Raw genomic sequence first — 223378 nt, 5'->3', positions numbered from 1 at the left:
CAGCAGCGAGTTGAAGATGTCCGGGTGGGCCTTCTCGACCTCGTCGAAGAGCACGACGGAGAACGGCTTGCGGCGCACCTTCTCGGTGAGCTGGCCGCCCTCTTCGTAGCCGACGTAGCCGGGAGGCGAGCCGAACAGCCGCGAGACCGTGTGCTTCTCGCTGAACTCCGACATGTCGAGGGAGATCAGCGCGTCCTCGTCGCCGAAGAGGAACTCCGCCAGCGTCTTGGACAGCTCGGTCTTACCGACGCCGGACGGGCCGGCGAAGATGAACGAGCCACCGGGACGCTTGGGGTCCTTCAGGCCGGCGCGGGTACGGCGGATGGCCTGGGAGAGCGCCTTGATGGCGTCCTTCTGGCCGATGACGCGCTTGTGGAGCTCGTCCTCCATGCGGAGCAGACGCGAGGACTCCTCCTCGGTGAGCTTGAAGACGGGGATGCCGGTGGCCGTGGCCAGGACCTCGGCGATCAGCTCCTCGTCCACCTCGGCGACGACGTCCATGTCGCCGGCCTTCCACTCCTTCTCCCGCTTCGCCTTCGCGGCCAGGAGCTGCTTCTCCTTGTCGCGCAGACCCGCGGCCATCTCGAAGTCCTGCGAGTCGATCGCGGACTCCTTCTCCCGGCGCACATCGGCGATCTTCTCGTCGAATTCGCGCAGGTCCGGCGGTGCGGTCATACGGCGGATCCGCATCCGGGAGCCGGCCTCGTCGATCAGGTCGATGGCCTTGTCCGGCAGGAAGCGGTCGGAGATGTAGCGGTCGGCGAGGGTGGCCGCGGCGACCAGCGCGGAGTCCGTGATGGAGACGCGGTGGTGGGCCTCGTAGCGGTCCCGCAGACCCTTGAGGATCTCGATGGTGTGCGGCAGCGACGGCTCCGCGACCTGGATGGGCTGGAAGCGGCGCTCCAGGGCGGCGTCCTTCTCCAGGTGCTTGCGGTACTCGTCGAGCGTCGTGGCACCGATGGTCTGCAGCTCGCCTCGCGCCAGCATGGGCTTGAGGATGCTGGCGGCGTCGATCGCGCCCTCGGCGGCGCCCGCACCCACCAGGGTGTGGAGCTCGTCGATGAACAGGATGATGTCGCCGCGGGTGCGGATCTCCTTGAGGACCTTCTTCAGGCGCTCTTCGAAGTCGCCCCTGTAGCGGGAGCCGGCGACCAGGGCACCGAGGTCGAGGGTGTAGAGGTGCTTGTCCTTGAGGGTCTCGGGCACCTCGCCCTTGACGATGGCCTGCGCCAGGCCCTCGACGACCGCCGTCTTGCCGACGCCGGGCTCGCCGATGAGGACCGGGTTGTTCTTGGTGCGGCGCGACAGCACCTGCATGACGCGCTCGATTTCCTTCTCGCGCCCGATGACCGGGTCGAGCTTGGTCTCGCGAGCGGCCTGCGTGAGGTTGCGGCCGAACTGGTCCAGGACGAGGGAGGTCGAGGGCGTGCCCTCGGCGGGGCCGCCGGCGGTGGCGGCTTCCTTGCCCTGGTAGCCGGAGAGCAGCTGGATGACCTGCTGCCGCACCCGGTTGAGATCGGCGCCCAGCTTCACCAGGACCTGGGCTGCGACGCCCTCGCCCTCGCGGATCAGGCCGAGCAGGATGTGCTCGGTGCCGATGTAGTTGTGGCCGAGCTGGAGGGCCTCGCGGAGCGACAGCTCCAGGACCTTCTTGGCACGGGGGGTGAAGGGGATGTGACCGGACGGAGCCTGCTGGCCCTGCCCGATGATCTCCTCCACCTGCTGGCGGACCGCCTCGAGCGAAATCCCGAGGCTCTCCAGGGCCTTAGCGGCGACACCCTCACCCTCGTGGATCAGGCCCAGGAGGATGTGCTCGGTGCCGATGTAGTTGTGGTTGAGCATCCGGGCTTCTTCCTGAGCCAGGACGACAACCCGCCGCGCACGGTCGGTGAACCTCTCGAACATCGTTAATCGCTCCTCAGAGCGGTCAGGCAGTTAGGGGTCGGTCCCCTCCCTGTCCTTCCGCATGCTAGTCCCGCGGGGCGGGACAGCTCATTCCAACTGCCGACACCCGTCCGGATCACCCCCGCTCCGGCGGGGAAATTTACTGCCGAACAGCTGACATCTGCTCCAACTCGATGGTGCGAGACGATGTTCCCGCAGGCCAGGCATATACGCCCTTGGCCACTACGCCCGTGGCGAACGCGCCGTTCCGCGACACGCCGCCCGCATCCCGCCATCGGCCGGGCCGAAGCGCCTCGTGCGCCGGTCACACCGTCTCTTCCCACTGAGACTGTCTTACCCGCTGCCACTGACACTCCATGCGGCGCGGGCCGCTTCCATCCGCTACGGGCGAACATCCGCACGCCACCGAATGCTCCGCCACGCCCCTTCCGTGAATACGGTCCGCTCCCGTACCCCTACCCAGCGTAACTTCCCGGGTTGTGGGCAGTTGCACCGGGCATGGCCCGCGTGCTTCCGCGCCCCCGCAGCCCCCTCGACCACGTCCGCAGGTGGTACGAGGACGAGCTGGGCTGGCCGACCACCGGATCCGAGCCGGTCGAGCTGCTGACGGGGCTGCGCTTCGACGCCCTGGAGTTGCCGGCCGACGCGGGCCGGGCCGTCCTGCGGCGCTGGCCGCGGACCGGCCCGGTGGCGCTCCTGCGGACCGGAGGCGACGAGAAGCAGCCGTCCGATCGGCCGAAATTGCTCATGCTCGTCGCGGCCGGCGGTGCCGAGGAACTCCCGGGAATCCTGGAATGGCTGGAGTGGGGTTCCCTCGCATCGGATCTCACGGCGCGGGGGGCCGGGGACCGGATGCCGGCGCCGTCGTTCCCCACGGGCACGTCACCGGCATCGCCGCCCTGCGGATTCGGCGCGCGGGAGGCCGCGGGATGGCTGCGACCTCCCCGGCCCGGGTACGAGGCGGAGAATTCCCTGCCCACCACGGGGCTCGGGACAGGAATCGGGGACGGTGGGGGCGCCCCCGACCTCGTACGACTCGTGAGCGCGGCGGCGACTGAGTGCCACCGTGCCCGGTTGTTGCGTGCTGGTAATGCCCAATCGGACCGCGCCTACGGCGATCAGCCGTTGGCCTTCTCGAATGCCTCGCGAATGTCGGCGGGGACACGGCCACGGTCATTGACGTTGTAGCCGTTCTCCTTCGCCCAGGCGCGGATCTTCGCGGTGTCCTGACCGGCACCGGAAGCCGCCACACGCGCCTTGCCGCGGCCCGAAGAACGCCCACCGGTACGGCGACCGGCCTTCACGAAGTCCGCGAGCGACTCGCGCAGCTTCTGCGCGTTGGTGTCGGAGAGGTCGATCTCGTAGGACTTGCCGTCGAGAGCGAACGTCACCGTCTCCTCCGCCTCGCCGCCGTCGAGGTCGTCGACAAGAAGAACCTGAACCTTCTGTGCCACCGGTTTCCCTTTCATCGAATGCGGATTACGACGGAAAGCAAACCGCTTTTCCGGGAAAAACACAAACCCTTGGGTAGGGTTCACTTGCCCGCAGACCGGGGAACACATGCTTCCGTAGCCATGAGATAGGGGAGCGATTCGGACATAGAACACTCATCACAGGTGCAGAAGCATCCGGCTGTTACCCAGGGTGTTGGGCTTCACTCGTTCGAGGCCGAGGAACTCGGCAACGCCCTCGTCATAGGAACGCAGCAGCTCGCTGTAGACATCACCGTCTACGGGAGCCTCGCCGATCTCCACGAAGCCGTGCTTGCCGAAGAACTCGACTTCGAAGGTGAGACAGAAAATGCGCCGCACTCCGAGCCAGCTCGCGGTGCGCAACAGCTTGTCGAGCACTTGGTGGCCGACGCCGGAGCCCTTCAGCTGCGGGTCCACGGCCAGGGTGCGGACCTCGGCCAGGTCTTCCCACATGACGTGGAGTGCGCCGCAGCCGACGACCTCGCCGTCTTCGTCGCGCTCGGCGACCCAGAACTCCTGGATGTCCTCGTAAAGCGTGACGGTGGCTTTGTCGAGCAGGATCCCGTCGCGTGAGTAGGCGTCGATGAGGCGGCGTACGGCCGGCACATCGCTGGTCCTGGCGCGGCGGACGGTGAGCCCTTTTGAATGCGGAGGCATGCCGGGACGCTATCGCCCCTTGCCGCCCGTGCCCGCCCCGGGTTCATCCCCTTCGGAGGGTCCGCCTTCCGCGTCGGCTTCCGCTGCCGCTTGCGCTTCGCCTTCTTCGGCCGGTGCGGGCCGCGGAGCGGCTTCCACCTGTTGTTCCGTGCCTTCTGCGGCTTCCGGCTCTTCGGCCGGTTCGTCGACTTGCACCATCCGTACGGCATCGCGCAGGGCATGTCGCTGTTCGGGCGACATCATGCCGAAGAAGGCCACAAGAGCTGCCGCGGGGTTGTCACTGGCGGACCATGCCTCGTTCATCAGTGCGGCCGCGTAGGCGGCGCGAGTGGAGACCGCCTCATATCGATAGGCGCGGCCTTCTGCTTCGCGGCGCACCCAGCCCTTCTGATGGAGGTTGTCCAATACGGTCATGACCGTTGTGTAGGCGATCGACCGTTCCTTCTGCAGATCTTCCAGGACTTCTCGAACGGTGACCGGGCGGTTCCACTCCCAGACCCGCGTCATGACCGCGTCTTCCAGATCACCCAATGGTCTCGGCACACAAGAACAATAGTGGGAGATGTCGCGAATGCCCGTTGATCTCGTTGCGTTTGTGCCGTCCCGTGTGCCGGGCCGGAAAAAAGATGTACGGCCCGGGACGGTCGGTCCCGGGCCGTGGCAGTGCGTGCGGGCCGCCGGAATGGCGGCGGGCGGTTCAGGCGCCGTGCGCCCTGGGCTCCCCGGCGGACTCGGCGCGGGCCAGTGCGGCGTCCACGGCGGCGTCCTCCTTGGACTTGTTCTCCCCGCCCTGGCTCTTGATGATCGTCACGATCAGGGCGGTGAAGGCCACGGCCATCACCACGGGCGGGAGCAGCGCTGCGACGTAATCCATGGCGTATGGCCTCCCCATAGGGCGTAAGCAACCAAAAGCTACGCAGCCAGGGTACGCAGCGCTCAGGCGGTGCGGTTCTCGGGGGGCGGGGCGGGCTTGCGGCGGGGCGGGAAGACCTCGCCCGGGGTGGGGATCGGGCGGTCCGGGCGCGGGGCCTTGGGCTGCGGCCCGGGAGCGGGTGCCGGCTTCCGCTCGGGTTTGGGCTTGCGCGCCGGGTCCGGCTCGCGCCCGCTGCGGGGCCCTGAGCGGCCGCCTGGCAGCGCGCGGAGCCGGACCCGTACGGATTGTTCGGCGAGGCGCTCGCAGTGGCGCAGCAGGGCGCTGCGGCGTTCGCGCTCGGCGGCCCCGGCGTGCCGGGTGCACAGCGCGCGCAGGGCGGCGAGGTCGTCGGCGCCGGGGGTGTATCCGGCGGCCAGCGCCTCCTTCAGGTGCGCGAGGTAACCGGCGGCGGCGCCGGGCAGGGCTTCGCGGTAGCGGACGAGGTCGGCGAGCAGGAAGGCGCGCAGCCGGCCGCCTTCGCACACCGCCTCGTCGACCGCCTCGGCCAGCCGGAGGTATTCCTGGATGTCCTGCGGCCACTCCGGGGCGGGGGCGGCGGGCGGGGCGGCGGGGTCCGCCGTCTGGAGGGCATGGGCGAGGGCGCGACGGAGCACACGCAACTCATCGGCGCTGAACGCCATGCCGCCGCGGGTTCCGTTTGGCATTGGCATATGGCGACTTTACGACCGTTTTCGACAAAAGCCGCTTAATTCGTGAACGGTGGCGCGGCAGCGAGCCGCACCACCGTGCGCGGGTCCGGTGTTCCGGTCCGTTGTTCCGGCCCGGCGCTCCGGCCGTGCTCAGGAGCGGGCGATGTTCCGCTCGTAGACCAGTCGCAGTCCGATGAGCGTGAGCCAGGGCTCGTGCGCGTCGATCACCGAGGACTCGCCGAGCACCATAGGGGCCAGCCCGCCGGTGGCGATCACGGTGACCTCGTCCGGGTCCTCGGCCAGCTCCCGCGCCATCCGCTGGACCACGCCGTCGACCTGGCCGGCGAAGCCGTACAGGATGCCGGACTGCATCGCCTCGACGGTGTTCTTGCCGATGACGCTGCGCGGCCGGGCGAGTTCGATCTTGCGGAGCTGGGCGCCCTTGACACCCAGCGCGTCCACGGAGATCTCGATGCCCGGCGCGATCACACCGCCCACGTACTCGCCGCGCGCGCTGACCGCGTCGAAGGTGGTGGCCGTACCGAAGTCGACGACCACCGCGGGACCGCCGTAGAGCTCGACCGCCGCCAGCGCGTTGATGATCCGGTCGGCGCCGACCTCCTTGGGGTTGTCCATGAGGATCGGCACGCCCGTCTTGACGCCCGGCTCCACCAGGACGGCGGGCACATCGCCGTAGTAGCGGCGGGTGACCTCGCGCAGCTCGTGCAGGACCGAGGGCACGGTGGAGCAGATGGCGATGCCCTCGATGCCGTCGCCCAGGTCGTCGCCGAGCAGCGGGTGCATGCCCATCAGGCCCTGGAGGAGGACGGCGAGCTCGTCGGCGGTGCGGCGGGCGTCGGTGGAGATCCGCCAGTGCTCGACGATCTCCTCGCCGTCGAAGAGGCCCAGAACGGTGTGGGTGTTGCCCACGTCAATGGTCAGCAGCATGGCGGTCAGCGGCCCTCACGCGCGTCGTCTGCGGAGCCCGCCCCGTCCTCGTCCGCGTTCTCGTCGTCGCCTTCGCCGTCGTCCTCGCGCAGGTCGAGGCCGATGTCGAGGATCGGGGAGGAGTGGGTCAGGGCGCCCACGGCCAGGTAGTCGACGCCGGTCTCGGCGTAGGCGCGGGCGTTGGCGAGGGTCAGGCGCCCGGAGGACTCCAGCATCGCCCGGCCCGCCACCAGGTCCACGGCCTCCTTGGTCTGCTCCGGGGTGAAGTTGTCGAGCAGGATCAGGTCGGCGCCCTCGGCCAGGATCGGCGGGATCTGGTCGAGCCGGTCGACCTCCACCTCGATCGGCACACCGGGGAACTCGGCCCGTACGGCCGTGAAGGCCGCGGCCACCCCGCCGGCCGCGACCACGTGGTTGTCCTTGATCAGCGCCGCGTCCGACAGCGACATCCGGTGGTTGACGCCGCCGCCGCAGCGCACCGCGAACTTCTCCAGGGCGCGCAGCCCCGGCGTCGTCTTCCGGGTGTCGCGGACCCTGGCCTTGGTGCCTTCGAGGACGTCTGCCCACCTGCGGGTCGCGGTCGCGATGCCCGACAGCCGGCACAGGATGTTCAGCGCGCTGCGCTCGGCGGTGAGCAGATCGCGGGTGCGGGTGGTGACGGACAGCAGCTTGGCACCGGCCTCGACCCGGTCGCCGTCCTCGACGTGCCGCTCGACGGCGAACTCGTCGGTGCACACGATGGACAGCACCGCCTCGGCGATCCGCAGCCCGGCGACCGTACCGGCCTCGCGGGCCGTGAAGTCGGCGGTGGCGACGGCGTCTTCGGGGACGGTCGCCACCGTCGTGACGTCCACGCCCTGGTCGAGGTCCTCCTCGACGGCGAGGTGCGCGATGTCCTCGACCTGTACGGGGTCCAGGCCGGCGTTCACCAGGAGCGCGGCCAGGTCGGGGTCGAGGCCGCAGGTCAGCGGGTCGATCTCGTACGAGCCGTCGTCGCCGCCGGCACAGCCGCAGGCGTCGCCGCAGCCTCCGCCGGTGGGGGCGCCGCCGGTGGGCCCGCCGATCTGGAGGAGGGGGAGGTCGTCGGGCGTGCTCACGGGTTCTGCTCCGTTTCGGGAAGGGTGGCGGGGAAGTTGGGCGAGTCGGATATGCCGCTGATCGCCACGGTGTGGCGCGGGCGGTAGGTGACCATGTAGTGGTGCTGGTAGAGGTCGTCCCGGCGCTCGGGGTAGTCCTCGCGCCAGTGGCAGCCACGGGTCTCCTCGCGGGCCCTGGCGCTGGCGACCAGCACCCGTGCGACGAGCAGCAGGTTGGTCGTCTCCCATGCCTCGACGCCTGGTTCGACCGCCTTGTGCTCCTCGGCACCGGACGCGTCCTGGGCACCGGCCGCATCCGGGCCGTCGGCCTGGCGCTGCAGCCGGATGAGCGCCTTGGTCGCCTCCGCCAGGCTCTGCGCCGACCGCAGCACTCCGGCGCCCGCGGTCATGGCCCGCTGGATCGTGGTCCGCGCCTCGGGGGCGAGCAGCAGTGCGCACGGCCCCTCCGGTGTGACGGGCGGGCCGGGCGTGCGCACCGGGTGGGCGGTGATGTCGGCGGCGATCCGCTCCGCGAACACCAGCCCTTCCAGGAGGGAGTTGGAGGCCAGCCGGTTCGCGCCGTGCACGCCGGTGCAGGCGACCTCGCCGCACGCGTACAGGCCGGGCACGGTCGTCCGGCCGTGCAGATCGGTGCGGACCCCGCCGGAGGCGTGGTGCGCGGCGGGCGCGACCGGGATCGGCTCGGTGACCGGGTCGATGCCGTGGGAGCGGCAGACCGCCAGGATGGTCGGGAAGCGCTGCTCCCACATCTGCGCGCCGAAGTGCCGGGCGTCCAGGTACATGTGCTCGGTGCCCTGCTCCTGGGCGCGGCGCAGGATGCCCTTGGCGACGATGTCGCGCGGCGCCAGTTCGGCCAGCTCGTGCCGGCCGACCATGAAGCGGGTGCCGTCGGCGTCGACGAGGTGTGCGCCCTCGCCCCGTACGGCCTCGGAGATCAGCGGCTGCTGGCCCTCGGCTTCGGGGCCCAAGTACAGGACCGTGGGGTGGAACTGCACGAATTCGAGGTCCGAGACCTCGGCGCCGGCGCGCAGCGCGAGGGCGACGCCGTCACCGGTGGACACGGACGGGTTGGTGGTGGCGGAGAAGACCTGCCCCATGCCTCCGGTGGCGAGGACCACGGCGGGGGCGTGTACGGCGCCTACGCCGTCGTGCTGACCCTCCCCCATGACGTGCAGGGTGACGCCGGAGGTGCGGCCTTCGGCGTCCTTGAGCAGGTCCAGGACGAGCGCGTTCTCGATGGTGCGCAGTCCGGCGGCGCGGACCGCCTCGACCAGCGCGCGGGAGATCTCGGCCCCGGTGGCGTCGCCGCCGGCGTGCGCGATACGGCTGCGGTGGTGGCCGCCCTCACGGCCGAGCGCTATCTCGTCGCCGCCCGGTGCGGTGTCGAAGCGCGCGCCGGTGCCGATCAGCCGGTGGACGGCGTCCGGGCCTTCGGTCACCAGGGTGCGTACGGCCACCTCGTCGCAGAGTCCGGCGCCCGCGACCAGGGTGTCGGCCAGGTGCTGCTCGGGGGTGTCGCCGTCGCCCAGGGCCGCCGCCACACCGCCCTGCGCCCAACGGGTGGAGCCGTCGTCCAGGCGGGCCTTGGTGACGACGACGGTCCGGCGTCCGGCCGCGGCGCAGCGCAGGGCGGCGGTCAGTCCGGCCACGCCGGAGCCCACGACGACGACGTCCGCTTCGATGGACCAGCCGGGGGCGGGGGCGTTCAGACGTATACCGGTGCCTGGTACGGGGCCGGTGCCTGCTCCGGTGGCAGGGCCTGTTCCGGTGGCAATCATCGGGTCGCTCCGAGGGGGCCTTGGGGGGTGGTGGGCGGTGTGGCGGGGGTGGTGGGGGCGCCGGGCGTGCCGGGGTCCGGCGCCGTCCCGCCGGCGCGGGTCGCTCCCTGGTGGGCGGCCTCGTCCTGTGGGGGCGAGGCTCCGAAGACGAGACGGATGTTGTCGATGAGACGTGTGGTGCCCACCTTGGCGGCCACCGCCAGGATGCCCTCGCCCTGGTAGCCGTCCGGGATCTCGGTGAAGTCCGAGGGATCGACCAGTGCCAGGTAGTCGAGCACGAGCGGCGGGTCGAGCTGGGCGGCGTCCTCCAGGACCACGCGGGCCGCGGCGCGCGCCACGGACGGCCCGTGCGGCGGGCCCGCGGCGGCATAGGCGACCGCGTGCGCGTCGGCGGCGGCGCGGTCCTCGCCGATGGCTGCCAGCGCCGCGGAGCGGTCCTGTGCCGGGTGGCCGGCGGAGGCGGCGCGGGCGCGCAGCGCCTCCTCGGCGGTGAGCCGGTCGCGGGCGGCGAACAGGGCCGCGGAGAGCGCGAGCGCGGTGCGCCGCTCCGGGGTGGACAGGTAGCGGTTGCGGCTGGAGAGGGCGAGGCCGTCGTCCTCGCGCACCGTGGGGACGCCGACGATCTCGACGGGGAAATTCAGGTCGGCGGCCATCCGCGTGATGACGGCGAGCTGCTGGGCGTCCTTCTGGCCGAAGAACGCGATGTCCGGCGCGGTCAGGTGCAGCAGCTTGGCGACGACGGTGAGCACACCGTCGAAGTGGCCGGGGCGGCTGGCACCCTCCAGGCGGGTGCCCATGGGGCCCGCGGCGATCCGGATCTGCGGCTCGCCGCCCGGATAGACCTCGTCGACGGACGGGGCGAAGACCACGTCCGCGCCGGCCGCCACGGCCAGCTCGACGTCCGCGTCCAGGGTCCGCGGGTAGCGGTCCAGGTCCTCGCCCGCCCCGAACTGCAGCGGATTGACGAAGACCGTGACGACGACCTGCCCGTCCGGACCGACCCGGCGGCGGGCGGTGCGGACCAGGGTGGCGTGGCCCTCGTGCAGCGCCCCCATGGTCATGACGACGGCGCGGGCGCCGCCTCGGCGCGGCAGGTCGCGCAGCGCCGCGGCGGTGTGCAGGAGGGGGGTGGGGTGATCCGGTGCGGAGTCCGGGGACGGCTGCGGGGCCGGCGTCGGGCTCGCGGGCGAGGAGGTCACCGGTCGCCTCCTTCGGGGCCTTGGTCGGGGGTGACGGGGCCTTGGTCGGGGGTGTCGGGGCCCCGCCCGGATGTGTCGGGGTCCGGGTCGGCCGTTCCGGGGGCGTCGGTGTCCCGGTCTGCCGTACCGGTGGCGGCTGCGCCGGGGGCGGGGCCGTCGCCGGCGTCCGCGAGCACGTCGAGGAGGTCCTCGGCCAGTTCCGGCTTCAGCAGGCCGTGGGCGAGCGCCCGGTCCGCGGTCGTACGGGCCATGGCCAGATAGCCCGCGACGCTCTGCGGCGCGTGCCGGCGCAGCTCGGCGACATGGGCGGCCACGGTGCCGGCGTCCCCGCGCGCGACCGGTCCGGTCAGCGCGGCGTCACCGGACCGCAGCGCGTTGTCCAGCGCCGCGCCGAGCAGCGGGCCCAGCATCCGGTCCGGGGCCTGCACACCCGCGTCGCGGAGCAGCTCCATCGACTGGGCCACGAGTGTGACCAGGTGGTTCGCGCCGATCGCGAGGGCGGCGTGGTAGAGCGGACGGGAGGATTCCGCGATCCACTCGGGCTCCCCGCCCATCTCGATGACCAGCGCCTCGGCGGCCATCCGCAGCTCGTCGGGGGCGGTCACGCCGAACGAGCAGCCGGCCAGCCGCTGGATGTCCACGGAGGTGCCGGTGAACGTCATGGCCGGGTGCAGGGCGAGCGGCAGCGCACCGGCCCGGGTGGCCGGGTCCAGCACCGCCGTTCCGTAGCGCCCGGAGGTGTGCACCAGCAGCTGGCCGGGCCGTACGGCGCCGGTCTCCGCGAGCCCGCTCACCAGGCCCGCGAGGGCGTCGTCGGGAACGGTCAGCAGGACGAGGTCGGCGCGGGCGAGTACCTCGGCCGGGGTGACCAGCGGGACGTCGGGCAGCAGCTCGGCGGCACGTCGTACGGAGGCGTCGGAGACTCCCGACACGGCAACCGGGCGATGCCCTGCGAGCTGCAGTGACGCGGCGAGGGCGGGACCGACACGGCCTGCGCCGACGACTCCGACGGTCAGCCGGGCGGGGCGGTCCTGGGCCTCGATGGGTGGGGTTGCGTTCACGCGGCGATGGCCTTCCGTTCCAGTCCGCGGGGGGTACCGGACGATTCCTCGCCATGCTACGCGAGTGCTTCCGGCGTGCTTCAGGGCTGTACGGAGGGTGAGACGGGGGTCTCTCGCGAGAGTTATCCACAGGGGTCGCGGGCCCGCGGCGGGCTGGGTCATGATCGGTGCATCGGCACGCGGAAAGCCCGAGGAAAGGGCAGGCGAGCCGGCGGACAGAGCACGGCAGGGGGACGGATGAAGCGCATGACGCAAACAGGGGACGGCGTTCCGGACGGGGCCGCGCGAGACGCCTCGGGCAGTACCTCTTCGGAGGCGGACACCGAAATCGACGCCGGCATCATGCCGGATTCCGGCATGGGCATCGACACGGACTCGGACAAGCTCCACGGCGTGGCGGCGGTCGAGCGGCAGCGGAGGCTCGCGGCGTTCCGCGGCTCGGAGCGGGTACTGCCGGGCGGCGCGCCCGTCGAGACCGTCCGCGAGCGGCTGAAGCGCCTGGTGGCCGACGCTCCCGCCGCATACGACCTGGACGACTGGATCGATGTCTACGGCAACGACGACGGCATCGTCGGCGAGCTGGAGCGCCGGACGGCCGAGGTCCTGGGCACCGAGGCCGCCGCCTTCTTCCCGACCGGCACGATGGCCCAGCAGGTGGCGCTGCGCTGCTGGGCGGGGCGTACGGGCAATGCGACGGTCGCCGGTCACCCCCGCTCCCATCTGGAGGTGCATGAGCGCGATGCCTACGCGGTGGTCAGCGGGCTGCGCATGGTGCATCCGACCGGCGCTCCCCGGCTGCCGACCGCCGCCGAGATCTACGACCTCCAGGAGCCGTTCGGCACCCTTGCGCTCGAACTCCCGCTGCGGGACGCCGGATTCGTGCTGCCCACCTGGGAGGAGCTGACCGCTGCGGTGGCGGCGGCCCGGGACCGCGATGCGGTGGTGCACTTCGACGGCGCACGGCTGTGGGAGTGCGGCCGGCACTTCGGCCGCTCCCTCCCGGAGATAGCGGCCCTCGCGGACAGCGTGTACGTCTCGTACTACAAGTCGCTCGGCGGCATATCGGGCGCCGCGCTCGCCGGCAGTGAGGACTTCGTGGCGGAGGCGCGCGCCTGGCGGCACCGTTACGGCGGCCAGCTGTTCCAGCAGTGGCCGACCGCATTGGCCGCGCTGGCCGGCCTGGACCACGAGTTGCCACGGCTGCCCAGGTACGTGGCGCACGCCGAGGTCGTGGCGCGGGCGCTGCACGACGGCCTGGCCGAGGCGGGTGTGCCGTGGTTCAGGGTGCACCCCCAGGTCCCGCACACCCACGAGTTCCAGGTGTGGCTTCCGTACCCGCCCGAGGCGCTGAACGAGGCCGTGGTCCGACAGGCGGAGGAGACCAGGACGACGCTGTTCCGCACATGGTTCGAGCCGGATCCGGCCGGGCCTCCCGGGGTGGCCATGACCGAAATGACGGTCGCCGCCTCCGCCATGGAGTGGACCGCCGCGGACGTGCGGAGGGCGGTCGCGGAGTTCGTGGGCTATGTGGGGAGGGTGACAGGGACGACGGCCTCCTAGCCATGGGCCGGGCCGGACGGGCCGGACGGGCACGGACGGGCCGGACGGGCCAGACGGGCCGGACGGGCCAGACGGGCCAGACGGGCCAGACGGGCCAGACGGGCCAGACGGGCCAGACGGACACGGACCAGACAGGCCGGGCGGACCAAGCTGACCAGGCCGGCCGAGTGCGGACTCCGCCCCGGACACGACCGAGGCGGATACCGAGGCACGCCCCGGCATCCCGGAGCACGCGACGCGCCGTGCGACCCGACACCGTGGCGCCGTCGGCCCGCCCCCCGGCTGCGGACTCAGATCGTGGGCTGCCTCAGGCGTCGAAGTCGTACTCCAGCACATAGGCCGACGAGTCGAGCGTCATCTCGTTGACCTCAACCGCGCGCCCCTCCCCCGTCACCGCCGTACGGCTGATGAGGATCACAGGCGTGCCGGAGGGGAGCCGCAACCGCTCGGCCTCGTCTGACGAGGGCATGCGGACGCGCACCTCCTCCCGGAAGCGCACCGGTCCCGCACCCAGTTCCGCGAGCCGGGCATGGATACCGCCGGGCCCGCTATCGGGTCGGGTGATCGCCGACCCTGCCACCAGATCGGCGGGGAGGAAGGACATGGAGAGCAGCACGGGCTTTCCGTCGAGCACGAAGCGACGTCTGCGCACGCAGACAGCCGCACCCGGCGCGATGTCGAGCCGCACCGCAACGGAGTCGTCTGCCGGCTCTTCGCCGAAGGCCACCGCCCACGAACTGCGCTACCTCGCCCGCTGCTTGAGAGACGCGCGCTGTGACGCTCTGCGCGTCGCCCGCAGCCGGGGGCATCGGCTCGGAGGTGCCCAGCGCCGTCCCGGTACCGGCACGGGAGCGCTGGGGCCCGTCAGGCCATGGCCCATCGGGAAGACGCCCTCTAGGCGCGGAGCAGGTCGTTGCCGCCGCGGGTGGTCGACTGCGGCGAGCGGTCCTCGGCCACGGTGGGGGCGGGAGGGTAGGTCGCGGGGCGGGGCCGGGAGAGGGCCGGGACCGCTGCGCGTAGGGCTCGCCGGAACAGCCCCGGCCCCCGCCCCTCCGCCCCGAGGACCACGGCCTGGAAGCGTTGCCACTGGCGGATCTCGCGGGCGGCCCGGACCGTATGGAGGCCAGGGGCGGGTGGGGTGGCTTCGGCTCGTCGGGCGGCGCGGTAGGTGTCGAGGAGGTGCTGCTGAATGGCGTCCATGGGGTCCACTGTGGGGCGGTCCGGCCGGTGGGGGCCCGTCGATTGACGGGAGCCGTCAATCGACGACCGTGCAGGTCGCGGGCTCGCGCATGATGGGTTCATGGCCAACGTCATCGACATCACCGGGCTGCCGCCGGAGCGCATCGTCTTCTGCCCCTCGCCCCTGGCGGAGCTGAGCGCCGCGCTGCACGCGCTGTCCGAGCCTGGGCACCACCCCGGGCTGCACGGCTGGGTCACCGCCACCAACGCGGCGCTGAAGACCGACCTCGCCGACCGGCTGTGCGAGGCGGATTTCCTGTGGCGCTCCTCCCGCTCCGACATCCTGCTGCCGGCCCGCCCCGGGGCGACGCTGGCCGAGGAGCTGGACGAGCTGGACAAGATCGACGATGAGCGGTTCGTGGCCGCCGCGTTCGAGATCTCCTGCTCGGCGAAGTACACCCGCCCCACCCCGTCGCCCCTCGTCGACGCGGACGAGCGGGCGCGCGTACGGGAGATGGCCGCCGCGCGGGGCCCCCGGCAGGCGGCCTTCACCGACCGGATGCTGACCGATCCCGACGGCCTGCGGGTGTGGCTGCGCCGGCTGTTCGAGGACTGCGAGGAGGCGTTCTTCGGGGACATCTGGCGGCGGGTGGGCATCCAACTGGCCGCGGACGCCCGGCACAAGACCGAGCTGCTGCGCCGCAGGGGCCTGGCCGAGACGCTGCCCGCGACGTCGGCGGCGCTGTCGCTGGAGGAGGCGCAGGACGGCAGCGGCGGCGTCCGCATCATGATCGACAAGCTGGCCAGCGGCCGTACGACGGCGTATGCGAGCCCCGCGGACCCCGGCGTGACGTTCCTGCCGACGTCGTTCGGCTGGCCGCATCTGGTGTTCAGCCATGCGCCGGGGTGGCGTCCGGTGATCCAGTACCCGGTCGCCGGCCCGGAGTTGCCGGCGCCGGCCGCGCTGGAACTCGTCCAGCAGCGGCTGGAGGCGCTGGCGCACCCGATGCGGATGCAGCTGTGCCGCACGCTGTCGCGGGGGCCGCATACGACCGGGGAGCTGGCGACCGCGTACGGGATCACGCCGCCGGAGGTGTCGCGCCATGTCGCGACGCTGAAGAAGGCCGGGCTGGTCCAGACGCGGCGCCGTGGGCGCTATGTGCTGCACCAGCTGGACCTCCAGGTGGTGGCCCGGCTGGGCAGCGACTTCCTTGAAGTCGTGTTGCGTTGAGCGTGGGCGGGCGCACAGTGGGTCGACGCCCGGCCCCGCCGTCAAGGGACCGGCCCCTACCCGCTACCCGCTACCCGCTACCCGCCCAGAGCTTCCCGCCACGCGCCCCGGCCCTCCCGCTACGCGCCCGCTCCGCCCGTCCCGCCCGCCCGGACCAGCCCCGTCTCGTAGGCGAGGACCACCGCCTGGACCCGGTCCCGCAGGCTCAGCTTGGTGAGGATCCGGCCGACATGGGTCTTGACCGTGGCCTCCGACAACACCAGCCGGGCGGCGATCTCACCGTTCGACAGGCCCTGGGCGACCAGCAGCAGCACCTCCCGCTCGCGGTCGGTCAGCCGCTCCAGCTCGGGCCGGGACGGCTCGGCGCCGGTGGCGGGCAGCATCGGCGTGAAGCGGTCGAGGAGCCGACGGGTGGTGGACGGCGCGACGACCGCGTCGCCGCTCTCCACGGCCCGGATGGCGGCGAGCAGTTCGTTGGGCGGCACGTCCTTGAGCATGAAGCCGCTGGCACCGGCCTTCAGCGCGGAGAAGGCGTACTCGTCCAGGTCGAAGGTGGTCAGGATGAGCACCTTCGGGGCGCCTTCCTTCTGCCCGCCCTCGCAGATCCGGCGGGTGGCCTCCACGCCGTCCAGATGCGGCATACGGACGTCCATCAGGATCACGTCGACCTTGGTGGAGCGCAGCACCTCCAGGGCCTCCACGCCGTTACCCGCCTCGGCGACGACCTCCATGTCGGGCTGCGCGGCGAGCACCATCCGGAAGCCGGTGCGCAGCAGCACCTGGTCGTCGACGAGCATCACGCGGATGGTCATGGCGGGTGGGTCCCTTCAGACAGGAGAGTGGGGCGGCCGAGCGTACGGGGTCGAGGCGTTGGGCGGGGCGGGTGCGGCGGCGGTGCGGACCGCGGCGGGCCGGCAGGCGCCGCTCATCTCTCCGGTTTGAGCGGCAGTACGGCGGTGACGCGGAAGCCGCCGCCCGGCCGGGGGCCCGCGGTCAGGCTGCCGCCGACCATGCCGACCCGTTCGCGCATGCCGATCAGGCCGTGCCCGAGGCCGTCCGCGCCGCCCTCTTCGTAGAGCTCGTGCTGGGCGCCCCGTCCATCGTCCTCGACGAGCAGGTCGAGTTCGTCGTCCTTGTAGGCGAGGCGGACGGTGGAGCCGACATCGGGGCCGCCGTGCTTGCGGGTGTTGGTGAGCGCTTCCTGGACGATGCGGTACGCGGTCAGTTCGACGCTGCTGGGCAGCGGGCGCGGTTCGCCCTCCATCCGGAAGTCGACCGGGAGTCCCGCTCCGCGCACCTGGTCGATGAGATCACTCAGCTGCTCGACGCCCGGCTGGGGGACGTACTCGCCGCTCTCGGGCTGTTCGCCGGTGCGCAGTACGCCCAGCAGGCGGCGCATCTCGGCCAGTGCCTGGCGCCCGGTACCGGAGATCGTCTCCAGGGCCTGGCGGGTCTGTTCGGGGGCGGTGTCCAGGACGTAGGCGGCGCCGTCGGCCTGGACGACCATCACCGAGACGTTGTGGGCGACGACGTCGTGCAGCTCACGGGCGATCCGGGCGCGTTCGGCGGCGACCGCGATCCGGGACTGCGCCTCACGCTCCTTCTCCAGCCGGGCGGCCTTCTCCTCCAGCTGTGCCCAGTAGGCGCGGCGGGTGCGCATGGAGTCGCCGAGCACCCAGGCCAGCACGAAGGGCACGGTGAGCAGCGCGGTGAAGAACGCCATCTCCCACACCGGCCGGCTGTCGGGCCCCTTCGAGAAGCGCCACAGGGACATGGCGGGCCCCAGGAGGGCGCCGGCGAGCGCGCAGCGGGAGGCCCAGCGGGGGATGGTGGGGCCGGAGGCGACGGTGTAGGTGATCACGAACATCGCGAAGTCACCGGGGTTGGTCTGGATTCCGAAGACCAGCTGGCCGACGCCGATGGCGGCGGTCAGCAGCAGCATCTTCACGGGGGCCCGGCGGCGCAGCGCGATGACGAGGCACAGGCCGACTGTGAAGATCGCAGCGATGATCTGCTCGGTGCCCACGGTCTGGGACATGAGCCACAGCCCGCTGAACCCGAGGAGAAGGACGGCCCAGAAGGTGTCCACTCCCGTCGGGTGCCTGCGGAGGAAGTCGTAGAGGCGCTGCACGTAACCCAGCGTAGGCAGGCCGGATAGGTGTACGGGTCAACCGGAGGAGCGATCCTGTGCGACCGGCCTACTCCGCAAGGTGGAGACTCTCTGCGCCGAATGTGGTGGACCCAAGGACGATCTCCACATCTCCGCGCGATCTCCGCGCGGGCCGATCCGCGGTCTCCCGGTCGGCCGGAGGCCCGCGCCCGCCCGTACCGTGGGGCAGGTGACGAACGAGTGGTGCGGCTGGCGGGATGCGACGGAGCGGGCGCTGTACGGGGCGGACGACGGCTTCTACACCCGGCCCGGCGGCCCCGGCCCGGCCGGCCACTTCCGTACCTCCGTCCATGCCTCCCCCCTCTACGCCGGTGCGGTCGCCACGCTCCTGTGCCGCGTCGACGCCGCCCTCGGCCATCCGGACGAGCTGGCGCTGATCGATGTCGGGGCCGGGCGCGGCGAGCTGCTGACCGGGGTGCTGGCCGCGCTGCCCGACGAGGTGGCCGCACGGCTGCATCCGTACGCCGTGGAGCGCGCCGCCCGCCCCGAGGGCCTGGACCGGCGGATCGGCTGGCTGGCCGAGCTGCCCGCGCCCGGCTCGGTCACCGGGCTGCTGTTCGCGAACGAGTGGCTCGACAATGTGCCGGTCGACGTCGTCGAGACGGACGCGGACGGCGTGCCGCGCCGGGTCCTGGTCCGTCCCGACGGCACCGAGCGGCTGGGCGAGCCGGTCGACGGGGCGGACGCGGAGTGGCTCCGCCGGTGGTGGGCGCCGCCGCTGAGCGCCTCCGAGGACGCCGCGGCCGAGGCCGGCTCCCCCGGGCTGCGCGCCGAGATCGGCCGGCCCCGGGACGTGGCCTGGGCGCGGGCGGTCCGCTCGCTGCGCGCCGGGCTCGCCGTCGCCGCCGACTACGCCCACGAACGGGGCGGCCGCCCGCCCTTCGGCACCCTCACCGGCTTCCGCGACGGCCGCGAGGTGCCCCCCGTCCCGGACGGCAGCTGCGATATCACCGCCCATGTCGCGCTGGACGCCTGCGCCGGCCCGTCGGCGGAGCGGCTGACCCAGCGCGAGGCGCTGCACGCCCTGGGGGTGGACGGCCGGCGCCCGCCGCTCGCCCTGGCCGGCACGGACCCGGGCGGCTATCTACGGGCGCTGAGCGCGGCGGGTGCGGCGGCGGAGCTGACCGATCCGGCGGGCCTGGGCGGCTTCGGCTGGCTCCTGGAGCCGGTGGGCGGGCAGTGCGCGGGGCTGCTCAAAGGGTGGGACGCCTGAGGGGCCAAAGGGGTGGAACAGCTGAGCGGCCCAAGGGGTGGGACGCCTGAGAGGCGGCTACCGGGTGCTGCGAGACTGTTCCCATGACGGAGACGACGGTCGGCATCGGCGGCGCGGCGGAGAGCACCGACATGGTGCTGAACATCGGCCCGCAGCATCCCTCCACGCACGGTGTGCTGCGGCTGCGCCTCGTCCTGGACGGCGAGCGGATCCAGCACGCCGAGCCGGTGATCGGCTACATGCACCGCGGCGCGGAGAAGCTCTTCGAGGCGCGCGACTACCGCCAGATCATCATGCTCGCCAACCGGCACGACTGGCTGTCGGCGTTCTCCAACGAGCTGGGCGTGGTGATGGCCGTCGAGCGGATGCTGGGCATGGAGGTGCCCGAGCGCGCGGTGTGGGTGCGGACGCTGCTGGCCGAGCTGAACCGCGTGCTGAACCATCTGATGTTCCTCGGCTCGTACCCCCTGGAGCTGGGCGGTATCACCCCCGTCTTCCACGCGTTCCGTGAGCGCGAGGAGCTCCAGACCGTCATGGAGGAGATCTCCGGCGGCCGGATGCACTACATGTTCAACCGCGTCGGCGGCCTCAAGGAGGACCTGCCGGCCGGCTGGCTCGGCCGGGCCCGGCACGCCGTCGCCGATGTGCGCTCCCGTATGGACGTCTTCGACAACCTGGTCCTGGGCAACGAGATCTTCCGCGGCCGTACGCGGGGCATCGGCGTGCTCGCCCCCGAGACGGTGCACGCGTACGGCGTCTCCGGGCCGATCGCCCGCGCCTCCGGTGTCGACTTCGACCTGCGGCGCGACGAGCCGTACCTGGCGTACGGGGAGCTGGAGTCCGCGCTCAGGGTCGTCACCCGCCAGGAGGGCGACTGCCTGGCGCGCTTCGAGTGCCTGCTGGAGCAGAGCCACAACGCGCTCGATCTCGCCGATGCCTGCCTGGACCGGATCGCCGAGCTGCCCGCGGGGCCGATCAACCAGCGGCTCCCCAAGGTCCTGAAGGCGCCCGAGGGCGCGACGTACGCCTGGACCGAGAACCCCCTGGGGATCAACGGCTACTACCTCGTCTCCAAGGGCGACAAGACCCCCTACCGCCTCAAGCTGCGCTCGGCGTCGTTCAACAACATCCAGGCGCTGGTGGAGCTGCTGCCGGGGACGCTGGTCGCCGACATGGTCGCGATTCTCGGGTCGCTCTTCTTCGTCGTGGGCGATATCGACAAGTAGGCGCAGTAGCGGGGGCGGTGGGCGCGGCGCCGGGGTCGTCCCCGCCGCCGGGCGCCGCTCCGGGGGTCGTCCCCCTCACTGGGCGCCGTTCCGGGAGGCGTCCCCCCGCCGGGCGCTCGCCCGTCTCGTCCACACCCTGTGGACGGCCGCCAAGGTCACCCGAAAGGGGTCGGCCCCGGAGCCTGTGAGGGCTCCGGGGCCGACCTGCCGGATGTGCCGACCGAGGCGGTCAGGAGATGGCGCTGCGCAGCGCGCCGAGGTCGAGCTGCTCGGTCTCGTCGTGCGCGGTGAGGTCGATGACCTCGCCCGCGCCGGCGGTGGTCTCGCCGTCCGCGACCGGCTCGGCGGCCGGCTCGCCGTCCTTCTCGGCGGCCGCTTCGGCGCTCCCCGCGGTCAGCTCCGCAGGAGCGCCCGTGCGCGCCTGTGTACGCGCCTCACGGGCCTTCGCACGGGCCGACTGCTCCGCGAGTGCCTCGTCGCCGACGACGTCCGCCAGATCGTCCTCCAGCGGCGCGGGCAGCTCCCGGGGGCCGGCGGCGGCCGCGTTGCCGAAGAAGTCGAAGCCGCCCAGTTCTCGGGATGCGGTGGGGCGCTGCGGGGCGACGGCGGTGGCGGCGGCCGGGACGGGGCGGAGCGCGGGTCCGGCGGCGGTGGCCGTACGGGCGTGGCGGGCGTCGCCCGTACGCTCGGCGGCGGCCGCCTGGCTGTTCCCCCGGCCGTTCTCACCGTCCTGGGCACCCTGGCCGGTCCGGTCGCTCCGGGCGGCGCCGTCGGCGGACCCCCCGGCGGGGGCGGCCGCCGCTGCCCGGTCGCCGGCCTGCGGCGTACCCGTGGAGTTCTGCGCGGCGCGCTGCCGGGCGGCGTTGCGGGCCAGTCGCCCCAGCGCCCGGTCGGCCTGCGCGTACAGGGCGGCGGTCGGGCCCCGGCGGTCCGCGGCCGGGCGTCCCGGGGTCGTGGCGGGCTCGCGCGGGGCCGGGACGGTGTCGGCGACGGCCGGCAGCGCCTTGGCCGGGGCGGCGGCCTCTATGGCGAGCAGCCGGCGACCCTCCAGGGCGCTGGCCCGCTCGGTCTCGGCGGTGGCGTAGCGGCGCAGCAGCTCGGCGTGCTCGCTGCGCAGCCGGGCCAGTTCGGCCCGCTTGGCACGCAGTTTGGTGTCCAGGGCGGCGCGGAGCTCGCGGGACTCCTCGACGTCCGTTTCGAGCTCGGCTATCCGCTCCTCGGTGCGCCACTCGTCGCGCACCCGGGCGCGGGTGAGTTCGGCGACCCGTCGGCCGGCCTTGCGGTCCCAGGTCCGCAGCAGGACGGCGCCGGTCAGTGCGGCGGCCGCCGCGCCCGCGGCGAGCACCCGTTGCACCAGGTCGTCGCCGACAAACCACGCGCCCGCGGCGCAGGCGATTGACGCACCGGCGACCGTCGAGGGAGGAAGCAGCCGGTGGAGGGGTGGTGAATGGCGGTGGCGTCCTCGTGGCATGGCCAGAAACTTACCGTGCGTGCGGGGCCTATGGGGCCCCGCCCGCCAATCCGTTTCACGCTGGTTACTTCTTGAGCAGCCCCTTGGACTCCAAAAACGCCTGCGCGACATCCGCGGGCTTGAGCCGCTCGGCATCCACCTTGCGGTTCAGGTCGATCAGATCTTCGGTCGTCAGCGCGTTCACGACCTTCCCGAGGGCGGCCTCGATCTCCTTGTCACCTGCGCTCTTGGCATTCACCACCGGCAGCACATTGTCGGCGTTCTGGAGCTTCTTGTCGTCCTTGAGCAGCGCCAGGCCGAAGTTGTCGAGCGTGGCGTCCGTGGTCGTGGTGAGCACCAGCTGGTCGGTGCCGTCCTTGACCGCCTGCTTGGCCTGCGGGGTACCGACTCCCTTGGGGTCCAGGCCCGTGATGTCGATGCCGTACGCCTTCTCCAGGCCGGGCTTGCAGAACACCCGGGTCTCGCACTCCTCGCCCGCCGCGAGTTTGATCTTCTGCTTCGATTTGCCGAGGTCGGAGAGGGTCTTCAGCTTGTGCTCGGCGGCGAATTCCTTGGTGACCGCGAACGCGTTCTGATCCGTCGCTCCGCCCGCCGGCAGGACCTTGAGTCCGCGCGGCCCGGCGAGCTTCTTCAGCGCCGTGACCGTCTTGTCGACGTCACTGGAGGCGACGGGCTTCGCCTTGCTGCCGTTCTTCTTCGCGTTGAGGAATTCGGCGAGCGTGGAGGCGTATTCCGGAACCACATCGATCTGGCCCTTCTCCAGGGCCGGTTCATACAGCTCGCGATTGGCGAGCGTCTGCACCCGGGTGCGGTATCCGGCGTCGGCGAGGACCTTGGAATATATCTCGGCGAGCACCTTCGACTCGGTGAAACCGGCCGAGCCGATGACCAGCTCGCCCTTGCCTCCCTTGCCGCTGCCGCCGCCCTTCTCCTCCAGGCTCTGGCCACCGCACGCGGCCAGTCCGGCCGCCAGCGCGACGACGGTGCCCGCGACAAGCGCGGTCCGGGCCGCGCGCGACTTGCTGCTCATGGATGCCACCAATCAGTCCGTTCGGATCCGCTCGGGTCCGGCGGGTTCGGGTTCGGGTTCGGGTCGTTCGGTTCGGGTGGGTCGGTCAAGTGGTGAGGGGCTCGGTCAAGTGGTGAGGGGCCTGGTCGGCTGGTGAAGGGCCCGGTCGGGTCGGCTCCGGTCCTACGGGGCGGGTGCCGATGCCGATGCCGGTGTGCCGCGGCCCTGTCCCTCGCCCGCGCCCCTGGTCGTACGCGATGCCGTCCGCGCGGCGCGGCGCCGCCCGCGCATCGGGTCCAGGAGCCGCTCCGCGAGGACCAGTACGCCCTCCACGGCCAGGGCGAGCACGGCCACCAGCACGGCGCCCGCGACGACCTGGGCGGTGTCGTAGTTGCCGAAGCCGGCGGTGATGATCCGGCCCAGGCCCCCGCCGCCGGCGAGCGCGGCGAGCGTCGCGGTCGCCACCACCTGGACCGTGGCCGACCGCAGACCGGTCATGATCAGCGGATAGGCGAGCGGTATCTCGACCCGCACCAGGAGCTGCGGCCCGGACATGCCCATCCCGCGCGCCGCCTCGACCACATCGCGGTCCGCCTCCCGCATGCCCAGATAGGCGTTGGTCAGCAGCGGCGGCACCGCGAACAGCACCAGCGCGATGACCGTCGGCCAGTCCCCGTGCCGCCCCAGCGGACTGAGCGTCAGCAGCACCAGGATCGCGAACGTCGGTACCGCGCGGCCCACGTTGGAGAGGTTGACCGCGAGGGCGCCGCCCTTGCCGATGTGCCCCAGATACAAGGCCACCGGCAGAGCTATCAGGCAGGCGATGAGCAGGCACAGCGCGCTGAGCCAGACATGCTCGGCCAGCCGGTGCCACACCCCCTTCTCCCCCGCCCAGTTGGCCGCCGTCGTCAGCCACTGCCAGGCATCCGCGATCGCCCCCATGCTCAGCCCACCGCCTTCGCCGTCCGTGCGCCGCGCCGCGCACGGGACTCCGCCCGGGCCCGCGCCCGCGTCCAGGGCGTCAGCAGCCGCTGAAGGCCCATCAGCAGCACATCGGCCACCAGCGCCAGCAGCACGCACAGCACCGACGCCGTCAGCACCTCCGCCTTGAAGAAGCCCTCCATGCCGCTGGCTATGAGATTCCCCAGGCCGCCGTACCCCACGACGGAGCCGACGGTCGTCATCGCCACCGTCGAGACCGTCGCGATCCGCAGGCCGGCCACCACCGCGGGCAGCGCCAGTGGGAGTTCCACCTCGAACAGCAGCCGCGCGGGGCCGTAGCCCATCCCGCGGGCGGCCTCCCGCACCTCGGCGGGCACCGCCTGGAGGCCCGCGAGGATGTTGCGCACCAGGATCGTCAGCGAATACAGCACCAGGCCCGTGACGACCACCGCGGCGGAGACCCCGAACACCGGTGTCAGCAAGGCGAACATCGCCAACGACGGGACCGTGTACAGCACCGTCGTCAGTCCCAGGACCGGCCCGGCCGCGCCCCGGCGGTGCCTGGCGAGCAGCGCCAGCGGAAAGGCGATCAGCAGGCCGATCGCCACGGACACGGCGGTGATGCCGATGTGCTGGACCGTCGCGTCCACCAACTCCTGGCTGCGGGTGCGCAGATACTCACCGCAGATCCAGTCGTTCGTCACCAGACAGCTCGGCCCGGCGGCACTGCCGCTCATGGCTCGTCACCTCCCCCGACCCCGTCGCACACCTTTGCGATGGCTGTCTGCGACCCTAACCCCCACCACTGACAATCGGCCCGCTCCCGCAGCTCACCGGCCGCATCGCCATCCGCGCGCAACACCGCGTTCACAGGGCCCCGGCCACAATGGGCCCGTCGACAAGGGGGAATCATGATCCGCTTCGAGCACGTCACCAAGAGCTACCCCGACGGTACGAAAGCCGTGGACGATCTCACCTTCGAGGTCGCCGAGGGGGAACTCGTCACGCTCGTCGGCCCCTCGGGCTGCGGCAAGACCACCACCATGAAGATGGTCAACCGGCTCGTCGAGCCCACCAGCGGCCGCATCCTCCTCGACGGCGAGGACATATCCGCCGTCGACCCCGTCCAACTGCGGCGCCGCATCGGCTATGTCATCCAGCAGGTCGGGCTCTTCCCCCACAAGACCGTTCTGGACAACACCGCCACCGTCCCGCACCTCCTGGGCCGGCCGCGGGCCGAGGCCAGGGCCCGCGCCGCCGAACTCCTCGACCTGGTCGGCCTGGACCCCTCGACGTACGGCGACCGCTACCCCGACCAGCTCTCCGGCGGTCAGCGCCAGCGCGTCGGCGTGGCCCGCGCGCTGGCCGCCGATCCGCCGGTGCTGCTGATGGACGAGCCCTTCGGCGCCGTGGACCCGGTCGTCCGCGAGCACCTCCAGAACGAGTTCCTGCGGCTGCAGTCCACGCTGCGCAAGACGGTCCTGTTCGTCACCCACGACATCGAGGAGGCCGTCCGGCTGGGCGACCGGATCGCGGTCTACGGGGCCGGGCGCATCGAGCAGTTCGACACCCCCGCGACGGTGCTGGGCGCCCCGGCGACCCCGTACGCGGCCCGGTTCGTCGGTGCGGACCGGGGCCTGAAGCGGCTCTCCGTCACCCCCGTCGACCCCGGCGACCTCGAACAGCCGCCGGTCGTCCGCCTCGACGACCCCGCGGCCCGCGCCGCCGAGCAACTGGCCTCCGAGGGCGCGCCGTGGGCGGTCGTCCTGGAGGCCGACGGGTCACCGTACGGCTGGGTGGCGGCCTCGGCGCTCACGGGCGCGGCGGGCGGCCCGGCGGCCGGCCGCGGTCTCGACAAGAACGCCCCCAGGGGCACCGTCAGGGAGCACGCCCGGCGGATGGACGCCTGGCTGCCGCTGGGCGCTCCGCTCAAGGACGCGCTCAGTGCGATGCTGCAGCACGACGCCGGCTGGGTCGCGGTCCGCGACGGCGAGCGTCATCTGGGCGTTCTGACGCCCGCCGGGCTGCACGGCGGGCTGCGCCGCTCCACCGCCGCGGACGCCGCGAACCTCCCGCGCGGCGAGGTGTCCCTGGACACGGTCCCGGTCGCGGGGGCCTGACCGCGGCCGACGTCGCGCCGCGGCGGTGTCACGCCGCGGCGTCCACCCCGCCGTTTCCCTCGTCGTCGGGCAGCTTGCACACCCGCTCCAGGAAGATCGCCGCGGCGACCACGGCGGCTCCGGCGACCACCGACAGACCGGCGTAGATCGCCTGGTCCCGGCGCGGTGCGACATCGAGCCCGGCGGTCAGCAGAAAGACGCCGACGCCGCCGTAGAGGCCCGCGACCAGCGACGCCACCAGCGCGCTCGCCTGCCCGAAGACCACCGCCCGGGCGGCCACCAGCGGATCGACGCCCTTCGCGCCGGGCCGGCGCTCGCGCTGGGCGCGCAGCCGCGAGCGGAGCGAGAGGGCGGTGGCGGCGAGCACCGCGGCGATCAGGGCCAGCACGATCGGCGCGGCCACCGGGACGCTGGGCAGCGTCCCGAACGAGTCCCACAGCCGGGCGCCGCCCCAGGCCAGCACCCCGGCCGCCAGAAACAGCCCGACCAGCACCTTGATGTGTAGCTGCTTCACCGAGCGATCGCCCCTCGCACCGTCATGACCATTCCTGCCGTCACGACCATCTTGCCGTTATGGCCGCGCTGTCCGTTCCGTACGCATGCCTCCCGCGGGGAACCGACCCGCAACCCTAACGGCTACTCCGGCAGCCGCAGTTCCAGATCCGCCCGCGGCGCCACGCCGGCGTGGCCGATCGACGCGAGGAGCTCGGCCACCGCGCCGCGCCCGGGGACCACCGCTTCGGGGTCGATGTCGTGCCACGGCACCAGCACGAACGCCCGCTCATGGGCGCGCGGGTGCGGCAGCGTCAGCCGCGGGTCGTCGGAGAGGACGTCCTGATAGGCGACGATGTCCACGTCGATCGTGCGCGGGCCCCAGCGCTCGTCGCGGACCCGCTCGAATGCCTCCTCGATGGCGTGTCCGCGCTCCAGGAGGGAGTCCGGCGGCAGCGTCGTCTTGATCAGCACCACGGCGTTGAAGTACGACGGCTGGCTGCCCGGCGCCACACCCCACGGCTCGGTCTCGTACACCGGGGAGACGGCCTTGACCCGCAGGCCGGGGGTGTCCTCCAGCGCGTCGACGGCCCCCTGGAGGGTCTCCAGGCGGTTGCCGAGGTTGCTGCCGAGGGAGATCACGGCGCGTTTGGGGTTGGAGAGCGTCACGTCGGCGGCGTCAACCTGCTCCACCACCGAGGCGGGCACCGGCTGTACGGTCGGGTCACTGCTGCTCATACTCGGCTCCGAGTGATGGTGATGGTCACGTCGTCGAAGGGGACGGTGATCGGCGCGTCCGGCTTGTGCACCACCACCTCCACTTCCTGCACGCCTTCGTGCTTGAGGCACTGGTCGGCGATGCGCTCCGCCAAGGTCTCGATGAGGTCCACGGGCTCGCCCTCCACAACGGCCACCACCTCCTCGGCCACGACCCCGTAGTGCACGGTCTTCGCGAGATCATCGGAGGCTGCCGCCTGGCGGGTGTCCAGACCGAGGACCAGGTCGACGATGAAGGTCTGGCCTTCCTCGCGCTCACGGGGGAAAACCCCGTGGTGGCCCCGGGCCTTAAGCCCACGCAGCGCGACACGATCCACGCGAATCACTCCCACTGGTCCACGGCACCTCTGGCGCCACTGATCGTCGGTTCCGGGCAGGCGCCGGAGCGATCCGGCAACACTGCCCCGCCATCGAATCTACCTTCGAGCACCGACAGTCCTCGCCCACGGGGGCTATGGACAAGACCCCGACCTGCTGCTAGACGCGGCGCGCCCGCGGGCCAGGGAGATCGTCCGCGCGGCCTCTTACCCCCTTGCCCGCGCCCCACCCCTACCCGTGCCGCACTTGGCTCGAACGGGTGCGCCCTCGCCCGGGTCGCTGACGCCCGCCGCTGACGCTTTGCGCAGGCCATCGCCCTGAGCGCAAGGGCGGGCGGCCATGGCAAGGCTCACACGCCGCCCCGCCCGGCCCCCCTTGGCAGAGCCCTTTCAGCGGGCGTACACGCGGGGCACGCGCGCGGACGCGCTCACAGGGCGTCCTCGTCGCCCTCGCCCTCCCCTTCCTCGTCCTCCTCGTCCTCGCGGTCCGCCAGCACCGGCGAGCCGTGGTGCGACCACACCCGCCAGCCGTCCTCCGTGCGCCGGAAGACATTGGTCGCGACGACCAGCTGGCCGATCAGCGGCCCCACCGAGCCGTCGTCCTCGGCGGGCCCGCCGCTGAGGATGTTCTCGGTGCAGGTCACCAGCGCGGTGTCGCCGATGACGTCGATCTCCACGTCCGTGAGGAAGAACTGGATGTACTCGGTGTTCGCCATGATCAGGGCGTACGAGCGGAGCACCTCGCCGCGCCCGCGCAACACCGGCCACCCCGGGTGGACCACACTCACCTGACCGTCCAGCCACAGCTCGGACAGCGCCTCGTGATCGCCGCGCTCGATGGTCTCGTACAGGGTCGTGTTCGCCTGCTCGACCAGCTCGATGTCCGTCTGCGGGCCCAAGCCGCTCACACCGTTCCCGTCGTCTGCGCCGTCGTCCCGCCGGCAGCGGCCGCGCCCCCATGGACGGACACCGCCGCACCCTCCACGGCACGGGCCACCCGTACCGCGTCCGCGCTCGCCCTGACCTCGTGCACCCGCACCGCCCAGGCCCCCTCTCGCGCCACTATCGCCGATACCGCCGCCGTCGCGGCGTCCCGCTCCCGGGCCGGCGGCGGGGCGGCTCCCTCGCCGCCCGCCAGCACCCTGCCCAGGAACCGTTTCCTCGAAGCGGCCACCAGCAGCGGCCGGCCCAGCGCCCGCAGCCGCCCCAGATGGGCGACCAGCGACAGGTCGTGCCCGGCTTCCTTGGCGAAGCCCAGCCCCGGGTCGACGACGATCCGGTCCGGGTCGATGCCGCCGGACACCGCGCGCTCCATGGCCTGCGCGAGCTCGTCGACGACCTCCGCGACCACGTCCCCGTAGACGGCGCGGTTGTTCATGTCGATGGACTGGCCGCGCCAGTGCATCACGACGAACGGGACGTGGTGGGCGGCCACCACCGGCACCATCGCCGGGTCCGCGGCGCCCGCGCTGACGTCGTTGACCAGCCGCGCCCCGGCCTCGACCGCCTGCTCGGCCACCGAGGCGCGCATGGTGTCGACGGAGACCACCACACCGGCAGCGGCCAGCTCCCGGACGACCGGGACGACCCGGCGCAGCTCCTCGGCCTCGTCCACCCGCGCCGCGCCCGGCCGGGTGGACTCGCCGCCCACGTCGACGATGTCGGCGCCCTGCGCCACGAGGTCGAGACCGTGTTTGACGGCGAGTTCGGTGTCGAACCACTCGCCGCCGTCGGAGAACGAATCGGGCGTCACGTTCACGACGCCCATCACCGCGCAGCGGTCCCAGTCCGGCAGTCCGGCCACCCGGCCACGCAAGGTACTCATGGCACCAGCGTAGGCCGTGTGCCGACCGGCCGGATTGCGGCCGTCGCGTGCCGGTACGCGCCCGCCTCCGGGCCGTCGTGGCCCCGGGCGGGGCGCCCTGCCCGGCGGCCGGGCCGGGTGCCCGTCAGGCGGCCCGTTCGATCGCACCCGCCGTGTGGACCGGCTCCACGGTGTGCGCGCACGGCCGCGGCCCGGCGGCGTTCCGGCGGCGCAGTACGCGCGGCAGGCCCAGCTCCAGATAGCCCTCGGCCTGGAGCGCCGCCAAACCGATGCGGGGGATGTCGCGGCTGTTGCGGAAGACCACGAAGCGGGGCTCCCAGCGTGGCCGGAACTTGTCGTTGAACTTGTAGAGCGACTCGATCTGGTACCAGCGGGACAGGAAGATCAGCATCCCCCGCCAGATCCGGATGACCGGACCCGCACCGAGCTTCTCACCGCGCTCCAGGGAGGAGCGGAAGACCGCGAAGTTCAGCGACACCTGCTTGACGGCGAGGTCGGGTGCGGCCTGCAGGGCGGCGACGATCAGCAGTTCGTTCATGCCGGGGTCGGCGCTGCGGTCACGCCGCATCAGCTCCAGGGAGATCCCGTTGTCGCCCCACGGCACGAAGTGCTGCATCGCCTTCAGATCCCCGTAGGGGCCCGCCTCCTCGCCCTCGGCGGCGGGCAGATGCGCGGTGGCGATCACCGCGTCGCCGTCGGCCACGGCGTCGATCCGGCCCAGCGCCATGGAGAAGCCGCGCTCGGTGTCGGTGTCCCGCCAGGCGTCGGCGGCCTGCTGGATCCGGGTCAGCTCGGCCGGATCCAGATCGCGCACCCGCCGCACCCGGGTCTCGTAGCCGTTGCGCTCGATGCGCTTGACCATCTGGCGCACATTGCGCATCGCGCGCCCGGAGAGGGTGAAGTCGGCCACGTCCACGATGGCCTCGTCTCCCAGTTCCAGGGCGTCCATGCCGGTCTCCCGGGTCCACACCTGGCCGCCGGTCTCGCTGCATCCGGTGACCGCCGGCGTCCAGGAGTGCGCCCGCGCCTCCTCCATGAAGCGCTCGATGGCGCCCGGCCAGGCTTCGACGTCGCCTATCGGGTCGCCGCTGGCGAGCATCACACCGGAGATCACCCGGTAGCAGACCGCGGCCTTGCCCGACGGGGAGAAGACCGCGCCCTTGTCCCGGCGCAGCGCGAAGTAGCCGAGCGAGTCCCGGGCGCCGTGCCGGGCGAGCAGCTCGCGCAGCCGCTGCTCGTCCTCGTCGGTCAGCCGGGCCGCCGGGTGCTCGGGGCGGAAGGCGAGGTACGCGGTGGTGGCCACGGTCAGCAGGCCCAGCGCGCCGAGCGAGTAGCCGACGGTGTAGTCGACCTGGTGGGTGTAGCCGATCGGGCCCTCGAAGCCGAACAGGCCCCACAGGACGTGCTGGGCGCGCTCCCAGAAGGACGGCGAACCGACGATCTTGTGGGGGTGGGAGCTGACGATCACCATGCCGATGGCGAAGCCGGCGCCGCCGAGGACGACGAAGTTGGCCACCGCCTTCCAGCGGCTGCGGGGATCGGGCAGTGCCGCGAACTCCCGCCGGTGCCACACCAGGAGCACCAGCAGCGCCAGCGAGAGCAGCGCTCCGAAGACGGAGTGGCGGTACACCAGCTGAGCGGCGATCCCCACCGGGAGCAGCGCCACGGCCGCGCCCCAGGCCCGCCGCTTACGCCGCTTGAGTCCATGGGCCAGCAGGAGCAGCAGGATGCCGACGACGATGGAGGCGGCGGCCGCCAGCGGGCTCACCGCGCCCGGCAGCACCTCGGCCAGGGCGTGCACCCGGCTGTGCCGGAACCGCGGGAACACCCCGGCGGCCAGGTTGAACAGGCCGACGATCACTCCGGCCGTTCCGACGACCCCCGGCACCGACTCGGGACGCGGGCCACGGAGCCAGCGTGGCGTGCGCCACGCAACCTTCCCCGACTTTTCGCCATCTAGCCTGTCAGACATCACTTTCCCGTCGCCCCGGTCGAGAGAACGTGCGAGCCTTGTCGCAGCATCTGGACTTTTTGCGCCCTGTATGACGGCGTTTCAGGGCTCGGGGTTCCCATAGCGGCACGGGGATGGCCCGGCCGCCCGGAAGAAAGCACCTCATGGGTCTCACCAGCAAGAAAGTGCTGCTTCTTGCCGTCCTCGTCGCGGTGGCACTTTTCATCCTCACCATCTGGCTCTGGCCGCGCCTGTCCAAGGGGAACTGGCGCGCCGTCCTGGGGCGCGTCGGACTCCTGCTGGCGACCCAGCTCTCCGTGTTCGCCGCGGTCGGCCTGTCCGCCAACAATTCCTTCGGTTTCTACGCGTCCTGGGCCGATCTCTTCGGCCAGGAGCAGGAGCCGGGCGTGGTGACGAACTACCAGACCGGGCCGAACGGCACCAAGCTGCGGATGCTGGGCACCGAGCGCATCAGCGTGCAGAACGGCTCCCGGCCGGCGGCCGCCGGCCGGATCGACAAGGTGCTGATCCAGGGCGAGCATTCCAGGATCGCCAGCACCGCATTCGTGTATCTGCCGCCGCAGTACTTCCAGAAGAAATACGCGAACAAGAAATTCCCGGCGGCGCTGGTGCTCACGGGCTACCCGGGCACGGCGGAGGCCCTGTACAAGAAGCTGCATTTCCCGCAGACCCAGCACGAGCTGCTCAAACAGCGCAAGATGCAGCCGACCGTCCTGGTGATGATGCGGCCGACCGTGGCGCCGCCCCGCGACACCGAGTGCGTCGACATACCGAACGGCCCGCAGACCGAGACGTTCTTCACCAAGGACCTGCGCGCGGATATCTCCGAGCACTACCGAATAGGTCGCGAGGCCAAGAGCTGGGGAGTCATGGGCGACTCCACCGGCGGCTACTGCGCGCTGAAGATGACCATGCGCCACCCCGAGGCGTACTCCTCGGCGGTCTCGCTCTCCGGCTCGTACAAGGCGCCGCTGGACGCCACCACCGGCCCGCTCTTCGGCGGCAGCAAGCGGCTGGAGCTGGAGAACAACCTGCTGTGGCGGCAGCGCAACACGCCCGCTCCGCCGGTGAACCTGCTGGTCACCAGCAGCAAGCAGGGCGAGAGCAACTACCAGCACACCCTGCGCTTCATCGAGCAGACGAAGTCGCCCACCCGTATCTCGTCGATCATCCTCGACAGCGGCGGGCACAACTTCAACACCTGGCGCCGCGAGATCCCGGCGGCCCTGCAGTGGATGGGCAACCACCTGAAGGCCTGACGGCCCAAGCCGTCGCGGCGGAGCACATACCCGCCGCGACGGAGACGCCCCGGGGCGTCAGCGCGCCAATATCAGGCTCATGGCCTCGGCCCGCGTCGCCGCGTCCCGCAGCTGGCCGCGGACGGCCGATGTCGTGGTCTTGGCACCCGGCTTGCGCACCCCGCGCATTGTCATGCACATGTGCTCGCACTCGATGACGACGATCACGCCGCGCGGCTCCAGGATCTCCATCAGGGAGTCCGCGATCTGCGTCGTCAGCCGCTCCTGGACCTGCGGACGGCGGGCGAAGACATCGACCAGCCGGGCCAGCTTCGACAGACCGGTGATCTTGCCGTCGGTGGACGGGATGTAGCCGACATGCGCCACGCCGACGAACGGCACCAGGTGGTGCTCGCAGCTGGAGACCAGCTCGATGTCCTTGACCAGCACCATCTCGTCATGGCCCAGGTCGAAGGTGGTCGTCAGCACGTCCTCCGGCTTCTGCCACAGGCCGGCGAAGATCTCCTTGTACGCCCGTGCCACCCGCGCCGGCGTCTCCAGCAGCCCCTCGCGGTCCGGGTCCTCGCCCACCGCGATGAGCAGCTCGCGAACGGCGTTCTCCGCACGCTTCTCGTCGAACGTGCCGATCTTGCCGTCGACGCCCAGCGTCACAGGGTCGGTCATGTGGTGCCTCGTTCCTTCTGCGCCCGCTCAGCCTCGCGGGTGGAATCGCGAAATGCCGCGCCCCCCAGGCTAAACCTGAGGGGCGCGGCATTTATTCCGGGGGCCGGATGGCCCGGGGAGGTCAGCTCTCCGTGCGCGGCTCCTCGGGAGCCTCCGCCTTCTCCGTCGAGACGGTGGCCGTCGTCGTCACGGAGCCGTTGGCCGGGGCCAGCTCCCTGGGCGACAGCACCGGCGGGCGGCTGGAGGGCGTACGACGCGAGGAGCCGGTCCACGCCGGGCGGGCCGGGCGCTTGACCACGTGCTTGAAGAGCTCGGCGATCTCCTCCTTGTTGAGCGTCTCCTTCTCCAGGAGCGTCAGCACGAGGTTGTCGAGGATGTCGCGGTTCTCGACCAGGATCTCCCACGCCTCGTTGTGCGCGGTCTCGATCAGCTTCTTGACTTCCTCGTCGACCAGCGCGGCGACCTCTTCGGAGTAGTCGCGCTGGTGACCCATCTCACGGCCCAGGAAGGGCTCGGAGTTGTCGGTGCCGAACTTGATCGCGCCGAGCCGCTCGGTCATGCCGTACTGCGTGACCATCGCGCGGGCCGTGGCCGTGGCCTTCTCGATGTCGTTCGCGGCACCGGTGGTCGGGTCGTGGAAGACCAGCTCCTCCGCCGCGCGGCCGCCCAGCATGTACGCCAGCTGGTCGAGCATCTCGTTGCGGGTGGTGGAGTACTTGTCCTCGTCGGGCAGGACCATGGTGTAGCCCAGGGCCCGGCCGCGGGACAGGATCGTGATCTTGTGGACCGGGTCGGAGTTCGGTGAGGCCGCCGCGACCAGGGCGTGTCCGCCCTCGTGGTACGCGGTGATCTTCTTCTCCTTCTCGGACATGATCCGGGTCCGCTTCTGCGGGCCGGCCACGACGCGGTCGATCGCCTCGTCCAGGAAGTGGTTGTTGATCAGCTTCTCGTCGCTCCGGGCCGTCAGCAGCGCGGCCTCGTTCAGGACGTTCGACAGATCGGCACCGGTGAAGCCGGGGGTGCGCTTGGCGACGGCCGAGAGGTCGACGTCCGGCGCGACCGGCTTGCCCTTCTGGTGGACCTTGAGGATCTCCAGGCGGCCCTGCAGGTCCGGACGGTCGACGGCGATCTGCCGGTCGAAGCGGCCGGGGCGCAGCAGCGCCGGGTCGAGGATGTCCGGGCGGTTCGTGGCGGCGATCAGGATGACGCCGCCCTTGACGTCGAAGCCGTCCATCTCGACCAGGAGCTGGTTGAGGGTCTGCTCACGCTCGTCGTGGCCACCGCCCAGGCCCGCACCGCGGTGCCGGCCGACGGCGTCGATCTCGTCGACGAAGACGATCGCCGGGGCGTTCGCCTTGGCCTGCTCGAAGAGGTCGCGGACCCGGGAGGCACCGACACCGACGAACATCTCGACGAAGTCGGAGCCGGAGATCGAGTAGAACGGGACGCCCGCCTCGCCGGCGACGGCGCGCGCGAGCAGGGTCTTGCCCGTTCCGGGCGGGCCGTACAGCAGCACACCCTTGGGGATCTTGGCGCCGACGGCCTGGAACTTGGCCGGTTCCTGCAGGAACTCCTTGATCTCGTGGAGCTCCTCGACGGCCTCGTCCGACCCGGCGACGTCCGCGAAGGTCGTCTTGGGGGTGTCCTTGGTGATCAGCTTCGCCTTCGACTTCCCGAAGTTCATCACCCGGGAGCCGCCGCCCTGCATCTGGTTCATCAGGAACAGGAAGACGACCACGATGAGGACGAAGGGGAGCAGCGAGAGCAGCACACCGACGAACGGGTTCTGCTTCGACGGGGAGACGGTGTACCCGTCCTTGATTTCGCCAGTCTGGTACTTGGCCTGCAGGTTCTTCGCCAGATCGACGCCCTGGTCGCCGATGTAGCTCGCCTGGATCTTGTTGGAGCCGTCGACCTTGTTGGAGCCGGACAGCTCGACCTTGATCTTGTTCTCGTCACCGGTCGTCAGCTCGGCGGACTTCACCTTGTTGTCAGCGATCGCCTTGACGACCTGACCGGTGTCCACCGTTTTGTAGCCGCCGGACGAGCCGACGACCTGCATCAACACGACCACGGCGAGGACGGCCAGCACGATCCACATGACCGGCCCACGGAAGTATCGCTTCACGTCCATCCATACGGAGCCGTTAGCGGCCCCGTCCCTCCTGCCACAGTGAGGCACAACGCCCTCTGAGGGCTGGTCGTGCGTACGGTGTATTACTGGCCCGAAAAAGAACTGCCTTCGGACGGTACCCCAGCATTGTCACCCGGCGCCTGCGCCGACAGTGAACATGAAGCCGAGGATTCCGCTCTCCCTGCTCCAACGGCGGGAAGCCCGAAAGGGTTCCCGCCGGTCGGAAGTGGCGGTCTCAGCCGCCGTAGACGTGCGGGGCGAGGGTGCCGACGAACGGCAGATTGCGGTACTTCTCCGCGAAGTCCAGGCCGTAGCCGACGACGAACTCGTTGGGGATGTCGAAGCCGATCCACTTCACGTCGATGGCGACCTTGGCCGCGTCCGGCTTGCGCAGCAGCGTGCAGACCTCAAGGGAGGCGGGCTCGCGCGAGCCGAGGTTGGACAGCAGCCACGACAGCGTCAGGCCGGAGTCGATGATGTCCTCGACGATCAGGACGTGCTTGCCCTTGATGTCGGTGTCCAGGTCCTTGAGGATGCGGACCACGCCGGAGGACTGGGTGCCCGCGCCGTATGAGGACACGGCCATCCAGTCCATCGTGACGGGGGTGGACAGCGCACGCGCCAGGTCCGCCATCACCATCACGGCGCCCTTGAGGACGCCGACGATGAGCAGGTCCTTGCCCGCGTACTCCGCGTCGATCTTCGCAGCCAGCTCCGCCAGCTTCGCGTCGATCTCTTCCTTGGTGATGAGTACCGACTGAAGGTCGGGGCCCATGTCCTTGTCGTCCACCCGTGCCACTCTCGCTCGGTTCGGTGTTCACGCCAGTCGTGAGACTGCAGAAGTCGTGTGACTTCACAGGCCGGGCGGCGTCTGCGGCTCAGCCCTGCCGAATGACCAGTCTGCCACCCTGCCGGCGAACACCCACGCGCCCGGGGAGGTTGATGGCCCCCTGCCCCCGCCAGGCGGTGATCAGCCGGTCCACTTCCTCGATGTGGCGGGCGAAGAGCGAACCGGCCGGGGAGCCGGCGGCGATGACCGCCCGGCGCAGCACCCGGCGGCGGACCGCGGGCGGCAGCGCGAACAGGGCGGCGACGTCGAGCGTGCCGGAGTCGTCGAGCACCGTGCCCTCGGCCGCGACGGCCCAGGCGTCCAGTGCGTCGGCGTCGTCGCGGGAGAGCTGGGCGGTGCGGGCCAGCGCCTCGACGACGCCCTTGCCGAGCGCCTTCTCCAGGGCAGGCAGCCCTTCGTGGCGCAGCCGTGAGCGGGTGTAGGCGGGGTCGGTGTTGTGCGGGTCGTCCCAGACGGGCAGCGACTGGATCAGGCAGGCCTTGCGGGCGGTCTGGCGGTCCACGTCCAGGAAGGGGCGACGGTAGCGGCCGCCCGTACCGGAGCTCGCGGCCATCCCGGAGAGCGAGCGGGTGCCGGAGCCGCGGGCGAGGCCGAGGAGCACCGTCTCGGCCTGGTCGTCCCGGGTGTGGCCGAGGAGGATCGCGGCGGCGCCGTGGCGCTCGGCGGTGGCGTCGAGGGCGGCGTAGCGGGCGTCCCGGGCGGCGGCCTCGGGGCCTCCCTCGCGGCCCACGGTGACGGCGACGACCTCTACGGGGTCCAGCCGCAGGGCCCGCAGCCGCAGGGCGACCTCGGCGGCGCGGAGATCGGAGCCCGGCTGGAGGCCGTGGTCGATGGTGACGCCCCCGGCGCGGACGCCCAGCTTGGGGGCCTCGAAGGCGAGAGCGGAGGCGAGCGCCATGGAATCGGCGCCGCCGGAGCACGCGACGAGCACGAGCGGGGGCTCGTGCCGGTCCTGTGCGCAGTGGTGGGTGAGCACGTCGTGGAGTACGCGGCGGACCGCCAGGCGTATCGCGGCGACCGCTGGATGGGGACCCATGTCCGTTTCCAATCGTTCAGCTGGGGAGCCTCAGCCGGTGAGGGCGTTTTCGTCACACAGAGTGCCTAGATGGTGACAGAGGCGAGCGGTTCCCCGAGCATTGCACGCCTATCCCTCGCCAACGGTCCCTCAGACGGGTGATTGAAGGGGCGCTCTTCTGCCACGCGGCGTGCCCAGCTCACCACGTTCCTCTACGGTGCCCCATCCGCCTTGCGGTGCACCCGCGCGATCCAGTCCGCCGGTTTGGCGATCTCTTGTTTGGTGGGGAGGGTGTTCGGCGACGTCCACACCCGGTTGAAGCCGTCCATGCCGACCTCCTCCGCGACCGCGCGCACGAAGCGCTCGCCGTCGCGGTATTGCCGCAGCTTGGCGTCCAGGCCGAGCAGTTTACGCAGCGCCAGGTCGAGCCGGCCGGCACCGCTCGCCCGCCGCTTTTGGAACTTCTCCCGGATCTCGGCGACCGACGGCACGACATCGGGTCCCACGCCGTCCATCACATAATCCGCGTGCCCCTCCAGGAGGGACATCACGGCCGTCAACCGCCCGAGGATCTCGCGCTGCGCCGGTGTCTGCACCAGATCGACGAGGGAGCGGCCCTCCTCGCCCTCCTCGCCCTCGGGCTTGGCGCCGGCCAGCGACTGGGCGGCCTCGCGCAGCCGCTCCAGGAGGGTGCCCGGATCGATGTCGGTCTCCCCGAGGAACGACTGGATCTCGCCCTCGATGTGGTCGCGCAACCACGGGACGGCGGTGAACTGGGTGCGGTGGGTCTCCTCGTGGAGGCACACCCACAGCCGGAAGTCGTGCGGTTCGACCTCCAGCTCGCGCTCCACATGGACGATGTTCGGCGCGACGAGCAGCAGCCTGCCGCCCTGGGCCGCGGCCGGCAGGCTCCGGGAGGCCGGCGCGAACGTCTCGTACTGGCCGAGCACCCGCGACGCCAGGAACGACAGCAGCATGCCCAGCTCCACACCGGTCACCTTGCCGCCGACCGCGCCGAGCACCGCGCCCCCGGGGACCGTCGAGCGGCGGTCCTCCATCTTGGCCAGCAGCGGCTTGAGCACGGCCCGGAACCCCGCGACGTTGGCCCTGATCCAGCCGGGCCGGTCCACGACCAGAACCGGTGTGTCATGGGGCGTCTCGCCCGTCGCGTCGGGCTGTGCCATCCGCGTGAAGGCGCGCACATGCGCCTCGGATGCCTTGGCGTGCTTGCGCAGCTCGGCGACGATCGCCCGCGCCTCGTCCCGGCTCACCTCCGGGCCCGGCCGCACGAAACGGGTCGCGGTCGTCACCGCGAGATTCCAGTCGACCATCTCGGCTCCACCGATGCTCGTCATGAGTTCACCGTACGGGGCGAGCGAGAGGGGTGGTAAGCCGTTTCGCTGCGCTTGGCCCGCCTCCCACGTTTTCGGCTGTCCCGCCGTGAGAGTTTCTCGTCGTTGCTCCCCCACTGCCTAAAGGGCGTGGGAGGTACCCCCAGCGGCGGGCTGGGGCCGCTGCGCGGGGCTTTCGGGTGCCGGTGTCGGTCCTCCGGGGCTGGGTGTCCGGACTGCTGCGCTTTACGTCCGGACACCCAGCCCCTCCGGCCCGCCCCCTCCCGTGGATGGGTGGGAAAAAACCGTGGGGGTGCACGTCAGCCTTCATGTGCGCGCGGTCGACTGACGAGGCCAGCCCCCACCGGCCTCTCTTCCCACCCACCCACGGGAGGGGACAGACCGTAGGACGGAGTCCGTAGGGCTGTCACCGCACCCGACAAACAACCGCCCGCCGCAGGCGCAACGGCGAGAAACCACCACGGCGGGACAGCCGACAACGTGGGAAGCAGGCCAAGCGCAGCGACTAGCGGCATCCGCAATTGGCCACCGCAGACGCCAGTTTGTCCAGGGCCCGCTGGGCGCCCTGCGCGTCCGTGGTGCCGGTGGTCATGAAGGCGAAGACCAGGAGGCGGCCGTCGGCGTCGACGACGGTGCCGGCGAGGGTGTTCACGCCGGTGAGGGTGCCGGTCTTGGCGCGTACGGCGCCGGCGCCGGCGCTCTGGCCCTCGTAGCGGTTGCTGAGGGTGCCGGTGAACGCGGCCACCGGCAGGCCGGTGACCACCGGGCGCAGGGCGCCGTGGTCGGGGGCGGAGGCCGTCATCAGGAGGCGGGAGAGCAGGGAGGCGCTGACCCGGTCGGCGCGGTCCAGGCCGCTGCCGTCCGCGAAGACGGCGCCCTCAAGGGGCAGGCGGAGACGGGCCAGGGCGGTGCGTACGGCCTTGCCGGCGCCGGCGAAGCTGGCCGGCTGGCGGGAGCCGAGGGCGGCCTGGCGGGCCAGCGCCTCGGCGATGTCGTTGTCGGAGTAGGTGAGCATCCGCTCCACGAGGGCGGAGAGCGGCAGGGAGCGGACGGTGGCGAGGCGGTCGGGCCGCGCGGGGGCCTTGGCGGCGGAGGGCTCGCCGTCGACGGTGATGCCGCGCTGGTGGAGGAGGTCGGCGAAGGTGCGGGCGGCGGCGTCGGCCGGGTCCGCCTCGCGCGGTGCGGGGCCGTGTTCGCTGTCGTCCAGGCGCGCCTCGTCGGCCATCAGCGCGGTGACCGGGGCGAGGTTCTCGTTGGGGCCGATGGGGTGCTCGACGGGGCCCGAGTAGGCGGAGGCGTCGTAGCCGAGGCTGATCTTGGTGAGGTGGCGGTGCCGGAGGGCACGGGCGGTGGCGTCGGCGAGAGTGCGCAGGTTGGCGGGCTGTTCGGCGGCGCCCGGCCGGGGGGCGCGGGCGGTGAGGGTGGGGTCGCCGGCGCCCACGAGCACGATGCGGTCCTTGCCGCCCATGACGACGGTGGTGTCGATGCGGTGATCGGGGCCGCGGGCGGCCAGGGCCGCGACCGCGGTGGCGATCTTGACGGTGGACGCCGGGGTGGCGGGCCTGGTCTGGCCGGCGCCGAAGACCTCGCGGCCGGCGGCCACGTCGAGGACGGAGGCGGTGCGCAGCGGGCCCAGCGCCGGGTCCTCCAGCAGCGGGTCGAGGGCGTCGCCCAGCCCCTCGCCGGTGGGGACGGGGGCGGCGCCGCGGCCCGCGGCGCCGGGCGTGGGGCCGCCGAGTGCGGCCAGCACCGGAGGGGCGCTGGGCCTGGCATCGGGCTCCGCGGCGTGATGCTCGCCACTGGAGCCGTCCATCACGGCCGCCTCCGCGCGCTCGGCCGTACGCTGACCGGAGTCCCACGGGCCGGCCGCCGCCACCGCGGCGATCGCGACCGCCAGCCCGGTGGCTGCGGAGACCGCCGTCAGCTGCCAGGTCTGCTGGGTGTGGCGCGGTATGGCCTGCCAGGCCCGCCGCGCGGCATCGGGTGCCGCCTGTGCGCGCTGCCCCGCCGCGCGGGTCGCCGCCCGCGCGGAGCGCTGCACCGACTGCCATCTGACCTGCCATGTTCTGGTCTCCGGCACCTCGGACCAGCCCCTTTCGCCACCACACACCTGCGTGGGGGACACTTAATCACCAGACGTATGTGTTGATCATGGAGGAGCCACCCGTGGAGTTCGACGTCACCATCGAGATCCCGAAGGGTTCGCGGAACAAGTACGAGGTGGACCACGAGACCGGTCGGATCCGCCTGGACCGTCGACTCTTCACCTCGACCAGCTACCCGGCCGACTACGGCTTTGTCGAGAACACCCTGGGCGAGGACGGCGACCCGCTGGACGCCCTCGTCATCCTGGACGAGCCGACCTTCCCCGGCTGCCTCATCAAGTGCCGCGCCATCGGCATGTTCCGTATGACGGACGAGGCCGGCGGCGACGACAAGCTGCTGTGCGTCCCGGCGTCCGACCCGCGGGTGGAGCACCTGCGCGACATCCACCACGTGTCGGAGTTCGACCGCCTGGAGATCCAGCACTTCTTCGAGGTCTACAAGGACCTGGAGCCGGGCAAGTCCGTCGAGGGCGCCAACTGGGTCGGCCGCGCCGAGGCCGAGGCCGAGATCGAGGCCTCCTTCAAGCGCCTTGAGGCGCAGGGCGGCGCGCACTGACGCGCTGATTTTCGTACGCGAACGGGCGGCACCCAGTCGGGTTGCCGCCCGTCGTGCGTGAGGGGCCCTGCTAGGGCCTGTCCGATGGGTCCTGGCCGGGCCCGACCCATCGGACAGGCCCTAGAACCCGCGGGTGCGCTTGGCCGCACGGCGGCCGCCGGCCTCCTCCTGGATGGAGGGTGCGCGCAGGAACAGCCGGGCGACCTCGGCGCCGAGATTGACCCCCACGGCGATGGCCAGCGCCAGCGAAGCGGCCTGGACCAGGGACGTCAGGCCCTGCACCAGGTGGCCCTGGGCGAAGTTGAGCAGGCCGAAGTACGTGGCGCTACCGGGCAGCAGCGGGCCGATGGCGGCGGTCACGTACGGCAGCGCGGACGCATAGCGGTAGCGGGAGAGCAACTGGCCGAAGAGGCCGACCAGTCCGGCCGCGATGGCGGTGGCGGGCACCGGGTTGATGCCGGCGACATAGACGAGGGCGCCGTACACCACCCAGGCGACGCCGCCGTTCAGGGTCGCGAAGGCGACAGTGGAACGTTCCTGCTGAAGCAGCACGCAGAACGCCAGCGCCAGCAGCATCGACGCGGTGATCTGCACCAGCGGCTCGTTGTAGATCCCCAGCGCCTGCTCGGGGTCGATCCGCTTGAGTCCGGGGTTCAGCTGGAGCCCGATGTAGAGCACGCTGAGCACGCCGACGACGATGCCGACGATGAGGTAGCCGACCTCCAGCAGACGGGCAGCGGCGGTGATGTAATAGCCGGTCAGCCCGTCGTGGACGCCGGCGACCAGCGCCCGCCCCGGGATCAGGGCGAACAGCCCACCGGTGATGACCGCCGACGCCTGCACATTGGCGTGGGCCAGGCCGAAGGCGACGCCCACGGCGGCGGGCGGCATCGCCGCGACCACGAACTGGTAGAACTCCGGCAGCCCGCGCCCGGACGCCAGCCAGGCCAGCCGGTCGCCGAGCATCGAGCCCACCGCGGCCGCGAGGAACACCAGCGCCGTACCGCCGACCAGCATGGACGCGGCGCCGGACAGCAGACCGGAGGCCACCGTCAGCGCCCAGCTCGGGTAGGGGTGGCGGTTACGGCGTATCTCGGCGAGACCGCGGTATGCCTCTTCGAGGGTGATGCCCTCGGAGGTGATGTCGTCGACGAGCCGGAAGACCGCGGACAGCCGGGTGTAGTCGACGCCGCGGCGGCGCACCGTCCGGCTGGCCGTGACCGGGTCGTCGACCAGTGAGGGCTGGTACGAGATCGACAGCAGCGTGAAGGTGACGGTCGGCTCGACCCGCTCCAGCCCGTAGGCGTGCGCGACACCGAACATGGCGGCCTCGACGTCCTCGGCGCCCTCGCCGCCGGCCAGCAGGATCTCGCCGATACGCAGCGTCAGGTCGAGTACGCGGGGGACGGCCGGGCCGGTCTCCTCGTCGCCGCGCTCCACGCGTTCGGGGACCGGGCGCTCGTGGATCGGCATGCGCAGCATGGTCCGCATCCGGTCCTGCCAAGGGGCTTCCTTGGTGAGGCTGACGGCGGGTATCCCGTGCGGCGGGGTGAACGCCAGGCTGAGGGCGGTGGCGCCGACGGGGGCGGGCAGCGGGGTCTGCCCGGTGGTGCTGCCGGGCGGTGCGAAAGCGGATCCCTCCGGCTCGGTCGGCGCCTCCGGACGCAGACCGGTGGGGAGGGCGAACTCGGAGGTGGGGTGCTCCTCCTCGGGTGGCGGGGGCAAGGGGACGCCGAGCGGCGGGGTGAAGGCGGAGTGCGCCTCGTCCGACAGGGGCTTGCGGTCCTCGGCTCCGCCTGTCTGCTCCGATACGTGTGGATCCGACGCCACGGGTCTTCGCTCCTTGTTGGCCTCCTGGGGGGTGGTCAAGGACACGATGCCTGATGCCGCGTCGGCGCGCTTGCCCGGGGCGTACATAGCCGGACACCGCGCGGTGGCGTCCACCCGGCCCCGTGCCGGAGACGGGTGCGGACGGGCCCGGCAGACCCGCCCGTGGTGCGTCAGCGCTTGGCGTGGCGGCCGCGGCGGGGCTCCGCCGGGGCGCCGTGCGGCCGCGCGGGGCCGGATTCCGCCGCCGGCTGCTCCGCCTTGGCCTTGCCGCGGGCGCGCAGGAACTCGATGGCGATCGGGACCACGGAGATCAGCACGATCGCGACCAGCATCATCTCGATGTTCTTGTGGACGAACTCGATGTTCCCGAGCAGCGCGCCGAGCAGGGTGACGCCGGCGCCCCACAGCGTGCCGCCGATGATGTTGAAGGTGATGAAGGAGCGGTAGTTCATCCGGCTCACACCGGCGACGATCGGCGTGAAGGTCCGCACGATCGGCACGAAGCGGGCCAGGATCAGCGACTTGGGGCCGTACTTCTCGAAGAAGTCGTGCGCCTTCTCGACGTTCTCCTGCTTGAACAGGCGGGAGTCGGGGCGCTTGAAGAGCGAGGGCCCGACCTTCCGGCCGAAGAGGTATCCGGCCTGGTCGCCCAGGACGGCGGCCAGCACGACCAGCGCGCACACCAGCCACAGCGGCTTGTCCAGCTTGTTCGTGGTCACCAGCAGACCGGTGGTGAACAGCAGCGAGTCACCCGGCAGGAAGAAGCCGATCAGCAGGCCGGACTCCGCGAAGACGATGACCAGGACGCCGATCAGGCCGAAAGTCGCGATCAGATAGTCCGGGTCCAGCCACTGGGGGCCGAGCGCGAGAGTATTCACGGGGTGAAGGCTCCTGGGTCGAGGGCGCCGGATCGTGCGAGCGACGGGGTTGCAGGCGCGTGTGCGGCCCAAAACTATCAACGCCGCGCGGCCCCCCGTGGTTCCAGGCGGGCCTCGCCGGCCTCCACCCGACCGCTCCCCGACCGCTGGCCGCGCCCCCGGGACCGGGTGATGCTGGCCACAAGGAGGTGCGCACCCATGGGCATCGATGAGTACGGCGGTGGGCAGCACGAGCAGTCGGACGTCCTGGTCGTGACGACCAACGACGTGCCGGGGTTTCATGTGGACCGGGTGATCGGCGAGGTCTTCGGCCTGACCGTGCGCTCCCGCCACCTCGGCAGCCAGATCGGCGCGGGCCTGAAGTCGCTGGTCGGCGGCGAGCTGCGGGGGCTGACCAAGACCCTCGTCGAGACCCGCAACCAGGCGATGCAGCGGCTGGTGGAGCAGGCCCGCGCGCGCGGCGCGAACGCGGTGCTGATGTTCCGCTTCGATGTCACGGAGGCCGCCGACGTGGGCACCGAGGTGTGCGCCTACGGGACGGCCGTGGTGATCGCGCCGAAGAGCTGAGCCCGCCCGGCGGCACACCCGTACGGGCCGGAGGCGGTGCTCCGGCCCGTACGGATCACTGGTGTCGGGCGGCGTTGGCGACGATCGCGTCGCGCAGGTAGACCGCGAGACCGGGCCTGATCGCCTCGTACGTGGCGGTGAAGCGCTCGTCGGCGACGTACATCTCGCCGAGGCAGGTGTGGAACTCGTGGCTGCACGTGTAGTACGTGCCGTCCATGAACCGGCGGTGCTCCTCGGCCACGTCCATCGCCGCCTCGGAGCCGGCCGGCACCCCCTGCCCGAGCAGGTCGGCCATCTTGCGGTGGATGGCGTCGAACTCCGCCATCAGCCGCTTCCAGTCGTCCTTGGTGTACGCGGCCGTCCGCCGCTGCGACTCCTTGTAGGCGTCGGTGTGCCCCCAGCGCTCCTCGACCTCCTGCGTGTACTGGTCGGGGTCGAAGTCCCCGAATGCCTCGAACTTCTCCTCGGGGGTGAGGTTGATCCCCATTCTGCGTGCCTCCATCGCGTGTTCGACGGCCGCGGCCATCTCCTGGAGTCTGCCGATCCGCGCGGTCAGCAGCTCGTGCTGGCGCCGCAGGTGCTCCTGCGGGTCGGTGTCCGGGTCGTCCAGGAGGGCCGCGACCTCTTCGAGCGGAAAGCCGAGCTCCCGGTAGAAGAGGATCTGCTGCAGCCGGTCCAGGTCCTCGTCGCCGTAGCGGCGGTGGCCTGCGTGGTTGCGTTCGCCGGGCAGCAGCAGCCCGATCTCGTCGTAGTGGTGCAGGGTGCGCACCGTCACGCCGGCGAAGGCCGCGACCTGCCCTACCGAATAGCTCATTTCCACTCCCTTCTCGGTACGCGCTCCACGATGTGTCCTCACGCCGCGTGAGGTGCAAGTCCGCATGCTGAAAAATCCGGTGGCGGCGGCATCGGGGGGTGAGATCCTGCCGCCCATGCTGGGGATAACGGATCTGTCCACCTATTTGGTGGGGCTGGCGCTGATCATTCTGCTGCCGGGCCCCAATTCGCTGTACGTGGTGTCGGTGGCGGCCCGGCGCGGCCCCCGGGTGGCGTACCGCGCGGCGGCCGGTGTGCTGTGCGGCGACACGGTGCTGATGACGCTGTCGGCGGGCGGGGTGGCCTCGCTGCTGCAGACCAGCCCGGTGCTGTTCGCCATCGTGAAGTTCGCCGGCGCGGGCTATCTGACATGGCTCGCGGTCGGGATGCTGCGCGGCGCCTGGGCGCTGTGGCGCGGCCGGGAGGCGCGCCGGGCGGAGCGGAAGGAGGGGGCGCCCAAGGCGGCGAAGGAGGCCGTCGAGCGGCCGTTCCGCCGGGCGCTCGTGGTCAGCCTGCTCAACCCGAAGGCGATCTTGTTCTTCATCTCCTTCTTCGTACAGTTCGTCGACCCGTCCTACGCGCACCCGGTGCTGTCGTTCCTGACGCTGGGCGCCTGGGCGCAGCTGTTCAGCTTCAGCTATCTGTCGGTCCTGATCTTCAGCGGGACGTTCCTGGCGGCGACCTTCCGGCGCCGCAGGCGGCTGACGGCCGGGCTGTCCGCGGGCGCCGGCGCGGCGTTCCTCGGCTTCGCGGCGAAGCTGTCGCTGGCGAGCGCGAGCTGAGCGGAGCTCTTCGGAGCGGATCGATCCGGGTGCGGGCGGGCGGCTGCCGTAGGGCGGGCCGCCCGCCCGTTCGCGCTTCCACTGGGCGAACCCTGGAGGCTACGTACCACATATGCCCCTATTGTCGGGTTCCAGGAGGTACGTCCATGCCCGTGCACGACGTCCACGTGGCCGTCATCTACTACTCGTCGACCGGCACCATCGCCGAGCTCGCCCGGCTGATCGCGGACGCGGCCGAGCACGCCGGAGCCGACGTACGACTGCGCAGGGCGGCCGAGCTGGCCCCGCAGACGGCCATCGACGCCAACCCGGCCTGGGCGGCGAACGCCGCGGCCACCGCGGACATCCTGGAGGCCACCCACGAGGACATGCTCTGGGCGGACGCGGTGATCCTGGGGACCCCGACCCGCTTCGGCAATGTGTCCTCCCAGCTCAAGCAGTACCTCGACACCCTGGGCGGCCTCTGGCAGCAGGGCAGGCTGGCCGACAAGGTCTACAGCGGCTTCACCGCCAGCGCCACCCGGCACGGCGGCCAGGAGTCCACCCTGCTCGCGCTCTACCAGACCGTCCACCACTTCGGCGGCATCCTCATCGCCCCGGGCTACACCGACCCGGCGAAGTACACCGACGGCAATCCCTACGGCACCTCCCACGTCGGCGGCCCGGACACCCCGCTCGACGACGCCGCGCGCACCGCCGCCCGAATCCAGGCCGAGCGCGTGGTGAAGTTCACCAAAGCCATCACACACGGCCTTGCACCGACGAGTTGACGGATGGGCGACAGATGACTCTGCACAAGGGCGCGTCGGAATCCGACCGCCGGCACACCGGAAACCCGGTCAACCCGTTCTACGGCGAGGCCGACCCGGTCGCCGGCATGCAGACCTCGCCGCCCCGGCACACGCTGCCCGACGGCCCGGTCGCCCCGCACACCGCCTATCAGTTCGTGCACGACGAGCTGATGCTGGACGGCAACTCTCGGCTGAACCTGGCGACGTTCGTGACGACCTGGATGGAGCCGCAGGCCGGCGTCCTGATGGCGGAGTGCCGGGACAAGAACATGATCGACAAGGACGAGTACCCGCGCACCGCCGAACTGGAGCGGCGGTGCGTGGCGATGCTCGCCGACCTGTGGCACGCGCCCGACCCGTCCGCCGCCGTCGGCTGCTCCACCACCGGGTCCAGCGAGGCATGCATGCTCGCCGGGATGGCCTTCAAGCGGCGCTGGATGCAGCGCAACAAGGACCGCTATCCGGGCAGCGCCCGGCCCAACCTCATCATGGGCGCCAACGTCCAGGTCTGCTGGGAGAAGTTCTGCAACTTCTGGGAGGTCGAGGCGCGCCAGGTCCCGATGGAGGGCGACCGCCTCCATCTCGACGCCGCCTCCGCCGCCGCGCTGTGCGACGAGAACACCATCGGCGTGGTCGCGATCCTCGGCTCGACCTTCGACGGGTCCTACGAGCCGGTGGCCGAGATCTGCGCGGCGCTCGACGAGGTCCAGGAGAAGCAGGGCTGGGACATCCCGGTCCATGTGGACGGCGCGTCCGGCGCGATGGTCGCGCCGTTCGTCGACCCGGACCTGGTCTGGGACTTCCGGCTGCCCCGGGTCGCCTCCATCAACACCTCGGGCCACAAGTACGGCCTGGTCTACCCCGGCGTCGGCTGGGCGCTGTGGCGCGACGCCCGGGCACTGCCGGAAGAGCTGGTCTTCCGCGTCAACTACCTGGGCGGCGACATGCCGACCTTCGCGCTCAACTTCTCCCGCCCCGGCGCGCAGGTCGCCGCCCAGTACTACACCTTCCTGCGGCTCGGCCGGGACGGCTACCGCGCCGTACAGCAGGCGACCCGGGACGTGGCCTGCTCCACGGCCGAACGCATCGGCGCACTGGGCGACTTCACCCTGCTCACCCGCGGCGACCAGCTGCCGGTCTTCGCCTTCACCACCGCCGCCGACGTCAAGTCCTTCGACGTCTTCGACGTCTCCCGGCGGCTGAAGGAACGCGGCTGGCTGATCCCCGCCTACACCTTCCCGCCGCACCGCGAGGACCTCTCGGTCCTGAGGGTGGTCTGCCGCAACGGCTTCTCCCAGGACCTCGCCGACCTGTTCCTGGCGGACCTGGAGGCGCTGCTGCCCGAGCTCCGCGCGCAATCGCGCCCGCTGGACCGGCCGGAGTCGATGGCGACCGCCTTCCACCACTGACCTCACGGCGCACCGTCGTCCAGGACCAGGCCGAACTCCGCCCGGAGCGCGGCCGCCTGGCCGGGCGTGACCAGGACGTACACCTCGCCGTCGGCCGCCGCGCCGGCGTCCGGCAGCACCCGGTGGAAGGTCCGTTCGTCCGCGCCGCCGGGCGCCAAGCGGCCCAGGCACGCGAAGACGGCCGACCGGCTCAGGGACCGGCCGGCGCCGTGCTCGGCGGGCCGGCCGATCCGCTCACCGCCTCGGACGAACTCCAGTCGGTCCCGGCCGCCCGCGCCCCTGATCAGCCTGACGTCGCTCACGACGACCGGCCCGCCACAGCACGCCGCGGCCTCCTCCAGAGTGCTCCGGTAGGACTCCTCCAGATCGTCGACGTCGTCCGCGTACACGGCGAGGGCCACGCCGAACTCGACGAGCACCTCGGCCAGTTCACCGTCCTCCAGCGGCGCGTCCGCCCAGTCCCGTACCCTCCCGAGGGCCTCCTCGGCCGCCTCCTTCGCCACGATGCCGAGGGCGACCAGACGGGGCGCCACATCGATGCGCGTAATCGATCGCTTGTTCGCCATGACGCCATACTGGCAGCCGGCCCACCGCCGGGGGCCCGGCCCGCGAAACCCGGCACCCGCCCACCCGGTTACGCGCCAAACTTGGCCGGCGGGCGCCCCGCGACACGACCTAGCGCCGGTCCCCGGGGTGGGCCTCCTTCGTCGCGTACGGGTTCTCCTGCCCCTCCGCGAGCACCCCCACGAACGGCTCGCCCTCGCCGGCGAAGACATACGCACCGCCCTCGATGCGCTCGATCAGCCCGCGCGTCCACTCCGCGCCGCTGTCCGCGGAGTGCAGCCACATGTTCATGATCTCGCCGATATGGCCGAGCTGTCCGGGCCCCTCCGCGGGCGTGTAGTACCCGGTGACCGTGCCGCGCCACTCCTCCAGGCCCCGCACCCGCCGCCTGAGCAGCGCCAGCGCCTCCTCTCGCGGCAGATCGACGACGAAGCCGATGCCCGCGCTGAGCATGTCGGACTTCTGGTCGTGCTCGGACAGCGCCGTGCGCAGCAGCGCGAAGTACTCCGCCTCGCCCGCCGCGGTCAGCTCGTACTCGGTACGCGGCGGACCGCCGACGGTGCTGGGCGCGATGTCATGGGCGCGCAGCAGCCCTTGCTTGGCCATCTGCTTGAGCGCGTGGTAGATCGAGCCGGGCTTGGCGTTGGACCACTCGTGGGCGCCCCAGTACTCCAGGTCGTTGCGCACCTGATAGCCGTGCGCCCGCCCGTGCTGCCGCACGGCACCCAATACCAACAGCCGGATCGCCGACATCGTCTCCTCAATCCCTCGCGGCCCCCTGCCGTCAGCCTAGAGCGCGCCGGGGCCCGAGGCGGGCGCTACCCCTCCCGCGCCGCCCGCTCCTCGTCCACCAGCCCGAACGCCGTCCTGCCGTCCAGGGACTCGCGGAGGATGTCGGCGTGGCCGGCGTGCCGGGCGGTCTCCTCGATCAGATGCAGCAGCAGCCAGCGCATCGACTGCCGGGCCCGGGGCGGGAACCACGGCGCCTCGGGCAGCGGGAAGGTGTCGTTCAGGCTCGGTACGGAGCGGATGAACTCCTCCGTCCGCCGGGCGACGCCGTCCCAGAACTCCAGCACGCCCGCCAGGGTCTCGCCGTCCTCCAGCTGGAAGCTCAGATGCCAGGTGGCCTCGGTCCGCTCGATGGAGTGCGGCCGCTCCTGCGCGGTCTCGATCCAGCCCTGCTCGGTCTCCGCGACATGCTTGAGCAGCCCGGCCAGGGACAGCTCGCTGGCGCTCGGCCGCTTGCTCGCCTGGGCGTCGGTCAGCCCGAGGACCGCCCGTCGCAGCCCGCCGCGCTGGGCCTCCAGGAAGGACAGCAGCGCGCCGGTCTCGTCGCCGTGGGCCTCGGCAGGGACGTGAGTGGGCATGGGGTCCGCCTTTCGTGACATCCCGGGCGGCCGACCGCCGCCCTTCCGACCTCACACACGCTACGAGCCCTTGCGGTCAGCTTCTGTCCGCAACTCGCAGCCGGTGCGGTCCCCGCTTCAGAAGGGGAACTGCGAGCGCCCGTGCTGAATGGAGATCCACTTGGTGGTGGTGAAGGCCTCCACCATGGCGTCGCCGTTCAGCCGCCCCAGTCCGGAGGCTTTCTCGCCGCCGAAGGGCACGATCGGCTCGTCGTGCACGGTGGCGTCGTTGACGTGGAACATGCCGGTCTCGATGCGCTTGGCGAAGCGCACGCCCCGCTCGATGTCACCGGTGTGCACGGCGCCGCTGAGCCCGTAGGGCGTGGCGTTGGTGAGCCGTACGGCCTCCTCGTCCCCGTCGAAGGGGACCAGCACCGCGACCGGGCCGAAGACCTCCTGCGTGAGCAGCGGGGAGTCCGCCGGCAGCCCGCTCAGCACGCTCGGCGCAACGAGTGTGCCGCGGGCCGCGCCGTGCAGCAGCGGCGTGGCGCCCTCGGCGACGGCGCGGTCCACCAGGGCGGTGACGGCCTCGGCCTGGCCCTCGTTGATCAGCGGGCCGATATGGGTCTGCGGATCGGTGGGGTCGCCCACCTTCAGGGACGCGACCTTGGCGACGAACTTCTCGGTGAACTCCCGCTCCACGGCGCGGTCCACGAGCACGCGGTTGGCGGCCATGCAGACCTGCCCCTGGTGCACGAAGCGGCTGAAGACCGCGGCGTCCACCGCGTAGTCGACGTCCGCGTCGTCGAGGACCACCAGCGCGCTGTTGCCGCCCAGCTCCAGCACCGTGTGCTTGAAGTGGGCGGCGGCGACGGTGGCGACGTGCCGGCCGACCTTCTCCGAGCCGGTGAAGGAGATGGTCTTGGGCACCGGGTGGTCGATCAGCGCGTCCCCGATCTCGGCGATGTCGGTGACGACGACGTTGAGCACACCGGCCGGCAGCCCGGCCTCCTCGAAGATCCGGGCGACCAGCCCGCCGCCGCAGACCGGCGTGTTCTGGTGCGGCTTGAGGACGACGGCGTTGCCCAGCGCGATGGCCGGCGCGACCGACTTGATCGACAGCAGGAAGGGGAAGTTGAAGGGGCTGATGACGCCGACGACCCCGACCGGCAGCCGGTAGAGGCGGTTCTCCTTGCCGTCGATGGGCGAGGGCAGGATGCGGCCCTCGGCGCGCAGCGCCAGCTGGATCGCCTCGCGCAGGAACTCCCTGGCCAGATGGAGCTCGAAGCCCACCTTCGCGAGCGTCCCGCCGACCTCGGCGGTGATCGCCTCGGCCAGCTCCGCCTCGCGGTCGTCGATGATCCGCAGCACCCGCTCGAAGACCAGCCGGCGGGTGTACGGATTGACCGCGCCCCACTCCCGCTGCGCGCGCTCGGCGGCGCGGTATGCCTGGTCGATCTCCTCGACCGTGGCGACGGGTATGGAGGTCAGCTTCTCGCCGTTATAGGGATTGAAGTCGACGATGTCCCACGAGCCGCTTCCGGAGCGCCACTCACCGCCGATGAACTGATAGGCCAAGTCGTCGAAGTAGGACATGCCATCCCGATCTGGAGAACAGGGCACGCGAGGCGCCAAGTTGGGGGGTGCTGACTCCTGATGGTGTGCCATCCTACCGACGCGTCACATGAGTTGGAGCAGTCCGCGCAGGAGATCTCTGGTCTCTGCGGGGCCGGGCCCGTCCGCCTGGAGGCGGTCCATCACCCGCCCGTACTGCGCCACTTCCTCCGGCTTGTCCACATAGAGCGCACTTGTCAGCTGCTCCAGATAGACGACATCCGGCAGTCCCGACTCCTGGAAACCCAGCATGGTGAAGGCGCCGCTCTCGCCCGAGTGCCCGCCCAGACTGAAGGGCATCACCTGGAGGCGCACATTCGGCCGCTCGGACACCTCGATCAGATGCCTCAGCTGCTCGCGCATGACCTCGCGTTCGCCGTACGGGCGGCGCAGCGCCGCCTCGTCCAGCACGCAGTGGAACTGCGCCGGCCGCTCGGCGACGAGCAGCTTCTGGCGCTCCATGCGCAGCGCGACCCGGCGCTCTATCTCGGCGGGCCCGGCGTCGGGCATGCCCCGTTTGACGACGGCCTGGGCATAGCTCTCCGTCTGGAGCAGCCCGTGCACGAACTGGACTTCGTACACCCGTATGAGAGACGTGGCGCCTTCCAGGCCCACATACGTCTGGAACCAGCCGGGAAGCACATCCGTGTAACTGTGCCACCAGCCCGCGACATTCGCCTCGCGCGCCAGGGACAACAGCGCCGCACGCTCCTGCGCGTCACCGACTCCGTACAGCGTGAGCAGGTCCTCGACATCGCGTGCCTTGAAGCTCACCCTGCCCAACTCCATGCGACTGATCTTCGATTCGGACGCACGGATCGAGTAGCCGGCCGCCTCGCGGGTTATCCCACGGGATTCACGCAGGCGGCGAAGCTGCGACCCGAGCAGGATCCGCCGCACCACCGACCCGCTCGACTCACTTCCGGACACCTCTCAGACCCTCCTGTGACCCCCACCCGTCCAACAGTGGGCCGAAGTCTGCCACGTCCGCGCTTCGTTGAGTGCTCATCCGGTTACTGATATGTGAGGCCCACGCACGGCCTCCACAAGAACCGGCGGAAAGAATTCCGAGCAAATCGGTTCGCGCTGTCGCAATACCGGCGCGTGCACGTGCATCTGCCCTTGCATCTGTCTCGCACATTGGGAACCATAGGCGTCGCACGCATGCACGCTCGTGAAAGATCCGCCAGATCCGGCTGACCGGCCAGGGTCATGACGTCCGCGAACGCCAGGAGTGCCTCGCATGGGGACCAAGGTTTTGACCATGCTCGAGCCGTTATGGCAGGGCTTTCCTCCCGTCGGCCCGCTGGCCGTCTCCGGATCCGCCTCGTGCACACTCCCCCCGCGCTACGAATCGGTGCGCTGCGCACGGCAGTTCACCCGCGACACCCTGCAGGGCTGGGAGCTCGACGAGCTCTTCGACCCGGTCGCCCTGGTCGTCTCCGAACTCGTCACCAACGCGCTGCGCCACGCGATCCTCGCCGCACCGGAGCGCACCGGCGCCGCACCGCCCGCCCGGCTGCATCTGATGCGCTGGTCGCAGCGGCTGATCTGCGCCGTACGGGACCCGAGCGACGATTCACCGATCGCCGGCGAGGCCGACTCCGCCGACGAGTCGGGGCGCGGGCTCTACCTGGTCGAGTCCTTCAGCGACAGCTGGGGCTGGCACCCGCTGTCCGGTGCCACCCACGGCAAGATCGTGTGGGCGCTCTTCCGGCTGCCGTAGGGCGTGCCGCGGGCCGTCCGCGGCCGATCCCACACCGGGCGCACCGTCACCTACGGGCGCCCGGTCGCGTTATGGGTACCCGGCGCGCGGCAGGGCGCGCACCGGTGAGCCCCGTACGCCGACTCAGTCCCGTACGAGGTGGTCGAACTCCCCGTCCTTGACGCCGAGCAGCATCGCCCGGACCTCCGCCGGGGTGTAGACGAGCGCGGGGCCGTCGGGGAAGCGGGAGTTGCGCACCGCGATCTCTCCCCCGGGCAGCTTGGCGAACTCCACGCAGGAGCCCTGGGAGTTGCTGTGCCGGCTCTTCTGCCACGACACATCACGAAGATCCGTTGCGGCCATGCCGTTGTATGCGTGGGGCACAGGGATCTCCCGGTGATAAACGGTGTCAACTGCCCCGGATCATAGCTGCGTTCACATGCGAATGCATGCGCAGATGCACGTGCACGACAGCCGGTGCCGGGCTGGTCACAGCTCGTCGAGCACCTTCCCCAACCGCTCCCCCACAATCGACCGCCAGCCGCCGCCCATGATGCGGTGCGCCTGCACCTGGTACGGATCGTCCGGGTCGAATCCCTCATGGACGAGGAAGAGACGTGTGCCACGCCCTTCGGGTTCCAGGGTCCAGGTGATCGTCCAGTCGGCGCGGCCGCCCTGCCCCTCGTCGGCGTCCTGCCAGCGCAGCCGCAGCATCTTCTCCGGCTCGAAGGCCAGCACCTCGGCGACGACGGTGCCGGAGAAGTCGGTGTTCGGCCGCGGCAGTGTCGTCATCTCGTAGCGATGGCCGACCTCCAGCCGGAAGTCGCCGGGCATCATCCACCGGGCCAGCAGCTCGGGCTCGGTCAGCGCCCGCCAGACCTTGGCGGGGCGATGCGGGAAGAACTGCGCGAGACGGATGGTCGTCGCGTCGGCCGGCTCGTCCGCCGGGGCCTCGAAAGCATCGGAGTTCATTGCGCCTCTTCGTCGGGGATGCGGTCGAGCAGCTCCCCCAGGCCCGCGAGCTTCGCGCGCCAGAACCGCTCGTAGGGGCCGAGCCACTCCTGCACCTCGCTGAGGGGTACGGCCTCCAGGCGGTAGATCCGCTGCCGGCCGGCCCGCTCCTCGCTCACCAGCCCGGCCTCCCGCAGCACCTTCAGATGCTCGGACAGGCTGGGGCGGCGCATCGCGAAGTGCTCGGCCAGCGCCTGGACGGACTGCGGCCCGCCCTCGCGCAGCAGCCGCAGCACCTCGCGCCGGGTGCCGTTGGCCAGCGCCGCGAAGACCCGGTCCGGGTCGGAACCGGTGGCGGGCGGTCCGGCCGGGCCCTGTTGGCGTATCGGAGTGGCGTTCACACCCCCGAACATACGTAGGAGATTCCCTACGCGTCAAACGTAGGGAATCTCCTACCCGTCACACGGCGCCGCCCCGGGCCATCGGGGGCAGGGCGTCCCCCCGTCGAGGCGGCGGCCGTCACCGTGACGCGTACGGGAGCAGGGCCATCTCCCGTGCGTTCTTGATCGCCCTGGCCAGCCGGCGCTGCTGCTGCGCGGTGACCCGGGTGACCCGGCGGCTGCGGATCTTGCCGCGGTCCGAGAGGAACTTCCGCAGCAGATCGGTGTCCTTGTAGTCGATGAAGGTGATGCCCGCCGCGTCCAGCGGGTTGGGGCGGGGCGTGGACGTCCGTCGCGGGTCGTGCCGTCGGGGCATGGCGGTTCCTTGGGGGGTGCGAGGGGCCGGCCCGCCGCCTGCGGACGGACCGGCCGGGGTTACGAAACGGGGTCGAGGAGCTCGTCGAAGGCGGGCGGCAGGCTCTTCCAGGCCGACCGGCCACCCGCGTACTCGGCATCGGTGAGCAGGCAGGACGCCAGCAGCGCGGTCAGGCCCTCGCGGTCCAGGCCCGGCGAGGTGAAGACCAGGTGCTGGGCGCGGTCGCCGTGCTCGGGGTGCCAGTCCAGCGCGGCGGCGGCCCGGCGCAGCGGCGGCACCATCTCCCAGGCGGCGTCCGGCAGCGAGACCAGCCACGGCCCTGCGTTCTCCACGCACAGCGCCCCGCCGGCCGCGTCCCACGACAGCAGCGTGTCCGGGCGGTCGGCCAGCCAGAACCGGCCCCGGCTGCGCGCGGCCGCACAGGTCAGGTCCTCCAGCGCGGCGTAGAGCCGCTCGGGGTGGAACGGGCGGGTGTGCTGCCATACGAGCGTGCCGACGCCGTCCGCGTCGGCCTCCTGCGGCAGCAGCGCACAGGCCGGGTGCTGGCGGGCCGCGGCCGCCGCCACATCGAATCCGGCCAGCGCGGCGGCCGTCAGCTCGGCGGATTCGACCGGAATCCGCCGGGCCGTCGGGTGCAGCTGCTCCAGGAGCGCGAGGTCGGCGGGCTCGGCCGCTTCCTCCCCGGTCGCGATCGCCAGCACCGGTGCGTACTCCAGCTGCCGCGCCCAGGTGTCGGCGACCGTGCGCTGATCGGACGCCGCGGCGGCGAGGCCGACCTCGGCGAGGTCGTCGCCGCAGCCCAGGCACTCCAGCACCCGCGCCGGATCGACCGCGGTGATCACGCCGGTCAGCGAGAGGCTCGCGCTGCCGCAGCCGGTGACCACCTCGGCCATCGCCTTGGGCTCGACCGAGTCCCACAGTTCGACGATCGCCAGCCGGCAGGTCCGGCCGGCGGCCAGCCGCTCCAGCTCGGGCACCAGGTCCTCGCGCAGCGCACAGCAGGCGCAGTCGTTGACCAGCGGCACCTCGGCGCTGTCGAGTGTGCCGCCGGCGTCGCGGACCGTGCGCCGTACGGTGCCCGCCACGGCCGAGGCCAGGTCGTGGTGGAGGGCGACACTGCCCGGCACCGAGCGCAGCAGCCGCTCCACGGTCGCCCGCCGTGCGTCCGCGTGCAGGCCGCCCACCAGCACCAGCGCGAGCCGCTCCATCAGCGGGCCTTGCCGTAGCGGCGCTCGAACCGCTCGACGCGGCCCGCGGTGTCCATCACCCGGGCGGTGCCCGTGTAGAAGGGGTGGCTCGCCGAGGAGATCTCGACGTCGATGACGGGATAGGTGTTGCCGTCCTCCCACTCGACGGTCTTGTCGCCGGTCGCGGTCGAGCGCGTGAGGAAGGCGTAGTCGGCGGCCCGGTCGCGGAAGACGACCGGCCCGTAGGCGGGGTGGATTCCAGGCTTCACGGCTGTCCTCAGCGCTCCTCTCGGAAAGCGACGTGCCGGCCGGCGACCGGGTCGTACTTGCGCATTTCCAGGCGGTCGGGGTCGTTACGGCGGTTCTTGCGGGTCACGTAGGTGTATCCGGTGCCGGCGGTGGACCGGAGCTTGACGACCGGACGGAGTTCGTTGCGGGCCATGCGGCCAGTATACGTAAATGGTTTCCATTTTCAATAAGCCCTTCGAGGCCCCGACCGCTGGAGGGACCGCACCGTGTCCGCCCACTGCCAGCTGACCGGCCGCAAGCCGGGCTTCGGCAAGTTGGTAGCTCGACTGCGACAACGCCTCCGGGCGTACGCAAGTCCAGCTGGCCGGCCGACCGCGGCAACGCCTCCGGGCGTACGCGGGTCCGGTCGCGGCCACGCTCCGGCCGTCCGGTCCGGGGAGACCCCCTGGACCGGACGGCCGGACCGTTCGGGTAATACTGGACAGAACGTCCGCCGGCCCCCGACGAAAGCGAGCGTCCCCATGCTCCGCAACGCCTTCGAGCCCTGGCACCTGATCCTGATCATCGCGGTGCTCGTGCTGCTCTTCGGCTCGAAGAAGCTGCCCGACATGGCCCGCGGCCTCGGGCGCTCGATGCGCATCCTGAAGTCCGAGGCCAAGGCCCTCAAGGACGACCGGACCGCCGAGGCGCCCCGCCCGGAGTCGGCGCCCGGCCACTGACGCCCGGCCGCCGGTCCGTCAGCTGTCGCCGCCCTCGTCGATCAGCCGCCGCACCTCGCGGTCGATCAGCCCCAGCCGGGCCTCGGCGACCAGCGGCACCGCGCGGCGCTGCCGCCGCGCCTCGGTGAGATCGATCTCGACGGTGACCAGCGAGGGCTCCCACTTGGGCGCCTGCGCCACCACCGCTCCCCGTGGGTCCACCACCCGCGAGCCGCCCCAGAACGTCGCGCCGTGCTCATTGCCGACCCGGTTGACGAAGACCACCCAGCACTGCAGCATCCGCGCCGTATAGGACAGCAGGGTGTCCCAGTACAGGCCGGTGTCCATGGCCTCCGGATCCAGGCTCGCCGCGCTGTTGGTCGGCACGAACAGCACCTCCGCGCCGTCCTGCACCGCCAGCCACGGGAGCACCGGCTGCCAGGCGTCGTTGCACACCAGCGTCGCCCCCCGCCCCCCGGTCCTGGACCGCTTCAGCTCATAGGCGCGCAGCGACTGCCCGGGGCTGACGTGCTTGCGCTCCTCCCAGGCGAGGTAGTTGGGGAGGTAGAGCTTGCGGTGGGCGTGCAGCAGCGACCCGGCGGAGTAGTAGACCGCGGCGTTGTACGCGCGCAGGCTGGTGTGCTCATGGAAACCGAGCAGCACATCGGGGCCCAGCGTGCTCAGCTCCAGCAGCCGGGGGTCGCTCGCCTCGATGGACTCGTCCCGCTTCAGGGCGCCCAAGTGATAGCCGTGCAGGCTCAGTTCGGGAAAGATGACGAGATCGGCCCCCTGGGCGGCGGCCTGCTCGATCTGCTCGCGGGCGATCATGAGGTTCTCCGCCACCTCGCCCAGCACGCAATCCGTCTGCGCCAGTGCAATGAGCATGACCCCACCTCATCGACTCATCACCTTTGCGGCTTTCATCGTATTTCATCGTCATTTTGCCAGAGCCCGCACCGACCGGCACGATCCTGCGGCGCACCCGTATCCGCGCACTTCAAACGCCCCGGGAGGCGGGTCCCACCAATGAGCGAATGAACGATCCTTCCCGTGCCGGACCAGGCACTGGCGCGTTGATCCGCACGATCCGTCGTACGGCCCGCAGGGCGGCTTCCAGCCGCAGCGTCGCCCGCCGCCAGCGGTACGACGGCCTGCGGTCGAACCGTCCGGCGATGCCGACGGCCGGCTCGACCGGGTGGCCCAGGCCGAGCGGCCCGCCGGATCCGCTCGGCCGGCCGCCGCGCCCCGCGGCCGCCGGAGCCGGCCCGACGCCCCTGACACGCGCCCTGCTCCTACCCCGCTCACTTGCGCCGCGAACGGGCCCTGCGCAGCAGGAGCGCCCCGCCCAGCAACAGCACCCCGCCGACACCGGCCACGATGGCCGGCTCGTCCACACCGGTGGACGCGAGCAGCGCGGAGCCCGCGGTCGCCCCGGCCCGCGCCACCGCGCCCAGCCGGGGTTCGTGCCCGGGGCGCGAGGCGGGCTCGGCGGCGGTCTTCGCCGGGGCGCGGTGCCCCGCCGGTTTTCCGGCCCTGCGGTGCGCCCCGGCGGACGGCGCCAGCGGGGGCCGCTGGGCGGCCGGCGCGGGCGCGCCGCGGTGCCCGCACATGTCGTGCTCGGCCTGGTCGAGCGCCCCCGCTCCGTCCGCCGCGTTGCCGCACACGTTGACGGGGTTGAACACGCTCACCCGGATGCTGTTCCCGGACAGCACTCCGGGCGCATTCATGGCGGCCCCGCCGGCGGCCCCGTGCACCACGGCGCCGCTCGCGCCGAGCGCACCCGAGGCGGCCGCAACGAGCACACACACCTTCAGACTCTGTCGCATCTCTCATCCCTCGTCTGCGGTCATCGCGTCCGGGCCACCGTCCGCGGGCCACCGTGGCGCTCACACGGCCGGGCGGTCGGCAGCGCATACGCGGCGCCGACCGCCCGGAGACGCAAGCGGTGGTTCGGCCGAGGCCGTCGGGCTTCAGTGGCCGCGCTTGTGGCCTCCGTTGCCGGACGCGATCGGGATGTCGTTCAGGATGTGCGACACCGCTTCGTCGCCCTTGGCCTGCGTCGAGTTCCGCACGCACTGCTGCGTCTGCGGGTTGGACAGGACATTGATGTCCTGGACCGTGACCGGGATGAATCCGCCCAGCGAACCGAAGTTGGCCTTCTCGCCGATCAGCGCCGCGCAGAGGTCGTTCAGGGAGCCCTGCACGAGTCCGAGCTGGGTGCTGAGCTTTCCGCGGGTGGTGGAGTTGCCGTAGACCGACTTCCCCCCGTTTCCGTTGACCGTCCTGGTGCCCTTGTGCCCGTCGCTCGCCATGGCCTGCGGAGCGGCCGCAGCGGAAATACCGACCAGCGACGCCGCGACAGCCGCACCGGCAAGAATCTTCTTCATCACGCAACCCCTTCAGGAGACGGAACTCCCGGCACAGGAGCCCGTTTTGAACAACCCGGCCCGCAGCCCGGAGTTCTCCTACGTCACCCGAATAGATCGCATACGGTCCCCGACCGACACCGATTCGCGTGTTCGGCCCTCGGCCGGCGGAGCAGCACGGGCCCCGCGATTTCGGTGAACGGCTTCGCGGGTTCCCTTTTCCGGCCGGCATGCCAATGCCCCGGCAACCCCATCAATCTCGCAAGGGCATTGGCACGCTTCCCTCCACACACCATCCCCAACGAGCCGGTTCACCGGATCGCGATCACAAGCGAATAACAATTCAGCGGGACGGTGCCGGGCATTTCTCTGACCGGCACCGTCCCGCATCACGCCCACCCGACTCACCTGGATACGGCGGGAGGCAGCAGGAATCCGGGCCGCCCGGAAGAAGGAGGGCCGGGCGGCCCGGATATCCCTCGGCCGGTCAGCGGCGGTGGTGCTTGCCACCGCCGTTGCCGGACAGGATCGGAATGTCGTTGAGGATGTGCGACAGCGCCTCGTCGCCCTTGGCCTGGGTGGAGTTCTCGGCGCACTGCTGCGACTGCGGGTTGGCCAGCACGTTGATGTCCTGGACCGTGACCGGGATGAATCCGGCCAGCGAGCCGAAGTTCGCCTTGTACGGCAGGGCGATGCAGGGCTTGTTCAGCGAGCCCTGGATCAAGCCGATCTGCGGGCTCATGTAGCCCTTGGTGGTCGAGTTCCCGTAGAGCTGCGTCGTCCCGTTTCCGTTGACGGAAGTCGTGCCGTGGTGCTTTCCACCGTGGTGCTTACCGCCGTCGTGGTGCTTACCCGTGGCCATCGCCGGGGAGGCGGAAGCTGCGGCAACACCGACAATGGACGCAGCCGCGGCCGCGGTCGCCAGAGCTTTCTTGATCATTGGTGATCCTTTGTGTTTCTGGATGCCCTTGGGCCAGACAATCTGCCCAACTCACAAGAGCGAATTTGGTTGTGCTCATTCACTCGAACGCCCTGACGCCGTGATCCGCTTTTCCGATCGGTCCGGCGGCCGACCGGGAAGTTCCCGGGCGCGGCGGCCCGCCGGACGGCGATAGACACGGTCGGGGCCGCCCCGCGGGATTCGACGTCCGTGTCGAATGCGCCCGGAGCGGCCCACGGGGACAGCGGGGTTACCTGATCGGAAGGCCGCCGAGCAGCGGACTGCCCTTCGCCGCCGCCGCAACGCCGCCGAGCAGCTTGTTCGCGTTGGCCGACTTGACCTTCTCACCGGTGGTCTTGATCTTCTTGACCAGCGGCCGCACCTGGTGGCCGTCCAGCTGCTTGCTCCGCAGCGCGTCGTGCAGCCCGCCGTTGAGGCTCATCTTCGGTCCGGGCTGGATGCCGGCCGGAACTCCGTGCTGGGCGGCAATGGCGGGCGCGGCGGCGCCCAGCGCAACGACGGAACCGGCGACAACCACCGCAGACTTCGCGTACTTCACTTTCAACTGTCCCTTCTCGGGCGGTGCTTGACGGGACCGCGGCACCAGCGCCGCGTGAGCGGCATTTCGCCGCTCGGATCACCGCTTTCCCCCTCACTAACGAGTACTGCCGCGCGGAGAAACTCCGAAGTTCCGCCTTCACGGCAACTCCACCCGAAAGGTGCGGGCCCAGGCGTTTGTCCGGATGGGCCAAAAAGGACCCGGTGCCGGTGTGCAGTGAATCGCACACCGGCACCGGGTCATGGACGCGGCTCGAATTCCTTCGAACCGGCGCCCGGGATCAGCACACCTCTTACTTGTGGTGGCTGAGGTTGGCGCACTTGTTGCCGAACGCCGGGTTCAGCGCTCCGACGAATTGAGCGGTGTTACCGCACAGATTGATCGGGATGTTGATCGGAATCTGTACGACGTTTCCGGAGATGACGCCGGGAGAGTGCTTGGCCTTGCCCACCGCACCCGCGTCAGCGAACGCCGGGGCAGCCGCGCCCACTGCCATGAGCATGCCGGCAGTGGCTGCCGCAACCTTTCCGTACTTCACTTTCAGCCCTTTCTGCAGCGGGTCCGTAGCGAACACGACCATCGTGTCGCACGGGCGCTGATCTGCTCGCCCGTAACGCCGCTGCTGATATTGGTAACAATTTCTCCTCGTGGACGAAACTCTCACCGGGGAGTTTCGGAGGAATCGCCCGAAGGATGCAATATCGTTTCGGGAGATTGCCGCCGCGCATACGACGCGGAAAAAACACCGGATTTCGAACAGACGAGGTAGCCGCCGAATAGTAATTCCCACCGGAGGGATCGAGAAATTCCGTTCCCACCGGTTCGCCACCGGGCACCGCAGTCCCGGCCCGCTCCGAAGTGAGAGCCGGCGGTCCGGGCCTTGCGGCCTTCGGCCTCAGTGCTTGTGGTGACGCGGCTTGTGGTGACGCGCTCCGTTGCCGGACAGGATCGGGATGTCGTTCAGGATGTGCGACACCGCCTCGTCGCCCTTGGCCTGCGTCGAGTTCCGCACGCACTGCTGCGTCTGCGGGTTGGACAGGACATTGATGTCCTGGACCGTGACCGGGATGAATCCGCCCAGCGAACCGAAGTTGGCCTTCTCGCCGATCAGCGCCGCGCAGAGGTGGTTCAGCGACCCCTGCACGAGCTCCAGCTGCGGGCTCATCCTGCCCCGGGTGGTGGAGTTGCCGAAAGCGGACTTGGTGCCGTTGCCGTTGACCGTCGCGGTTCCACCGCCGTGCTTGCCGACCGCCATTGCCTGGGGAGCGGCCGTCGCCGAAATTCCGACGACGGACGCGGCCACGGCCGTCGTGGCCAGGACCTTCTTGATCACTTTTAACCCTTCTCGAAGCGGGGTGCCCGAATGGGAGCGCACTGGCTCAACTCGCTTCCGAGGGTGCGGTTTCGCCGATTCACCCGGATGCCGCGAAACCATAAACACACATCGTTTTATCCGTGCGAAGTCTCGTCCCGGCCGGGAGCCGGCCGAAGGAAATTCCAGAGGGTTCGTGCCGCGCGAGGACGCCGCGGCGCCGGCCCGGACGGCCCCGTCGTGCGAGGTCGGGCCGCCGTCCGGCGTCGATTGTCAGAGGCGGGTGCAAGACTCGGGAGCATGAGATGGGCGGTGGTGGAGACGGGCGACGGGGGTGCTCGTCTCTGCCCGCTCGCCCAGGACGGCCGGCCCGCGGGACCGGTCGTGCGGGAGGGCTCGCTCGGCGAGGCGGTGCGCGCGCGGCCCGAGGTCGAGCGGTGGGTGTGGCGGTCCACGGCGGAGACCTACCGGCGGCTGCTGGCGGCGGGGGTGCGGGTCGAGCGCTGCTATGACGTGGAGGCCGCCGAAGCACTGCTGATCGGCCATGAGGAGGGCCAGTCGGGCCAGCCGCGTTCGCTGGCCGCCGCCTGGGCGCGGCTGCACGGTCTGCCCGTCCCGCCGGACGCTCCCGTGCGTACGGCCGAGACCCAGCCGTCCCTCTTCGAGCCGGGTCCGGTGCCGCTGCCGCCCGGCACGGACGAGCTGGCGGCGCTGCTGGAGGTCTATGCGGGCCAGGTGGCGCGTACGGAGCAGGCCGAGCATCCGGAGCGGATGCGGCTGCTGCTGGCCGCCGAGTCGGCGGGCATGCTGATCGCGGCGGAGCTGCGCCGGGCCGGGGTGCCCTGGCGGGCGGATGTGCACCGCGCGCTGCTCGACGGGCTGCTGGGCGAGCGCTATCCGGGCGGGCTGGAGACCCGACGGATGGCGGAGCTGGCGGATGAGGTGTCCCGGGCCTTCGGCGAGGGCGTGCGGGTGCGTCCCGATCTGCCGCAGGAGATCGTCAGGGCCTTCGCCCGCGCCGGGATCTCCCTGACCTCGACCCGCAAGTGGGAGCTGGCGCAGATCGACCATCCGGCGGTGGCGCCGCTGCTGGAGTACAAGAAGCTCTACCGCCTGCACACCGCCCATGGGTGGTCATGGCTGCAGCAGTGGGTGCACGACGGCCGCTTCCGCCCCGAGTACCTGCCCGGTGGCACGGTCTCCGGACGCTGGACCACCAACGGCGGCGGCGCGCTGCAGATCCCCAAGGTGATCCGCCGGGCCGTGCTCGCCGATCCGGGGTGGCGCCTGGTCGTCGCCGACGCCGCCCAGATGGAGCCGCGGGTGCTGGCCGCCGTCTCCCGCGACCGCGGTCTGATGGAGGTGGCCGGCAGCGGCGAGGACCTGTACGCGGATCTGGCCGCCCGCGCGTTCGGCGGCGACCGCGACAAGGCCAAGCTCGGCCTGCTGGGGGCCGTTTACGGCCAGACGTCCGGCGACGCCCTCAAGCACATGGCCGATCTGCGCCGCCGCTATCCGGCGGCGATGGCGTATGTGGACGACGCGGCGCGCGCCGGTGAGGAGGGCCGCCTGGTGCGCACCTGGCTGGGCCGCACCTGCCCCCCGGCCTCCGTGGCGCCGCCCGACGAGGCGGGCCTGCCCCAGGAGGAGGAGCAGCCGGCGGGGTACGGCGGCGGATCCGCGGCCGCCCGCGCCCGCGGCCGGTTCACCCGTAACTTCGTGGTCCAGGGCAGCGCGGCGGACTGGGCGCTGCTGATGCTGGCCGCGCTGCGCCGCTCGCTGCGCGAGGGCGCCCTCCGTGCCGAGCTGGTCTTCTTCCAGCACGACGAGGTGATCGTGCACTGCCCCGCGCCGGAGGCGGCGGCGGTGTCCGAGGCGATCGCGGCGGCGGCCGCGACGGCGGGGCGGATCGCGTTCGGCGAGACGCCGGTCCGTTTCCCGTTCACCACAGCGGTGGTGGAGTGCTACGCGGACGCGAAGTGAGGAGCGCGGCCGGTAGGGCCTGTCCATGGAAGAGGGGCGCTCGCCTCACCGGTCGGTGTCCGCGGCGGTCGGCTCATCGGCGCCGGAGACCAGACCGCGGGTGATCCGTACCATCGCCGCGACCAGCAGCTCGCGGGGGTGGTCGGGGCGGTCCAGCCACCACAGGGCCAGGCCGTAGAGCGAGCTGCGGATGGCCTCGCCGAGGGGCTCCAGCTCGGCCTCGGGGATGCCGGGCGCGAACTCGCGGAGCAGCGCGATATCGGTCTCGCGCTGCCGGCGCTGGAGTTCGCGGTGGAAGTCCCGCACCTCGGCGTCCCCGGTGGTGTCGCGGAACATCATGCGCCAGGTGTACGGATGGCTCTGCACATAGCCGAACCAGGCGTCGTACATCGCCGTGATCCGGGCCTCCATGTCGCCCTCGCCGTGGAGGAGTTCGCGGATCGGGGCGGCGGCCAGCTCGTCGCGGTGCCGCTCCAGGAGCGCGAGGTGCAGCTCCTGCTTGGAGTCGAAGTGGCGGTAGAGCATCGGCTTGCTCAGGCCGGCCTCGGCGGCGATCTCCCCGATGGTCGTGCCCGCGAAGCCGCGCTCGGCGAACAGCCGGGCGGCCGTGTCCTCGATACGCGTCCTGGTCTCGGCGCGCGCGGCGCGGCTCCGGTCGATCCCGCTCATGCGGACCCCTCGCGATCTGGCTCGTTCCGGCTGGTGCCGTCGGCTCGCAATTGTCGGTGCGGTAAAGGATACTGGATGGTGTACCACTTGGTATACGCATCGGTAACCTACTCGGCCGCTCCCCGCGGGCCGGGATACGGGGGGTCATCGTGATCGTGTCCGTACACTTCGCCGACCTGGGCGCCCGATCCATGCGCGGTGTCCTCCGCGAGCGCCCGCGTCCGGGGCAGGTCCCCGGCCTCCGCCAGGCCCAGACCCTGCTCACCGGCGCCATCGGCGCCGGCCCGCCCAAGGTGCGCCCCGGCCGGGTCGCGCTGCTCGCCGCATGGGAGGACGACGCCGCGCTCGACGGCTTCCTCGCCGAGAGCCCGCTGGCACGGCGGCTGGCCGGGGGCTGGCATGTGCGGCTGCAGCCGGTGCGGGTCTCCGGCTCGTGGCCTGCGATGCCCTTCGAGGCCGAGCCCGGCGCCGCGCTGGACGAGGAGGACGAGCCGGTCGCCGTCCTCACCCTCGGGCAGCTGCGGCTGCGCCGCGCGCTGCCGTTCCTGCGCGCCAACTCCCGGGCAGCCGGGCGGGCCGCGGCCGATCCCGCGCTGATCGCCTCCGTCGCGCTGGCCCGGCCGCCCCGCTTCGTCGGCACGTTCTCGGTGTGGCGGAGCCTGTCGGCCATGCGCCGCTACGCCTACGGCTCCGCCCGGCCCGAGCACAAGGAGACGGTCGAGGAGCATCGGGCGAAGCCGTTCCACCACCAGGCGGCGTTCATACGCTGCCGCCCGTACGGCTCCCGGGGCACCCTGGACGGCCGGGATCCGCTGGCGTCGGCGGCCCCGGACCCGCACCCGTCTCGCCAGGCACCGCCGACCCGGCCCTGATCCGGGCGGCGGGATCCCGGCCTTCATCCGCCGGCAGGCCCTAAACTCGCCGGAGAGCGGGCCGAGGGCGGTGGACGGCCGCGGCATGAGCCGGGAAGGGGCCGGCCGTGAGCGACACCGAAGGGGCCGCGGACGCCCCGGTGCGCTGCGGGCCGCGCCGCGATCCCCGGGCGTGCGGGACGAGTTGGCGACGGAGGGGAGCCGGCGCGGATGAGCGCTGAGACAGCGGGCACGGACGGCACCACGAACGGCGGCGGGCTGGAGCGCATCAACCCCTCCCACCTGGCGCCGCCGACGGGCTTCAGCCATGCCGTGCGCGCCGCCCCGGGCACCCTGGTCTTCCTCGCCGGGCAGACCGCCCTCGACGGCTCGGGCCGGATCGTCGGCGACGGCATCGTCGAGCAGTTCGAGCGCGCGCTGGCGAACCTCCTGGACGTCGCGGCGGCCTCCGGGGCCGGCCCGTGCGACCTCGCCAAGCTCACCGTCTTCGCGGTCGACGTCGCCGACTACCGGCGGCATGCCGGGGAGCTCGGCCGGGTGTGGAAGCGCCTGGTCGGAGGGGACTTCCCGGCGATGGCCGTGATCGGCGCCACCCGCCTGTGGGACGAGGCCGCGCTGGTCGAGATCGAGGGCATCGCGGTGGTGCGGTAGCCGGCGCGGCGCCCCGGCCACCCGGCCCGGGACAGCCGAAGGGCGCCCGTCCCACCGGTCTCCCGGCGGGGCGGGCGCCCCGGCGCCGACGTCCCCTGCGCAGCGGCTCAGTTCCGGCTGCGGGCCGCCCCCACCGGGTCCTTCTTGAACGCCCAGGTCATCTTGGGCTCCATCGCGAAGCGGAAGATCCGCTGCACCGGCGGTGTGCACAGCACCGTGACGACCGTGCCCGCGATCAGCGTGAGCAGCACCGCGCCCCAGGGCGTGTGCACCCACGGGTTGTCGTACCAGTTCCAAAAGCGCGAGCCCTTGGCGAGGAAGCCGTGCAGCAGGTAGCCGTAGAGGGTGCCCGCGCCCAGCGCCGTGCACCACATCGTGCGGCCCGGTACCCAGGCGAAGAAGCAGGCCACCAGCACCAGCGAGCAGCCGAACATCGCCAGCGTCATCACCGCGCCGCTCCACCAGGGCGCGGCGAGTTCCTGCGCGGCGTCACGGTGGTAGAACCACGCGGCGTTCATCCGCGGCGCCGCCCAGTACGCGAAGACCAGGGCGCCCGCGAAGACCGGTACGGCCGCGATCCGCGCCTTCTTGCGGCGTACGAGCTTGAAGTGCTCCGGTCGCAGCGCCAGCCCGATCACGAAGAAGGGCAGGAACTGCAGCGTCCGCTGGAGGTCCAGATCGTCGCCGATGTCCGGTGAGACGGACGCGAGTACGGCGATGGCCAGCGCGAGCGGGACCGGCCAGCGCACGATTTTCCACAGCGGAGTGGTCAGCCGCCAGATGAAGAGCGCGGCCAGGAACCACGTCAGATACCAGGGGTCGGTCAGGCTGATCGGGTAATGCGGATCGTCGTCCGCCCACCTCTTGAAGAGCGTATAGGCGACTTCGAAGAGGATGTACGGGACGGCGACTCCGGTGATCAGCCGCTGGAGCCGGTCCTTGCGCATATCGAAACTGCGCGAGAAATAGCCGGAGATGATGATGAACGCCGGCATATGGAACGCATAGACGGTGATGTAGAGCGCCGCTGCCGTGCGGCTGCCGTCCCGCAGCGGTTCCCAGGAGTGCCCCATCGCCACCAGCACGATGGCGAGGTACTTCGCATTGTCGAAGAACGCGTCGCGCTGCTTGGCGCCGGCGGCCGCGGTGTTCTTGGCCCGGGCCCGGCCACGGCCTTTGGCGTGGCTTCTGGGCTTGGCGTGCGAGGGGGCGGTCGCCGCCGGTGCCAGCGTCGTCGTCGCGGCACCGGAAGTCTGCGCCGGCGCGGGGGCGCCGGCCCGGCTCAGCGTGTCGTGCGGCATCTGCCGCGGCGGGGGGAGCGGCACCCGCCGTTCGCCGTACGCCGGATATTCGTTGTTCAAGGAGCCTCCCGGAAGGATCCCAGGGGAGGTGCTGGACGCTGGCCCGCGTCGGGCCGCATTTCGGAACCCAAAAGCCAAATCCTGCGTCTTAGTTCATTCACGGGGAGGGTGGCGGCGTCGAACATCCCAGGCACCATAGCCGCGCGGCGGGAATCCCGTAAATCCCGACCTGCCGCGGCCACACGCCGGGCGTCCGCTCTCCACAGCTCCTTCACTCAGTGCGCGCCGCGGTGCACTCTCCGCCGTCGCCCCGCCCCGCACGATCCGGGCAATCCCGCCCGATTCCCGGCCCTCGGAGCCTATTCGATGATTCCTTCGATACCCCGCGCCCGGACCGACCGCGCGTTCGTGTTCTTCGCCACGTCCCAGGCATAGACCTCCAACGGGCGGCCGTGCGGCCCGCGCAACCGGTGCACGGCCGCGAGCCAGCGCGAACTGAGCGCGGACATACGGGGGTTGATCTGGTCGGCGAAGCGCGCATAGCGCGCCAGTTTGGCCATATCCGGCGCCCCCAGAATTCCGGTGCGCACCTGCGGCGCGAGTTCGTGCACGGTCTTCACGCACGCCACGGAGAAACTCTGGACCACCAGCCGGCCGCGGACATGGCCGCGGTCGAGCCAGCCGCGCGCCCGCAGTTCCCGGACGATCTGCGCCCCGATTCCCGGATATCTCTCCGGGGCCTTGATCTCCAGCAGAAGACGCTGGTCGTTGTGGTCCAGGCGGCGCAGGAACGCGGCGAGCGTGGGCACCCGCTCCCCCGCGAACCGCTTGCCGAACCAGCTCCCGGCGTCCAGCCGCGCGATCTCGGCGGCGGTGAAGTCCCCCACCCGCCACGGCGCCCGCCCCGGAAACACCCTCGCGGCGTCGGTCGTGCGCCGCAGCGTGGTGTCGTGCAGGACGACCAGCCGGCCGTCCTTGGTGCGCTGCACATCGTTCTCGACCCATATGAGCCCGCGGCGGTGGGCGGCGTCCACGGCGGCCAGGGTGTTCTCCGGCGCGTAACGGGAGGCGCCGCGGTGCGCGATCACCAGCGTCGCCGCGGTACCGGGCCCGGCCCGTGCCGCGCGGGCCACCGCGACATCCGCGTAATCCTCCGGCCCCGACGCCATCGCGGACGACGAGACCGCCGCCGTCAGCAGATAGGCGACGCCGGCGGCGGGGATCCGCAGCGCTCTGCGCAGCATCCGGCAGCCTCCTGGTTGCCCGTCCACAGGCCGGCCGGGCGTTCTCCTCAAGATGCCTGCCGCCTCGCGGGCCCGCCACGCGAGCGGGCCATACGGGCGTGCGACGTCGCCAAGGTGCCGGATTTGCGGTAAGTAGTGTCCGATGCCCGCCACCGTCGCCCCCGGCCCGCGCCCCGTCCTCCGGCCCTTCCGCCCCGGGGACGGCCCCTCCCTGCTGGCGGCCTGGGCCCGCAGCGCCCCGGACGACCCGATCAGCGCCGCCCGTTTCCGCACGCTGGTCCTGCTCGATCCCAACTTCGACGCCGAGGGCCTGCGGGTGGCCGATCTCGGCGGCCAGGTGGTCGGTGCCGCCTACGCGGTGCGCCGCCGCACCCCGCTCACCGGCGGCGATCTGGAGCCGTCCGACGGCTGGCTCCTCTTCTTCTTCGTCGATCCCCCGCACCGCCGCGCGGGCCTGGGCCGCCGGCTGCTCACCGACGCCCTCGACTGGCTGCGCGGACACGGCCGTACCCGGATCGGCTTCGCCCCGTACACCCCCAACTATGTGCTCCCCGGCCTGGACCGGGCCGCCTACCCGGAGGCCGACCGGCTGCTGAGCGCCCTCGGGTTCCGGGTCCGCTACGAGGCCGCCGCGATGGACCGCAGCCTGATCGGCTACCGCGTGCCGGACGCGGTACGGCGGCACCAGCAGGCCCTGGAGGCAGCGGGGTTCGGCTTTCGCACCCCCTGCGACGACGATCTGGTGGACCTGGTCCCGCTGGCCGCCGAGGAGTTCACCCCCGACTGGGCACGGACGATCCGGCGGTGTCTGACCGGCGGCGCCCCTCTGGACCGCATCGTCATCGCCCGCGCTCCGGACGGGCGGCTGGCGGGCTGGGCCATGCACGGCGCCTACGACGGTATGACCGAGCGCTTCGGCCCGTTCGGCGTACGGCGGGAGCTGCGCGGCACCGGCCTCGGCAAGGTCCTGCTGCATCTCACGCTGGAGCGGATGCGGGCGCTCGGCGTCCACGGGGCGTGGTTCCTGTGGACGGGCGAGGCGAGCCCGGCGGGGCATCTGTACCGAGGGAGCGGGTTCACCACGACCCGGACGTTCGCGGTGCTGGAGTGGGAGGCCGGGTGAGGCGGCGTACGTTCACGGCGGGTGCCGCCGGCGGGGCCGGGGCCGCCCTGCTGGCCGCCGCGGGGTGCGAGGCGCCCGGGGACGCGGGGTACGGCGGCGAACGGGCCGGGCTCCCGGGCGCCCCGGTGACCCTGACGGTCCTGACGCACTATGCGAGCGAACCCCTCAGATCGGCGCTGGAGTCCGCGGTCGGCGCGTGGAACGCGACCCATCGACGGGTCGAAGTCCGCACCACCGCGGTCAAGTTCACCGATCTGCTGACGACGTACATGGTGCGGCAGGCCGCGGGCCAGGGCCCCGACATCCTCCATCCGTCCGGGCTGTGGACCGGGCAGCTGGTGCGGGCCGGTGTGCTGCGCCCGGCGCCGCGGGAGGCCGCGCGGCTGATCCGCCGGGACTTCTCCCCCGCGGCCGTGGCGGCGGCGTCGGCCAACGGCACGGTCTACGGCTATCCGACGGAGGTGCAGACCTACGCCCTCTACTACAACCGGCGGCTGCTGCGGGAAGCCGGCGTAGACCGGCCGCCGCGCACCTGGCGGGAGCTGGCGGACGCGGCGTACCGCACCGCCCGGCGGGACCGGCACGGCAACACCCTGGTGCAGGGGTTCGGGCTGTCGCGGGCCGACGATTCGACCGTCGTGGGGCAGACGCTCGCCCTGCTGGCCGCGGGCGGCGGCGCCTTCCTGACCACCGACGGCCGGCACACCGCCTTCGGCTCGGCGGTCGGCCGGGAGGTGCTCGACCTGGAGCGCCGGCTCATCGCGCGCGGCGCCGCGGACCCCGGCATCCCGCTCTTTCGGGCCTTCCCCTCCGGCCAGGTGGCGATGACGGTCAACGCGGGCTGGTGGACGGCGGGGCTGCGGGCGGCGATGGGCGACGGCTACCGCGATGTCGGGGTGGCGCCGGTACCGGGCCGGACGCCGGGTGACCGGGGCACGCTGGCGACCGGCTTCCTGCTGGGCGTGAACGCCCGGAGCCGGTATCCGCGCCAGGCATGGGAGTTCCTGCACTGGCTCAACGCCGCGCCGGTGCCGGCCGCGCGGCCGGCCGCCGCGGGACGGCCGCGGACCGCGGTGTCGCGGATGAGCGCGCTGCAGGTCTCGGTCGGTTCGATGACCGGCCGCGCGGACGATATGCGGGAGCTGCTGGGCGGCGAGGGCGGACAGGGCGGCCGGCACGGCTCCGGTGGCCGCGATCCGAACCTGGGCCCCTTCCTGGACGCGCTGCACTATGCCGTACCGCAGCCGAACGGCCCCCGCGCCCAGCGCACCACCGCGCTGCTGCGCAAGAACATCGAGGAGATCTGGACGGGCCGCGCCCCGGTCGACACCGCGCTCGCCACCCTCACCCGGCAGATCGATCAGGAACTCTCCCGGCCCTACTGAGCCCCTACGAGAGGTGGTGCCCCATGGCCCTGGCCGACGGCGGTCCCGTCCGGGCGGCCCGGCGGCGGCAGACCGCCCTGGCCTATCTGTTCCTGGCCCCGGCCCTGCTGTTCTTCGCGGTCTTCCTCGCCCTGCCGCTGCTGTTCGCCGTGCTGCTGGCGCAGTCGCGCTGGGCCGGCTTCGACCTCGGCGCGATCGACCCGGTCGGCATGGCCAACTTCACCGACCTCTTCGCCCGCGGCTCGACGTTCCTGACCCCCGTCCTGACCAACACGCTGCTCTACGCCCTGGGCACCGTGGCGATCGCGCTCTCCGGCGCGCTGCTGGTCTCGCACTGCATCAACCAGCTGCGCTTCCAGGGGTTCTGGCGCACCCTGTACTTCCTGCCCCTGGTGACGACCGTGGTCGCCGTCGGCAACGTGTGGAAGTACATGTACGAGCCGGGCGGCCTGGTCAACGGCCTGCTCAACGGCCTCGGTCTGGACTCCGTCGCCTTCCTCCAGAGCCCCGGCACGGCCCTGCCGTCCATCGTCGTGGTGCAGGCATGGGCGTCCGTCGGCACCGCGATCCTGATCCTCACCGCGGGCCTGAAGTCGATTCCGGAGGTCTACTACGAGGCCGCGGAGCTGGACGGCGCCGGCCGCCGCACGCTCTTCTGGCGCATCACCCTGCCGCTGCTGCGGCCGTCACTGCTCTTCGTCTGCCTGACCCAGTTCATCACCGGGCTGCAGTCGTTCGCGCTGATCAATGTGATGACGGGCGAGGGCGGGCCGGGCGATGCGACCAATGTCGCGGCTCTGGAGATGTATCAGCAGGCGTTCCGGTACGGCGACTGGGGCATCGCCGCCGCGGCCTCGTTCGTGCTGTTCCTGGTGGTTTCCGTGGTGACGGTGGTGCAGCTGTGGCTGTTCCGCCGGAAAGGCGGGGAATCGTGAACGGACGGAAAGGCGGGGAATCGTGAACGGATCCGGGCCGCCGGCCGGCCGCCGTCGCCACCGCCGCCCCTGGGCCTCCTACGCCGTGGTGGCCGTCGGGGCGGCCCTCACCGTCGTGCCGTTCCTCGACATGCTGCTGACCTCGTTCAAGGGCCCCGGCACCTACGGAAAGCTCCCCTACCGGTTCCTTCCCGAGGCGTTCGACCTCTCCAACTACCGTGCCGCGATCAGGCAGCTGGACCTGCCGCTGCTCTTTCGCAACAGCATCATCGCCACCGCCCTCATCACCGGCTCGACGCTGCTGACCTCGACACTCGCCGGCTACGCGCTCGCCAAACTCCGCTTCCCCGGCCGCGATCTGATCTTCCGCCTGGTGCTGTCGACGATGATGTTCCCGTCGTTCCTCTTCTTTATCCCGCACTTCCTGATCCTGGTGCACTGGCCCGGGGCCGGCGGCAACGATCTGCTCGGCCGCGGCGGCGCGGGCCTGACCGTCAGCCTCGCCGCGCTGGTCATCCCGTTCCTGGTGTCGGGCTTCGGGATCTTCCTGATGCGGCAGTTCATGCTCGCCGTCCCGGACGAGATGCTGGAGGCGGCCCGCATCGACGGCGCCGGCGAGTTCGCCGTCTGGTGGCGCATCGTCCTGCCGCAGACGAAACCGGTGGCCGTCACCCTCACCCTGCTCACCTTCGTCCACGCCTGGAACGAGTACATCTGGGCCCTGCTGATCTCCACCGCCAACCCGCGGCTGATGACCCTGCCGGTGGGAATCCAGATGCTGCAGAGCTACCTCGACCCCGACCGGATGGTCCCCGTCATGATGGCCGGGCTCGTCCTGAGCATCCTGCCGGTCCTGCTGCTCTTCGTGCTGCTGCAGAAGCACTACATCCGCGGGGTGATGCTCAGCGGCCTCAAGTGAGGGCGAACCTCCCAGGGATGCCGCTGCGACCGCGGTGGGCGGTGCCGCCCCGCAATGCGGCAGAATTCCGGCTCGTGACGATTCGACTGCTCATCGCCGACGACCAGGAGATGGTCCGCCGGGGAATGCGCCGCATCGTGGAGAGCCAGCCCGACATGCAAGTGGTCGGCGAGGCGGCGAACGGCGTGGACGCGGTGGAGCTGGGACGTGCGCTCGCCCCCGATGTGGCGCTGGTGGACATCCGGATGCCGGGGATGGACGGGCTGGAGGTCACCCGCAGGCTGGCCGACCCCGCCGCGGCCCACCCGGTGCGGATCGTCGTCGTGACCACCTTCGACCTCGACGAGTACGTCTACCCCGCGCTGCGCTTCGGCGCCTCGGGGTTCGTGCTCAAGCGCTCCGGTCCGGCGCTGCTGATCGAGGCGGTGCGGGCGGCGGTGGCCGGGGACAGCCTGATCAGCCCGTCGATCACGGTACGGCTGCTGCGCCATGTCACCGGCGCCGCGGACGGGCGGCGCCCCCGCCGCCGCGCCACGGTCCTGACCGAGCGGGAGCGGGAGATCGCCGGAAAGGTCGCCGAGGGAAAGACCAACGCCGATATCGCCCGCGAGCTGTTCATCTCCGCGGGCACGGTCAAGACCCATGTGGCCAGCATTCAGCGGAAGCTGGAGGTGCGTAACCGGGTCGGGATCGCGGTCCGGGCCTGGGAGCTGGGCTATGCGACGGGGCGGACCCCATGACGCCGGCGCCGCACGGAAGCGCCCTTGGCGTCGCCGTCATGACGGACCGGGTGCGGGGCGGGCGAGGGCGCCGTTGGTGGTCGGCGGTGGCCGCGGGCGGCATGCTCGCCCCGGCCGTCTTCGCGCCGCCGGGGGCCGGGGCCTGGCTGCCGGCGGTCCTGGCCGCGCTGGCGCTGGCCGTGGCGATCCGCGCCTGGCCGGCCGGCCGGATCTCCCTCGCACAGGCGGCGGGCGGCCTCGCGGTGCTCTCCCTCACCGCGGACTGTGCCGCCTTCGGGAAGCCCGGACCGGCCCTGCTCTGGCTCCCCTTCGAAGGGGCCGCACTGCTGGTCGTCCTGGAGCGGGTGGTACGCGAGGTGCCCGGCCCCCGAGTGGGCGTCGTCGGCGCCCTCACCGGCACCGCAGCGGTCCTGCTGCCGCTGCGCTTCACCCTGCACGCGCCGCAGACCGGCCTCAAGGAGTCGGTCTTCGCGGCGTCGCTGGCGTTCTTCCCGGTCGCCTGCGCGACGGGCGTCGGGCTCTATCTGCGGTCGCTGGACGGCCGCCGGGTGCATGCGGTGGCGTCGGCCCGGCGCGAGCAGCGTCTCGAAGTCGCCCGCGATCTGCATGACTTCGTCGCCCATGAGGTGACCGGCATCGTCCTGGAGGCGCAGGCGGCCCAGCTCGGCGAGGGCCCGTCGGCCGTCGGCGCCGAGGAGCAGCGCGCGCTGCTGCACCGCATCGAGCAGGCGGGTCTGCGGGCCCTGGAATCCATGGACCGGACGGTGACGGCGCTGCGCGGGGCGGGCGGCGCCGATCCGGGCGAGCCGCCGCCCACCCGCCCGCACGGCCTGGCCGATCTGCCCGAACTCGTCGCCCGTTTCGCCTCCATGACCGCCGCGGCGGTCGCGCTGTCCCTGGAGGACGAGGTGGCCGACGCCCTGTCGCCGGAGGCCGGGGACACCGCGTACCGCGTGGTGCTGGAGGCGCTGACCAACGTACGGCGCCATGCGCCACGGGCCGGCCGTATCGAGGTGTGCGCCGGCCTGACCGCCGACCGGTCCGTGGCGGTCTCGGTCGCCGACACCGGCGGTGCCCGGGGGTCGGCGCACGGCCTGGAGGCGGGCGGTCCGCCGCGCGGCGGCACCGGGCTGGCGGGGCTGACCGAGCGGGCCGGCGCGCTGGGCGGCACGCTGGAGGCCGGCCCGTACGGGCCGGGGTGGCGGGTGCGGTGCGTGCTGCCCGCGCCCGCTATCCGCTGACCGCGAAGCCGCCGGCGGCCGTGACAGGGGTGCGGATATCTACCGAACGGCAGATGTGCGGCTCTCCGGGGCCCGCGATCCTCGGGGGAGTTCAGCACCCCGTGCCCCTGGCTCCCCTGGAGGAAGCGATGTCGTCATCCGCCCTGCCGAAGCGCCCCGCCGCGCTCGCCGTCGCCGCGGCGGTGATCGCCCTCGGCCTCACCGGCTGCTCCGTGGAGGCCACGCAGGCGAAGCCCACATCGAAGAGCTTTCCCTACCACGGTACGTCGCTGAAGGTGAAGACCCACGAGGTCGCCACCGACCTGGTCGCCGCCGACCGCAAGGACATCAAGGTCACCCGCTGGTTCGACTCCGCCGCCGGCACCGTGCACCTGAAGTGGACCCTCAAGGGCGACACCCTCGACATCGACGCCGGATGCACCGGCCTCGCGCTGTGCGACGCCAGGTTCCGGGTCGAGGTGCCCAAGGGCGTCGCGGTGACCAAGGACGGCCACAAGACCCGGTTGGACGGCCGGAGCTGACCGGACGTCCATTCCGGCCCGCCTCCCGGGCCGGGGCGGCATCGCGCTTCAACCGGGCCGGCCCCGGACGTGTGTTGATCATGTAACAGCGGTCGATGAACCGCTGTTACATGATCGACAGATCCCCGAGAAGCGCCGCTCGTAGTTTCTGACCGCCGACCGATTCCCAGAGAACGGAACGAGAGTCATGAACAGCACGCTGCCCACGAACCGGCGCAGGAAGGCGGTCATGGGTGCCGCCCTGGCCGGAGTCGCCGCCCTCGGCATGTTCGCCACCGCCCACACGGCGCAGGCGGCGACCGGCGACCGGAGCGGTGCGCACACCGTGGGCATCGCCCGTACCGCCGGCACGCCCTACGTCGTCAACCACTACGGGGAGGAGAACGCGGACCGGGGCCGCGCCGAGCGCAGCCCCGCGCACCTGGTGCTCTCCGAGTTCACCTCGATCGGCAAGGTCAACTGGCAGCAGTGGGGCGCGAAGAAGGCCGTCGGCACCGGCAAGGTCACCGGCACCTGGTGCCTGGAGACCTGCCTGGACAAGCCGCTGAAGGCCACCGTCACGCTCTCGGACCCCAAGACCGTCGACGGCCGCAAGGTCTTCACCGCCTTCACCCTGAAGCTGTCCGGCAACCCCGGCGCGTACGACTCCGAGGACCTGCAGGGCAAGCGTCCGCTCGCCACCAGCTGACGCCCCGCCCGGCCCCCGACCCGCACCGCCGGTCGGGGGCCGAGTCGCTCCCACCGCCCTGGCCGCACCGCAGTTGACGCCCGCCGCACCCCCGCGACCGCGCGGCCGCCGGCACCGCATCCCCGCCGGTGCGCCGCGAACTCCTCTTCCAGGCGCCCGCTTTCCCCCTCCCCGGCTCGACAACATGGCGTACAGCGAAGTGGAACCCTTCAGACGACTACTGCTAGTGTTCGTACGGTCACAGTAGGCAATCAGCCTCTATGCACAGGTAACGAAGGGCCGAAGGTTCCATGCGCAAGCTTCAGAAGGTCGTGGTCGTCGCCGCAGCAGCAGCCGGCGGCCTCTCCGCCATCGGTGCCGGTGCCGGCACCGCATACGCCCACGGCAGCAACGGGCCGCGGGTGAACGACATCTTCCGTCCCTACCAGGAGTGCAGTCCGCAGACGGTGCTCGACAACAACCTCCCGATCGGCGTGCTCGCCGTCCCGCAGAACTTCGACACCAGCTGCGGCCAGTTCAACCACGCCTTCACCGGCTGACTTCGCCGGGGCAGCCGTACGCGACGCCGTCACGGGCTCTTCGGGGGACTCCCCCCGAAGAGCCCGTTTGCATGCGGCGGCACCGAACGGACCGCGCACGGTGCGGCACTGACGCACGAGCGGCCCGCCCCGCGCACCACACCCACTTCGCCCCCCGGCACCCCGATCCACCCAGGACGAGGAACAACTCCCGGACCGACGCCCGATATTCCGCCTTTCACACCCGGCGCGTCGCTGCGCAACGATGGGACATTTCGTATTAGTTTCCCGTAACTGTACGAAGTCGATCAATTGCTGATCGCATCCGTTCAATCTTCCGGAGAAGAAATGCGCAAGCTTCAGAAGGCAGCCGTCCTGGTCGCCGCCCTCGGCAGCCTGAGCCTCCTCGGCGCCGGTACCGCTCACGCCGACGGCGGCAAGGGCGGCGGGATCGACATCAAGCAGGGCAACTCCTGCCGGTCGCATGATCTGAACGTCGACGTGCTCGGCGAGGTCGGCGTCCTCAACGGCGTGCTGGGCAGCGCGATCAACGGCGAGGGCAACTCGGGCGCGCAGTCCACCCCGATCGGCTCGTCCCTGGGCTGCAACGACAGCGTCGGCAAGTAACGCGGGAGCGGGTCCCGGAATCCGGCGCCACCGGCCCGGAGCCGGGACCCTTTTCCCGGCTTCTTCAGGGCCCGGGAAGCGCGGATTCGCGCAGAACGGGCACCCGGGCCACAACCACAAAGGAACACAGCAATGTTCAGTCGGAAGAAGATCGCAGCCGTCTCGGTGCTCCTGGGCGGCCTCGCCGTCACCGGCATCTCCCAGGCATACGCCGAAGGGGCCCCGCTCAGCTGCACCCGCGACCTCACGGGCAACGTCTCCTGCGCCCAGAAGAACGCCGACCACACCAGCCAGGACGGCAAGTACACCGTCAAGCAGGCGCAGGACTGCCTGTCGTCAACGCCCGTGACGATGCCCGCAAACGGCCTGCTGAACACCGGTTCCACCCGGATCGGCCCCGCCATGACCTGCTCCAACACCGCGCCGGAGGACGGCGAATCGATGCCTCAGATCGGGGGCTGACCCCCACCGCGCCCTGGAGAAGACCGACAAAGGGGTTCCGGCACCGAGCCCGTGGCCCGGCGCCGGAACCCCTTCCGGTGACGTACGCGACCGCCCTGCGCTCAGAACGCGCTGTTGCTGCAGGTCATCTTGGCGCCGAGGTGGGACGACTGCGCACCCGGGCTGCCCTCGCCGTTGAGCGCGTTGCCCAGCGTGCCGTTGAGCGCCCCGACCGATCCCAGGACGTCGATGTTCATATCGTGCGACCGGCACGAGGCGCCCTGCTTGGCGTCGATGTCGTGGGCGCTCGACTCGCCGTGGGCGAAGGCGGTACCGGCGCTGAGGGCGCCGACGCTGCCGAGGACGGCACCCAGGACGGCGACCTTCTGAAGCTTGCGCATTTCTTCTCCGGAGATTGAGCGGATGCGATCCGCGAAGACCTACTACTGACAGTAACGAGAGCCCGACCGGAACCCGCACCGCTCGTGAGCGGTTCCGATCGGGACGCTGGCCTCAACCACCGTCTGCGGACTGCACTCCTGGTACGGGCCGAGGAGGTGGTTCTGCTCCCGAGGGACGCCCTACGGGAAGCGGGCTGGCGGTGGCGAGGGCCCCACGGCGGTGGCTCGCGCCGACCCCGCCAGACGTCGCACGGCGGCCGGACGCGGCCCCACCCCGCGTCGCTGTGCTCGGGGGGGGCGGGACCACGCCGGACCGTCCGCGAACGGTCAGGACATGCGGGGCAGATCGACCTGTCCCACCGGTGCCGCCGCGAGCCGCCCGAGCCCGAACGGGGAGACCTGCGGGACGTCCGGGGAGATCAGCGGGTTGATCAGCGGGTTGACCTGCGGGTTGACCTGGGGGTTGACCTGCGGGGCGGCGTGCGGGACGGACTGCGGGTGCACGACCTGCGGAACGTCGACCTGCGGGGCGACCTGCGGGGTGACCTGCGGCGCCGCCTGGGGGACCACCTGCGGGACGATCTGCGGCACCGACTGCTGCGCGGCGGGGGCCGGAGCGGCCTGCTGCGGAGCCGAGTGCTGCGGGGCGTCTTCCGTGACGGCGGCCTGCGAAGCACCGCGCGACGTGGCCGTCGCGGTGGCGTGGGTGTCGTGGTGCGGGGCGGACTGCTGCTGCGGGGCGGGGTCCGGAGCGGCCGGCTGGGGTGCGGGGGCCGGGGCGGCCGGCTGCGGCGCGGGCGCCGGGGCCGGAGCCGGGGGCGGGGCCTGCTGCGGGGCGGGAGCCGGGGCCGGAGCCGGGGCCGGAGCCGGGGGCGGAGCCGGGGGCGTGTACTGCTGCGGAGCAGGCGCGGGGGCCGGGGCCGGCGGGGCGTACTGCTGCGGAGCCGGAGCGGGGGCCGGGGCCGGCGGGGCGTACTGCTGCGGAGCCGGAGCCGGAGCGGGGGCCGGCGGGGCGTACTGCTGGGGGGCGGGAGCAGGGGCCGGGGCCGGCGGGGCGTACTGCTGCGGAGCCGGAGCCGGAGCCGCCTGCGGAGCGGGGGGCGGGGCGGCGCCGTTATACCCGACGGGAGCGTCGGCATGGCTGACGCCGGCACCGATGGCAGATAGACCGCCGGCCGCTGCGACGACGAGCAATGCCTGGTGAAGCTTGCGCATGGAACCCTCGGCCCTTCATTAACCTATACATGGAAATCTGATTACTTATTTCTGCCCTGCGGGCACCAGCGGTGGCGATTCCGGGTTCACGCCCTGCGCACCCCGATCCGGACCACGGTGGAAACTTTCCGCAGGTCGGCGACGGCACTCGCAGCGCTGCCCTCCCACGCTTCCTCGAAGCCGACGGCCCATCCCATCGCCTCCCCTCTGAAATGCGCGTCGGACAACACTTTCGGCGCGGCCGCCGCCGGCCACCCCGGCACCAGGGAGGAGCGTTTCCCGGCGGCGCCCCACAGGCCCATTCGCTGTTCTCTCCCAGGGGCAACGGCATTCCCCCGGGCCCGGTCACGGGAACCGGTGCGCGGTCACCCATTTGCCACTCCACGGAAATATGGCCGAACGTCAAAAAGGGCCCCGGCACCGGCCTTTCGGCCGGATACCGGGACCCGATTCGTGTGACTACACGACTTTCGGTGCTCAGAAGGCGCTGTTGTTGCAACCCATCGACGAGCCCATGGTGGTGGACTGCGCGCCCGGGCTGCCCTCGCCGTTGAGCGCGTTGCCCAGCAGGCCGTTGAGGATGCCGACCTCGCCGAGGACGTCGACGTTCAGGTCGTGCGACCGGCAGGAGCTGCCCTGCTTGATGTCGAACTTGCCACCCCTGCCCTGCCCGCCGTCGGCGTGGGCGGTGCCGGCGCCGAGGAGGCCGATGCTGCCGATAGCGGCGACCAGTACGGCGGCCTTCTGAAGCTTGCGCATTTTTTCTCTCCGGAAGATTGAACGGAAGCGATCAGTGACCGATCGACTTCTTACAGTTACGGAGGCTAATACGAAATGTCTGCATATAAGTTAGCGACGCGCCGATTGTACGATCGAGGGCTCGGAAGTCCCCCCGCTGACCTAGCAGTTCAGGGCCTCCGGCCGGCCCGGCGGCGGCCGCACGCACGCAAAAGGGCCCTCCGGGGGATTCCCCCGGAGGGCCCGTGCCCGGGCGACGCGCGCGGCGGGCCCGGCCGCCTCAGCGCGCGGAGGCGGAGGAGGAGGCGAAGGCGTTGGCCTGGGTGTTGTTCTGGGTGCAGGTGATGCCCCGGGTCTGCGGGTTGGCGAGCACACCGATCGGGAGGTCCGCGTCGAGCAGCGTCTGCGGACTGCACTCCTGGTACGGGCGGAAGAGGTTGTTCTGATCCCTCGGGGCCTGCGGCAGGACCTGCGAGACCTGCGGCGAGAGCTGCGGGTTGAGCTGCGGGTTGACCTGCGGGGAGACCTCCGGGGCCTGCTGCGGGGCGCTTTGCGGGGCAGCGGCCTGCTGCGGACCGGCATGCGAACCGGAAGCGTGCGAAGTGGCCTGCGAGGCGGTCCAGGCGGCGGCCTGGGGGGTGTCCTGCTGCGGGGCACCGGGTGGGGTGGCACCGCCGTACCCGGCGGGAGCGTCGGCGAAGCTGCCGCCGACGCCGACGGCGGACAGACCGCCGGCCGCTGCGACGACGAGCGCGACCTGGTGAAGCTTGCGCATGGAACCCTCGGCCCTTCATTACCTGTTACACGGAAAATCTGATGTCGTATGAAATGCGCGTCGGACAACACTGCCGGCGTGGTCGGCGCCGGCCACCCCGGTATCACATGGAAGCGATTTCCGGCTGCAGCCCACGGACCCATTCGCTGTTCTCCCAAGGGGCAACGGGAATTCCCCCGGCCCGGTCACGGGAACCGATACGCGGTCACCCGTTTGCCACCGTGCGGACATTGGACTCCCGGCCACGGCGTCTTCACAGTGGGCAGTGGTCTCGACATGGGCCCTCTTCGGGACGGCAACGGACCGGAGCGGCCCGCCAAGTCATATGAATATGGGGCCCGTTGACTGCTCCGGGCCCCATATTCACGCACAGTACGGCGACAGTTCGAAATGGCCTGTCACCGCCCGCGTTCAGCCCCGGGCGGCGGCGCGGCGGCCCCGGCGGTAGAGCAGAACGCCGCCGAGGAGCAGACCGGCACTGGCGGCGGCCGGAACCGCCAGGCTGACCTTCTCCGAACCGGTGTGCGCCAGCTCGGGGCGGGCGGCGGGCGCCGCGACCTCGTGGAGCGCGCGGTGCCCGGCCTCCTGCGCGGCGATCTGGTGCGCCGACGACGAACGGTGGCTGTGCGCCGAGGGCTTGGCCTGGCCGCCGCCCTGCTGCATGTGCTGCCTCGGCGCCTTGTGGTGGTGGTGCCGCGCGTGGGACGACGCCTCGATGTTGGCGCACTTGTTCCCGAAGGCGGGGTTGAGCAGGCCGACGATGTCGATCGTGTTGCCGCACACGTTGGTCGGGATGTGGATCGGCAGCTGAAGCAGGTTGCCGGACAGGATGCCGGGAGAGCCGACGGCGGTGCCCTGGGCACCCGTGTCGGCGACGGTCGTGCCCGCGCTGGCGAGCAGCAGGCCGCCAGTGGCAGCCGAAGCGGCAATGACCTTCTTGATCACGTGACTCCTCCTTGACAGTGCGGTCACAGCCGCGGACCGCACATCACTCAACGAGACAGAAGGAGGAAGGCTACGAATCCGGCATTTCGATCACTCATTCAGCTTGGTGCCTGCGCGCACGCTGCTGACGAGTGACACCAATTCGATTTTATGGAGAGGTGTTCTTCATGCGCGGCCGCCACCGGGCCCGACCGGGGGTGAGCGCCGCCTCGGCGGTCCGGCCGGCAGCACCCCCAACATGACAGCCGGACCGCCGCCCTGACCGTTGCTGACTCAGGCAGCCGAAGCCGCCCACCGGGAATTCCGGCGCACGTACCGACCCACCGGCCGCGCTCGGCCGGTCAACGCGGGTTGAGCAGCCCCAGCGGCAGCTGACCGAGCTGCAGTCCGCCGATGTTGGAGTTCGCCCTCGCGGGTTCGCCGAGGATGCCGATGACGCCCGGACCGGGCTCGGCGTGGGCGGGGAGGGACAGGGCCCCGGTGAGAGCGAAGGCTCCCACAAGGGTGACGAGTACACGGCGCATAGCGGCTCCTGCTTCACTTCGAGTGGTTGGCGTGCTGCTTGCACGGGGCACCCTTCCACCCGCGCGAGGCGGGCTCCGACTTCCACGCCAGGCGGTCACCTGATCGCACGCCTGCGAAAAACGCATGCGAGGTACGGGTTTCACACAAAGCGAGCCGACTAGGCCGGCGGAGTGGTTCGACCCGTTCGCCGCACCCGAACCCGTGAGTCCGCGCGCCGATTGCGGCCGGTCCGCGCCCTGGTCGGCGGCGTGAGCAGGGCGAATTACGAACCCTCGATCATACAATCCGGCGCGTCGTTACGCGACTTCAGGTTATTTCGTATTAGCCTCCACAACTGTACGAAATCGGTACATCACAGATGAATCCGCTCAACCTAACCGGAGTTGACATGCGTATGCTTCGCAAGGCCGCCGTTGTGGCCGCCGCCCTCGGCACCATCGGTATCCTCGGCGCCGGCACCGCCTATGCCGATGGTGGCAAGGAGGGTGGCGGCAGGATCGAGATCAAGCAGGGCAGCTCGTGCCGATCGCACGACACGAACGTCGACGTCCTCGGCGAGGTCGGCATCGCGAACGGCCTGGGAGGCAACCTGCTCGGCGGCGAGGGCGCCCCGGGTGCGCAGTCCACCACGATGGGTTCGTCCATGGGCTGCAACAACAGCGTCGGCAAGTAAGCAGGCCCTGACGGGAACCGGTCCCGGCGTCCGAGCAACGGCTCGGGCGCCGGGACCGCCTTGTGTCTGCCGGGAAGCCGGAAGCCGGTCAGTCGGTGCGCCGGATCTGCGGGAGGGAGGCGGCCGCGGCGAGGAAGAGCCAGGTGGTGACGATGAAGGGCCAGCTGAGGGTGCGTCCGCCGAACGGTGCGAAGTAGGCGTTCAAAGCGGCCGTCAGCACCGTCGTGACGGCCACCGCCAGCATCGTGTAGAGCGCGTTCGGCACTGTCCTGGCCAGGAACATACCGCCCATGGCGACGGCCACGAGGACCGCGTTGTAGCCGTAGACGCCCGCGGCGACCCCGGCCGGCGGTGCGCCCAGGCCCCAGGACAGGGCCACCGCCAGGGCACTGCCGACGACGGCGGCCAGCCCGTGGCGGATCCCGCCGACGAACAGCCCCACCAGCATGATCGCGCCGACGTACCAGTGCGCCGACAGGCCGACCTGGGAGATGTTGGCGAAGAACCCGTGCCACAGGTCGGTCCAGGTGTACTTGACGCCGGGCACCGCGGCGAGCGGCAGCGCCGCGGAACTGCCGCCGGGCCAGACCCGGGTGAAGGCGGGGGCCGCCGTCAGCACCACCCCGACGACCACGCAGAACGGCGCGGTCAGCACCGGCAGCCGCCAGGGCGCCACCATGGCGGTCAGCGCCGAGTGGGCCAGTACGCAGACGACGGCGCCGCCGATGGTCAGCGCGTACGTCGAGGGGTGGGGGCCCAGGAAGACGTACAGGGCGATGCCCGTCAGGCAGCCGCTGAAGCCCTGCGTCCCCAGGTCGATGGTGCGCCGCTCCACGCCCATGGCGTACGCGGCCGCCGTGGAGACCACGGCGCCCAGCAGTCCGAAGGTGCCCGCCTGCCAGTTGCCCACGAAGACCGCGAGCATGAACAGGACACCGGTCCAGACGTTCGTCAGCAGGCTGAGCTGGCCGAAGCTGCGGACCAGCTGGGTCGCCAGGCGCATCGGGCCGGGGCGGGCGGGAGCCTGCGCGGTGGTCTCGGGTGCGGCCGGTTTCCATGTGTCAGGGGTGATCACGGTGCCTCCTGGGCGGTCCGGGTGCGCTGCTGCCGTGTCCGCTGCGGAACGTGCGGCCGCAGCCGCTCGGGCCGCGGCGCGCCACCGCGTCCTGCCCTAGGGCAGGACACCTTGCGGCAGGGCATGTGTCGAGGGCGGGGCGGCGGCCGGGGCCGACGCGGCGGCGTGCGCAGGTTCTGGGGCTTGCGGCGCCGGCGAGGCACCGGGGTCGTCGGGCATCGGCTCGACCGCAGAAGTCAGTTCGTCCACCGGAGTCGGGGCGAGCTTCCACGGTCCGCCCTCTTCGCGCAGGGCGAGCACATGCCCGCTCCCCGTGTGCGCGCCCGCCCCCGAGAACCAGCGGGCGTCGCTCGGGTCCCACCAGCGGTCCCCGACCCGGAGCACCTCGTGGTAGACCACGGTCCGTCCGATCCACGCGTCGCTGACCTGCGCCTCGTTCCAGACGGCCCGCCAGTGTTCGGGGGCCATCGGCGGGGTCAGCACGGCGGCGCGGGCGCGGGTGTGCGGTACGGACTTCCGGGTCAGCAGCGCCGCCGCCACATCGGCGTGCACCCCGCAGTCGCCGATGAGGTCGCCGTGGTCCACCAGGTCGCACCAGTGCGTCGGCCACGGCACGGGCCCCCACCGAAACAGCCCGGGGACCGCGGCGAGCGCGGTCCCCGTATCCCCGAAGTGCGTGAGCTGGGCGAACACGCTGTGTCTGACCATCTGGCAGCACGCCTTGGCGTGACTGGCCACTTGGGACAGGCCGATCCGGTCGAACCGCTTCAGGTCTGCGATCAATCCGCTCATCACTGCCCCAGTTCCCGCGGCGCGCTCCCGCGCCCGAAGTCGTAGGCCATCGAGGTGTCGTAGCCGCCGCACATGCCGAACGCGAGGTGGTCGCCCTCCTGCACGTCGGTGAGGTCCAGCCGGACCGAGAGCACGTCGTGCTCCATACAGGAGCGGCCGAGGATCCAGCTCCATCCGGGCCGCAGCGGCACCCAGCGGGAGCCGTCGAACCGGGCCACGGGGTGCGGATGGAAGGGCGCCTCGGGCATATCGCCTTCGGCCGCGTCGACGACGATGTCGTAGCCGCGGTGCGACGCCCGGCGTGCCAGGACCTGTGTGACGACCGCGGCCGACGGCTGGGTGAGGAGCTTGCCCGGCTCCAGTACCAGCAGGGGGTCCCCCTCGCGTGCGGCGGCGGGCCCGTGCGCGAGCACGTACTCCAGCGAGGGGCGCAGATACGGCAGGTCGTCGACGTGCCACCCGCCGCCCAAGTCCAGTACGGACGGGGGCCGGCCGAGCTGGTCCGCCAGCGGATCGGCCGCACTGAGCGCCGCCACGCACTCGCGCTGCCAGCGCGGCGCGCCCAGGACGCTCTGGGCGAAGTGGAAATGCATCCCCCACCCGGCCCCGAGCCGCTCGGCGAGCGAGCCGAGCAGCTGGGACGTCTCCTCCATGGTGTCGCGCTCGTGCAACGGGACGCCGAACCGGCTGACGAGCCCGGCGGGCGCGACCCGGACCCCGACGACCTCGGCCTCCAGCTGGAAGCCGTCGTCCAACAGGGAGTGGAGTCTGCTCAGTTCGGCCACGGAGTCGGCGAAGAAGGCGAAGCAGCGCACCCGGTCGGTGGCGGGCCACCACTTCGCGGGCCCGTTGAGGATCGCCCGCTCCGGCGCCAGGCCGTGCCGCTCGGCCGCCTGGAGCTCGTCCAGGCTGATCGCCTCCGCGGCCATCCCCAGCCGTGCAGCCTCCCGCAGTACCGCGGGCTGGGGGCAGGTCTTCACGCTGTGCGCGAGGAGCACCCGGCCGACTCCCTCGACCTCCTCCCGCAGGGCCCGGACCCGCTCGGTGAACAGGGGCAGCAGGATCTGCCGGTAGGGAGTGGCCGCGTTCCCCGGCGGATCGAGCAGCTCCTCGAAGCCGTCGGTGCGCACGGCCGACGCCTCGCTGCGCGCGGCCGGCCCTCCCGTACGCCCGGCCGGACCTTCCCTGAGCCCCGCCGCTCCTCCCCCGCCCGTGTCCCGTTCGTCCGCGGACCCGGCCGGCGACTCGGTGGGCCGGGCCGCTCCCACCACGCCCGTGCGCTGCGCCATCTCCGCCGTTTCGGCCGCTCCCGCGCACTCGGCCGGTCCGCCGGCGTGTGCGGCGGGCGCGGTCAGGTTCGGGTGGCCGTCGATCGGCTCCTCGTCGCTGGTGGGCGGGACCAGGCACCGCTGGCCCAGTGACGGCATTCCGGAATGCCGCTTGTCGCCCGGCCGGGAGATCCCGCCCGCGACCCAGGCGATGGGCGTGATGCCCAGGTCCGGGTGCACCGGGATCTCCTCCACCACGCGGGTGAAGCCCGGTGTGAGCCGTCTGCCGCGATCGGCGGCCTCTCCCGTGACCAGGGCGGCGGGCAGGTTCGCGCCGCATACGGAGGCGCCGTGGATCCAGGCGGGCAGTCGCGGGTTGATCTCCATGAGCGTGAGCTCGCCGCTCCAGCTGCGGATCAGCTCCAGCTCGCCGCCGCCGCTCCACATCGCGTCGGCGAGCAGCTCCGCCAGCCGGCCGCGCATGGCCGGGTCCAGCTCGGCGACCTCGCCGGCCCAGGTCTTGCCCTCGGTCGTGACCATCGCCTTGGTGATGAAGACCGCGTCCAGCAGCCGGCCGTCCAGCGCCACGAACGCGATGCTGCACTCCTGGCCGGCCACATGGGCCTCCAGGTGCCAGTTGCCGCCCCATGTCCGCTGGACGACATCGCCCATGGCCAGCGCGGCCCCGGCGGTGTGGGCCCGGTACGCGTCGTAGTGCTGGCCCTTGACCCACACCCCGTACGGCGAACGGCGGATGAACCGGTCGACGGCCTGCCAGCTGGTGTCGGTCTCGTGCTCCGGGGCGCGCAGCCCGAGCCGCCGGGCCGCTTCGACGGGGGGCTTGCCCACCAGTTCCAGCGCGGTCTTCGGGGGTCCCAGGACCCGGTCATGGGAGCCCAGCTCCCGTGCCAGCAGCCGGACTTCGAGATCCAGGCAGGGAATGAGGACCGCGTCCTCGGGCTCCAGAAGGCGGTCCATCTGCTCGACCCAGGTGGCCAGGTGCGCCTCGCGCCACGCGGGGAGGCAGACCAGGTCGTCGAGGAGCCCCGAGTGCAGTCCCGAGCTCTCCCGCGAATAGTCCAGACCGACGATCCGGAGGTCGGGCCGGGCCAGGCGCAGCGAGCGGGCCACGCTCAGCCCCGGCGATGGGTTCGGGCCGCTGTGCATACCGCTGACGAAGACCGTGCCCACCTTCGTCGCGGGACCATGGGGGCCGTCCACGACCTCCGAGCACGTGGCGATCCCCGGCGATGCCCCGGGATTGGCGGCACCGCTGCTGGCGCCCGCTGACTCGTGTTTGTCCTCTTGAAGCCCCATGCCGACATCATCAGCAGAGGTCTGTGTGCCCGCACCCGGTGACGGCCGCGAGGGTGAGAGGCCCCCGCCGGCCGCCGGGGCCGCGGCCGCGCATCAGGGCCGCCGCGGCCGCCCTCCCCCTGCCATCGGGAGGAATCCCCGCCGCCTCGACCGGTGTTCGGCAGGACGCCGGGCCGCCCTCGCTCCGCGGGGAGCGAGGGCGGCCCGGCCGGTGATACGGAGGTCGCGGAAGGGGGAAGGGCGGACGGGCGGTCACCCGCTTGCCGGTGCACGACCGGCCCGCCGGGCAACCGTGGAACCCAGCCCGGGATCACCCCGGCCCGGTCGACCGCCCCACCACCCGACCCTCAGAAACCGAGGTGGGGCAGCTTGAAGTTCCTGGGCCCCGGCACCCGGTTGGAGCAGTCCACTTCCGGGCCGACGTCCGTGCCGCCGTTGTTCAGCAGGCCGTTCTCGGGCCACACCACGTGCTGCCGGGCGCTCGACGAGCAGCTCTTGCGCTGCTGGATGACGCGCCTGCCGTCCTTGGTGGTGTAGATGTCCTGGCGCTTTTCGACGCAGGTGGCGTGGCCCTCGGCGGTGTGCTCGCAGCCGCCCGTGGCGGTTTCGGCGTACGCCTGGGTGATGCCGGCGCCGGTGATGGCGAGGCCGCCCAGAAGTGCCGAGACGACTGCGATCTTCTTCCCACTGAACATGTACCGCGTTCCTTTGTGATCGATGCCCGGGCGCCCTGCGCCGTGAACCGGCCGCGCCAGGACCTTGGGGGACGGAAAAAGGGCCCCGGCGCCGAGCGCGTGGCTCGGGCACCGGGGCCCTTCTCCTTACTTACCGATGGCGTTGTTGTTGCAACCCATGCTCGAACCCTGCTTGGTGTGCTGCCCGCCCGGGTCACCCTCGCCGTTGAGGGCGTTGCCCAGGGCGCCGTTCAGCACTCCGACCTGGCCGAGGATGTCGACGTTCAGGTCGTGCGACCGGCACGAGGTCATCTGCTTCAGGTCGATGTGCTTGTCGCCGCCCTTGTCCTTGTCCTTGGGGTACGACGCCTGCGGCTCCGGCTGGGGAGCGGCCTGCGGCGCGGGGGCCTGCGGAGCAACAGCCTGCGGGGCCGGCTGCGGGGCCGGCTGCGGGGCGGCCTGCGGCGCGGGCGCCTGGGGAGCCGGCTGCGGGGCGACCTGCGGCGCCGGGGCCTGGGGCTGGGGGGCCGGCTGCGGAGCGGCCTGCGGGGCAGGGGCCTGCGGAGTGACAGCCTGCGGAGCGGCCTGGCCGCCGTAGCCGCCGTAGCCGCCGTGCGGGGAGCCACCCTGCGCAGTGGCACCCGCCGCGGACTGCGAAACGGCCCAGGCGGTGACCTGCGGGCCGCCGTCGGCGAAGCTGACGCCCGCGCCGAAGGTGGACAGAGCGCCGACCGCGGCGACGACAATCGCGACTTGCTGAAGTTTGCGCATGGAACCCTTGATCCTTCTAACATGTAGATGGAGACCTGACTTGACTACTTATCGAGAGTATGCGCACACCGAGAGTAGTCATTCTGGTATTTCACCTCACCATGCACCCCGTGTCGGACCACGGAGGAAGCCTCCAACAGGCCCGCGTCGACACTTCCGACGCGACCCTCAAGCACCCTTCGAGGCCGACGGCGAAGCCCCTCGCCGCCCCTTCGGCGTACGCCGAAAAGCGCCCCATGAGCGTCCCTAAGCAAGCCTTCTGACCTCGATAAATCCCGTCGCGAACCCGTATGGCACTCCCTCGGACGTCGATGGCGGCACCGCCGCCGCGGCTACGTTCGCCGCCCTCTCGGGGAGGGCAACGAGACCTACCCCCGCCCCGGTCACGGGAGCCGGCACACGGTCACCCGTTTGCCCAGTGGCGGGATGGCGAAAGGTGTGTTGGGGGTGCGGGCGCAAGGGTGACGGAGACCGGCCGCCCCACGACTTCACGATCACCCCTGCAAATCCCCACCCCGCCCGCCACACCTCCGAAGCCCGGACCCGCCATGGCCCGCCCGCAGCTGTGGCTGTCGTGCGCCATCACCGCGTTCGGCTTCGGCTTCGCCTCGGTCGCACGGGTCGGCGCCGCTCTGGGCGCGATCGGATTCCTCGCTGCGCTCTGGGGGGGCCGCCTGGAGAACCGCACCCGCCGCAACGAACGCGCGACCTCCGGCCGGCAGAGCCCCCACCACCAAACGGCCACCGCGGACACCTGACCAGGTCGGCGGCCCCGCAATCGAAGCGGCACCGGCACCCGCTCACACAGCGAACTCCCAGCGACCGGCCACCAGCTACTTGACCAACCACAGCACAAACAAGACGGCCGTCACCAGCAGCACGGCCCCCTCGATCCAGTCCGACCAGGTGAACTGGCTCTTCTTCTTGGTGCGCCCTTGATTCCCGGTCATATCCCCATCCCCCTTGTGTTGATCGCGCTCCAGATCTACACCATCCCCATAGCAACCGCGTACGAGCCCCTCCCCCGAACACAGCGGCACCGGGTCACCTATCGACGTAACTCCCTTACACCGGCGGGCCATTCGAGGTTCTGGCGCCTCGGGGATACACGGGGCGTGAGCTCTCCTCACTGGCCGGCTCCCCCTCGAAAGCCAGCAGAGCCCGCCCGGTGACCTGTATGACGGCATCCCACTCGTCCTGGGTCAGGTCCGGGAACTCCGCCACCACACAGCCAGGGACAGGACAGCCATCGGCACTCAACACCACCCGAGCGAAGGCGACCGCCGAGCGGCCGACGCACAAGCGCGCCGCTCGCTGTCGCTTCCCCCTGCGCAGCACCGCGATGCGCTGAGCGGCGTCCTTGTTGTCGGGGGTCTCCGACGCGAAGTCCAGGAGCGAGGTCCGCAAGCGGGCGGTGAGTTGGTCCTCGGGCAGGTCCGCGCGTTCGGAGATGGCAGCCAGCGCCTGGCAGAACCGCTCCCTCGCTCCCGCCGGGGCCGGTCCCGCGCTGCACCCCGGACGCCGTCCGGCAGCATCGAGCACAGGGTCGGGGAGGCGCTCGGGTTCGGACTCCACAGACACGGCGGGACCCGGGCTACCCCCAGCCCCCGCAGCAGCTCCAACAGCCGCCCCAGCCTCGCCAGTAGCCGACGCCCGTGACCGGCGGCGCGGCCTCAGTCCTTGCCGCGCACTCGCTCGTACAGCATGGTCAACCGCTCCCGGGTGGCCTCGTCAGACGGTGTGTACGTCACCAGCTGCGGTCCGATGCGCGGGCCCAGCCACAGCCGGGTGTAGTCGAAGGTCATCAGGCCCAGGTCGGTGGTGAGGAACTTGGTGGGGGGCTGGTCCGGCTGCAGCACCTCGTGCCGGTCCCACACCTCGCAGAACTCCGGCGACTCCCGCTGCAACCGCGCCACCAGGCCCTTCCACAGCGGGTCGGTCATGTGCTCGACCATCGCCGCGCGGTACTTCGCCACCACCTTGGTCGCCGTCTCCTGGTCGACCATGCCCTTGCGCCAGGCAGGGTAGAGGAAGCTCAGCACCAGGAAGTTACGGTCCTCCAGCGGGACTTGGTCGAATTCGATGACGAGACTGCCGTACGTGCGGTTGTACGCCAGCACGTCGAGGCGGCTGTTGATCACCGCGGCCGGATAGGGTTCGAGCTGGCGCAGCATCGTCTCGATCGCGGGCGAAAGCGCCGGACACTGCGGGTCGGCCTGCGGATCGGCCACACCGGCGAGCGCGAACAGATGGGTGCGCTCGGCCGAGTCGAGGAGCAGCGCCCTGGCGATCGAGTCGGCGACCTGTCCGGAGACCTGGATGTCCCGGGCCTGTTCGAGCCAGGTGTACCAGGTGACCCCGACCACGGCGAGCTGGGCGACCTCCTCGCGGCGCAGCCCCGGTGTGCGGCGCCTGCGGCCCGGCGGCAGGCCCACCTGATCCGGGGTGATGCGCTCGCGACGGCTTCGCAGGAAGGACGCCAACTCCGCCCTGCGAACGGCGAGTTCAGGCGATTCGACCTCGGCACCCGGCCCGTTCCCGCTGGTCCGAGGGCCGCGCGCAGCGGCCTGGGACACGCTCACCGGACTGTGCGCCATAGTCGTCATACTGCCAGGGTGCCGTATGCCTCAGCCCGTTACCAGGTACTTCTTATACCGGGATAAAGACACTCTGGAGCCACTCTGGTACCAGGCTAACGAGGCGGGGATCGTAGACGCCGTGAGTGAATCGACTGCGTCGCCCCGTCCTCCCGCCTCCCTTCCCACTGCCCCTCTCCGTCCACGTGAACACACCTCCGCAGCGCCCGAGTTAAGCCCGCTCGGGCTGTTCACCGTGCTGCTGGGCGCCGCGCTGCCGGTCATCGACTTCTTCATCGTCAACGTCGCCCTGCCCCCCATCGACCAGGATCTCCAGGCGGGCCCCGCCCTGCTCGAACTCGTCGTCGCGGGCTATGGCGTCGCGTACGCCGTACTCCTCGTCCTGGGCGGCCGCCTCGGCGACACGGTCGGACGCCGCCGGCTCTTCCTGACCGGCATAGCCGCCTTCGGCCTCACCTCGCTCGCTTGCGGTCTGGCTCCCGACGCCTGGACGCTGGTCGGGGCCCGGGTCGCCCAGGGCGCCGCGGCCGCGCTGATGCTGCCGCAGGTGCTCGCCACCATCCAGTCCACCACCCAAGGTCCGCGCAAGGCACGGGCGATGGGCCTTTACGGTGCCATGACCGGGCTCTCCATGGTGGCCGGGCAGATCCTCGGCGGTGTACTCGTCGCGGCCGACATCGCGGGCACGAGCTGGCGTGCAGTGTTCCTGGTGAACGTGCCGGTCGCCCTGCTCGGTCTGATCCTCGCGGCGCGCTCCGTCCCGGAGACGCGCAGCGCACAGCCCGCGTCGGTGGACGTACCGGGCACGCTGCTGCTCGCCGCCTCCCTGATCACCCTGCTGCTGCCGCTGACCGAGGGCCGGGCGTCGGGCTGGCCGGTGTGGACCTGGGTCATGCTGGCGCTGTTCCCGGTCTCCGTGGCCGCCTTCTGCCGGGTCGAGCTGCGCGCCGACCGGGCGGGCCGGACTCCGCTGGTACCGCCGAGCCTGTTCCAATCGGTAGCGCTGCGCCGGGGACTTGCGCTGATCCTGCCGCTCATGCTCGGCTTCAGCGGCTTTATGTTCGTATTCGCCGTGGCGTTGCAGCAGGGGCTGCGGATGGGGCCCGTCGAGGCGGGGCTCGCCCTGTCGCCGATGGCGGTGCTGTTCTTCTGCGGCTCCCTCGCGGGACCGCGGCTGACCGCACGGTTCGGCAGCCGGGTCGTGTCGGCCGGCGGGCTGATCCAGGCGGTGGGAGTCGCGCTGATCGCGGGGGCGGTCTGGCGGAACTGGCCGGGGCTCGGCATCGCGGACCTGGCCCCCGGGGTCGCGCTCGCCGGACTCGGCACGTCACTGCAACAGCCGACGATCTTCCGCATCGTGCTCTCGGATGTGCCCGCGCACCGGGCCGGCGTGGGCAGCGGCGTCATGATCACCACCCTGCAGTCGTCCGTGGCGCTCGGGGTGGCGACGCTCGGCTCGCTCTTCCTCGCGCTGCTGCCCGGCTCGGGGATGCGGGACGCCCTGCTGATCACGCTGCTCGTCCAGCTGGGCACGGTCGCGCTGACGGTGCTGCTGAGCCTGCGACTGCCGCGCAGGGCGGTCTGAGGGTGCCGGGCCCGCAGACGGGCGGACAGGGTGAAGGCCCGCAACTCCCCGAGGAGTTACGGGCCTTCACCTCTTGCGCCCTGCCTTCCGCTAGGACGCCATGTCTCGCTCTACGACGCCTTGCCTTGCTCTACGACGCCTTGTCTTCCTCTACGACGCCTTGTCTTCCTCTACGACGCCTTGTCTTCCTCGTCGGCCTTCTGCTTGCCGAGCGCGCGCTCGCGCATCTTGGCCGCCAGGTCCTGCTTGCGGTCGTCGGCCGCCTTACGGTCTGCCGTGCGTACGGCGCCGGGGCCCAGCTGGTCGGCGCGGGACGCTTTCTTGCGCTGCCCGCCCACGCCGAGGAGGTTGTTGCGGCTCTTGGTCATGGCTCGGACGATACAGCGCCCCCAAGGAGCAGCCATGCGCACCCGCACCCTCAGCCCCCAAGGCCCCCAGGTCTCCGCGCTCGGCCTCGGCTGCAGGGGCATGTCCGCCCTGTACGGCGACGCCGACCGTGCCGAGTCCATCGCCACGATCCACGCCGCCCTCGAAGCGGGGATCACCCTGCTGGACACCGGCGACTTCTTCTACGGCATGGGCCACAACGAATTGCTGATCAACGAGGTGCTGCGCACCGCCACCGGCGCGGCCCGCGAACAGGCGCTCACCAACGTCGCGTTCGGCGCCTTGCGCACCGTCGAGGGCGGCTTCACCGGGTATGACGGACGGCCGAACGCCGTCAAGAACTTCGCCGCGTCCTCACTGCAGCGCCTGGGCACTGCCCGCCACCTCCTACCCGTCCGCCACAAACGTTCCAACGCGCGTGTCGTCACACGCAAGATGTCCGACTTCGGCGTCGAGCGCGCCAAGCGCCGGCTCTGGCCCCAACCGTCCCGAGGCCGCGCCGAAGCCGTCAGCATCGCCCCGCACTACCGCATCGCTCCCATCAATCCACCGACCAAGGCCCCGCAGAACCAAAAGCCTTAAGTCACTGGTATTCCTGGCTTACCAAGCCGGGGGCCGCCGCCGACATCTTGTCCTGCGCTGTGGCTCGGCCCCGTCTCAGCGGAGCGCCGGGACGACCTCCTCCACCAGGTAGCGGCGGGCCTTGGCCATTTCCGCCTCGTCGGCTCCCGGTGAACCGTGGATGAGGATGATGCGGTCGAGGCCGCAGGCGAAGAGCGCCTCCAGCCGGGCCACGCAGTCCTTTGGTGGGCCGACCACGGCGTAGCTGTCGATGAAGTTGTCGGTGAGCACCGACGCCTGGGCGGTGCCCGCTTGGGTGTGTTTGGTCATGTCATAGGAGTCGCGGATGTCGCGGAGGACCTTTTTGTTGTCGTCGGAGAGCGGCCCGGTGGTCTCTCCGTGCAGCACGGCGTAGCGGGACATGACAGTGACGAAGCCCGACACCAGATCGCGGGCGGTGTGGATGTCGGGGTGAGCGGCGATGTTCACGAAGCACCCAAGGGACATCTCATCAGGGTCGAGGCCGGCTTGGCGGCGAGCGGCGCGCGCCGTGTCCACGGCCCATCGGATGCGCTCCTCCTCGCCGCCGACGGTGAAGGTGATCCGGTCGCCGAGGCGAGCCGCCAAGTCGATCACCTTGGGGCCGGTGGCGGCGACGTCGACAGGCACCTTGGGCTCGGGGCGGGGCAGCCATTGCAGCCGGCTCTCCGGCGGCGCCGTCCCCAGGGCCAGTGATTTCGACGAGCGCATGCCTTCTGCCGGGCGGTCCATCTCGACACCATCCCCGCGCAGGTAACCCTGGACCCGGGTCAGGTAGCGCTCGAACATACCGAGCGGTACGGGGGCAAGGCCGAGGAACGCGAGAGCCGAGTTGCCTCGGCCGATGCCGAGCACGGCCCGGCCGCCCGATTCGGCCTGGATGCTGGCGATGGCGCCGGCGGCCACGGCGGGATGGCGGGTGTAGGGGTTGGTGACGCCGGTGCCGAGCTGGATGCGATCGGTGACGTGAGCGGCGATGGCCATGGCCACATAGGGATCGCCGCCAATGCCCTGACTGTCGGGAAAGACGATGCCGTCGAACCCCTCCGCCTCAGCTCGTTCCGCGGCCCCGGCGCTCTGCGTCGGGTGGGCAGCACCCAGGGTCCATAGCTCTTTGGTGGGCATTGATCGTCCTTCGGTCAGCGCCATCGTTGATGTCGGTCGTCATGTCGAACAACCGGGCAGGTGCGAATCCGAGCGTGGGCTCGGAGCTGAACAGGGTGCCGCGGTGACCGGTGTGGGACCGGGCCTCGTACGCCGGACCGGCCAGTCGTTGGCGTGCCCGGCGCCGGACAGCGGCCGGACAAAGACGCTGAACTCCTTGACCCGGCCGTCGTTCCCGAAGTGCAGCTGATCGATCCCGTGGATCTCCTCGCCGCCCACGGCGCCGCGGAAGACCAGCACCTCCGAGGGAGCCTCGGTGCCATCGGCGCTCGTCGCAGCGGCGCCGGTGTACTGGGCGACGTAACGGAAGTCCTCGAAGGTGCGCATCAGGACGCCGAAGAGGCCGAGGATCGCCTGCTTGTCCTCAAGGGGCTTGGACTTCGCGAGGCTGTAGAGGCGCATGTCGTCGGAGAACAGGTCGTCCAGGGCCGCGAGGTCGCTCTGTTCGACGGCGGCTCGGAAACGCTCGGCGGTGGTCTTGTTGCTGGACGCCGCTCACCAGCAGCTACGGGCACCGATCAGGCTGATCTGGGGCCCCAAAAGGTGTCCAGCGGCCGGTCGTCGTTCTGTGGACGGTGGTCGCGTCGCTCAACGACGCCAGGCCGACACGACTGCCACGGCCTGGTCGATGTTGAGGCGCGGGTCGCAGAGGGTGGTGTAGCCCAGTGGGTCGAGGAGGTCATCGAGATACGACTCGTCCGCCACACATTCACGGACGTTCTCCGGCGTGGCTTCCAGGTGCAGCCCCCCTGCGACCACGTGCTCTGCGGCGACCACCTCTTGGAAGAGCTCCACTTCGCGCGTGACGCTGGTCAGCAGGCGGGTCTTGCGGCCCAAGGGGCCGCGCTGAGTGTTGCCGTGCATCGGATCGCACAGCCAGATGACCGGATGCCCCGCGTCGCGGACAGCGGCCATCAACGCCGGCAGCAACTCCGCGACCCGATCCGCGCCCATCCGGGAGATGAGCGTCAGTCGGCCGGGCGTACGAGCCGGGTCCAGGACCGAGCAGAGCTGAGTCAGCTCGGCGGGTGTCATCGTCGGACCGACCTTGCAGGCCACCGGATTCTCGACCCGGGCCAGCAGCTGCACATGTGCACCGTCCAACTGGCGGGTGCGGTCCCCGATCCACGGCCAGTGCGTCGAGGACAGCAGCAAACCGCGCTGACCACGACGCAGCAACGGCAGCTCGTAGTCCAGCACGAGGGCCTCGTGACTCGTCCACACAGGTGCCGCGGCCGGCAGACCCCAGGCACCGCCGAGTCGGCGCAGGAATTCCGTTCCGGCATGAGCGGCCCGGTAGCCGGCGAGCAGGCGCGCCGGATCCGGCTGGCGCAGCTGCGGATCGGGCTGCGGATCGTTGACCAAGTGGCCGCGGAACACCGGCAGTTCGAGCTCTCCGTGCCGCTCCAGGTCGGCGGAGCGGGGCTTGGCGAACTGACCCGCGATCCGACCCACCCGCACCACGGACAGGCCGGTTCGGGCTTGCATCGCCCCGGCCAGCGCGTCGAGCATGCCGGCCTTGCGGCCGAGCACCTCGGGAACGCAATCCGCGGGGTCCTCGGCGCAGTCGCCCGCCTGCAGGATCTGTAGTCCGCCGGCCGCGACCTCGGCGAGGAGCAGCCGCAGATGGCGTACCTCGTCCCAGGTCACCAGGCCGGGCAAGTCACTGAGCGCGCTGCTGAACCGTTCAGCCAGACCGTGGTCCTTCCACCGCGGTTGCTGCTCGGCCGGCAGAGTGCGAAGCACTTTGCCCTCGCGCTCCGGATCCGAAGTGAAATCGGTCTCAACTATCGGTGTGAGAGTGAGAGGCGTGGTCACGAGTTTGATCCCCCGAATTGGAAGCTCGTCGCTCCGAAGTTGCAGACATTCCACCGACGGCCAACCGGCACCTAGCCAGTTCCGGAAGGCGAAGGCGGACAACTACTCAGGCGAGTAGGAGGTCGTGCACTGGATCGATTGGCACGGTCGTACCGTGCGCCGATCACCCGCTTCGAGGGGATCAGCGTGATCGATCCGGCATTTTCAATCGTAGGCGTTTCCGGACATCTTGCGCTTGAAGTCATCGCTGTGCTGGACGTACTCGGCGATCGTTCCGTCCGGACTCATGGCGCGCAAGTTGCGCCCTGAAGGAACCACCTTGAGATCGTCGATGATCTTGACCCCAGTCCGGATGAAGTATGCGCGCACGGCGTCCAGGTCATCCACCAAACAGGTCAACTTGGTAGCCTCGAACCGCTCGGTGTCAGCCTTGTCTCCCGCGAGCAGGAGAACACTTCCGATCCCTACGATATCGAGCCTGAACTCCTCGTAATAAAATTCATGGTGCGGACGGTCCACTCCTTGGAGCGCCATGTAGAACTTTTTACATGCTTCGAGTTCCGTCTTTCGAAGGTATATCCTGTAAAAAGATTTGACGATCTTCACGGCTACTCCCGACTCAAGCTATTGCTTGTTTCTTGTGTGGTATTTACCGTCCTGACTGAGCACCGGTTCAGGGTGGAACGGAACCGGACGTCACGGTGTCGTGCGAACAGGCGGGCGACGGATGCACCTGGCACGCGGAATCCGCTCACGCTCCAGGAAAGGACGCGACCGGGTCACCGCACCGCGGACGAGGCGGTGACTGAACCAACGGCAGTGCCGCGCGGTTGTGGGCCGGCGACCGGCTGACGTCGAAGGTCATACCGAGTTGGCGGCCCACGGCCACACATAGGCCGAGGGCCGCGGTGCGGGCCAGGCCCTGGTGATCGTTCTGGCTGACGCACGCCGAAGCCGCGTTCTTGTTCCGTAGGCGCAGGTACCACGGGAACAACGCTCCCCGTGCACGCTCAGTCAGCATCGCCCGCACATGCACGATCGTCCCCGCCTCGGGCAACGCGTCTGTCAGCGACGGGAGACACCCCGCGTGCAAGACAACGTAACGATCTCCGTCTTTCCCTACCGCCGCTCCGTCAGGAAGTGGAGCGCCTTACCGTTGATGGTAATGGTCATGTACATTCCCGAACCTTCCTCGGCCGCTCCACGCGACACGAGGTACGGCATGTGCCACTGGTACTGCACGAGGGTTCCCTTGGCCGGAAGGAAGTCCGACCCGTCGAACCGCGAGACATCGCCGTAGTTGTTGACGCCGAATCGACGGGGGTGCGTGCCTATCCACGGAAACACCTCCGCGCCGGCTCGTGCGAAGTCCTCCGGTGTCTCCAACTGCGCGACGTTCTTCTCCGCTTCGACCGCCAGCTCCTTGTAGTAGTCGCGAATCTGAATACCATCGCTCCGATCGACCACCTCGCGCGGAACGAACAGGAACACGAGATGGTTTCCGAAGGGAAGGCTTGCGGCGTACGAGGCGTTCTTCATCACGAGAAGGTTCTCGCTGGACCTCTTCTGGAACTCCGCCTTGACCGTGTCGAGAAATGAACCGAGCTTCACGGCCGGCTCGACGGTCTCTCGAACCGTCCAGGGCATGATGCGCACCGTTTCGTCCTCATCGACGGACGGCTTCTTCGCGGGGAGGTACTGGTCCAGGTCAGCGGTCTGCAGTTGAAGATCCGCAATCGCCTCCGCAATGCGGAACCGGTCTTCGCCCGCCTTCATGGTGCTCATCAACGCCTGGTGGAATTGGAAGCACCTGAAGCCGTCCTGCATCGACATGGGGAAGGCTGTGAAGATCCCCTGGATGTTGGGATTCGACTTGTACGTGACGGACATCAACAGGAAGCCGTCGTGGTAATTGGGGTACTCGTCGAGCACGATCCCCTGGAAGGATTCGATCGGGAATTCTTCCGGACTTTCGAACTCCCGCTCGATCAAATGACACTTCGAAAAGAGCGGGTTCTCGTCGAAGAAGTTACCGACTGCGTCTCGAAAATCGTCGAGCGAAAAAGGCTGCTCGACGCTGTACGTCGAAAGCGCCGGGTAGAACTGCGCCACATTAAGGGGGCGCGGGAAAGCCATCAGGTTCAGACGGATTATTTTGTCAACCATCGACAAAGGCATGCCTAATCACTCCGATAGACGAGTACGAGAAGTGCTGGGAGACGTTTCGGTCGGGGGTCAGGCAAAGTCGCGACAAAAGGTCCGAGTCGATGGCATCGCCGAACGCCCTTCTAGGCCGACCGGCGGGGAACTGTACTGCCGTCGGTTCAATCAGCAGCAGGTCCGCGGTGCGGTGACCCGGCCGCGTCCTCCCCTGGAGCGTGAGCGGATTCCGCGCGCCAGGTGCACCCGTCGCCCGCCTGTTCGCACGACACCGTAACGTCCGGTTCCACGTAGCGGGCGGCGATGGCGGTGTGGAGTTTCTGGCAGTACCCGCACGGTGACTTGAACGTCAGGACGACGCCGGCGCGGGCAGCCTTTTTGCGGTACCGGAGGATCCCGCAGTCGGCGTTACGCAGAACGGTGCCCGAGGGCTGCGGCTCGGTCGACACTTCCGAGTCGTACAGCAAGAGCTGACGTTGCATCCGGGTCATGAAGTGATCGGTGGCCGATACCCCGTCGGGCCGTTGCGCTCGCAGCAGGTCCGCGGTGATGCGGGAGTTCGCCTCGATCCATCCGGCCAGGCCCTCTTCGCCGTGCTCTCCCAGGACGAACTCTTCCGCGGCCGCCTGGGCCTCGAAGTACCGCTGGCGCCACAGGTCGACCTTCTCCGCCGGGTCGAGAGGAGTCGTTTCACCGGTCATGGTCCGCGTCCTTCCCGGTGGCGTTGTCCAACTCGGCGAAGACTTCCTGGGCGACGCGCAGTCCATTGTTGGCTACCGGCCAGCCGCCGTAGTAGGCGAGCTGAATGATGACTTCGACGATCTTCTCCCGCGACATCCCGAGGTTCAGGGAGGCACCTATGTGGCCCCGCAACTCCCAATCGGTCCGCGCCAGCGCGACCGCGGTCAGTGCGACCAGTTCGCGCTCCTCAAGGCTCAGGTGCGGGCGGTCCCAGATCTCGCCGAACAAGTGCTCGATGGTGATCTGCAGGAACTCCGGGTAATTGCCCTGGCGCGGTTCGCGGCCGAAGACCTCCTTGAAGACGGCTTCACCCCGCTCGCGCCGGGTAGACGGCTGATTCATCGATCAACTCCTCCATAGTGGGGCGGATGGTTGTCACGTCACGACGTCATGAAGACGAGGACCAGCCCGGGCCCCAGCCGCCGACGACGCTGAGGACGTATTTCTCGCGAGGGAGGCCCGGCTCGGCTGCGGCGGCGACGGCTGGGAGGCCGCCGGGGCCGGCCGCTGTCATCGGCCCATTACAGGACGATGCTGATCTTTCCGTGCTCGTACAACGTCTCGTGGTCGAGCACCACGACCCGTCGCCGGATCCGGAACGACTCGCCCTCGGGGACGAGTTCGAACCGATACTTTCCGACGTAAGCGTCGGAGCGACCGTGCCCGAAGCGGTATGCGACGACATTCGCCGCCACCTCTAGGTAGCTGCCCTGATCAGCCAGGATTTCCACGTTGCTGATCATGCGATTCGTTCGCGACCGAGGGTTCTCGCACCACACCTCACCATTGAGGATCTGCTCGATCCGCTGGCGAAGCCGGGCGGCATTGTCGTCGATGAGCCCGAGCGCGTCGGCCGACTCGCCGCGGACGTCGGTAGCCGGCACCACGTAGCGGATATCGTCGGTCAGCATCTCGTCGTACCACTCGGTCAGACGCCACTCGTCGAGCAGCCGAGCCTCACGGAAGAGGAACTGGCTCACCCGGTGCCACAGCCTCACCTGGGCTGCATCGTCGACTATCACTGCGCTGGTCATCGCTTTTCTGCCCCTTGCAACTCGACCTGGTGAGCGACCTCGAAGTGACCGCCTTCGCCGTGCATCAGCCGGTCCCACTGCCGCCAGAACTCGCGGGCCGGAAGCTCGTCGGTCGTCTCGGGGAGTTCCTTGTCCATACCGCGTGACAGATCCGAGTAGCGCACCGTGCGGTTGAGATAACCCCGCTGGCACGACTCGATGATCTCGATGTCGTCGGGAGTGGCGAATCCGGCAGGACCGAGGAATGTCAGGTAGTGACTCTTGCGGAGTTCGCGGATCTCCGGATCTTCGTCCTTGGGTGCCAGCGCAACCGAGGTGATGGACATCCGGTCGGCGCCGATCGGCTCAATCTTGCGAATCGTGATCGCAATCGCGTCGATGACCATCAAGTTGGGGAAGATCAGCACCGCGCGATTGGTGCCGGTGATCCGTTCGGCGCGTTCGGCGCCGAACTTCTCGACGAAACGTGCGGCGGTCGCCTCCATCTGCGGCCGGACCTCGGGAGGGAACATCGGCGTCCAGTGGGCGAGCGGGCGGGCTGCGGCCGGCGGCAGCTCGTTGGCTCCATGACCCAGGCCGAGGGCGCGGCCGAAGCCACCTCGTCGTCGTGGCGGCACCGACCCGAGCGACTGCATGTAGCTGACGTAACGCTTGTGCAGCGCTCGGAAGTGGTAGATGTCGACGCTGTTCTCCATCATGAGCTTCCAGTTGGCCTGGGCCCCGTGGAGCTGCGCGCCTTGGATCACCTCCATTCCGACCTCGGACTGGTCGTCGATCAGATCGAGGTAATCCGTGGCTCCCGCCAGGTACTCAGTCAAGGTGAGCGGCTGCTGCGGATCGAAGGTGACGAAGACAAAACCGCGGTAACTGTCACTACGGTGCTGCGCCAGGCCGTAGTCGGCCTTCCGGAAGTTCGGCCCGTACCCGTCCGGAATCGGAACCCCGACCAGGTCGCCCCGGTTGGAGAACGTCCAGTCGTGATAAGGGCACCGGAACGACTTGGTCTGCCCGGTCGGCTGCGAGCAGATCAGAGCCCCGCGGTGAGTGCAGCTGTTGGCAAATACCCGGATCACCCCGTCGGACCCGCGCGACATGACCACCGGGCGCCCGGCGACGTCGCGTGACACAAAGGAGCCCGGCTCGGGCACCTCCGATTCGTGCCCGAGGTACAACCAGCAGCGATCGAAGATCTTGGCCATCTCCTGCGCGGCCACGTCGTCGTCGGTGTAGGCGCGGCGATCCACCCGGAACGAGAGGCTCTCGGGATCATCGATGACAATCGGGTTGTCCACCGGCCGCTGCAGTTCGGTCGTCACTGCTCCTTCTTTCGCTGTAGTTTCTGGGCGGTTCTGACGACCACCTCGGCCGTGCGTGCGGCAGCATCTCCGCACTCCGGCTGCGCGGCGCACACCCGGCCCTCGACGTGTGTCTGGCCCAATGCACCAGTGCGGGATATGAAACCCAACCACCGGGGGCCGTTCACGACTCTGCAGCCCTCCTAAGTGGTGGACTGCAACCACGGGAAGATTGTCAGATCGTCAAGTCGGCCGTACATAGGACTTAATACCCACTGTTGGCTGTCGCTGGCTGTCGCTATGCTCCGCGCCCGTCAACAGCCCAGCCCCATAAGCACAGTTATCAGCACCGTTATCAGCACGGCTTTTGCCGTCGACGGGCTGGCGGCCGAGCCCTGGGACGGGCCGCATAAGTGATCATGAAGTTGCGAAGCTTCACGACACTGAGGAAGACCCTCTCTGCCAAGATCGTGTGACGCAAGATCTACTCATCAAATGTTGAGTTGAGGGCGAGCACGGAGACCCGGTCCGGTGAGTTCCAGCAGCGAGGCACCCGATCCCGAGGTGCCGGCGAAGGCCAGGTCACGAACGTACTCGGCCGCCTTTAAAGCCCGGATCCTGCAGGATTTCAAGTTTCACTCAACAAGGCAGGCAAGGGCGCTCTTCTGCGCCGCGAGGGCCTCTACACGTCGCTGATCGCGGCAGCCGGACGGCCGCAGCCAGCCACTACCGCCGGCACCGCCAAACCCCGCTGCCGGTACGCACGCCGCGCGAACCCAACCAAGCGGGCCGGGCCGGCGAAGTGGTCGTACCTCCACCTCTACGTGATCACCGACAGTTACTCGCGCTACGTCGTCGGCCGGCTCCTGGCCGCCCGCGAGAGCAGCGTGCCGGCCGAGAAACCCCTCGCCGACACGATCACCAAGCAGCACATCGACCGCTTGGAGACGGACCCGGACCTGGCACGCGCCGCCCGGGAGAACGACATCACCCTCTGGGAAGCCAAGCATCCCCCTGCCGTCCCGCTGAACAAGGCCCGGGTCCTGGACCTGGACGCCTGGATCATCCATACCTGTGGCAGCGACTCGAACATCGGCAAGAAGACTGCAGCGCTGCAGCTCTCCTACGAGGCGAACCGCCGGGGCATCAAGACGGGGTTCGCGGCCAGCGGCCAGAGCGGCATGATGATCTCCGGGAACGGGGTGGCCGTGGACGGTGTTCCCGGTGACTTCATGGGTGGCGCTCAGAGGCTGGTGTGAGAACGTGTGCCGGTCGTTCGTCCGGTGAGAGCGACCGCATGGCGTCTCGGACAGCGGGGAGCGGGTCGGCCGTCCGAGCCTCTGGCGGCCACCGGCGACGGCGGGAACGATCGATGGTGCCACTGCTGCCCGGCGCGGTGACGGCCGGGCAGCAGCCGTCATGCCGCTCGGTTGTGCCGAACCGCGTAGACCGCGGCCTGGGTCCGATCGGACACGTTGAGCCGGGCGAAGATCGCTTGCATGTGGTTCTTGACGGTCTTCTCCGTGATACCGAGTGCCCGAGCTATGTGGCGGTTCGTCATGCCGTCGGTAAGCAGGGCGAGTACCTCCAGCTGGCGCGGTGTCAGGGCGCTGGAGGGAGACTTCTCGCCGGCCGGTTGACCGCCGCGATCGGTCGTCACTCTCCCCTGAGGAGCGCGGGTGGTCCGGGCCTCTGCTCGTCGCGGACGCGGGCGCGTCGCCGTCGCGTCCTGAGCGACGGGGATATCTAACTGCTGGTCGGTCAGAGGGTGTCTGTGGTCGCTATTTTGCGCAGCCATTCGTGTCTCCTTGCCCCCGTGGTCGAATGGACAGTCCCGCGCCCGGTCGGCTCCGATAGCAGGCCCCGGGCCCGGTAGTAACCACGCCGACAGTATCGAAAGTCGAACTCAGGAGAGGGCGGTAGCTGTCAAGATTTTTTCGAGGCAGGTTGGTCCGAGAATCTTTGAGTCAGTGTTCTTGCTGGTCGCGGCTGGGTGGGTTGATCCAGGTGGCGGTGGGCAGGGCGGCGGGTTCGGGGTGGCGTGGGTAGGCGGCGGTCAGGACCTCGGCGCGGACGGCGGCGCGGGCCGCGGGCGTTGACGGCGTCGGTGTGCCCGTGGTGGACGTCGTGTGGCGTGTGCCAGGCGATCCTGGAGTGCCGGTGTGCGGTGTTGTACCAGGTGAAGAAGGTGCGACAGAAGGCGCGGGGCTGTCCGATGGTGTCGAAGCGGTCCGGGAAGTCGGGCCGGTACTTCAGCGACTTGAAATGCGCTTCGCAGTACGGGTGGTCGTTCGAGGTCCGCGGTCGTGAGTGGCTCGCGTTCCGCGGTCTGCGGCGCGGTGAAGCGTGCGGCCGGCCCTGGTCGGAGACCAACCTTGACCGGCACTCCCTCACGGTCACCGGCCAACTCGTCCAGGATGGCTGGGAAGTCGAAGCTTCGGAGCCGAAGGCGGACAGCGGCTTCCGTGTCGTCGCCCTGGACGACGACACCGTCGGCGGGCTGAAGCGGCACCGCGCGCAGCAGGAGGCGGACCGCGCAGAGTGGGGGCCGGCCTGGGTCGAGACGGGCCTCGTCTTCACGCAGGAAGACGGCTCTTGGCTGCACCCCGGCAAGGTCACCGATCTCTTCGAGCGTCTCGTCGCCGCCTCCGGCCTCCCACCGATCCGGCTGCACGGCCTCCGTCACGGTGCGGCCACTCTCATGCCCGCCGCCGACATCGACATCGACATCGACATCGACATCGACATCAAGATCGTGTCGGACACCCTCGGCCACAGCGACACCCGGATCACGCAGGACATCTGCCAGAGCGTGCTCCCCCACGCCGGCAAGAACGCCGCCGAGGCCACCGACAAAATGGTTCCCCTGAGCCGAGCGGCTCGGTGGCCTACTTCTTGCGCTTCTTCCGACCGGGCTCACGCAGGCGATCCCTCGGCTTCTCGGCCGTGTGACGCGCCATGCCCTGAGCAACACAAAACCCCAGGTCACGGGCTAGGTGACCTGGGGTTTCTCTGAGCCGCCTTCGGGATTCGAACCCGAGACCTACGCATTACGAGGGAGTTTTCGGCCCCCTGGCTCACCTGCGGAAACCTGGTCACAGGCCGTTTGACCTGCAAAAACGTGTCACGGTCTATCACTCGCGATCACGGCCGTTCCTGGCCTCATCCGTACTGAATGTGTACCGGATACGTACTGCGAAGACCGTGCCGTCCAGCCGCTTCGCCCCAGCTCACCGGGCCTACGACGCGCCCTACCCTATGCCCGCCGTCCAGACAGTGCCCGCCTACGGGGCTTCGGCTTGAGGCAGTGCTGTTCGTGCGCGGCGGCCACTCCAGCGGCGGCCAGGGCGCGGGTGCGCCAGCTCCCCCGGAGCCCGTACGGGAGCTTCATCATGTGGTGCCGGGCCTCCCAGCCGGTGACCGTGTATCCCGACAGGCTGTTGATCCGCCGCACGCTGCCGATCGTCTCGCCGCGCAACCGCAGCAGCCATTCACCGTCGAAGGTCGATTCGAGCTGTACGAGGGCGTACCCGTCGCCGAGGTCGGCGGACATGTCCACGGTCCGGGTTACGCGCGCGGGCGGCTCTTCCGGGGCCTGCTGCTCGACGCGTGCGGATTCCACGCGGCGGGTGGTGGTCGCGGCGACGCTCGCCAGCCTGCGGCTCCGGGGCTGCGGCTCGGGCGCGATGGTGAACTCCGCCGACGCGGGCGCCCGGTGCGTCGTTTCGTCACACCGTGACGTTTCCTCAGCGGGGGCCGCGCCCCGGATGGTGGCCACCAGGTCGGCAGCGATGCGCTCGATGGTGTCGGGGCTGCCGTCGAGCCCATCGGCTCCCTCCGGCACCGGGCGGCCGTTACGTATCGCACCGGCCGCGAGTTCGGCGCGGTGCACGAGGGCGATGGTCAGGGAGATGATGCGGTCCGCCGTGCCACCACCGCCGATGCGCTTCGGCAACCGGACGGGCGGTGGGAGCGCCGCGATGCCGCCCGGCTTAGCCCGTCGCCCCTCGGCGGTGCGGGCGCGGTACGCCTTGGCCTGGCAGGCGCGAGAGCAGTAAACGGCCGGGCGACCGGTGCGGGCTCGTGGCGGTAACGGTCCATCGCACACGGCGCACGTCGAGCTGTTCAGGCGGCTCACGGCTCCCCCCTCGTTTCGTCACGCGTGACGCTACGCAGCTCGTGCGGGGGACCGCCTCATCGGGCGAGGGCTCGTGATGAAACCGCAGCTCGTCGAGCACGGGCCATGAGCAGCGCCGCCCGCCGCACTCGACCAAGTGCACTGCGGGCGGCACAAGTTGGCCGCGCTACTTGGTCAGCACCTCATCGAGGTACTCCTGAACCGGCTCGTACAGGCCATAGGGCACGTACTCAGGGATCTCGGAGTGGGCGCACCACGCGAGTTCGGCGAGTTCCTCGGTGTCCGCCACGTAGGCGGTTCCGGACACGACGTCGCACGCCGTGTACGACATGAGCCGCTGCGTCTTCGGGTGTACGCGCTCACCGAGGAGCTTGACCGCGGAAACCGTCAGACCGGTCTCCTCGCCCGTCTCGCGGACGGCCGCCTCCTCAGCTGACTCCCCCTGCTCGATCTCCCCCGCGGGGAACTGCCACGAGAGCTGCCCTTCCTTCACTCGTCGCCGCACCATCAGGACCCGCCCTTCGTGGACGACGATCGCGGCCGAGATACCCGGGCGCTCTTCGGCGGTCTGCTCCGTCATGGGTGCTCCTCCAAGGCTGCCAAGATCGGTGGAAAGATCTTATTGGCGGGGATGAAGCGGGTCACCGCGTTTCTCGGCGCCCACATCACGTCCACGTTCTCAACTACGTCGCTGTTCTTGGCCTCGCCGGCCAGGTACTCGCAGAGGAAGTATTCGCACTGCACGCCGGTGACGGGGTGGATGCGGCTGCCGAGGCTCTGCCGGACAGCGCAGTGCACCCCTGTCTCGTCCAAGGTCTCGCGAACGGTGGCGGTCTCCGGCCGTACGCCCGGCTTGATCACTCCCGCCGGAAACTGCCACGTGATCCCGGACGAGTCGTCATCGCGGCGGCAGACCATCAAGACTTGGTCCTCACGGACGACGACGGCGATCGCGACCCGAAGCGCCTGGGGCTCGGGACCTCCGTCCGCCGAGCCCGGTCCGCCCCTGTCTCCGCCCACCGCTAGCAGCGCGAACCGCTTGCGTACCGTCGGCGCCGCCTTCTCGTACACCTCGTCGAGTAGCTGCTGCATCTCCGCGCGGGGCACGACGTCAGGGTCGGCGTGCCAGGTGGCGACGGTGCGAAGCGCGATGCCAAGGTGGTTGGCGAAGGCCTCGTTGGTCATGCGAAGCGCCGCCTGGAGCGTGCACGCGTAGCGACCGCTCCAGACGTCGATCACTTCCATTCAGTGCCTCCGCTGCTTCGTCGTCGGTGCCATGCATGGTCAATGCATCGCCGCTGCACGCTTGTTGCACTGTCCGTTCATGGTGACGCGTCCGCCGGACCAGTTGACTTACGTACATGCAGTCCACGGCTATCTCCGGCATCTTCCATCCCAGGTACGGGACTTGGTGCGCTCTCACCCCCTGGAGCAGGGGGGAGCACACCGAACTCGCGAAAATGCTAGTCCAGATCCCTTGGAAGATCAGCGCGTTCGGAGCCCGGACCGAGGACGCACACGGCCACACCTCCCTTTCCGGTCTCGTCACGCGAGAGGCCGCGAGGGTGGCGGCCAAAGATCGCCGTCCGGGGCGAGACAGGTTGCTCCCCTCCGCTCCGGACGGTACGGCGGCTCGCTCCTCCTCCCACGCCTGGGGCGGGCCGCCACCCGCCGCACCGGATCGCTGGAGGCCCAAGGATGGACATCGCAGCACGACGCCGGAAACGCACCGCCCTCGCCGTCGCTCAACGTCGAGTCACCGTAGAGGTCGCTGCCGGCTGGTCGTTGCCCGAGTGGCTGACGATCGGCGCACTCGTGACCGACTCCAAGACAGACCGCAGGGGCGAGGTACAACCCTGGCCCTACTACTCCGACTGCGCGCCCACGATGGCCTGGCTGAGACCAGTGGGGGGGCGGACGGGAGTGGATGGCGAAGGTCTCAGACCTCCACCCGGCCGAAGGCAAGGGTGGGACGTGAAGCCTCTCCAGCTGTGGGAGCGATTCGAGTGGGCCACTGGCAACTGCTTCCGCTGCGACCGGCTCGGCGTGGAGGTCGCGGTAATCGGGTCCATCACCGCGAAGAGCGTCGAGGTGGAGATCCACGCCTGCCGGGCGTGCGTGTTCCACCTGGAGCAACTGCACTGGACGCTCGTGATGCGGCAGCACGACGGAACTTCCGGCACCAGGGTCGAGACCCGGTCCGACCCCGCACCTTCCCCTGACGCCGGGGCCGGACCGGTCATGAGCGCCGTCCGTGCCGAACCGCGTTCCCCGCATCGAGCCGACTGGGCCACGCTGGCACTTCGACGCTGTCCACGTTGGCCAGGAAGAGCCGCACGGTCACCCGGACGCCACCGCCAGCAGTAGCCCAACTACCAGGAACAGCAGCCCTTCCAGCGCAGGTAACCTCAGTCATTGACGCGCTGAACGTCCGTCATATCGCTTGCCTGAACGCTGAAAGGGAACCGATGGCCCAGGATCAGGAACACACGGTGGAGCGCACTCTTGTACTCCTCAAGCCCGACGCGGTGGTTCGCGGCTTCGCCGGGAAGATCATCACACGGTTCGAGGACGCGGCGCTGAAGATCGTCGGCGTCAAGATGAAGCAGATGGACGCGGAGTTCACTCGGCGCCACTACTTCGACCTTGAGGAACGACTCGGGGCCGAGGTCTACAACACCACCGCCACCTTCATGCAGCAGGGCCCCGTCATCGCGCTCGCGCTGGAGGGCTACGACGCGGTGGCGACCGTCCGGAAGATCGTCGGCAGCACCTTCCCCAATGAGGCGCCCGCCGGCACGGTGCGGGGGGACTTCTCCCACTACAGCAAGGCCGCCAGCGTGGTAACGGGCAAGGCCGCGGCGAACCTGGTGCACGCCTCCGGCAACAAGGCGGAGGCCGACCAGGAGGTAGAGCTCTGGTTCGACAAGGACGAGCTGCACGACTACCGCACGCTCGCGGAGATCTTCACCTACTGAGCGGGGTCGACGTCACCTATGGGACGTCGGCGCGTTGATCACTACTGGGGCACCACCGTAAGAGAGAGGGCACCATGACCAACCAGACCCGCGTGGCCTCCGTTGGCGAGCTGGAGACCAGCTTCCAGCGGGAACTGGCGACGGACCGTTGGGCGGCTGCTGAGACCTCCTACGCACTCGCGGTACGTAACCGCGACGCCGGCGACTGGGAGCAGTCCCGCGAGTGGGTGAAGCAGTGCCTGCGGCTGCTGGAGGGCTTCCCGAGCGAGACGGAGGAGCAGGTCGCCACCGCGCGCGTAGCGGTGGGCGGCGTCACGCTTCCCAACTACCTGCACGAGGGTGTCGTGCGTGACCGCTTCGGCGAGATCGCCTGACGCTTCCTCATCTGGGACGCACCAGGGCGGTGCGGTTCACGCGGCACGCTGACCGCACCGCCCGGTTTCTGAACATCATCAAATAACCGCATCTGAACCAACCGAGGCCCCACCTCACCTGGTTCGGCCGGATCAGTCATGCCCAAATGGAGGGGGAGAGACCGTTGGCCATTGAGATCGAGATGCGCGCCCGTTTCGACGTGGACGCCCATGACCAGCTCATCTCGCGCCTGGAGCGCGATGCCGAAGACCTCGGCTGTGACGACAAGCGCATCTATTTCTACGTGCTGCCCGACAAGCTGCTGAAGGTCACCGACAATACCGCCGCCGGCTCGGCGAAGATCACGCTGAAGACCAGCAAGATCGGCCAGGGCGCCGCCTTCCCGGAGACCGAGATCGCCATCGCTCGCGAGGACGTCCCGGCGGCCGTGCGCGTCTTCAACGCTCTCGGCTTCGAGGCGGAGATGCACGAGGCGTTCAACCAGCGCCGCAACTTCCGCTTCCGTGGGATCGAGATCGCCGTGAAGTGGAGCGAGGCATGGGGCCACCACGCCGAGTTCGAGGTGCTACTCGACGACGCGGCGAGCGTGGCCGCGCAGGAAGAGGCCGGCGCCCGCATCCGCACGGTTGCCGAGGAACTGGGGGTGACGCTGATGAGTGAGCGGGAGCTCGCCGACTTCACCGCCGCCTTCGAGGCCGCAGAGCGTGACCGCAAGGCCAGCGCGGCACAGGCCGCGCCCACCAGCTGAGTCATCCGCCGTCGTAGACCACCAAGGGGGTGGGCCCGATGAGCACGACCCCGCCGGCCAACAATCTGGTCGAGCTGGCTGCACGCAAGCAGCTACCGCACCACCAGTACACCGACCACGCCACGGTGCGCTGGATCGAGTCGAACCGCCCGGAGTTCTCCGACGACTCGTCCCCGCGACTCCGGCCCACCTCCCAGCGCCTGCTCTACCGGTCCGCCATCCCTGCGGATTGGATGGCCGAGTCCAAGGTCAGCGACTCTCTGCACGGTATCCGCCACGGGATGCGCACCGCCGCCCTGGCGGCGCTGCTCGCCGAGGCAACGGGCCTCGACGAGGACGACACGGCCACGCTGATCTTGGCGGCCGCAGTGCACGACTGCCGCCGTCTCCACGACAAGGACGACCAGGGGCACGGCTCTCGCGCGGCGCTCTGGCTCACCGATAGCGCGAACGCCGTCTGGGGCCACTTCCACCTCGCCCCGACGCCGAGACTCATAGACAAGGCGGCCACAGCGGTCCGCCTGCACGACCTTCCGTATGCCGACTTCACATCCGACGACCAGTCGGACCACTCCCGCGCCGAGCAGATCAGCGACCTCCTCAAGGCGGCTGACGCGCTCGATCGATACCGGCTGCCGAAGCTGAGCTGGTGGCCGAACCCAGTCCACATCCGTACGGACGTGTTCGACCAACTGCGCGCGACCGCGTTCGACCTGGTCGTGTGGTCCGAAGCCGCTCACTTGGCAGGGCTGGACAGCGCGGACGCCGTCTTCAAAGCCCTGGAACAACGGGAGTTGATCAGCTGATGGACTTCCTCGACGCCTACCAGCAGTGGGCCGACGCCCACGCGTTCTTCGACACCACCCTGATACCCAGCCCCCGCGAGGGCGCCGATCCGCTCGTCGAGCAGGCGGCGGCGTGGGAGACCCGGCTCGCGGAGGGCACTCCCAATGGGCATCTACTCCGCCGCAACGCGCTCTTCAACACCCTCAGTGGCGACGGAAAGTTACACCTGCTGCACGTCACTCACGCGCTGGAGCGGATCAGCGAGCACGGCATCCTCTACCCCTCCGGCGGGTGCTTGGTCGGCAGCATCTATTGCGCCCCGCTCACCCCGACGGACAGCGGCTTCCGTATGCACAACCTCGCCTCCTACGTGCTCAACAAGGAGGCCCCCGCCTTCGTCGCGAAGGTCGGCGAGCCGGACCGCGTACCCACTCCGTTGATCTTCGAGGTCAATCTTCCGCCCCAGGCGTACCGAGGTCTCGCCGGCGTGGACTACCTGCGCCTGGGCTCGATCCACCTGCAGATCTACAGCCGTCTCGAATACCTGCTGTCCAAGGCCGAGCGGCATCAGCTGCGCGAGACAGTCGTCAGTCGCGCCAAGAACTCCACGGCCTTCCTCGCGCTCGCGGCGGCCATCGCCTACCAGGGCGCCACCGTGCGCCCCGAGTCCTTCCTGCACCTGCTGGACGAGACGATTCCCCGGCTGCCGATCCTGGGGTACGTGTACTTCGAGGCGCTGGCGGAGTACCTGATGCTGCACTCGACGACCTCACAGACCAGGGAACGGGCCGAACTCGGAGAGTTCAACAACTGGCTCTACAAGGAGATGCTGTTCGCGTCCTTCCCGCACATGGCCGGCAAGTTCGACCTCGCGAAGTTCCGGCCCTCGCCGAGCAGGCTGGACGCGCTGCTCGCACGGGTCGATTCCAGCGTTGACCCGGTGCACGCCCGCGCCTACCTCACCGCACGGATCAGCTACCTCGTCGCGGCCCGGTTGTTCACCCCTGGGCAGATCCCGGAAGCCTGGCATCACACCCGCTGGGAATTCGACGGCCTCGCGGCCCAACTCGGTCCGCTTCTTGGGCACTTGATCCACCGAGAACTGCGTACCTTCGGCCGCTACCCCGACTTCTATTTCTACTTCGACCAGCACAAAGCTCTTCAGGCGTGGAACTACTGGAACCACATGGACATCATCGCTCCCTTCAACGGCACCATTCCGAAGGGCGAGATCGGCATCAATCCCGCATACCCCGATTTGGAGTACCGAGTATGGCGAGCCGAGCAGGATGACGCGGGCCGCCTCCACCCGGCTGAACACTTGGAGCTGACCATCGCTCCGCGCCTGGTGGATATCAAGTACACCCTCATGCGCAACAACAAATGGGCGGAACCTACGGTCGCCGCCGTGTGAATTGACGAAGAGCGGAACCGCCCAAGAGAACGTCCCCAGTGTGGAAGTCGGCCACCGAGTGATGGCCCCGATTCGTGAGGAACCCGTGCTGATGAACCACCTCGATACGGCGAGCCCCTCCATCGACTACCTCGGCGAGCAGATCGCCGCGCTCCTTGAGGAGCCCACGACCACCCACGGACTCGCCCGCACGCTGCGCGCCGCCGCCAAGGAGATCGAACTCAACCGGTACCACCGTGCCAGCCAGAAGGCATGGCCCAACGGAAGGATCGACGAGGCGCCGACGAAGGTGCAGATAGGCGGCGGCGCCCACCGCGTTGACGGCTTCTACAACATCGACGCCGTACCGCCGGCTGACCTCCTGTGGGATGTGCGGGAGGGCATCCCCCTGCACGACGCAACCGTGCAACTCCTGTTCTCCGAACACTTCCTGGAGCACATCGACTACCCACGGTCGGCCAAGCTCTACGCCCGAGAGGCCCACCGGGTACTGGCCCCCGGCGGCCAGCTCGTCACTGGCGTGCCGGACGCTGGCTATGTCCTCAATCAGTACCCCGCTGGCCCCGAGCGAGCGACCCAGATGATCGAGCGGTGGTACGCCAACCGGAACTGCCGCGAGGACATCAACACCTTCCTCGACCTGATCAACTACGTCTTCCGCGACCAGGACGACGACCCGACGTACAACCCCCACTACTGGGCCTACGACCACGACAAGTTGGTCCAGCTGTTCACGGAGGCGGGGTTCGGCACGGTGGAGCCGTGGACCTTCGACCCGACCTTGGCCAATCCGAAGCGACAGTGGGCGAGCGTGTACGTCATCGCCACGAAGTGATCGTGACAATAGCCCCCAATAGCGCTAGAAGCCCCGCCCACGGCTTGTTGCCGTGGGCGGGGCGCGGTGCGTTACGGGTTGCCGATCTGCCATGCGGTGACGAGGACGGCCGCGACGGCGGCGAGTGCCGCGATGGTGGGCCAGGGCCATCGGTTGGATTCGAGGCGGCGGATGCGTTCCTCGTGGTCGTCGAGCTGATCGTTGATGGTGGCGATACCGTCCAACTTGCCTTCGATGCGGCTGACGCTTTCGCGGAGTCCGCGCAGCTCGCCGTACATCTCGGCGGCCGTGATGGTGACGATCGGTGCGGGCTCGTCGGTCACGGGTTGAGTTCCCCGCTGATGGTCTTCGCGCCGCCGTTGGCGGTCTCCGTGATGCCGGGGCCGTCGCTTCCGGTGCCGCCGGTCGCGACGGAGGTGACCACGGAGAGGACGGCGGCGATGCCGGCGAGGGTGAGCGCGCGCCCCCACGGGAGGGCAAGCACGTCGGTGGCATCGAGCCCGAGGGCTGCGAGGAGGGTCTGAGCGAAGGTTCGTACGGCGCGCTCGACGGTGGCGAGCCAGAACGGCGGAGTGAGGAGCGCGGCCATGAGGTGGGGGTCTCCTGTTCAGTCGATGACGGCGAAGACGTGGCGGCGGGCGAGCTTCGTGAGGGTGGTACGGCCGGGGATGCCGTCGGCGGCGGGGCCGGAGTACCCGCATCGGCGCTGCCACGCGGCGTAGGCGGCGATGGTCTTGGTGCCGTATGAGCCGTCGACCCACTCGCGTTCCAACAGGCCCTCCGCGGCAAGGGCGTTCTCGACGGCGAGGACTCCCTTGCGGTAGCTGGTCTGTCCCTGGGGTGCGCTCGGGTCCTCGCCGGCGGCGGCACGGACGCGGGAGAGGCTGACGAGCGGGCCGACGGGGAGGGTCTGGGTGTGCGTGCCGTCGTCGCCGGTCGGCTTGGCGCCGAGTCGCTTGGCGATGCGGGCGCGCATGTCGGTCATGGCGAAGCCCTTGGGGTCGATCTTGGTGTTCGTCCATTCCTTGTGGCCGATCACGGACTTCGCGGTCCACTTGTGGGCGCGGCAGATCGCGGCCGATACGCGCTCGATGGCGGCGAGTTGGGCATCCGGCCACGGGTCCTTGCCGTCTCCGCGGTTGACGCACTCGAAGCCGTAGAACGCGCTGTTCCCGTCGGTGTTGTTCTTGTGCGGGCGGGGCGGTGTGGTGTCGTAGTCCTCGGCGACCACGGCGGCCCGTACGTTGTCATCCCCGGTGCCGGCGTGGTTGGCGCGGCCGTTGCCGACGAGGTGGACGCAGCCGTCCTTGTCGATGACGCCGTGACACAGCGGTCCGGGGAGGTCGGTGTATCCGTCGTAGCACAGGCGGACGGACGAGTCCGTCCCGCTGGTCACGGTGTGGTGGATCACGACGCCGTGGACCGGACCCCAAGCACCCTTGTGGTTTCGGTTGTGCTCGCGCCATCCGGGGTGTTCGACGACGGTGACGCCCTCGGCGCGCAGGGCCTTGACGAGGGCGTCGGCGGACAGGGGCTTTGCCATGGTGCGGACCTTCCTTACTGGGTTGGGTCACTGCTCGCCGGCTGCGTCGGCGGTGGCCTCGTCGTCGGGTGGGGCCGGCAGACGTCCGCGCAGTTCGCGTACGTCTTCTTCGAGGCGGCGGATGCGGTCGAGGAGATCGGGCGGGATCACGGCCACAGGGCGGCGCTCCCCTCGTCGTCGTTGTTGCCGACGCCGGATGTGGGGGCGGCGTCGAGGATGAGCGAGGCGGTTTCCGGCTGTCCGCGTTCGGGGGCGCGGAGGTTGTAGCCGACGACGCGGTATCGGCCGGTGAATCCGGCGGGGGTCCATACGTCGGCGATGCGGAGCCGGATGGTGGCGCCGAGGATCGCGGGCGTGACCTGTGCGGCTTCGAGATTGACGGTGATTTCGGGGATGGTCTTGCGGTACCATGCCTCGCGCAGGTCCGCCGTGGCGTGCTCGTCGAGCGTCGCCTTGTCCTTCACGGTCGTGTAATCGGACGTGCCGTCAAGCCGGGGCCATCCCTCGTCGAGGGCGCCGGGTACGTAGAGGGCGGCGGAAATGAGCGGCCGGTTGCCGCTCGTCGAGGTGGCGCCGCGCGAGCGCCAGTGGGTGGCGCGGGTGGTGGCGTCGTGGGCGAAGCTGTACGACATCACGGCGCCGGGGAAGTCGAGCACGGTTTCCGCCGGCCCCCGGCTCACGGTGATACGCGGGTGTCCGAGTTCGAGTTCCTTGACCCGCTCGCCGCCGCTGTCGCGGTAGCAGCGGATGCGCCACTCGAAGCCGTTGTCAGTGGTGGCAAGCTTGTCGAGGGTGTCGCGGATCTTGGGCAGGTCGTACCGGCTGTACTTCCTCGTTCGCTTCACACCAGAGGTGGCGGACCCGTCGAGGCGGATGCCGATGTCCCCGCCGTCCGTGGACTGCGCGAAGTCCATCAGGCGGCGTGCGATCTCGAATTGGTCCACGCCGCTCGCGTTCAGGTCGGCGGTCAACAGCCGGTGGTCTAGGTAGCTCTCGAAGGTGGCGGCTTGGATCTGCGCGCCTGCCGGGGCGCCGCGCGTGGTCGAGGTGGGGGTGTAGGTCCACACGATGCCGCCCCACCAGATGGCGCGGTCGCGTTCGATCCATACGGCGGTGCGTCCGGGGATCACGGCGTCGGTGATGCGCGCGGCGGTGGCGCGGTCCGGTGCGGTGAGCGAGCCGGAGAACGTGCCGGTCTTGCCTATGTAGTCCTCGATGCTCGCGCCAGAGACGGGGAACGCGTCGCGGACCTGATCGGTCCGGAGATCGCAGAAGAGGGCTCGGTATGCGGTTGTCACGTACGCCCCCGGTGGTCAGAGCGGGTACATGAGGCCGCTGAGGCTGACCCACGGCGGATTCGCCCCCGTGCGGCCGACGAGGCGTGCGGTGCCGTCCGAACGAAAGTCGATCTTCATCGTCAGCTGGTTACGGGCGACCGCGGAGCACGCGGCGGGGACCGTACGGATTCCGCTGGTGGGACGGGCCGTTGTGGGGAGGGCCGATGCGAGGAACCGGCCGTCTCGGCGCGGCTCGCCGCCGCTGTACGAGACGTTCATGCCGCCGCGCCACTGGACGAAGCGGGTGCCGATGAGCTCGATGACGCGGTATCGAACGTCCCCGTTGCTGTTGCCGTTGTGGCCGTAGCCGGACGCGAGGGACACTTTGGTCCACGGGACGAGTTCGGCGGCCATGCCGACCCATGCGGCGCCGCTGTATCGCTGGAGTCCGGTGCCGTTGTCGCGGTATTGCGCGCGGTGGGCGCCAGCCACGCCGTAGGGGGCGATGCCGCCGACGGCGGCGGTGTAGCGGCGTACGTCGGTGGTGGCGGCGGGGAAGTCGATGCCGCCCGTTCCGGCCGAGACCCGTGCGGCCACGGCCACCCGGTACAGCGCGAGTGCGCCCGCCGGGGTGGGCGGTGGTGCGGGGGCCGCGCCGGGGGTGCCAGGGACGATCTCGACGGCGGCGCGGACTTCGCCGGAATCGTCGTGTGCGGCGTCGTACACCCGCAACACCACGAGGTCGACGCGCGGGTTCGCCGGGTCTCCGTCGGCGAACGTCAGCGTCTCCGGGGCGGTGACCGCCACGGGGTAGGCGCCTTGGATGTCGGTGCCCTGCACCACGGCGCGGCCCACGCCGAGGGTGGCGGTCATGGGGCCGGTGGCGTCCAGTGAGAACGGGTCGCCGCCGGGGATGACGCCGGGTTGGGTGGTGAGCTCGGCGGCGGGGGTCATGGTGCCGAGCGGGGTCATTCGGGAGTCGTTGCGGGTCTGTCCGCCCGCGAGGTCCCCGCGGTTGGTCAGCCATGCCGCTCGTACCGTCATCGGCGGTTCCTCCTCTGTGTGTTGGGGTCACCACCAGGCGGAGCGCCATAGGACGGTGAGGGCGCCGGCGTCGTTGAACTCCTCGGCGCGGAAGGTGAGCAGCGATTCGCCGGGCGGCAGGGTGAACGCCTGCTCGGGGGTGCTGCGCGGGGTCGCGGTGTAGAGGCGCGGGGCGGTGTCATTGAGCGTGACGGTGCCCTCGCGGGTGTCGATGACGAGCCGGTCGGTGGCGGCCAAGGTCAGGTCGTACTCAAGGACGGCGCCGGTCGCCTGATTCGTGACCGCGGGCCTGATGGCGGGGCCGGTGATGGCGAGGACGGGGTAGGTGTCGGCATCCCCGGCGTTGTTGATGATCACCGCGCCGGGGGCGCCGTCCGCGCCGTAGTCGAGGTCCCATTCCAGACCTGGCGGGGTCTCTGCGGGGTGCCAGTCGAGGCCGGGTTCCGGGACGGGCAGGCCGGTGCGGGCGACTTGCTCAGTGACCTCGTAGCGGCGCGGGTCCGCGCACGTGAATTCGACGGCGCCGGACGGCTTGCCCCATGTGTAGTCGCGGTTCGCGGGCAGGGTGCGGCGGGTGACCCGCGCCCACATCAGGCGTCGGGCACCGGCGAGTTGGATGACGAGCGGGGTTTCCTCTTGCCGTACGGCGGTCGCCCGCCGCAGCGTGTCGAGCACGGTCGGCAGTCCGGCCGCGCCACGGGCGTCGTGGATGAGGTAGTCGAAGGTGAGCACCCGCACCCCGGCGAGCAGCCAGCCGGGCCACGCGCCGTGGGACGCGGGCATGGGGACAGACGCGTCGTCGAGGTCGGGGAGGTCGTCCCACCCGGTGAGCTGGCGTCCGTGGACGGGGGTGCCCTCGCCCATCAGGTACGTGCCGAACTGGATCTGTCCGTCCTCGGTGACGAGGACTTCGGCGGGTCCGGAGCGCACGAGGGCTTACCCCCTTCCTTTGGCGAGCCAGGCGAGTTCGCGGGCGATACCGGCCGGGCTCTGCTGTTCCTCAGCGATGAACGTGCCGATCGAGACCATCGGCCCGCCCCGTGTGGGCTCGGCGGTGGACAGCGCGGCTCGGTCGCTCTCGACCTGGGCGGCGAGGGTGGGCCGGTAGGCGGCTACCTCCCCGGTGATGGCGCTCAGTCGGGCGCGCAGGTCGGGGACGGCGGCGTCGATGCCGTCGAGGAATCCGGCCATTACGAGCCGTCCGGCCGGGCGCAGGATGGCGGCGTCCCGCTTCGGCGGCCCCTTCAGGTCGGGCAACATGTCCGTGAGTCCGCCGAGCTTGTCCTTGATGCTGCCGAACATGGACGTGATGCCGTTCAGGAAGCCGCGCAGCAGGGCTTTACCGGCGTTGACCAGGACCTTTCCGAGGTCGCCGAGGGCGGACTTGGCTCGGCCAGGCAGGCTTGCGAACCATGCCTTGATCTCCGGCCACTTCTCTCGCAGCCCGTTTCCGAAACGGATCAGGGCTTGGACTGCGGCCGTACGCAGTTTGGGGCCGAACTCGGCGAGGGCGTCCCAGGCGCGGCCGGGGAGTCCGGCGAGCCACCGCACGACGGCCACTATGCCGTTGGCCGCCCACTTGCCGAGGCTCGTGAACAGCGTGCGGAAGTGCCGTCCGATGCCGGACAGGAGTTCCTTGGCCGCCGACCATGCCCCGGAGAAATCGCCGCGTAGAAGGTTGGTGATGATCTTCAGGGCGGGGACGAGGATGTTCGTCACTGCGGAAGCGAGGACGGTGGCGAAGATCGACGCGAGTTTGCCGACAAGCGCGATGATCGGCGTCAGGATCGGCAGTAGCGCGGAGAGCACGCCGCCGATCAGCTCGCCGAGTGCGGCCAGCAACGGGGCCACCGCGACCAGGAGTTGGCCGAGTGCCTGGCCGATTTGCGCGAGGGCCGGAGCGAGCGCGGAAATGATCTGCGTCGCGATGGTGACCAGGATTGGCGCGAGCCGCGCGACCAGGGCGAGGAACGGCGCGAGCAGCGCTGGAAGTTGGGCGAGGATCGGCCGCAGGGCGGTGCCGAGCGCGGTGACCAACTGGCCGATGACAGGGCCGATCGAGGCGAGCACGGGCGCCAGGGCGCCCGCGAGCATGGCGACGATCTCGGCGGCGATGGGCACGAGCTCGGCGAACACCCCGGCCAGTGCCGAGACCACCGGGGCGAGTCCGGTACCGAGCGCGGTGACCAGCGTCTCCAGCGCGGGACCGATGGTCGCGAACGCCTGCTGAAGCGGTCCGGCGAGGGCACTGACCAGCGACGAGAGCAGCGGGAGCGCGGCGCGCAGAGCGGCACCGAGTACCCCGGAGATGACCTGTCCGGCGGCGGCCAGGGTCTCGAAGAGACTGCGGAACGCCTCTTGCGCCTGGGCGGTGCCGGTGACCTCGGCAAGGGTCTTGGAGACGCTGTTGAGGACGCCGAGGAATCCGGCGCCCGCGTCGGCGGCGGGGCCGAAGATGTTGCCGACGGCCGTGCCGAGATTTCCGAGGGTTGAGAAGAGTTGGCCGACGAGGGTGACCGCGCGTTCGATGGCGCGCTGTAGTCCGCCGGACTCGAACGCCTTGCTGAGCTTGTCGGAGAGGCTTTGCGCGGCCCCGCCCGCCCCGGCCGTGAGCTTGGCGAAGCTCGGGCCGGCCGCCGCCGCGATCTGGCCGAGTCCCTTGACGACGAGCGCGGGAACCCCGGCGAGGTTGCGCAGCCCGGTGTTCGCCGAGCCCATCGCCTGGCCGAGGGTGCCGGAGTCCGCGAGGTCGACCGCCGCGTCCGCGACGCCCTTGCCCATGGCGTTGAGCGCGCCCGCGGTGTCGGTGAGCTGCGTACGCAGCACCGGGAGCACCGACGAGCCGAGCCGCGACATGCTGCCCGCGAGCCCGTCGAAGAGCGACTGTTGGACCGAGGAGCGCAGGCCGTCCCACGCGGGCTTGAGGTTCTGTACCTCGCCCACGAACGCGCGGGCGGACGGGGCGAGCTTGGCGAGGGCGTCGGCGTCGCCCTTGAGGGCGTCCGCCACCCCGGCCGTGCCGATCTTGATGGCGGCGTTGGCCGAGGCGACCGCGAGCAGTCCGGTGACCGCGACCGCGGCGGCCGGTGCCATCTGGGCGAGCCCGCCCACCAGGCCGGCGACGTTCGGCACGGCGGTGAGCGCGGCGGTGCGGACGTTGCCGATGGCACGGACGACGGAGCCGAGCCCGCCGCCCGCGCCGCCGCTGTCGCGGCCGAGTCCGGCGAGGGAGGCACGCAGTCCGTCGAGTCCGTCACGGTCGGCGTCCACCCGGACGTGGATGGTCTCGTCCCGCAGAGCGGCGAGGCGGGTCTGTACGTCGGTGGTGAAGCCGGACAGGTCGGCATCGACGTGCACGGACAGACGCAGCGAGGCTTGGATACGGTCCAGTGCGCGCCGCAGGTCGGCGGCGAAGCGGGACGTATCCGGGACGACGCGGACGCTTACGCGGTCCGTCTCGCGCCCTCCGGGACTGGCCATAGGGAGGGGTCACCTCCTTATGACCGCCCCCTCTCGGGAGGCGCCGAATCGTTGGGCCAGGTCGGCGACCGTGGCCGGGCGGTGCTCTCGGGTGGCGGGGCGCGGAAAGCGCTTGAGTCGGCGGACGCGCTTACGCGAGTTGGCCTGTGCGGTGATCCACGCGGCTTCCCCCACGGCGTCGATGACGGACGCGAGCAGGTGGGCGGAGACGGTCCACCCGCGGTGTTGCGGACCGCCGCGGACCGCGGCGGCGAAGGCGGATTCGTCGGGTAGTTCCTCTACGAGGGCGAGCAGCAGACGCGGCGCCACCGTCCGGCTTCCGTACATGGCTTCGGCGAGGTCGAGCCGGTAGAAGCGGTGGAAGTCGGAGAGCAGCGCCGCGCCGTAGCTGTCGATCAGCTCGCAGAGGGCGAGGCTTCCCCCGGCGAGACCGCCTGTGCCCACTGCTCGAAGAGCACGGCCGCCGTGGCGAGGTCACCGCCGATGGCGGCGAGCAGCTGCCGCCCCTGGTCCGGGGTCTTGGCGGCGATCTTGAGGGCTTCGGTGATGGCGTCGGTGTCGCCGGCTGCGGCAAGCTGCTCGATGTCGCCGAGTAGAGAGCGGTCGTCGGCGCTCATACGGAGCGGGGACCGGAGCGTGACAGTGCCGCCGTCCGGTAGGGCGATGTCGAAGTCTCCGTAACGCTGCTCGGCGGCGCGGCGGATGTCGTCGAGGGTGACGCGGGACATGGGTGCGGACCTCCCAATTCATGCGGACGCAGGCGTGGTTGGGTAGGGAAGGCCGGGTGATGCGGCGGTCCGCAGTGCTCCGCAGCACCCGGTGACAAGGGGCGCCGGGGTTATGAGCCCGGCGGGACGGAGAGCGGGAACATGGGGCTGATCTGCTGGGACCAGTCCTGTCCGGACATTCCGAGCACGGTGGCCCGCACCGGGAGTCCTGCGAGGGCTTCGGGGTCGAACTCGATGTCATCGGCGCGGGCGATGGACACGCGAGGGAAGTGGAAGAACATGCCGTTGCCGCCGTCCTTGACCAGGACGAACAGCGCGCCTTCGAGCTCTTCGGGGATGTTCGGGACCTGGAACACCTTGCGTCCGCCCACGTCCACGGTGGTGCCGTTGGCGCCCCAGAAGGCTCGGTAAGCGGCCTCGTCCCACTGCTGAAGTGCGAACGTCACCGTCTCCACTCGTGGGGAGGTGACGTTCCGAAGTGTCTTGTTCTGCCAGGTGCCGAGGGTTTCCGTCTCGCCGCCCTCGGAGGTGATGCCGAACGGGTCGTCGAGGCTGGTGTGTCCGAGGTCGGCCCACGGAGCGGCGGGGTTGGCCACGTCGTCGGGAATGGGCTGACCGGTGGTCGGGGCAAAGTAGTAGTGGCCTACGGCTGGATTGAGTACGGCGTTGTCGTCGAGCGGCACGTTCTTCCTCCTTCGATGGGCGGGCATGAAAAAAGCCCTGCCGCCTGGGCAGGGCTTTAAGAAGAGGTTCGTATGTGGCTATGCAGGCACGAGGGCCATGCGCTCATTCAGGAATGAAAACATCCGCTTGACCAGATCCCCGGCATTCGGCGGCTGATACAGCTCGCGCACCGCACGGTGAACATCAGGATCATTTTTAGCTACGGCATAGAGAGAAGCCGCAGTATAGGTAACTTTCGCATTGGTCCCCGCACTCTCCAGCGTATGCACCTCAAATTCAACCTTCGGGGCTCCGAGGTGTCCTTCAAGGAGCAATTGCATGACATTTGCCTCATAGAGAGGCTGGTACAGCCGGTCGCTACGAAGGCTACTTTTGAAGGCAATGGCCAGGATGATTTCCCCGGCACTTATACGTCCCTCAACATACCGGGGAGCACTAGCAAGGATCGATTGCGATGGTCGCGTCAGATCCGGAAGCGGGGTTCTCCACAGGTCATCATCGCGCAACTCTTCAGGGAGCACCACTACCGCAAGATCTGGGGTAGATGTAGGCAGCCCGAAGCCCTTCCCATCCAGACCCTTCCTGAGTTTATTGATCTCATTGCGGGCACCGGGTTCGAGCAATCGAACCCAGTCATATTCGCGTGGAAGGTTCAGGATCGCAACTTGCCGGGCCGGAGATGGCTTAACAGTCGGCCGCGCATACTTCGGCTTCGAAAGCCATGCATCGCCCACCATGAACCTATTCCACCAAGCAGCAGCATTCCACAGCACGGCGGAGGAAATTACTTCGTAAACATCCCCAGCCACTTTCGATTTCGCATTGCCCTCGACCTTGAAGTCGACACCATAGAGGAGGTCACCCTCCTTTAATGCATTTTCGAGCGGGCGATCAATGAGTTCACGATAAGGCATTCCATTGATTCCAGGCTCAGCAAACCCGGGAATGAAATTAGGGAAAGTGTAGGCCAGCATGTTCTGCTGCGCGAGCCTGAAAGTTGTCTTCCTCCCCCGTACGGGGGCATCCCGCAAGTCCGTGATGCACAGGTCCTCTTTAGCCAGCTTATTCGTCTCGATCTGGCTGAACGTGAACGACACCTGCACCCTCCTCGGCGCGCCTAAGCAACTCAGACAGTGGGACATCGAGGGCGTCAGCCAACCGCATGAGCGTCTGTAGCGCAGGGTTACGACGCCCGCGCTCAAGGCCGCTCACGTACGTACGGTCAAGTCCCGACTCGACAGACAGGCGCTCCTGAGACCATCCCAGCTCCATGCGTGCAGCCCTGACGGCAAGTCCGAAGGGCAACCGCAAGTCGAGCATGATGATCACCGTAGAGGGGGTGTGGCATCATTGACCACGGACTATAAGTCAACGGCATATAAGTCACATTCGCCGGTGATCCGACGCTGCTGTCCCCCGCTGTCACACCCGTCAGCTATGGTCTCGACTGAAACGAAAGGTGGTTCCATGTCTCTAAACCGGGCAGTCTCGCTGTTCTCGGGGTGCGGCGGGTTCTGTGAGGGGGTACGTCTGGCAGGATTCTCCGTCAAAGCCGCCGTCGAGCTCGACCGGTTTGCCGCAGAGACTTATCGCCACAACTTTCCAGAGGTCCCCCTATTCGAAGGGGACGTACACGATTTCCTCAACCCTTCATCCTCCGTCTGGGAGGGCGAAAAGGATAGATTCGCCGAGGTAGCCCCTGGGAAGGTAGACCTCCTCTTCGGCGGCCCTCCCTGCCAGGGGTACAGCCAGATCGGTACGCGAATTCTCGACGATCCACGAAACGAACTCTACGCCCAGTACGTTCGCATCCTGAAGCACCTCAAGCCCAAGGTCTTCCTGATGGAGAATGTCCCTAACATGCTCCTTCTCGCCAAGGGGCGGTTTAAGCGCGAGGTTCTGGCCGCCTTTGCCGAGGCAGGTTACTCAAACTGTGGCGTCGCCGTCGTAGCCGCAAGCGACTTCGGAGTCCCCCAGCTACGCCGAAGGGCAATTTTCTTCGGTGTGCGGGATGGTGAAGACCTCGGCATGGATGCTGAGACATTCCTAAATGCCGCTCTTGAGAAAGAGAAGCTAGCCGAGACGACTGTTCATCAAGCAATCCGGGACACTCCGGAAACAACCGCAATTCATTACGAGCCCGTGAAGTATCCCCGTTCGCGAGCTCAGAGCCCCGTGCTTGATGAAATGCGGCTCGACCGTGATGGCAAATGGTACTCAGCAAAGTACAAGCTGGAGAAGGCCGGTGGCAGGTCCATCCTTCACAATCACCACACGAAGGAGATCCAGCAGCGCCGGAAGGAACTGATTGCCCTGCTCAAGCCAGGAGCCAAGGCAGACTCCCTGCCAAAGGAGATCTGGAATGGTGCCCGCCCTGAAAAGTGGCGACGCCTGCACCCCGACAAGCCTGCGTACACCATCCTCGCCCAGATGCACAGAGACCTGTCGGAATGGGTACATCCTGAGTTTGAGCGATGGATCACTGTACGGGAAGCCGCACGCCTCCAGTCTTTCCACGACGGATTCGTGTTTCAGACCAGCGAGTGGCAGATGCTGAAGCAGATCGGGAATGCGGTTCCTCCGCTGCTGGCACGCGCTTTGGCATCTGCGGCTGAAAGGGCACTTCAGCACCTTGAGGCTCCGGGAACAAAAGAGCTCGACTTGGGTATTCCGGTACAGCAAACCCTGATGCTCACCTCTGCCTGACCCAGAGATCAGTTGCTGCTTCAGGTCCTTGCAGGACGGATAGTGAGTTCGTAGGTGGCCTGGTAGCGGTACACGCCATCGGGCGCCCGCTCGTCGGGCAGTAGCGCGGGCGCGGCGCGCTCGTCGAGGAAGCCGATGGACCCCACGCCGTTGACCACGGCCTGAGAACGCCAGGCGGTGACCAGGGCGGTACGGGCGGCTTCGGCGAGGTCCTCCGCCGCGCGGTCCGACTCGGCCCACGTCTGGACATCGACGACCGAGCGGGCCAGAAAGCGCATGTCCACCGCGGACCCGCCGATGGGGCGGGCGAGGACGAACGGCAGCGGCATCGGCTCGGGGAGGAGCGTGCCCACCGTCGCCCCCGTGAGGGCGGGGCGGAGCACGCCGACGAGGAGATCCGTCACCGAGGGCAGCATCCGGGCGGGCAACGGCGTCAACCCCCTCGTGCGGCGCGGGTCATGACGTAGAGCCCTTGCATGGGGCCGACGGTCTGCCCGTTGCCGTTGGTGTAGGCGCCGCGGCCGAACTCGATGGACAGCGCGGCGACATCGACGAGGGACACCACCACGTCGGTACGGCCGCGTTTGACCTCGATACGGGCGATGCCCTCGGCTCGGTGGGCGGCGAGGTTGGAGCGGGCCGCCGCGGCAATGCGGTTCCCTCGCTCCCGTACGGCCGCTTTCACCGTCGGCATACGGGCGAGCCGGCGTCCAAGGCTTCGGTTGGCGCTCGCCATCACCCACCCCCTTCGCCGGTCACGTTGTGGTGGTGCGGGCGCGGATGAGGGCATCGACGTGCCGTGTGGCGGGTGATCCGTTGTAGCGGCGAGGTTCGCCGATCACGTCCCATGTCCGGCCGCCCCATTCGACGCGCGCCCACGGGCCGAGGGGCGCGTCTCGTGCGATCACGCGGTACGTGGTCTCTGTGGCCTGTCCGGTTACGGCCGGCTCGTCGGTGTCTTCCGGCTGGACGCGGCACCGCACCACGACGGGCACCGCTGAGGGGTGCCATACGGCGTTCCCTCGGTCGTCGGTGCTCTGTTCCTGCGGGTAGACGGTGATGGTCTCGTTTCCGTTGTCGAGCAGGCTCACGGCGGCCACCATTCGCGGTCGAGCGGCAGGTAGGGGCCGGTGCCGCGTGGGTAGCGGACCAGGTGGCGGGGGTCGTGGCGTAGCGGGTCGAGGTAGGGCACGGCGGTGAACGCGCCGCGCGAGACGCCGAGGAGCGCCCATTCTTCGTCGAGGATGGTGAGGAAGCCGGCCGCCGCGCGGGTGTCGAGGGTGTAGGCGTAGTTCCCGTCCGTCTCGGAGCGGTAGCCGCCGGGGTTGCGGAGGACGCGGACGACGGCGGCGGCTTCGACGGAGACGACGAGCGCGCGGTAGTGCTCGCTCGCGCTGACGCGTTCGTCGAGGTCGGGGATGCGGGCGCGGATGCGCTGTTCGGCGTCGTCGAGGAGCACTGCGGCAAGACGCCGCTCGTCCTCGTCGAGGTCGCGGCCGACGCGTGCGGCGACATCATCGACGGTTGCGTATGCCACGGCCTCGCCCTTCCCCTTCGAGTCGTTCGATGGCGGACACCCACGCGTCGAGTTCGGGGCGCGGGTCGAGTTCGGCGACGCGATCGCGGGCGGCGGCCGACGCGGCGGCCCACCGGTCCGGGACCGTGAGCGAGCGAATGGCCGACTCCCACGCGTCGAGGTTGGAACGGTCGGCGAAGGTTCCCGCCCATGAGACGGATTCGATGAGGCCGGGGGTGGGGTTGGCGATGACGGGGATGCCCGAGCACATGGCTTCGATGGCGGCCATGCCGTACGACTCGTACACGCTCGGCATGAGTAGCACCCGCGTGCGCGCCCACACGTCCCGCCGCATCTCGCTCGTGTGCGGGATGATCTCGACGTTCGGCACATCGTGGCGGATCACTTGCTCGCCGTGCCCGCCGATCACCCCGGCGAACTTGATGTCCGGCATCCGCTCGGCGAGCTCGTAAAGGATCTCTCCGCCCTTGTGGGCGTTGAGGTTGACCAGCGTCACCAACTCGCCGGGGGTGGTGGTGTGTTCGGCGGCGTGAATCGGCGGGTGCACGACGATGCCGGGCACGTTGAAGCGGGCCAACTCGCGTTCTATCCACAGGGTGTTGAAAACCGCGAGTGTCGGCCTCTTGTGGAGCCAAATGCGCGTGTGCTGCATGTCGTTGTGGATCAACTGCACCACCGGAACCCCGCGTGTGCGGCCGTACTGCGTGGCGTGCGGGGTCTCCTGGTGGTGGGTGACCAGCGCCGAGGGGTCGAGCTTGTCGAGGAGTTCGGGGACCGTGCCGAGCGGTCCGGCGCGGTGGACGGTGACGCCCTGGTGGACGTAGGCCGCGTCCCCTTCCTCTTGGCTGGTGGTGACCACGTGGGCTTCGTGGCCGGCGTCGACGAGCGCCCGCAACATCGTGTGGAGCATCGTTTCCGACCCGGCGTTGTGGAACGGCACGTACCAGTGGACGAGGGCGACAACGCGCACTTGCGCCCCCTTCCTCAAGAGCGGGCGGGCGCGTCCTCGTAGGCCGCGAACGCCTCAAGGTCACCGATGGCCCACCCGAAAATGATCTCCGCGCGGAGGGCCACCAAGTTGTTTTCGAAGAGGGACACGAGCTGTCCGCCGAGGGTGACGGCGGCGAGGTTCGTGACGTCGAGGCGGAGATCCTTGACGATGCCGACGCGCAGCTGATTCCAGTCACCGCCGATCGCGCGGACGAGGGTGTCCGCGTTGGCGCCGATCTTGCCGGAGACCGCGCGGCCGTAGCGTACCGGCAGGCCCATCACGGTCATCGTCGAGTCGGACAGGTCCGGTCCCGCCGCCTGGAACAGCGGGCGGCCGAAGCTGTCATACGCGTTCACGGCGCGGGCGCGGAACCGGGGGTCGGCGGCGAAGCCGGTGAAGTCGTGCCCGGCGTCCACGACGAGTTCGTACCCGTCGCCGATGTCCTTGGCCATTCCGCCCTCGTCCGGCAGCGCCGTGCCGAGGGTGACGCGGTTGTCGGTCGCGTTGAGGAACTGGCCTTCCACGCCGGAGAGTTCGGCGCCAGTGGTAGCGGCGCGGCCGTGCAGGACGGCCAGGTCCACCGCACGGGCGATGGCGAACGACAGGTCCCCCTGAATCTGCGAGTACAGCCCGGCTATGTCGGCTTCCATGAACTCTTCGGAGACGGTCACGATGGTCGCGAACTTGCGCGGGGTGACCACCTTCATCTCATAGCGGTACTCGCTGCCCGGCTTCTGCTCGGACTCGCCGACCGGTCCGGCCTCGGGGCGCTGCGTGATGACAGGGATGTTGGTCTGCCCGTAGCTGAGCGGCATGGTGTTCGCCATGCCGAGAATGAGGCTCTGTTCCTGCGCCTTCTCGAAGATCGGGGCGATGACTTCGACGGGAAGCTGACCGATGTCAGCGAGAACGCCGGGGGACGGCATGGGCGGTACTCCTCTATCTGTTCAGGGAGTCGCGGACGTAGGACGCGAAGGCGTCGGCCGGCGACGAGGGGGCGGAGGTGCCGCGTCCCTGGGTGGGGTCGGGAAGCGGGCGGCGGGGGCCGGTGACCTTGGCGGCGATGCGCTCGGCGCGCTCCATGACCTCGGCTTCCGAGGAGCCGGTCAGGAACTCGAAGAGGTCTTCCGGGATGTCGTGGGCTCGGGCGGCCCGCTCGCGCCACAGGTCCGCTTCGAGGCGCGTGCGCTCGGCTACCGCTTCCTCGTACTTCGCGCTCAGGTCCTGGGCGCGGGCTTCGAGGTCGGGGTAGCGGGTGGCGAGGTCGGTGTTGCGCTTGGCGCGCTTTTCCCACTCGCGGGAACGGCGCTTCCACGCCGCGAGGTCGTCGCCGTCGGCATCGTTGTCGGGGCCGTGCTCGTCCGCGGTGGTGGGCTCACCGCTCGCGGGTGGCTGGCTGTCCCGTGTGGTGGCCGGTGCGGTGCCGCTCGGCGGGGTCGTGATCAAGGTGGCGGAGTCGGTGGCGTCGGCGGGCGTGCCCGCCGCGGCCGTGGTGGCGGTGGTGTCGGTCATCGGGGTCGCTCCCTTTCCGGGGCACCCGCACGGCGCCGTTGCGGCGCGCGGCGGGGTTTCGGGCATGGCGAGCGCGCCCGGCCCCGTGGCGGGGACAGGCGCGCGGGTGGTGCGGTCGAGGGGTTACGAGGCGGCGGAAGCCGCACGGTCGGCGTCGGCCGGCCGCTGGCGCTGCTCGTCGAGATGGCGGCGCCACTCGGCGAGGGTTCCGCCGCTCTGCCGCCACCGCGCTTCGAGCTCGTCGGCTTCCTCGCGGCCCGGCCAGGCATCGGCGTTGAATACAGGGACGGCGACGCACGAACAGCCGTCGTGGTACGGCTCGTTCTCACCGTCGCGGTTCAGCGCGGCGGACGCGTTCTTGTAGACCGCGCCCCGACTGACCAGCATCAGGCAGAAAGCGCACGGCTCGGAGGAGAGGGCGCGGCGGGCGTAGCCGAGGGCTGCGGGGTCGTGGCGGGCGGCGTCCACGACTGCTTCACGGCCGGCGTCGCGGGCGTGCCGCTCGGCGACCCGTACCGCGCGCTCAGCCGTGGTGCCTGGCGGTCGCTCGCCCTCGTCGAGAGCGTCGAGCTGGGCGCGCAACGGCCGGTAGGCGGAGGCCACGGCGCGCGGCGGGTAGTTCCGGCGCGGTACCTCGGGGCTTTCGTCACGGCCGCCGTCGACCACGGTGAGCACGTCACGCGGGTCCGTTCCGTCACGTCGTGACGAATCGCGTACGGAAACCGACTCGGCCGTTCCGTCACGTGCCGAATCCCCCGCCGTGGTGGCCGGGGCTGTTGCGTCACGGCGTGACGTTTCCCCCTCGCGGGCGGGCGCGAGCTGGGCACGGCGTTGGGCGGCGTAGAACTCGGCGGTGAGCTGCCACGACTCGGCGCGTGCCCGGTAGATCGCCGGGTACGCGGCTTCGAGGAACGCGGCCCACTGCGCGTCGGTGGGGCGCCCGCGCAGCGAGCGGACCAGCGGGGCGAGTGCGGCGCGCAGCGCGGCCGTGATCGTGTTCTGACGGCGCCAGTATTCCTCCGGACTCACGCGGCTACCTCCCCACCGTCGTCGGCCCCGCCGGCTTCGGTGGCGGCGAGGTATCTGACGGCGGGGTCGGTGTCGGTCATCGCGCGCAGCCGGGCGCGGTACTGCGGGGAGTAGCCGAGCTGTTCCCACGCGGCTTCGATCGGGAGGATTCCCGTGGCCACGAGTTTCGTCACGGCGTCCGCGCGTGCGGCAACGGTCGGGGTCGCGGCATCGCGCCATACGGTTTCCATGGCGACGCTGCCGTACGGGTCCATGCCCGCGACGAGCAGCGCGAGCCGCATGACGCGTTCCCAACCGCCTCCGAAGGCACGCTGTTTCCGCTCGGCACGCTTGATCAGCCGGGCCTCACTGGACCGGATCGCGTCCGCCGACGCCGGGTTGTCAGTGGACATCCCCAGGTAATGCGGCGGGAGGCCGGTCACCGAGGCGACGAGCTTGGCGTAGAGGTTCATGACCTCCACGAAGTTCCGAAGATCAGCAGACGGGAATTGGCCGGCCTTGGCGTCCTCGTTCCCCAGCATGAGGAAGCGGCCCACATAGGCTTCCCATGCCGGGATGGGGTTGCCGTGGGCGTCCTGAAAGTCCTCTTGCCGGGCACCGAGTACGTACCGCTGCGGCACGGCCAGCATCTCTTGGGCGCCCTGAAGATTGGTCAGCGAGCGGCACGCGGCATCGGTCAGCGCCATCACGTCGCGCATCTCCGAGGTGCCCGACCGCTCGCCCGCGCGCCCGCGGTTGGTCAGCATCTCCACGAGCGGCCGACCGAGCCCGTGCACGTCCTCGCCGGTCGTGATCCACCGACCTCCGTTCTTGGCGCGCTCCAGCGAGACCGTGCGGTCCGGCAGGTAGAGACGGGCGGCGTACGGCGGCTTGACGGGGTGGTTGTCGCGCTCGTGCGGCTCGTCCTCGGGGTCGTCGGCGAGGACGCGGAGCGCGGCGGTGACCTGGCGCGTGTAGGGGTCGAAGTCGGCGGCCATGTGGCGGGCGGACTCCACCCGGATCACGGGGCCGGCTTCCTCGTCGGCGGCGGTGCCGACGGTGACGTACGCGCGGCCGTAGATCAGGGCGTCGAGGTGGGCGAGCTGGCTTTCCTCGTCGAGGTCGTTTGCCTGCCACCACTGCCACAGCCGGTCATCGGCGTCGGCCGAGCCGTCGAGCTGGAAGCCCTCCACGTCCAACCGCTCTTCGAGCGCATCAACGTACAGGGCGGGCCAGTTGACCACCGTCGAGAGCTGCCGCATCTCCGGTGGCAGAGAAAGCCCGATGGAGGCGAGCCGTACCCGCCCCTCGTAATAGCGGTCGAGGCGGGCACGGACGTTGGTGCCGCTGGTCAGCTTGCGTTCGAGCCGGGCCACCGTGGCGGCGTAGTCGTCGGCCATCGCTCCCCCTCTCCAGTTGGTGATCAGCGGAGGACGATGACGCGCCGGTCCTTGTTGGTCTTGCCCTTGCCGTTCATGGTCAGGTCGTAGCGGGCCATCTCGGCGAGCAGGCAGGCGGCCCACCCGTCCACCTTGCGTTTGCTGCCGCGCCGGTCCTTGCCGAAGCTGATGCCGTACCGGTTGGGGCGGCGCCGCGCGTTGAGGACGTGGCGCCGTAGCGTCACGTCCCCGCCGTGGCGGACCTTCGTGTCCCGTACTGCGCGCATGAGGCGTTCGTTGGCGAGCGTGGACTGATAGAGACGTCCGCGCATGTCCCACGCCACCGGGTTGCTCATCGAGGCGCGGACGCGGATGGTTTCGCGGAAGTCGCGGCCCCAGGCGTCCACGTAGCTTTCCCAGTGCTCGACATCGGCGAAGAGCCCACCCACGTCGTACCGCTCGAACGCGGCCCGTACGGCGGTGTCCACGGCTTCGCGGTCGATCTCCCATCCCTTGCCGTCCGGTCCCTCCGGGCGCTCCCAGATGCCGAGCGGCACGAACAGCCGGTCCTCGATGCGGCAGGCGACGAGCGCCGTGGCGTCGTCCCGGATGGAGCCGTCGAAGCCGAGGACGATGGCGTCCCCATCCGCGAGTTCGGCATCTGTGCGGCAGGCGTCCCACTCGTGCGGTGCGAAGAGCGCGTCATCCGCGGTGGCGACCTCGTTGAGGTAGAACCGCCGGGAGTCGGCGGGGTCGGTGCTGGTGTCGTAGATCTCTTCCAACACTCGGTCGATGAGCACCCATGGCGCATCCCGGTACAGGCGGGTGAGCGCGGCACGCACCTCGGCCTCGTCGGACAGGTCCTTGACGGCGGCTTGCGGGTGGTAGCGCATGAGCCCGCCCAACTCGCGTCGGGACAGGGCGTGTTCGGCGTCCTCGGCGGTCTTCTCGGCTACCGAGTCCTCGCCCGGAACCCACGTGTTCGTGGTCTCGATCGAGCGGCCGTTCATCTTGCCGAGGTTGCGGCGGATGGTCGCGGCCAGCTTCCGGCCACCGTTGGACGGCAACCACAAATGCGGCTCGTCGAGGATCGCGGCCGTGAGCCGCTGTCCCTCGCGGGAGGATGCCGACGCGGTGACCGGCTCCAGCTTGCCGAGCCGGGTACGGACGCGGGTCAGTCCGATGTCGAGCCCGGATATCGCGTGCGCGGCATCCCCCTCGCGCAGCATCGCCAGGACGAGCGACATGGTGTTGTCGGTCTGGTCCTGGCTGACCGCGGCGAGCTGGACATGGGGCGAAGGGTGCGGCCGGCCGACCGCCTCGCCCACCGCGTCGAAGCCGTCGAACACGGTTTCCGCCGCGAGCTCGCAGCACGCGAGCGCGCCGGCGAGCGGCGACTTGCCCGCGCCCTTGGGCATGACGACCTGGCCCCGGCGGAACAGCCACGAGCCGTGGCCATCGACGGCGTACCACCAGGCCACGACGCGGGCTTGGGTGTCCGTCCACCGCCACGAGTCCCCGGCGGCGCTGCCGTCCGGCTGCGCAAGGAAGGTTTCCCCCCACGCGAGCACGCCCCACCCAAGGGTGGGGATGCCATAGTCGGTGGGCATCCCGATGGGCAGACCATCGGGGGCGAGCGGAATGCGTTGTCCGGCAAGCGTGACGCGCAACGGTCACACCCCCTTGACGTTCCCCCATCGGGCGCGGGCGGCGGCGCGTGCCTGCTCGGACACCACGTTCTGTTTGCGCTGCGCGTCCGCCGGGGCGTCGGGCAGCTTCAACGACTTGAGCAACCCGGCAAGCACCGTGCGGTGCTGACGGACTTCGGAGACCAGCGGGGAGGCGACGAGCTGCCCCATGGACCCCTTGACCATCAGCGGGGCGTCGGTCAGCTCGGCTTCGAGGCGTTCCACGATGTCGGCTTCGCGGCAGGCGTCGCCGAGGATACGCGCCTCGTCGGGGCGCAGCTCGTACCGCTCGGTGATCTCGCGCCACAGGCGGCGGCCGGCGGCGCCGAGCTTGGCGGGCGAGCGAGGCTTGACCCGCTCGGTGTCGAACCCGGCCACGGTTGATCACCCCCCAACCGTGACGAAAGGCGTGTGAAAACAGCACGGAACCGCACGTATGGCCAGGGCGGCTATGACGCTGCGGTCAAAATCGGACATCCGGGGCGGGGGAATCCCCCCTGGGCTGCCGCGCCGATCAGGACGCTCAACGCGGCGACCGTCGCTTGCGGACCACTTTCGCGATCTTCTCGGCGCACGCATTCGGGGCGTCGTGCTCCCAGAAGCGCAGGACCAGCCATCCCGCTGCCTTGAGCCGTCGGTTCGTGTCATGGTCACGCTCGACATTGGTCCTGACCTTGTCGCTCCAGTAGGCGTCATTGGTCCGGGGCGAGACGTAGTGCTCAGGACAGCCATGCCAGTAGCAGCCATCGATGAAGACCGCGACCTTCGCCGGGCGGAAGACAAGGTCTGCCGTGCGCCGCAGGTCTTTGAGCGGACGGGCATCGACGCGGTACCGCAGGCCCTGAGCATGGACCAACCTGCGGATAAGCAGCTCGGGCTTCGTGTCGCGCCCCCGAATCGCCTGCATGTTCCGACGCCTCGCAGCCGACGACGCCCACGAGCCCGGTGGCGGCGTCCACTCTCTCGGCACTACGGCCTCCCGAGGTCCTTCCATCGGCTGATCTGGATCTCATGCCCACCCTATGACGAGCTGATCCAGACCTACCGCGAACGGGGCGAGCGGCGGTCAGCAGGGTGCGGCTCAGGGGGCCGCTTGCGTGGTCGACGGGCGCGGGACTTCGCGGCGGCCTTGCCGCCCTCGCTGCTCGACTTCGCGCGATGGCACGGGTCTGAGTGGATCGCGGCGAGGTTGTCGGGTGAGTGGTCGTCGCCGGGGGTGATGTGGTCGACCTGGTCGGCGCCATGCTTGCCGCAGACGTGGCAGATGCCGTTGTCGCGGCGGAGGATCGCGGCGCGGAGGACGGGCCAGTTCGGCGGTAGCCGCCTGGCGCGGTCGCTCGTGGTCCACGCCATGGCTACTCGCCCCGCCGGCCGGGCGGGATCTGCCGCATGAGGCGTTCGTACTCGCGTGGGCTGAGGTGGTAGCGCGGGTCCGGCTTCGGCTCGGTGCGCTCGCGTGCCGGGGCGGGTGCGGTGACGGTGGTCATGGGCTCGCCTTCCTCGGCGGTGCCGGCGCTCCGGGTTCGGGGAGTTCGTGGAGGTCGTAGCGGACCTTTCCTCGTCCGGTGCCGTGCTGGGTGATGCGGCCCTCATGTGCCCATCGGTAGACGGTGGTCACGGGACGTTGGGTGTAGGCGGCGGCCTCGTCAGGCCGTACGAGTATGGGGGCGCTCAACGCGCTCGACCTCCCTCGGGAAAGGCGAATGGGCCGCCCCACGGGGGAAGGGCGGCCCATTCGGGTCTGCGCGCGAGGAGACGGTGTGCCGCTGTGCGGTGACACGTCTTGCGCTCGTAACAGACGCTATTTTCACGGAGTTGGGATTGTCAACCGGCTTCGGGAGACCATTTCCGGGGCCGCGTTTCCTACCGTTTCAGCGAGTTGAATGAGTTGCCGACCGGACCAAATTCCCCGGCATTCCGAGCACTGGGCGGTGAGCGTTGCGGGGTTGGCGGTGACGCGTCCGCCGCACTCGCACGCGCCGAGGGGGATGCGCGGGGTGTCGCCGTCGATGACGCGGCGGGCTCGTCGGCACAGTGCGCCGATCTCGTGGGCGAAGTCCCCGGCAGTCGGGTGCTGTTCGGCGGCCCACGGGAGGTTGACGCGTAGCCGCTGTACGGCGCTGCTCACGCGGTCGCGGTCGGTGTCCCACTGGGGTTCGTCCCAGTCGAGGACGCGGTACCAGTCGGCCACCCATGAGACGAGGATGTCGGGGATACCGCCGGTGGCGGTGAGATTGAGGGCGTCGATGTTGCACGGTGCGGGCGCCTCTATGGATGTGCGTTTTCCGCTCGCCGCCGCTTTGGTGCCGACGAGATTTTCCAAGGTACGATAGAGAGACGGTATTTCGTCGAGTTGCGTTGCCACGCGTTCTTCGCAGACATGGCAGAGGTTTCGGCCCTCGTTTGTGCTGCGCGGGCAGTTCTGGCAATCGCTCATGGTCGCTGGCTCACCGTGCCTTCGTGCTGGGGACATCACGGCCGACGGAACTGAGCGCGCCCCGGATTGCCTCGGGAGCGCCGACAGCGGGGCCAGCGGCTCGGGAGCGCTGTTCACGAAGTGCGGCGAGGTAGGCGGGTACGTCGTCGGGGTCGGCGTCGGGGATTTGTGCAGCGAGGCCAGGACCCTGAAAGTCCTTGGCGCGGTTACTGCGGGTGCGGCGGATCTGGCCCACGATCTCCCCGACGGCGATGAAGGCTTTGCCCATGGCCACCAGGGCGACGACGGCGGCGCGGGCTTCGTCGAGGGTGTAGCCCTTGAGGACGTCGTGCCAGGCGTCGGGGGTGTACTCGTCGAACTTCTGCTGTGGGCACTGGGCGTGCACGTAGGCCGTGATCATGACGGCTTCCGCTTCGGTCATGGGGCGGGTTCCTCCTCCGGGGCCATGCGTGCTTGGGCTCGGGTCATGGCGCGGTTGATCCACTCGTCGGTCGCCTGTTGGCGGCGGTCCCGCAGGGGGACCACGGCCCCGCTGGTGAGGGCGGGGGCGTTCGGTGCGTGCTCGGAGACGGCGGGCAAGGAACGCCAGCCGGCGAGGAAGTAGCGGACCGAGCGGGGACGGTTGCGGGCGCCGTGCCATGCGGCGCGGGCGTGCTCCACGAGGACGGGAACGGTGCACCGGTCCATGAGGGCCTGCAACAGGACCCACTCCGCGGGGTCGAGCTGCCAGCCGACAATCATGCCCGCCTGGGTCATGGCGTCCACCAGGGGCCGTACGGGTTCAGCGATGCGCGGCCCGTCAGCATCCTCCGGGCTAGCTTGTTCTCTCTCCGCAGGAGAGAGAACACGGGTCGGGTCGGGACGGGACCACCGTGACGCTTCCGCACTGTCACGCTGTGACAGACCCTCTTGGCCTGCGGTTTCATCACCAAATGGGGAACCTTCCGCGCGGCTTTGACGATTTTCGGCCGATGATTCGTCGTCGAATCGCGGACGGTTCTTCCTCGAATCAGCGGTCTTTCGCTGCTGTTCGCGCCCCCGTCGCTGCCGCTCGGTGGCCTGGTCACGGTCTCGCTGGACCTTCGCTCGCGAGGGGTTGTAGACGAGGTAGTCGTGGATCACGTAGTCACCGACGGGCGGCTGCGGACACCGCGGGCAGGCGTGCCCGTGCTTGTGCCACAGGCCGACAGCCACGAGTTTGCGGACCTGGGGGGCGGTTCCGTAGAGCTGCGCGGTGATGGCGGGCACCACCCCCTCTGTGAGGTGCTGGGCGACGTAAGAGCCGCACCGCAACCACAGGCCGACGGCGGCGTTTCCGGCCTTCATGAGTTTCGGATGGCCGTGCGCGGTGTCGTCGACCTTGAACCAGGTCACCGTGGATACCTCCTCTCTCAGGTGGTCGTGTGGGGGTAGTCAGGCAGCCACGGCGTCCGGTGCAAGTCGGTCGAGGAGCAATCGCAGTGCTGCGGCAGTCTGTTGGGGCACCACGCCGTTGCCGAGGGCTTTGAGCTGTGCGCCACGGGACAGGCCGGGAACGGCCGTCACGTGGCCGTCTGGCAGGCCCATGAGCCATTCGGCGAAGGCCGGGTTCAGCCGGCCTCGATCGTCAGTTGGCCGTGGTGCGGGTCCGGCGATGCGTCCCCACCGTTCGACGGCTTCCGCGTACGGTCCCCACCAAGCGTGGTCATCACGTTCGACAGGTACACCTGGTGATTGCGCGCTCGCCGCTTCTCCGCCGTGGCGTCGTTTGACCCGCCGTCGCTGGCCGTCGGCGTCGGCAGCAGCCTCGCCGCCGTGCTCGCCAGGGTCAGACTGCCGTCGGGGTTGCGCTGGTTCGGACTCCCTTTCTCCCCGTCGCTCGCCTTCGGCGTGGGCAGCAGCCGCACCGCCAAGCCGAGCGGCAACCCCATGTCGCCCATGCCGGGGTGCCGGGCTTTCATCCGCTCGCGCCTGGCCTGCCAGACCTTCGGGTCGATGGTGTCCTGAATGAATCCGGCCGTCGGGGTCGGCAGCAGGCCACGCGGCGATGAACACGCGTTCCCTGCGGTGGGCAGCGCCGATCTCCGACGCGCGTACGCAGCACCATTCCGCATCGAACCCGAGGCCGGCCAGGTCGCCGAGTACGGCGCCGAGTGCCCGCAAAGCAGGCTCACCGCTTCCGTCTCCCACACACCACGGGCACGGCTCCACATGGCTATGTGCCTGCGTCGAGAGGAGACCGCGGACATTTTCAATCACCACCAGTCGGGGTTGTAGGGCTTCGATCGCGCGGGCCACGTGCAGCCACAGGCCCGAGCGAGTGCCTTCGGCGAGTCCGGCCATGCGGCCGGCGGTGCTCACGTCCTGGCATGGGAACCCGGCGGTGAGCACGTCGACCGGTTCGACGGCGTGGAAGTCCGCGGCGGTGAGGTCACCGAGGTTGGGCACGTCCGGCCAGTGGTGAGCGAGGATCTTCGAGGCGTTCGGGTCGTACTCGCAGTGCCAGGCCACCGAGCCGCCGAGTACGTCGATGACGCCCATGTCGAGCCCGCCGTAGCCGGAGCACAGCGAGCCGATACGGAGTGCGTTCACTCGTCACCGCCGTCCGGCTCGGCGGCGTTGTCGCAGCCGAAGGCGTCGGCGATGTGGTGCAGGGCGGCGGGCACGCAATCTCTGGGCATGTTGCCGCTCAGCTCGACGAGCCCGTCATGGCCGACGAGGACGACGAGGGCGGCGTCACCAGGAGTGATGACGCGGATGTTGATGTCGTCGGCGTTCACTGCGCGTCTCCCTCGTCGCTCGGTACGCCCCAAAGCGGTGCGGCGGTGGTGCTGTTGGCGCTCTCGTCGGCCGGGGGCTCGTCGTCGGCGGTGGCTGTCTCTGCGGGCTCGGTTTGATCGTTTTCAATGCTGGGGGGTGTGTCGGACACCTTCCGGCGCCGTCGTACGATCCGGGTCTCGCCCGTGGCACCGTCGGCGAGTTCTTCCGCCGCGTACGGGACGCCGTGCAGCACGTCGGAGGCGGTCAGTCGGCACGCTTCCGCGGTGGCGCGGGCCAGGAGCATCGCCTTGGGCTGCTTCTTCCAGTTGTCCTTGCCGGTCAGCTGGGCGTCACGGGCGCGCTCGATGGTCCATTCCGAGCGGTGGACCTCGCTTTCGCCCGCGCGCCGTCCACAGACCACGGCGCGGGTGGCGGTGGATTCCTCTTCCCAGATGGCATGGCCGTGGGACTGGACGAGTCCGCGCATCGCGTTCGCCCTCATCGCCGGAGTGCCCTTGATCAGGTCGAACGATCGCAGCGCGGCCATCGGGGACAGGCCCATCTCGTTGCCGGTCAGGATGGCGGCGGTGACCTCGTGCGGCTTGCCTCGGAAGGCTTCGGGAACGAACGACGTTCGGGAGAGGGATTCGGCGATGGTGAACGCGGCGCGCGCGGAGTCAGCCCACGCGACGAGTTCGGCGACCGTGCCGCGCGGCGCGGCGGGGGCGTCGAGGGTGGCCGGCAGGGGCTCGCTCATCGGCTGGTCTCCATGGTCTTGAGCAGGTGTGCGGGGGTCACCGGGTCGTGGACAAGCGCGGGAAGTGTCTTGGAAGCGCGGGCCACGGCGGCGATGTCGAGGAACAGCCGGAACGTTTCGTCGCTCGTGTCGAGCGGATGCACGCTGTACCCATCGGGCCGGATGTGGACGGCGTACGTGGCGGTGATGTTGAGCCGCGCCATCGGGGACTCGGTGCCCTCCTCGTTCAGGTGGAAGTCGGCGTACCGGTAGGCGGCGAGCTGCAACGCGGTGTCCGGCCAGATGCCGGACGCGCTGGTCTTGTAGTCGAACAACGCGACCTGTCCGCCTGGGAGTTCGGCCACCAGGTCGAGCGTCCCGGCGTAGTGGTGGGCGCGCGAGCCAACCGGCGCCTCGGTGAGCAGCGGGCGGACGCCCCAGTCGTCGAGGAAGTCCGCGCACGCCGAGACGTACCCGTACAGCTCGTCGGGGACATCGGCGTCCTCGTCGTGTGAGAGGGCGTCGGCGTAGCGGTGGACTTCGGTACCACGGGCCGCGGCCGCGTTCCGCTCTCGGAACGGGGCACGGCGGATCTCGTCGTATGCCGAGTCAGCCTCACCGGAGGCGACGAGCGGGGCGAGGGTGCGCCAGTTCTCGACCGCGTACCGGGCCGCGGACTTCGCGGCCCACGGGACGAGTGCCGGCTTGGGAAGGCCGCCGCCGATGAGGGTGGTGACACCGGTGACCGGCTCATCGTCGAGGGTGTAGGCGTGGCCCCGCTTGTTCTCGGTGCGCACCAGCGTCATCGTGCGGCCCCTTCCCGAATGCGCGCGGTCGTGGTCTGCGCGGCGTGGTGGTAGAGATCGGCGGCCAAGAGGCGCGCGTCCCGCTCTGGCATCGCGAAGTCGACGGGCGGCAGAGAGTCCATGAACGCCTCGCGCGCGGCGTCGAGCGCGGCCGCGGCCCCGTTCACGACGTGCTCGGGCAGGTCCCGGACCTCTTCGAGGTTCGCCATGCCCTCGTAGGTACGGCGCCGGGCCGCTATCTCTTCGAGCATGTCGGCGACGCCGTGCGGGTCCTGGGCGTACTCGGTAGCGATGATCTCGGCAACGAGTTCGGCGATGTCCTCGGCCGAGAGCACCACGCGCCGCCCGTCCTCGTGCAGGCGGACCGCGATCATGCCGCCTCCCCGTGGTTGATGTTCTGCTCGCCTTCCTCAGCGGCCGCGGTGCAGCCGGCCCGTATCTCGGCGGCGAGGGACAGCACACCCTCGGCCGCTCGTTCCACGAGCGCCGCGAAGTCGGCGGCGCGCTTCGGCTCGTGTTCGGCGAGGACTTCGACCCATCGCGCCGCCTGCTGCGCCTCACTCAGCGCCCGGAACGCTTCTCGCGTCGTCAGCACCGCTTCGACTCCGACGAGTTGCCGAACGGTCGGCGGTGCGGGCGCCTCGCCCTTCTGCTGGTCGAGGTACGACCTCGTCAGGCGCCCCCGCAGCGCGACGAGATCAGCGGTGTTCATGGCCACGTACGGCGTGCTCATCGGGCCGCGCCTTCCGAGTGAGCCGTGGCGGCCTCACAGGCATCGACATAGGCGATCAGCTCGGTGAGCCGGTACATGACCCGACCTTCCATACGGAAGCACTTCGGGCCACGGCCACGGTGACGCCAGCTCCGGAGCGTCGGCACGGCGACGCCGAGATACCCGGCGGCCTGCTTGGTTGTGAGGAGCTTGGGTTCAGAGGCGGCGGCACCTTGCAGCAGCCGCAGCGCGAGGGAAGTCGGGGACAGTTCGTCGGACACGCAGCACCCTCCCAAGTGCGCTTGGCACATGACCAAGCGCCGAGCGAGGCCCCATGATTACGTAAGAATCGGTAGCGAAGCAACGAGCTTTCGGAAGTAATCGGAGGGCTGCGTTTCCTGGCGTTGCATATTGCGGCAGAGTGTTGCAGAGTTCGTATCGAAACCGGCCAACGCGGCGTGCGCGCTGTGTTTCGCGACTGGAGAAGTGACGTGAACCGTGATGCCTCAGCCTGGCGACGGCTCGGCGACCTGATCAGGGCCCACCGCGTCCGCAAGGACTGGACACAGGAACAGCTCGCCAAGAACGCCGGCGTCTCAACGAAGAGCGTCGTTACGGCGGAGTCCGGCAAGGTGCCGACCCGCGTGCCGCCGACCCTCGAACGCATCACGGTCGCGCTCGGGTGGGCGCCCGGCGCCGTGGATGCCGTGCTCGACAAGCGCGACCCGGACGAGCGCGAGCCGGAACAAGCCGCCGTCGTCCCGATCCCGGTCAACCCCACCGGGCGCGCGGTCGCCGCACTGCGCGGCGCGATGGAGTTCAGCCGCGTGTGCGCCGAGATGGGTGCGGACCCCACGGTCCTCGAACACTTCGACGCCGCCGCCGAGGAACTGCTGTCCTCGGCCGTCGCCGCGCAAGCGGCAGACCTGTCCCGCCCCCGGCGCCTCAATCAGGAGCACTACGCGGCCGTCGCCCACTCACCTCGCGGCGACGGCGGCCCCGCGGCGGACCGGGACATCGTGGACGAGGTGGTCCGCAAGTTCGACGCGGAACTGTCCGAGCAGTAACCAGCTACGGACAGTGATCAAAGTTGCGCAAGGGGGAAGCGGAACTGTTGAATCGAACACGCGTCTGATATACGGGGAGCGGAGGACGCGTGCACGGCGGCCAGGACAATGACAAGAGAATCCGCGCGGTGTCCTGGCTACCCGTCCAACCCCGAGTACCCCGAAGCCCGTACAACCCATGGGACGAGGCCGACGAGCTCGGCTTGCACGTGCGCTACGCGCCGCTCGCCGACTCGTGGTCATGGTGGATACCGTCCCGGCGGCTCATCGTCCTCGCGGAACGGATGAATGACGCCGAAGCACGCTGCGCCCTGGCCCACGAGGTCCAGCACGCCAACCACGGCGATACCGAACCGGCGGACTACCGCGAGGCCGTGCGGCAGGAGGTCCTCGCCGATGAGACGGCGGCGCGCAAGCTCGTCCCCGTCGTCGAGCTTCACGACATCCTGAAGTGGACCACCGACCCGATTGAGGCCGCGCACGAGCTGAGCGTCACCGAGCACATGATGCGCGTACGCTTCCGCGTCCACCGCCGGGACATGCGGAGTCTGGACACGCTGAAGCTCGACACCTGAGACACCACGGGGATCAGGCGGCGAGTTCTCCGCCGGCGGCATGACGCGCCTTCCATGCGTCGACATCCCCGCGCGCGTATCGAACGCGCGCACTCCGCCCCGATCCGAGCTTGATGAAGCGCGGCCCCTCGTCACGCCACCGCCAGTTCGCGAGCGTCCTCACGGAGACACCCAACTCGTCGGCGAGCTCTACGGGGGTCAGGTCCGGCTTATCCACAACATCGCTCCCGTCTCGCGCCCCACCCGATTCGGCCCGTAGGGTCGGCTCGGATAGTACAGGTGGATGCAGAGATTACTCAAGAGCTATTGCTAACCATCCATTTGAGATGGAAGGATGCGGGACGTGAACGAGGTACCGGGCGGCTCTGGCCGCAAGCTCACCAAGAACCCTCTCGGCCCATCGGGCGAGTACGTGCGGCTGAACGTCGCACGACTGCGGGCGGCTCGCGGATGGGACAAGACCGAACTCGCCCGACGCGTGCGAGACCTCGGCCGCCCCATGCCCGACCTGGGCATTCCGCGCATCGAGCAGGGCACGCGACGCGTCGACGTTGACGATCTCGTCGCCCTCGCCGTCGCGTTGGACGTGAACCCCTCGGCGCTGCTCTTGCCGCCGACCGACGGCGACACCGAGCGGTGCGGGGTGACCGGAGCGGGAGAGGTGAACGCGAAGGCCGCGTGGGACTGGGCGGACGGACAACGTCCGTTGATGTATGGCGACGACCCATCGGCCGCGCATCTTCAGTTCCTCATGTCAGCGCGCCCGAGCGGACGCCGGCTGACGAACATGCCCGAGGTACCTCATGATCCCGACGAATAGGAGCGCCACTAGATGGCACGGGTCTGGATAGAGGACCGACAGAAACACAAGAGCTATCAGGAGGCGGTGAAGCGGGCGAAGGCCGCGAAGAAGGACCCGCCCGGCCGTTGGCGGGTGCGGTGGTACGGCCCCGACGGCAAGCCGAAGTCGCAGACGTGCGCCAGGAAGCCGCAGGCCGAGAAGGTCCAACAAGAGCTGTTGGACCGGCTCGACAAGGGTTCGTATCGCGACCCTTCCGCCGGGAAGACGCTGTTCTCCGCGGTGGCCGAGGAGTGGCAGAAGGCACTGCGGAAGCAGGGGCGGAAGACGAAACACGATTACGACGAGGCGCTACGGCTCTACGTCCTCCCGAAGTGGGAGACGTGGAAGGTGGCGGCCATCAAGTGGGAGGACGTTTCCGCCTGGGTGGACGCCCTGTGCACCGAGCCGGGGGTGTCCGGGCGGAAGCTGTCCCCCGCCCGGATCATCAAGGTCTTCGGCGTCTTCCGCATGGTCATCAAACACGCGGTGAAGTCAGGCAAGATCGCTGCGAACCCAGCCGCCGAGCATGACCTACCGGTCATCGGGGACGACGACGAACATGTCTATCTGTCGTACGACCAGCTTGAGGCGCTGGCACGCGCGGCCGGCGAGTACGGGCCGATGATCCGGTTGCTCGGGTACTCCGGCATCCGGTGGGGCGAGTCCATCGCCATCGCGTCCGGGCGGCTCGACCTCGATACGCGGCGGCTGCGCATCGTGCAGGCATACTCCGACGTGAAGGGCGTGCTCGAACTCGGGCCGGGCAAGACGCACGAGAAACGCACGGTGCCGCTGCTGCCCTCGCTCGTCGAGGAGCTGCGCCCGCTGGTCTCGCGCGACGACACCACCGCCCTCGTCTTCAAGGCTCCCAAAGGCGGCCCGCTGCGGTACAACAACTTCCGCACGCGGGTGTTCAACAAGGCCGTGAAGGCGGCCGGGCTCGGCGACCTCGGGATCACACCGCACAAGCTGCGGCACACCGCCGCGTCACTCGCCATCGCGGCCGGCGCGGACGTGAAGGTCGTACAGACGATGTTGGGGCACAAGTCCGCCGTCATGACGCTCGACCTGTACGGGCACCTCTGGCCGGACCGGCTCGACGAGGTGGCGGACCGCCTCGAAGAGGGGCGGCAACTCCTGTTGGAACGGCGCCGCGTTCTCTCGAAGTTCGGCGGACTGCTCGCCGGGCTGCGTGAGCGCCGCGCCGACGAGCCCCAGGAAGAGAACGAAGAGAACGAGGTCAGCACCGCGCCTCTGGCTATCGCTGCGTGAGCGGAGCGGTGTGTACTAAATGCGTACTGCCCGGCGGGTAGACCCACCGGGCAGTGACACAAACAGCCTGTGACCAGGCATTTCCTGAGCCGCCTTCGGGATTCGAACCCGAGACCTACGCATTACGAGTGCGTTGCTCTGGCCAACTGAGCTAAGGCGGCGTGGTGCGCGGCCCAGTCTACACATCGCAGAGGGGTGGTCTGTAACCGGTTTACGGGCTGGTCAGGGGAGGGCGGCGGTGGGTGTGAGGCGGGTCACTTGCAGCGCTTGTTCTTGGGTGGGGTGGTGCCGTCGAGGAGGTAGGTGTTGATCGCGGCGTCGATGCAGTCGCTGCCGCGGCCGTAGGCGGTGTGGCCGTCGCCCTCGTAGGTCAGGAGGGTGCCGCTGGCGAGCTGGCCGGCGAGGGCCTTGGCCCAGGTGTAGGGGGTGGCCGGGTCGCGGGTGGTGCCGACGACGACGATCGGGGAGGCGCCCTTGGCCTCGATGCGGTGGGCCTTGCCGGAGGACTTGATCGGCCAGTACGCGCAGTTCAGAGCGGCCCAGGCGAAGTTGTCGCCGAAGACCGGGGATGCCTTGCGGAAGCTGGGCAGGGCGGCGCGTACCTGGTCGGGGCTGGTGAAGGCGGGCGCGAGGTCGAGGCAGTTGACGGCGGGGTTGGCGTACATCTGATTGGCGTAGGTGCCGTTGGGGTCGCGCTCGTAGTAGCTGTCGGAGAGGGTGAGCAGCCCGCGGCCGTTGCCGGCCTTGGCCTGGGCGAGGTAGTCGCGCAGCATCGGCCAGGCGCGCTGGTCGTACATCGCGGCGATGACGCCCGTGGTGGCGAGGGATTCGGTGAGCTTGCGCTCCTCGCCCGTCTCCGCGGGATGGGCGTCCAGCTTCTTGAAGAGGGCGGAGAGCTGCTGCCCGGCGTCCTCGGTGCTCTTGCTGCCCAGCGGACAGCCCTGCTTCTTGATGCAGTCCGCGGCGAACGCCGTGAAGGCGGTGTTGAAGCCGGCGGTCTGGTCGATGTTGATCGTGCGGGCGTCGAGGTCCGGGTTCATGGCGCCGTCGAGGACCATACGGCCGGCGCGGGTGGGGAACAGGCCGGCGTAGGTCGCGCCGAGGAAGGTGCCGTAGGAGGCACCCACATACGTCACCTTCTTGTCGCCCAGAACAGCGCGCAGCACGTCCATGTCGCGGGCCGCTTCGATCGTGGAGACGTGTGCGAGCACCTTGCCGGAGCGGGACTGGCAGCCCTTGGCGAAGTCGCGGTAGGCGGTGGTGAGCTTGTCGACCTCGTCCGGGGAGTCCGGGGTCGGGTCGGTCTGGGTGTAGCGGTCCATGTCCTTGTTGGACAGGCACTCGATCGGCTCGCTACGGGCCACACCGCGCGGGTCCATCGCCACCATGTCGTACCGCGCGCGGACCGGCGCGGGCTGCGGCGCGTACTGCTGGAGGTAGTCGATCGCCGAACCGCCGGGGCCGCCCGGATTGACCATGAGGGAGCCCAGCCGGCTGCCGGGGCCGGTGGCCTTCTTGCGGGCCACCGCGAGCTTGAGGTCCGTGGCCGCGCTGGGCTTGGCGTAGTCCAGGGGCGCCTTCAACGTCGCGCACTCGAAGCCCGCGACTCCGCAGGCGTGCCAGTTCAGCTTCTGGTCGTAGTACGGGCGGAGCTTGGCCGGGATGGCGGTCGGGAGGGGCTGGAGGGAGCTGTCGGCGGGGCGCGGAGCACCGGCCTCCGTCGTACGGCCCGAGGACGCGTCGGCGTCGGGGGACGAACGCTCCGAGGAGCAGCCGGAGATCAGCAGAGCAGAGGCCGCGAGGAAGGCGGCGGAGGTGCGGAGCAGGCGGCTGGTGGACATGGGCGGTCCCTTGGTCTCGGTCCCCTGGATCTGGAGCCTGGAGTGCGGGGAGCGGGTGTGGGTGGGGGTGTCGCTGTGGGGCGTGGAATGCGGTGTGGTCCTTGAGGGGGTGGGAGGTGGGGGTGGGGGGTGGGGGGTGGGTGAGGCGCGGGGTGGGGCGGGATCGGGTGGGGTTGGCCTGGCCCGGACGGAGCGTGTTCGCGTGGGGACTTTGTGTGATCGGCCTCTCGAAGGGGGTGGTGGGGTGGGGGTTGTGGGGGTTCGGTTGTTGGTTGGTTGGTGGGTGGGTGGTCCGGGGCGGGGTCAGCCGGATCGGAGGGCGGCCGTCATTGCCTCTACTGCCAGGAGGGGGGCCACGTTGCGGTCCAGGGCGTCGCGGCAGGCGATGACCGCCTCTATGCGGCGGAGGGTGCGTTCGGGGGTCGAGGTGGTGGCGATGCGCTGGACGCTGTCGCGCACCTCGTCGTTGGCGAGGGGGACCGAGGCGCCCATCTGGAGGGCGAGGACGTCGCGGTAGAAGCCGGTGAGGTCGACCAGGGCCAGGTCGAGGCTGTCGCGCTGGGTGCGGGTCGCGCGGCGCTTCTGCTTGTCCTGGAGCTCCTTCATGACGCCGGCGGTGCCGCGGGGCAGCCGGCCGCCCGTGCCGGCGGCGGCACCGAGGGCCGCGCGCAGCTCCTCGGTCTCCTTCGTGTCGACCTCCTCGGCGACCTGCTTGGCGTCCTCCCCCGCGGCGTCGATCAGCTCCTGGGCGGCCTTGAGGCAGCCGCCGATGTCGTCGACGCGGAGGGGGAGCTTGAGCACCGCCGCGCGGCGGGCGCGGGCACGCTCGTCGGTGGCGAGGCGGCGGGCCCGGCCGATGTGGCCCTGGGTGGCGCGGGCGGCGCGATCGGCGGCCTCCGGGTCGATGCCGTCGCGCCGTACGAGGACGTCGGCGACCGCGCCGACCGGCGGCGTACGCAGGCTGAGGTGGCGGCAGCGGGAGCGGATGGTGGGGAGCACGTCCTCGATGGAGGGGGCGCACAGGAGCCAGACCGTACGGGGGGCCGGCTCCTCCACGGCCTTGAGGAGGACGTTGCCGGCGCCTTCGGTGAGGCGGTCGGCGTCCTCCAGGACGATCACCTGCCAGCGGCCGCCGGCCGGGGAGAGCGAGGACCGGCGGACCAGTTCGCGGGTCTCCTTGACGCCGATGGACAGCAGGTCCGTACGGACGATCTCGACATCGGCATGGGTGCCGACCAGTGCCGTGTGGCAGCCGTCGCAGAAGCCGCAGCCCGGGGCGCCACCGAGCGCGCGGTCCGGGCTGACGCACTGCAGGGCGGCGGCGAAGGCGCGGGCCGCGGTGGAGCGGCCGGAACCGGGCGGGCCCGTGAACAGCCAGGCGTGCGTCATCTGGGAGGCGCCGCCGCGGTCGGCCGCCGGCTGCGGCGGCTCGCCGGGCCCGGCCTGCTGCGCGGCGTGCTCGGCCGTGACGACGGCGTCCGCATCGCGCGCGGCGGCGGCCAGCTGCGCCGTCACCCGGTCCTGGCCGACCACGTCGTCCCATACCGCCATCGCGCCTGCCGTTCCTTTCCGTTCCGTACTGCTCGTGACTCGCTCGACCCATTGTGGTGCAACCCACTGACAAACGAATCCGGAAGCCGTCTCCAGCGGCCGGTCGGCGCCCCCGTCCGGAAACGGAAAACGGCCGTGGCCGCAGCATGTCCGCTGCGGCCACGGCCGGTGGTGCGGGCCCCGTCGTTCGGCCGTGACGCGCCTAGCGGCGCCGTCCCCGACCGCCCCGGTCGCCGCCGTCGCCCGTGCCGCCGTCCGCGTCGTCGCCCTGGTGCGGGCCGAGCAACTCGTCGGCGAGCGTCGGCAGATCGTCCAGCGGGGTCTCCTCCGCCCATTCGGGTCGGGGGCGGCTGCGCTGCGCGGGCTGTGCCGGGTGACCCGTCGACGGGTCGATCTGCGGGAGTTCGCGGGTGCGCTCCACGCCCGACTCGGCCGCGGAGGGGCCCCCGGCCTCCTCGTTCGGGGCCTCCTTGCGGAACATCCACGGCGGCACCCGGTCGGTCGGGTCACCGTCCCGTACGCCATCGGAGTGGGCGTCCGGCCGTACGGGTGGCAGCACGGTGGTCTGCTCGGCGTCGGAGCCGTGGCTCCCGCGCGCGTCCCGCTCCTGGCTGACCGAGGGCAGCACGGTGGTCTGCTCCGCGTCGGAGGCCCGGTTTTCCCGCGTCTCCCGCTCCTCGCGCACCGGGGGCAGCACGGCGGTCTCGTCGGCCGCGCCGGAAGCCTCGCCGCCCCGGGGAGCCTCGGGCCACGTCACCGACTCCGTCCGCTCCTCGTCCGCTCCGGAACCGGCGGAGTCCGCCGAGCCGCCCTCGCCCAGCCGCTTGCGCAGATCGGCCACCGGCGTCTCCGCGGTGGGCGCCTCGGCCTCCTCGCGAGCCTTGGCCTCCGCCGCGGCCGCCGCCTCGGCCGCCTCCACCCGCGCCTGCTCGGCGCGCAGCAGGGCCTCCTCGGCCTTGCGCTGCTTCTCCAGGCGGCGCTCCTCGGCCTCCTGGCGCAGCCGTGCCTGCTCCTCGTGCTGCTTGCGCAGCCGCTCCTGCTCGGCCTGGCGGGCCCGCTCCTCGGCCTCGCGGCGCTGCCGCTCCTCCTCCGCCGCCTGGCGGGCCTCCTCGGCGCGCTGCCGGGCCTCGGCGGCCTGCCGGGCGGCCTCCAGCGCCTTGGCCTGCTCGGCCTCCTGGCGCTTGCGCTCCTCTTCCTCGGCGCGCAGCTTGGCGAGCTGCTCCTGGCGCTCACGCTCCAGGCGCGCCTCCTCCGCCTTGCGCGCGGCCTCCTCCTCGGCCCTGCGGCGGGCCTCCTCCTCGGCCGCCTTGCGGGCCTCGGCCTGCGCCTGGACCTCGGCCTCGGACAACGGGAGGACCTGGTCGAGGCGGTGCCGTACGACGGTGGTGACGGCCGCGGGCTCCTGCCCGGCGTCGACGACCAGATAGCGCGCGGGGTCGGCGGCGGCCAGGGCCAGGAAGCCGGCCCGTACCCGCTGGTGGAAGGCGGCGGGCTCGGACTCCAGCCGGTCCGGTGCCTCGGTGAAGCGCTCGCGGGCGGTCTCCGGGGAGATGTCGAGCAGCACGGTCAGGTGCGGGACCAGGCCGTCGGTCGCCCAGCGGGAGATCCGGGCGATCTCCGTGGGCGCGAGGTTGCGCCCGGCGCCCTGGTAGGCGACCGAGGAGTCGATGTACCGGTCGGTGATGACGACCGCGCCGCGCTCCAGGGCGGGCCGGATGACGCTGTCGACGTGCTCGGCCCGGTCGGCGGCGAACATCAGCGCCTCCGCACGGTCCGAGAGTCCGGACGTCGAGACGTCCAGGATGATCGAACGCAGTCGCTTGCCGATGGCGGTGGCGCCCGGTTCACGGGTCACCACGACCTCGTGGCCCTTGGCGCGGATCCACTCGGCGAGCGCCTCGACCTGGGTGGACTTACCGGCGCCGTCGCCGCCCTCCAGGGCGATGAAGAAGCCGGTGGCGGCGGGCGTCTGCGTCGGGTCGCCGCCGCGCAGCGCCTCGCGCAGATCGCGTCGTAGCGATACGCCCTCGCGGTCGTCGAGCTTGCTCAGGACCAGGGCGGCGACCGGCAGCAGCAGCGCGCCGACCAGCATCAGCGCGTAGGCGGCGCCCCCGTAGGAGAAGTCGAAGGTGCCGTTGCCCAGGTGGTGCGGGCCGATGACGGCCGCGAGCAGGGGCGAGACGATGGCGGCCAGTGCGATCGCGAGCCGTACGACGGCGTGCAGATGCTCGGTCGTACGGGCGGTGCGGAACTCCTCGGACTCCTGGTCCAGCAGGGTGTGTCCCGTATTGGCGGCGATACCGGCGCCGCCACCGGCCAGCAGCGCGAGCACCACGACCGTCGTCACGTCCGGGACCAGGCCCATGGCCAGCAGTGCCAGGCCGGTGGCGGCGATCGCCAGGGCGAGCAGCCGGCGCCGGGAGAGCGCGGGCAGCACCCGTCGGGCGCCGCGGATGCCGACGGCCGTACCGCCGGTCAGCGCGAGCACCAGGAGCGCGAAGGTGGCCGGTCCGCCCGACAGGTCGTAGGCGTGGAGTACGGCGAGCGAGACGGCCGAGGCGATCCCGGCGGCGACCGCCGCGCAGGCCGGCACCAGCAGCGGGATCGCTCCCGTACGGCCCTTGTCCCCGCCCGGCCGGGCGCCCTCCGCCGTGTCACCGGTGGACTTGGGGCGGTGCAGCCCCTCCAGGGGGGACCGGGGCCGCGGCGTCTGCGTACCGGGAAGCTCGATGAAGTAGAGGATCGATACGGAGGCGGCGAACAGCCCGGCGGCCACATAGGAACCGAGCGCGACCTGGTGGAGGTGGAACCAGTCGATGCCGGTGCCCAGGAGCTTGCTGATCAGCGTGACGACTACCAGGGCGGTGGCCGCGATCGGCAGCGAGACGAAGGTCGTGCGCATCGACAGCCGGCGCAGGGCGTCCCTGTTGTCCGGCAGCGGCCGTACCGCGGCGCCCTCCGGGGGCGGGGTGGGCAGCAGTCCGGGGGCCGCGCTCTCCCGGCAGACCGTCCAGAAGCGCTCGGCGACGCCGGTGACGAAGACCGTGACCAGCAGCCAGGCCAGCGCGTCGGCCGGCGTCCAGTCGATCCACAGCGGGGCGATGACCAGCAGCGCGAGCCGCACCACATCCGCGCCGATCATCGTCCAGCGCCGGTCCAGCGGCCCGGAGGGCGCCGTGAGCGCCGAGAGCGGCCCCAGCAGGACGGCCCCGAAGAGCAGCATCGCCAGCATCCGGGCCGCGAAGACCGTGGTGACGGCCAGGGCGACGCCCCGATAGCCGCCACCGAAGACGGCCTCGCCCCCCACCGGTACGTACAGCGCCGCCTGGAGGGAGAGCACTATCAGGACAAGCATGGACAGGGCATCGCCGATGCCCCCGACAAATTGGGCGCTCCACAGCCGCTTCAGCGGGGGGAACCGCAACAGGGCTCGCACCGCGCGCTCGCGGGAATCCGCCGCCAGGGCGCCTGAAGTGGGGGTCACGACCGTTGGCTGCTCGGTACGCGTCATCTCGCCAGCCTATCGGGACGGTCCGCGCCGTCGGGCGCCCGCCCGAACAAACGGGCGGGCTCGACGGAACACGTCCGTCTTGCCCGCCCTTGTCCTGCGCCGAAAGCCCGGCGGCACGGTCTCAGTCGTCGGCCGACGCCGCCGTCTTCTTGGCCGCCGCGGTCTTCGCGGTGGCCTTCTTGGCGGTCGTCTTCTTCGCCGTGGTCGTCTTCTTGGCCGCGGTCTTCTTCGCGGCGGTCGTCTTCTTCGCCGCCGTCTTCTTGGCCGTGGTCTTCTTCGCCACCGCCTTCTTGGCGGTCTTCTTCGCCGGCCCCTTGGCGCGCTTCTCCGCCAGCAGCTCGTAGCCGCGCTCGGCGGTGATCGTCTCGACGTCGTCGTCCCGCCGCAGCGTCGCGTTGGTCTCGCCGTCGGTGACATACGCGCCGAAGCGGCCGTCCTTGACCACCACCGGCTTGCCGCTGACCGGGTCCGTGCCCAGCTCCTTCAGCGGCGGCTTGGCGGCGGCCCGCCCGCGCTGCTTGGGCTGGGCGTAGATCGCCAGCGCCTCGTCGAGGGTGATGCTGAAGAGCTGCTCCTCGTTCTCCAGGGAGCGCGAGTCGGTGCCCTTCTTGAGGTACGGGCCGTAGCGGCCGTTCTGCGCGGTGATCTCCACGCCCTCGGCGTCCGGGCCGACGACCCGCGGCAGCGACATCAGCTTGAGCGCGTCCTCAAGGGTCACCGTGTCCAGGGACATCGACTTGAAGAGCGAGGCGGTGCGCGGCTTGACCGCGTTCTTCCCGGTCTTCGGGGTGCCCTCGGGCAGGACCTCGGTGACGTACGGGCCGTAGCGGCCGTCCTTGGCGACGATCTCGTGGCCGCTGACCGGGTCGGTGCCCAGCGCGAAGTCGCCGCTGGGCTTGGCCAGCAGCTCCTCCGCGTACTCCACGGTCAGCTCGTCGGGCGCGAGGTCGTCGGGGACGTCGGCCCGCTGGTGGCCCTCGGAGTCCTTCTCGCCGCGCTCGATGTACGGGCCGTAGCGGCCGACCCGCAGCTTGATGTCGTCGCTGACCGGGAACGAGGAGATCTCCCGGGCGTCGATCGCGCCCAGGTCCTCGACCAGCTCCTTCAGCCCGCCGAGGTGGTCGCCGTCGCCGTTGCCGGCGTCCGAGGCGGCGCCCACCGAATCCGCGTCCTCGCCCTCGCCGAAGTAGAAGCGCCGCAGCCACGGCACGGCCTGCGCCTCACCACGGGCGATGCGGTCGAGGTCGTCCTCCATCTTGGCAGTGAAGTCGTAGTCGACCAGGCGGCCGAAGTGCTTCTCCAGGAGGTTGACCACCGCGAAGGACAGGAACGACGGGACGAGCGCGGTGCCCTTCTTGAAGACATAGCCGCGGTCCAGGATCGTGCCGATGATCGACGCGTACGTCGACGGGCGGCCGATCTCGCGCTCCTCCAGCTCCTTGACCAGCGTGGCCTCGGTGTAGCGGGCCGGCGGCTTGGTGGCGTGGCCGTCGGCGGTGATCTCCCGCGCGGCCAGCGCGTCGCCCTCGGCGACCTGCGGCAGCCGGCGCTCGCGGTCGTCCAGCTCGGCGTTGGGGTCGTCGGCGCCCTCCACGTAGGCCTTGAGGAAGCCGTGGAAGGTGATCGTCTTGCCGGACGCGGTGAACTCGGCGTCGCGGCCGTCGGCGGCCCGGCCACCGATCTTGACCGTGACGGAGTTACCGGTGGCGTCCTTCATCTGCGAGGCGACGGTGCGCTTCCAGATCAGCTCGTAGAGCCGGAACTGGTCGCCGGTCAGCCCGGTCTCGGCCGGGGTGCGGAAGCGGTCGCCGGAGGGGCGGATCGCCTCGTGCGCCTCCTGGGCGTTCTTGACCTTGCCGGCGTACGTGCGCGGCTTGTCCGGCAGGTAGTTCGCGCCGTACAGATGCGTCACCTGCGCCCGGGCCGCGGCGACCGCGGTGTCCGAGAGCGTGGTGGAGTCCGTACGCATATAGGTGATGAAGCCGTTCTCGTACAGCTTCTGCGCCACCTGCATGGTCGCCTTGGCGCCGAAGCCGAGCTTGCGGCTGGCCTCCTGCTGGAGGGTCGTCGTACGGAACGGGGCGTACGGCGAGCGGCGGTAGGGCTTGGACTCGACCGAGCGCACCGCAAAGTCGGCGTTCTCCAGGGCGGCGGCGAGCGCGCGGGCGTTCGCCTCGTCCAGATGGAGCACATCGTTCTTGAGCTGCCCGTTGGGGCCGAAGTCGCGGCCCTGCGCGACCCGGCGGCCGTCGACGGTGTTCAAGCGGGCGGTCAGGGTCGACGGGTCGCTCGCGTCACCGGCCCGGCCGGTGGAGAAGGTGCCGGTCAGGTCCCAGTACTCCGCGGAGCGGAAGGCGATGCGCTCGCGCTCCCGCTCGACGACCAGCCGGGTCGCGACGGACTGCACACGGCCGGCCGACAGCCGGGGCATGACCTTCTTCCACAGGACCGGCGAGACCTCGTAGCCGTAGAGGCGGTCGAGGATCCGCCGGGTCTCCTGGGCGTCGACCAGCTTCTGGTTGAGGTCGCGCGGGTTGGCGACGGCCTCGCGGATCGCGTCCTTGGTGATCTCGTGGAAGACCATCCGGTGGACCGGGACCTTGGGCTTGAGGATCTCCTGCAGATGCCAGGCGATGGCCTCGCCCTCGCGGTCCTCATCTGTGGCGAGGAAGAGTTCGTCGGACTCGGCCAGCAGCTCCTTGAGCTTCTTGACCTGGTCCTTCTTATCGCTGTTGACCACATAGATCGGCTGGAAGTCGGCATCGACGTTCACGCCGAGGCGGGCCCAGGGCTCGCCCTTGTACTTCGCCGGAACCTCCGCCGCGCCGTTGGGCAGGTCGCGGATGTGCCCCACGCTCGCCTCGACCACATAGCCGGGGCCGAGGTAGCCCTTGATCGTCTTCGCCTTGGCAGGCGACTCGACGATGACAAGTCGGCGGCCGCCGCCCTCTGAGGCTTCGTTGGTCGGGGACAACTTCGCTCTTCTCTCCGGTCGACGCTGGGATTGCTCCCCGGCCGGTTCGCCGGGGCGCACTGCGGTGACGCTTGACGCTGCGGAGTGTGACGGTACCTCCCGCCCCCGTGTCAAACGGAAAAACCCCGCAACGCCACTCGAACGGTAACCCGACTACATGGCTTCATGCCGCCCGGACCGCATCAGCCGCTCTTTACGGCCCCCGGAGCGGGTCGTATGGATCATGGCGGGGCCGCGGCGGTTCCCGGCGCCCTCCCAGGTCGTCGTCCGCACCCCGCTACCACCGGGCCGCCGATGATCTCGCAGAGTGACGGATCGCGTGCGGAGCATCGGCGCCCGGTGTCCCCGCCGTCGCGCCGGCGGCGCCGGCGACGGTCACAAGGCGGCGCCAGATCCCGTCATCGCCTTGATACGGCATGTGAGCGGGCTGGCAGGATGGGCGCAGGACGAACACACGGCACGGCTCACCGCTAGAGCCGAGCACCGCCGTGGTCACGCAGACACTCGGGGGGACATCACCCATGGCGAACCAGTACCCCGGACCGCCACCGGAGCAGCCCGGCCAGCCCGCTCAGGCCGGCCAGAATCCGTACGCCACTCCGGCCGGGGGCCAGCCCGCCGACCCCGGATACGGCTATCCGCAGGGCGGCCGCCCCGGGGAGCCCGGATACGGCTATCCGCAGGCCGGCTCGCAGCCGCCCCCGCCCGGTTTCCCGCCGAGCGCTCCGCCGCCGGCGCCCGGCGCGTTCCAGGGCGCGCCCCAGGCCGGCGGGATGTCGCTGTCGCTCGGCGATATCGCGGTGAGCGGCGACACGATCATGACGCCGGCCGGGCCGATGCCCCTCAAGGGCGCCATCTGGACGGCGACGGACATGTCGCGGACCGAGGAGAAGATCCCGGCGCACGCGGTCGTCCTCGCCATCGTCTTCTTCCTCTTCTGCCTGCTCGGCCTGCTGTTCCTGCTGATGAAGGAGCGGGTGACGACCGGGTTCGTGCAGATCACGGTGAACAGCGGGGGCCGGCACCACTCCACGATGGTCCCGGTGCAGTCGCGCGAGCAGGTGATGTTCGTCCTCAACCAGGTCAACTACGCCAGGTCGCTGAGCGTGTGACCCCCCTGGAACCCGCCCGGCCGCCCAGCGGGGCGTCGATCCGGAGCCGCACCCTGCGCCGGGCGTCGATCGCGCTCGGCGTGGGCGGGGCGGCCGCCGTCTACCTCTGGCACACCAATCCGCACCGGCCCGGACAGGCGCTGCTCGCCTGCCCGTTCAAGTGGTGCACCGGATTGCTGTGCCCGGCGTGCGGCGGGACGCGGATGGCGTACGACCTGATGCACGGTGATGTCGCGGCGGCGTTCCACGACAACGCCGTGCTGCTCACCCTGGGCGTGCCGGCCGTGGCGTACTTCGCCGGGCGCTGGCTGATCGCCGGGCTCCGCGGACGGGCCCACCCGATCCGGCTGACGGCCCGGAGCAACGCCGTGGTGTTCGGCATCGCCGCGGTGTGGATGGTCGCCCGCAACCTGGTGGGGTAGGGCCTGTGCGGCGGCCTCGGGGCGCGCCGCGCGGGCGTGCCCCGGCCGTCCGACGGATGTGACCGGATCTGGGTGGACGGTCGTCGACGTCAGCGGACGGTGACCGCGACCACCGGCGAGACGGTGTTGCCCGCGGCTATCCGGAGCTGGTTGGCGCCCTTGATGCCGAGCTTGACCCGCACCGAGTACGCACCGCCCTTGTTGACCGGGGACTTGGCGGGCAGCGACACCCACTTCTTGCCCTGCTTCTGCTGGACGGTGACCTGCGTGCCGGCCTTGATGCCCTTGGCGACGCCGGAGATCCGGAACTCCTGCCATGCCTTGACCGAGTTCACGCTGGCCTTGGCGGTCAGCGAGGCGGCGGCCGGAGCGGCGGCCGCGGCCGGCCTGGCGGTGTGGACGTCCTGCGGCGCGGCGAAGGCGGCGGCCGAACCGCCGGCGAGCAGGGAGGCGGCGAGGGCGCCGACGGTGGCGTAGCGAAGTGCACGGTTCATGGGAGTTCCTCACAGACGGTGTACGGGCCGTTGGCGGCCTTCACCGAGGAACATGGCCAGGGGCCCGCCGGCGTTCCACGTAACGGCACATATCGGCCACCTGTCGGCCAGCTGTTACAGAACTGTCCGGAAGCACACGGAACGGCCTATCGGGCGGCCTACGAGGGTGGCCGGGGGGCCTTGCCGGGGCGACTCATGGGGTGGCTCGCCGGGTGGCTCGCCGGGGCGACGGCGCGGCGGGCGGCCGTAGGGCGAGATGGCCCCTTGCCTGCGTGGCGAGTCAGGACGGGCTGCCCGGGCGGCTACAGCGTGGCCAGCAGCCAGCCCCCCGTGGCCAGGAACGCCACCCCGGCCAGCAGCGCCGCCAGCGCGGCGAGCGGCCGGCTGACGCCCTCGGCGACCGGATGACCGGTCCGTGCGCAGACGCCCGTCCACACCAGCAGTCCGGCGCCGAACAGCGCGAAGGCCGCGCCGGCGAACACCTCGGGTCCACTCTCCATGCGGGCAGCGTGGCACCCCAGGACGGCATCCGGGCGAACGCCGGATGAACGGCTTCGGCTTCTCCCGTACGGACCCGCTTCCCCCGGGCCCCCGTCACGGATTCCTACCGCGGCCCCTGCCCTGGCCGCCCCCTGGCTCTCCCCCGGCCTCTCCCCTGGAGGTCCGCTCCAGTGCCCTCCGCTCCGGCCGTCAGTCGGCCCTGGCCACCGGCTCCAGGAACCCCTGCTCGACCAGCATCCGGATGGAGGCCGGTGTGCGGTCCCGCAGCAGGACCGGGTCCTCGCCCACGAGTTGGGCGATGGCATCGAGGATCCGCCCGGCGGGCAGCGAGCCGTCGCACACCCCGGCGAAGCCCGCACCGACCGTGTCCACCTTCGTCGCCCTTCGCATACCGCGGTTCTGACGGAGCACCACATGCTCGGGGTCCTCCGCCCCGGGCAGCCCGACCTGCTCCTGGACGACCTCGTCGGCCAACCGGAAGTGGCCCGCCAGCAGCGCCGCGTCGTCGGTGGACCGCAGATAGTCCTGACGGTCGAAGTGCCCCACGACCGACTCCCCCAGCGGCTGTTCGACCGGATGCGGCCACTCCTCGACCGTGATGGACGGGGTGTCGGACCCGGACTTGCGCAGCGTGATCCAGCCGAAGCCGATGGCCTTGGTCTTGCGGGCCTCGAACTCGTCGAGCCAGGCGTCGTACCGCGCGGCGTACGCCCCGGCGTCGGCGCGGTGGTCACCGGCGTCGCGCAGCCACAGCTCGGTGTACTGGGTGATGTCCTGCACCTCGCGCTGCACGATCCAGGCGTCGCAGCCGCGCGGCACCCAGGAGCGCAGCCGGTCGTGCCACTCCTCGCCCGCCACATGCTGCCAATTGGCCAGCAGCTGGCAGTATCCGCCGTCGTTGAGGTGCGCGGCGGACTGCTGGACCAGCGTCCGGCACAGGTCGTCGCCGCCCATACCGCCGTCCCGGTAGGTCAGCCGCGCCCCGTCGGACGCCAGGGGCGAGATCACGAACGGCGGGTTGGACACGATCAGGTCGTACGTCTCGTCGCCGACCGGCTCGAACAGCGAGCCCTCCCGCAGATCCGCCGCGCCCGCCCCGGAGAGCGCCAGCGTCAGCGCGGCGATCCGCAGCGCCCGGGGGTTGAGGTCGGTACCCGTGACCCGGGTGGCGTGCTGGGCGGCGTGCAGCGCCTGGATGCCGGAGCCCGTACCGAGATCGAGCGCCTTGGCCACCGGCCGGCGGACCGTGATCCCGGCGAGGGTCGTGGAGGCGCCGCCGACGCCGAGCACCAGCTGCGCGCGCTCGGCCTCCCCGGCGCCCCGGATACCGCCGGCGCCGCCGACCGCGCAGCCCAGGTCGGAGACGATCCACCAGTCCTGCCCCTCGGGGCCGCCGTACGGGCGCACATCCACCTGGGCGCGCAGCTCGTCGCCGTCCTGCACCAGCCAGCCGTCGGCGAGGCAGTCCTCGACCGGCAGCGCCGCCCGCGCCCGCCGCAGCTCCACCGGGCGCTGGAGCAGGAAGAGCCGCACCAGCGTCTCCAACGGGCTCTCGCCGCGGGTCGCCCGCAGCGCGGGAACGGTCTCGCTGCGCGCCAGCGCGGCATAGGCCGGGGCGCCGAGCAGGTCCAGCAACCCGTCGGCGGTGAAGTCGGCGGCCAGCAGCGCCTCGCGCAGCCGGGCGGTGCGGGCGCTGCTCTCGGGGTCCTGGGCATCTGCGGTGGGGAGGTGCGTACTCACGTCCCCCATTGTCGGCCCTGCCGCTGACAATCGGCGACGGCCCGGCGCCACGCCCTCCTCGGGCGCGTCGCCGGGCCGTACGGACCGCCGCCGGTCCGCGTGCACCGGACCGGTTCCACGCGTCGTACGCCGCCGGTTCCTAGGACTTCTTGGGCGACGGGGCCCCGGATACACCCTGGCTGCTCTGGCAGCCCGGCTGGCCGGCCATCGCCGTACCGACCTCGCCGGACTCCAGCTTCTTGAAGGCCGCCTCGCTCTGCTTGTTGAGTTTGTTGATGCCGCTGGACAGATCGCGCAGACCGTCCGCGAACTTGAGTTTGTCCTTGGTGTTCAGGCCCTCGACCTGCTTCTTGAGGTTCGCGTATCCCTGGGAGAGCAACTTGAGCTCTGTGACGGCGTGCTTCTGCGCCTCGGCGTTCTCGCCGGGCGGGGGCCCGGCCTTGTCCAGGTTCTTGGCCAGCGTGGCGTAGGCGTCGGAGATCTGCTGGAACGCCTTCGAGTCGGTCTGCTGGACCTTCGTGGAGTCCGTGCTGCCGTTGTCGGCAGTCTGCATGGCGGCGTTGGCATCCTGGATCTTCTTGAACTGAGCCTGCGCGGAGTCGCAGAACGTCTTCGCCCAGTCGTTGAGCTTCTTGCTGTTGTCCTCGCTGCAGCCGGTCAGCGCGAGCACCAGTGCCGCACCGCCGGACAGTGCAGCCACAAGCTTCTTGTTCACCGGATTGGTCCCTTCCATGGCTCTCGGCCCCGGAACATACACGCCCAAAGGGCCTGGCCCATGGGTCGGGCATTGCCTCCGCCCCTCATTGCAGCCATTTGCACCAAGGACTTCAGGGCCACCCGGGCAGCCGAAAGGGCGGGTGGCCGGCGTAGGTGAAAAACGCCGTCCACCCGCCCAGTTGAGCGGTCCGCGAGCCCTTTCGGAGGTGCTTGGCCCTTAGGACGCCACGGCCGTCTTGGCCGATTTGGCGACGCTCTCCGGGTCTTCGGAGTTGCCTTCGTCACCTACCGCGATTCCGCGCCGCTTGGAGACGTAGACCGCACCGACGATGACGGCGATCGCCAGCACCGCGACCACGAGCCGTACGCCGAGGCTCTTGTCCTCGCCGTACGAGAACTTCACCACAGCGGGCGCGATCAGCAGCGCCACCAGGTTCATGACCTTCAGCAGCGGGTTGATCGCCGGGCCCGCGGTGTCCTTGAACGGGTCGCCCACGGTGTCGCCGATGACCGTCGCCTCGTGCGCCTCGCTGCCCTTGCCGCCGTGGTGGCCGTCCTCGACCAGCTTCTTGGCGTTGTCCCACGCGCCACCGGAGTTCGCGAGGAAGACCGCCATCAGCGTGCCGGTGCCGATCGCGCCCGCCAGGAACGAGCCGAGCGCGCCGACGCCGAGCGAGAAGCCGACCGCGATGGGGGTGAGCACCGCCAGCAGCCCTGGGGTGGCCAGTTCGCGCAGCGCGTCCTTGGTGCAGATGTCGACGACCCGGCCGTACTCCGGCGTCTCGGTGTAGTCCATGATCCCGGGCTTCTCCCGGAACTGCCGGCGCACCTCGAAGACCACCGCGCCCGCCGACCGCGACACCGCGTTGATCGCCAGCCCGGAGAACAGGAAGACGACCGAGGCGCCGAGGACCAGCCCGACCAGGTTGTTGGGCTGCGAGATGTCCAGGCTGAGCCCCATCCCGCTTGCCGCGCTGCCGACTTCGCGTACGGCGGTGGCGATCGCGTCCCGGTACGAACCGAAGAGCGCGGCGGCGGCCAGTACGGCCGTCGCGATGGCGATGCCCTTGGTGATGGCCTTGGTGGTGTTGCCGACGGCGTCCAGGTCGGTCAGCACCTGCGCGCCGTCACCGGTGACATCTCCGGACATCTCCGCGATGCCCTGCGCGTTGTCGGAGACCGGGCCGAAGGTGTCCATCGCCACGATCACGCCGACCGTGGTCAGCAGGCCGGTGCCGGCCAGCGCCACCGCGAACAGCGCCAGCATGATGGAGGCGCCGCCCAGCAGGAACGCCCCGTAGACCGCGAGGCCGATCAGCACCGCCGAGTAGACGGCCGACTCCAGGCCGATCGAGATGCCGGAGAGGATGACGGTGGCCGGACCGGTCAGCGAGGTCTTGCCGATGTCCCTGACGGGCCGCCGGTTGGTCTCGGTGAAGTAGCCGGTCAGCTGCTGGATCAGCGCGGCGAGCACGATGCCGATGGCGACCGCCACCAGCGCCAGCATCCGGGGGTCGCCGCTCCGGCCGAGGATGTCCGGGTCGGTGACGCCCTTCAGGTCCCGGTAGCTGGACGGCAGGTAGGTGAACACCGCGGCGGCCACCAGGAGCAGCGAGATGGCCGCGGAGACGAAGAAGCCGCGGTTGATCGCCGTCATACCGCTGCGGTCGCTGCGCCGGGGCGCGACGACGAAGATGCCGATCATCGCGGTGACCACGCCGATGGCCGGGACCAGCAGCGGGAAGGCGAGCCCGGCGTTGCCGAAGGCCGCCATGCCCAGGATGAGGGCGGCGACCAGGGTCACCGCGTACGACTCGAAGAGGTCGGCCGCCATACCGGCGCAGTCCCCGACGTTGTCGCCCACGTTGTCCGCGATGGTCGCGGCGTTGCGCGGGTCGTCCTCGGGGATGCCCTGCTCGACCTTGCCGACGAGGTCGGCGCCGACGTCCGCGGCCTTGGTGAAGATCCCGCCGCCGACCCTCATGAACATGGCGATCAGCGCGGCGCCGAGGCCGAAGCCCTCCAGCACCTTGGGCGCGTCGACCGCGTACACGAGCACCACACAGGACGCGCCGAGCAGGCCCAGCCCCACGGTGAACATGCCGACGACGCCACCGGTGCGAAATGCGATCTTCATGGCCGTGTGCGAGACCGCCGTAAGATCCTTTTCCCGTTTATCGCCCTCGGCCGGAGTGGCCTCCCGGGCGGCCGCCGCCACCCGCACATTGGCGCGGACCGCGAGCCACATGCCGATATAGCCGGTGGCCGCCGAGAATCCGGCACCGATCAAGAAGAAGGCGCTGCGTCCGGCGCGCTGCGTCCAGTTGTCCGCGGGCAGCAGCATGAGCAGGAAGAACACCACGACGGCGAATACGCCGAGGGTCCGCAACTGCCGGGCCAGGTAGGCATTCGCGCCTTCCTGCACGGCCGCCGCGATCTTCTTCATACTGTCGGTTCCCTGGCCGGCCGCGAGTACTTGGCGAACCAGCACCGCCGCGACAGCCAGGGCCGCCAGGGCGACCACGGCGATCACCAGCACGATGCCGCGATTGCCTGCCGTCAGCGAGGGCCCGGCCAGAAAAGAGGGGGTGTCAAGCAACTGAGGGGTGTAAGGCCCCGCCATTCGTCCTCCTTGACGTTTGGCACATGGGCGCGCGGAAGCACGCTCAGGCGTCCTGAGCAAGATGTGGACGGATTGTAGGGAGCCGCGGTTGATCAAAACAGGGCGCGTCAAAGGGAATTCGCCGGTAGCTGCGAAGATCAAAAGGCTGGCGGCACACGGAATTCGCCCGGACGAAGGAAAGGCGTGAATTGGCTGACCGCAGCCCGATGATCTCCATGTCGTACTGATCGTCAATTGCCCGCCGATTGATCGCCGCTGCTCAAAGGGGGCGGTCCCGTCACCCGAGCCGGTTGTGGCCTGCGTGACGGCCGAGAGAATTGAGCCGCTCGGCCGCGGCCGAACGGGTGGCCCGGGGCGCGCGGGTGGCCCTCCGACGCGAGGCGAGGGCCAGTGATAGGCCGTCAGATCGAGTCCGGATCGCAACGCATGAGTGAGCTGGTGGAGGAACCCGGGGCCCCCGGGGGAGGCGGCTGAGGGCCAGGGGATGGTGGGGTGGTGGGTTCGCGGGGCGCTCGCGTCGGGCGGGGCGCTCACGCGGTCGTCAGCGGCGCCTGGCAGGCCCGTGGGGCCGCTCCGGCCGTCCGGCGTGGCTCTGGCCGTCCGGCGTGGCGGACGTCGAACGGGGCCGGCGGACGCGCGAGCGATGGGCCTGTCGCAGCCGTCGGGACCGGCACCGGGACCGTCGGTCCGCGGGCATGCTCGTACGGCTGGCTGCTGGCTGCTGGCTGCTGGCTGCTGGCTGCTGGCTGCTGGCTGCTGGCTGCTGGCTGCTGGCTGCTGGCTGCTGGCAGGCTCGCGTACGGCTGGTGCGCTCGGCGCCAAGACCGGCGCCCCTCTCGCGCTCAGGCCCGCGTTCTCGCGCTCAGGCCGGCAGTCCGCGCTATGGCAGAACGGCCGCCGTCGTCGTGGGCCAGCTCATGCGGATCATCCCGCCGCCCTCACCGGAGGTCACCTCGACGTCATCGACCAGCCCGCTGATCACGGCGAGGCCCATCTCGTCCTCGCCCTCGGCATCGCTCTCCGGGACGCTCTCGGCCTCGTCGGAGCCCCGGGCACCGGCCGCCCCGGAGGCGCCGGACACCCCGTCGCCCACCTCGATCGAGAACTTCTTCTCGTCCTCGATCAGCAGCACCCGCACCGGGGCCGAGATGTCATGGCTCTCATGCAGCCCCACGGCCCGGCTGCAGGCCTCGCCGACAGCGAGCCGCACCTCGTCCAGCACGGCCTCGTCCACCCCGGCGCGCCGGGCCACGGCAGCCGCGACCAGTCGCGCGGTGCGGACATGCTCGGGAAGGGCGCTGAAGCGAAGTTCGACGGTGGCCATGCCATCCCCCTCGATATGCGGGCGTGCGGCGCAGGGGGCCGGACACCGGTCCGGTACCCCCCACTACTTCCTCCCCCGCGCCGGCCGGCGCGGGGGTACCGGCAAGCCGTCAGTCAGTGGCTGCGACGGCTTCGTCGACCGAGGTGTGAATCGGGAACACCTTGGTCAGTCCGGTAATACGGAAGATCTTGAGAATGCGCTCCTGGTTGCAGACCAGGCGCAGCGAGCCCTCATGGGCACGCACCCGCTTGAGCCCGCCGACCAGCACGCCGAGCCCAGTGGAGTCCAGGAAGTCGACACGTTCCATGTCCACCACGAGGTGGTAGCTTCCGTCGTTCACAAGCTCGACCAGCTGCTCCCGCAGCTTGGGCGCGGTGTATACATCAATCTCGCCACCGACCTCGACGACCGTACGGTCGCCAACGGTCCGGGTCGACAGGGACAGGTCCACGGATCCTCCAGCACCTTGCTATCGAGCGGTCGCCCCCCTGGGGCCTCCCCACCGAAGGTAGGGGCGGATCTGGCAGCCGCGATGGCATTCAATCACTTACCAGTAGGCGTGCACGACGCCCTTTGAGCATTGTCCGTCACTCCGGTGACACACTCGGTGCCGATGGCCTCCAATCGACTCCCGCCGGATGCGGGCGCGCGTCCTTCCCCAGGCATGATTCTCGAACGTCTCACCCGGGGCGCGACCCGCGCTGCGCGCATCACTCATACGGAGCACTTGCCCCCGCGCATCGGCAGCCATGCCGACTGGCCGGAACAGATCCGACCGGAAGTGATCGACGCCATCCGTTCGGCCGGAATCGATCGCCCCTGGGCCCACCAGGCACGGACATCCGAACACGCTCTGCGCGGCGAGTCGGTCGTCGTCGCCACCGGCACCGCCTCGGGCAAGTCCCTGGCGTATCTCGCACCGGTCCTCTCCGCGCTCCTGAACGGCTCCGAGGCCCCGAACGGTCGGGGGGCCACCGCCCTGTATCTGGCCCCCACCAAGGCGCTGGCGGCCGACCAGCGGCGCGCCGTACACGAGCTGGCCGCCCCGCTGGGCACCGCCGTCCGGCCCGCGGTCTACGACGGTGACACCCCCGTCGAGGAACGCGAATGGGTCCGCCAGTACGCCAACTACGTCCTGACCAACCCCGACATGCTGCACCGCGGCATCCTGCCGTCCCACCCGCGCTGGTCCTCCTTCCTGCGGGCGCTGCGCTATGTCGTCATCGACGAATGCCACAGCTACCGGGGAGTCTTCGGCTCCCATGTCGCGCAGGTCGTCCGCCGGCTGCGCCGCATCTGCGCCCGCTACGGCTCCGAGCCGGTCTTCCTGCTCGCCTCCGCCACGGCCGCCGAACCGGCCCAGGCCGCGACCAGGCTCACCGGTCTGCCCGTGATGGAGATCACCGAGGACACCTCGCCGCGCGGCGAGTTGGTCTTCGCGCTGTGGGAGCCGCCGCTGACCGAACTGCACGGCGAACAGGGCGCACCGGTCCGCCGTACCGCCACCGCCGAGACCGCGGATCTGCTCACCGACCTCGCCGTCCAGGGCGTACGCACCGTCGCCTTCGTACGCTCCCGGCGCGGCGCCGAGCTGATCGCCCTGATCGCCCAGGAACGGCTCGCGGAGGTCGACCGCTCGCTGCCCGCGCGTGTCGCCGCCTATCGGGGCGGCTATCTGCCCGAGGAGCGCCGCGCCCTGGAACGCGCCCTGCACAGCGGGGATCTCCTGGGTCTGGCCGCCACCACCGCGCTCGAACTGGGCGTGGACGTCTCCGGCCTCGACGCCGTGGTGATCGCCGGCTATCCGGGCACCCGCGCTTCCCTGTGGCAGCAGGCCGGGCGAGCCGGGCGCGCCGGGCAGGGCGCGCTCGCCGTGCTCGTGGCCCGCGACGACCCGCTGGACACGTATCTCGTCCACCACCCCGAAGCCCTCTTCGACCAGCCCGTCGAGTCGACCGTCCTCGACCCCGACAACCCCTACGTGCTCGCCCCGCACCTGTGCGCGGCCGCAGCCGAACGCCCCCTCACCGAAGCCGACTTCCCGCTCTTCGGGCCCGCGGCCCCCGGGCTGATGCCGCAGCTGGAGGCCGCGGGCCTGCTGCGCCGCCGCGCCACCGCCTGGCACTGGACACGTCGCGAACGGGCCGCCGACCTCACCGACATCCGCGGCCAGGGCGGCTCGCCGGTCCAGGTCGTCGAGGCCGGCACCGGGCGGCTGCTGGGCACCGTGGACGCCGCCGCCGCGCACACCACCGTCCACGACGGCGCGGTCCACCTCCACCAGGGCCGCACCTATGTGGTCCAGCATCTCGACCTGGACGACGACGTCGCCCTGGTCGAAGAGGCCGGCCCGCCCTACTCGACGACCGCCCGCGACACCACCGCCATCTCCATCCTGGAGACCGACACCGAGATCCCCTGGGGGGACGCCCGGCTCTGCTTCGGCTCCGTCGAGGTCACCAACCAGGTCGTCTCCTTCCTGCGCCGCAAACTCATCACCGGCGAGGTCCTGGGCGAGACCAAGCTCGATCTGCCGCCCCGTACGCTGCGCACCCGCGCGGTGTGGTGGACCGTCACCGAGGACCAACTCGACGCCGCCCGCGTCAACCCCGAGCAGCTGGGCGGCGCGCTGCACGCCGCGGAGCACGCCTCCATCGGCCTGCTGCCGCTCTTCGCCACCTGCGACCGCTGGGACATCGGCGGCGTCTCCGTCCCCCTGCACCCGGACACCCTGCTGCCGACCGTCTTCGTCTACGACGGCCACCCCGGCGGTGCCGGATTCGCCGAACGCGCCTTCCACACGGCCGCCGACTGGCTCACCGCCACCCGCACCGCCATCGCCTCCTGCGAATGCGAGGCCGGCTGCCCCTCGTGCATCCAGTCCCCCAAGTGCGGCAACGGCAACGACCCGCTCCACAAGCGGGGAGCGATCCGCCTGCTGGCCGAGCTGCTGCGGGGAGCGCCGGAGGGGACCTAGCGATCTCGCGGCGTCCGTGGCGGGCCCGGCGGTGGTCCCTGGCGGGTGGCCGCGCCCCGTCGGCCCGGTCCGGGCTCCCGCTGGGTCTGCACGCCCCAGGCGCCCCGCCGGCCCCGCGGACGACGGCCCGGACCCCACCGGCCCGGCGCGCGCCCGCACCCGCGAGGTGAACGGACGGCCACCCGCCTCGACCGACACATCCGCGATCGCCCCCGCCACCGAGCACCGCACCAGACGAGTGCGCTGGGCATCCGCAACCCGGCCCGCCGCCGCACACGCCCCGGCCGGGCCCTGGAGGGCGCGATCCGCGGCGGCCAGCGCCGCCAGGTCCGCGGCTCCCCCCGCGCGATGTCGTGCGGCGACGGCCTGCCCCACGGCGATCAGGGCCAGGAAGACGGCGCACAGCGCGGCGGCCGCGAAGACCGTCCAGACCGTCGCCGAGCCCTCATCACCGCACTGTTTCCTCCGCAAGAGCCACCGCCTCCCCTGTGACCTGGACCGCCATCAGCCCCGTACCGGGCAGTCCGGCCTCGACCCTTACGCGCACCAGGTCGCCCTCCCGCGCCAGCGCGACCCGTGCACCCCTCGGAGCTGCCCCCTCCGCCGCCGCGATCACCGCCGCCCGGGGTTCCGACCGGGCCGCCGCCCGCGCGCCGGCCCGGGCCGCGTCCACGCACTCGATCCGGGCGCAGACCGCCAGCAGTCCCCAGATGAGCGCCGCCACGATCATCACCAGAACCGGCAGGACCACGGCCGTCTCCGCCGTCACGAATCCGGCGTCGCGCGCGGCCCCCGGGGCGCCGCGGGGCCCGAGGGCCGCGCTCCTGCCGCTGCCCCCGGCTCTTCCCCTGCCCCTGCGCCTGGCCCCGCCGTCAGAACTGGGCATTCAGCGCCCGCTCGAACAGCGACCGCAGTGCCGCATGGACGGTCTCACTCGTCGCGATCTTGTAGAACGCCGTCGCCAGGGCCGCCGCCGCGAGCGTTCCCACGGCGTACTCCGCCGTGACCATCCCCCGGTCGTCGGCCGCCACCGAGCGCAGCCTCGTCCACCACCGTCGAAACATTCCATCCCCCGCTCTCCGGCTCCTTGGCCGGTTGTCGAACTTGCTTCGTCCAGAGATCAGTCGGGTATCGGGACCAGTCGGATATCGAGATCGGGCACGTATCGAGATCAGCCGGATGCCTATCGCGATCAGTTGCCTCCCAGGAGGCGGGCTGCCAGGCCGATCAGCACCGGCGCCACCCCGAGCACCAGGAACGCCGGCAGAAAGCACGCCGCCAGCGGCAGGGTGACGAGCACCCCGGCCCGCCGGGCCCGCGCGGTGGCCGCTCTGGCCTGCTCCGCGCGGAGTTCGGCGGCGATCCGCGACACCGACTCGACGGCCGGCACCCCCGATATCCCGGCGCGCTCCATACAGCGCGCCAACCCTTCGGCTCCGGGGAGGGCGGCCAGCCGCAGCCATACGACGGCCGGTTCGCCGCCCAGGCGCAGTTCCGCCGCCACCTGGCGCAGCCGCTCGGCCACGGGCCCATCGAGCGAACGGCCCACCGCCTCGGCCGACTCCCGCGGCCCGGCCCCCGCCGCGAGGCAGGCCGCCAGCAGATCGCCGGCCGGCGCCAGCTCCGTACGTACCGCCAGGGCCGCCAACCTCGTTTGCTCCTCGCCCCGTTGGCGTGCCAGCCAGCGATGCGCTCCGAAGCCCACGGCGAGTCCTGCCACGACACCGGGGACTCCGCCGACGACGATGGCCACGAAGCCGCCCGCCCCCAGGGGCCCGACCCATGCCTTCGGTCCACTCACGCTCCCCCGACCGCCGTTCCGTCCTCTCTTCCGCCCTCCGGCCCGACGTCCAGCCCGTCGGGCGCCGTCGCCGTCCGGCCCGTCGCCCCACAGCGCCGACGCCCGTCGGCGTACGGCTCGTGCGCGACGCACTTCCCGTACCAGCGCCATGGCACATAGCAGCGCCATGGCCGCCGCGACCGCCATCCCCAACCTGTGGACAACTTCCGCGCTCACGACACTCCCCTCCTCACTCCCGTGCCTTCCGCGTCCGCGACGATCCGGGCGGTCCAGGCCACACCGCTCCACTCCAGAAGCCCGCCCGCCGCCAGACAGCCCCAGCCGGCCGGGGTGTGCAGCAGCACCCGCAGGGGGTCGGCGCCCAGGGCGCTGCCCATCAGGAGCCCACCCACCGGGAGCAGTGCGAGCATCAGCGCGGTGGTGCGCGGCCCCGCCAACTGGGCGCGCAGCTCCTCGTGTTGATCCCGTTGGGCACGGAGTCCGGCCGCGATCCGCTCCAGGCCGGAGGCCAGTCCGGCACCGCCCTCCACCGCCACCTGCCAGCACGCGGCCATGCCGGTCAGCCCCTCGGCTCCGGGCGCTCGCGCCGCGGCACGGAGCGCCCGGGGCACGTCCCCGCCGTACCGGGCGGCCGCCACCACCGCCGAGCCCGCCTCCCCGAGGCCCGGCGCTCCCGCGGCGCGCAGCGCCTGGGCCGGCTGCCGTCCGGCCCGCAGCTCGCCCGCCACCGCCGCGCACAGCCCGATCACCTGAGCGGCCCGCCGGTCCCGCGCCCGCTCCGCGCCACGGGCGATCAGCCGGCGCCGGACGAGGAACATGGCCACCGGCGAGGCGAGCGCCGGCAGCGGGGACCCGCCCAGCACTCCCAGCACCACCCCGGCCGGCAGACACCACGCCTCCCGCCCGACGTCCCCCCAGCGGCCGACGCTCCACCGTCCGCCCGCGTCCCCCTCGGTCACCCGCCCCGCGCACCACTTGCGGAGCCCGTCGACCGGAAGCCAGGACTGCCACCGCCCCGCCGGTCCTGCCTCCCCGCCGCCCCCGAACAGAGCCCGGGCCCGCCGCCGTTCGTCGCTCCGCCGCCTCACGGCGACCGCCTGGAGCGCGACTCCCACGAAGAGCGCCGCGACCACGAGCGCCACACCGGTCCCGCTCATCGGTACTCGCCCCCACCCCGCTCGCACAGCTGCATCAGCCGCTCCCAGCCGCGCACTTGCCGGAAGCCGCTCGGGCCCCACACGGCGGCCGGCACGGTCACCACGAGGCCGTCGCGGTCCCGCTCCAGGACATGGAGCTCGGCGATCCGGCGCCGGCCGGTCCGATCGCGCACGAGATGCAGCACGACCGAGAGCGCGGCTGCCAGCTGGCTGTGCAGCGCGGCACGGTCGAGTCCCGCCGCCGAGCCAAGGGCCTCCAGCCGGGCGGGGACATCGCAGGCGGCGTTGGCATGGACCGTGCCGCAGCCGCCCTCATGGCCCGTGTTGAGCGCGGCCAGCAAATCCGTGACTTCGGCGCCGCGCACCTCGCCGACCACCAGCCGGTCCGGGCGCATCCGCAGCGCCTGCCGTACGAGGTCGCTCAGCGCCACCCGGCCGACGCCCTCCTGGTTGGCCGGGCGGGTCTCCAGCCGCACCACATGGGGGTGGTCCGGCCGCAGCTCCGCGGAGTCCTCGGCCAGGACGATCCGCTCGGTCGGGCCGACCAGGCCGAGCAGCGTGCTGAGGAGCGTGGTCTTGCCGGAGCCGGTGCCCCCGCTGATGAGAAACGACAGCCGGGCCGCCAGCATCGCCCGCAGCAGCCGTTCGCCGCCCGGCGGGACGGTGCCCGCCGCGACCAGCTCCGCGAGCCCGAAGGCGCGCGGTCGCAGCACCCGAAGGGACAGACAGGTCCCGGCTACCGCCACCGGGGGCAGCACGGCATGGAGCCGGGTGCCGTCCGGGAGCCGGGCGTCCACCCAGGGGCGGGCGTCGTCCAGGCGCCGGCCGGCCACCGCCGCCAGCCGCTGGGCGAGCCTGCGCACCTCTGCCTCGTCCCGGAAGCGGACATCCGCACGCTCCAGTCCGGTGCCGCGGTCCACCCAGACCTCGTCCGGCGCGGCGACCAGGACGTCCGTCACCTCGGGCGCGGCCAGCAGCGGTTCCAGCGGTCCGCTGCCCACCATCTCGGACCGCAATGCGGCCACCACGCCCAGCACTTCGGCGTCCCCCAGGAGCCGCCCCTCCTCGCGCAGCGCCACCGCCACCCGGGCCGGCGTCGGCTCCGCCCCCGCCTCGGCGAGCCGCCGGCGCACGACATCCAGCAGGTCCTGCCCCGGCACCGTCCTCATGCCCGGCCTCCGCCCCAGCCGCCCGCCCGGAACACGCCGGCGTCCATCGCGGCCAGCGGCCCTGAACCGGCCCAGGCAACCGGGCCACGCCCCGGTCCCCGCCCCGCTGCCGGATCCGGACCCGGCCTCCGCTCCGGCGGCAGGTCCGGCCCCAGCCACGAGTCCGGCCCCGGCCCCGAGCCGGCCTCCGACTCCGCCCCCGGCCCATCACTCGGTCCCGCACCGGGCCCCGCACCGGCCCCCTCGCCGTCCGGCGGCCCCGGCCATGGGGCTTGCCCTCGCGCCGCGCCCGGACCAGGCCCCTCGTCCGCCCCGTCATCCCCGCTCGCCGCCACCCGCCGCCAGAACCCCGCGCAGAACCGCGCCAACGGCTCCCGGACCCGCGCCCCCGGCGGCACCCCACGCGCCAGGTCCGCCAGCAGACCCTGCTCCCAGGGCAGTTCACCGGCCAAGGGCAGGTCCATGAGGCGGGCGATTTCGCTCGGAGACAGGCCGTGGCCGTGGCGTTCAGGGGTGCCGCGGGCCACCACGCGAAGATCACTCAGCTGCTGCTGCACGCCCGAGGCCACCCGCTGGGCCGCCGCGACCGCGCGCAGCTCCGTGGGAACGAGCAGCAGCCCCATGTCCACCTGGGCCAGGGCCTCCGCCGTCGCCTCGTCGACGCGGCGCGGCAGGTCCACGACCACGACCCCGCCCCGTCGGCGTGCCGCCGCCATGACCGCGCGCATCGCCGCCGGCGGAATGGTGGCGTCGGGGCCCCGGTCCCAGCTCAGGACCCGCAAGGAGTGCAGCCGCGGCAGCGATGCGGCCAGGGCGCCGCCGGCCACCCGGCCGCGCGATTCGGCGAACGCCGGCCAGCGCAAGCCCTTCTCCTTCTCGCCGCCCAGCAGGACGTCCAGCCCGCCGCCCAGCGGATCGCCGTCGACGAGCATCGTGCGCCGGCCCGTCCGGGCGGCGGTGACGGCCAGCGCGCCGGCCAGGGTGCTCGCACCGGCGCCGCCGCGGCCGCCGATGACGCCGACCGTCAGGGCCGGCGGGCCCGCACCCTCGACGGCGTCGGCGATGCGGTCGACCAGCCAGCGCTCGCCGTCAGGCAGGGCGAGAACGCGCTCCGCCCCGATGGCGACGGCCCGGCGCCAGGTCTCCTGGTCGTCGGTGTCCCGGCCCGCGAGGATGACGCCTGCCCGGCGGCCGGCCCCGTACAGCCGGCTCGCGCAGTCCGCGCCGACGATGACCAGCGGTGCCGCCTCCCAGCCCCCTTTACGGGCCGGCAGGCCGTGCGCCACCTCGGGCAGCGCACCCGCCGCGGCGCACAGCCGCAGCAGATCGTCCAGGAGTCGTTCGTCCTCGGTGATGATCAGCGGTCCGCCCCGCTCCTCGCCGGTGCGGTCCGGTCGCTCCGATGGCGTGGTTCCGGCCACGTTCCGTCCCCCTATCGCTACGCAACTCGCACATCCGCGAACTCGCGGACTTTTACGATGCAGCGATCGGGAAATCCGAGTGGATCTTGAACCAAATCTGTGGACAACTCCGCGGCTGTGAATATCCCCGTCACCTATTCCAGCGACGAAGGGCGACTTCTGGGGCTCAAGAGAGCTTCACGAAGGGCCCCGAGAGGGGGTTCCTCAGAGCAGCGCGTTGACTACGGTGGGTAACAGGGGCGAGGCGGCTCGGCCGTCGACGTCGCACAGCCGGAGTGAGGGGCGGATCGTCGTCCGGCGGCGAGAAAAGCGTCCGGACATGCGACGACCCCCGCCGGGGGGGAGAGCGGGGGTCGTCCCCACGGCCGACTCGGGGGGGGGGAGGAGCCGGACCGGGTTAGCACGGTCGCGAACGATCCGTGACTTCCATGGTGTACCCGAGAGCCTTCTCAGGCAAACCCACACGCCACACCTTACGCCGAATGGTGGGAGCCTATGCTCACCCCCGTGGAAAACCACTCCGTGCCTCACTCGACTCCCCGTACTGCTGCGTTCTTCGACTTGGACAAGACCGTCATTGCAAAGTCGAGCACGCTGACCTTCAGCAAGTCGTTCTACCAAGGCGGCCTGATCAATCGGCGGGCCGTACTGCGCACTGCGTACGCCCAGTTCGTGTTCCTTGCGGGCGGCGCCGACCACGACCAGATGGAGCGGATGCGTGAATATCTCTCCTCGCTGTGCCGTGGCTGGGACGTGGCCCAGGTCCGCGAGATCGTCGCCGAGACCCTGCACGATCTGATCGACCCGATCATTTACGACGAGGCGGCCTCACTCATCGAAGAGCATCACGCCGCCGGACGCGATGTCGTCATCGTCTCGACTTCCGGTGCCGAGGTCGTCGAACCCATCGGTGAACTCCTGGGCGCAGACCGGGTCGTGGCCACCCGTATGGTCGTCGGCGAAGACGGCCGCTTCACCGGTGAGGTGGAGTATTACGCCTACGGCCCGACCAAGGCCGAGGCCGTCCGGGAACTCGCCGCGTCCGAGGGCTACGACTTGGAACGCTGCTATGCCTACAGCGATTCGGCCACCGACGTGCCGATGCTTTCGGCGGTCGGACACCCCTGCGCGGTCAACCCGGACCGGGCGCTGCGCCGGGAGGCGGTGGCGCGCGGCTGGCCGGTCCTCTCCTTCAGCCGCCCGGTTCCGCTCAAGCAGCGGCTGCCGGCGCTGTCGATGCCCTCGCGGCCGGTTATCGCCGCCATGGCGGCGGCCGGCGCGGCCATGGCGACCGCGACACTGGTCTGGTACGCGAGTCGACGGAAAACCACAAGGTTGCGCTTCCGTCGTTTCGACCGGAGCGGTGCCGCCCGTAATGCCCGTATTTGAAGGTGAACGTAAAGTTCTGGCCGTCTGGACTTCCCCTCGCCCGGCACGAGTAGTACAAAGGACTTAACGGCCCGCGAGACCAAGGACATCCGAGAGGAACACCTTTAACGCAGCAAGTGGCCCACGGACCGATGCATGAATGTCGGGCACCCACGCGACGCCGACCCGTCGATTACGGGCCAGCCGCACCAGGTAACCGGACGAAGATTCCGACCTGATGGGCAAATTTCGTGCACGCATGGTAACCCGGCAGACATGCCAGCGGCGGTACCACCGATTGGTACCGCCGCAACCCTGTTCAGGGACGAATTGAAGCAATGGTTCCGGATTCCCCGGGCGGTTTCGAAGCCTTCACCTCGTCGCCACTTATGCCACTCTTATGCCGCGCCGCGCTGCAGCGCCTCACAGACCGCGGTGCTCTCCCGTACGCCGAGTTCCACCGCGCGCCCGCAGTGCGCGATCCAGGCGGCGACGCCCTCCGGGGTGCCCGAGACATAGCCCTCCAGGGCGGCGACATACGCCGCGCGCCCCAACTCGGCATGCCCGACCTCGGCAGGGCAGATCGACTTGGGGTCCAGTCCGCTGCCGACCAGCACGATCCGCTCCGCGGCCCGCGCCACCAGCCCGTTGTGCGACGCGAAGGGCCGCAGCGCGAGCAGCTCGCCGTGCACCACCGCCGCGACCACCAGGGCCGGCGCCTCGGTGCCCGCCAGCAGCAGCCGCGACAGCCCGTCCAGCCGCCCGGCGACCTCGTCCGCATCCGGGAGCGCCAGCTCGACGAGCGGCTCGTCCACCGGCTCACCGGCCAGCCGGGGCCGCCCCACGGTCTCGTCCGGGGACTCCCCGCCGGCCGCCACCAGATGGAGCCGCGCCAGCACACGCAGCGGCGACTGCCGCCACACGCTCAGCAGCTGCCCCGCCTCCGCGGTCAGCCGCAGCGCCGCGCCGACCGTCCGCGGCTCGCCCTCGACGCCGAAGTCGGTCCGGCGCCGGACCTCTTCGAGCGCCCAGTCGGCTCCCGACAGCGCCGCGGAACCGCGCGCTCCGCGCAGCGCCGCCTCGGAGGTGACCTCGTTGCTCCGGCGCCGCATGATCCGGTGGCCGTAGACCCGGTCGACGCCCTTGCGTACGGAGTCCACGGAGTCGGCGACTCCCGGGAGCGAGGCCAGGGTCACAAGCGGATCGTCGCTCGCTTTGGGGGATGCGGGGGAGGTCCCCCGGGAGATTCCAGCCATGGGTACGACCCTACGCACCACCGGGCCGGACCCCTCGAAGGAGTGGTCTTCTTCACGCGAACCCCTCACTCAGAGGTAGAGCGAGATTACCCTTGGTGAACATGAAGATCGCTTTCGTAGGCAAGGGCGGCAGCGGCAAGACCACCCTGTCCTCCCTGTTCATCCGGCATCTCGCCGCGTCCCGCATTCCCGTGATCGCGGTGGACGCCGATATCAACCAGCACCTGGGCGCCGCCCTCGGCCTCGACGAGTCAAGGGCCGCCGCGCTCCCCGCGATGGGCGCCCATCTGCCGCTGATCAAGGACTACTTGCGCGGCGGCAACCCGCGGATCCCGTCCGCCGCTTCCATGATCAAGACCACCCCGCCCGGCGAGGGCTCACGGCTGCTGCGGGTCGTCGAGGACAATCCCGTCTACGACGCCTGCGCGCGGACGGTGGAACTCGACGGCGCCGCGGTGCGGCTGATGGCGACGGGCCCGTTCACCGAGTCCGATCTGGGCGTGGCCTGCTACCACTCCAAGGTCGGCGCGGTCGAACTGTGCCTGAACCACCTTGTTGACGGCCGGACGGAGTATGTCGTCGTCGATATGACGGCCGGTTCCGATTCCTTCGCCTCCGGGATGTTCACCCGCTTCGACATGACCTTCCTGGTCGCCGAGCCGACCCGTAAGGGCGTCGCCGTCTACCGCCAGTACAAGGAGTACGCGCAGGACTTCGGCGTCCCCCTCAAGGTCGTCGGCAACAAGGTGCAGAGCCCCGACGACCTGGCGTTCCTGCGCGACGAGGTGGGCGACGACCTGCTGGTGACGGTCGGGCACTCCGAGTGGGTGCGCGCCATGGAGAAGGGCCGCCCGGCCCGCTTCGCCTATCTGGAGCAGGCCAACCGCCGCGCCCTGGAGGTACTGCACGACACGGCCGACGCCGCCTACGGGCGACGCGACTGGGAGCGCTACACGCGCCAGATGGTGCACTTCCACCTGAAGAACGCGGAGAGCTGGGGCAACGCGAAGACCGGCGTCGATCTGGCGGCCCAGGTCGACCCGGCATTCGTGCTCCACGAAGGAGTGGCCACGCCACAGCCCGCTTGACCTGCCGGGCCGCGCGGGCCGGGCGGGCCGGGCGCCCTGTCCGCAGCCCGCCGGCCCAGCCGCCCCCTGGGCCGCCGCGGTAGACCCCGTCGCTCCTGGTGCCGATGCCTCGCCGCCGCCCCTTTTCGTTGCGGCCGCCCTCAGCCCATGCGACCGGCCCGGCCACGTCATTCCTGGCGCCGCGAGCGCTTTTCCGAGTCGCCGATCGGAATACCCCCGCGGGGCTTTCACGCGCCAAGAACAGGAATGACACGGGCAACCCGAAAGGCCCGACATTCACCCGATAGATGGATAGATTGGGGCGAATGCATGTAGAAGCTTCTCGTTACCTTTACCCGTCATTACGATCCATTTACCGATGCTTGAGGGTCGCCGGACCGTCCCCCACCACGACGCCGCCGGCCGGCTCACGTCCCGCCGCAGTACACCGCCGCCCCACGATCGCGCCCCGCGCGACCGCGTCGCCCCGGAGGAGACGGGAATGTCGCAGATGGAGAAGTCCCCACCGCAGCCCGCCCCACACCGCTCCGAGATCTCTCCCGAGCCCCGAATGCGCCCGGAGGAAGCCCCCGCGCAAAGGGCCGACCGGGCCACCTGGCGCCGGGACCTCTCCGCCTCGATCGTGGTCTTCCTGCTGGCCGTGCCGCTGTCGCTGGGTATCGCGCTGGCCACCGGAGCCCCGCTCCAGGCCGGACTGGTCGCGGCGGCCGTCGGCGGTATCGTCGCCGGGCTGCTCGGCGGCACGCCCCTCCAGGTGAGCGGCGCGGCCACCGGTCTCCTGGTGGTCACCGCCGACCTCGTCCAGCGCTTCGGCTGGCGCGCCACCTGCGCCATCACGGTCCTGGCCGGCCTCGCCCAACTCGCCCTGGGCGCGCTGCGCGTGGCCCGTGCGACGCTGGCCATCAGCCCGGCCATCGTGCACGGCATGCTGGCCGGCATCGGGGTCACCATCGCCATCGGGCAGCTCCATGTGGTGCTCGGCGGCAGCCCCGACAGCTCGGCGCTCGACAACGCCGCCGCGCTGCCCGGCCAGTTGGCGCATCCGCACACCGCCGCGCTGCTGATCGGCGCGATCACCGTCACCGTACTGATCGGCTGGGGGCGGCTGCCGGGCCGCGCCGGGCGCTGGGCGCGGGTGCTGCCGGCTCCGCTGGCCGCCGTGCTCGCCGCGACGGCCGCCAGCGCCGGGATGGCGGTACCGCGCGTGGAGCTGCCGTCCTGGCGGCTGCCCGAGCCGCCCGCCCTCCCGGAGGCGTCCGTGCCGGCCCTGGTGGCCGCGGTGCTGACCGTCACCCTCGTCGCCAGTATGGAGTCGCTGCTGTCGGCGGCGGCCGTGGACCGGCTCGCGGCCGAGCGGCCGGGCGCCCCCACGGGCCGGGCGCGGCTCAACCGCGAGCTGGCCGGCCAGGGCGTGGCCAATGTCGCCTCCGGGCTGCTGGGCGGGCTGCCGATCTCCGGCGGCGCGATCCGCGGTTCGGCCAACGTACGGGCCGGGGCCGCCACCCGCTGGGCCACCGTGCTGCACGGCGTATGGGTGCTGCTGTGCGCGGGCCTGCTGGCCGGGGTGCTGGAGCTGATCCCGCTGGCCGCGCTCGCCGCGCTGGTGATGGCCGTCGGCGTACGGATGGTGAGCTTCGCGCACATCCGGCATGTGCAGCGGCACCGCGAATTCCCGGTGTACGCGGGCACCCTGGGCGGGGTCGTCCTCTTCGGCGTCCTCCAGGGTGTGGCGGCCGGCATCGCGGTCGCGGCCTTCCTGGCGCTGCGCCGGCTGACCCACACCCGGGTCACCGTCACCCAGGAGGACGAGGGCTATCGGGTGCGCATCAGCGGCCAGCTGACGTTCCTGGCGGTGCCGCGGCTGACCCGGGCGCTGGCGCTGGTGCCGGCGCACACCGAGGTCGTCGTCGAGCTGTTCGGCTCGTTCATGGACCACGCCGCCTACGAGGCCCTGCAGTCCTGGTGCGCCACCCATCAGGCGCACGGCGGCTGGGTGACGCTGGGCGGCCGTGGCGGCCGTCCGCTCGCCGAGCCGACCGGTGGGCACTCGTGCCGGCCGTGGACACCGTGGCGCAACCACCACTGCACCCGGCCCGCCCCCGAGCACACGGCGGCCGCCCCGGAGAGCAGCGGCAGCCAACTGCTGGGCGGGGTCAGCGCGTTCCAGCGCCACACCGCCCCGCTGGTGCGCGAGGAGCTGGCGCGGCTCGCCCGCGACGGCCAGCGGCCCACCCAGCTGTTTCTGACCTGCGCGGACTCCCGGCTGGTCACGAGCATGATCACCTCCAGTGGTCCGGGCGACCTGTTCACCGTGCGCAACGTCGGCAACCTGATGCCGCCACCCGGCGCGGAGTCCTCCTGCGACTCCGTGGGAGCGGCGATCGAGTACGCGGTGGAGGTGCTGCGGGTCGGCTCGATCACGGTGTGCGGGCATTCGGGGTGCGGCGCCATGGGGGCGCTGCTGAGCACCGCCGCACCGGACGGGGCCGAGCCGACCCCGCTGGCCCGCTGGCTGCGCCACGGCCGCCCGAGCCTGGCCCGGATGCGGCGCATCGGGCGGCTGGGGCGGGGCGAAGTCGCCCTGGCCGGGCGGCCGGTGGCCGATGACCAGGAGCGACTGGCGCTCGTCAATGTCATGCAGCAGCTCGACCACCTCAGGGCGCACGCCTGTGTGGCCCGCCGGGTGGCCGAGGGCACCCTCGCGCTGCACGGCATGTACTTCGACGTCGGCGCGGCCCAGGCGTATGTGCTCGACGAGGCCACCGGGCGGTTCTGCGCGGTCCGCGGCGAGGCGGCGCCGGTCGGCGTCTGACCTGCGCAACCGCCGTCCGGGGGCCGCGGAACAGACGATCGGTCAACAGGTCTACACCAATAATTTTCCACAGCCCTTGTCAGGGTCCACCGCGGGCTGATGAGCTATGGCCTGGGACACATCGGACGCCCTGGGAATGGGAGATGTCGTGAGCAACGAAAGCCTGGCCAATCTGCTCAAAGAGGAGCGGCGGTTCGCGCCACCCTCGGATCTGGCCGCGCATGCCAACGTCACGGCCGCCGCGTACGAACAGGCCGCGGCGGACCGGCTGGGCTTCTGGGCCGAACAGGCCCGGCGACTGTCCTGGGAGACCGAGCCCACCCAGACCCTCGACTGGTCGAACGCGCCCTTCGCGAAGTGGTTCGCCGACGGCAGGCTCAACGTCGCCTACAACTGCGTGGACCGGCACGTGGAGAACGGCCTGGGCGACCGGGTCGCCATCCACTTCGAGGGCGAGCCGGGCGACAGCCGCGCGATCACCTACGCCGAGCTGCAGCGCGAGGTCTCCAAGGCCGCCCATGCGCTGATCGAGCTGGGCGTGCAGGCCGGCGACCGGGTCGCCATCTACATGCCGATGATCCCCGAGACGGTCATCGCCATGCTGGCCTGCGCCCGCCTGGGCGCACCGCACTCGGTGGTCTTCGGCGGCTTCTCCGCGGACGCGCTGGCGACGCGGATCGTCGACGCCGACGCCCGCGTGGTGATCACCGCCGACGGCGGCTACCGCCGCGGCAAGCCCTCCGCCCTCAAGCCGGCCGTCGACGACGCGCTGACCAGGCCCGGCACGGAGAACGTCCGCAGCGTGCTCGTCGTGCGCCGCACCGGCCAGGAGGACATCGCCTGGCACGAGGGCCGCGACGTGTGGTGGCACGAGATCGTCGAGCGGCAGAGCGAGACGCACACGCCCGAGGGCTTCGACGCCGAGCACCCGCTGTTCATCCTCTACACCTCCGGTACGACGGGTAAGCCCAAGGGCATCCTGCACACCACCGGCGGCTACCTCACCCAGGTGTCGTACACCCACCACGCGGTCTTCGACCTGAAGCCCGAGACCGACGTCTACTGGTGCACCGCCGACGTCGGCTGGGTGACCGGCCACTCGTACATCACCTACGGCCCGCTCTCCAACGGCGCGACCGAGGTGCTCTACGAGGGCACGCCCGACAGCCCGCACCAGGGCCGCTGGTGGGAGATCGTGCAGAAGTACGGCGTGACGATCCTGTACACCGCGCCGACCGCGATCCGCGCCTGCATGAAGTGGGGCGACGACATCCCGGCGAAGTTCGATCTGTCGTCGCTGCGCGTCCTGGGGTCGGTGGGCGAGCCGATCAACCCCGAGGCGTGGATGTGGTACCGCAAGCACATCGGCGCCGACGCCGCGCCGATCGTCGACACCTGGTGGCAGACCGAGACCGGCGGCATGATGCTCAGCCCCCTGCCCGGCGTCACGGAGACCAAGCCTGGCTCGGCGCAACAGCCGCTGCCCGGCATCTCCGCCACGGTGGTGGACGACGAGGCACGCGAGGTGCCGAACGGCGGTGGCGGCTACCTCGTCCTCACCGAGCCCTGGCCGGCCATGCTCCGGACGATCTGGGGCGACGACCAGCGCTACCTCGACACGTACTGGTCGCGCTTCGAGGGCAAGTACTTCGCCGGCGACGGCGCCAAGAAGGACGACGACGGCGACATCTGGCTGCTGGGCCGGGTCGACGACGTCATGCTGGTGTCCGGCCACAACATCTCCACCACCGAGGTCGAGTCGGCGCTGGTCTCGCACCCGAAGGTGGCCGAGGCCGCGGTCGTCGGCGCCACCGACCCGCAGACCACGCAGGCCATCTGCGCCTTCGTCATCCTGCGCGGCGGCGCGGCCGAGAACGAGGGCCTGGTCGAGGAGCTGCGGGCGCATGTCGCCCAGCAGCTCGGCCCGATCGCCAAGCCCAAGCGGATCATGCCGGTCGCGGAGCTGCCCAAGACCCGCTCGGGCAAGATCATGCGCCGGCTGCTGCGCGATGTCGCCGAGAACCGCGACCTCGGTGACGTCACCACGCTCACCGACTCCTCGGTCATGGATCTGATCCAGGCGAAGCTGCCGAGCGCGGCCAGCGAGGACTGAGCGAGAGGGATCGCGGAGGGGGCGCCGGGCCGTAGCGGCCGGGCGCCCCTCCGGCCTGCCCGGGCCCCTCGGGAGCCACCGGCCGGGCTCCCTTCCGGCGGCCCGGTGACCGATTTGCCCGTAAAGTGAGGCCACCGAATAACCGTTCGCACCCGTTCGGTACAGTGGGAGGCGCGTCAATGACGCGCTAAGAAACTCAGGGTGCGCCGGGAAGTCTGGTCGGCAACTGCAACAGCCGTACACAGCTGCCGAAGGCCGGAGGTCACCCGCCGTGAGTGCGTCCCATCGCCGTTCCATATTCCTCGGACGGATGTCCCTGCCCGAGCGGAACTTCATCGCCGATGCGCTGCGCGCCGAGACCGTCGGCGGTGTCCTCCTTCTCCTCGCCGCCGTAGCGGCTCTGATCTGGGCAAACACCCTCGGCGGCAGCTACGAGGCGGTGCGCGGCTTCCATCTCGGCCCGGCCTCACTCGGCCTGGACCTCTCCGTCCAGCACTGGGCCGCCAACGGCCTGCTGGCGATCTTCTTCTTCGTCGCGGGCATCGAGCTCAAGCGCGAACTGGTCGCCGGCGAGCTGCGCGACCGCCGGGCCGCCGCGCTCCCCGTGATCGCCGCGATCTGCGGCATGGCGACACCGGCGCTCGTCTACGTCGGCGTCAACACCCTCGGCGGCGGCTCGCTCCAAGGCTGGGCGGTGCCCACCGCGACCGACATCGCCTTCGCGCTCGCCGTGCTCGCCGTCATCGGGACGTCCCTGCCCGCCGCCCTGCGCGCCTTCCTGCTGACGCTCGCCGTCGTCGACGATCTCTTCGCCATCCTGATCATCGCGATCTTCTTCACCTCGAAGATCAATTTCGCGGCGCTCGGATTCGCCGTCGTCGGCCTGGTGGTCTTCTACCTGCTGCTGCGCAAGGGCGTCCGCGGCTGGTACGTCTACGTCCCGCTCGCCGTGGTCATCTGGGCCCTGATGGAGAACAGCGGCGTGCACGCCACCATCGCGGGCGTGGCCATGGGCCTGATGCTGCGCTGCCACCGCCGCGACGGCGAGGCCCAGTCGCCCGGCGAGCACATCGAGCATCTGATCCGCCCGCTCTCGGCCGGTCTCGCGGTGCCGCTGTTCGCCCTGTTCTCCGCGGGCGTGTCCATCGCCGGCGGCGCCCTCCACGACGTCTTCACCCGGCCGGAGACGCTCGGAGTGGTCCTCGGCCTGGTAGTGGGCAAGGCGCTGGGGATCTTCGGCGGCACATGGTGCGCCGCCCGCTTCACCAAGGCCGAACTCAACCCCGACCTCAGATGGCCGGACGTCTTCGCGGTCGCCTCCCTCGCCGGCATCGGCTTCACCGTCTCGCTGCTGATCGACGAACTCGCCTTCGCCGACGACCTGGCGCTGGCCGCCGAGGTCAAGGCAGCGGTGCTGATCGGCTCACTGCTCGCGGCCGTCTTCGCCGGCGTCCTGCTCAAGCTCCGCAACCGCAAGTACCGGAAGCTGTGCGAGGACGAGGAGCGGGACGAGGACCAGGACGGCATCCCCGACATCTACGAGGCGGACAAACCGGAATACCACCTTCGGATGGCGGCGATCCACGAAGCCAAGGCCGCCGAACACCGCCGGCTTGCCGAAGTGGCCTCCGCCTCGCACGCCGGAGACGATGGTCCGGCATGATCTGAGAGGCTTTGCATCCGGGTGACGAGATGAGGGAGACGGCGATGAGCGCAGCCGACCACGGCACGGACCGCAGCCTCGGGCAACTGGTGGCCTCGGCCACCGCCGAGATGTCCGCACTGGTGCACGACGAGATCGCACTGGCCAAGGCGGAGCTGCGGCAGGACGCCAAGCGGGCGGGCATCGGCAGCGCCGCCTTCGTCGTGGCGGGCGCGCTGGCGCTGTTCGCGCTGCCGGTGCTGAGCTTCGCGGCGGCGTACGGCATCCACAACCTCGGGCTCGGCCTGGCCTGGTCCTTCCTGATCGTGGGCGGCGCCTTCCTGGTCCTCGCCGGACTGCTGGCCCTCATCGCCATCACCAAGATCAAGAAGATCAAGAAGCCGGAGAAGTCCATCAACTCCGCCAGGGAGACCGCGGCCGTACTGCAGAAGGCCAAGCCGCATCCGCGCGTGGAGGCCATGGACCACCCGGTCCTGGAGTCTGTGACACGCTCGTCGGTATGACAGCCCCTGACAGCACCGCATCGGTCGTACGGATCGACATCCCCGGCGGACACGAGGTTTCGCACCGTGATGTCGCGGCCAACGGTGCGCGCTTCCACATCGCCGAGATGGGCGAGGGCCCGCTGGTGCTGCTGCTGCACGGCTTTCCACAGTTCTGGTGGACCTGGCGGCACCAGCTCCCGGCCCTCGCCGAGGCGGGCTTCCGCGCGGTGGCGATGGACCTGCGGGGCGTCGGCGGCAGCGACCGCACCCCGCGCGGCTACGACCCGGCGAACCTCGCGCTGGACATCACCGGCGTCGTACGGTCCCTGGGCGAGCCGGACGCCGCGCTCGTCGGGCACGACCTGGGCGGCTATCTCGCCTGGACGGCGGCGGTGATGCGGCCCAAGCTGGTGCGCCGGCTCGCGGTCGCCTCGATGCCGCATCCGCGGCGCTGGCGCTCGGCGATGCTCGCCGACGTCCGCCAGACCACCCGCAGTTCGCACATCTGGAACTTCCAGCGGCCCTGGCTCCCGGAGCGCCGGCTGACGGCGGACGACGCGGCGCTGGTGGGCCGGATGATCCGGGACTGGTCCGGGCCACGACTGCCGGACGACGAGGCGATCGCGGTCTACCAGCGGGCGATGAGCATCCCCTCGACGGCGCACTGCTCGATCGAGCCGTACCGCTGGATGGTGCGGTCGATGGCCCGCCCCGACGGCATCCAGTTCAACCGCCGGATGAAGATGCCCGTACGGGTCCCGACCCTGCATCTGCACGGCTCGCTGGACCCGGTGATGCGCACCCGCAGCGCGGCCGGCTCCGGAGAGTACGTCGAAGCCCCCTACCGCTGGCGGCTGTTCGACGGCCTGGGGCACTTCCCGCACGAGGAGGACCCGGCCGCCTTCTCGACCGAGCTGATCAACTGGCTGAAGGACCCGGAACCCGACCGCTGAGCGCGTCCTGACGGATCGTTCGGGCAGCGGTGTACCGCTGAGCGGGGCGGGGTGCACCGCTCAGCGGAACCGACACGCCAGAGCACTCGAACGTAGGCATGGCGAACGGCCACTTGCCCGGCGCATAGGCCAATTGGCGGTCCCCATGGCGGTTACGGACCTTGGGCCACGGGCAGAGTCGAGGGTATGGGCTGGACGCACGACTACCGTGACGTGGCACGCAACCGCCGCAGCAGTGCCGCTGCAGTGGGCACTCAGGACAGGGGCACACCGGATCTCGGGTCCGGCGCGTCCCCCGACCCGGCGCACCCGATGGGCATCCCGCGCATCCTGCGCCGCAGAGCGCGCTGGATGAGCGCGCGCCTGCGCCATCGCACCTGACCCCGCGCCGCCGCACCTGACAGGCCACGACCCGAACCGGCGAGGCGCGGGAAGCCCTGCTCCCCGCGCCCTTGGACCCTCCGGGCGGCTCGGACCGCTCAGATCGCGCAGCCCTGGCTGTCGACCTGCTGCTGGGCCGTACGCCCCCTGACGATGTCCTGACGGATCTCATCGGCGGTCAGCGCATAGCCGGTGTGCGAGTCGTCCAGCGACTTCGCGAAGACGACGCCGTAGACCTCGCCCCTGGGGGTGAGCAGCGGACCGCCGGAGTTGCCCTGCCGGACCGTGGCGTAGAGGGAGTAGACGTCGCGGCCGACCGTGCCCCGGTGGTAGATGTCCGGGCCGTTGGCCTGGATACGGGCGCGGATGCGGGCGGAGCGGACGTCGTACCCGCCGTTCTCCGGGAAACCGGCGACGATGGCGCTCTTGCCGCTGTCGGCGTCCACGCCGGCGAACCGCAGCGCCGGGGCGTCCAGCGAGGGCACGTCCAGGACCGCGATGTCGCGCCGCCAGTCGTAGAGCACGACCCTGGCGTTGTACTGGCGGCCCTCACCGCCCACCTGGACGGTCGGCTCGCTCACTCCTCCGACGACATGGGCGTTGGTCATCACCCGATGCCGGCCGAAGACGAAACCGCTGCCTTCGAGGACCTTGCCGCAGCCGGGGGCCGTGCCGACGACCTTCACGATGCTGCGCCTGGCCTGCGCCGCGACGGGGCTGGAGGCCAGCTGGGGGTCGGGCGCCGGCACATTGTTGATCGGCTCGTTGGAGAACGGCGTGAAGACCTGCGGGAAGCCGTTCTGGGCGAGCACCGAGGAGAAGTCCGCGAACCAGGTGTTGGCCTGCGACGGCAGCACCCGGGAGACCCCGAGCAGCACCTTGGAGTTGCGGACCTCCTTGCCGAGCGTCGGCAGGGACGTACCGGCCAGCGCGGAGCCGATCAGCCAGGCGACCAGCAGCATCGCCATGACGTTGACCAGCGCGCCGCCGGTCGCATCGAGCGCTCTCGCCGGTGACCACGTGATGTGGCGGCGCAGTTTGTTGCCCAGATGGGTGGTGAGCGCCTGGCCCACGGATGCGCACACGATCACGATGGCGACCGCCGCGATGGCCGCGAAGGTGCCGGGCGTGGCATCACCGGTGATCTCGTTCCAGATCACCGGCAGCACAAAGACCGCGATCAGGCCGCCGCCGAGGAAGCCGATCACGGACAGGATGCCGACGACGAAACCTTGCCGGTAACCGACGATCGCGAACCACACGGCCGCGACCAGCAGCAGGATGTCCAGGACGTTCACGCCGGACACCGTCTCACGAGCGCCAGTCGAGCGGGACCTGCTTGTCACGGTCCCACGGAATCTCCCACCCGGCGTAGTGCAGAATCCGGTCGATCACCCCGGCCGTAAAGCCCCAGACCAGGGCGTTTTCGACAAGGAACGCCGGCCCCATGTGGCCGCTGGGATGGCGCGTTGTCACACGATGGGCGGGATCCGTGAGATCCGCCACGGGAACCGTGAACACCCTGGCGGTCTCCGCCTGGTCGACCGCGCCGACCGGGCTGGGCCGACGCCACCAGCCCAGGACCGGTGTCACCACGAAGCCGCTGACGGGGATGTAGAGCCGCGGCAGTACGCCGAAGACCTGCACGCCGGACGGATCGAGGCCGGTCTCCTCCTGGGCCTCGCGAAGCGCCGCCCGCACCGGTCCGGAACCGTCGGGGTCGCCGTCCTGGGGGTCCAGGGCGCCACCGGGGAAGGACGGCTGGCCGGCATGGGAGCGCAGGGTGCCGGCGCGCTCCATCAGGAGCAGTTCGGGGCCGCGGGGGCCGTGGCCGAAGAGGATCAGCACCGCGGACTGCCGGCCGCCGCTCTCCGGCGGCAGGAAGCGGCTGAGCTGGTGCGGCTCGATCGTGCCGGCCGCGCGGGCCACCGGGTCCAGCCACTCGGGCAGGCCGTCGGCCGTCACCGCGACCTCCCGGCCGGCTGCTCCCCGGGCCCCCGCCTCCTCGCCGTACTGCTGCTCCCGTGCACTCCTCATACGCGCCCCCTCAGGCCTGGCTTCGATGGTGGATCCCTACCGGGGCCGCGCCGGTGATTCCGCGCGGCCCCGGCCCCACGGACGGCGCGGCCGTCGTCATGAGGCGGCCGCCCGGGCCGCCATCGGGGGCGCGGGCTGCCCCGGATAGTCGGCCGGTGGCCTCAGCCGCTGTCCCGGCTGGCCGCCCAGCTCGTACTTGAGCAGCTTCCTGGCCTTCTCCGGGTCCGTCTCGCCCTCGCCGTACGCGGGGCACAGCGGGGCGATGGCGCAGGCTCCGCAGGCCGGCTTGCGGGAGTGGCAGACCCGGCGGCCGTGGAAGACCACGCGGTGCGAGAGCATCGTCCACTCGCTCTTGGGGAAGATCTCGGCGACATCCGCCTCGACCTTCTCCGCGTCCTGCTGGGTCGTCCAGCCGAAGCGGCGCGCCAGGCGGCCGAAGTGGGTGTCGACGGTGATGCCCGGTACGCCGAAGGCGTTGCCCAGCACCACATTGGCGGTCTTGCGGCCGACCCCGGGGAGCGTGACCAGATCCTCCAGGCGGCCGGGGACCTCGCCGCCGAAGCGGTCGCGCAGCGCCGCGGACAGCCCCAGCAGCGACTTCGCCTTGGCCCGGAAGAAGCCGGTCGGCCGGATCAGCTCCTCCAGCTCCTGCGGATCGATCGCGGCCATGTCCTCGGGGGTGGGGCAGACCGCGAAGAGGCGCGGGGTGGTCTGGTTGACCCTCAGGTCGGTGGTCTGCGCCGACAGCACCGTGGCGACCAGCAGCTCGAAGGGGTTGGTGAAGTCCAGCTCGGGGTGGGCGTACGGATACAGCTCGGCCAGCTCGCGGTTGATCCGGCGGGCCCGCCGCACCATGGCGGCCCGCGACTCCGGCTTGCGCGCGGCGGCCTTCTTGGCGGGGGCCTTGGCCGCGGCGGCCTTCTTGGCCGCGGCGGACTTCTTCGTGGCGGCCGTCTTGGTCGCCGCCTTCTTGGCCGCGGGCTTCTCGGCCGGCGCCTGTTGGGCGACCGCGGCGGCCTTCTTGGCCACGGCCTTCTTGGCCACGGCCTTCTTCGCGCCCGCCTTCTTCGTCACGGCCTTCTTCGCCGCCGCCGGCTTCTCGGGGGTTTCGTTCACGGCCGCCTTCTTCCCTGCCGAGGTCGTGCCTATCGGGGTCTTCGTCGCGGAGGTCTGGTCGGTTGTGTCCTGCTCAGCGGCGGTCCGCGCCGTCGGTCGCGACGCGCCAGGCTTCTGGACGGTCGACTTCCGCTCGACCGTCCCCCCGGAGGGCGATTTGTTACTTTTATCCGAATGGGACGCTTCGCCGGACGCCTGTTCGCCCACAGCGGAATCGCGTCCTGCACTCACTCTCCCAGCCCTCCAGTCCTCTGCTCTCACCGGCGTATTGGACACTCGGCCAGACTAAAGCCAGCCACTGACATCCGGCTTGATCACCGTGATTCGTGACCCCAATCGGCCCCCTGCCTTATGGCTGAGGGCACCGGTCCGGCAAACTTGTGATTGATCGCACTGTTTTGCATTCCGGCATGATGGGGACCACAGTCCCCCGGAGCATGTCGACAAGGAGAGATCTCGTGGACGACGTTCTGCGGCGCGCACCGCTCTTCGCGGCGCTCGATGACGAGCAGGCGGCCGAGCTGCGCGCCTCTATGGGAGAGGTCACGCTCGCCCGCGGCGACGCCCTGTTCCACGAAGGGGACCCCGGCGACCGCCTCTACGTGGTCACCGAGGGCAAGGTGAAGCTGCACCGCACCTCCCCCGACGGCCGGGAGAACATGCTCGCCGTCCTCGGCCCCGGCGAGCTGATCGGTGAGCTCTCGCTCTTCGACCCGGGCCCGCGTACGGCCACCGCCTCCGCCCTCACCGAGGTCAAGCTGCTCGGCCTGGGCCACGGCGACCTCCAGCCCTGGCTCAACGCCCGCCCCGAGGTGGCCACGGCCCTGCTGCGGGCGGTCGCCCGCCGGCTGCGCAAGACCAACGACCAGATGTCCGACCTGGTCTTCTCGGACGTTCCGGGCCGTGTGGCACGGGCCCTGCTCGACCTGTCGCGCCGCTTCGGCGTGCAGTCCGAGGAGGGCATCCACGTCGTCCACGACCTCACGCAGGAAGAGCTGGCCCAGCTGGTCGGCGCCTCCCGCGAGACGGTCAACAAGGCGCTCGCCGACTTCGCGGGCCGCGGCTGGCTGCGCCTGGAGGCGCGCGCCGTGATCCTGCTGGACGTCGAGCGGCTGGCCAAGCGCTCGCGCTGAGCACCGCAGAAGCTCGCAGCGAAGGGCCCCGCTCCGGCGGGGCCCTTCGCTCTTGCCTCGCGCCCCGCCGGCCCGCTCGCCATAGTTGCGCCATGACCAACGGCACGGGACTGGACTGGGACGGCTACTTCGTACGGGAAGGGGCCCTGGACCGCGTGTCCGCGCGGTTCGCGCCCGTAGTGGCGCAGCTCGGCACGCGGCTCACCGACCGCTTCGGCCCCGACCGCCTCCACAGCAGCTACCTCTTCGGCAGCATCCCGCGGGGCACCGCCGTAGCTGGCGTCTCCGACCTCGATGCACTGGTCGCCCTACGGGACGAGCCGACCGCCGCCGACCACGCCGCCGCCCGCGGCATCGAGGCGGAGCTGGACGCCGCCCACTGGCAGATCGACGGCGCGGGCCTGCTGCTGTTCGGTGTGGACCGGCTGCTGAGCGAGCTGGAGCGCTACGACCTGGCGTGGTTCGTGGCGTGTCTGTGCACTCCCCTCGGCGGCCCGGACCTCGCCGCCCGGCTGCCCCGCTACCGCCCCACCTCGCTCCTCGCCCGCGAGACCAACGGCGATCTCTTCCGCGACCTGCCCGGTCTGCGCGACAAGGCCGCGGCGGCGACCACGGAGGCCGAGCGCACCCGGCTGACCCGGGGCGTGGCACGTCGGCTCGTACGCACCGGGTTCACCCTCGTCATGCCCCGCTGGGGCGGCTGGACCAGCGATCTCGCCCAGTCCGCCGAGGTGTTCGGCCGCTACTACCCGGCGCACGCCGAGCAGATGCGCGCCGCGGCCCGCGCCGCCCGGACGCCCGCCGCGTACCCGAAGCTGCTGGACGAGCTGCTGGACGGCCTCGCACCCTGGTTGGCCGACGAGTACCTCGCCGTCCACGGGGCGAAGGCTCCCCGCCCGTAGACCGGCTGACGGGGCCTCGCAGCAGGCGGCCGGGCCCGGCGCCGCGGCCCCGGCCGCCTGCTCAGTCCTCGATCAGCCCGTGCTCGCCCAGGTAGTCCAGCTGCGCCCGGACCGACAGCTCGGCGGCCGGCCACAGGGACCGGTCGACGTCGGCGTAGACGCTGGCGACGACCTCGGCGGGGGTGCGATGCCCCGCCTCGACCGCGGTCTCCACCTGGGCGAGCCGGTGGGCGCGGTGCGCCAGATAGAACTCCACCGCCCCCTGGGCGTCGTTCAGGACCGGCCCGTGGCCCGGCAGGACCGTCGAGACGCCGTCGTCCACCGTGAGGGAGCGCAGCCGGCGCAGCGAGTCCAGATAGTCGCCGAGGCGCCCGTCCGGGTGGGCGACCATGGTGGTGCCGCGCCCCAGGATCGTGTCGCCGGTGAGCACCGCGCGGTCGGCCGGGAGGTGGAAGGAGAGCGAGTCGGCGGTGTGCCCCGGTGTGGGCACCACCCGCAGTTCGAGCCCCCCGGTGGTGATGACGTCGCCGGCCGCCAGCCCCTCGCCGCCGAGGCGCAGCGCCGGGTCCAGCGCCCGTACGGCCGAACGGGTCAGCTCGGCGAACCGGGCGGCCCCGTCGGCGTGGTCCGGGTGACCGTGGGTCAGCAGGGTCAGCGCGATGCGCTTGCCGGCCCGCTCGGCGGTGTCGATGACGGCCTGGAGGTGGCCCTCGTCGAGCGGTCCCGGGTCGATGACGACGGCGAGGTCGGAGTCCGGTTCGGCGACGATCCAGGTGTTGGTGCCGTCCAGCGTCATCGCCGACGGGTTCGGGGCCAGTACGCAGTGGGCGCGCGCGGTGGCCGCCCCGGAGATCACTCCGCCGCGGGGCTGCCCCGGGAGGGCGGCTGCTTCGGTCATGTCGGGTTCCCTCCCTTGGGGCCGGGGGCTCCTGAGGCCCCGTCGGCCCCGGCGACGCCGCCGTCGGCGTCCCTCGGCGCGATGTGCTTGGTGAATTCGTCGTGCCCCGGCCAGCTCAGCTCGATCTCGCCGCCCACCAGACGCGCCCGGGCCAGGACCGGCGTCAGGTCCTGGGCCTCCGCGGCGGCCAGCACGTCCGCGGCGGTGGCGTACGGCTGGAGAGCGCGCAGCGTCGCGATCGTCGGCGGCATCATCAGCAGCTCGCCCCGGTCGTAGCCGGCCGCCGCCTCCTCCGGCCGGACCCACAGCGCGAGATCCGCCTCCGTGGAGGCGCTGGGGGTCCCCCCTGGACCGGCGGCGGCCCCGGCCGCACCAGGGGACGGGGCGGTCGCCGAAGGCCCTTGGGTGAGGGTGCGCTGGCCCTCGGGAAGCACGGCGGCGAAGAACCAGGTGTCGTAGCGCCGCGGCTCGAACTCCGGGGTGATCCAGCGTGCCCACGCGCCCAGCAGGTCGGAGCGCAGGACCAGGCCGCGGCGCCCCAGGAAGTCGGCGAAGGACAGCTCATGGGCGATCAGGGCCGCGCGGTCCGCCTCCCAGTCCTCGCCCGTGGTGTCCTCGACGACCGTGTCGGCCGAGGCGCCGGCGAGCAGCACCCCCACCTCCTCGAAGGTCTCGCGCACCGCCGCGCAGACGATGGCCTGCGCGGTGGCCGGATCGACGCCCATACGGACCGCCCATTGGGCGCGCGAGGGACCGGCCCAGGCCACCGGGCGCTCGTCACGGGGGTCGACGGAGCCGCCCGGATAGGCGTACGCGCCTCCGGCGAAGGCCATGGAGGCGCGTCTGCGCAGCATATGGACGGCGGGGCCGCCGGATCCCGAGTCCCGCAGCAGCAGGACGGTCGCGGCCCGCCGGGGCTCGGCAGGAGTCAGCTCGCCGCTCGCGAGCGCCCGGATGCGGTCCGGCCACTCGGGCGGATACCACTGGCCATTGGTCGTGGACGACATGGCCGGATGCTATGCGCTCGCGCGCGGATGTTCGAGGGCCACTTTCGCGCCGGGCGTGCTCCGCCGGGACGCGGCGCCGCCCCACCACCGGGGGCGGGCAAGCGCCGACGTGAACCCGCGAGGGCCGCCGGGCCCGCGCACACGAGGCCGCGGCGCCCGCCCCGCGGCCTCGACCGCTCCGCGGTTCCGACTACTCCGCGATCTCGACCTGGATCTCGACCTCGACCGGCGCGTCGATCGGCAGCACCGCCACACCCACCGCGGACCGGGCGTGGACGCCCTTGTCGCCGAGGATCTCGCCGAGCAGCTCGCTGGCGCCGTTGAGGACGCCCGGCTGGCCGGTGAACTCCGGCGCGGAGGCCACGAAGCCGACGACCTTGACGACCCGCTGGATCTTGTCGAGGTCGCCGATGACGGACTTCACGGCGGCCAGCGCGTTGAGCGCGCAGGTCGCGGCGAGCTCCTTGGCCTGCTCCGGGCTCACCTCGGCGCCGACCTTGCCGGTGGCCGGCAGCGCGCCGTCCACCATCGGCAGCTGGCCGGAGGTGAAGACGTATGCGCCGGAGCGCACCGCGGGCTGGTACGTGGCCAGCGGCGGCACGACCTCCGGCAGCTTCAGCCCGAGCTCTGCGATCCTCTCCTCTACGGCGCTCACGCCTTCTCCCGCTTCAGGTAGGCCACCAACTGCTCGGGGTTGTTCGGGCCCGGCACGACCTGGACCAGCTCCCAGCCGTCCTCGCCCCAGGTGTCCAGAATCTGCTTCGTCGCGTGCACGAGCAGCGGCACGGTCGCGTATTCCCACTTGGTCATGGGCCGAGCGTAATGCCTGTCCAGGGCCGCGGTGGACGCCGTCCGCCACGGCCCGCCCGCGCCCGCCCGGCACGGCGGCCGAGCAGGCGCCCGCCCGACCCCTACGGCACATCCCCGACCTGTCCCGGAGGAATCGTGGGAAAGATCTCCGGGGCCTCCCAGGCGTATCCCGTGCGTAGCCGCGACGCGGACTGGTTAGGCTCCTTGGCGTGAGCAGGCTCCATGTCGTCAGCGGCAAGGGCGGCACCGGAAAGACCACGGTCGCCGCTGCCCTCGCCCTCGCCCTGGCCACCGAGGGACGCCGTACCCTCCTGGTCGAGGTCGAGGGTCGGCAGGGCATTGCCCAGCTGTTCGAGACCGAGGCGCTTCCGTACGAGGAGCGCAAGATCGCGGTAGGCCCGGCATCCGAGGGTGCCTCGCCGTGGGGGTCACCCCGGGCGGAGCCGGGGGGAGACGCCGTCAGGGGCGGTGGCGGACGACGGGCCGGCGAGGTCCATGCCCTGGCCATCGACGCCGAACGCGCCCTCCTGGACTACCTCCAGATGTTCTACAAGCTCGGCGGCGCGGGCCGGGCGCTCAAGAAGCTCGGCGCGATCGACTTCGCCACGACCATCGCCCCCGGCCTGCGGGACGTCCTGCTGACCGGCAAGGCGTGCGAGGCGGTGCGCCGCAAGGACAAGAACGGCAGGTTCGTCTACGACGCGGTCGTGATGGACGCCCCGCCGACCGGCCGCATCACCCGGTTCCTGAACGTCAACGACGAGGTCGCCGGCCTTGCGAAGATCGGCCCGATCCACAATCAGGCGCAGGCCGTGATGCGGGTCCTCAAGTCGCCCGAGACCGCGGTGCATCTGGTGACGCTCCTGGAGGAGATGCCGGTCCAGGAGACCGCGGACGGTGTCGCGGAGCTGCGCGCCGCGGGCATCCCCGTCGGCGGCATCGTCATCAACATGACCCGCCCGGCCCTGCTGGACAACGGCGACCTCGACGTCATCGCCGCCCGCGGGGCCCGTACGGGCGTGGCCAAGGCGCTCTCCCAGGCGGGCCTGGGCGGTGCCCGCCGCGGCGGCCTGGCGGACCGGCTGATCGACCCCCTGCTGGAGCAGGCGCGGGAACACGCCGAGCGGGTCGAGCTGGAGCGCGCCGAGCACGCCGAGCTGACCGCGATCGGCCTGCCCACCTACGAGTTGGAGCTGCTCCCCGAGGGAGTGGACCTCGCCGGGCTCTACCAACTGGCGAGAGACCTGCGGAAACAGGGGCCCATATGACCTCGGACGACACGACGCTGGACGCCTCGGCCCCGTGCCTGGAGGTCGACGCCCTGATCGACGACCCGCGCACCCGCATCGTGGTGTGCTGCGGTTCGGGCGGCGTCGGCAAGACCACCACCGCCGCGGCGCTGGGCGTGCGCGCCGCCGAGCGCGGCCGCAAGGTCGTCGTGCTGACCATCGACCCGGCGAGGCGGCTGGCGCAGTCGATGGGCATCTCCGAGCTCGACAACGTCCCGCGCCGGGTCAAGGGCGTCGACGAGACCGCCGGCGGCGAACTGCACGCGATGATGCTCGACATGAAGCGCACCTTCGACGAGATCGTCGAGGGCCATGCCGACGCCGAGCGCGCCCGCGCCATCCTGGAGAACCCCTTCTACCAGTCCCTGTCGGCCGGTTTCGCGGGCACGCAGGAGTACATGGCGATGGAGAAGCTCGGCCAGCTGCGCGCGAGCGACGAGTGGGACCTGATCGTCGTCGACACACCACCGAGCCGCTCCGCCCTGGACTTCCTGGATGCGCCCAAGCGCCTCGGCTCCTTCCTGGACGGCAAGTTCATCCGGGTGCTGATGGCGCCGGCGAAGGTCGGCGGCCGGGCCGGCATGAAGTTCCTCAATGTCGGTATGTCGATGATGACCGGCACGCTCAGCAAGCTCATGGGCGGTCAACTGCTGCGCGATGTGCAGACGTTCGTGGCCGCCATGGACACCATGTTCGGCGGCTTCCGCACCCGCGCGGACGCCACCTACCGCCTGCTGCAGGCGCCCGGCACGGCGTTCCTCGTGGTGGCTGCCCCGGAGCGGGACGCGCTGCGCGAGGCGGCGTACTTCGTCGAGCGGCTGGCCGCCGAGCAGATGCCGCTGGCCGGCCTCGTGCTGAATCGGGTGCACGGCAGCGGCGCCGCCCAACTGAGCGCCGAGCGCGCACTGGCCGCCGCGGAGGCCCTGACGGACGCGGCGGCGGAGGACGACACCGAAGCGGACCGCGCCGAAAATAATCTTGAAGCAACCGGCATTGTGGATCTCGGCGACGGGAAGGCTGGATCACGTACCGCCGGCGGCCTCTCCCCCGCTGCCGCGGCGGAGCATGTGGCACCCACTTCGGCCTCGGCGGCCCAACTGGCCGCCGGGCTGCTACGACTGCACGCGGAACGCATGCAGGTCCTCGGGCGCGAACGGCGCACACGGGACCGCTTCACCGCGCTGCATCCCGAGGTCCCGGTGACGGAGGTCGCCGCGCTGCCCGGCGATGTCCACGACCTCGCCGGCCTGCGCGCGATCGGCGACCGCCTGGCGCTCAACGGCGCGGAGAGCGACACGGGTACGGACACCGAGACCTGAGCCGTACCCGCCCTGCGAGCCCCTAGCGGCGGCGCCCACCCCGCCATACGCACGCACCACCACCCACGCACGCAGCACGTACAAGCGCACACCACTGCCATGCGCCGCACTGCCGTGCACATAGCCGTCCTGCGCGGCGGCGGCACTGTATGCAGCACCGTCGTACGCCTCACATGCGCGCGCACCAAGGCGCTCGATGCGCCCCTCGGCAGTGCCCCACCTCCGGGCACACCAAGATCACTTGAGCGCGCGCCCACGAAACCGGCGTGCCACCGACCGAGCCCGCGCTCATCCGGCCGACCAGCCGGCCGGCCGCCATCCGATCGCTATCCGACCGCGGCGTACTCGTCGAAGGTCTCGTCCTCGCAGTCCACCGGCAGAATGCCCGTGCTGCGCTCGTATTCCGTACGTGCTGTCTCCAGCAGGCGACGCCATGACGTCACGGTCGGGCGGCGGCGCAACAACGCCCTCCGCTCGCGCTCGGTCATCCCGCCCCACACGCCGAACTCCACCCGGTTGTCCAGGGCATCAGCCAGGCATTCCGTGCGTACCGGACATCCGGTGCACACCGCCTTGGCGCGGTTCTGCGCCGCCCCCTGAACGAACAATTCATCCGGATCGGTAGTGCGGCAAGCTGCCTGCGTACTCCAGTCGGTTACCCAGCCCATGCTGGCGCCGTCCTCTCCCGAATCGAGGCTCCCCCACGGCGGCAATCGGCATATTCACCGTTGCCAGTTGAGGACGTTACGGAAGGCAGACAGGGTGCAACACCCCCTTCGGGCCCAATCTTGAATGGCCCGAACGGACTATGCGTACGCGGCAGATCACCCAACGGAGTGACCGAGCGACATACGTAATTTTGCTCACAAGGCAGGACAGTTCGTCGTCCTGACGCGGGATTTCTGGCGGCTCATAGGGACACGTGGGGTGCGGTCCGCGAGAGATCGGGGGTTGACGAACCGGGGCGTAACCATTCCGCTGTGGCAGCTGGGAACAGGCTAAACGAACAGGTGCGCCCCTGTCCGGCGATTCAGAACGTAGGCTGCCCCCATGCCTAAGAAGCGCGATGGCGGAGGTCTGTCCAAGACGCAGCAAGCCGCCAAGTTCCTCGGTGTGAGCGTCCTGGCCGGCGCGGTGCTCGCCGGTCTCGCGCTCCCGGCGGCCGGAGCCCTGGGCCTTACGGCCAAGGGGTCCGTCGAGGGCTTCGACGACATCCCGGCGAACCTCAAGACGCCGCCGCTCAGCCAGCGGACCACCATTCTGGACGCCAAGGGCGGCGAGATCGCCAAGGTCTACTCCCGTGACCGCACGGTCGTGGACCTCAAGGACATGTCGCCCTATATCCGGCAGGCGATCGTCGCGATCGAGGACGCGCGCTTCTACCAGCACGGCGCCGTCGACATGAAGGGCATCCTGCGCGCGGTCAACAAGAACGCCCAGTCGGGCGGCGTCTCCCAGGGCGCCTCGACGCTGACCCAGCAGTACGTGAAGAACGTCTTCATCGAGGAGGCGGGCGACAACGCGGACAAGGTCGCGCAGGCCACCCAGCAGACGATCGGCCGCAAGATCAAAGAGCTGAAGTACGCGATCCAGGTCGAGAAGGAACTCGGCAAGCGCAAGATCCTGCAGAACTACCTCAACATCACCTTCTTCGGGCAGCAGGCGTACGGCGTCGAGGCGGCCGCCCAGCGGTACTTCAGCAAGCACGCCAAGGACCTCAACCTGGAGGAGTCGGCGCTGCTGGCCGGCATCGTCCAGTCGCCGAGCCGCTACGACCCGGTCAACGCCCCGCAGGAGGCCACCCGGCGGCGCAACACCGTTCTGCAGCGGATGGCCGACCTCAAGAACATCACCCGGGCGCAGGCCGACGCGGCCGCCAAGAAGCCGATCAAGCTCGCGGTCAGCCGCCCGAAGAACGGCTGCATCACCGCCACGGACGGCGCCGGCTTCTTCTGCGACTACATCCGCAAGGTCTTCCTCACCGACAAGTCCTTCGGCAAGACCCGCAAGGACCGGCTGAAGCGCTGGGACAGGGGCGGACTGACCATCCGCACCACCCTCGATCCGCAGACCCAGAAGGCGATCCAGGCGTCCATAAGCGACCACGTCTACGAGGACGACCCGGTCGCCACCGCCGCCGCCATCGTCGAACCGGGCACCGGCAAGATCCTCGGCATGGGCCAGTCGCGCCCGTACGGCTTCGGTGAGAACCAGACCGTGCTGAACCTCTCGGTGGACCGCGCCATGGGCGGCGGCGCCGGCTACCAGCCCGGCTCGACCTTCAAGCCGGTGATCGCGGCGGCCGCGCTGGAGCAGGGCACCAGCCCCGAGCAGGAGTACTCCTCGCCGTACCGGATGCCGTACCCCAGCCCGGTGCAGACCTGCGAGGGCCAGTGGCAGGGCAGCCCCTCCGACACCACCCAGAACGAGAACAAGCGCGAGGTCGGCCCGTACGGCATGAAGGAGGCGACCGCGAAGTCGGTCAACACCTACTTCGTGCAGCTGATCAGCGATATGGGCATCTGCCCGGCGGTCAAGATGGCCCAGAAGATGGGTATCGAGCGGGCGGACGGCAAGGCCCTGCAGCAGGTGCCGTCGATGACGCTGGGCGTCCAGGAGATGTCGCCGCTGACGATGGCCTCCGGTTACGCGGCCTTCGCCAACGGCGGGGAGTACTGCTCCCCGGTCGCCATCGAGTCGATCACCGACGCACGGGGCCGGGCCCTGGAGGTCCCGCGGACCAGCTGCCGCAGCGCGATGTCCAAGAAGACCGCGGACACGATCAACACCCTCCTCAAGGGCGTCGTCGAGGACGGCACCGGCAAGGAGGCCGGCCTCAGGGGCCGCGACAGCGCCGGCAAGACCGGCACCAGCGACAGCCGCTACGCCGCATGGTTCGTCGGCTACACCCCGAACGCGGCGGGCGCCGTCTGGGTCGGCGACCCGCTGCACAAGCGCAAGATGTACGACATCACCATCGGCGGTGTCCCGCACGAGAAGGTCTACGGCGCCGACACCCCCGGCCCCATCTGGCGCGACGCGATGACCGGCGCGCTGGCCGGGCGGCCCGCGCCGTCCCTGCCCACCGTCCCGATCGGCAACCCCGACCGGGACAAGGACCAGGGCGACGACAAGGGCCGCGACAAGCACAAGCCCGGCCGGGGCCACGGCGGCGACAACAAGCCGGGCGGCGGCTGGGACCTGCCCGACTGGCCCGACATCCTGGGCGGCGGCAACGGCGGTTGGTAGGGCGCCGGTTGGCGGCGGGCGGCTCGGCGGGGGCGGCCCCCGCGGGGACTCGCCCGCGGGGCCCGGTGGCCGCCCGTAGAGCCGGACGAAGAGCGCGATGAGGGGGCGCCCCGACACAACGGGGGCGCCCCCTCACCCTTCCCTCAGGACCTCCGTCGGCCCTCCTCAGGGCTTCCCTCGGTCCCTGCCCGGGACTTCCTTCGGCCGCTCAGCCGGCCAGCAGCTTCTTCACCACCGCGGCCACCCGGCCGCCCTCCGCACGACCCGCCACCTGCGGGTTGACGATCTTCATGACGGCGCCCATCGCCTTCGGCCCCTCGGCGCCGGCCCCCTTGGCCTCCGCCACCGCCGCCGCGACCAGCTGCTCCAGCTCGTCGTCGGTCAGCTGCTTGGGCAGATAGTCGGCGAGCACCTCGCCCTCGGCGCGCTCCCGCTCGGCCGACTCGCTCCGGCCGCCCTTGTCGAAGGCGTCCGCGGCCTCCCGGCGCTTCTTCGCCTCCCGCGCGATGATCTTCTCGACCTCGCCGTCGGACAGCTCGCGAGCCTCCGTGCCCGCGACCTCTTCCTTCTGGATCGCGGTCAGCGTGAGGCGGAGGGTCGAGGAGCGCAGCTCGTCGCGCGCCTTGATCGCGGTGGTGAGGTCGTCCTGCAGCTTGGTCTTGAGCGTGGTCATGCCGTCGAGTATGCCCCGGCCCACCGACAACCGCCGCGCCTTTTCCCGCCCCGCCGCCCCGCCCCGGGCCGCCCTGCCGCTGCATTCGCCCCCGCCACTCTGCAACGATGGGGTCATGCGCGCGCGATACGGAGTACCCCTGACCTTGACCGCAGTCGGCGCGGCCGGCGTGGCCTATGCCGCCGGCTTCGAAGTCCGCTCCTTCCGGCTGCGACGCGTGACCGTGCCCGTACTTCCCCGCGGCATGCGTCCGTTGCGCGTCCTGCAGGTCTCCGACATCCACATGGTCAGCGGGCAGCGCAAGAAGCAGCGCTGGCTCCAGTCGCTCGCCGGGTTGCGCCCCGACTTCGTCATCAACACGGGTGACAACCTCTCCGACACCGAAGGCGTCCCGGAGACGCTGGACGCGCTCGGCCCGCTGATGGAGTTCCCCGGGGCGTACGTCTTCGGCTCCAACGACTACTACGGCCCCAGGCCGCGCAACCCCGCCCGCTATCTGCTCGAACGGGTCCAGGGCCGGCACGGCCTCAACGGGAACGCCCCCGTCGTGGGCGCCGTCCACAACCCCTGGGAAGAGCTGCGCGACGCCTTCGACACGGCCGGCTGGGTCAACCTGTCCAACGCCCGCGGCCGCCTCAAGCTGGAGGGCTTCGAGATCGCCCTGACCGGTCTGGACGACCCGCACATCAAGCGGGACTGCTACGCCGAAGTGGCCGGCGGCCCGGAGTCCGGCGCCGATCTCTCCCTGGCCGTCGTACACGCCCCCTACCTGCGCTGCCTGGACGCCTTCGCCGCCGACGGCTATCCGCTGATCCTGGCCGGCCACACCCACGGCGGCCAGCTGTGCATCCCCTTCTACGGCGCGCTGGTCACCAACTGCGACATCGACACCGACCGTGTGAAGGGCCTGTCCACCCACACCGCCGACGGCCGCACGTCCTTCCTGCACGTCTCCGCCGGCTGCGGCACCAACCGCTACACCCCGATCCGCTTCGCCTGCCCCCCTGAGGCGACGCTGCTGACGCTCACGGCGCGGGCGTAGGCGACCGCCCGGGTGCGGGCAATCCGCCCGGCGTAGGGAGACCGCGCGCGGACATACGGGCAAACGGGCGCACGAGAGGCAGCGGACCGGGGGCGGCGAGCCGCGACGGCCGGGCACGTGGTGCGGGGCGCGCGGGGCACCGGCCCCCGCGGCCCGGTGGTCCCCCGGCCCAGTGCTCTCCCGACACGGTGTTCCCCCGCCCCTCCCCGATCCTCCGTCCCCCTACCGTGGAGGAATGTCCGACCCCACCCGGACCTCGCAGTCCACGCGTCACGCCACCGGACCGGCCGGCGCCGCCGCCCGCACCCCGGCCTCGGCCGTCGCCCCCACCCTCCGACGCCCCCTCGCGGGCTTCTTCCGCCTCCTCCTGGCCGCGGCCGCCCTGACCGGCCTCCTCCTGGAGGCCCTGGCCACCCGCGCCCCGGCCCGCCTCGCCGCCTCCTTCACCGCGCAGACCGCCCTCGCCACGGCACTGGTCTCCCTCTGCACCGCCCACCGGGCCTGGACCGGCCGCCGCCCCGTAACCCCCCGCCTCACGGGCGCCCTCCTCACCTATGTCTCCCTCGCGGCCCTCCTCCACCACCTCCCGGCCGCCTCCGCCCCCTTCACGCTCCCCGAAGCCGCCACCCCCACCACGGCCCAAGCGATCTCCCACCTCCTCCTCTTCACTCTCATCCCGCTCGCCACCACCGCCGACTGGCTCCTGCTGACCGCCCCGCGCGGATTCCGCCTCCCCTACGCCTGGCAGTGGCCGGTCTACCCCCTGCTCCACCTCGGCTTCGCCCTCCTCCTCCCGGCCCTCGCGGGCACCGCCCCCTCCCGCCTCCTGGCCCCCGCCCTCACCATCGCCGTGGCGAGCTGCCTCCTCCCCCTGGTCGCCCTCGCGATCGACCAGGTCAGGCCCGCTCCCCGGCTCCGCAAGAACCGGATTTCGCCTACGGGGATCAGTCCGCTAAAGTAGAGCTCGTTGCTTCGGGGTGTAGCGCAGCTTGGCAGCGCGCTTCGTTCGGGACGAAGAGGTCGTGGGTTCAAATCCCGCCACCCCGACTGAAGGAACACAGGTGAGGCACCTACCAGATTTGGTAGGTGCCTCACCTGCTTTGTGTGTGTCCAACTGCGGGACCGGCGTTCCGGGTTCAGGCTCTTCGAGGGGCGCCGCGGCTCCGTCCCGCCGGCAGCGGGACGGAGCTGTGGTGGAGCTCACGTGGGACCCAAAGGGGTGCCCCCCTACCGCCCGCCGTTCGCTGACCGGGCGAGGGTGTGGGTGATCACCTCGGCGCGGGCGTTGATCATGTACATGCTGCCGGCGTAGAAGAGGTCGCCGGAGGTGATGTCGCCCAGGGCGAAGAAGCGGGGGACGTCGTCGGGGAGGGTGGCGCGCAGGGCGTTGGTGGCGACGTCGATGCGCAGGCCGCCGAGGGGGTTGCGGACGGCGAGACCGGAACCGGTGAGCGAGTCGAGGAAGGGCTCGGCGCGGGTACCGGTGCCGGCCAGGCCGGAGCGGGTGGCGTCGACCACCGTGTCCACGCCGGTCAGCCGTCCGCCGCCGTCCTCCAGGGTGAACCCGCCGCCGGCGCGCGCGGTGACGCCGGCCGTTTGGGACCGTACCGTCAACTGGCCGCTGTCCATGGCGTCCAGCAGCGCCCGGGCGGTGGGTGGCGGCATCGGGTTGTACAGCGGTTTGCCGAACGGGTGGAAGCGGCCCAGGAACAGCCGGCGGTCGGCGTCCGGCAGGGCGCACCAGATGGGTTCGCGCGCCTGGTGCATCATCGCCGCCACCGCCGCATGGCAGGCGTTGTACTCCAGCTGGGAGAGGTCCTCGCGCAGCCGCTCGGCCGCGGGGCGGTCCGCGGCGAGCGCACGGAGGTCCACGCCGGCGGCGATCAGCTCGTCGCGCAGCAGCCGCCAGGCGTCCCGTATGCGCAGGGTCCCGTCGGGTCCCACCCGGCGCCGTACCGCCTCCGGCGTCGTATGGCGCAGCTCGAACGGGCTCTGGGTGGCGCGCACCCCGGGCAGCAGTCCGTGCCGGGAGGTCATGGTGATCGGCCCGCGGTGTCCGGAACGCAGCAGTCCGAGGGCGACGTCCACTCCGGACAGGCCGGTGCCCAGCACCAGGACGTGGGAGTCGGCGGCTATCCGGGGCAGTACCGAGCGCAGCGGATAGGGGTCCGGGTGGAAGCCGGGCGTGCCGGTCAGCCGGTAGGGGTCGGTGGGCTCGCCGGTCCCCAGGCACAGCACCACCCGGTCGAAGTGGCCGACGCCGCCGGCGCTGCGGATCATCACGTCGGCGGCGGTCGCCTTCGCCTCGACGGCGAACTCCGGTACCACCCCCACCGTCCAGCCGCGCCGCTCGGCCTCGGCGCGGCCGCCCTCCAGATGGGATGTCAGATACTCGCCGTAGACCCGCCGGGGAACGTAGGAGTCCACCGGCTGCGACCCGTAGGGGGTGCCCCGGTACCGCGGTTCGCGGTGCAGCCAGCGCAGGAAGTGGTCCCGCTCCGCGCACCGCACCGACATGTACCCGGCCTCCCTGTTGACCAGGGCGCAGTCCAGGTCGGGGCGGTAGGCGCGGCCCGTGGCGAGATGGGCCGATCCCTCGTACACGGTGAGGTCGCAGCGCGTCTCCTCGCCCTCGAAACGGCGCAGCAGGCTGTCCAGCAAGCTGACCGCGGCCGCTCCACCACCGATCACCGCCACACGCATCGTGCATCCCCCTCCGGCCGCCGCCGTTGTCTAGCGGTCCGCTTCCAGATCGATGACGGGCAGCCCGCGCGCCTCGTCCAGGCGCCTGGTCAGCGGGCTCGGGAACTCGGTGACCATGACCTCCAGCGTCGGCCGCACCGTGGCCCGTTGGACGTGTCCGCCGACCGTCGAGCCGTCCCGGCGGCCGAGCACCGCGTGCATGTGGACGGAGGGCCGCCCGTCCTTGAGCGCGATGTTGCCGGTCAGGCTGAGCACCTCGGTGTGCTCGGTGACCGGGATCGGGACGTGCGTCCTGCTCTCCGGGTCGAAGAGCGAGAGCCCGGCGTCGCGGAAGGCGCCGATCCCGGTGAACGAGGCCCCGGCCACCGAGTGGTCGGTGGCGAACTTCTCCAGTACGGGCAGCACGTCCTCGTCCTGGTCGAGGACGACGGCGAACATCCGGGGTCCGTCATCGGTCAGCAGGCGGCTGTGCATCTGGGTCAACTCGCTTTCGTGGTGCTGGTGCTGGTGCTGGCGGCCGGGTCGCCGTCGGGGACCTCGGCCGGCGCGGGCGCGACCGGCGCGGCCCGCCAGCGCTTCTTCAACCGGCCTACCAGGTCGAACTGGTTGATGACCAGTCCCAGGATGACCAGCACGATCGCACCCGCCTTCAGCGCGCCCAGCGGCTCGCCGAGGAGCAGCATCGAGGAGGCCATCCCGAAGACCGGCACGAGCAGCGACAACGGGGCCACGTGCGAGGTCTTGTAGTTGCGCAGCAGATGACCCCACAGGGTGAAGCCGAAGAGGATCGTCGGGTACACCATGTAGGCCAGCGAGCCGAGGCCCACCCAGCCCATGTGGGTGAAGGAGTGGGTGATCGAGCCCCAGCCGTTCACCCCCAGCGAGAGCAGGAACATCGGGATCGGCGGGATCAGGCTCGCCCACACCGTGAACGCCAGCGCGTCGGTCGGGTGCGCCTTCTTGATGACGATGTTGGCCATCGCCCACGACAGCGAAGCGCCGATCACCAGCACCGCGCCGACGGCGGTGACCGACCCGTCGGTGATCCCGATGATCAAGGCGATGCCGACGGCCGCCACCACCACGCCGGTCAGCTGGCGCGGTACGACCCGCTCGCGCAGCATCGCCGCGGCCAGCCCGATGGTCCAGAACGCCTGGAGCTGCATCACGACCGAGGCCAGCCCGGCGGAGAACCCGAAGTGCATCCCGGCGAAGAGCAGCCCGAACTGCCCGATGCCGAAGAACAGCCCGTATAACGCGATGTAGCGCCACGGCACTTGGGGGCGCTTGAAGAAGAACACCGCGGGCAGCGCCGCCAGCAGGAACCGCAGCGAGGCCAGCAGATAGGGGTCGAACGACCGTAGTCCGATGTCGATGATGGCGAAATTGACCCCCCAGATCACCATCACCAGGACGCCGCCCAGAAACTTCGAGATCGGCAAGGAACCCTCCTTCAACGGGTGCGCTCGACAGGCTGGGCAGCCGGTTCGGTACGTATCACCTGGAACGCCTCGGCCATCCGGCCGTCCGCCAGACCGCCCGCCGCGGCCTGCCCGCGCAACCTCGAACGTATGTCGTCCGCCAGGTTCGCACGGTGGGCGGTCTGCGACGTGTGGGCACGCAGTGCGGCCAGTTTGCGGTCGAACACGTCGGTGACGTCGACCCAGGTGTCGGGGCGCGGTGAGGTCATCACCCAGATCTCCGGGACGACGCACGGCCGCAGCCCCTCGGACAGCAGCAGTTCCGGGTAGGCGCGCGGGTTGCGGGCGTCCGGGTAGAGCGCCGCCAGCGCGGCCTCTCCCGCGGCGCGGTGGTCGGGGTGGATGTCCGGCAGGAAGTCCCAGTTGAGCTCCGGGCTCTGGATCAGCGCCCGCTGCGGCCGGACCCGCCGGATCACCCGGGTGATCTCCCGCCGCAGCTCCAGGCCGGCCGTCAGCTCCCCGTCGGGCAGGCCGAGGAAGACGACCTCCTTGGCCCCGAGGGCGTCGGCGGCGGCCCGCTGCTCCGCCTCCCGGACGGCGGCCAGTTCGGCCCGGGGGACGGCCGGGTCCTCGCCCCCGGCCGCCCCGTCGGTCAGCACCAGATAGGTCACCTCGGTGCCCGCCGCGGTCCACTGCGCGATGGTGCCGCCGGCCTTGAAGTCCACGTCGTCCGGGTGCGCGGCGATCGCCAGCACCCGGTCCACGTGGCCGAACGGGGGCTCGGCGGATCCGGCGTGCGTCACGCGGGCTTCACCCCGGCGGTGAACAGGAAGGACCGCGGCACGTTGGGCATCGAGCGCGGCGGCACCGGGTGCGGCCAGCGGTCGAAGTCGGCGCCCTCCTCACCGGGCTGGAGCAGTTGCTCGGTCACCCAGCCGCAGGACTCCAGGAACTCCTCCGGCTCGTCGGTGCCGAACAGCCAGGGGTTGCCGTCCTCCATCAGCACCCGCATGAAGCCCTTGGCGAGCGGGTTGTGGAGGGTGGCCCGGCTGGTCATATCGCCGATCAGCACGGATCCCGGCGCGGACAGCTCGCGCAACGAGCCCAGCAGATCGCGCACCACGTCCTCGGGCAGGAAGAAGAACAGCCCCTCGGCCACCCACAGGGTCGGCTGCCCGGGGTCGAAGCCCGCGGCGTGCAGCTCGTCCTGCCATCCGGCGGCCAGGTCGACCGGAACCGAGTGGCTCTGGCTGACCGCTCCCGCCGCCTGCCGCGGCGGGTTCTCGGCCAGCAGCGCCGCCTTGGTCTCCAGCAGCGCCGGCCGGTCCAGCTGGAAGAGGGTGACGCCCTCGGGCCAGGTCAGCCGGACGGCCCGCATGTCCATTCCGGCGGCCACCAGCACCACCTGGCGGATGCCGCGCTCCTTGACGGTGCGGACGATGGCGTCGTCCATGTAGCGGGTGCGCACCAGCACGAACGGGACGACCGCGGAACCGGCGTAGCGTTCGAGCAGTTCGAAGCCGGTCTCACCGGCGACCAGCCGCGCATAGGGGTCGTCGAAGATGCGGTCCGGCCGCTCGGACTCCACCGCGCGGGCGGCGGCGGTCCACTGCGCGGTCTTGGACACCGGCTCCATGACCTGATTCACCGATTCCATGTGTCACTGCTCCCCGTCTGTCGAAAGTGGGCCCGGGTGTGGTCAGACATCCCGGCGCCGGAAGATGCTGTGCAGGACCATGCTGAAGACCGCGGATCCCTGGGGGTCCAGCAGCTCGCACCGGGGGCGGACGATGCCCGAGCCGCGGCGGCCGAGCACCGGGGCGGTCCCCAGTACCGTGAGCCGGGCCTGGAGCACGTCCCCGGCCCGTACCGGTTTGAGGAAGCGCAGCTCGTCCACCCCGGGCGAGCCCTCGCCGGCGGACCGGTTGAGGATCTCCTCGACGTAGCGCCGCATGAACAGCGAGGCCGTCAGCCAGCCGCTGGCCACCAGGCCGCCGAAGGAGGAGTCCTTGGCCTTCTCCGGGTCGGTGTGGAAGACCTGCGGGTCGTAGGCGTGGCCGAAGCTGAGGATCTCCTCCTCGGTGACCTCGACCTTGCCCAGCTCGAACACGTCGCCCACGTGAAAATCTTCTAGGTAGAGCATTTGCCGAACCGACCTACCATTCCGCGCTGATGAGTTCCTCCGGCCGGGCTCCGGCCAGCCGGTACCGTTCCGGGTCGGCCGGACGGCCGGTGTAGAGCCGGAAGAGGGTGGGGACATCGGTGTGCAGCCGCGCCGGCTCCCGGTCGTCGAGCGGTGAGCCGAGGACCAGTTCCCGGTCGTCGAGCGTGACGTGCACCTGCGGGGTGGCGACCACCCGGGCGCATCCGGCGAGCGCCTCCAGCGCCTCCGGCACCCCCGCGCTCCGGTACGCGTCGGACATCTGCAGCGCTTCCCGGACGTCGCCGCCGTGGATCCAGGTGCCCAGGGCCGCGAGATCCTTGGTGCCGCCGGCCGCGCGGATCGCGGGGCCGGCCACCGTCAGACCGCGCTCGAACTCCGCCAGCACATCGGCGAACGGCCAGTCCCGGCGCTCCTCGACGTCCCGTTGGTTCTGGTCGTGGCTCGCCTTGTACGCCGCACCGGCGGTGAGCCCCACCAGCGCCGCCGCACAGTGCGCCACCACATCGCGCACCGTCCAGGCCGGGCACGCCGTGACCCGTTCGAGCATGCCGGCGGGCAGATCGCGCAGCGCGGGCACCAGGGTCTCGCGCTCGGCGCGCAGCAGCCGCTCGGGGACGGTCTCGACGGCCGGTGCGATCACGCCACTCCCGCCCGGAAGTACCGCCCCTCGATCCGCCGCAGGGTGCGGAAGTCGTCGATGTCCAGCGTCTCCATGTCGATCTCCTCGCCGCTGAGCCGGGAGACCAGGAGCATGAACTCGACGAAGGCGAGGGAGTCGATGAGCCGGTTCTCCAGGATGTCGAGGTCCGCGTCGATGTCGGACACCTCCGGGTGGCGGGCCAGGATCCACTGCTTGAGCTGTTCCTGTTCAGACATGGGACGTCCCTTCGGTAGTTGCGGCTGATGCCAGTGCCTGGTCTGCCTTCGCGACGGCCTCGTCGGCCGCCGCCCAGTCGCCGTAGCGGTCGTGCAGCACGGCGAGCCACCGCTCCAGACCGAACGCGACGCAGCTGGTGAACACCGGCCGTCCGCTGTCGGCCAGTTGGATGTCGCAGCGCTCGCCGAAGAAGTTGCGGTGCTTGTTCACCGACGCGATGGCCAGATCCCCGGCCAGGAACTCGTACTTGACCGGCGCGATGCGCTGGAGCAGGGCGCGCGGGCCCTCGCCGTCGAAGAACGGGTCGGCCGCCGCCTCCTTGCGCAGCGGCAGGTCCAGCGCCTCGGCGAACTGCAGGATGCGCGTCGAGAAGCGGTCGATGTGCTCCTCGACGAACTCCTGCTCGCCCAGGGCCACGATCTCCCGCATGTGGAAGCCGAGCAGCCGGCGCAGCCCGGTGTAGCGCTCCTCGCGGCGGAAGCAGCGGCCGACCAGGGTGATCAGGGTGTTGCCCGGCAGGCTCGTCCCCTCCATCCCCAGGTAGACCGCGTAGCAGGTGGCCGACGGCAGGGCGATCTCCGCGCTCTGCAGCTGCTCCGGCGGGAACTCCTCGATGGTGCAGGCGTCCTGGCCCTGCGGACGGCGCTCCAGGTCCAGCGCGTTGACCACCAGCGCCTGGTGCGGGAAGTTCTGGTAGTAGTCGAGCTTCGCCAGCTTGGCCACGGGCAGCAGCGGTGCTCCGACGACCGGTTCGGCGCCGACCCCGACGCCCCACCGCTCGAACATGTCGTCCAGGCGCCGCAGGAGCCGGGCTTCGCCGGCGGGCAGGTAGGCGAGACCGTTCGCTTCCATTCCGACCTCCTTCGCCCGGATCAGATGTCCGGCAGCAGGTCGTCGGCGAAGATCCCCGACTTGAGCATGAACGACATCGGCTTGCGCACGACCTTGCGCTCCAGCTCGCGGCGGGCCGGGTCGGAGACCACCCGCTCGCGGAACTCCAGTGGCTTGGCGATCCCGGCGTCCCGGTAGACCTGCGGGTTGTAGAAGGAGCGGAGGCTGAAGACGATGTACCGCTTGAGGTACTGCTCGATCTCCAGGCGCTGCTGGTCGGTCATGGTGCCGGCCATCTCGGAGTAGAGCATCGAGACCAGCTCGCGGCCGAACGCGATGTGCCGGGACTCGTCCTCGTGGTGCACCCGGTTGACCTTGCGGATGGTCTCGTGCAGGGAGTCGTCGCCGGCCATGCGCATGTTGTAGAAGTCGACGATCTCCTCGAAGAGGAGGATCCTGGAGAACACCAGGAAGTTCTCCACCTGCGCGTTGTCATGCGGAATGGAGTTGAGTTTCGGCCCGCTGTAGATCTTGTCGCCGTACCGGAGGCAGAACTCGGCGAAGAACCACATGTGTTCGTTCTCTTCGCCGATGAAGTGGTGGAAAAAGTCCGACGGCAATTCGAAGCCGGTCGTGTGGATCCGCTTGATGACCTCGATCAGCAGCTCGCGGATTCCCTCGACGTTGAGGCTGTAGAAGTTGATGCTCTCCCAGCGCGACAGCCGCTGGGCCTCCTCGGTCGTCAGCTCTTTGGCGGCCTCGGTGCCGTAGGTGGACACCAGGTCGTGGCTCATCCACGACATCTGCTCGGGCAGCGAATCGGGCCAGTCGAACTCGCGGTACGGGTTGTAGTAGCCGTCCACCGACTTGTCGATGAGCCGCTTGAGGATCTCAGCGAACCGAGCCGACTGCTCCGGGACTTGCGGTGCTTTGCTGGCTACTGCGGACATGCTTCTCCCTGTCGGTAAATGACTGGAGGTGGGCAAGAAGGGGGATGCTCGGGCACTACTTGTCGCGTCGCCGCGCATTCCAGAGACTTCGCGGCGTCCGCTGTATGGAGTTTCGAGGTCCGCTTATCCGCCGCGGTCACCGGCGGGCTGGCAGACATTCACGATGTTAGGCGACCGATACAGCCGCAAGCCAGCGTCATTCTGCGCGGCACTAAGCGGAGTTCACGTCTCCAATTTCACCGTGCGTCGCCCCCGCCGGGGGCCTGAGCAGCCAATTCCCCGTTTGTTGCAGGAACATTGCAGCTACATTAAGTGATCAAGGTGCCTTCAAACGTGAGTTTGACCCCGCCGGACGTTTTTCGGCCGACCCTGAAGGAGCACAAAGCCGAGGTCACAGCGGGTTCAGATGGCCGACCCGCCGCTCAACTGCTCGTCAGTGACACGTCGTTGGCGTCACGCTTTGGCGCAATCAGCACTCTGGCCGCTTCCCCATCCCTAAAGAACTGAGGTCTGGAGCGACTACTGGGACTCCCCGCGGGATGCGCCCCCGGCTGCGCGAGTGGCCCTGCGCCTTATCACAGTGCTGGCGGCAGGCGTCACTGGTATATGAATAACCGACCCGCGGGTTTTTATGCGACCGCCCGCCAGGTCAGACGCATTTCGCCGGTTGCGGGCCAATGACGTGGGGTTGTCGTCTCCGCTCCCGGAATTGCCCCGGCTCCGGTGTCCAGTACCTGCCATCCGCGGGGGAACGCCCCCGAGAACGCCTAGGAGAGCCCCTTCGACCTGTGCGCGTCGGGGCACCCGGCGGAGTCCCCGGTACGGCACCGTCGAACCGGGGAGTCCACCGTCTTCCGTAGGCCCGTACGCTCCCGTCTCATGAGCGTGGACAGGGGGCAGCACGGACAGCAGGACACGGTCGAGCCGGTCCACCGGCCGACGCGCGCCGACCTCCTCGCGGGCGTCCGGGGTACGTGGTGACGCTCGCCCAGCGCCGGCCGGTCTTCCGCGGCTACCGCGCGACCCGCGACCACCTGGTGAGCCGGCGGCTGCCGCGGGTCTGAAGCCGGGCGCTTTGTATCGGCCGGGTATCAGGCAGCGCTTCGTTGCCCATCGAATGCGCCGGCACCCGGGGTCTGCCGGCGCGACGCGGTCGCCGGGGCCGGTGGCTGGCCTATCGTTCCTTTCAGGCCACCGGTCGCGCCTGCGGGCACACGGGGCCCGTGCCGCACGACCGTCCGAACAGGAGTGATCCGCCCGTGTCCTCGTCCGCCCCGGAGCCGGCCTCCGATCGGCCCGTCCGCGTGCTGCTGGTGGAGGACGACGAGCTGATGCGCCGGTCCTTCGCCGTCGCTCTGGAGCGCTACGGCTACCAGGTGGCGGCCGCGGCCGACGGGCTGGCGGGGCTTGAGCGCTTTCGCGACGAGAGCTTCGACCTGCTGATCCTGGACGTGATGCTGCCCGGTCTGGACGGCATCGGCCTGTGCCGCAGGGTCCGGGAGACCAGCCTGGTGCCCGTTTTGATGATGTCCGCCCGCGGCGACGGGCTCGATGTCGTCGCGGGTCTGGAGGCCGGGGCGGACGACTACGTGGTCAAGCCCGTGGACACGTACGTGCTCGTGGCCCGGATCCGCTCGCTGCTGCGCCGGGCGACCTACGCGCCCGCCCCGGAGCCCGGGCGGGCCGCGGGCGACGGGCCGTCTCCGGCGCAGGAGCGGTCGCTGGTCTTCGGGGACCTGACCGTCGACACCGGCGGCATGGAGGTGTGCGTCGCCGGACGTCCGGTGGCGCTGACCCCGACCGAACTGAAGCTGCTGCTGGAGTTCGCCGCCCACCCGGGCATCGTGCTGGAGCGGCACACGCTGCTGCGCAACGTCTGGGAGTACGGCTGGGACGGCGACAGCCGGGTCGTGGACCTGTGCGTGCAGCGGCTGCGCCGGAAGCTGGGCCGGGACCGGATCGAGACGGTCCGCGGCTTCGGCTACAAGCTCAGGCGCTGAGGCCGGTGCGTCCGTTCCTGCGGCTGCCGAAGCGGGGGTCGCTGCGCTGGAAGATCGCCGCGCTGGCCGCGGCCACGGCCTGCCTGGTCGCGGTGGCGGTGGGCGTGCTGGTGCACCTGTGGACCGCGCAGGACATCCGGAGCCGCGCCGGAGCCGAGGCGTTCAACCGGCTGTACTCGGCCATGGACACCTACCGGCGCACCAACACCCTCGCGGACGGTGCCGAACTCGATCCGGCCGAGCTGCCCACCGCGCTGCGGCACCCGGCCGACGGCGAACGGCATACGGCGTACGACGGGCGCGTCGAGGGGAACATGGGCCCGAGCGTCTGGGCCGCCCAGCGGGTCGGCGGCCCGGACAGCCGGGTGCTGGCGATCCAGGTCAACATGAGCTCGGAGCTGCATACCCTGCGCCGGCTCGACATGGTCATGGCGGTGGCCTCGCTGGTCGCGATCGCGGCGGCGGTGCCCGTGGCGGTCTACGGGGCCGGGCTGCTCGGCCGCCGGCTGCGGCGGGTCTCGGAGACCGCGGGGCGGATCTGCGCCGGGGACCTCGACGCCCGCACCGGACCGACCGAGGGCCGCGACGAGGTGGCCGACATCGCCGCCACCGTCGACCTCATGGCCGACAGTCTCGGCCGGCGGCTGCGCACCGAGCGCCAGTTCACCGCGGACGTGGCCCATGAACTGCGCACCCCCGTCGGCGGTCTGCTGGCCGCCGCCGACCTGCTGCCGGCCGGCGAGACGGAGGATCTGCTGCGGGCCCGGGTGCGCGACCTGCGCGGCCTGGTCGAGGACCTGCTGGAGATCTCCCGGCTCGACGCCGGCGCCGAACAGCCGGTCCGGGCCCGTGTTCCGCTCGGGGCGGTGGTCCGCGAGGCCGTGCTGCGCACCGGCCTCGACACCGAGGTCACCGTCGTCGGCGCACCGCGCGGAGCGGACGCGGAGGGCCCGAAGGGCGCGGAGAGCAGCGTGCACCCCGTGGACACCGTGGAGACCGACCCGCGCCGCCTGGAGCGGATCGTCGGCAACCTCGTCGTCAACGCCCACCGGCACGGGGACACCCCGGTACAGGTCACCGTCGACGGCCACAGCGTCGTCGTACGCGACCACGGCCCCGGCTTCCCCGCCGACCTGCTGCGCGAGGGCCCGCGCCGCTTCCACACGGGCGCCGCGGAGCGCGGCACGGGCCACGGCCTCGGCCTGACCATCGCCCTGGGCCAGGCCGGGCTCCTGGGGGCCGAGCTGCGCCTGGACAACGCCCCGGACGGCGGCGCCGTCGCCCGCCTGCGCCTGCCGCACTGACCGCCCGGCCCCTACAGAACCGGTACGAAGCGGAGCGGCAGCCGATACACGGCGGCCGAGGTCCTGATACGTCCGCCGGGCACCTTTCGAAGTGCACCTTCCGCCCCGAAGTCCGCACCCGAAGAGGAGTCCCCGTGACCGCCGCCCCCCTGGACACGCTCGCGCAGAACCCGCCGACAGGGATCGCGGCCACCACCACCGACCTGTCGAAGGCATACGGCAGCGGCGACACCCGGGTCGTCGCCCTGGACCGGGTCAGCATCGCCTTCCGCGAGGGCGAGTTCACCGCGATCATGGGCCCCTCCGGCTCCGGCAAGTCCACCCTGATGCACTGCGCCGCCGGACTCGACTCGCCCAGCTCCGGCTCCGTCCGCATCGGCACCACCGAACTGAGCACGCTCGGCGACCGGCAGCTCACCCGGCTGCGCCGCGACCGGATCGGCTTCATCTTCCAGGCGTTCAACCTGCTGCCGACGCTGACCGCGCTGGAGAACATCACGCTGCCGCTGACCATCGCCGGACGCCGCGCCGACCAGCAGTGGCTGGACCGCGTGGTGGCCATGGTCGGCCTCTCCCAGCGCCTCGGCCACCGGCCGGCGCAGCTGTCCGGCGGGCAGCAGCAGCGCGTCGCGGTGGCCCGCGCCCTGGCCTCCCGGCCCGCGATCGTCTTCGGCGACGAGCCCACCGGCAACCTCGACTCCCGCGCCGGGGGCGAGATCCTCGGCTTCCTGCGCGACTCGGTGCGCGAGCTCGGCCAGACCGTGGTCATGGTCACCCACGACCCCGTCGCCGCCGGATACGCCGACCGCGTGGTCTTCCTCGCCGACGGCCGCCTGGTCGACGAGATGGCACGCCCCACCCCGGACCGGGTCCTGGACGTCATGAAGACCTTCGACACCCGCGCCCGCACCAGCTGATCCGCCGTCACCCCGGCACCTGACTCCACCCCGACATCCCGAAAGCCGCCCATGCTGAGAACAGCCCTGCGCAACGTCCTCGCGCACAAGGCCCGTCTGGTCATGACCGTCCTCGCGGTCTGCCTGGGTGTCGCGTTCGTCTGCGGCACCCTCGTCTTCGCGGACTCCTCCGCCGCGGCCTACCGCGCCGCCGCGTCGCGGAACTTCGCGGACATCGCGGTCACCGTGACCGCGAAGGCCCCCGCTCCGGGGTCCGGCGCGGACCAGCACGGCACCGTGCTCGACGACGCGCTCGCGCGGAAACTGGCCGCCGTACCCGGTGTCGCCGCCGTGCACCCGTCGGCCGACGGCTCGGCCACGCTGAACGCGGCGGACGGCACTCCGCTGAGGGCGGGCAAGGCGTGGGCGAACCTGGCCGCCGCCTACATACCGGGCAAGGACGGCAGGGACACCCGCTATCCGCTGCTCAAGGGCCGGGCCCCGCAAAGCGGCGGGGAGGTCGCCGTGGACGGCGGCACCGCCGCCGCCGGCCGGTTCGCCATCGGCGACACGATCACGCTGGCCACCGACGGCCCGGTCATGACCAAGCGACTCGTCGGCATCGTCAGCACCGAGGACACCCGGGTGACGGCCGGCGGCACCCTCGCCCTGTTCGACAAGGCCACCGCCCAGCGGCTGTTCGCGTCCCCCGGCCACTACACCGGGATCGATCTCTCGGCCGCGCCCGGCACCGACCAGGTCGCGCTCGCCGACCGGGTCACCGCCCGCCTCCCGGCCGACCGGGCCGAGGCCACCAGCGGCGCCGCCCAGGCCGCCCAGCAGGCCACCTACGTCGACACCCTGACCCGGGGCTACACGAAGCTGCCGATGGTCTTCGCCGGGGTCTCGCTGTTCATCGGCTCGTTCCTGGTCGTCAACACCTTCACCATGCTCGTCACGCGGCGCACCCGTGAGATCGCGCTGCTGCGGGCGATCGGCGCCGAGCGCCGCCAGGTGGTCCGCTCCGTCCTGCTGGAGGCGCTGCTGCTCGGCCTCGCCGCGTCGGCGGCCGGCTTCCTGCTCGGCCTGGGCATCGCCGCCGTGCTGCCCGACGTCCTGGGCAGCGCCGAGGACCCGCTGCCGAGCGGGCCCCTGGTGATCGGCCCGCGTCCCATCGTGGCGGCGCTCGGCGTGGGCGTGGGGGTCACCGTGCTCGCCGCGTGGCTGCCGTCCCGCAGGGCGGCGAAGGTCGCGCCCGTCGAGGCGATGCGCTCGGCCGAGCAGCCGCCCTCGGCCGCCCGCTCGCGGATCCGCGGCGCGGTGGGACTGGTCCTCCTCGTCCTCGGCGCCGGGCTGCTGGTGTCGCTGACGGGGGCGAAGGACGCCTCGGTGGAGAACCTCCAGAGCGCGATGTTCGGCTGCGCCGTCCTCGTCATCGCCATGATCATGCTGGCGCCGCTGCTCGCCGCCCCCGTGATCCGGCTGACCGGCCGTATGACCGGCCGCTTCGGGATCACCGGCCACCTCGCGCGGGAGAACGCGCTGCGCGATCCGCGGCGCACCGCGGCCACCGCCGCCACCTTGATGATCAGCACGGCCCTGGTCACCGGACTCGCCGTCATCGGCAACTCCACCGGCCAGGCCCTCGACCGCCAGGCCGCGGCCGGTCTCGGCGCCGACTACGTCATCAGCACCCGCACCCCCACGACCGGCATCGACCCGGCCGCGGTACGACGGGTCGCCGACACCTCCGGGGTGCGGACCGCGGCCGCCGTCACCGACTCCACCCTGTTCGTCGGCGGCAACGTCCGGCAGATCTCCGGTGTCGACCCCGACGCCGTGTCCGACGTCATGAAGCTCGACTTCGTCAGCGGCTCCGCAAAGGACCTCGGTCCGGGCCGGATCGCCGTCTCCGCCACCACCGCCCGCGCACACGGCGTCGCCGCGGGCGGCAGGCTCACCGCCGGCATGGGCCAGAGCCAGGACCTCAAGCAGTACACCGTCGTGGGCGTCTACAAGGACAACCCCGTCGCCCACGACGCACTGGGCGCCCGCGCCGAGGTGCAGCGCAGCAGCTTCAAGCCCGGTTCCGTCCAGCGCGTCCTCGTCCGCACCGACGGCGGCGCGGTGTCGAAGGCCACCGCGGACCGGCTGCGCACCGCCGTGGGCAGCAATCCGCTGCTGACGGTGCAGGACCGGGAGGCATTCGTCCACGAGTCCGCCGGCACCCTGGGCAACCTGCTGACCCTGATGTACGGGCTGCTGGCCATCGGCGTCGTGATCGCCTCGCTCGGCATCGTCAACACCCTGGCCATGTCGGTCGCGGAGCGCACCCGCGAGATCGGCGTCCTGCGCGCCATCGGCATGGACCGGGCCGGCGTCCGCCGGATGATCCGCCTGGAGGCGGTGACCGTCGCCGCCTTCGGCACGCTACTGGGCCTGGCGGGCGGCCTGTTCGGCGCCTGGGCGGTCGGCGCACTGGCCAACGGCGCGCTGGAGCACTACTCCCTGGCACTGCCCTGGGGAACCCTGCTCCTCGTGGGCCTGACCTCCCTCACGATCGGCGCGCTCGCGGCCACCGTCCCGGCCCGCCGGGCAGCCGGCCTCGGCCCTCTGGAGGCCGTGGCGGAGAGCTGACCCGCAGCGCCCGCGCACACCCCGCCGACCGGAAACCGCCTTACCCCCTTGCGCCGCCCGACCTACCGTTGACTCTGTGACCAGATTCAAAATCTGGTCACAGCAGCGGAGGGGGGGCCATGGAACGGGCGGAGCGGGCCGAGCGCATCCTGGAGGCGGCGGGGGAACTGCTGCTCGCCTGGGGGTACGGACGGCTGACGATCGAGGAGATCGCCCGGCGCGCCAAGGTCGGCAAGGGGACGGTCTACCTGCACTGGAAGACCAAGGAGGCGCTCCTCCTGGCCGTCGTGCTCAAGGCGCAGACCCGCACCCACCAGCGCCAGTTGGCGCGGATGCGCGCCGACCCGTGGGAGGTCCTGCCCAGCCGGTACGTCGGCGGGCTCTTCCTCGACTTCCTCGACGAGCCGGTGCTGCGCGCCCTCTACACCGACGACTCCGACGTCCTCGGCCGGCTCAACGACACCGCCAAGAAGGAGTTCGCCGAGCTGATCGCGCACGGCGACCGGACCCTGTACCGCCACCTCGAAGTGCTGCGCACACACGGGCTGCTGCGCGACGACACCGACCTGCACCACCAGCAGTACACCCTGATGGCCATCGTCACCGGCTTCTTCCTGTCCGAAGCGCTGCTCCACGACCGTGCCCCGGACACCCCGGAGGTACGTGCGCAGCTCCTCGCCCGGACGGTCCGGAGCACACTGGAAACTCCGGTCGTGCCCGGCCACGGCCCCTGCCCGGCCCCCGGCTCCGGCCCCGCACCCGACGCCGTCGTCGCGGCCGCGCCCGGGGTCATCGCCCTCCACGAGGAGCTGGGGGAGCTGAGGGCGCGGGAGATGCGCCGGCAGGTACGCAGCTGATCCTTGAGTCCCACCCCGACTCCACCACTCCAGATCGACTCCCAAACGGAGGAGAACGAGATGTCGGCATTACCCAGCTCTCCGTTCGCCGAGCACGTGGGGAAACACCCAGGCGAGCCGAACGTGATGGATCCGGCGCTGATCGGCGACCCGTTCAGGGGCTACGGCGCGCTGCGCGAGCAGGCCCCGGTCGTCCGCGGGCGGTTCATGGACGACTCGCCCGTGTGGTTCGTGACCCGCTTCGAGGAGGTCCGCCAGGTCCTGCGCGACCAACGGTTCGTGAACAATCCGGTCTCCGCGGCCCTGGGCGATGCCGCGCCCGAGCAGTCGCCGCGGGACCGCATGCTGGACATGATGGGCCTCCCGGAGCATCTGCGCGTCTATCTGGCCGGCTCGATCCTCAACTACGACGCCCCCGACCACACCCGGCTTCGCCGCCTGGTGTCGCGCGCCTTCACCGCCCGGAAGATCACCGCGCTGCGTCCGCGCGTCGAGGAAATCGCCGACGAGCTGCTGACCCGGCTCCCCGAGCACGCCGAGGACGGCGTGGTCGACCTGATCCAGCACTTCGCCTACCCCTTGCCGATCACCGTGATCTGCGATCTCGTCGGCATCCCCGAAGCGGACCGCCCGCTGTGGCGGAAGTGGGGCGCCGACCTCGTCTCGCTGGAGCCGAAGCGGCTCGGCGCGACGTTCCCGGCGATGATCGACCACATCCACGAGCTGATCCGCGAACGGCGCGGCGCGCTCACCGACGACCTGCTCAGCGAGCTGATCCAGACCCATGACGACGACGGCGGCCGACTGAGCGACGTCGAGATGGTCACCATGGTCCTCACCCTCGTCCTGGCCGGCCACGAGACCACCGCGCACCTCATAGCCAACGGCACGGCGGCGCTGCTCGGCCACCCCGACCAGCTGCGCCTGCTCAAGGACGACCCGGCGCTGCTTCCGCGCGCGGTCCACGAGCTGATGCGCTGGTGCGGGCCGGTGCACATGACCCAACTGCGGTACGCCTCCCAGGACATCGAGCTCTCCGGTACGCGGCTCCGCAAGGGCGACGCCGTACAGCTCATCCTGGTGTCGGCGAACTACGACCCGCGCCACTACACCGACCCGGACCGTCTCGACCTGACCCGCCACCCCGCGGGCCACGCCGAGAACCACGTGGGCTTCGGGCACGGGCCGCACTACTGCCTGGGGGCCTCGCTCGCCAGGCAGGAGGGCGAGGTCGCGTTCGGCAAGCTGCTGAAGCGCTTCCCGCAGGTGTCGCTGGGCGTCGAACCGGAGCAGCTGGAGCGGCTTCCGCTGCCCGGCAACTGGCGGCTGGCGGCACTGCCGCTGCGATTGGGGTAACCGCCGTCAGGGGCGGGGGAGCGGGCCGGCGCTCCCCCGCCGTGTGCCCGGGCCCGGGGGCGTTACTGCCCGCCGTCCACCTGCGCCCGCCAGGTGACCGGCTGCGCGCCCTGCCCCTCACCGGTGAAGACGACGGCGGCCGGGGCATCGCCCTTCGGCAGCAGGTGGATCGAGCACTCGGTGACCACGCCGTTCGGCCTGACCATCTTGTTCGGCACGGCTTCGGGGCACTTGCCGACCCCGGGCCCGCCGATGTCGATCAGCAGCATCCGCCTCACGGTCTGCCCGCCGGCGGTCCGCAGCGCGATCCCCTGGCTCATGCCCGGCACCAGGTCGTACTTGCCGCTGTTGCGGTACTGCATCGTCACGTAGTACGGCACCATCTTCTTCTGGTCCGCGTCCAGGTCGAAGCGGCCGAGGTCGGCGAGGGAGCCGGTGCGCACGCCCTTGGGGGTGATGCGCAGCGAGACCGGGCGGCTGTCGCTGTCCTCCGTGATGCCGTCGGCGGGCACGTCCGGGGCCAGTACCCCCTTGGAGCCGCCCTCGGCACCGCCGACCGGCCAGATGAGGGTGTCGCCTTCGTCGTCGTTGTAGGAGACGGTCGCCGGCGGCTGCCCCTTGGGCAGCATGAAGATCCGGCAGATCGCCGACGTGGCACCGGCGGCCAGTTCGGCGGTGCCGCCCTCGCGGCACTCGGGCGGCAGACCGGAGCCGGTCGCCAACGGGTTGGACTGGAACAGCGAGACGCGCTCGGCGGCCTGACCGTCCGCCCCGTTGACGGAGAAGTTCCGCGACGGGTCCACTCCGCTCAGCGTGCTCTTGGCGGTGTTGGTGTAGGAGAAGGTGAGGTAGTACGGCACCATCCCCTTGAGGTCGTCGTCCAGCCGGATGTGCGAGAGGTCGGAGTCCGAGCCGCGCGCGAGCCGGGTGGGCGTCAGCCGCAGCGGATGCGCCTTGTCGTCGGAGTCGGTCCAGGTGGCCGGGCGCGGTGTGGCCTTCATCGGCAGCGGCTTGGCGGGCGTGACGGACTCCGACGCCCCCGGCTTCTTGGCGGTGCCGGCCACGCCGGAGCACCCCACGGCCAGCAGCATCAGCGCGCCGACACCCGCGGCACCGGCGACACGTATCGGCTTCCGCACGACAAACCCCCGTTGTTCTGTGCCGTCTGGCGCCTCACCACACGGCCGTCGACTCTCGTCGCTCTCCGGCTTTCCGGCAGCCCCGCCCGGCCTGTCCGGTCTGTCCGGCCCGGCCGGACAGTCAGGTTAGCCGCCCCGCGAAGCGGGGACGGCGGCGCCCCGGGCCCCGGCCCTCGGGGACTTCCGGCCCGTCCTCAGCGCGGAAGGCTCGCCTTCAGCGAGTACATGAGGGGGATGCGGGGGCGGTCCCCGGGAAAGCGGTAGTAGCCGTCGTCGTCGCGGCGCAGCGCCGTGAAGCGCTGGAACATCGTCATGTCGTGCTCGTGCAGGAAGTCGATGCGCAGACCGGCGCCGGCGAGCGCGGAGACGACCTCGCCCAGCGGATGCTGCCATTCGACGCTGCGGTTGTTGACCGTCGGCGCGTCGAAGTCCGTGTACGTACCGGGGATTTCGTCGACCCAGGCGTCCCGGCTGAAGTAGTCGTGGATGATGCGCGACCCGCTCTCGTCGTCCAGCACATCGCACAGCGGGTGGAACTCGGCGAGGTAGAGGAACCCGCCCGGCGCGACGAGGGAGGCGGCGGTGTCGGCCCAGCGTTCCAGGTCCGGGAGCCAGTTCAGGGCCCCGATGCCGGTGTAGACGATGTCGTACGCGGGGTCGGGGACGGCTTCGGCGGCGTCATAGACGTCGGCGGCGACGAAGGTCGCCCGCTCCGGCGGGTAGCCGAGCTCGGCGGCCAGCTCACGGGCCGTTTCGACGGCCTGCTCGGAGAAGTCCAGGCCGACGACGCGGGCGGCGCCGCGGTGGGCCCAGGAGAGGGTGTCCTGTCCGAAGTGGCACTGGAGGTGGAGCAGGGACCGGCCGGTGACGTCGCCGACCTCGGCGATCTCGAAGTCGCGGATGACGTCCCGGGCCCGGCGGAATCGGTCCTGGTCGTAATAATCGCTCGCGGTGTGGATGGCCACGCGCTCGTCCCACCTGGCGCGATTGGCCTCCCGCCAGTCGTCGGGGCCGCTATGTCCTTGCATACGACGAAGTTATCCACAGCCTTGCGGCCCTCGCCAACGCAATTCGAGCGCCGGGCGCAGAATGGGCCCATGACTGACGAGACGACCGCAGGCCCAGCCCCCTCCATCGATCCGATCGCCCCGGCGACCGCAGCCGACCGCTCCCCGGGGACGGCCCCGGCCGGGCCGATAGCGGGCACGGAGATGCCCGACTGGGAGAAGCGCTTCCGCGCGCCGCGGATCGGGCTGCCGGACTGGGCCGAGGACGCCCCGGACCGCTCCCTGTTCGTCTCGAACGCCACCGGCACCTTCGAGCTGTACGCCTGGGACCGGGCGACGGGCGGGCAGCGCCAGGCCACGGACCGGCCGAACGGCACGACGGACGGCACGCTGTCGCCGGACGGCGAGTGGATCTGGTGGTTCTCGGACACCGACGGGGACGAGTTCGGCGTGTGGATGCGCCAGCCGTTCGGCGGCGGCCCGGACGAACCGGCCACCCCGGGCCTGACCCCCTCGTACCCCGGCGGCCTGGCGATCGGCCGCGACGGGACGGCGGTCGTCGGCTGCTCGACGGACGAGGACGGCTCGACGGTCCATGTCGTACGGCCGGGGCAGCCGCCGGTGGAGATCTACCGTCATCGGGAGTCGGCGGGCGTCGGCGATCTCTCGCACGACGGCTCGCTGATCGCCATCGAGCACACCGAGCACGGCGACGCGATGCACTCCGCGATCCGCGTCGTGCGGCCCGACGGCTCCGTGGTCGCCGAGCTGGACGACACCAACGGCGGGACCGAGGAGCTGGGCCTGTCGGTGATGGGCTTCGCGCCGGTGGACGGCGACGCCAGACTGCTGGTCGGGCACCAGCGCCGGGGCCGCTGGGAGCCCATGATCTGGGATCCGCTGACCGGTGAGGAGACGGCCCTCGACATCGAGCTGCCCGGAGACGTGGGCGCCGACTGGTATCCGGACGGCTCGGCGCTGCTGGTCGAGCACGAGTACCAGGCGCGCAGCGAGCTGTGGCGCTATGAGCTGGCCGCGGCGGGCGCTCCGGGGCTGACCCGGGTCGAGACCCCGGCCGGCACGGTCTCGGGCGCGACGGCACGGCCGGACGGCACGGTCGAGTTCCTGTGGTCGTCGGCCGCGCAGCCTCCGGAGGTGCGCTCGACGAGCGGCAAGGTCGTGCTGGACCCGCCCGGTATGAAGGCGCCCGGATCGGTGCCGGTGCGCGACGTCTGGGTGGAGGGCCCCGGAGGCCGTATCCATGCGCTGGTGCAGCAGCCGGCGGGCGACGGCCCCTTCCCGACCGTGTTCGACATACACGGCGGCCCGACCTGGCACGACAGCGATGCCTTCGCCTCGTCCCCGGCGGCCTGGGTGGACCACGGCTTCGCGGTCGTACGCGTCAACTACCGCGGCTCGACCGGGTACGGCCGCGCCTGGACGGACGCGCTCAAGCACCGCGTCGGCCTGATCGAGCTGGAGGACATCGCCGCGGTGCGCGAGTGGGCTCTCTCGTCGGGGCTGGCGGATCCGGAGCGGCTGGTGCTGGCCGGCGGCTCCTGGGGCGGCTACCTCACACTGCTGGGGCTGGGCACCCAGCCGGACGCCTGGTCCGTGGGCCTGGCGGCGGTCCCGGTCGCGGACTATGTCACGGCCTACAACGACGAGATGGAAGCTCTCAAGGCGATGGACCGGACCCTGTTGGGCGGCACGCCCGAGGAGGTCCCGGAGCGCTTCGAGGCGTCGTCCCCGCTGACGTATGTGGACGCGGTGCGGGCACCGGTCTATATCTCCGCCGGCGTCAACGACCCCCGCTGCCCGATCCGGCAGGTGGAGAACTACGTCGAGCGGCTGGAGGGGCGCGGCCACCCGCACGAGGTCTACCGCTACGACGCCGGCCATGGCTCGCTCGTCGTGGAAGAGCGCATCAAGCAGGTCCGGCTGGAGCTGGAGTTCGCCCAGCGGTACGTCATGGAGAAGAAGCGGGAGAGCTGACGCGACAGCGGCTGGGGCAGGGCCTCCTCCGGCGCTGCCCCACCGCCCCACCCCACTGAACCCGTAGGACCGGCCTTCGCTCAGGACGGCCTTGCTCAGCGGGCGGTGTGATGGGCGAGGGCGGCGTGCGGATCGGTGCCCTCGGTGGTGTGGTCGGTGTGCACGGTCGCGGCGGTGAGCCGGGGGACGGCGTGGATAAGGGCGTGTTCGGCGGCGACGGCGAGGGCGTGGGCCTGCACGACGGTCAGGGTGGAGTCCACGACGATGTCGGCCTCGGCACGCAGGGTGTGCCCGATCCAGCGCATACGGACCTGCCCGACGCCGCGGACACCGTCCACGGTGCGCAGGGCGGTCTCGGCGGTGTCGATGAAATGGGGGTCGACGGAGTCCATCAGGCGCCGGTAGACCTCGCGGGCCGCATCGCGCAGGACCAGCAGGATGGCGGCGGTGATCAGCAGACCGATGAGGGGGTCGGCCAGGCGCCAGCCCAGGGCGGCGCCACCGGCGCCGAGCAGGACGGCCAGTGAGGTGAAGCCGTCGGTGCGGGCGTGCAGGCCGTCGGCGACGAGGGCGGCGGAGCCGATCCTGCGGCCGGTGCGGATGCGGTAGCGGGCCACCCACTCGTTGCCGACGCATCCGGCCAGGGCGGCCAGCGCCACCGCCCACAGGTGCGTGACCTCACGGGGGTGCAGCAGGCGGTCGACGGCCTCATAGCCGGCCAGGAGGGAGGAAGCGGCGATGGTCAGCACGATGGCGATACCGGCGAGATCCTCGGCACGGCCGTAGCCGTAGGTGTAGCGGCGGTTCGCGGCGCGGCGGCCCAGGACGAACGCGATGCCCAGCGGGACGGCGGTAAGGGCGTCGGCACCGTTGTGGATGGTGTCGCCGAGCAGTGCCACCGACCCGGACACCACCACGACCACGGCCTGGAACACGCAGGTCAGACCGAGGATGCCGAGCGAAAGCCAGAGGGCGCGCATCCCCTCGCGGGAGGTCTCCATCGCGGTGTCGACCTTGTCCATGGCCTCATGGCTGTGCGGCGTGACCAGGTGCCCGAACTGGTGCCGCAGCCGCGCCCACCACCCGGCATGGTGGTGATCGTGCACGGCGAAGTGGCCACCGTGATCGGCATGGCTGTGGTGCTGCCCCTCGTGGGCGGCCTGCCCGCGATGGGGGGCGTGACCAGGGCCGTGCCGGTGGCCATGGCCGTGACCGTGGTGGGCGGCGTGCGGATCGGTGGAGGTATGGCGGTCGGCGGGTGCCTGGTCGTGACCGTGGTCGGCGATGTGCGGGTGGTCATGGCCGTGCGAGTGGGAGTGCGAGCGGTTGCCTGCCATACGGCCTACCGTGGCACGCCGACTCGATTGCGGCTACAACGGTCATACGCCCGCTGACCAGGTGCAACGCCATTGCAGGTGGGGGTGGGGAGGGAG

General features: G+C 70.8%; 226 protein-coding genes, 2 tRNA genes and 7 pseudogenes (1 of these 235 cut by a window edge). 71 read left to right on the top strand and 164 right to left on the bottom strand.

From position 1 onward, the window contains the following. Positions 1-1905: the 5' portion of an ATP-dependent Clp protease ATP-binding subunit gene (locus tag ACZ4NB_RS18030; protein WP_384428108.1), read on the bottom strand. It extends 621 nt beyond the left edge of the window; the window shows 1905 of its 2526 coding nt (coding positions 1-1905); the start codon lies at positions 1903-1905; its stop codon lies beyond the left edge, outside the window. 498 nt (positions 1906-2403) lie between these two features. Between ACZ4NB_RS18030 and ACZ4NB_RS18025 the strand changes: the two genes are divergently transcribed. Further along, positions 2404-3093 (top strand): SCO3374 family protein, encoded by a 690-nt coding sequence (locus ACZ4NB_RS18025; RefSeq protein ID WP_467662553.1) that lies wholly within the window; start codon positions 2404-2406, stop codon positions 3091-3093. Here ACZ4NB_RS18025 and ACZ4NB_RS18020 read toward each other — a convergent pair. From ACZ4NB_RS18020 to ACZ4NB_RS17975, 10 genes are all read right to left on the bottom strand, one after another. Next, positions 3024-3359 carry a histone-like nucleoid-structuring protein Lsr2 gene (locus ACZ4NB_RS18020; RefSeq protein ID WP_467662639.1) on the bottom strand — a complete coding sequence of 112 codons (336 nt, stop codon included), beginning with the start codon at positions 3357-3359 and terminating at the stop codon, positions 3024-3026. The genes ACZ4NB_RS18025 and ACZ4NB_RS18020 overlap by 70 nt on opposite strands. 156 nt (positions 3360-3515) lie before the next feature. Beyond that, the gene (locus ACZ4NB_RS18015) at positions 3516-4034 is read right to left on the bottom strand and encodes an amino-acid N-acetyltransferase (RefSeq protein WP_384428104.1); all 519 of its coding nucleotides are present in this window, start codon (positions 4032-4034) and stop codon (positions 3516-3518) included. A 9-nt stretch (positions 4035-4043) separates the two neighbouring features. Further along, complete coding sequence (locus ACZ4NB_RS18010) at positions 4044-4541, bottom strand: BlaI/MecI/CopY family transcriptional regulator (RefSeq protein WP_467662638.1); 498 nt, start codon at positions 4539-4541, stop codon at positions 4044-4046. A 190-nt stretch (positions 4542-4731) separates the two neighbouring features. Continuing rightward, complete coding sequence (locus ACZ4NB_RS18005) at positions 4732-4908, bottom strand: hypothetical protein (protein WP_393498643.1); 177 nt, start codon at positions 4906-4908, stop codon at positions 4732-4734. A 62-nt stretch (positions 4909-4970) separates the two neighbouring features. Then, complete coding sequence (locus ACZ4NB_RS18000) at positions 4971-5588, bottom strand: hypothetical protein (protein WP_467662636.1); 618 nt, start codon at positions 5586-5588, stop codon at positions 4971-4973. Positions 5589-5747: 159 nt separating this feature from the next. After that, on the bottom strand, positions 5748-6545 hold the full coding sequence (locus ACZ4NB_RS17995) for a type III pantothenate kinase (RefSeq protein WP_384428101.1): 798 nt from the start codon (positions 6543-6545) through the stop codon (positions 5748-5750). Positions 6546-6550: 5 nt separating this feature from the next. Continuing rightward, positions 6551-7642: a carboxylating nicotinate-nucleotide diphosphorylase gene (nadC, locus tag ACZ4NB_RS17990; RefSeq protein ID WP_467662550.1), complete on the bottom strand. Its 1092-nt coding sequence runs from the start codon at positions 7640-7642 to the stop codon at positions 6551-6553. Next, positions 7639-9420: an L-aspartate oxidase gene (locus tag ACZ4NB_RS17985; RefSeq protein WP_467662548.1), complete on the bottom strand. Its 1782-nt coding sequence runs from the start codon at positions 9418-9420 to the stop codon at positions 7639-7641. Before ACZ4NB_RS17985 ends, nadC begins: the two co-directional genes overlap by 4 nt. Then, the gene (gene panC, locus ACZ4NB_RS17980) at positions 9417-10541 is read right to left on the bottom strand and encodes a pantoate--beta-alanine ligase (protein WP_467662635.1); all 1125 of its coding nucleotides are present in this window, start codon (positions 10539-10541) and stop codon (positions 9417-9419) included. The genes ACZ4NB_RS17985 and panC overlap by 4 nt, the downstream gene beginning before the upstream one ends. Positions 10542-10615: 74 nt before the next feature. Further along, positions 10616-11680 carry a Rossmann-like and DUF2520 domain-containing protein gene (locus ACZ4NB_RS17975; RefSeq protein WP_467662547.1) on the bottom strand — a complete coding sequence of 355 codons (1065 nt, stop codon included), beginning with the start codon at positions 11678-11680 and terminating at the stop codon, positions 10616-10618. A 357-nt stretch (positions 11681-12037) separates the two neighbouring features. Here ACZ4NB_RS17975 and ACZ4NB_RS17970 point away from each other — a divergent pair, with 357 nt between their 5' ends. After that, positions 12038-13240 carry a threonine aldolase family protein gene (locus ACZ4NB_RS17970; RefSeq protein ID WP_467662633.1) on the top strand — a complete coding sequence of 401 codons (1203 nt, stop codon included), beginning with the start codon at positions 12038-12040 and terminating at the stop codon, positions 13238-13240. 307 nt (positions 13241-13547) lie between these two features. Here ACZ4NB_RS17970 and ACZ4NB_RS17965 read toward each other — a convergent pair. Together ACZ4NB_RS17965 and ACZ4NB_RS17960 are read right to left on the bottom strand one after the other, a co-directional pair. Then, positions 13548-13922 (bottom strand): annotated as a pseudogene (locus tag ACZ4NB_RS17965) (UTRA domain-containing protein); the annotation flags it as partial. Positions 13923-14134: 212 nt separating this feature from the next. Further along, a complete protein-coding gene (locus tag ACZ4NB_RS17960) occupies positions 14135-14440 on the bottom strand; it encodes a hypothetical protein (protein WP_467662546.1) in 306 nt (101 codons plus the stop codon). A gap of 100 nt (positions 14441-14540) precedes the next feature. Here ACZ4NB_RS17960 and ACZ4NB_RS17955 point away from each other — a divergent pair, with 100 nt between their 5' ends. Then, positions 14541-15650, top strand: coding sequence for a DUF5937 family protein (locus ACZ4NB_RS17955; RefSeq protein ID WP_467662545.1), 1110 nt, complete (start codon positions 14541-14543; stop codon positions 15648-15650). A gap of 119 nt (positions 15651-15769) precedes the next feature. Here the strand turns inward: ACZ4NB_RS17955 and ACZ4NB_RS17950 are convergent, their stop codons facing one another. Together ACZ4NB_RS17950 and ACZ4NB_RS17945 are read right to left on the bottom strand one after the other, a co-directional pair. Next, positions 15770-16462 carry a response regulator gene (locus ACZ4NB_RS17950; protein WP_467662544.1) on the bottom strand — a complete coding sequence of 231 codons (693 nt, stop codon included), beginning with the start codon at positions 16460-16462 and terminating at the stop codon, positions 15770-15772. 113 nt (positions 16463-16575) lie between these two features. Continuing rightward, a complete protein-coding gene (locus ACZ4NB_RS17945) occupies positions 16576-17781 on the bottom strand; it encodes a sensor histidine kinase (protein ID WP_467662542.1) in 1206 nt (401 codons plus the stop codon). Between the two features lie 208 nt (positions 17782-17989). Between ACZ4NB_RS17945 and ACZ4NB_RS17940 the strand changes: the two genes are divergently transcribed. Next, positions 17990-19033, top strand: a complete 1044-nt coding sequence (locus tag ACZ4NB_RS17940; RefSeq protein ID WP_467662540.1) for an SAM-dependent methyltransferase — start codon at positions 17990-17992, stop codon at positions 19031-19033. A gap of 83 nt (positions 19034-19116) precedes the next feature. Further along, positions 19117-20259, top strand: a complete 1143-nt coding sequence (locus tag ACZ4NB_RS17935; RefSeq protein ID WP_467662538.1) for an NADH-quinone oxidoreductase subunit D — start codon at positions 19117-19119, stop codon at positions 20257-20259. Positions 20260-20488: 229 nt separating this feature from the next. Here the strand turns inward: ACZ4NB_RS17935 and ACZ4NB_RS17930 are convergent, their stop codons facing one another. From ACZ4NB_RS17930 to ACZ4NB_RS17915, 4 genes are all read right to left on the bottom strand, one after another. Next, on the bottom strand, positions 20489-21730 hold the full coding sequence (locus ACZ4NB_RS17930) for a hypothetical protein (RefSeq protein ID WP_467662536.1): 1242 nt from the start codon (positions 21728-21730) through the stop codon (positions 20489-20491). A 64-nt stretch (positions 21731-21794) separates the two neighbouring features. After that, a complete protein-coding gene (locus ACZ4NB_RS17925; protein WP_467662534.1) occupies positions 21795-22760 on the bottom strand; it encodes an ABC transporter substrate-binding protein in 966 nt (321 codons plus the stop codon). Positions 22761-22922: 162 nt separating this feature from the next. Next, positions 22923-23681: an ABC transporter permease gene (locus ACZ4NB_RS17920; RefSeq protein ID WP_467662532.1), complete on the bottom strand. Its 759-nt coding sequence runs from the start codon at positions 23679-23681 to the stop codon at positions 22923-22925. 2 nt (positions 23682-23683) lie between these two features. Next, a complete protein-coding gene (locus tag ACZ4NB_RS17915; protein WP_467662530.1) occupies positions 23684-24418 on the bottom strand; it encodes an ABC transporter permease in 735 nt (244 codons plus the stop codon). A gap of 174 nt (positions 24419-24592) precedes the next feature. Between ACZ4NB_RS17915 and ACZ4NB_RS17910 the strand changes: the two genes are divergently transcribed. Further along, positions 24593-25801: an ABC transporter ATP-binding protein gene (locus ACZ4NB_RS17910; RefSeq protein ID WP_467662529.1), complete on the top strand. Its 1209-nt coding sequence runs from the start codon at positions 24593-24595 to the stop codon at positions 25799-25801. A gap of 28 nt (positions 25802-25829) precedes the next feature. On the opposite strand, the gene ACZ4NB_RS17905 is transcribed toward ACZ4NB_RS17910, so the two are convergent. The 6 genes from ACZ4NB_RS17905 to ACZ4NB_RS17880 all read right to left on the bottom strand — a co-directional run bounded on the left by ACZ4NB_RS17905 (position 25830) and on the right by ACZ4NB_RS17880 (position 31184). Continuing rightward, a complete protein-coding gene (locus ACZ4NB_RS17905; RefSeq protein WP_399150781.1) occupies positions 25830-26315 on the bottom strand; it encodes a DUF3180 domain-containing protein in 486 nt (161 codons plus the stop codon). Between the two features lie 122 nt (positions 26316-26437). Continuing rightward, a complete protein-coding gene (gene folK / locus ACZ4NB_RS17900) occupies positions 26438-27031 on the bottom strand; it encodes a 2-amino-4-hydroxy-6-hydroxymethyldihydropteridine diphosphokinase (protein WP_467662527.1) in 594 nt (197 codons plus the stop codon). Next, a complete protein-coding gene (folB, locus tag ACZ4NB_RS17895; RefSeq protein WP_393498688.1) occupies positions 27028-27387 on the bottom strand; it encodes a dihydroneopterin aldolase in 360 nt (119 codons plus the stop codon). The genes folK and folB overlap by 4 nt, the downstream gene beginning before the upstream one ends. Positions 27388-27815: 428 nt before the next feature. Continuing rightward, on the bottom strand, positions 27816-28286 hold the full coding sequence (locus tag ACZ4NB_RS17890) for a nuclear transport factor 2 family protein (RefSeq protein WP_399150779.1): 471 nt from the start codon (positions 28284-28286) through the stop codon (positions 27816-27818). 5 nt (positions 28287-28291) lie between these two features. Beyond that, positions 28292-29212, bottom strand: a complete 921-nt coding sequence (gene folP, locus ACZ4NB_RS17885; RefSeq protein WP_467662524.1) for a dihydropteroate synthase — start codon at positions 29210-29212, stop codon at positions 28292-28294. A 124-nt stretch (positions 29213-29336) separates the two neighbouring features. After that, a complete protein-coding gene (locus ACZ4NB_RS17880; protein WP_467662523.1) occupies positions 29337-31184 on the bottom strand; it encodes a phosphatidylglycerol lysyltransferase domain-containing protein in 1848 nt (615 codons plus the stop codon). Between the two features lie 143 nt (positions 31185-31327). Between ACZ4NB_RS17880 and ACZ4NB_RS17875 the strand changes: the two genes are divergently transcribed. Next, the gene (locus ACZ4NB_RS17875) at positions 31328-32443 is read left to right on the top strand and encodes an alpha/beta hydrolase (protein WP_467662521.1); all 1116 of its coding nucleotides are present in this window, start codon (positions 31328-31330) and stop codon (positions 32441-32443) included. A gap of 57 nt (positions 32444-32500) precedes the next feature. Here the strand turns inward: ACZ4NB_RS17875 and folE are convergent, their stop codons facing one another. The 6 genes from folE to dacB all read right to left on the bottom strand — a co-directional run bounded on the left by folE (position 32501) and on the right by dacB (position 40537). Continuing rightward, entirely contained in the window at positions 32501-33106 is a 606-nt protein-coding gene (gene folE / locus ACZ4NB_RS17870) for a GTP cyclohydrolase I FolE (protein ID WP_467662519.1), read from the bottom strand. Positions 33107-33227: 121 nt separating this feature from the next. Next, positions 33228-35240 carry an ATP-dependent zinc metalloprotease FtsH gene (gene ftsH, locus ACZ4NB_RS17865; protein WP_467662517.1) on the bottom strand — a complete coding sequence of 671 codons (2013 nt, stop codon included), beginning with the start codon at positions 35238-35240 and terminating at the stop codon, positions 33228-33230. A 235-nt stretch (positions 35241-35475) separates the two neighbouring features. Further along, a complete protein-coding gene (gene hpt, locus ACZ4NB_RS17860) occupies positions 35476-36015 on the bottom strand; it encodes a hypoxanthine phosphoribosyltransferase (RefSeq protein ID WP_467662631.1) in 540 nt (179 codons plus the stop codon). 103 nt (positions 36016-36118) lie between these two features. Then, positions 36119-37126, bottom strand: coding sequence for a tRNA lysidine(34) synthetase TilS (gene tilS, locus ACZ4NB_RS17855; RefSeq protein WP_467662515.1), 1008 nt, complete (start codon positions 37124-37126; stop codon positions 36119-36121). A 191-nt stretch (positions 37127-37317) separates the two neighbouring features. Beyond that, positions 37318-38460 carry a zinc-dependent metalloprotease gene (locus ACZ4NB_RS17850; RefSeq protein WP_467662513.1) on the bottom strand — a complete coding sequence of 381 codons (1143 nt, stop codon included), beginning with the start codon at positions 38458-38460 and terminating at the stop codon, positions 37318-37320. A gap of 502 nt (positions 38461-38962) precedes the next feature. After that, positions 38963-40537 carry a D-alanyl-D-alanine carboxypeptidase/D-alanyl-D-alanine endopeptidase gene (dacB, locus tag ACZ4NB_RS17845; protein ID WP_467662511.1) on the bottom strand — a complete coding sequence of 525 codons (1575 nt, stop codon included), beginning with the start codon at positions 40535-40537 and terminating at the stop codon, positions 38963-38965. An 86-nt stretch (positions 40538-40623) separates the two neighbouring features. Between dacB and ACZ4NB_RS17840 the strand changes: the two genes are divergently transcribed. Continuing rightward, on the top strand, positions 40624-41118 hold the full coding sequence (locus ACZ4NB_RS17840) for an inorganic diphosphatase (RefSeq protein ID WP_017949744.1): 495 nt from the start codon (positions 40624-40626) through the stop codon (positions 41116-41118). Positions 41119-41238: 120 nt separating this feature from the next. Here the strand turns inward: ACZ4NB_RS17840 and ACZ4NB_RS17835 are convergent, their stop codons facing one another. Further along, complete coding sequence (locus tag ACZ4NB_RS17835; protein ID WP_467662509.1) at positions 41239-42948, bottom strand: threonine/serine exporter family protein; 1710 nt, start codon at positions 42946-42948, stop codon at positions 41239-41241. Positions 42949-43118: 170 nt separating this feature from the next. Further along, positions 43119-43826, bottom strand: coding sequence for a DedA family protein (locus ACZ4NB_RS17830; protein WP_467662507.1), 708 nt, complete (start codon positions 43824-43826; stop codon positions 43119-43121). Positions 43827-44024: 198 nt separating this feature from the next. Here ACZ4NB_RS17830 and ACZ4NB_RS17825 point away from each other — a divergent pair, with 198 nt between their 5' ends. Continuing rightward, positions 44025-44393, top strand: coding sequence for a YbjQ family protein (locus ACZ4NB_RS17825; RefSeq protein ID WP_393486419.1), 369 nt, complete (start codon positions 44025-44027; stop codon positions 44391-44393). 55 nt (positions 44394-44448) lie between these two features. On the opposite strand, the gene ACZ4NB_RS17820 is transcribed toward ACZ4NB_RS17825, so the two are convergent. After that, positions 44449-45207: a MerR family transcriptional regulator gene (locus ACZ4NB_RS17820; protein WP_467662505.1), complete on the bottom strand. Its 759-nt coding sequence runs from the start codon at positions 45205-45207 to the stop codon at positions 44449-44451. A 115-nt stretch (positions 45208-45322) separates the two neighbouring features. Here ACZ4NB_RS17820 and leuE point away from each other — a divergent pair, with 115 nt between their 5' ends. From leuE to ACZ4NB_RS17805, 3 genes are all read left to right on the top strand, one after another. After that, positions 45323-45988 carry a leucine efflux protein LeuE gene (gene leuE / locus ACZ4NB_RS17815; RefSeq protein WP_467662503.1) on the top strand — a complete coding sequence of 222 codons (666 nt, stop codon included), beginning with the start codon at positions 45323-45325 and terminating at the stop codon, positions 45986-45988. Positions 45989-46134: 146 nt separating this feature from the next. After that, positions 46135-46758 carry an NAD(P)H:quinone oxidoreductase gene (gene wrbA, locus ACZ4NB_RS17810; protein WP_467662501.1) on the top strand — a complete coding sequence of 208 codons (624 nt, stop codon included), beginning with the start codon at positions 46135-46137 and terminating at the stop codon, positions 46756-46758. A 14-nt stretch (positions 46759-46772) separates the two neighbouring features. Continuing rightward, on the top strand, positions 46773-48188 hold the full coding sequence (locus ACZ4NB_RS17805; RefSeq protein WP_467662499.1) for a glutamate decarboxylase: 1416 nt from the start codon (positions 46773-46775) through the stop codon (positions 48186-48188). Between the two features lie 2 nt (positions 48189-48190). Here the strand turns inward: ACZ4NB_RS17805 and ACZ4NB_RS17800 are convergent, their stop codons facing one another. The 5 genes from ACZ4NB_RS17800 to ACZ4NB_RS17780 form a co-directional block, all read right to left on the bottom strand. Beyond that, positions 48191-48754 carry a hypothetical protein gene (locus tag ACZ4NB_RS17800; protein ID WP_467662497.1) on the bottom strand — a complete coding sequence of 188 codons (564 nt, stop codon included), beginning with the start codon at positions 48752-48754 and terminating at the stop codon, positions 48191-48193. 109 nt (positions 48755-48863) lie between these two features. After that, positions 48864-49505: a PadR family transcriptional regulator gene (locus ACZ4NB_RS17795; RefSeq protein ID WP_467662495.1), complete on the bottom strand. Its 642-nt coding sequence runs from the start codon at positions 49503-49505 to the stop codon at positions 48864-48866. A 65-nt stretch (positions 49506-49570) separates the two neighbouring features. Next, positions 49571-50119 carry a DinB family protein gene (locus tag ACZ4NB_RS17790; protein ID WP_467662493.1) on the bottom strand — a complete coding sequence of 183 codons (549 nt, stop codon included), beginning with the start codon at positions 50117-50119 and terminating at the stop codon, positions 49571-49573. A gap of 117 nt (positions 50120-50236) precedes the next feature. Further along, positions 50237-51694, bottom strand: a complete 1458-nt coding sequence (locus ACZ4NB_RS17785) for an aldehyde dehydrogenase family protein (protein ID WP_467662491.1) — start codon at positions 51692-51694, stop codon at positions 50237-50239. A gap of 84 nt (positions 51695-51778) precedes the next feature. Then, on the bottom strand, positions 51779-52642 hold the full coding sequence (locus tag ACZ4NB_RS17780; protein WP_467662489.1) for a helix-turn-helix domain-containing protein: 864 nt from the start codon (positions 52640-52642) through the stop codon (positions 51779-51781). A 313-nt stretch (positions 52643-52955) separates the two neighbouring features. On the opposite strand from ACZ4NB_RS17780, the gene ACZ4NB_RS17775 reads away from it, so the two are divergent. Continuing rightward, positions 52956-53438, top strand: coding sequence for an ATP-binding protein (locus ACZ4NB_RS17775; protein WP_467662487.1), 483 nt, complete (start codon positions 52956-52958; stop codon positions 53436-53438). A gap of 123 nt (positions 53439-53561) precedes the next feature. On the opposite strand, the gene ACZ4NB_RS17770 is transcribed toward ACZ4NB_RS17775, so the two are convergent. The 7 genes from ACZ4NB_RS17770 to rpmG all read right to left on the bottom strand — a co-directional run bounded on the left by ACZ4NB_RS17770 (position 53562) and on the right by rpmG (position 56753). Continuing rightward, complete coding sequence (locus ACZ4NB_RS17770) at positions 53562-53801, bottom strand: DUF397 domain-containing protein (RefSeq protein WP_467662485.1); 240 nt, start codon at positions 53799-53801, stop codon at positions 53562-53564. 105 nt (positions 53802-53906) lie between these two features. Continuing rightward, on the bottom strand, positions 53907-54389 hold the full coding sequence (locus ACZ4NB_RS17765; RefSeq protein ID WP_467662483.1) for an SRPBCC family protein: 483 nt from the start codon (positions 54387-54389) through the stop codon (positions 53907-53909). After that, complete coding sequence (locus ACZ4NB_RS17760) at positions 54386-54769, bottom strand: ArsR/SmtB family transcription factor (RefSeq protein WP_467662481.1); 384 nt, start codon at positions 54767-54769, stop codon at positions 54386-54388. Before ACZ4NB_RS17760 ends, ACZ4NB_RS17765 begins: the two co-directional genes overlap by 4 nt. A 118-nt stretch (positions 54770-54887) precedes the next feature. Further along, a complete protein-coding gene (gene rpsR, locus ACZ4NB_RS17755; RefSeq protein WP_467662479.1) occupies positions 54888-55124 on the bottom strand; it encodes a 30S ribosomal protein S18 in 237 nt (78 codons plus the stop codon). Positions 55125-55183: 59 nt separating this feature from the next. Then, positions 55184-56332 carry a CobW family GTP-binding protein gene (locus ACZ4NB_RS17750; protein WP_467662477.1) on the bottom strand — a complete coding sequence of 383 codons (1149 nt, stop codon included), beginning with the start codon at positions 56330-56332 and terminating at the stop codon, positions 55184-55186. Continuing rightward, a complete protein-coding gene (locus ACZ4NB_RS17745) occupies positions 56332-56580 on the bottom strand; it encodes a type B 50S ribosomal protein L31 (protein WP_467662475.1) in 249 nt (82 codons plus the stop codon). Before ACZ4NB_RS17745 ends, ACZ4NB_RS17750 begins: the two co-directional genes overlap by 1 nt. A gap of 8 nt (positions 56581-56588) precedes the next feature. Then, a complete protein-coding gene (rpmG, locus tag ACZ4NB_RS17740) occupies positions 56589-56753 on the bottom strand; it encodes a 50S ribosomal protein L33 (protein ID WP_467662473.1) in 165 nt (54 codons plus the stop codon). A 328-nt stretch (positions 56754-57081) separates the two neighbouring features. On the opposite strand from rpmG, the gene tatA reads away from it, so the two are divergent. Continuing rightward, positions 57082-57279, top strand: a complete 198-nt coding sequence (tatA, locus tag ACZ4NB_RS17735; RefSeq protein ID WP_384428015.1) for a Sec-independent protein translocase subunit TatA — start codon at positions 57082-57084, stop codon at positions 57277-57279. A gap of 18 nt (positions 57280-57297) precedes the next feature. On the opposite strand, the gene ACZ4NB_RS17730 is transcribed toward tatA, so the two are convergent. From ACZ4NB_RS17730 to ACZ4NB_RS17700, 7 genes are all read right to left on the bottom strand, one after another. After that, positions 57298-58143, bottom strand: coding sequence for a nitrilase-related carbon-nitrogen hydrolase (locus tag ACZ4NB_RS17730; RefSeq protein ID WP_467662471.1), 846 nt, complete (start codon positions 58141-58143; stop codon positions 57298-57300). A gap of 416 nt (positions 58144-58559) precedes the next feature. Next, positions 58560-59084: a chaplin gene (locus tag ACZ4NB_RS17725; RefSeq protein WP_467662469.1), complete on the bottom strand. Its 525-nt coding sequence runs from the start codon at positions 59082-59084 to the stop codon at positions 58560-58562. 144 nt (positions 59085-59228) lie between these two features. Next, positions 59229-59648, bottom strand: a complete 420-nt coding sequence (locus ACZ4NB_RS17720) for a rodlin (RefSeq protein ID WP_467662467.1) — start codon at positions 59646-59648, stop codon at positions 59229-59231. 463 nt (positions 59649-60111) lie between these two features. Further along, a complete protein-coding gene (locus tag ACZ4NB_RS17715) occupies positions 60112-60564 on the bottom strand; it encodes a rodlin (RefSeq protein WP_467662465.1) in 453 nt (150 codons plus the stop codon). Positions 60565-60814: 250 nt separating this feature from the next. Next, complete coding sequence (locus tag ACZ4NB_RS17710) at positions 60815-61123, bottom strand: hypothetical protein (RefSeq protein ID WP_467662463.1); 309 nt, start codon at positions 61121-61123, stop codon at positions 60815-60817. 292 nt (positions 61124-61415) lie between these two features. After that, the gene (locus ACZ4NB_RS17705; RefSeq protein WP_384428190.1) at positions 61416-61661 is read right to left on the bottom strand and encodes a chaplin; all 246 of its coding nucleotides are present in this window, start codon (positions 61659-61661) and stop codon (positions 61416-61418) included. 357 nt (positions 61662-62018) lie between these two features. Beyond that, entirely contained in the window at positions 62019-62456 is a 438-nt protein-coding gene (locus ACZ4NB_RS17700) for a rodlin (RefSeq protein WP_467662461.1), read from the bottom strand. Positions 62457-62735: 279 nt separating this feature from the next. On the opposite strand from ACZ4NB_RS17700, the gene ACZ4NB_RS17695 reads away from it, so the two are divergent. Then, complete coding sequence (locus tag ACZ4NB_RS17695) at positions 62736-64418, top strand: bifunctional 3'-5' exonuclease/DNA polymerase (protein ID WP_467662459.1); 1683 nt, start codon at positions 62736-62738, stop codon at positions 64416-64418. 45 nt (positions 64419-64463) lie between these two features. On the opposite strand, the gene ACZ4NB_RS17690 is transcribed toward ACZ4NB_RS17695, so the two are convergent. After that, positions 64464-65087, bottom strand: coding sequence for a TetR/AcrR family transcriptional regulator (locus tag ACZ4NB_RS17690; protein ID WP_467662457.1), 624 nt, complete (start codon positions 65085-65087; stop codon positions 64464-64466). A 155-nt stretch (positions 65088-65242) separates the two neighbouring features. Here ACZ4NB_RS17690 and ACZ4NB_RS17685 point away from each other — a divergent pair, with 155 nt between their 5' ends. Continuing rightward, on the top strand, positions 65243-65959 hold the full coding sequence (locus ACZ4NB_RS17685; protein ID WP_467662456.1) for a spheroidene monooxygenase: 717 nt from the start codon (positions 65243-65245) through the stop codon (positions 65957-65959). Positions 65960-66169: 210 nt separating this feature from the next. Then, on the top strand, positions 66170-66610 hold the full coding sequence (locus ACZ4NB_RS17680; RefSeq protein ID WP_467662454.1) for a RidA family protein: 441 nt from the start codon (positions 66170-66172) through the stop codon (positions 66608-66610). A 107-nt stretch (positions 66611-66717) separates the two neighbouring features. Here the strand turns inward: ACZ4NB_RS17680 and ACZ4NB_RS17675 are convergent, their stop codons facing one another. Then, positions 66718-67971, bottom strand: a complete 1254-nt coding sequence (locus tag ACZ4NB_RS17675; protein WP_467662452.1) for an acyltransferase family protein — start codon at positions 67969-67971, stop codon at positions 66718-66720. Between the two features lie 299 nt (positions 67972-68270). After that, positions 68271-69155, bottom strand: a complete 885-nt coding sequence (locus tag ACZ4NB_RS17670; protein WP_467662451.1) for a glycerophosphodiester phosphodiesterase — start codon at positions 69153-69155, stop codon at positions 68271-68273. A 142-nt stretch (positions 69156-69297) separates the two neighbouring features. On the opposite strand from ACZ4NB_RS17670, the gene ACZ4NB_RS17665 reads away from it, so the two are divergent. The 11 genes from ACZ4NB_RS17665 (at position 69298) to ACZ4NB_RS17615 (ending at position 78314) form a co-directional block, all read left to right on the top strand. Beyond that, positions 69298-70278, top strand: coding sequence for a GNAT family N-acetyltransferase (locus ACZ4NB_RS17665; RefSeq protein WP_467662449.1), 981 nt, complete (start codon positions 69298-69300; stop codon positions 70276-70278). Continuing rightward, complete coding sequence (locus tag ACZ4NB_RS17660) at positions 70275-71663, top strand: extracellular solute-binding protein (protein ID WP_467662447.1); 1389 nt, start codon at positions 70275-70277, stop codon at positions 71661-71663. Before ACZ4NB_RS17665 ends, ACZ4NB_RS17660 begins: the two co-directional genes overlap by 4 nt. A 23-nt stretch (positions 71664-71686) precedes the next feature. Beyond that, on the top strand, positions 71687-72598 hold the full coding sequence (locus tag ACZ4NB_RS17655) for a carbohydrate ABC transporter permease (protein ID WP_467662445.1): 912 nt from the start codon (positions 71687-71689) through the stop codon (positions 72596-72598). A gap of 22 nt (positions 72599-72620) precedes the next feature. Beyond that, positions 72621-73517 carry a carbohydrate ABC transporter permease gene (locus ACZ4NB_RS17650; protein ID WP_467662443.1) on the top strand — a complete coding sequence of 299 codons (897 nt, stop codon included), beginning with the start codon at positions 72621-72623 and terminating at the stop codon, positions 73515-73517. Positions 73518-73591: 74 nt separating this feature from the next. Next, positions 73592-74257 (top strand): response regulator, encoded by a 666-nt coding sequence (locus ACZ4NB_RS17645; protein ID WP_467662441.1) that lies wholly within the window; start codon positions 73592-73594, stop codon positions 74255-74257. A gap of 38 nt (positions 74258-74295) precedes the next feature. After that, the gene (locus ACZ4NB_RS17640) at positions 74296-75498 is read left to right on the top strand and encodes a sensor histidine kinase (RefSeq protein ID WP_467662439.1); all 1203 of its coding nucleotides are present in this window, start codon (positions 74296-74298) and stop codon (positions 75496-75498) included. Positions 75499-75626: 128 nt separating this feature from the next. Further along, a complete protein-coding gene (locus ACZ4NB_RS17635; protein ID WP_467662437.1) occupies positions 75627-76019 on the top strand; it encodes a hypothetical protein in 393 nt (130 codons plus the stop codon). A 187-nt stretch (positions 76020-76206) separates the two neighbouring features. Next, positions 76207-76707 (top strand): hypothetical protein, encoded by a 501-nt coding sequence (locus tag ACZ4NB_RS17630; protein WP_467662435.1) that lies wholly within the window; start codon positions 76207-76209, stop codon positions 76705-76707. 290 nt (positions 76708-76997) lie between these two features. Then, a complete protein-coding gene (locus ACZ4NB_RS17625; protein ID WP_393486358.1) occupies positions 76998-77246 on the top strand; it encodes a hypothetical protein in 249 nt (82 codons plus the stop codon). Positions 77247-77573: 327 nt separating this feature from the next. Next, the gene (locus tag ACZ4NB_RS17620; RefSeq protein WP_467662434.1) at positions 77574-77852 is read left to right on the top strand and encodes a hypothetical protein; all 279 of its coding nucleotides are present in this window, start codon (positions 77574-77576) and stop codon (positions 77850-77852) included. Positions 77853-77984: 132 nt separating this feature from the next. After that, positions 77985-78314 (top strand): hypothetical protein, encoded by a 330-nt coding sequence (locus tag ACZ4NB_RS17615; RefSeq protein ID WP_467662432.1) that lies wholly within the window; start codon positions 77985-77987, stop codon positions 78312-78314. 101 nt (positions 78315-78415) lie between these two features. Here ACZ4NB_RS17615 and ACZ4NB_RS17610 read toward each other — a convergent pair whose 3' ends face one another. The 6 genes and pseudogenes from ACZ4NB_RS17610 to ACZ4NB_RS17585 all read right to left on the bottom strand — a co-directional run bounded on the left by ACZ4NB_RS17610 (position 78416) and on the right by ACZ4NB_RS17585 (position 82891). Next, on the bottom strand, positions 78416-78694 hold the full coding sequence (locus ACZ4NB_RS17610; protein ID WP_467662430.1) for a hypothetical protein: 279 nt from the start codon (positions 78692-78694) through the stop codon (positions 78416-78418). Between the two features lie 327 nt (positions 78695-79021). Then, the gene (locus ACZ4NB_RS17605) at positions 79022-79909 is read right to left on the bottom strand and encodes a hypothetical protein (protein WP_467662428.1); all 888 of its coding nucleotides are present in this window, start codon (positions 79907-79909) and stop codon (positions 79022-79024) included. Positions 79910-80386: 477 nt separating this feature from the next. Continuing rightward, positions 80387-80668, bottom strand: coding sequence for a hypothetical protein (locus ACZ4NB_RS17600; protein WP_467662426.1), 282 nt, complete (start codon positions 80666-80668; stop codon positions 80387-80389). A gap of 259 nt (positions 80669-80927) precedes the next feature. Further along, positions 80928-81422 carry a hypothetical protein gene (locus tag ACZ4NB_RS17595; RefSeq protein ID WP_467662424.1) on the bottom strand — a complete coding sequence of 165 codons (495 nt, stop codon included), beginning with the start codon at positions 81420-81422 and terminating at the stop codon, positions 80928-80930. 717 nt (positions 81423-82139) lie between these two features. Further along, positions 82140-82367: pseudogene (locus ACZ4NB_RS17590) on the bottom strand (chaplin); the annotation flags it as partial. A 341-nt stretch (positions 82368-82708) separates the two neighbouring features. Next, complete coding sequence (locus tag ACZ4NB_RS17585; protein WP_467662422.1) at positions 82709-82891, bottom strand: hypothetical protein; 183 nt, start codon at positions 82889-82891, stop codon at positions 82709-82711. Positions 82892-83280: 389 nt separating this feature from the next. Between ACZ4NB_RS17585 and ACZ4NB_RS17580 the strand changes: the two genes are divergently transcribed. Then, the gene (locus tag ACZ4NB_RS17580) at positions 83281-83565 is read left to right on the top strand and encodes a hypothetical protein (protein WP_467662420.1); all 285 of its coding nucleotides are present in this window, start codon (positions 83281-83283) and stop codon (positions 83563-83565) included. Positions 83566-83653: 88 nt separating this feature from the next. Here ACZ4NB_RS17580 and ACZ4NB_RS17575 read toward each other — a convergent pair whose 3' ends face one another. The 5 genes from ACZ4NB_RS17575 to ACZ4NB_RS17555 form a co-directional block, all read right to left on the bottom strand. Then, entirely contained in the window at positions 83654-84640 is a 987-nt protein-coding gene (locus ACZ4NB_RS17575) for an urea transporter (RefSeq protein WP_467662418.1), read from the bottom strand. Between the two features lie 96 nt (positions 84641-84736). Next, entirely contained in the window at positions 84737-85432 is a 696-nt protein-coding gene (locus tag ACZ4NB_RS17570) for a hypothetical protein (protein ID WP_467662416.1), read from the bottom strand. After that, positions 85432-88017, bottom strand: coding sequence for a hypothetical protein (locus ACZ4NB_RS17565; RefSeq protein WP_467662414.1), 2586 nt, complete (start codon positions 88015-88017; stop codon positions 85432-85434). Before ACZ4NB_RS17565 ends, ACZ4NB_RS17570 begins: the two co-directional genes overlap by 1 nt. Before the next feature lie 347 nt (positions 88018-88364). Beyond that, a complete protein-coding gene (locus tag ACZ4NB_RS17560; RefSeq protein ID WP_467662412.1) occupies positions 88365-88712 on the bottom strand; it encodes a hypothetical protein in 348 nt (115 codons plus the stop codon). Between the two features lie 126 nt (positions 88713-88838). Next, positions 88839-89462, bottom strand: coding sequence for a hypothetical protein (locus tag ACZ4NB_RS17555; protein ID WP_467662411.1), 624 nt, complete (start codon positions 89460-89462; stop codon positions 88839-88841). A gap of 548 nt (positions 89463-90010) precedes the next feature. Between ACZ4NB_RS17555 and ACZ4NB_RS17550 the strand changes: the two genes are divergently transcribed. Continuing rightward, positions 90011-90220: a hypothetical protein gene (locus ACZ4NB_RS17550; protein ID WP_467662409.1), complete on the top strand. Its 210-nt coding sequence runs from the start codon at positions 90011-90013 to the stop codon at positions 90218-90220. A 915-nt stretch (positions 90221-91135) separates the two neighbouring features. Here the strand turns inward: ACZ4NB_RS17550 and ACZ4NB_RS17545 are convergent. Then, positions 91136-92068 (bottom strand): helix-turn-helix transcriptional regulator, encoded by a 933-nt coding sequence (locus ACZ4NB_RS17545; protein WP_467662407.1) that lies wholly within the window; start codon positions 92066-92068, stop codon positions 91136-91138. A 112-nt stretch (positions 92069-92180) separates the two neighbouring features. Between ACZ4NB_RS17545 and ACZ4NB_RS17540 the strand changes: the two genes are divergently transcribed. Next, positions 92181-93644, top strand: coding sequence for an MFS transporter (locus ACZ4NB_RS17540; RefSeq protein ID WP_467662405.1), 1464 nt, complete (start codon positions 92181-92183; stop codon positions 93642-93644). A gap of 170 nt (positions 93645-93814) precedes the next feature. Here the strand turns inward: ACZ4NB_RS17540 and ACZ4NB_RS17535 are convergent, their stop codons facing one another. After that, positions 93815-94012 carry a DUF6243 family protein gene (locus ACZ4NB_RS17535; RefSeq protein ID WP_467662403.1) on the bottom strand — a complete coding sequence of 66 codons (198 nt, stop codon included), beginning with the start codon at positions 94010-94012 and terminating at the stop codon, positions 93815-93817. 34 nt (positions 94013-94046) lie between these two features. On the opposite strand from ACZ4NB_RS17535, the pseudogene ACZ4NB_RS17530 reads away from it, so the two are divergent. Next, positions 94047-94406, top strand: a pseudogene (locus tag ACZ4NB_RS17530) (aldo/keto reductase); the annotation flags it as partial. 282 nt (positions 94407-94688) lie between these two features. Here the strand turns inward: ACZ4NB_RS17530 and ACZ4NB_RS17525 are convergent. From ACZ4NB_RS17525 to ACZ4NB_RS17485, 9 genes and pseudogenes are all read right to left on the bottom strand, one after another. Then, complete coding sequence (locus ACZ4NB_RS17525) at positions 94689-95756, bottom strand: LLM class flavin-dependent oxidoreductase (protein ID WP_467662401.1); 1068 nt, start codon at positions 95754-95756, stop codon at positions 94689-94691. Between the two features lie 39 nt (positions 95757-95795). Beyond that, positions 95796-96272 (bottom strand): annotated as a pseudogene (locus tag ACZ4NB_RS17520) (nuclear transport factor 2 family protein); the annotation flags it as partial. A gap of 111 nt (positions 96273-96383) precedes the next feature. Beyond that, positions 96384-97613, bottom strand: a complete 1230-nt coding sequence (locus ACZ4NB_RS17515; protein ID WP_467662399.1) for a 3-deoxy-7-phosphoheptulonate synthase — start codon at positions 97611-97613, stop codon at positions 96384-96386. Between the two features lie 204 nt (positions 97614-97817). After that, positions 97818-98219: a VOC family protein gene (locus ACZ4NB_RS17510; RefSeq protein ID WP_467662398.1), complete on the bottom strand. Its 402-nt coding sequence runs from the start codon at positions 98217-98219 to the stop codon at positions 97818-97820. Positions 98220-98732: 513 nt separating this feature from the next. After that, positions 98733-99779: a hypothetical protein gene (locus ACZ4NB_RS17505; RefSeq protein WP_467662396.1), complete on the bottom strand. Its 1047-nt coding sequence runs from the start codon at positions 99777-99779 to the stop codon at positions 98733-98735. Between the two features lie 158 nt (positions 99780-99937). Next, a complete protein-coding gene (locus ACZ4NB_RS17500; protein WP_467662394.1) occupies positions 99938-100474 on the bottom strand; it encodes a hypothetical protein in 537 nt (178 codons plus the stop codon). Continuing rightward, positions 100464-100856 carry a carboxymuconolactone decarboxylase family protein gene (locus tag ACZ4NB_RS17495; RefSeq protein WP_467662392.1) on the bottom strand — a complete coding sequence of 131 codons (393 nt, stop codon included), beginning with the start codon at positions 100854-100856 and terminating at the stop codon, positions 100464-100466. Before ACZ4NB_RS17495 ends, ACZ4NB_RS17500 begins: the two co-directional genes overlap by 11 nt. Before the next feature lie 179 nt (positions 100857-101035). Next, positions 101036-101548, bottom strand: a complete 513-nt coding sequence (locus ACZ4NB_RS17490; protein WP_467662390.1) for an aromatic-ring-hydroxylating dioxygenase subunit beta — start codon at positions 101546-101548, stop codon at positions 101036-101038. Beyond that, on the bottom strand, positions 101545-102864 hold the full coding sequence (locus ACZ4NB_RS17485; protein ID WP_467662388.1) for an aromatic ring-hydroxylating oxygenase subunit alpha: 1320 nt from the start codon (positions 102862-102864) through the stop codon (positions 101545-101547). Before ACZ4NB_RS17485 ends, ACZ4NB_RS17490 begins: the two co-directional genes overlap by 4 nt. Positions 102865-103667: 803 nt before the next feature. Here ACZ4NB_RS17485 and ACZ4NB_RS17480 point away from each other — a divergent pair. Continuing rightward, positions 103668-104102, top strand: a complete 435-nt coding sequence (locus tag ACZ4NB_RS17480) for a DUF1611 domain-containing protein (protein ID WP_467662386.1) — start codon at positions 103668-103670, stop codon at positions 104100-104102. 158 nt (positions 104103-104260) lie between these two features. Here the strand turns inward: ACZ4NB_RS17480 and ACZ4NB_RS17475 are convergent, their stop codons facing one another. Beyond that, positions 104261-104641, bottom strand: coding sequence for a response regulator transcription factor (locus ACZ4NB_RS17475; RefSeq protein ID WP_467662384.1), 381 nt, complete (start codon positions 104639-104641; stop codon positions 104261-104263). 128 nt (positions 104642-104769) lie between these two features. Further along, positions 104770-105237 (bottom strand): integrase core domain-containing protein, encoded by a 468-nt coding sequence (locus ACZ4NB_RS17470; RefSeq protein ID WP_467662628.1) that lies wholly within the window; start codon positions 105235-105237, stop codon positions 104770-104772. Between ACZ4NB_RS17470 and ACZ4NB_RS17465 the strand changes: the two are divergent. Beyond that, positions 105158-105859, top strand: a pseudogene (locus ACZ4NB_RS17465) (tyrosine-type recombinase/integrase); the annotation flags it as partial. The gene ACZ4NB_RS17470 and the pseudogene ACZ4NB_RS17465 sit on opposite strands and share 80 nt — an antisense overlap. A gap of 240 nt (positions 105860-106099) precedes the next feature. Here ACZ4NB_RS17465 and ACZ4NB_RS17460 read toward each other — a convergent pair. The 3 genes from ACZ4NB_RS17460 to ACZ4NB_RS17450 all read right to left on the bottom strand — a co-directional run bounded on the left by ACZ4NB_RS17460 (position 106100) and on the right by ACZ4NB_RS17450 (position 108226). Then, positions 106100-106798, bottom strand: coding sequence for a hypothetical protein (locus ACZ4NB_RS17460; RefSeq protein WP_467662382.1), 699 nt, complete (start codon positions 106796-106798; stop codon positions 106100-106102). Positions 106799-107147: 349 nt separating this feature from the next. Then, positions 107148-107561, bottom strand: coding sequence for an NUDIX hydrolase (locus ACZ4NB_RS17455; protein WP_467662380.1), 414 nt, complete (start codon positions 107559-107561; stop codon positions 107148-107150). Continuing rightward, a complete protein-coding gene (locus ACZ4NB_RS17450) occupies positions 107558-108226 on the bottom strand; it encodes an NUDIX hydrolase (RefSeq protein WP_467662378.1) in 669 nt (222 codons plus the stop codon). The genes ACZ4NB_RS17455 and ACZ4NB_RS17450 overlap by 4 nt, the downstream gene beginning before the upstream one ends. Before the next feature lie 1223 nt (positions 108227-109449). Between ACZ4NB_RS17450 and ACZ4NB_RS17445 the strand changes: the two genes are divergently transcribed. The 6 genes from ACZ4NB_RS17445 to ACZ4NB_RS17420 all read left to right on the top strand — a co-directional run bounded on the left by ACZ4NB_RS17445 (position 109450) and on the right by ACZ4NB_RS17420 (position 114117). Beyond that, the gene (locus tag ACZ4NB_RS17445; protein WP_467662376.1) at positions 109450-109959 is read left to right on the top strand and encodes a nucleoside-diphosphate kinase; all 510 of its coding nucleotides are present in this window, start codon (positions 109450-109452) and stop codon (positions 109957-109959) included. Positions 109960-110033: 74 nt separating this feature from the next. Then, complete coding sequence (locus ACZ4NB_RS17440; protein WP_467662374.1) at positions 110034-110333, top strand: hypothetical protein; 300 nt, start codon at positions 110034-110036, stop codon at positions 110331-110333. Positions 110334-110497: 164 nt separating this feature from the next. Next, positions 110498-111082, top strand: coding sequence for a CYTH domain-containing protein (locus tag ACZ4NB_RS17435; RefSeq protein ID WP_467662372.1), 585 nt, complete (start codon positions 110498-110500; stop codon positions 111080-111082). Between the two features lie 38 nt (positions 111083-111120). Next, a complete protein-coding gene (locus tag ACZ4NB_RS17430; RefSeq protein WP_467662371.1) occupies positions 111121-111888 on the top strand; it encodes a hypothetical protein in 768 nt (255 codons plus the stop codon). Then, complete coding sequence (locus tag ACZ4NB_RS17425; protein WP_467662369.1) at positions 111888-113282, top strand: hypothetical protein; 1395 nt, start codon at positions 111888-111890, stop codon at positions 113280-113282. Before ACZ4NB_RS17430 ends, ACZ4NB_RS17425 begins: the two co-directional genes overlap by 1 nt. A gap of 91 nt (positions 113283-113373) precedes the next feature. After that, the gene (locus ACZ4NB_RS17420; RefSeq protein ID WP_467662367.1) at positions 113374-114117 is read left to right on the top strand and encodes a class I SAM-dependent methyltransferase; all 744 of its coding nucleotides are present in this window, start codon (positions 113374-113376) and stop codon (positions 114115-114117) included. Between the two features lie 71 nt (positions 114118-114188). Here the strand turns inward: ACZ4NB_RS17420 and ACZ4NB_RS17415 are convergent, their stop codons facing one another. The 13 genes from ACZ4NB_RS17415 to ACZ4NB_RS17355 form a co-directional block, all read right to left on the bottom strand. Next, positions 114189-114440, bottom strand: a complete 252-nt coding sequence (locus ACZ4NB_RS17415) for a hypothetical protein (protein WP_467662366.1) — start codon at positions 114438-114440, stop codon at positions 114189-114191. Then, positions 114437-114706, bottom strand: a complete 270-nt coding sequence (locus ACZ4NB_RS17410) for a holin (RefSeq protein ID WP_467662364.1) — start codon at positions 114704-114706, stop codon at positions 114437-114439. Before ACZ4NB_RS17410 ends, ACZ4NB_RS17415 begins: the two co-directional genes overlap by 4 nt. Positions 114707-114724: 18 nt before the next feature. Next, positions 114725-115660, bottom strand: coding sequence for an N-acetylmuramoyl-L-alanine amidase (locus ACZ4NB_RS17405; protein WP_467662362.1), 936 nt, complete (start codon positions 115658-115660; stop codon positions 114725-114727). 27 nt (positions 115661-115687) lie between these two features. Further along, entirely contained in the window at positions 115688-115816 is a 129-nt protein-coding gene (locus ACZ4NB_RS17400) for a hypothetical protein (RefSeq protein WP_467662360.1), read from the bottom strand. Then, positions 115807-116958: a hypothetical protein gene (locus ACZ4NB_RS17395; protein ID WP_467662359.1), complete on the bottom strand. Its 1152-nt coding sequence runs from the start codon at positions 116956-116958 to the stop codon at positions 115807-115809. The genes ACZ4NB_RS17400 and ACZ4NB_RS17395 overlap by 10 nt, the downstream gene beginning before the upstream one ends. A gap of 15 nt (positions 116959-116973) precedes the next feature. Beyond that, on the bottom strand, positions 116974-117981 hold the full coding sequence (locus tag ACZ4NB_RS17390; protein ID WP_467662357.1) for a hypothetical protein: 1008 nt from the start codon (positions 117979-117981) through the stop codon (positions 116974-116976). A gap of 27 nt (positions 117982-118008) precedes the next feature. After that, complete coding sequence (locus ACZ4NB_RS17385) at positions 118009-118911, bottom strand: phage distal tail protein (RefSeq protein WP_467662356.1); 903 nt, start codon at positions 118909-118911, stop codon at positions 118009-118011. 6 nt (positions 118912-118917) lie between these two features. Continuing rightward, entirely contained in the window at positions 118918-121461 is a 2544-nt protein-coding gene (locus ACZ4NB_RS17380; RefSeq protein WP_467662354.1) for a phage tail protein, read from the bottom strand. A 9-nt stretch (positions 121462-121470) separates the two neighbouring features. Then, entirely contained in the window at positions 121471-121905 is a 435-nt protein-coding gene (locus ACZ4NB_RS17375) for a hypothetical protein (protein ID WP_467662352.1), read from the bottom strand. Further along, entirely contained in the window at positions 121857-122189 is a 333-nt protein-coding gene (locus ACZ4NB_RS17370) for a phage tail assembly protein (protein ID WP_467662350.1), read from the bottom strand. Before ACZ4NB_RS17370 ends, ACZ4NB_RS17375 begins: the two co-directional genes overlap by 49 nt. A 110-nt stretch (positions 122190-122299) precedes the next feature. Continuing rightward, positions 122300-122872, bottom strand: a complete 573-nt coding sequence (locus ACZ4NB_RS17365; RefSeq protein WP_467662348.1) for a phage tail tube protein — start codon at positions 122870-122872, stop codon at positions 122300-122302. A gap of 78 nt (positions 122873-122950) precedes the next feature. Next, entirely contained in the window at positions 122951-123970 is a 1020-nt protein-coding gene (locus tag ACZ4NB_RS17360) for a Cfr10I/Bse634I family restriction endonuclease (RefSeq protein ID WP_467662346.1), read from the bottom strand. After that, on the bottom strand, positions 123936-124193 hold the full coding sequence (locus ACZ4NB_RS17355; protein WP_467662344.1) for a helix-turn-helix domain-containing protein: 258 nt from the start codon (positions 124191-124193) through the stop codon (positions 123936-123938). Before ACZ4NB_RS17355 ends, ACZ4NB_RS17360 begins: the two co-directional genes overlap by 35 nt. A 147-nt stretch (positions 124194-124340) precedes the next feature. Here ACZ4NB_RS17355 and ACZ4NB_RS17350 point away from each other — a divergent pair, with 147 nt between their 5' ends. After that, a complete protein-coding gene (locus ACZ4NB_RS17350) occupies positions 124341-125579 on the top strand; it encodes a DNA cytosine methyltransferase (protein ID WP_467662342.1) in 1239 nt (412 codons plus the stop codon). A 20-nt stretch (positions 125580-125599) separates the two neighbouring features. On the opposite strand, the gene ACZ4NB_RS17345 is transcribed toward ACZ4NB_RS17350, so the two are convergent. From ACZ4NB_RS17345 to ACZ4NB_RS17225, 25 genes are all read right to left on the bottom strand, one after another. Beyond that, positions 125600-125983, bottom strand: a complete 384-nt coding sequence (locus ACZ4NB_RS17345; RefSeq protein ID WP_467662341.1) for a phage tail termination protein — start codon at positions 125981-125983, stop codon at positions 125600-125602. Between the two features lie 29 nt (positions 125984-126012). Next, positions 126013-126315, bottom strand: coding sequence for a DUF5403 family protein (locus ACZ4NB_RS17340; RefSeq protein WP_467662339.1), 303 nt, complete (start codon positions 126313-126315; stop codon positions 126013-126015). Positions 126316-126334: 19 nt separating this feature from the next. Beyond that, complete coding sequence (locus ACZ4NB_RS17335; RefSeq protein ID WP_467662337.1) at positions 126335-126670, bottom strand: phage head completion protein; 336 nt, start codon at positions 126668-126670, stop codon at positions 126335-126337. Then, complete coding sequence (locus ACZ4NB_RS17330; RefSeq protein WP_467662335.1) at positions 126667-127116, bottom strand: Gp19/Gp15/Gp42 family protein; 450 nt, start codon at positions 127114-127116, stop codon at positions 126667-126669. Before ACZ4NB_RS17330 ends, ACZ4NB_RS17335 begins: the two co-directional genes overlap by 4 nt. Then, positions 127094-128086, bottom strand: coding sequence for a glycosyltransferase family 4 protein (locus tag ACZ4NB_RS17325; protein WP_467662333.1), 993 nt, complete (start codon positions 128084-128086; stop codon positions 127094-127096). Before ACZ4NB_RS17325 ends, ACZ4NB_RS17330 begins: the two co-directional genes overlap by 23 nt. Positions 128087-128100: 14 nt before the next feature. Then, positions 128101-129033 (bottom strand): phage major capsid protein, encoded by a 933-nt coding sequence (locus ACZ4NB_RS17320; RefSeq protein ID WP_467662331.1) that lies wholly within the window; start codon positions 129031-129033, stop codon positions 128101-128103. Between the two features lie 13 nt (positions 129034-129046). After that, positions 129047-129619 carry a hypothetical protein gene (locus ACZ4NB_RS17315; RefSeq protein WP_467662329.1) on the bottom strand — a complete coding sequence of 191 codons (573 nt, stop codon included), beginning with the start codon at positions 129617-129619 and terminating at the stop codon, positions 129047-129049. Between the two features lie 123 nt (positions 129620-129742). Continuing rightward, on the bottom strand, positions 129743-130648 hold the full coding sequence (locus ACZ4NB_RS17310; RefSeq protein ID WP_467662327.1) for a VG15 protein: 906 nt from the start codon (positions 130646-130648) through the stop codon (positions 129743-129745). After that, positions 130645-132027, bottom strand: a complete 1383-nt coding sequence (locus tag ACZ4NB_RS17305; RefSeq protein ID WP_467662325.1) for a phage portal protein — start codon at positions 132025-132027, stop codon at positions 130645-130647. The genes ACZ4NB_RS17310 and ACZ4NB_RS17305 overlap by 4 nt, the downstream gene beginning before the upstream one ends. 23 nt (positions 132028-132050) lie before the next feature. Next, entirely contained in the window at positions 132051-133676 is a 1626-nt protein-coding gene (locus ACZ4NB_RS17300) for a terminase (RefSeq protein WP_467662323.1), read from the bottom strand. A 3-nt stretch (positions 133677-133679) separates the two neighbouring features. Continuing rightward, the gene (locus tag ACZ4NB_RS17295; protein ID WP_467662321.1) at positions 133680-134072 is read right to left on the bottom strand and encodes a hypothetical protein; all 393 of its coding nucleotides are present in this window, start codon (positions 134070-134072) and stop codon (positions 133680-133682) included. A 145-nt stretch (positions 134073-134217) separates the two neighbouring features. Then, positions 134218-134688, bottom strand: a complete 471-nt coding sequence (locus tag ACZ4NB_RS17290) for a very short patch repair endonuclease (protein WP_467662319.1) — start codon at positions 134686-134688, stop codon at positions 134218-134220. A 47-nt stretch (positions 134689-134735) separates the two neighbouring features. Continuing rightward, positions 134736-135047, bottom strand: a complete 312-nt coding sequence (locus tag ACZ4NB_RS17285; protein ID WP_467662318.1) for an HNH endonuclease — start codon at positions 135045-135047, stop codon at positions 134736-134738. A gap of 2 nt (positions 135048-135049) precedes the next feature. Further along, positions 135050-135181 carry a hypothetical protein gene (locus ACZ4NB_RS17280; protein ID WP_467662316.1) on the bottom strand — a complete coding sequence of 44 codons (132 nt, stop codon included), beginning with the start codon at positions 135179-135181 and terminating at the stop codon, positions 135050-135052. Next, a complete protein-coding gene (locus ACZ4NB_RS17275; protein WP_467662314.1) occupies positions 135178-135369 on the bottom strand; it encodes a helix-turn-helix domain-containing protein in 192 nt (63 codons plus the stop codon). Before ACZ4NB_RS17275 ends, ACZ4NB_RS17280 begins: the two co-directional genes overlap by 4 nt. A 132-nt stretch (positions 135370-135501) precedes the next feature. Continuing rightward, on the bottom strand, positions 135502-136131 hold the full coding sequence (locus ACZ4NB_RS17270) for a hypothetical protein (RefSeq protein ID WP_467662312.1): 630 nt from the start codon (positions 136129-136131) through the stop codon (positions 135502-135504). Between the two features lie 10 nt (positions 136132-136141). Next, positions 136142-136552: a hypothetical protein gene (locus tag ACZ4NB_RS17265; protein ID WP_467662310.1), complete on the bottom strand. Its 411-nt coding sequence runs from the start codon at positions 136550-136552 to the stop codon at positions 136142-136144. After that, the gene (locus ACZ4NB_RS17260; protein WP_467662308.1) at positions 136549-137505 is read right to left on the bottom strand and encodes a mucin-2; all 957 of its coding nucleotides are present in this window, start codon (positions 137503-137505) and stop codon (positions 136549-136551) included. The genes ACZ4NB_RS17265 and ACZ4NB_RS17260 overlap by 4 nt, the downstream gene beginning before the upstream one ends. A gap of 39 nt (positions 137506-137544) precedes the next feature. Continuing rightward, a complete protein-coding gene (locus ACZ4NB_RS17255; protein ID WP_467662306.1) occupies positions 137545-138702 on the bottom strand; it encodes a DNA cytosine methyltransferase in 1158 nt (385 codons plus the stop codon). Next, positions 138699-138890 carry a hypothetical protein gene (locus ACZ4NB_RS17250; protein ID WP_467662304.1) on the bottom strand — a complete coding sequence of 64 codons (192 nt, stop codon included), beginning with the start codon at positions 138888-138890 and terminating at the stop codon, positions 138699-138701. Before ACZ4NB_RS17250 ends, ACZ4NB_RS17255 begins: the two co-directional genes overlap by 4 nt. After that, complete coding sequence (locus ACZ4NB_RS17245; protein ID WP_467662302.1) at positions 138887-139627, bottom strand: hypothetical protein; 741 nt, start codon at positions 139625-139627, stop codon at positions 138887-138889. Before ACZ4NB_RS17245 ends, ACZ4NB_RS17250 begins: the two co-directional genes overlap by 4 nt. Continuing rightward, positions 139624-140412 (bottom strand): PD-(D/E)XK nuclease family protein, encoded by a 789-nt coding sequence (locus tag ACZ4NB_RS17240; RefSeq protein ID WP_467662300.1) that lies wholly within the window; start codon positions 140410-140412, stop codon positions 139624-139626. The genes ACZ4NB_RS17245 and ACZ4NB_RS17240 overlap by 4 nt, the downstream gene beginning before the upstream one ends. After that, complete coding sequence (locus tag ACZ4NB_RS17235; protein WP_467662299.1) at positions 140409-140786, bottom strand: hypothetical protein; 378 nt, start codon at positions 140784-140786, stop codon at positions 140409-140411. The genes ACZ4NB_RS17240 and ACZ4NB_RS17235 overlap by 4 nt, the downstream gene beginning before the upstream one ends. Continuing rightward, complete coding sequence (locus tag ACZ4NB_RS17230; protein ID WP_467662297.1) at positions 140783-141145, bottom strand: hypothetical protein; 363 nt, start codon at positions 141143-141145, stop codon at positions 140783-140785. The genes ACZ4NB_RS17235 and ACZ4NB_RS17230 overlap by 4 nt, the downstream gene beginning before the upstream one ends. After that, entirely contained in the window at positions 141142-141405 is a 264-nt protein-coding gene (locus ACZ4NB_RS17225; RefSeq protein ID WP_467662295.1) for a helix-turn-helix transcriptional regulator, read from the bottom strand. The genes ACZ4NB_RS17230 and ACZ4NB_RS17225 overlap by 4 nt, the downstream gene beginning before the upstream one ends. Before the next feature lie 210 nt (positions 141406-141615). On the opposite strand from ACZ4NB_RS17225, the gene ACZ4NB_RS17220 reads away from it, so the two are divergent. Both ACZ4NB_RS17220 and ACZ4NB_RS17215 read left to right on the top strand, forming a co-directional pair. After that, positions 141616-142191: a helix-turn-helix transcriptional regulator gene (locus ACZ4NB_RS17220; protein ID WP_467662294.1), complete on the top strand. Its 576-nt coding sequence runs from the start codon at positions 141616-141618 to the stop codon at positions 142189-142191. A gap of 128 nt (positions 142192-142319) precedes the next feature. Then, the gene (locus tag ACZ4NB_RS17215) at positions 142320-142766 is read left to right on the top strand and encodes an ImmA/IrrE family metallo-endopeptidase (RefSeq protein WP_467662292.1); all 447 of its coding nucleotides are present in this window, start codon (positions 142320-142322) and stop codon (positions 142764-142766) included. Between the two features lie 13 nt (positions 142767-142779). On the opposite strand, the gene ACZ4NB_RS17210 is transcribed toward ACZ4NB_RS17215, so the two are convergent. Next, a complete protein-coding gene (locus tag ACZ4NB_RS17210; protein ID WP_467662290.1) occupies positions 142780-142983 on the bottom strand; it encodes a helix-turn-helix transcriptional regulator in 204 nt (67 codons plus the stop codon). Between the two features lie 126 nt (positions 142984-143109). Here ACZ4NB_RS17210 and ACZ4NB_RS17205 point away from each other — a divergent pair, with 126 nt between their 5' ends. Both ACZ4NB_RS17205 and ACZ4NB_RS17200 read left to right on the top strand, forming a co-directional pair. Continuing rightward, complete coding sequence (locus ACZ4NB_RS17205) at positions 143110-143586, top strand: helix-turn-helix domain-containing protein (protein ID WP_467662288.1); 477 nt, start codon at positions 143110-143112, stop codon at positions 143584-143586. A gap of 12 nt (positions 143587-143598) precedes the next feature. Then, on the top strand, positions 143599-144879 hold the full coding sequence (locus ACZ4NB_RS17200) for a tyrosine-type recombinase/integrase (protein WP_467662286.1): 1281 nt from the start codon (positions 143599-143601) through the stop codon (positions 144877-144879). Positions 144880-144966: 87 nt separating this feature from the next. Here the strand turns inward: ACZ4NB_RS17200 and ACZ4NB_RS17195 are convergent. From ACZ4NB_RS17195 to topA, 5 genes are all read right to left on the bottom strand, one after another. Next, positions 144967-145040 (bottom strand) — tRNA-Thr (locus tag ACZ4NB_RS17195). 93 nt (positions 145041-145133) lie between these two features. Next, a complete protein-coding gene (locus tag ACZ4NB_RS17190; RefSeq protein ID WP_467662284.1) occupies positions 145134-146720 on the bottom strand; it encodes an alpha/beta hydrolase in 1587 nt (528 codons plus the stop codon). Positions 146721-147023: 303 nt separating this feature from the next. Next, positions 147024-148271 (bottom strand): DNA polymerase III subunit delta', encoded by a 1248-nt coding sequence (locus tag ACZ4NB_RS17185; protein ID WP_467662282.1) that lies wholly within the window; start codon positions 148269-148271, stop codon positions 147024-147026. Between the two features lie 202 nt (positions 148272-148473). Next, positions 148474-151782: a dTMP kinase gene (gene tmk, locus ACZ4NB_RS17180; protein WP_467662280.1), complete on the bottom strand. Its 3309-nt coding sequence runs from the start codon at positions 151780-151782 to the stop codon at positions 148474-148476. 121 nt (positions 151783-151903) lie between these two features. Further along, complete coding sequence (gene topA, locus ACZ4NB_RS17175) at positions 151904-154756, bottom strand: type I DNA topoisomerase (protein WP_467662278.1); 2853 nt, start codon at positions 154754-154756, stop codon at positions 151904-151906. Positions 154757-155277: 521 nt separating this feature from the next. On the opposite strand from topA, the gene ACZ4NB_RS17170 reads away from it, so the two are divergent. Together ACZ4NB_RS17170 and ACZ4NB_RS17165 are read left to right on the top strand one after the other, a co-directional pair. Further along, the gene (locus ACZ4NB_RS17170; protein WP_467662276.1) at positions 155278-155868 is read left to right on the top strand and encodes a hypothetical protein; all 591 of its coding nucleotides are present in this window, start codon (positions 155278-155280) and stop codon (positions 155866-155868) included. Then, a complete protein-coding gene (locus ACZ4NB_RS17165; RefSeq protein WP_467662274.1) occupies positions 155865-156290 on the top strand; it encodes a DUF2752 domain-containing protein in 426 nt (141 codons plus the stop codon). The genes ACZ4NB_RS17170 and ACZ4NB_RS17165 overlap by 4 nt, the downstream gene beginning before the upstream one ends. 89 nt (positions 156291-156379) lie before the next feature. Here ACZ4NB_RS17165 and ACZ4NB_RS17160 read toward each other — a convergent pair whose 3' ends face one another. From ACZ4NB_RS17160 to bldG, 7 genes are all read right to left on the bottom strand, one after another. Further along, entirely contained in the window at positions 156380-156784 is a 405-nt protein-coding gene (locus ACZ4NB_RS17160) for a hypothetical protein (protein WP_467662272.1), read from the bottom strand. A 302-nt stretch (positions 156785-157086) separates the two neighbouring features. After that, on the bottom strand, positions 157087-157284 hold the full coding sequence (locus ACZ4NB_RS17155; RefSeq protein ID WP_467662270.1) for a hypothetical protein: 198 nt from the start codon (positions 157282-157284) through the stop codon (positions 157087-157089). 190 nt (positions 157285-157474) lie between these two features. Continuing rightward, positions 157475-159034: a DUF7059 domain-containing protein gene (locus ACZ4NB_RS17150; RefSeq protein WP_467662269.1), complete on the bottom strand. Its 1560-nt coding sequence runs from the start codon at positions 159032-159034 to the stop codon at positions 157475-157477. A gap of 130 nt (positions 159035-159164) precedes the next feature. Continuing rightward, on the bottom strand, positions 159165-159740 hold the full coding sequence (locus ACZ4NB_RS17145) for a small secreted protein (RefSeq protein WP_467662267.1): 576 nt from the start codon (positions 159738-159740) through the stop codon (positions 159165-159167). 219 nt (positions 159741-159959) lie between these two features. Next, positions 159960-162365: a sodium-translocating pyrophosphatase gene (locus ACZ4NB_RS17140; protein WP_467662265.1), complete on the bottom strand. Its 2406-nt coding sequence runs from the start codon at positions 162363-162365 to the stop codon at positions 159960-159962. An 880-nt stretch (positions 162366-163245) separates the two neighbouring features. Next, positions 163246-163689 carry an ATP-binding protein gene (locus ACZ4NB_RS17135; RefSeq protein ID WP_467662264.1) on the bottom strand — a complete coding sequence of 148 codons (444 nt, stop codon included), beginning with the start codon at positions 163687-163689 and terminating at the stop codon, positions 163246-163248. 109 nt (positions 163690-163798) lie between these two features. Next, a complete protein-coding gene (gene bldG, locus ACZ4NB_RS17130; protein WP_004571875.1) occupies positions 163799-164140 on the bottom strand; it encodes an anti-sigma factor antagonist BldG in 342 nt (113 codons plus the stop codon). Positions 164141-164302: 162 nt separating this feature from the next. Here bldG and ACZ4NB_RS17125 point away from each other — a divergent pair, with 162 nt between their 5' ends. Continuing rightward, positions 164303-166666: a DEAD/DEAH box helicase gene (locus ACZ4NB_RS17125; RefSeq protein ID WP_467662262.1), complete on the top strand. Its 2364-nt coding sequence runs from the start codon at positions 164303-164305 to the stop codon at positions 166664-166666. 198 nt (positions 166667-166864) lie between these two features. Here the strand turns inward: ACZ4NB_RS17125 and ACZ4NB_RS17120 are convergent. The 7 genes and pseudogenes from ACZ4NB_RS17120 to ssd form a co-directional block, all read right to left on the bottom strand. Beyond that, a pseudogene (locus ACZ4NB_RS17120) lies at positions 166865-167137 on the bottom strand (Rv3654c family TadE-like protein); the annotation flags it as partial. Then, on the bottom strand, positions 167115-167552 hold the full coding sequence (locus ACZ4NB_RS17115) for a TadE family type IV pilus minor pilin (protein ID WP_467662261.1): 438 nt from the start codon (positions 167550-167552) through the stop codon (positions 167115-167117). The gene ACZ4NB_RS17115 and the pseudogene ACZ4NB_RS17120, both read right to left, overlap by 23 nt. Then, on the bottom strand, positions 167539-167730 hold the full coding sequence (locus ACZ4NB_RS17110) for a DUF4244 domain-containing protein (RefSeq protein WP_399149352.1): 192 nt from the start codon (positions 167728-167730) through the stop codon (positions 167539-167541). Before ACZ4NB_RS17110 ends, ACZ4NB_RS17115 begins: the two co-directional genes overlap by 14 nt. A gap of 128 nt (positions 167731-167858) precedes the next feature. After that, positions 167859-168467: a type II secretion system F family protein gene (locus ACZ4NB_RS17105; RefSeq protein WP_467662259.1), complete on the bottom strand. Its 609-nt coding sequence runs from the start codon at positions 168465-168467 to the stop codon at positions 167859-167861. A 212-nt stretch (positions 168468-168679) separates the two neighbouring features. Beyond that, positions 168680-169624, bottom strand: a complete 945-nt coding sequence (locus ACZ4NB_RS17100; RefSeq protein WP_467662258.1) for a type II secretion system F family protein — start codon at positions 169622-169624, stop codon at positions 168680-168682. Further along, complete coding sequence (locus tag ACZ4NB_RS17095; RefSeq protein ID WP_467662256.1) at positions 169621-170793, bottom strand: TadA family conjugal transfer-associated ATPase; 1173 nt, start codon at positions 170791-170793, stop codon at positions 169621-169623. Before ACZ4NB_RS17095 ends, ACZ4NB_RS17100 begins: the two co-directional genes overlap by 4 nt. A gap of 320 nt (positions 170794-171113) precedes the next feature. After that, a pseudogene (gene ssd, locus ACZ4NB_RS17090) lies at positions 171114-172214 on the bottom strand (septum site-determining protein Ssd); the annotation flags it as partial. A 495-nt stretch (positions 172215-172709) separates the two neighbouring features. On the opposite strand from ssd, the gene ACZ4NB_RS17085 reads away from it, so the two are divergent. After that, a complete protein-coding gene (locus ACZ4NB_RS17085; RefSeq protein WP_467662254.1) occupies positions 172710-173603 on the top strand; it encodes an HAD family hydrolase in 894 nt (297 codons plus the stop codon). 377 nt (positions 173604-173980) lie between these two features. On the opposite strand, the gene ACZ4NB_RS17080 is transcribed toward ACZ4NB_RS17085, so the two are convergent. Beyond that, positions 173981-174838, bottom strand: coding sequence for a Fic family protein (locus tag ACZ4NB_RS17080; protein WP_467662252.1), 858 nt, complete (start codon positions 174836-174838; stop codon positions 173981-173983). Between the two features lie 101 nt (positions 174839-174939). Here ACZ4NB_RS17080 and ACZ4NB_RS17075 point away from each other — a divergent pair, with 101 nt between their 5' ends. From ACZ4NB_RS17075 to ACZ4NB_RS17045, 7 genes are all read left to right on the top strand, one after another. Continuing rightward, complete coding sequence (locus ACZ4NB_RS17075; protein WP_467662251.1) at positions 174940-175926, top strand: ATP-binding protein; 987 nt, start codon at positions 174940-174942, stop codon at positions 175924-175926. Between the two features lie 481 nt (positions 175927-176407). Beyond that, the gene (locus tag ACZ4NB_RS17070; RefSeq protein ID WP_467662627.1) at positions 176408-178738 is read left to right on the top strand and encodes a SulP family inorganic anion transporter; all 2331 of its coding nucleotides are present in this window, start codon (positions 176408-176410) and stop codon (positions 178736-178738) included. A gap of 148 nt (positions 178739-178886) precedes the next feature. Next, positions 178887-180851: an acetate--CoA ligase gene (gene acs / locus ACZ4NB_RS17065; RefSeq protein ID WP_467662249.1), complete on the top strand. Its 1965-nt coding sequence runs from the start codon at positions 178887-178889 to the stop codon at positions 180849-180851. Positions 180852-181161: 310 nt separating this feature from the next. Then, positions 181162-182514 carry a Na+/H+ antiporter NhaA gene (gene nhaA / locus ACZ4NB_RS17060; RefSeq protein ID WP_467662247.1) on the top strand — a complete coding sequence of 451 codons (1353 nt, stop codon included), beginning with the start codon at positions 181162-181164 and terminating at the stop codon, positions 182512-182514. A gap of 44 nt (positions 182515-182558) precedes the next feature. Next, positions 182559-183017: a phage holin family protein gene (locus ACZ4NB_RS17055; RefSeq protein WP_467662245.1), complete on the top strand. Its 459-nt coding sequence runs from the start codon at positions 182559-182561 to the stop codon at positions 183015-183017. After that, positions 183014-183952, top strand: coding sequence for an alpha/beta fold hydrolase (locus ACZ4NB_RS17050; RefSeq protein ID WP_467662243.1), 939 nt, complete (start codon positions 183014-183016; stop codon positions 183950-183952). The genes ACZ4NB_RS17055 and ACZ4NB_RS17050 overlap by 4 nt, the downstream gene beginning before the upstream one ends. A 186-nt stretch (positions 183953-184138) precedes the next feature. Further along, positions 184139-184333, top strand: a complete 195-nt coding sequence (locus tag ACZ4NB_RS17045; protein ID WP_384427869.1) for a hypothetical protein — start codon at positions 184139-184141, stop codon at positions 184331-184333. 98 nt (positions 184334-184431) lie between these two features. Here ACZ4NB_RS17045 and ACZ4NB_RS17040 read toward each other — a convergent pair whose 3' ends face one another. From ACZ4NB_RS17040 to nth, 3 genes are all read right to left on the bottom strand, one after another. After that, positions 184432-185631 (bottom strand): MarP family serine protease, encoded by a 1200-nt coding sequence (locus ACZ4NB_RS17040; RefSeq protein ID WP_467662241.1) that lies wholly within the window; start codon positions 185629-185631, stop codon positions 184432-184434. Positions 185632-185644: 13 nt separating this feature from the next. Further along, positions 185645-186370 carry an NUDIX hydrolase gene (locus ACZ4NB_RS17035; RefSeq protein WP_467662239.1) on the bottom strand — a complete coding sequence of 242 codons (726 nt, stop codon included), beginning with the start codon at positions 186368-186370 and terminating at the stop codon, positions 185645-185647. 96 nt (positions 186371-186466) lie between these two features. Next, complete coding sequence (gene nth, locus ACZ4NB_RS17030) at positions 186467-187486, bottom strand: endonuclease III (RefSeq protein ID WP_467662238.1); 1020 nt, start codon at positions 187484-187486, stop codon at positions 186467-186469. A gap of 458 nt (positions 187487-187944) precedes the next feature. Between nth and ACZ4NB_RS17025 the strand changes: the two genes are divergently transcribed. Together ACZ4NB_RS17025 and ACZ4NB_RS17020 are read left to right on the top strand one after the other, a co-directional pair. Beyond that, positions 187945-188619 carry a Crp/Fnr family transcriptional regulator gene (locus ACZ4NB_RS17025; RefSeq protein WP_006604164.1) on the top strand — a complete coding sequence of 225 codons (675 nt, stop codon included), beginning with the start codon at positions 187945-187947 and terminating at the stop codon, positions 188617-188619. 92 nt (positions 188620-188711) lie between these two features. Then, entirely contained in the window at positions 188712-189521 is an 810-nt protein-coding gene (locus ACZ4NB_RS17020; RefSeq protein ID WP_467662237.1) for a nucleotidyltransferase, read from the top strand. A 61-nt stretch (positions 189522-189582) separates the two neighbouring features. On the opposite strand, the gene ACZ4NB_RS17015 is transcribed toward ACZ4NB_RS17020, so the two are convergent. The 4 genes from ACZ4NB_RS17015 to ACZ4NB_RS17000 form a co-directional block, all read right to left on the bottom strand. Further along, complete coding sequence (locus ACZ4NB_RS17015) at positions 189583-190419, bottom strand: MBL fold metallo-hydrolase (protein WP_467662235.1); 837 nt, start codon at positions 190417-190419, stop codon at positions 189583-189585. After that, positions 190416-191426, bottom strand: a complete 1011-nt coding sequence (locus ACZ4NB_RS17010) for an NUDIX hydrolase (RefSeq protein WP_467662233.1) — start codon at positions 191424-191426, stop codon at positions 190416-190418. Before ACZ4NB_RS17010 ends, ACZ4NB_RS17015 begins: the two co-directional genes overlap by 4 nt. A gap of 190 nt (positions 191427-191616) precedes the next feature. Then, complete coding sequence (locus tag ACZ4NB_RS17005; RefSeq protein ID WP_467662232.1) at positions 191617-192081, bottom strand: RidA family protein; 465 nt, start codon at positions 192079-192081, stop codon at positions 191617-191619. Then, entirely contained in the window at positions 192078-192236 is a 159-nt protein-coding gene (locus tag ACZ4NB_RS17000) for a DUF4177 domain-containing protein (RefSeq protein ID WP_003967454.1), read from the bottom strand. Before ACZ4NB_RS17000 ends, ACZ4NB_RS17005 begins: the two co-directional genes overlap by 4 nt. A 209-nt stretch (positions 192237-192445) precedes the next feature. Here ACZ4NB_RS17000 and bagA point away from each other — a divergent pair, with 209 nt between their 5' ends. Together bagA and bagB are read left to right on the top strand one after the other, a co-directional pair. Further along, positions 192446-193504: an ATPase BagA gene (gene bagA / locus ACZ4NB_RS16995; protein WP_467662230.1), complete on the top strand. Its 1059-nt coding sequence runs from the start codon at positions 192446-192448 to the stop codon at positions 193502-193504. After that, positions 193501-194844 carry an ATPase BagB gene (bagB, locus tag ACZ4NB_RS16990; protein ID WP_467662228.1) on the top strand — a complete coding sequence of 448 codons (1344 nt, stop codon included), beginning with the start codon at positions 193501-193503 and terminating at the stop codon, positions 194842-194844. The genes bagA and bagB overlap by 4 nt, the downstream gene beginning before the upstream one ends. Positions 194845-195170: 326 nt before the next feature. Here the strand turns inward: bagB and ACZ4NB_RS16985 are convergent, their stop codons facing one another. Beyond that, on the bottom strand, positions 195171-195512 hold the full coding sequence (locus ACZ4NB_RS16985) for a WhiB family transcriptional regulator (RefSeq protein WP_384427848.1): 342 nt from the start codon (positions 195510-195512) through the stop codon (positions 195171-195173). 382 nt (positions 195513-195894) lie between these two features. Between ACZ4NB_RS16985 and ACZ4NB_RS16980 the strand changes: the two genes are divergently transcribed. Further along, positions 195895-198093 carry a transglycosylase domain-containing protein gene (locus ACZ4NB_RS16980; RefSeq protein WP_467662226.1) on the top strand — a complete coding sequence of 733 codons (2199 nt, stop codon included), beginning with the start codon at positions 195895-195897 and terminating at the stop codon, positions 198091-198093. 208 nt (positions 198094-198301) lie between these two features. Here ACZ4NB_RS16980 and ACZ4NB_RS16975 read toward each other — a convergent pair whose 3' ends face one another. Then, complete coding sequence (locus tag ACZ4NB_RS16975; RefSeq protein WP_467662224.1) at positions 198302-198766, bottom strand: GatB/YqeY domain-containing protein; 465 nt, start codon at positions 198764-198766, stop codon at positions 198302-198304. Between the two features lie 115 nt (positions 198767-198881). Between ACZ4NB_RS16975 and ACZ4NB_RS16970 the strand changes: the two genes are divergently transcribed. The 3 genes from ACZ4NB_RS16970 (at position 198882) to ACZ4NB_RS16960 (ending at position 200855) form a co-directional block, all read left to right on the top strand. Beyond that, a complete protein-coding gene (locus ACZ4NB_RS16970; RefSeq protein ID WP_467662222.1) occupies positions 198882-199808 on the top strand; it encodes a metallophosphoesterase in 927 nt (308 codons plus the stop codon). A gap of 235 nt (positions 199809-200043) precedes the next feature. Beyond that, a complete protein-coding gene (locus ACZ4NB_RS16965) occupies positions 200044-200769 on the top strand; it encodes a Pr6Pr family membrane protein (protein ID WP_467662220.1) in 726 nt (241 codons plus the stop codon). A gap of 12 nt (positions 200770-200781) precedes the next feature. Beyond that, positions 200782-200855 (top strand) — tRNA-Pro (locus tag ACZ4NB_RS16960). A gap of 180 nt (positions 200856-201035) precedes the next feature. Here the strand turns inward: ACZ4NB_RS16960 and ACZ4NB_RS16955 are convergent. The 10 genes from ACZ4NB_RS16955 to ACZ4NB_RS16910 are packed head-to-tail and all read right to left on the bottom strand — an operon-like array spanning position 201036 to position 208754. Next, positions 201036-202511, bottom strand: coding sequence for an FAD/NAD(P)-binding protein (locus tag ACZ4NB_RS16955; RefSeq protein ID WP_467662218.1), 1476 nt, complete (start codon positions 202509-202511; stop codon positions 201036-201038). 30 nt (positions 202512-202541) lie between these two features. Continuing rightward, positions 202542-202985, bottom strand: coding sequence for a PPC domain-containing DNA-binding protein (locus ACZ4NB_RS16950; RefSeq protein ID WP_467662626.1), 444 nt, complete (start codon positions 202983-202985; stop codon positions 202542-202544). A gap of 5 nt (positions 202986-202990) precedes the next feature. Beyond that, a complete protein-coding gene (locus ACZ4NB_RS16945; RefSeq protein WP_467662216.1) occupies positions 202991-203953 on the bottom strand; it encodes an EamA family transporter in 963 nt (320 codons plus the stop codon). 11 nt (positions 203954-203964) lie between these two features. Next, positions 203965-204735, bottom strand: a complete 771-nt coding sequence (locus ACZ4NB_RS16940) for a PIG-L deacetylase family protein (protein WP_467662214.1) — start codon at positions 204733-204735, stop codon at positions 203965-203967. After that, positions 204732-205589, bottom strand: coding sequence for a class I SAM-dependent methyltransferase (locus ACZ4NB_RS16935; RefSeq protein ID WP_467662212.1), 858 nt, complete (start codon positions 205587-205589; stop codon positions 204732-204734). The genes ACZ4NB_RS16940 and ACZ4NB_RS16935 overlap by 4 nt, the downstream gene beginning before the upstream one ends. Before the next feature lie 42 nt (positions 205590-205631). Next, entirely contained in the window at positions 205632-206051 is a 420-nt protein-coding gene (locus ACZ4NB_RS16930; protein WP_467662210.1) for a MaoC/PaaZ C-terminal domain-containing protein, read from the bottom strand. A gap of 37 nt (positions 206052-206088) precedes the next feature. Then, positions 206089-206736 carry a maleylpyruvate isomerase family mycothiol-dependent enzyme gene (locus ACZ4NB_RS16925; protein ID WP_467662208.1) on the bottom strand — a complete coding sequence of 216 codons (648 nt, stop codon included), beginning with the start codon at positions 206734-206736 and terminating at the stop codon, positions 206089-206091. Next, positions 206733-206972, bottom strand: a complete 240-nt coding sequence (locus ACZ4NB_RS16920) for an acyl carrier protein (RefSeq protein ID WP_467662207.1) — start codon at positions 206970-206972, stop codon at positions 206733-206735. Before ACZ4NB_RS16920 ends, ACZ4NB_RS16925 begins: the two co-directional genes overlap by 4 nt. Then, a complete protein-coding gene (locus ACZ4NB_RS16915; RefSeq protein ID WP_467662205.1) occupies positions 206965-207825 on the bottom strand; it encodes a class-II aminoacyl-tRNA synthetase family protein in 861 nt (286 codons plus the stop codon). Before ACZ4NB_RS16915 ends, ACZ4NB_RS16920 begins: the two co-directional genes overlap by 8 nt. Positions 207826-207845: 20 nt before the next feature. Next, a complete protein-coding gene (locus tag ACZ4NB_RS16910) occupies positions 207846-208754 on the bottom strand; it encodes a diiron oxygenase (RefSeq protein ID WP_467662204.1) in 909 nt (302 codons plus the stop codon). 1331 nt (positions 208755-210085) lie between these two features. On the opposite strand from ACZ4NB_RS16910, the gene cseB reads away from it, so the two are divergent. From cseB to ACZ4NB_RS16880, 6 genes are all read left to right on the top strand, one after another. Beyond that, positions 210086-210754: a two-component system response regulator CseB gene (gene cseB, locus ACZ4NB_RS16905; RefSeq protein ID WP_467662624.1), complete on the top strand. Its 669-nt coding sequence runs from the start codon at positions 210086-210088 to the stop codon at positions 210752-210754. Positions 210755-210759: 5 nt separating this feature from the next. Further along, positions 210760-212058 (top strand): ATP-binding protein, encoded by a 1299-nt coding sequence (locus ACZ4NB_RS16900; RefSeq protein WP_467662202.1) that lies wholly within the window; start codon positions 210760-210762, stop codon positions 212056-212058. A 149-nt stretch (positions 212059-212207) separates the two neighbouring features. Beyond that, a complete protein-coding gene (locus ACZ4NB_RS16895) occupies positions 212208-212975 on the top strand; it encodes an ABC transporter ATP-binding protein (protein ID WP_467662622.1) in 768 nt (255 codons plus the stop codon). A gap of 51 nt (positions 212976-213026) precedes the next feature. Next, positions 213027-215591, top strand: coding sequence for an ABC transporter permease (locus tag ACZ4NB_RS16890; RefSeq protein ID WP_467662200.1), 2565 nt, complete (start codon positions 213027-213029; stop codon positions 215589-215591). Positions 215592-215710: 119 nt separating this feature from the next. Further along, positions 215711-216448, top strand: a complete 738-nt coding sequence (locus ACZ4NB_RS16885; RefSeq protein WP_467662198.1) for a TetR/AcrR family transcriptional regulator — start codon at positions 215711-215713, stop codon at positions 216446-216448. 60 nt (positions 216449-216508) lie between these two features. Next, on the top strand, positions 216509-217804 hold the full coding sequence (locus ACZ4NB_RS16880) for a cytochrome P450 family protein (RefSeq protein WP_467662196.1): 1296 nt from the start codon (positions 216509-216511) through the stop codon (positions 217802-217804). A 62-nt stretch (positions 217805-217866) separates the two neighbouring features. Here ACZ4NB_RS16880 and ACZ4NB_RS16875 read toward each other — a convergent pair whose 3' ends face one another. Then, positions 217867-218943: a hypothetical protein gene (locus ACZ4NB_RS16875; protein ID WP_467662194.1), complete on the bottom strand. Its 1077-nt coding sequence runs from the start codon at positions 218941-218943 to the stop codon at positions 217867-217869. Positions 218944-219137: 194 nt separating this feature from the next. Beyond that, positions 219138-219971 (bottom strand): class I SAM-dependent methyltransferase, encoded by an 834-nt coding sequence (locus ACZ4NB_RS16870; RefSeq protein ID WP_467662192.1) that lies wholly within the window; start codon positions 219969-219971, stop codon positions 219138-219140. A gap of 69 nt (positions 219972-220040) precedes the next feature. On the opposite strand from ACZ4NB_RS16870, the gene ACZ4NB_RS16865 reads away from it, so the two are divergent. After that, entirely contained in the window at positions 220041-221945 is a 1905-nt protein-coding gene (locus ACZ4NB_RS16865) for a S9 family peptidase (protein ID WP_467662190.1), read from the top strand. A 95-nt stretch (positions 221946-222040) separates the two neighbouring features. On the opposite strand, the gene ACZ4NB_RS16860 is transcribed toward ACZ4NB_RS16865, so the two are convergent. After that, complete coding sequence (locus tag ACZ4NB_RS16860; protein WP_467662188.1) at positions 222041-223282, bottom strand: cation diffusion facilitator family transporter; 1242 nt, start codon at positions 223280-223282, stop codon at positions 222041-222043. Between the last annotated feature and the right edge of the window lie 96 nt (positions 223283-223378).

This window comes from Streptomyces sp. NPDC026575 (assembly GCF_055567415.1).
This window is presented reverse-complemented; position numbering and strand designations above follow the sequence as displayed.

Coding starts and splice junctions, on each gene's coding strand:
- ACZ4NB_RS18025 (WP_467662553.1), top strand. CDS start 2,404: ATGGCCCGCGTGCTTCCGCGCCCCCGCAGCCCCCTCGACCACGTCCGC.
- ACZ4NB_RS18015 (WP_384428104.1), bottom strand. CDS start 4,034: ATGCCTCCGCATTCAAAAGGGCTCACCGTCCGCCGCGCCAGGACCAGC.
- ACZ4NB_RS18010 (WP_467662638.1), bottom strand. CDS start 4,541: ATGACGCGGGTCTGGGAGTGGAACCGCCCGGTCACCGTTCGAGAAGTC.
- ACZ4NB_RS18005 (WP_393498643.1), bottom strand. CDS start 4,908: ATGGATTACGTCGCAGCGCTGCTCCCGCCCGTGGTGATGGCCGTGGCC.
- ACZ4NB_RS18000 (WP_467662636.1), bottom strand. CDS start 5,588: ATGGCGTTCAGCGCCGATGAGTTGCGTGTGCTCCGTCGCGCCCTCGCC.
- ACZ4NB_RS17995 (WP_384428101.1), bottom strand. CDS start 6,545: ATGCTGCTGACCATTGACGTGGGCAACACCCACACCGTTCTGGGCCTC.
- ACZ4NB_RS17985 (WP_467662548.1), bottom strand. CDS start 9,420: ATGATTGCCACCGGAACAGGCCCTGCCACCGGAGCAGGCACCGGCCCC.
- ACZ4NB_RS17970 (WP_467662633.1), top strand. CDS start 12,038: ATGGGCATCGACACGGACTCGGACAAGCTCCACGGCGTGGCGGCGGTC.
- ACZ4NB_RS17960 (WP_467662546.1), bottom strand. CDS start 14,440: ATGGACGCCATTCAGCAGCACCTCCTCGACACCTACCGCGCCGCCCGA.
- ACZ4NB_RS17955 (WP_467662545.1), top strand. CDS start 14,541: ATGGCCAACGTCATCGACATCACCGGGCTGCCGCCGGAGCGCATCGTC.
- ACZ4NB_RS17950 (WP_467662544.1), bottom strand. CDS start 16,462: ATGACCATCCGCGTGATGCTCGTCGACGACCAGGTGCTGCTGCGCACC.
- ACZ4NB_RS17935 (WP_467662538.1), top strand. CDS start 19,117: ATGACGGAGACGACGGTCGGCATCGGCGGCGCGGCGGAGAGCACCGAC.
- ACZ4NB_RS17930 (WP_467662536.1), bottom strand. CDS start 21,730: ATGCCACGAGGACGCCACCGCCATTCACCACCCCTCCACCGGCTGCTT.
- ACZ4NB_RS17925 (WP_467662534.1), bottom strand. CDS start 22,760: ATGAGCAGCAAGTCGCGCGCGGCCCGGACCGCGCTTGTCGCGGGCACC.
- ACZ4NB_RS17920 (WP_467662532.1), bottom strand. CDS start 23,681: ATGGGGGCGATCGCGGATGCCTGGCAGTGGCTGACGACGGCGGCCAAC.
- ACZ4NB_RS17915 (WP_467662530.1), bottom strand. CDS start 24,418: ATGAGCGGCAGTGCCGCCGGGCCGAGCTGTCTGGTGACGAACGACTGG.
- ACZ4NB_RS17910 (WP_467662529.1), top strand. CDS start 24,593: ATGATCCGCTTCGAGCACGTCACCAAGAGCTACCCCGACGGTACGAAA.
- folK (WP_467662527.1), bottom strand. CDS start 27,031: ATGAGCAGCAGTGACCCGACCGTACAGCCGGTGCCCGCCTCGGTGGTG.
- folP (WP_467662524.1), bottom strand. CDS start 29,212: ATGAGTACCTTGCGTGGCCGGGTGGCCGGACTGCCGGACTGGGACCGC.
- ACZ4NB_RS17880 (WP_467662523.1), bottom strand. CDS start 31,184: ATGTCTGACAGGCTAGATGGCGAAAAGTCGGGGAAGGTTGCGTGGCGC.
- ACZ4NB_RS17875 (WP_467662521.1), top strand. CDS start 31,328: ATGGGTCTCACCAGCAAGAAAGTGCTGCTTCTTGCCGTCCTCGTCGCG.
- folE (WP_467662519.1), bottom strand. CDS start 33,106: ATGACCGACCCTGTGACGCTGGGCGTCGACGGCAAGATCGGCACGTTC.
- ftsH (WP_467662517.1), bottom strand. CDS start 35,240: ATGGACGTGAAGCGATACTTCCGTGGGCCGGTCATGTGGATCGTGCTG.
- hpt (WP_467662631.1), bottom strand. CDS start 36,015: ATGGGCCCCGACCTTCAGTCGGTACTCATCACCAAGGAAGAGATCGAC.
- tilS (WP_467662515.1), bottom strand. CDS start 37,126: ATGGGTCCCCATCCAGCGGTCGCCGCGATACGCCTGGCGGTCCGCCGC.
- ACZ4NB_RS17850 (WP_467662513.1), bottom strand. CDS start 38,460: ATGACGAGCATCGGTGGAGCCGAGATGGTCGACTGGAATCTCGCGGTG.
- ACZ4NB_RS17825 (WP_393486419.1), top strand. CDS start 44,025: ATGGGCATCGATGAGTACGGCGGTGGGCAGCACGAGCAGTCGGACGTC.
- ACZ4NB_RS17820 (WP_467662505.1), bottom strand. CDS start 45,207: ATGAGCTATTCGGTAGGGCAGGTCGCGGCCTTCGCCGGCGTGACGGTG.
- leuE (WP_467662503.1), top strand. CDS start 45,323: ATGCTGGGGATAACGGATCTGTCCACCTATTTGGTGGGGCTGGCGCTG.
- wrbA (WP_467662501.1), top strand. CDS start 46,135: ATGCCCGTGCACGACGTCCACGTGGCCGTCATCTACTACTCGTCGACC.
- ACZ4NB_RS17805 (WP_467662499.1), top strand. CDS start 46,773: ATGACTCTGCACAAGGGCGCGTCGGAATCCGACCGCCGGCACACCGGA.
- ACZ4NB_RS17800 (WP_467662497.1), bottom strand. CDS start 48,754: ATGGCGAACAAGCGATCGATTACGCGCATCGATGTGGCGCCCCGTCTG.
- ACZ4NB_RS17795 (WP_467662495.1), bottom strand. CDS start 49,505: ATGTCGGCGATCCGGCTGTTGGTATTGGGTGCCGTGCGGCAGCACGGG.
- ACZ4NB_RS17790 (WP_467662493.1), bottom strand. CDS start 50,119: ATGCCCACTCACGTCCCTGCCGAGGCCCACGGCGACGAGACCGGCGCG.
- ACZ4NB_RS17785 (WP_467662491.1), bottom strand. CDS start 51,694: ATGTCCTACTTCGACGACTTGGCCTATCAGTTCATCGGCGGTGAGTGG.
- ACZ4NB_RS17775 (WP_467662487.1), top strand. CDS start 52,956: ATGGGGACCAAGGTTTTGACCATGCTCGAGCCGTTATGGCAGGGCTTT.
- ACZ4NB_RS17765 (WP_467662483.1), bottom strand. CDS start 54,389: ATGAACTCCGATGCTTTCGAGGCCCCGGCGGACGAGCCGGCCGACGCG.
- rpsR (WP_467662479.1), bottom strand. CDS start 55,124: ATGCCCCGACGGCACGACCCGCGACGGACGTCCACGCCCCGCCCCAAC.
- ACZ4NB_RS17750 (WP_467662477.1), bottom strand. CDS start 56,332: ATGGAGCGGCTCGCGCTGGTGCTGGTGGGCGGCCTGCACGCGGACGCA.
- rpmG (WP_467662473.1), bottom strand. CDS start 56,753: ATGGCCCGCAACGAACTCCGTCCGGTCGTCAAGCTCCGGTCCACCGCC.
- tatA (WP_384428015.1), top strand. CDS start 57,082: ATGCTCCGCAACGCCTTCGAGCCCTGGCACCTGATCCTGATCATCGCG.
- ACZ4NB_RS17730 (WP_467662471.1), bottom strand. CDS start 58,143: ATGCTCATTGCACTGGCGCAGACGGATTGCGTGCTGGGCGAGGTGGCG.
- ACZ4NB_RS17725 (WP_467662469.1), bottom strand. CDS start 59,084: ATGCGACAGAGTCTGAAGGTGTGTGTGCTCGTTGCGGCCGCCTCGGGT.
- ACZ4NB_RS17715 (WP_467662465.1), bottom strand. CDS start 60,564: ATGATCAAGAAAGCTCTGGCGACCGCGGCCGCGGCTGCGTCCATTGTC.
- ACZ4NB_RS17695 (WP_467662459.1), top strand. CDS start 62,736: ATGAGATGGGCGGTGGTGGAGACGGGCGACGGGGGTGCTCGTCTCTGC.
- ACZ4NB_RS17690 (WP_467662457.1), bottom strand. CDS start 65,087: ATGAGCGGGATCGACCGGAGCCGCGCCGCGCGCGCCGAGACCAGGACG.
- ACZ4NB_RS17680 (WP_467662454.1), top strand. CDS start 66,170: ATGAGCGCTGAGACAGCGGGCACGGACGGCACCACGAACGGCGGCGGG.
- ACZ4NB_RS17670 (WP_467662451.1), bottom strand. CDS start 69,155: ATGCTGCGCAGAGCGCTGCGGATCCCCGCCGCCGGCGTCGCCTATCTG.
- ACZ4NB_RS17665 (WP_467662449.1), top strand. CDS start 69,298: ATGCCCGCCACCGTCGCCCCCGGCCCGCGCCCCGTCCTCCGGCCCTTC.
- ACZ4NB_RS17655 (WP_467662445.1), top strand. CDS start 71,687: ATGGCCCTGGCCGACGGCGGTCCCGTCCGGGCGGCCCGGCGGCGGCAG.
- ACZ4NB_RS17640 (WP_467662439.1), top strand. CDS start 74,296: ATGACGGACCGGGTGCGGGGCGGGCGAGGGCGCCGTTGGTGGTCGGCG.
- ACZ4NB_RS17635 (WP_467662437.1), top strand. CDS start 75,627: ATGTCGTCATCCGCCCTGCCGAAGCGCCCCGCCGCGCTCGCCGTCGCC.
- ACZ4NB_RS17630 (WP_467662435.1), top strand. CDS start 76,207: ATGAACAGCACGCTGCCCACGAACCGGCGCAGGAAGGCGGTCATGGGT.
- ACZ4NB_RS17625 (WP_393486358.1), top strand. CDS start 76,998: ATGCGCAAGCTTCAGAAGGTCGTGGTCGTCGCCGCAGCAGCAGCCGGC.
- ACZ4NB_RS17620 (WP_467662434.1), top strand. CDS start 77,574: ATGCGCAAGCTTCAGAAGGCAGCCGTCCTGGTCGCCGCCCTCGGCAGC.
- ACZ4NB_RS17615 (WP_467662432.1), top strand. CDS start 77,985: ATGTTCAGTCGGAAGAAGATCGCAGCCGTCTCGGTGCTCCTGGGCGGC.
- ACZ4NB_RS17610 (WP_467662430.1), bottom strand. CDS start 78,694: ATGCGCAAGCTTCAGAAGGTCGCCGTCCTGGGTGCCGTCCTCGGCAGC.
- ACZ4NB_RS17605 (WP_467662428.1), bottom strand. CDS start 79,909: ATGCGCAAGCTTCACCAGGCATTGCTCGTCGTCGCAGCGGCCGGCGGT.
- ACZ4NB_RS17600 (WP_467662426.1), bottom strand. CDS start 80,668: ATGCGCAAGCTTCAGAAGGCCGCCGTACTGGTCGCCGCTATCGGCAGC.
- ACZ4NB_RS17595 (WP_467662424.1), bottom strand. CDS start 81,422: ATGCGCAAGCTTCACCAGGTCGCGCTCGTCGTCGCAGCGGCCGGCGGT.
- ACZ4NB_RS17585 (WP_467662422.1), bottom strand. CDS start 82,891: ATGCGCCGTGTACTCGTCACCCTTGTGGGAGCCTTCGCTCTCACCGGG.
- ACZ4NB_RS17580 (WP_467662420.1), top strand. CDS start 83,281: ATGCGTATGCTTCGCAAGGCCGCCGTTGTGGCCGCCGCCCTCGGCACC.
- ACZ4NB_RS17570 (WP_467662416.1), bottom strand. CDS start 85,432: ATGAGCGGATTGATCGCAGACCTGAAGCGGTTCGACCGGATCGGCCTG.
- ACZ4NB_RS17565 (WP_467662414.1), bottom strand. CDS start 88,017: ATGGGGCTTCAAGAGGACAAACACGAGTCAGCGGGCGCCAGCAGCGGT.
- ACZ4NB_RS17560 (WP_467662412.1), bottom strand. CDS start 88,712: ATGTTCAGTGGGAAGAAGATCGCAGTCGTCTCGGCACTTCTGGGCGGC.
- ACZ4NB_RS17555 (WP_467662411.1), bottom strand. CDS start 89,462: ATGCGCAAACTTCAGCAAGTCGCGATTGTCGTCGCCGCGGTCGGCGCT.
- ACZ4NB_RS17550 (WP_467662409.1), top strand. CDS start 90,011: ATGGCCCGCCCGCAGCTGTGGCTGTCGTGCGCCATCACCGCGTTCGGC.
- ACZ4NB_RS17545 (WP_467662407.1), bottom strand. CDS start 92,068: ATGACGACTATGGCGCACAGTCCGGTGAGCGTGTCCCAGGCCGCTGCG.
- ACZ4NB_RS17535 (WP_467662403.1), bottom strand. CDS start 94,012: ATGACCAAGAGCCGCAACAACCTCCTCGGCGTGGGCGGGCAGCGCAAG.
- ACZ4NB_RS17525 (WP_467662401.1), bottom strand. CDS start 95,756: ATGCCCACCAAAGAGCTATGGACCCTGGGTGCTGCCCACCCGACGCAG.
- ACZ4NB_RS17505 (WP_467662396.1), bottom strand. CDS start 99,779: ATGGTTGACAAAATAATCCGTCTGAACCTGATGGCTTTCCCGCGCCCC.
- ACZ4NB_RS17500 (WP_467662394.1), bottom strand. CDS start 100,474: ATGACCGGTGAAACGACTCCTCTCGACCCGGCGGAGAAGGTCGACCTG.
- ACZ4NB_RS17495 (WP_467662392.1), bottom strand. CDS start 100,856: ATGAATCAGCCGTCTACCCGGCGCGAGCGGGGTGAAGCCGTCTTCAAG.
- ACZ4NB_RS17490 (WP_467662390.1), bottom strand. CDS start 101,548: ATGACCAGCGCAGTGATAGTCGACGATGCAGCCCAGGTGAGGCTGTGG.
- ACZ4NB_RS17475 (WP_467662384.1), bottom strand. CDS start 104,641: ATGGCTGCGCAAAATAGCGACCACAGACACCCTCTGACCGACCAGCAG.
- ACZ4NB_RS17455 (WP_467662380.1), bottom strand. CDS start 107,561: ATGACGGAGCAGACCGCCGAAGAGCGCCCGGGTATCTCGGCCGCGATC.
- ACZ4NB_RS17450 (WP_467662378.1), bottom strand. CDS start 108,226: ATGGAAGTGATCGACGTCTGGAGCGGTCGCTACGCGTGCACGCTCCAG.
- ACZ4NB_RS17445 (WP_467662376.1), top strand. CDS start 109,450: ATGGCCCAGGATCAGGAACACACGGTGGAGCGCACTCTTGTACTCCTC.
- ACZ4NB_RS17440 (WP_467662374.1), top strand. CDS start 110,034: ATGACCAACCAGACCCGCGTGGCCTCCGTTGGCGAGCTGGAGACCAGC.
- ACZ4NB_RS17430 (WP_467662371.1), top strand. CDS start 111,121: ATGAGCACGACCCCGCCGGCCAACAATCTGGTCGAGCTGGCTGCACGC.
- ACZ4NB_RS17425 (WP_467662369.1), top strand. CDS start 111,888: ATGGACTTCCTCGACGCCTACCAGCAGTGGGCCGACGCCCACGCGTTC.
- ACZ4NB_RS17420 (WP_467662367.1), top strand. CDS start 113,374: ATGAACCACCTCGATACGGCGAGCCCCTCCATCGACTACCTCGGCGAG.
- ACZ4NB_RS17410 (WP_467662364.1), bottom strand. CDS start 114,706: ATGGCCGCGCTCCTCACTCCGCCGTTCTGGCTCGCCACCGTCGAGCGC.
- ACZ4NB_RS17405 (WP_467662362.1), bottom strand. CDS start 115,660: ATGGCAAAGCCCCTGTCCGCCGACGCCCTCGTCAAGGCCCTGCGCGCC.
- ACZ4NB_RS17390 (WP_467662357.1), bottom strand. CDS start 117,981: ATGACGGTACGAGCGGCATGGCTGACCAACCGCGGGGACCTCGCGGGC.
- ACZ4NB_RS17380 (WP_467662354.1), bottom strand. CDS start 121,461: ATGGCCAGTCCCGGAGGGCGCGAGACGGACCGCGTAAGCGTCCGCGTC.
- ACZ4NB_RS17370 (WP_467662350.1), bottom strand. CDS start 122,189: ATGTCCCGCGTCACCCTCGACGACATCCGCCGCGCCGCCGAGCAGCGT.
- ACZ4NB_RS17355 (WP_467662344.1), bottom strand. CDS start 124,193: ATGCTCGACTTGCGGTTGCCCTTCGGACTTGCCGTCAGGGCTGCACGC.
- ACZ4NB_RS17350 (WP_467662342.1), top strand. CDS start 124,341: ATGTCTCTAAACCGGGCAGTCTCGCTGTTCTCGGGGTGCGGCGGGTTC.
- ACZ4NB_RS17340 (WP_467662339.1), bottom strand. CDS start 126,315: ATGGCGAGCGCCAACCGAAGCCTTGGACGCCGGCTCGCCCGTATGCCG.
- ACZ4NB_RS17320 (WP_467662331.1), bottom strand. CDS start 129,033: ATGCCGTCCCCCGGCGTTCTCGCTGACATCGGTCAGCTTCCCGTCGAA.
- ACZ4NB_RS17315 (WP_467662329.1), bottom strand. CDS start 129,619: ATGACCGACACCACCGCCACCACGGCCGCGGCGGGCACGCCCGCCGAC.
- ACZ4NB_RS17305 (WP_467662325.1), bottom strand. CDS start 132,027: ATGGCCGACGACTACGCCGCCACGGTGGCCCGGCTCGAACGCAAGCTG.
- ACZ4NB_RS17290 (WP_467662319.1), bottom strand. CDS start 134,688: ATGGAAGGACCTCGGGAGGCCGTAGTGCCGAGAGAGTGGACGCCGCCA.
- ACZ4NB_RS17285 (WP_467662318.1), bottom strand. CDS start 135,047: ATGGCGTGGACCACGAGCGACCGCGCCAGGCGGCTACCGCCGAACTGG.
- ACZ4NB_RS17280 (WP_467662316.1), bottom strand. CDS start 135,181: ATGACCACCGTCACCGCACCCGCCCCGGCACGCGAGCGCACCGAGCCG.
- ACZ4NB_RS17270 (WP_467662312.1), bottom strand. CDS start 136,131: ATGAGCGATTGCCAGAACTGCCCGCGCAGCACAAACGAGGGCCGAAAC.
- ACZ4NB_RS17265 (WP_467662310.1), bottom strand. CDS start 136,552: ATGACCGAAGCGGAAGCCGTCATGATCACGGCCTACGTGCACGCCCAG.
- ACZ4NB_RS17245 (WP_467662302.1), bottom strand. CDS start 139,627: ATGAGCGAGCCCCTGCCGGCCACCCTCGACGCCCCCGCCGCGCCGCGC.
- ACZ4NB_RS17240 (WP_467662300.1), bottom strand. CDS start 140,412: ATGACGCTGGTGCGCACCGAGAACAAGCGGGGCCACGCCTACACCCTC.
- ACZ4NB_RS17235 (WP_467662299.1), bottom strand. CDS start 140,786: ATGATCGCGGTCCGCCTGCACGAGGACGGGCGGCGCGTGGTGCTCTCG.
- ACZ4NB_RS17230 (WP_467662297.1), bottom strand. CDS start 141,145: ATGAGCACGCCGTACGTGGCCATGAACACCGCTGATCTCGTCGCGCTG.
- ACZ4NB_RS17200 (WP_467662286.1), top strand. CDS start 143,599: ATGGCACGGGTCTGGATAGAGGACCGACAGAAACACAAGAGCTATCAG.
- ACZ4NB_RS17190 (WP_467662284.1), bottom strand. CDS start 146,720: ATGTCCACCAGCCGCCTGCTCCGCACCTCCGCCGCCTTCCTCGCGGCC.
- ACZ4NB_RS17185 (WP_467662282.1), bottom strand. CDS start 148,271: ATGGCGGTATGGGACGACGTGGTCGGCCAGGACCGGGTGACGGCGCAG.
- tmk (WP_467662280.1), bottom strand. CDS start 151,782: ATGACGCGTACCGAGCAGCCAACGGTCGTGACCCCCACTTCAGGCGCC.
- ACZ4NB_RS17170 (WP_467662276.1), top strand. CDS start 155,278: ATGGCGAACCAGTACCCCGGACCGCCACCGGAGCAGCCCGGCCAGCCC.
- ACZ4NB_RS17160 (WP_467662272.1), bottom strand. CDS start 156,784: ATGAACCGTGCACTTCGCTACGCCACCGTCGGCGCCCTCGCCGCCTCC.
- ACZ4NB_RS17155 (WP_467662270.1), bottom strand. CDS start 157,284: ATGGAGAGTGGACCCGAGGTGTTCGCCGGCGCGGCCTTCGCGCTGTTC.
- ACZ4NB_RS17150 (WP_467662269.1), bottom strand. CDS start 159,034: ATGGGGGACGTGAGTACGCACCTCCCCACCGCAGATGCCCAGGACCCC.
- ACZ4NB_RS17140 (WP_467662265.1), bottom strand. CDS start 162,365: ATGGCGGGGCCTTACACCCCTCAGTTGCTTGACACCCCCTCTTTTCTG.
- ACZ4NB_RS17135 (WP_467662264.1), bottom strand. CDS start 163,689: ATGGCCACCGTCGAACTTCGCTTCAGCGCCCTTCCCGAGCATGTCCGC.
- ACZ4NB_RS17125 (WP_467662262.1), top strand. CDS start 164,303: ATGGCCTCCAATCGACTCCCGCCGGATGCGGGCGCGCGTCCTTCCCCA.
- ACZ4NB_RS17115 (WP_467662261.1), bottom strand. CDS start 167,552: ATGCCCAGTTCTGACGGCGGGGCCAGGCGCAGGGGCAGGGGAAGAGCC.
- ACZ4NB_RS17110 (WP_399149352.1), bottom strand. CDS start 167,730: ATGTTTCGACGGTGGTGGACGAGGCTGCGCTCGGTGGCGGCCGACGAC.
- ACZ4NB_RS17100 (WP_467662258.1), bottom strand. CDS start 169,624: ATGAGCGGGACCGGTGTGGCGCTCGTGGTCGCGGCGCTCTTCGTGGGA.
- ACZ4NB_RS17095 (WP_467662256.1), bottom strand. CDS start 170,793: ATGAGGACGGTGCCGGGGCAGGACCTGCTGGATGTCGTGCGCCGGCGG.
- ACZ4NB_RS17085 (WP_467662254.1), top strand. CDS start 172,710: ATGCTCACCCCCGTGGAAAACCACTCCGTGCCTCACTCGACTCCCCGT.
- ACZ4NB_RS17080 (WP_467662252.1), bottom strand. CDS start 174,838: ATGGCTGGAATCTCCCGGGGGACCTCCCCCGCATCCCCCAAAGCGAGC.
- ACZ4NB_RS17075 (WP_467662251.1), top strand. CDS start 174,940: ATGAAGATCGCTTTCGTAGGCAAGGGCGGCAGCGGCAAGACCACCCTG.
- ACZ4NB_RS17070 (WP_467662627.1), top strand. CDS start 176,408: ATGTCGCAGATGGAGAAGTCCCCACCGCAGCCCGCCCCACACCGCTCC.
- nhaA (WP_467662247.1), top strand. CDS start 181,162: ATGTCCCTGCCCGAGCGGAACTTCATCGCCGATGCGCTGCGCGCCGAG.
- ACZ4NB_RS17055 (WP_467662245.1), top strand. CDS start 182,559: ATGAGCGCAGCCGACCACGGCACGGACCGCAGCCTCGGGCAACTGGTG.
- ACZ4NB_RS17050 (WP_467662243.1), top strand. CDS start 183,014: ATGACAGCCCCTGACAGCACCGCATCGGTCGTACGGATCGACATCCCC.
- ACZ4NB_RS17045 (WP_384427869.1), top strand. CDS start 184,139: ATGGGCTGGACGCACGACTACCGTGACGTGGCACGCAACCGCCGCAGC.
- ACZ4NB_RS17035 (WP_467662239.1), bottom strand. CDS start 186,370: ATGAGGAGTGCACGGGAGCAGCAGTACGGCGAGGAGGCGGGGGCCCGG.
- ACZ4NB_RS17020 (WP_467662237.1), top strand. CDS start 188,712: ATGACCAACGGCACGGGACTGGACTGGGACGGCTACTTCGTACGGGAA.
- ACZ4NB_RS17015 (WP_467662235.1), bottom strand. CDS start 190,419: ATGACCGAAGCAGCCGCCCTCCCGGGGCAGCCCCGCGGCGGAGTGATC.
- ACZ4NB_RS17010 (WP_467662233.1), bottom strand. CDS start 191,426: ATGTCGTCCACGACCAATGGCCAGTGGTATCCGCCCGAGTGGCCGGAC.
- ACZ4NB_RS17000 (WP_003967454.1), bottom strand. CDS start 192,236: ATGACCAAGTGGGAATACGCGACCGTGCCGCTGCTCGTGCACGCGACG.
- bagB (WP_467662228.1), top strand. CDS start 193,501: ATGACCTCGGACGACACGACGCTGGACGCCTCGGCCCCGTGCCTGGAG.
- ACZ4NB_RS16985 (WP_384427848.1), bottom strand. CDS start 195,512: ATGGGCTGGGTAACCGACTGGAGTACGCAGGCAGCTTGCCGCACTACC.
- ACZ4NB_RS16980 (WP_467662226.1), top strand. CDS start 195,895: ATGCCTAAGAAGCGCGATGGCGGAGGTCTGTCCAAGACGCAGCAAGCC.
- ACZ4NB_RS16975 (WP_467662224.1), bottom strand. CDS start 198,766: ATGACCACGCTCAAGACCAAGCTGCAGGACGACCTCACCACCGCGATC.
- ACZ4NB_RS16970 (WP_467662222.1), top strand. CDS start 198,882: ATGCGCGCGCGATACGGAGTACCCCTGACCTTGACCGCAGTCGGCGCG.
- ACZ4NB_RS16965 (WP_467662220.1), top strand. CDS start 200,044: ATGTCCGACCCCACCCGGACCTCGCAGTCCACGCGTCACGCCACCGGA.
- ACZ4NB_RS16955 (WP_467662218.1), bottom strand. CDS start 202,511: ATGCGTGTGGCGGTGATCGGTGGTGGAGCGGCCGCGGTCAGCTTGCTG.
- ACZ4NB_RS16950 (WP_467662626.1), bottom strand. CDS start 202,985: ATGCACAGCCGCCTGCTGACCGATGACGGACCCCGGATGTTCGCCGTC.
- ACZ4NB_RS16935 (WP_467662212.1), bottom strand. CDS start 205,589: ATGGAATCGGTGAATCAGGTCATGGAGCCGGTGTCCAAGACCGCGCAG.
- ACZ4NB_RS16920 (WP_467662207.1), bottom strand. CDS start 206,972: ATGTCTGAACAGGAACAGCTCAAGCAGTGGATCCTGGCCCGCCACCCG.
- ACZ4NB_RS16915 (WP_467662205.1), bottom strand. CDS start 207,825: ATGGAAGCGAACGGTCTCGCCTACCTGCCCGCCGGCGAAGCCCGGCTC.
- ACZ4NB_RS16910 (WP_467662204.1), bottom strand. CDS start 208,754: ATGTCCGCAGTAGCCAGCAAAGCACCGCAAGTCCCGGAGCAGTCGGCT.
- cseB (WP_467662624.1), top strand. CDS start 210,086: ATGCGCCGGTCCTTCGCCGTCGCTCTGGAGCGCTACGGCTACCAGGTG.
- ACZ4NB_RS16890 (WP_467662200.1), top strand. CDS start 213,027: ATGCTGAGAACAGCCCTGCGCAACGTCCTCGCGCACAAGGCCCGTCTG.
- ACZ4NB_RS16885 (WP_467662198.1), top strand. CDS start 215,711: ATGGAACGGGCGGAGCGGGCCGAGCGCATCCTGGAGGCGGCGGGGGAA.
- ACZ4NB_RS16880 (WP_467662196.1), top strand. CDS start 216,509: ATGTCGGCATTACCCAGCTCTCCGTTCGCCGAGCACGTGGGGAAACAC.
- ACZ4NB_RS16870 (WP_467662192.1), bottom strand. CDS start 219,971: ATGCAAGGACATAGCGGCCCCGACGACTGGCGGGAGGCCAATCGCGCC.
- ACZ4NB_RS16865 (WP_467662190.1), top strand. CDS start 220,041: ATGACTGACGAGACGACCGCAGGCCCAGCCCCCTCCATCGATCCGATC.
- ACZ4NB_RS16860 (WP_467662188.1), bottom strand. CDS start 223,282: ATGGCAGGCAACCGCTCGCACTCCCACTCGCACGGCCATGACCACCCG.